Source organism: Ponticaulis sp., from assembly GCF_029210165.1.
In the GTDB taxonomy this organism is placed as follows: Bacteria; Pseudomonadota; Alphaproteobacteria; order Caulobacterales; family Hyphomonadaceae; genus Ponticaulis.
In genome coordinates, this window is record NZ_JARGNT010000001.1 from 140012 (window position 1) to 370697 (window position 230686).

At 56.0% G+C, this 230686-nt stretch carries 228 protein-coding genes and 3 tRNA genes (1 of these 231 only partly in view); 95 read left to right on the plus strand and 136 right to left on the minus strand.

Features of this window, described 5'->3' with window-relative positions; translation table 11 throughout:
* The 4 genes in view from P1U45_RS00680 to mmsB are tightly spaced (at most 8 nt apart) and all read left to right on the plus strand, a layout consistent with a single transcriptional unit that may run on beyond the window.
* A protein-coding gene (locus P1U45_RS00680) for an enoyl-CoA hydratase (RefSeq protein ID WP_301057020.1) crosses the window boundary here: on the plus strand, positions 1–219 show its final stretch. The gene continues 555 nt to the left of window position 1, outside the view; only the last 219 of its 774 coding nucleotides appear in the window; its start codon lies beyond the left edge, outside the window; it ends in the stop codon at positions 217–219.
* An 8-nt stretch (positions 220–227) separates the two neighbouring features.
* Positions 228–1364, plus strand: a complete 1137-nt coding sequence (locus P1U45_RS00685) for an acyl-CoA dehydrogenase family protein (protein WP_301057021.1) — start codon at positions 228–230, stop codon at positions 1362–1364.
* Positions 1365–1368: 4 nt separating this feature from the next.
* Positions 1369–2406, plus strand: a complete 1038-nt coding sequence (locus P1U45_RS00690; protein WP_301057022.1) for an enoyl-CoA hydratase/isomerase family protein — start codon at positions 1369–1371, stop codon at positions 2404–2406.
* Positions 2406–3296 (plus strand): 3-hydroxyisobutyrate dehydrogenase, encoded by an 891-nt coding sequence (mmsB, locus tag P1U45_RS00695; RefSeq protein WP_301057023.1) that lies wholly within the window; start codon positions 2406–2408, stop codon positions 3294–3296. The genes P1U45_RS00690 and mmsB overlap by 1 nt, the downstream gene beginning before the upstream one ends.
* 84 nt (positions 3297–3380) lie before the next feature.
* Here the strand turns inward: mmsB and P1U45_RS00700 are convergent, their stop codons facing one another.
* Both P1U45_RS00700 and P1U45_RS00705 read right to left on the minus strand, forming a co-directional pair.
* Positions 3381–5714 (minus strand): TonB-dependent receptor, encoded by a 2334-nt coding sequence (locus P1U45_RS00700; RefSeq protein WP_301057024.1) that lies wholly within the window; start codon positions 5712–5714, stop codon positions 3381–3383.
* Between the two features lie 179 nt (positions 5715–5893).
* A complete protein-coding gene (locus P1U45_RS00705) occupies positions 5894–7615 on the minus strand; it encodes an acyl-CoA dehydrogenase family protein (RefSeq protein WP_301057025.1) in 1722 nt (573 codons plus the stop codon).
* Positions 7616–7904: 289 nt separating this feature from the next.
* Between P1U45_RS00705 and P1U45_RS00710 the strand changes: the two genes are divergently transcribed.
* A complete protein-coding gene (locus tag P1U45_RS00710; RefSeq protein ID WP_301057026.1) occupies positions 7905–8342 on the plus strand; it encodes a MarR family winged helix-turn-helix transcriptional regulator in 438 nt (145 codons plus the stop codon).
* A 12-nt stretch (positions 8343–8354) separates the two neighbouring features.
* On the opposite strand, the gene P1U45_RS00715 is transcribed toward P1U45_RS00710, so the two are convergent.
* The 8 genes from P1U45_RS00715 to P1U45_RS00750 form a co-directional block, all read right to left on the minus strand.
* Positions 8355–9884 carry a sodium/solute symporter gene (locus tag P1U45_RS00715; RefSeq protein ID WP_301057028.1) on the minus strand — a complete coding sequence of 510 codons (1530 nt, stop codon included), beginning with the start codon at positions 9882–9884 and terminating at the stop codon, positions 8355–8357.
* Positions 9881–11380, minus strand: a complete 1500-nt coding sequence (locus P1U45_RS00720; RefSeq protein WP_301057029.1) for a tryptophan halogenase family protein — start codon at positions 11378–11380, stop codon at positions 9881–9883. The genes P1U45_RS00715 and P1U45_RS00720 overlap by 4 nt, the downstream gene beginning before the upstream one ends.
* Positions 11381–11389: 9 nt before the next feature.
* Positions 11390–12418, minus strand: coding sequence for a cupin-like domain-containing protein (locus P1U45_RS00725; protein ID WP_301057030.1), 1029 nt, complete (start codon positions 12416–12418; stop codon positions 11390–11392).
* A complete protein-coding gene (locus P1U45_RS00730; protein WP_301057031.1) occupies positions 12408–13127 on the minus strand; it encodes a SapC family protein in 720 nt (239 codons plus the stop codon). The genes P1U45_RS00725 and P1U45_RS00730 overlap by 11 nt, the downstream gene beginning before the upstream one ends.
* A 15-nt stretch (positions 13128–13142) precedes the next feature.
* The gene (locus P1U45_RS00735) at positions 13143–14666 is read right to left on the minus strand and encodes a tryptophan halogenase family protein (RefSeq protein WP_301057032.1); all 1524 of its coding nucleotides are present in this window, start codon (positions 14664–14666) and stop codon (positions 13143–13145) included.
* A 39-nt stretch (positions 14667–14705) separates the two neighbouring features.
* On the minus strand, positions 14706–15716 hold the full coding sequence (locus P1U45_RS00740; RefSeq protein ID WP_301057033.1) for a glycoside hydrolase family 16 protein: 1011 nt from the start codon (positions 15714–15716) through the stop codon (positions 14706–14708).
* Between the two features lie 77 nt (positions 15717–15793).
* On the minus strand, positions 15794–18781 hold the full coding sequence (locus P1U45_RS00745; RefSeq protein ID WP_301057034.1) for a TonB-dependent receptor: 2988 nt from the start codon (positions 18779–18781) through the stop codon (positions 15794–15796).
* Positions 18782–18959: 178 nt separating this feature from the next.
* Positions 18960–19973, minus strand: coding sequence for a LacI family DNA-binding transcriptional regulator (locus P1U45_RS00750; RefSeq protein ID WP_301057035.1), 1014 nt, complete (start codon positions 19971–19973; stop codon positions 18960–18962).
* A 151-nt stretch (positions 19974–20124) separates the two neighbouring features.
* On the opposite strand from P1U45_RS00750, the gene P1U45_RS00755 reads away from it, so the two are divergent.
* The 7 genes from P1U45_RS00755 (at position 20125) to eda (ending at position 29932) form a co-directional block, all read left to right on the plus strand.
* A complete protein-coding gene (locus P1U45_RS00755) occupies positions 20125–22614 on the plus strand; it encodes a glycoside hydrolase family 3 protein (RefSeq protein WP_301057036.1) in 2490 nt (829 codons plus the stop codon).
* Positions 22615–22641: 27 nt separating this feature from the next.
* Positions 22642–24231 carry a sodium/sugar symporter gene (locus P1U45_RS00760; RefSeq protein ID WP_301057037.1) on the plus strand — a complete coding sequence of 530 codons (1590 nt, stop codon included), beginning with the start codon at positions 22642–22644 and terminating at the stop codon, positions 24229–24231.
* A 105-nt stretch (positions 24232–24336) separates the two neighbouring features.
* Positions 24337–25812, plus strand: a complete 1476-nt coding sequence (gene zwf, locus P1U45_RS00765; protein ID WP_301057038.1) for a glucose-6-phosphate dehydrogenase — start codon at positions 24337–24339, stop codon at positions 25810–25812.
* The gene (pgl, locus tag P1U45_RS00770) at positions 25809–26498 is read left to right on the plus strand and encodes a 6-phosphogluconolactonase (protein ID WP_301057039.1); all 690 of its coding nucleotides are present in this window, start codon (positions 25809–25811) and stop codon (positions 26496–26498) included. The genes zwf and pgl overlap by 4 nt, the downstream gene beginning before the upstream one ends.
* Positions 26495–28324 carry a phosphogluconate dehydratase gene (gene edd / locus P1U45_RS00775; protein ID WP_301057040.1) on the plus strand — a complete coding sequence of 610 codons (1830 nt, stop codon included), beginning with the start codon at positions 26495–26497 and terminating at the stop codon, positions 28322–28324. The genes pgl and edd overlap by 4 nt, the downstream gene beginning before the upstream one ends.
* Complete coding sequence (locus P1U45_RS00780) at positions 28324–29283, plus strand: ROK family protein (RefSeq protein WP_293607311.1); 960 nt, start codon at positions 28324–28326, stop codon at positions 29281–29283. The genes edd and P1U45_RS00780 overlap by 1 nt, the downstream gene beginning before the upstream one ends.
* A gap of 10 nt (positions 29284–29293) precedes the next feature.
* Complete coding sequence (gene eda / locus P1U45_RS00785; protein WP_301057041.1) at positions 29294–29932, plus strand: bifunctional 4-hydroxy-2-oxoglutarate aldolase/2-dehydro-3-deoxy-phosphogluconate aldolase; 639 nt, start codon at positions 29294–29296, stop codon at positions 29930–29932.
* A gap of 8 nt (positions 29933–29940) precedes the next feature.
* Here eda and P1U45_RS00790 read toward each other — a convergent pair whose 3' ends face one another.
* From P1U45_RS00790 to P1U45_RS00800, 3 genes are all read right to left on the minus strand, one after another.
* Positions 29941–30180: a hypothetical protein gene (locus tag P1U45_RS00790; protein ID WP_301057042.1), complete on the minus strand. Its 240-nt coding sequence runs from the start codon at positions 30178–30180 to the stop codon at positions 29941–29943.
* A gap of 72 nt (positions 30181–30252) precedes the next feature.
* Positions 30253–31440, minus strand: a complete 1188-nt coding sequence (locus P1U45_RS00795) for a hypothetical protein (protein ID WP_301057043.1) — start codon at positions 31438–31440, stop codon at positions 30253–30255.
* A gap of 42 nt (positions 31441–31482) precedes the next feature.
* Entirely contained in the window at positions 31483–32664 is a 1182-nt protein-coding gene (locus P1U45_RS00800; protein ID WP_301057044.1) for an energy transducer TonB, read from the minus strand.
* Positions 32665–32790: 126 nt separating this feature from the next.
* On the opposite strand from P1U45_RS00800, the gene P1U45_RS00805 reads away from it, so the two are divergent.
* The 3 genes from P1U45_RS00805 to P1U45_RS00815 all read left to right on the plus strand — a co-directional run bounded on the left by P1U45_RS00805 (position 32791) and on the right by P1U45_RS00815 (position 35224).
* Positions 32791–33375, plus strand: a complete 585-nt coding sequence (locus P1U45_RS00805) for a GNAT family N-acetyltransferase (protein WP_301057045.1) — start codon at positions 32791–32793, stop codon at positions 33373–33375.
* 75 nt (positions 33376–33450) lie between these two features.
* The gene (locus tag P1U45_RS00810; RefSeq protein WP_301057046.1) at positions 33451–34971 is read left to right on the plus strand and encodes an NAD(P)H-hydrate dehydratase; all 1521 of its coding nucleotides are present in this window, start codon (positions 33451–33453) and stop codon (positions 34969–34971) included.
* Between the two features lie 13 nt (positions 34972–34984).
* Positions 34985–35224, plus strand: coding sequence for a hypothetical protein (locus tag P1U45_RS00815; protein WP_301057047.1), 240 nt, complete (start codon positions 34985–34987; stop codon positions 35222–35224).
* A 48-nt stretch (positions 35225–35272) separates the two neighbouring features.
* Here P1U45_RS00815 and P1U45_RS00820 read toward each other — a convergent pair whose 3' ends face one another.
* The 4 genes from P1U45_RS00820 to P1U45_RS00835 form a co-directional block, all read right to left on the minus strand.
* Positions 35273–36226 (minus strand): GDP-L-fucose synthase, encoded by a 954-nt coding sequence (locus P1U45_RS00820; protein WP_301057048.1) that lies wholly within the window; start codon positions 36224–36226, stop codon positions 35273–35275.
* Between the two features lie 2 nt (positions 36227–36228).
* Positions 36229–37347: a GDP-mannose 4,6-dehydratase gene (gene gmd / locus P1U45_RS00825; protein ID WP_301057049.1), complete on the minus strand. Its 1119-nt coding sequence runs from the start codon at positions 37345–37347 to the stop codon at positions 36229–36231.
* A gap of 248 nt (positions 37348–37595) precedes the next feature.
* Entirely contained in the window at positions 37596–38579 is a 984-nt protein-coding gene (gene galE / locus P1U45_RS00830) for a UDP-glucose 4-epimerase GalE (protein WP_301057050.1), read from the minus strand.
* 135 nt (positions 38580–38714) lie between these two features.
* Positions 38715–38791, minus strand: a tRNA-Met gene (locus P1U45_RS00835).
* A gap of 400 nt (positions 38792–39191) precedes the next feature.
* On the opposite strand from P1U45_RS00835, the gene P1U45_RS00840 reads away from it, so the two are divergent.
* Positions 39192–39692, plus strand: coding sequence for an Lrp/AsnC family transcriptional regulator (locus tag P1U45_RS00840; protein WP_366144972.1), 501 nt, complete (start codon positions 39192–39194; stop codon positions 39690–39692).
* On the opposite strand, the gene P1U45_RS00845 is transcribed toward P1U45_RS00840, so the two are convergent.
* Entirely contained in the window at positions 39684–40085 is a 402-nt protein-coding gene (locus P1U45_RS00845; protein WP_301057052.1) for a biopolymer transporter ExbD, read from the minus strand. The two genes, P1U45_RS00840 and P1U45_RS00845, sit on opposite strands and share 9 nt — an antisense overlap.
* Before the next feature lie 196 nt (positions 40086–40281).
* Here P1U45_RS00845 and P1U45_RS00850 point away from each other — a divergent pair, with 196 nt between their 5' ends.
* The gene (locus P1U45_RS00850; protein ID WP_301057053.1) at positions 40282–43290 is read left to right on the plus strand and encodes a VIT domain-containing protein; all 3009 of its coding nucleotides are present in this window, start codon (positions 40282–40284) and stop codon (positions 43288–43290) included.
* A gap of 6 nt (positions 43291–43296) precedes the next feature.
* On the plus strand, positions 43297–43761 hold the full coding sequence (locus tag P1U45_RS00855) for a GNAT family N-acetyltransferase (protein ID WP_301057054.1): 465 nt from the start codon (positions 43297–43299) through the stop codon (positions 43759–43761).
* Here P1U45_RS00855 and P1U45_RS00860 read toward each other — a convergent pair.
* The 4 genes from P1U45_RS00860 to P1U45_RS00875 form a co-directional block, all read right to left on the minus strand.
* Positions 43752–44336, minus strand: a complete 585-nt coding sequence (locus P1U45_RS00860) for a hypothetical protein (RefSeq protein ID WP_301057055.1) — start codon at positions 44334–44336, stop codon at positions 43752–43754. The genes P1U45_RS00855 and P1U45_RS00860 overlap by 10 nt on opposite strands.
* Before the next feature lie 54 nt (positions 44337–44390).
* Positions 44391–46313 (minus strand): ABC-F family ATP-binding cassette domain-containing protein, encoded by a 1923-nt coding sequence (locus P1U45_RS00865; RefSeq protein ID WP_301057056.1) that lies wholly within the window; start codon positions 46311–46313, stop codon positions 44391–44393.
* 91 nt (positions 46314–46404) lie between these two features.
* Positions 46405–47583 (minus strand): MFS transporter, encoded by a 1179-nt coding sequence (locus P1U45_RS00870; RefSeq protein WP_301057057.1) that lies wholly within the window; start codon positions 47581–47583, stop codon positions 46405–46407.
* A 98-nt stretch (positions 47584–47681) separates the two neighbouring features.
* Positions 47682–48062, minus strand: coding sequence for a GFA family protein (locus P1U45_RS00875; protein ID WP_301057058.1), 381 nt, complete (start codon positions 48060–48062; stop codon positions 47682–47684).
* A gap of 178 nt (positions 48063–48240) precedes the next feature.
* Between P1U45_RS00875 and P1U45_RS00880 the strand changes: the two genes are divergently transcribed.
* The gene (locus tag P1U45_RS00880; protein WP_301057059.1) at positions 48241–49041 is read left to right on the plus strand and encodes a hypothetical protein; all 801 of its coding nucleotides are present in this window, start codon (positions 48241–48243) and stop codon (positions 49039–49041) included.
* Here P1U45_RS00880 and P1U45_RS00885 read toward each other — a convergent pair.
* Together P1U45_RS00885 and efp are read right to left on the minus strand one after the other, a co-directional pair.
* Complete coding sequence (locus P1U45_RS00885) at positions 49038–49685, minus strand: glutathione S-transferase family protein (RefSeq protein WP_301057060.1); 648 nt, start codon at positions 49683–49685, stop codon at positions 49038–49040. The two genes, P1U45_RS00880 and P1U45_RS00885, sit on opposite strands and share 4 nt — an antisense overlap.
* Before the next feature lie 180 nt (positions 49686–49865).
* Positions 49866–50438, minus strand: a complete 573-nt coding sequence (efp, locus tag P1U45_RS00890) for an elongation factor P (RefSeq protein ID WP_293607345.1) — start codon at positions 50436–50438, stop codon at positions 49866–49868.
* A gap of 147 nt (positions 50439–50585) precedes the next feature.
* On the opposite strand from efp, the gene epmA reads away from it, so the two are divergent.
* Genes epmA through P1U45_RS00905 form a run of 3 tightly spaced genes read left to right on the plus strand, consistent with a single transcriptional unit; the run spans position 50586 to position 53605 of the window.
* Positions 50586–51611: an EF-P lysine aminoacylase EpmA gene (epmA, locus tag P1U45_RS00895; RefSeq protein ID WP_301057061.1), complete on the plus strand. Its 1026-nt coding sequence runs from the start codon at positions 50586–50588 to the stop codon at positions 51609–51611.
* Positions 51608–52648, plus strand: a complete 1041-nt coding sequence (locus tag P1U45_RS00900; RefSeq protein WP_301057062.1) for a lysine-2,3-aminomutase-like protein — start codon at positions 51608–51610, stop codon at positions 52646–52648. Before epmA ends, P1U45_RS00900 begins: the two co-directional genes overlap by 4 nt.
* 6 nt (positions 52649–52654) lie before the next feature.
* Positions 52655–53605, plus strand: coding sequence for an AEC family transporter (locus P1U45_RS00905; protein WP_301057063.1), 951 nt, complete (start codon positions 52655–52657; stop codon positions 53603–53605).
* On the opposite strand, the gene P1U45_RS00910 is transcribed toward P1U45_RS00905, so the two are convergent.
* The 4 genes from P1U45_RS00910 to P1U45_RS00925 are packed head-to-tail and all read right to left on the minus strand — an operon-like array spanning position 53602 to position 55183.
* Positions 53602–53901, minus strand: a complete 300-nt coding sequence (locus tag P1U45_RS00910; RefSeq protein ID WP_301057064.1) for a DUF1244 domain-containing protein — start codon at positions 53899–53901, stop codon at positions 53602–53604. The two genes, P1U45_RS00905 and P1U45_RS00910, sit on opposite strands and share 4 nt — an antisense overlap.
* 49 nt (positions 53902–53950) lie before the next feature.
* Complete coding sequence (locus P1U45_RS00915) at positions 53951–54361, minus strand: SMI1/KNR4 family protein (protein ID WP_301057065.1); 411 nt, start codon at positions 54359–54361, stop codon at positions 53951–53953.
* 7 nt (positions 54362–54368) lie between these two features.
* Positions 54369–54770 (minus strand): hypothetical protein, encoded by a 402-nt coding sequence (locus tag P1U45_RS00920; protein ID WP_301057066.1) that lies wholly within the window; start codon positions 54768–54770, stop codon positions 54369–54371.
* The gene (locus tag P1U45_RS00925; RefSeq protein ID WP_363258335.1) at positions 54767–55183 is read right to left on the minus strand and encodes a MerR family transcriptional regulator; all 417 of its coding nucleotides are present in this window, start codon (positions 55181–55183) and stop codon (positions 54767–54769) included. Before P1U45_RS00925 ends, P1U45_RS00920 begins: the two co-directional genes overlap by 4 nt.
* Before the next feature lie 83 nt (positions 55184–55266).
* On the opposite strand from P1U45_RS00925, the gene P1U45_RS00930 reads away from it, so the two are divergent.
* Entirely contained in the window at positions 55267–56493 is a 1227-nt protein-coding gene (locus P1U45_RS00930; RefSeq protein ID WP_301057067.1) for an NADH:flavin oxidoreductase/NADH oxidase family protein, read from the plus strand.
* Between the two features lie 145 nt (positions 56494–56638).
* Here the strand turns inward: P1U45_RS00930 and P1U45_RS00935 are convergent, their stop codons facing one another.
* A complete protein-coding gene (locus P1U45_RS00935) occupies positions 56639–57919 on the minus strand; it encodes a glycosyltransferase (RefSeq protein WP_301057068.1) in 1281 nt (426 codons plus the stop codon).
* A gap of 158 nt (positions 57920–58077) precedes the next feature.
* Between P1U45_RS00935 and P1U45_RS00940 the strand changes: the two genes are divergently transcribed.
* Entirely contained in the window at positions 58078–59088 is a 1011-nt protein-coding gene (locus P1U45_RS00940) for a DUF1214 domain-containing protein (RefSeq protein WP_301057069.1), read from the plus strand.
* On the opposite strand, the gene P1U45_RS00945 is transcribed toward P1U45_RS00940, so the two are convergent.
* Positions 59085–59942 (minus strand): peptidylprolyl isomerase, encoded by an 858-nt coding sequence (locus tag P1U45_RS00945; RefSeq protein ID WP_301057070.1) that lies wholly within the window; start codon positions 59940–59942, stop codon positions 59085–59087. The genes P1U45_RS00940 and P1U45_RS00945 overlap by 4 nt on opposite strands.
* Before the next feature lie 109 nt (positions 59943–60051).
* Entirely contained in the window at positions 60052–60858 is an 807-nt protein-coding gene (gene proC / locus P1U45_RS00950) for a pyrroline-5-carboxylate reductase (protein ID WP_301057071.1), read from the minus strand.
* A gap of 97 nt (positions 60859–60955) precedes the next feature.
* On the opposite strand from proC, the gene P1U45_RS00955 reads away from it, so the two are divergent.
* Positions 60956–62374: an MATE family efflux transporter gene (locus P1U45_RS00955; protein WP_301057072.1), complete on the plus strand. Its 1419-nt coding sequence runs from the start codon at positions 60956–60958 to the stop codon at positions 62372–62374.
* 1 nt (position 62375) lies between these two features.
* Here P1U45_RS00955 and P1U45_RS00960 read toward each other — a convergent pair whose 3' ends face one another.
* Positions 62376–62828 (minus strand): XRE family transcriptional regulator, encoded by a 453-nt coding sequence (locus P1U45_RS00960; RefSeq protein ID WP_022693029.1) that lies wholly within the window; start codon positions 62826–62828, stop codon positions 62376–62378.
* 549 nt (positions 62829–63377) lie between these two features.
* Here P1U45_RS00960 and P1U45_RS00965 point away from each other — a divergent pair.
* Positions 63378–64013, plus strand: a complete 636-nt coding sequence (locus P1U45_RS00965; RefSeq protein ID WP_301057073.1) for a flavin reductase family protein — start codon at positions 63378–63380, stop codon at positions 64011–64013.
* Between the two features lie 223 nt (positions 64014–64236).
* Here P1U45_RS00965 and P1U45_RS00970 read toward each other — a convergent pair whose 3' ends face one another.
* Both P1U45_RS00970 and P1U45_RS00975 read right to left on the minus strand, forming a co-directional pair.
* Positions 64237–64806: a hypothetical protein gene (locus tag P1U45_RS00970; RefSeq protein ID WP_301057074.1), complete on the minus strand. Its 570-nt coding sequence runs from the start codon at positions 64804–64806 to the stop codon at positions 64237–64239.
* Between the two features lie 90 nt (positions 64807–64896).
* The gene (locus tag P1U45_RS00975) at positions 64897–66027 is read right to left on the minus strand and encodes a serine hydrolase domain-containing protein (protein WP_301057075.1); all 1131 of its coding nucleotides are present in this window, start codon (positions 66025–66027) and stop codon (positions 64897–64899) included.
* Between the two features lie 480 nt (positions 66028–66507).
* On the opposite strand from P1U45_RS00975, the gene P1U45_RS00980 reads away from it, so the two are divergent.
* Entirely contained in the window at positions 66508–67050 is a 543-nt protein-coding gene (locus tag P1U45_RS00980) for a hypothetical protein (RefSeq protein WP_301057076.1), read from the plus strand.
* A gap of 97 nt (positions 67051–67147) precedes the next feature.
* On the opposite strand, the gene metH is transcribed toward P1U45_RS00980, so the two are convergent.
* Positions 67148–69766 carry a methionine synthase gene (metH, locus tag P1U45_RS00985; RefSeq protein ID WP_301057077.1) on the minus strand — a complete coding sequence of 873 codons (2619 nt, stop codon included), beginning with the start codon at positions 69764–69766 and terminating at the stop codon, positions 67148–67150.
* 804 nt (positions 69767–70570) lie between these two features.
* Between metH and P1U45_RS00990 the strand changes: the two genes are divergently transcribed.
* Positions 70571–73588, plus strand: coding sequence for a TonB-dependent receptor (locus tag P1U45_RS00990; RefSeq protein ID WP_301057078.1), 3018 nt, complete (start codon positions 70571–70573; stop codon positions 73586–73588).
* 84 nt (positions 73589–73672) lie between these two features.
* On the opposite strand, the gene P1U45_RS00995 is transcribed toward P1U45_RS00990, so the two are convergent.
* The 12 genes from P1U45_RS00995 to P1U45_RS01050 are packed head-to-tail and all read right to left on the minus strand — an operon-like array spanning position 73673 to position 80624.
* Positions 73673–74056 (minus strand): DUF4259 domain-containing protein, encoded by a 384-nt coding sequence (locus P1U45_RS00995; protein WP_301057079.1) that lies wholly within the window; start codon positions 74054–74056, stop codon positions 73673–73675.
* A 9-nt stretch (positions 74057–74065) separates the two neighbouring features.
* Entirely contained in the window at positions 74066–74260 is a 195-nt protein-coding gene (locus tag P1U45_RS01000) for a hypothetical protein (RefSeq protein WP_022693041.1), read from the minus strand.
* On the minus strand, positions 74260–74811 hold the full coding sequence (locus tag P1U45_RS01005) for a pyridoxamine 5'-phosphate oxidase family protein (protein ID WP_301057080.1): 552 nt from the start codon (positions 74809–74811) through the stop codon (positions 74260–74262). The genes P1U45_RS01000 and P1U45_RS01005 overlap by 1 nt, the downstream gene beginning before the upstream one ends.
* 43 nt (positions 74812–74854) lie before the next feature.
* Positions 74855–75097 carry a hypothetical protein gene (locus tag P1U45_RS01010; protein WP_301057081.1) on the minus strand — a complete coding sequence of 81 codons (243 nt, stop codon included), beginning with the start codon at positions 75095–75097 and terminating at the stop codon, positions 74855–74857.
* A gap of 31 nt (positions 75098–75128) precedes the next feature.
* Positions 75129–75788, minus strand: a complete 660-nt coding sequence (locus P1U45_RS01015; RefSeq protein ID WP_301057082.1) for a gamma-glutamylcyclotransferase family protein — start codon at positions 75786–75788, stop codon at positions 75129–75131.
* Between the two features lie 38 nt (positions 75789–75826).
* Positions 75827–76891 carry a homocysteine S-methyltransferase family protein gene (locus P1U45_RS01020; protein ID WP_301057083.1) on the minus strand — a complete coding sequence of 355 codons (1065 nt, stop codon included), beginning with the start codon at positions 76889–76891 and terminating at the stop codon, positions 75827–75829.
* Positions 76888–77265, minus strand: coding sequence for a hypothetical protein (locus P1U45_RS01025; protein ID WP_301057084.1), 378 nt, complete (start codon positions 77263–77265; stop codon positions 76888–76890). Before P1U45_RS01025 ends, P1U45_RS01020 begins: the two co-directional genes overlap by 4 nt.
* A gap of 13 nt (positions 77266–77278) precedes the next feature.
* On the minus strand, positions 77279–77776 hold the full coding sequence (locus P1U45_RS01030; RefSeq protein ID WP_301057085.1) for a hypothetical protein: 498 nt from the start codon (positions 77774–77776) through the stop codon (positions 77279–77281).
* Positions 77773–78294, minus strand: a complete 522-nt coding sequence (locus tag P1U45_RS01035) for a hypothetical protein (RefSeq protein ID WP_301057086.1) — start codon at positions 78292–78294, stop codon at positions 77773–77775. Before P1U45_RS01035 ends, P1U45_RS01030 begins: the two co-directional genes overlap by 4 nt.
* Positions 78291–78770 carry a hypothetical protein gene (locus P1U45_RS01040; protein WP_301057087.1) on the minus strand — a complete coding sequence of 160 codons (480 nt, stop codon included), beginning with the start codon at positions 78768–78770 and terminating at the stop codon, positions 78291–78293. The genes P1U45_RS01035 and P1U45_RS01040 overlap by 4 nt, the downstream gene beginning before the upstream one ends.
* Before the next feature lie 4 nt (positions 78771–78774).
* Complete coding sequence (gene metF / locus P1U45_RS01045; protein ID WP_293619163.1) at positions 78775–79671, minus strand: methylenetetrahydrofolate reductase [NAD(P)H]; 897 nt, start codon at positions 79669–79671, stop codon at positions 78775–78777.
* Complete coding sequence (locus P1U45_RS01050; RefSeq protein ID WP_293607377.1) at positions 79668–80624, minus strand: metalloregulator ArsR/SmtB family transcription factor; 957 nt, start codon at positions 80622–80624, stop codon at positions 79668–79670. The genes metF and P1U45_RS01050 overlap by 4 nt, the downstream gene beginning before the upstream one ends.
* Before the next feature lie 219 nt (positions 80625–80843).
* Here P1U45_RS01050 and P1U45_RS01055 point away from each other — a divergent pair, with 219 nt between their 5' ends.
* Both P1U45_RS01055 and P1U45_RS01060 read left to right on the plus strand, forming a co-directional pair.
* Positions 80844–81581: a VacJ family lipoprotein gene (locus P1U45_RS01055; protein WP_301057088.1), complete on the plus strand. Its 738-nt coding sequence runs from the start codon at positions 80844–80846 to the stop codon at positions 81579–81581.
* A 20-nt stretch (positions 81582–81601) separates the two neighbouring features.
* Positions 81602–82285, plus strand: a complete 684-nt coding sequence (locus P1U45_RS01060; protein WP_301057089.1) for a phospholipid-binding protein MlaC — start codon at positions 81602–81604, stop codon at positions 82283–82285.
* Between the two features lie 64 nt (positions 82286–82349).
* On the opposite strand, the gene P1U45_RS01065 is transcribed toward P1U45_RS01060, so the two are convergent.
* Positions 82350–84002, minus strand: coding sequence for an AbgT family transporter (locus P1U45_RS01065; protein WP_301057090.1), 1653 nt, complete (start codon positions 84000–84002; stop codon positions 82350–82352).
* Between the two features lie 230 nt (positions 84003–84232).
* On the opposite strand from P1U45_RS01065, the gene P1U45_RS01070 reads away from it, so the two are divergent.
* Complete coding sequence (locus P1U45_RS01070) at positions 84233–85210, plus strand: nitronate monooxygenase (protein WP_022693053.1); 978 nt, start codon at positions 84233–84235, stop codon at positions 85208–85210.
* A 383-nt stretch (positions 85211–85593) separates the two neighbouring features.
* On the opposite strand, the gene P1U45_RS01075 is transcribed toward P1U45_RS01070, so the two are convergent.
* The 3 genes from P1U45_RS01075 to P1U45_RS01085 all read right to left on the minus strand — a co-directional run bounded on the left by P1U45_RS01075 (position 85594) and on the right by P1U45_RS01085 (position 89172).
* The gene (locus tag P1U45_RS01075; RefSeq protein WP_301057091.1) at positions 85594–86475 is read right to left on the minus strand and encodes a 2-dehydropantoate 2-reductase; all 882 of its coding nucleotides are present in this window, start codon (positions 86473–86475) and stop codon (positions 85594–85596) included.
* Between the two features lie 91 nt (positions 86476–86566).
* Complete coding sequence (locus P1U45_RS01080) at positions 86567–88207, minus strand: amidase (RefSeq protein WP_301057092.1); 1641 nt, start codon at positions 88205–88207, stop codon at positions 86567–86569.
* Between the two features lie 74 nt (positions 88208–88281).
* Positions 88282–89172 carry a hypothetical protein gene (locus P1U45_RS01085; protein ID WP_301057093.1) on the minus strand — a complete coding sequence of 297 codons (891 nt, stop codon included), beginning with the start codon at positions 89170–89172 and terminating at the stop codon, positions 88282–88284.
* Between the two features lie 493 nt (positions 89173–89665).
* On the opposite strand from P1U45_RS01085, the gene P1U45_RS01090 reads away from it, so the two are divergent.
* A complete protein-coding gene (locus tag P1U45_RS01090) occupies positions 89666–90178 on the plus strand; it encodes a hypothetical protein (protein WP_301057094.1) in 513 nt (170 codons plus the stop codon).
* A 2-nt stretch (positions 90179–90180) separates the two neighbouring features.
* On the opposite strand, the gene P1U45_RS01095 is transcribed toward P1U45_RS01090, so the two are convergent.
* Entirely contained in the window at positions 90181–90375 is a 195-nt protein-coding gene (locus tag P1U45_RS01095; RefSeq protein ID WP_301057095.1) for a hypothetical protein, read from the minus strand.
* Between the two features lie 223 nt (positions 90376–90598).
* Here P1U45_RS01095 and P1U45_RS01100 point away from each other — a divergent pair, with 223 nt between their 5' ends.
* From P1U45_RS01100 to P1U45_RS01110, 3 genes are all read left to right on the plus strand, one after another.
* Positions 90599–91174, plus strand: coding sequence for a hypothetical protein (locus P1U45_RS01100; RefSeq protein ID WP_301057096.1), 576 nt, complete (start codon positions 90599–90601; stop codon positions 91172–91174).
* A 102-nt stretch (positions 91175–91276) separates the two neighbouring features.
* The gene (locus P1U45_RS01105) at positions 91277–91594 is read left to right on the plus strand and encodes a hypothetical protein (RefSeq protein WP_293607387.1); all 318 of its coding nucleotides are present in this window, start codon (positions 91277–91279) and stop codon (positions 91592–91594) included.
* 6 nt (positions 91595–91600) lie between these two features.
* A complete protein-coding gene (locus tag P1U45_RS01110) occupies positions 91601–92599 on the plus strand; it encodes a TIGR00341 family protein (protein ID WP_301057097.1) in 999 nt (332 codons plus the stop codon).
* A gap of 3 nt (positions 92600–92602) precedes the next feature.
* Here the strand turns inward: P1U45_RS01110 and P1U45_RS01115 are convergent, their stop codons facing one another.
* The 5 genes from P1U45_RS01115 to ettA form a co-directional block, all read right to left on the minus strand.
* Positions 92603–92956 carry a thiol-disulfide oxidoreductase DCC family protein gene (locus P1U45_RS01115; RefSeq protein WP_301057098.1) on the minus strand — a complete coding sequence of 118 codons (354 nt, stop codon included), beginning with the start codon at positions 92954–92956 and terminating at the stop codon, positions 92603–92605.
* A 56-nt stretch (positions 92957–93012) separates the two neighbouring features.
* Positions 93013–93537: a DsrE family protein gene (locus P1U45_RS01120; protein ID WP_301057099.1), complete on the minus strand. Its 525-nt coding sequence runs from the start codon at positions 93535–93537 to the stop codon at positions 93013–93015.
* 180 nt (positions 93538–93717) lie between these two features.
* Positions 93718–93972, minus strand: a complete 255-nt coding sequence (locus P1U45_RS01125) for a hypothetical protein (protein WP_301057100.1) — start codon at positions 93970–93972, stop codon at positions 93718–93720.
* Positions 93973–93982: 10 nt separating this feature from the next.
* Positions 93983–94378: a hypothetical protein gene (locus P1U45_RS01130; RefSeq protein WP_301057101.1), complete on the minus strand. Its 396-nt coding sequence runs from the start codon at positions 94376–94378 to the stop codon at positions 93983–93985.
* A gap of 122 nt (positions 94379–94500) precedes the next feature.
* Positions 94501–96168 carry an energy-dependent translational throttle protein EttA gene (gene ettA, locus P1U45_RS01135; protein WP_301057102.1) on the minus strand — a complete coding sequence of 556 codons (1668 nt, stop codon included), beginning with the start codon at positions 96166–96168 and terminating at the stop codon, positions 94501–94503.
* A gap of 147 nt (positions 96169–96315) precedes the next feature.
* Between ettA and P1U45_RS01140 the strand changes: the two genes are divergently transcribed.
* The 3 genes from P1U45_RS01140 (at position 96316) to P1U45_RS01150 (ending at position 99202) form a co-directional block, all read left to right on the plus strand.
* Positions 96316–97578 (plus strand): cytochrome b/b6 domain-containing protein, encoded by a 1263-nt coding sequence (locus P1U45_RS01140; RefSeq protein WP_301057103.1) that lies wholly within the window; start codon positions 96316–96318, stop codon positions 97576–97578.
* Positions 97568–98314 (plus strand): hypothetical protein, encoded by a 747-nt coding sequence (locus P1U45_RS01145; RefSeq protein WP_301057104.1) that lies wholly within the window; start codon positions 97568–97570, stop codon positions 98312–98314. The genes P1U45_RS01140 and P1U45_RS01145 overlap by 11 nt, the downstream gene beginning before the upstream one ends.
* 72 nt (positions 98315–98386) lie before the next feature.
* Entirely contained in the window at positions 98387–99202 is an 816-nt protein-coding gene (locus P1U45_RS01150; RefSeq protein ID WP_301057105.1) for a hypothetical protein, read from the plus strand.
* Here the strand turns inward: P1U45_RS01150 and P1U45_RS01155 are convergent.
* Positions 99199–99648 (minus strand): hypothetical protein, encoded by a 450-nt coding sequence (locus tag P1U45_RS01155; RefSeq protein WP_293607400.1) that lies wholly within the window; start codon positions 99646–99648, stop codon positions 99199–99201. The genes P1U45_RS01150 and P1U45_RS01155 overlap by 4 nt on opposite strands.
* Before the next feature lie 146 nt (positions 99649–99794).
* Between P1U45_RS01155 and P1U45_RS01160 the strand changes: the two genes are divergently transcribed.
* The 6 genes from P1U45_RS01160 to P1U45_RS01185 all read left to right on the plus strand — a co-directional run bounded on the left by P1U45_RS01160 (position 99795) and on the right by P1U45_RS01185 (position 106483).
* Positions 99795–102119, plus strand: a complete 2325-nt coding sequence (locus tag P1U45_RS01160) for a DPP IV N-terminal domain-containing protein (protein ID WP_301057106.1) — start codon at positions 99795–99797, stop codon at positions 102117–102119.
* Positions 102120–102275: 156 nt separating this feature from the next.
* On the plus strand, positions 102276–103223 hold the full coding sequence (locus P1U45_RS01165; RefSeq protein ID WP_301057107.1) for a TraB/GumN family protein: 948 nt from the start codon (positions 102276–102278) through the stop codon (positions 103221–103223).
* A 125-nt stretch (positions 103224–103348) separates the two neighbouring features.
* Positions 103349–104539: an amidohydrolase family protein gene (locus P1U45_RS01170; protein WP_301057108.1), complete on the plus strand. Its 1191-nt coding sequence runs from the start codon at positions 103349–103351 to the stop codon at positions 104537–104539.
* Between the two features lie 88 nt (positions 104540–104627).
* Positions 104628–105185 carry an NUDIX hydrolase gene (locus P1U45_RS01175; RefSeq protein WP_301057109.1) on the plus strand — a complete coding sequence of 186 codons (558 nt, stop codon included), beginning with the start codon at positions 104628–104630 and terminating at the stop codon, positions 105183–105185.
* Positions 105186–105234: 49 nt separating this feature from the next.
* Entirely contained in the window at positions 105235–105792 is a 558-nt protein-coding gene (locus tag P1U45_RS01180; protein WP_301057110.1) for a hypothetical protein, read from the plus strand.
* A 28-nt stretch (positions 105793–105820) separates the two neighbouring features.
* Positions 105821–106483 (plus strand): histidine phosphatase family protein, encoded by a 663-nt coding sequence (locus P1U45_RS01185; protein WP_301057111.1) that lies wholly within the window; start codon positions 105821–105823, stop codon positions 106481–106483.
* A 41-nt stretch (positions 106484–106524) separates the two neighbouring features.
* On the opposite strand, the gene P1U45_RS01190 is transcribed toward P1U45_RS01185, so the two are convergent.
* Complete coding sequence (locus tag P1U45_RS01190) at positions 106525–107163, minus strand: SDR family oxidoreductase (protein WP_301057112.1); 639 nt, start codon at positions 107161–107163, stop codon at positions 106525–106527.
* A gap of 124 nt (positions 107164–107287) precedes the next feature.
* Between P1U45_RS01190 and P1U45_RS01195 the strand changes: the two genes are divergently transcribed.
* Positions 107288–107521 (plus strand): hypothetical protein, encoded by a 234-nt coding sequence (locus tag P1U45_RS01195; protein WP_301057113.1) that lies wholly within the window; start codon positions 107288–107290, stop codon positions 107519–107521.
* Here the strand turns inward: P1U45_RS01195 and P1U45_RS01200 are convergent.
* Complete coding sequence (locus P1U45_RS01200; RefSeq protein WP_301057114.1) at positions 107512–108009, minus strand: hypothetical protein; 498 nt, start codon at positions 108007–108009, stop codon at positions 107512–107514. The genes P1U45_RS01195 and P1U45_RS01200 overlap by 10 nt on opposite strands.
* Positions 108010–108122: 113 nt before the next feature.
* Here P1U45_RS01200 and P1U45_RS01205 point away from each other — a divergent pair, with 113 nt between their 5' ends.
* From P1U45_RS01205 to panD, 4 genes are all read left to right on the plus strand, one after another.
* On the plus strand, positions 108123–108803 hold the full coding sequence (locus tag P1U45_RS01205; protein ID WP_301057115.1) for a cytochrome b/b6 domain-containing protein: 681 nt from the start codon (positions 108123–108125) through the stop codon (positions 108801–108803).
* Positions 108804–108958: 155 nt separating this feature from the next.
* Complete coding sequence (locus tag P1U45_RS01210; protein WP_301057116.1) at positions 108959–110635, plus strand: CocE/NonD family hydrolase; 1677 nt, start codon at positions 108959–108961, stop codon at positions 110633–110635.
* 61 nt (positions 110636–110696) lie between these two features.
* Complete coding sequence (locus tag P1U45_RS01215) at positions 110697–111110, plus strand: DUF1330 domain-containing protein (RefSeq protein WP_301057117.1); 414 nt, start codon at positions 110697–110699, stop codon at positions 111108–111110.
* Positions 111111–111404: 294 nt separating this feature from the next.
* Positions 111405–111761 carry an aspartate 1-decarboxylase gene (gene panD, locus P1U45_RS01220; protein ID WP_022693080.1) on the plus strand — a complete coding sequence of 119 codons (357 nt, stop codon included), beginning with the start codon at positions 111405–111407 and terminating at the stop codon, positions 111759–111761.
* 3 nt (positions 111762–111764) lie between these two features.
* On the opposite strand, the gene P1U45_RS01225 is transcribed toward panD, so the two are convergent.
* Complete coding sequence (locus P1U45_RS01225; RefSeq protein WP_301057118.1) at positions 111765–112025, minus strand: TfoX/Sxy family protein; 261 nt, start codon at positions 112023–112025, stop codon at positions 111765–111767.
* A 16-nt stretch (positions 112026–112041) separates the two neighbouring features.
* A complete protein-coding gene (locus P1U45_RS01230) occupies positions 112042–112776 on the minus strand; it encodes an SIMPL domain-containing protein (protein WP_301057119.1) in 735 nt (244 codons plus the stop codon).
* Positions 112777–112923: 147 nt separating this feature from the next.
* Here P1U45_RS01230 and P1U45_RS01235 point away from each other — a divergent pair.
* From P1U45_RS01235 to P1U45_RS01250, 4 genes are all read left to right on the plus strand, one after another.
* Positions 112924–113000: transfer RNA gene (locus P1U45_RS01235), tRNA-Ile, on the plus strand.
* A 116-nt stretch (positions 113001–113116) separates the two neighbouring features.
* Complete coding sequence (locus tag P1U45_RS01240; protein ID WP_301057120.1) at positions 113117–113512, plus strand: hypothetical protein; 396 nt, start codon at positions 113117–113119, stop codon at positions 113510–113512.
* 279 nt (positions 113513–113791) lie between these two features.
* Positions 113792–114079 (plus strand): hypothetical protein, encoded by a 288-nt coding sequence (locus tag P1U45_RS01245; protein WP_293619100.1) that lies wholly within the window; start codon positions 113792–113794, stop codon positions 114077–114079.
* Between the two features lie 26 nt (positions 114080–114105).
* Positions 114106–115632, plus strand: a complete 1527-nt coding sequence (locus P1U45_RS01250; RefSeq protein WP_301057121.1) for a methyl-accepting chemotaxis protein — start codon at positions 114106–114108, stop codon at positions 115630–115632.
* A gap of 81 nt (positions 115633–115713) precedes the next feature.
* On the opposite strand, the gene P1U45_RS01255 is transcribed toward P1U45_RS01250, so the two are convergent.
* Positions 115714–117081 carry a cytochrome P450 gene (locus P1U45_RS01255; RefSeq protein WP_301057122.1) on the minus strand — a complete coding sequence of 456 codons (1368 nt, stop codon included), beginning with the start codon at positions 117079–117081 and terminating at the stop codon, positions 115714–115716.
* Positions 117082–117288: 207 nt separating this feature from the next.
* On the opposite strand from P1U45_RS01255, the gene P1U45_RS01260 reads away from it, so the two are divergent.
* Together P1U45_RS01260 and P1U45_RS01265 are read left to right on the plus strand one after the other, a co-directional pair.
* Positions 117289–118395, plus strand: a complete 1107-nt coding sequence (locus P1U45_RS01260) for an NAD(P)/FAD-dependent oxidoreductase (RefSeq protein WP_301057123.1) — start codon at positions 117289–117291, stop codon at positions 118393–118395.
* Positions 118396–118481: 86 nt separating this feature from the next.
* Positions 118482–120155 (plus strand): alpha/beta fold hydrolase, encoded by a 1674-nt coding sequence (locus tag P1U45_RS01265; protein ID WP_301057124.1) that lies wholly within the window; start codon positions 118482–118484, stop codon positions 120153–120155.
* Positions 120156–120519: 364 nt separating this feature from the next.
* Here the strand turns inward: P1U45_RS01265 and P1U45_RS01270 are convergent, their stop codons facing one another.
* Positions 120520–121110: an ATP-dependent Clp protease proteolytic subunit gene (locus P1U45_RS01270; RefSeq protein WP_301057125.1), complete on the minus strand. Its 591-nt coding sequence runs from the start codon at positions 121108–121110 to the stop codon at positions 120520–120522.
* 46 nt (positions 121111–121156) lie between these two features.
* Entirely contained in the window at positions 121157–121684 is a 528-nt protein-coding gene (locus tag P1U45_RS01275) for an adenine phosphoribosyltransferase (protein ID WP_293607417.1), read from the minus strand.
* Positions 121685–121819: 135 nt separating this feature from the next.
* Between P1U45_RS01275 and P1U45_RS01280 the strand changes: the two genes are divergently transcribed.
* Complete coding sequence (locus P1U45_RS01280; protein WP_301057126.1) at positions 121820–122317, plus strand: hypothetical protein; 498 nt, start codon at positions 121820–121822, stop codon at positions 122315–122317.
* Here P1U45_RS01280 and P1U45_RS01285 read toward each other — a convergent pair whose 3' ends face one another.
* The 6 genes from P1U45_RS01285 to petA form a co-directional block, all read right to left on the minus strand.
* Positions 122318–122974: a glutathione S-transferase gene (locus P1U45_RS01285; protein WP_301057127.1), complete on the minus strand. Its 657-nt coding sequence runs from the start codon at positions 122972–122974 to the stop codon at positions 122318–122320.
* A gap of 1 nt (position 122975) precedes the next feature.
* Complete coding sequence (locus P1U45_RS01290; RefSeq protein ID WP_301057128.1) at positions 122976–123848, minus strand: S-methyl-5'-thioadenosine phosphorylase; 873 nt, start codon at positions 123846–123848, stop codon at positions 122976–122978.
* A 107-nt stretch (positions 123849–123955) separates the two neighbouring features.
* Positions 123956–125182: an Hsp70 family protein gene (locus P1U45_RS01295; protein ID WP_301057129.1), complete on the minus strand. Its 1227-nt coding sequence runs from the start codon at positions 125180–125182 to the stop codon at positions 123956–123958.
* Between the two features lie 103 nt (positions 125183–125285).
* Positions 125286–126194 carry a cytochrome c1 gene (locus P1U45_RS01300; RefSeq protein WP_293607422.1) on the minus strand — a complete coding sequence of 303 codons (909 nt, stop codon included), beginning with the start codon at positions 126192–126194 and terminating at the stop codon, positions 125286–125288.
* Between the two features lie 11 nt (positions 126195–126205).
* Complete coding sequence (locus tag P1U45_RS01305) at positions 126206–127696, minus strand: cytochrome b N-terminal domain-containing protein (protein ID WP_301057130.1); 1491 nt, start codon at positions 127694–127696, stop codon at positions 126206–126208.
* A gap of 21 nt (positions 127697–127717) precedes the next feature.
* On the minus strand, positions 127718–128281 hold the full coding sequence (gene petA / locus P1U45_RS01310) for a ubiquinol-cytochrome c reductase iron-sulfur subunit (protein WP_301057131.1): 564 nt from the start codon (positions 128279–128281) through the stop codon (positions 127718–127720).
* A gap of 96 nt (positions 128282–128377) precedes the next feature.
* Between petA and P1U45_RS01315 the strand changes: the two genes are divergently transcribed.
* The 3 genes from P1U45_RS01315 to P1U45_RS01325 all read left to right on the plus strand — a co-directional run bounded on the left by P1U45_RS01315 (position 128378) and on the right by P1U45_RS01325 (position 130436).
* Entirely contained in the window at positions 128378–128887 is a 510-nt protein-coding gene (locus P1U45_RS01315) for a tRNA (cytidine(34)-2'-O)-methyltransferase (RefSeq protein WP_301057132.1), read from the plus strand.
* 23 nt (positions 128888–128910) lie between these two features.
* The gene (hemF, locus tag P1U45_RS01320) at positions 128911–129801 is read left to right on the plus strand and encodes an oxygen-dependent coproporphyrinogen oxidase (RefSeq protein ID WP_301057133.1); all 891 of its coding nucleotides are present in this window, start codon (positions 128911–128913) and stop codon (positions 129799–129801) included.
* 131 nt (positions 129802–129932) lie between these two features.
* Entirely contained in the window at positions 129933–130436 is a 504-nt protein-coding gene (locus P1U45_RS01325; RefSeq protein ID WP_301057134.1) for a TspO/MBR family protein, read from the plus strand.
* Here P1U45_RS01325 and P1U45_RS01330 read toward each other — a convergent pair.
* The 4 genes from P1U45_RS01330 to P1U45_RS01345 are packed head-to-tail and all read right to left on the minus strand — an operon-like array spanning position 130433 to position 133192.
* Positions 130433–131626 carry a CCA tRNA nucleotidyltransferase gene (locus P1U45_RS01330; protein WP_301057135.1) on the minus strand — a complete coding sequence of 398 codons (1194 nt, stop codon included), beginning with the start codon at positions 131624–131626 and terminating at the stop codon, positions 130433–130435. The genes P1U45_RS01325 and P1U45_RS01330 overlap by 4 nt on opposite strands.
* Complete coding sequence (locus tag P1U45_RS01335; RefSeq protein ID WP_301057136.1) at positions 131623–131982, minus strand: hypothetical protein; 360 nt, start codon at positions 131980–131982, stop codon at positions 131623–131625. Before P1U45_RS01335 ends, P1U45_RS01330 begins: the two co-directional genes overlap by 4 nt.
* On the minus strand, positions 131979–132611 hold the full coding sequence (locus P1U45_RS01340; RefSeq protein ID WP_301057137.1) for a CoA pyrophosphatase: 633 nt from the start codon (positions 132609–132611) through the stop codon (positions 131979–131981). Before P1U45_RS01340 ends, P1U45_RS01335 begins: the two co-directional genes overlap by 4 nt.
* Positions 132608–133192, minus strand: a complete 585-nt coding sequence (locus tag P1U45_RS01345) for a DUF1285 domain-containing protein (protein WP_301057138.1) — start codon at positions 133190–133192, stop codon at positions 132608–132610. Before P1U45_RS01345 ends, P1U45_RS01340 begins: the two co-directional genes overlap by 4 nt.
* Positions 133193–133325: 133 nt before the next feature.
* On the opposite strand from P1U45_RS01345, the gene P1U45_RS01350 reads away from it, so the two are divergent.
* Genes P1U45_RS01350 through P1U45_RS01365 form a run of 4 tightly spaced genes read left to right on the plus strand, consistent with a single transcriptional unit; the run spans position 133326 to position 139977 of the window.
* Positions 133326–134270: a MoxR family ATPase gene (locus P1U45_RS01350; protein WP_366144973.1), complete on the plus strand. Its 945-nt coding sequence runs from the start codon at positions 133326–133328 to the stop codon at positions 134268–134270.
* 3 nt (positions 134271–134273) lie between these two features.
* The gene (locus P1U45_RS01355) at positions 134274–135143 is read left to right on the plus strand and encodes a DUF58 domain-containing protein (protein WP_301057140.1); all 870 of its coding nucleotides are present in this window, start codon (positions 134274–134276) and stop codon (positions 135141–135143) included.
* A complete protein-coding gene (locus P1U45_RS01360) occupies positions 135140–137953 on the plus strand; it encodes a DUF4159 domain-containing protein (protein ID WP_301057141.1) in 2814 nt (937 codons plus the stop codon). The genes P1U45_RS01355 and P1U45_RS01360 overlap by 4 nt, the downstream gene beginning before the upstream one ends.
* A complete protein-coding gene (locus P1U45_RS01365; protein ID WP_301057142.1) occupies positions 137950–139977 on the plus strand; it encodes a hypothetical protein in 2028 nt (675 codons plus the stop codon). The genes P1U45_RS01360 and P1U45_RS01365 overlap by 4 nt, the downstream gene beginning before the upstream one ends.
* Here the strand turns inward: P1U45_RS01365 and P1U45_RS01370 are convergent.
* Positions 139901–140455 carry an N-acetyltransferase gene (locus P1U45_RS01370; protein ID WP_301057143.1) on the minus strand — a complete coding sequence of 185 codons (555 nt, stop codon included), beginning with the start codon at positions 140453–140455 and terminating at the stop codon, positions 139901–139903. The genes P1U45_RS01365 and P1U45_RS01370 overlap by 77 nt on opposite strands.
* Before the next feature lie 108 nt (positions 140456–140563).
* Between P1U45_RS01370 and P1U45_RS01375 the strand changes: the two genes are divergently transcribed.
* On the plus strand, positions 140564–141478 hold the full coding sequence (locus tag P1U45_RS01375; RefSeq protein WP_301057144.1) for an SDR family NAD(P)-dependent oxidoreductase: 915 nt from the start codon (positions 140564–140566) through the stop codon (positions 141476–141478).
* Between the two features lie 28 nt (positions 141479–141506).
* Positions 141507–141899 carry an MAPEG family protein gene (locus tag P1U45_RS01380; RefSeq protein WP_301057145.1) on the plus strand — a complete coding sequence of 131 codons (393 nt, stop codon included), beginning with the start codon at positions 141507–141509 and terminating at the stop codon, positions 141897–141899.
* On the opposite strand, the gene P1U45_RS01385 is transcribed toward P1U45_RS01380, so the two are convergent.
* Together P1U45_RS01385 and P1U45_RS01390 are read right to left on the minus strand one after the other, a co-directional pair.
* Positions 141896–142462, minus strand: a complete 567-nt coding sequence (locus P1U45_RS01385) for an ActR/PrrA/RegA family redox response regulator transcription factor (RefSeq protein ID WP_293607439.1) — start codon at positions 142460–142462, stop codon at positions 141896–141898. The two genes, P1U45_RS01380 and P1U45_RS01385, sit on opposite strands and share 4 nt — an antisense overlap.
* A gap of 16 nt (positions 142463–142478) precedes the next feature.
* Positions 142479–143879: an ActS/PrrB/RegB family redox-sensitive histidine kinase gene (locus tag P1U45_RS01390; RefSeq protein ID WP_301057146.1), complete on the minus strand. Its 1401-nt coding sequence runs from the start codon at positions 143877–143879 to the stop codon at positions 142479–142481.
* Positions 143880–143946: 67 nt separating this feature from the next.
* Between P1U45_RS01390 and P1U45_RS01395 the strand changes: the two genes are divergently transcribed.
* Positions 143947–144585 (plus strand): SCO family protein, encoded by a 639-nt coding sequence (locus P1U45_RS01395; RefSeq protein WP_293607443.1) that lies wholly within the window; start codon positions 143947–143949, stop codon positions 144583–144585.
* On the opposite strand, the gene P1U45_RS01400 is transcribed toward P1U45_RS01395, so the two are convergent.
* The gene (locus P1U45_RS01400) at positions 144570–145271 is read right to left on the minus strand and encodes a YafY family protein (RefSeq protein WP_293607445.1); all 702 of its coding nucleotides are present in this window, start codon (positions 145269–145271) and stop codon (positions 144570–144572) included. The two genes, P1U45_RS01395 and P1U45_RS01400, sit on opposite strands and share 16 nt — an antisense overlap.
* Positions 145272–145358: 87 nt before the next feature.
* Here P1U45_RS01400 and P1U45_RS01405 point away from each other — a divergent pair, with 87 nt between their 5' ends.
* Positions 145359–146084 carry a glutathione S-transferase family protein gene (locus P1U45_RS01405; protein ID WP_301057147.1) on the plus strand — a complete coding sequence of 242 codons (726 nt, stop codon included), beginning with the start codon at positions 145359–145361 and terminating at the stop codon, positions 146082–146084.
* A gap of 140 nt (positions 146085–146224) precedes the next feature.
* Positions 146225–147520, plus strand: coding sequence for a polyhydroxyalkanoate depolymerase (gene phaZ, locus P1U45_RS01410; RefSeq protein ID WP_301057148.1), 1296 nt, complete (start codon positions 146225–146227; stop codon positions 147518–147520).
* Positions 147521–147599: 79 nt separating this feature from the next.
* Here the strand turns inward: phaZ and P1U45_RS01415 are convergent, their stop codons facing one another.
* Positions 147600–149192, minus strand: coding sequence for a hypothetical protein (locus tag P1U45_RS01415; protein ID WP_301057149.1), 1593 nt, complete (start codon positions 149190–149192; stop codon positions 147600–147602).
* Positions 149193–149265: 73 nt separating this feature from the next.
* Here P1U45_RS01415 and P1U45_RS01420 point away from each other — a divergent pair, with 73 nt between their 5' ends.
* Complete coding sequence (locus tag P1U45_RS01420) at positions 149266–149994, plus strand: SprT family zinc-dependent metalloprotease (protein WP_301057150.1); 729 nt, start codon at positions 149266–149268, stop codon at positions 149992–149994.
* On the opposite strand, the gene P1U45_RS01425 is transcribed toward P1U45_RS01420, so the two are convergent.
* The 13 genes from P1U45_RS01425 to P1U45_RS01485 form a co-directional block, all read right to left on the minus strand.
* Positions 149964–151871, minus strand: a complete 1908-nt coding sequence (locus P1U45_RS01425) for a sodium:proton antiporter (protein WP_293607451.1) — start codon at positions 151869–151871, stop codon at positions 149964–149966. The two genes, P1U45_RS01420 and P1U45_RS01425, sit on opposite strands and share 31 nt — an antisense overlap.
* Before the next feature lie 139 nt (positions 151872–152010).
* Positions 152011–152526 carry a hypothetical protein gene (locus P1U45_RS01430; RefSeq protein ID WP_301057151.1) on the minus strand — a complete coding sequence of 172 codons (516 nt, stop codon included), beginning with the start codon at positions 152524–152526 and terminating at the stop codon, positions 152011–152013.
* A gap of 67 nt (positions 152527–152593) precedes the next feature.
* Positions 152594–153583 (minus strand): endonuclease/exonuclease/phosphatase family protein, encoded by a 990-nt coding sequence (locus P1U45_RS01435; protein WP_301057152.1) that lies wholly within the window; start codon positions 153581–153583, stop codon positions 152594–152596.
* 21 nt (positions 153584–153604) lie between these two features.
* Complete coding sequence (locus P1U45_RS01440; protein ID WP_301057153.1) at positions 153605–153991, minus strand: VanZ family protein; 387 nt, start codon at positions 153989–153991, stop codon at positions 153605–153607.
* Positions 153992–154157: 166 nt separating this feature from the next.
* Positions 154158–156602 carry a DNA topoisomerase (ATP-hydrolyzing) subunit B gene (gene gyrB, locus P1U45_RS01445; protein ID WP_301057154.1) on the minus strand — a complete coding sequence of 815 codons (2445 nt, stop codon included), beginning with the start codon at positions 156600–156602 and terminating at the stop codon, positions 154158–154160.
* A 219-nt stretch (positions 156603–156821) separates the two neighbouring features.
* A complete protein-coding gene (recF, locus tag P1U45_RS01450; protein ID WP_301057155.1) occupies positions 156822–157970 on the minus strand; it encodes a DNA replication/repair protein RecF in 1149 nt (382 codons plus the stop codon).
* Between the two features lie 4 nt (positions 157971–157974).
* Positions 157975–159093 carry a DNA polymerase III subunit beta gene (dnaN, locus tag P1U45_RS01455; protein ID WP_293607463.1) on the minus strand — a complete coding sequence of 373 codons (1119 nt, stop codon included), beginning with the start codon at positions 159091–159093 and terminating at the stop codon, positions 157975–157977.
* Between the two features lie 208 nt (positions 159094–159301).
* The gene (gene dnaA / locus P1U45_RS01460; RefSeq protein ID WP_301057156.1) at positions 159302–160741 is read right to left on the minus strand and encodes a chromosomal replication initiator protein DnaA; all 1440 of its coding nucleotides are present in this window, start codon (positions 160739–160741) and stop codon (positions 159302–159304) included.
* A gap of 612 nt (positions 160742–161353) precedes the next feature.
* A complete protein-coding gene (gene rpsT, locus P1U45_RS01465; protein ID WP_301057157.1) occupies positions 161354–161617 on the minus strand; it encodes a 30S ribosomal protein S20 in 264 nt (87 codons plus the stop codon).
* Positions 161618–161726: 109 nt separating this feature from the next.
* The gene (locus tag P1U45_RS01470; protein WP_301057158.1) at positions 161727–162503 is read right to left on the minus strand and encodes an enoyl-CoA hydratase; all 777 of its coding nucleotides are present in this window, start codon (positions 162501–162503) and stop codon (positions 161727–161729) included.
* Positions 162504–162637: 134 nt separating this feature from the next.
* A complete protein-coding gene (mutM, locus tag P1U45_RS01475) occupies positions 162638–163492 on the minus strand; it encodes a bifunctional DNA-formamidopyrimidine glycosylase/DNA-(apurinic or apyrimidinic site) lyase (protein ID WP_301057159.1) in 855 nt (284 codons plus the stop codon).
* Between the two features lie 53 nt (positions 163493–163545).
* Positions 163546–164964: an MBOAT family protein gene (locus P1U45_RS01480; RefSeq protein WP_301057160.1), complete on the minus strand. Its 1419-nt coding sequence runs from the start codon at positions 164962–164964 to the stop codon at positions 163546–163548.
* Positions 164961–166040 carry a hypothetical protein gene (locus P1U45_RS01485; RefSeq protein WP_301057161.1) on the minus strand — a complete coding sequence of 360 codons (1080 nt, stop codon included), beginning with the start codon at positions 166038–166040 and terminating at the stop codon, positions 164961–164963. Before P1U45_RS01485 ends, P1U45_RS01480 begins: the two co-directional genes overlap by 4 nt.
* Positions 166041–166288: 248 nt before the next feature.
* On the opposite strand from P1U45_RS01485, the gene P1U45_RS01490 reads away from it, so the two are divergent.
* Positions 166289–166364 (plus strand) — tRNA-Thr (locus P1U45_RS01490).
* A 569-nt stretch (positions 166365–166933) separates the two neighbouring features.
* Here the strand turns inward: P1U45_RS01490 and P1U45_RS01495 are convergent.
* From P1U45_RS01495 to P1U45_RS16630, 3 genes are all read right to left on the minus strand, one after another.
* Positions 166934–167566: a hypothetical protein gene (locus P1U45_RS01495; RefSeq protein ID WP_301057162.1), complete on the minus strand. Its 633-nt coding sequence runs from the start codon at positions 167564–167566 to the stop codon at positions 166934–166936.
* Positions 167567–167850: 284 nt separating this feature from the next.
* Complete coding sequence (locus P1U45_RS01500) at positions 167851–168363, minus strand: hypothetical protein (protein WP_301057163.1); 513 nt, start codon at positions 168361–168363, stop codon at positions 167851–167853.
* A 455-nt stretch (positions 168364–168818) separates the two neighbouring features.
* On the minus strand, positions 168819–169103 hold the full coding sequence (locus P1U45_RS16630; RefSeq protein ID WP_366144960.1) for a barstar family protein: 285 nt from the start codon (positions 169101–169103) through the stop codon (positions 168819–168821).
* 261 nt (positions 169104–169364) lie between these two features.
* Here P1U45_RS16630 and P1U45_RS01505 point away from each other — a divergent pair, with 261 nt between their 5' ends.
* The gene (locus tag P1U45_RS01505; protein WP_301057164.1) at positions 169365–169820 is read left to right on the plus strand and encodes a group III truncated hemoglobin; all 456 of its coding nucleotides are present in this window, start codon (positions 169365–169367) and stop codon (positions 169818–169820) included.
* Here the strand turns inward: P1U45_RS01505 and P1U45_RS01510 are convergent.
* The 9 genes from P1U45_RS01510 to hemC all read right to left on the minus strand — a co-directional run bounded on the left by P1U45_RS01510 (position 169817) and on the right by hemC (position 179134).
* Positions 169817–170563, minus strand: coding sequence for a glutaredoxin (locus tag P1U45_RS01510; protein ID WP_301057165.1), 747 nt, complete (start codon positions 170561–170563; stop codon positions 169817–169819). The genes P1U45_RS01505 and P1U45_RS01510 overlap by 4 nt on opposite strands.
* 21 nt (positions 170564–170584) lie before the next feature.
* Complete coding sequence (locus tag P1U45_RS01515; RefSeq protein WP_301057166.1) at positions 170585–171097, minus strand: DUF305 domain-containing protein; 513 nt, start codon at positions 171095–171097, stop codon at positions 170585–170587.
* A gap of 75 nt (positions 171098–171172) precedes the next feature.
* Positions 171173–171982, minus strand: a complete 810-nt coding sequence (locus P1U45_RS01520; RefSeq protein ID WP_301057167.1) for a copper resistance protein B — start codon at positions 171980–171982, stop codon at positions 171173–171175.
* Positions 171979–174084: a copper resistance system multicopper oxidase gene (locus tag P1U45_RS01525; RefSeq protein WP_301057168.1), complete on the minus strand. Its 2106-nt coding sequence runs from the start codon at positions 174082–174084 to the stop codon at positions 171979–171981. The genes P1U45_RS01520 and P1U45_RS01525 overlap by 4 nt, the downstream gene beginning before the upstream one ends.
* 67 nt (positions 174085–174151) lie before the next feature.
* Positions 174152–174544: a hypothetical protein gene (locus P1U45_RS01530; RefSeq protein ID WP_301057169.1), complete on the minus strand. Its 393-nt coding sequence runs from the start codon at positions 174542–174544 to the stop codon at positions 174152–174154.
* Positions 174545–176014 carry a heme biosynthesis HemY N-terminal domain-containing protein gene (locus P1U45_RS01535; protein ID WP_301057170.1) on the minus strand — a complete coding sequence of 490 codons (1470 nt, stop codon included), beginning with the start codon at positions 176012–176014 and terminating at the stop codon, positions 174545–174547.
* On the minus strand, positions 176011–177441 hold the full coding sequence (locus P1U45_RS01540) for a hypothetical protein (protein ID WP_301057171.1): 1431 nt from the start codon (positions 177439–177441) through the stop codon (positions 176011–176013). Before P1U45_RS01540 ends, P1U45_RS01535 begins: the two co-directional genes overlap by 4 nt.
* A 23-nt stretch (positions 177442–177464) precedes the next feature.
* Positions 177465–178184 (minus strand): uroporphyrinogen-III synthase, encoded by a 720-nt coding sequence (locus P1U45_RS01545; RefSeq protein WP_301057172.1) that lies wholly within the window; start codon positions 178182–178184, stop codon positions 177465–177467.
* 2 nt (positions 178185–178186) lie between these two features.
* A complete protein-coding gene (gene hemC / locus P1U45_RS01550; protein WP_301057173.1) occupies positions 178187–179134 on the minus strand; it encodes a hydroxymethylbilane synthase in 948 nt (315 codons plus the stop codon).
* A 47-nt stretch (positions 179135–179181) separates the two neighbouring features.
* Between hemC and tsaD the strand changes: the two genes are divergently transcribed.
* Positions 179182–180309 (plus strand): tRNA (adenosine(37)-N6)-threonylcarbamoyltransferase complex transferase subunit TsaD, encoded by a 1128-nt coding sequence (gene tsaD, locus P1U45_RS01555; protein ID WP_301057174.1) that lies wholly within the window; start codon positions 179182–179184, stop codon positions 180307–180309.
* 241 nt (positions 180310–180550) lie between these two features.
* Positions 180551–181066: a response regulator gene (locus P1U45_RS01560; RefSeq protein ID WP_301057175.1), complete on the plus strand. Its 516-nt coding sequence runs from the start codon at positions 180551–180553 to the stop codon at positions 181064–181066.
* Between the two features lie 4 nt (positions 181067–181070).
* On the opposite strand, the gene rarD is transcribed toward P1U45_RS01560, so the two are convergent.
* The 4 genes from rarD to P1U45_RS01580 all read right to left on the minus strand — a co-directional run bounded on the left by rarD (position 181071) and on the right by P1U45_RS01580 (position 185044).
* Complete coding sequence (gene rarD, locus P1U45_RS01565; protein ID WP_301057176.1) at positions 181071–181967, minus strand: EamA family transporter RarD; 897 nt, start codon at positions 181965–181967, stop codon at positions 181071–181073.
* Between the two features lie 148 nt (positions 181968–182115).
* Positions 182116–182979 (minus strand): glutathione-dependent disulfide-bond oxidoreductase, encoded by an 864-nt coding sequence (gene yghU, locus P1U45_RS01570; RefSeq protein WP_293607503.1) that lies wholly within the window; start codon positions 182977–182979, stop codon positions 182116–182118.
* Positions 182980–183145: 166 nt separating this feature from the next.
* The gene (locus tag P1U45_RS01575; RefSeq protein ID WP_293607505.1) at positions 183146–183538 is read right to left on the minus strand and encodes a hypothetical protein; all 393 of its coding nucleotides are present in this window, start codon (positions 183536–183538) and stop codon (positions 183146–183148) included.
* Positions 183539–183985: 447 nt separating this feature from the next.
* Positions 183986–185044: an aspartate-semialdehyde dehydrogenase gene (locus P1U45_RS01580; RefSeq protein ID WP_301057177.1), complete on the minus strand. Its 1059-nt coding sequence runs from the start codon at positions 185042–185044 to the stop codon at positions 183986–183988.
* 124 nt (positions 185045–185168) lie between these two features.
* Here P1U45_RS01580 and P1U45_RS01585 point away from each other — a divergent pair, with 124 nt between their 5' ends.
* The 3 genes from P1U45_RS01585 (at position 185169) to P1U45_RS01595 (ending at position 187960) form a co-directional block, all read left to right on the plus strand.
* A complete protein-coding gene (locus P1U45_RS01585; RefSeq protein WP_293607509.1) occupies positions 185169–185546 on the plus strand; it encodes a nuclear transport factor 2 family protein in 378 nt (125 codons plus the stop codon).
* A 150-nt stretch (positions 185547–185696) separates the two neighbouring features.
* Positions 185697–187394, plus strand: coding sequence for a hypothetical protein (locus P1U45_RS01590; protein ID WP_301057178.1), 1698 nt, complete (start codon positions 185697–185699; stop codon positions 187392–187394).
* Between the two features lie 14 nt (positions 187395–187408).
* A complete protein-coding gene (locus tag P1U45_RS01595; RefSeq protein ID WP_301057179.1) occupies positions 187409–187960 on the plus strand; it encodes a hypothetical protein in 552 nt (183 codons plus the stop codon).
* A gap of 2 nt (positions 187961–187962) precedes the next feature.
* On the opposite strand, the gene P1U45_RS01600 is transcribed toward P1U45_RS01595, so the two are convergent.
* From P1U45_RS01600 to P1U45_RS01645, 10 genes are all read right to left on the minus strand, one after another.
* On the minus strand, positions 187963–188877 hold the full coding sequence (locus P1U45_RS01600) for an SGNH/GDSL hydrolase family protein (RefSeq protein WP_301057180.1): 915 nt from the start codon (positions 188875–188877) through the stop codon (positions 187963–187965).
* A 66-nt stretch (positions 188878–188943) separates the two neighbouring features.
* Entirely contained in the window at positions 188944–189804 is an 861-nt protein-coding gene (locus P1U45_RS01605; RefSeq protein ID WP_301057181.1) for a DUF817 domain-containing protein, read from the minus strand.
* A gap of 98 nt (positions 189805–189902) precedes the next feature.
* Positions 189903–190217, minus strand: a complete 315-nt coding sequence (locus P1U45_RS01610) for a helix-turn-helix transcriptional regulator (RefSeq protein WP_301057182.1) — start codon at positions 190215–190217, stop codon at positions 189903–189905.
* A 3-nt stretch (positions 190218–190220) separates the two neighbouring features.
* Positions 190221–190652, minus strand: coding sequence for a hypothetical protein (locus P1U45_RS01615; protein WP_301057183.1), 432 nt, complete (start codon positions 190650–190652; stop codon positions 190221–190223).
* Between the two features lie 96 nt (positions 190653–190748).
* Complete coding sequence (locus P1U45_RS01620) at positions 190749–191267, minus strand: hypothetical protein (protein ID WP_301057184.1); 519 nt, start codon at positions 191265–191267, stop codon at positions 190749–190751.
* A 36-nt stretch (positions 191268–191303) separates the two neighbouring features.
* Positions 191304–192383 carry a 3-isopropylmalate dehydrogenase gene (gene leuB / locus P1U45_RS01625; protein WP_293607518.1) on the minus strand — a complete coding sequence of 360 codons (1080 nt, stop codon included), beginning with the start codon at positions 192381–192383 and terminating at the stop codon, positions 191304–191306.
* A gap of 195 nt (positions 192384–192578) precedes the next feature.
* The gene (locus tag P1U45_RS01630) at positions 192579–193016 is read right to left on the minus strand and encodes a protease inhibitor I42 family protein (protein WP_301057185.1); all 438 of its coding nucleotides are present in this window, start codon (positions 193014–193016) and stop codon (positions 192579–192581) included.
* Entirely contained in the window at positions 193016–193627 is a 612-nt protein-coding gene (leuD, locus tag P1U45_RS01635) for a 3-isopropylmalate dehydratase small subunit (RefSeq protein WP_301057186.1), read from the minus strand. Before leuD ends, P1U45_RS01630 begins: the two co-directional genes overlap by 1 nt.
* A gap of 53 nt (positions 193628–193680) precedes the next feature.
* Complete coding sequence (locus P1U45_RS01640) at positions 193681–194532, minus strand: VOC family protein (RefSeq protein ID WP_301057187.1); 852 nt, start codon at positions 194530–194532, stop codon at positions 193681–193683.
* Between the two features lie 102 nt (positions 194533–194634).
* On the minus strand, positions 194635–194898 hold the full coding sequence (locus tag P1U45_RS01645) for a hypothetical protein (protein WP_301057188.1): 264 nt from the start codon (positions 194896–194898) through the stop codon (positions 194635–194637).
* A 553-nt stretch (positions 194899–195451) separates the two neighbouring features.
* On the opposite strand from P1U45_RS01645, the gene P1U45_RS01650 reads away from it, so the two are divergent.
* The 5 genes from P1U45_RS01650 (at position 195452) to P1U45_RS01670 (ending at position 199934) form a co-directional block, all read left to right on the plus strand.
* Positions 195452–195754 carry a hypothetical protein gene (locus P1U45_RS01650; protein WP_301057189.1) on the plus strand — a complete coding sequence of 101 codons (303 nt, stop codon included), beginning with the start codon at positions 195452–195454 and terminating at the stop codon, positions 195752–195754.
* 196 nt (positions 195755–195950) lie between these two features.
* Entirely contained in the window at positions 195951–197009 is a 1059-nt protein-coding gene (locus P1U45_RS01655) for a glycoside hydrolase family 5 protein (protein WP_301057190.1), read from the plus strand.
* Positions 197010–197112: 103 nt separating this feature from the next.
* The gene (locus P1U45_RS01660; RefSeq protein ID WP_301057191.1) at positions 197113–198294 is read left to right on the plus strand and encodes a thiolase family protein; all 1182 of its coding nucleotides are present in this window, start codon (positions 197113–197115) and stop codon (positions 198292–198294) included.
* A 143-nt stretch (positions 198295–198437) separates the two neighbouring features.
* Positions 198438–198863 carry a DUF3617 family protein gene (locus tag P1U45_RS01665; protein WP_301057192.1) on the plus strand — a complete coding sequence of 142 codons (426 nt, stop codon included), beginning with the start codon at positions 198438–198440 and terminating at the stop codon, positions 198861–198863.
* A gap of 3 nt (positions 198864–198866) precedes the next feature.
* Positions 198867–199934 (plus strand): DUF2332 domain-containing protein, encoded by a 1068-nt coding sequence (locus P1U45_RS01670; RefSeq protein WP_301057193.1) that lies wholly within the window; start codon positions 198867–198869, stop codon positions 199932–199934.
* Here the strand turns inward: P1U45_RS01670 and P1U45_RS01675 are convergent.
* Positions 199931–201343, minus strand: coding sequence for a mechanosensitive ion channel domain-containing protein (locus P1U45_RS01675; RefSeq protein WP_301057194.1), 1413 nt, complete (start codon positions 201341–201343; stop codon positions 199931–199933). The two genes, P1U45_RS01670 and P1U45_RS01675, sit on opposite strands and share 4 nt — an antisense overlap.
* Before the next feature lie 401 nt (positions 201344–201744).
* Here P1U45_RS01675 and P1U45_RS01680 point away from each other — a divergent pair, with 401 nt between their 5' ends.
* The gene (locus tag P1U45_RS01680; RefSeq protein ID WP_301057195.1) at positions 201745–203397 is read left to right on the plus strand and encodes a methyl-accepting chemotaxis protein; all 1653 of its coding nucleotides are present in this window, start codon (positions 201745–201747) and stop codon (positions 203395–203397) included.
* A 13-nt stretch (positions 203398–203410) separates the two neighbouring features.
* On the opposite strand, the gene P1U45_RS01685 is transcribed toward P1U45_RS01680, so the two are convergent.
* The 7 genes from P1U45_RS01685 to P1U45_RS01715 all read right to left on the minus strand — a co-directional run bounded on the left by P1U45_RS01685 (position 203411) and on the right by P1U45_RS01715 (position 209239).
* Complete coding sequence (locus tag P1U45_RS01685; protein ID WP_301057196.1) at positions 203411–203872, minus strand: hypothetical protein; 462 nt, start codon at positions 203870–203872, stop codon at positions 203411–203413.
* Between the two features lie 27 nt (positions 203873–203899).
* Positions 203900–205198, minus strand: coding sequence for an adenylosuccinate synthase (locus P1U45_RS01690; protein WP_022693197.1), 1299 nt, complete (start codon positions 205196–205198; stop codon positions 203900–203902).
* A gap of 86 nt (positions 205199–205284) precedes the next feature.
* Positions 205285–205668 (minus strand): DCC1-like thiol-disulfide oxidoreductase family protein, encoded by a 384-nt coding sequence (locus P1U45_RS01695; RefSeq protein ID WP_301057197.1) that lies wholly within the window; start codon positions 205666–205668, stop codon positions 205285–205287.
* Between the two features lie 74 nt (positions 205669–205742).
* The gene (locus P1U45_RS01700; protein ID WP_301057198.1) at positions 205743–206321 is read right to left on the minus strand and encodes an acyloxyacyl hydrolase; all 579 of its coding nucleotides are present in this window, start codon (positions 206319–206321) and stop codon (positions 205743–205745) included.
* Between the two features lie 125 nt (positions 206322–206446).
* Positions 206447–206971 (minus strand): hypothetical protein, encoded by a 525-nt coding sequence (locus P1U45_RS01705; protein ID WP_301057199.1) that lies wholly within the window; start codon positions 206969–206971, stop codon positions 206447–206449.
* A 122-nt stretch (positions 206972–207093) separates the two neighbouring features.
* On the minus strand, positions 207094–208611 hold the full coding sequence (locus P1U45_RS01710) for a phosphomannomutase/phosphoglucomutase (RefSeq protein WP_301057200.1): 1518 nt from the start codon (positions 208609–208611) through the stop codon (positions 207094–207096).
* Between the two features lie 40 nt (positions 208612–208651).
* A complete protein-coding gene (locus tag P1U45_RS01715; RefSeq protein WP_293607050.1) occupies positions 208652–209239 on the minus strand; it encodes a hypothetical protein in 588 nt (195 codons plus the stop codon).
* Positions 209240–209362: 123 nt separating this feature from the next.
* On the opposite strand from P1U45_RS01715, the gene P1U45_RS01720 reads away from it, so the two are divergent.
* From P1U45_RS01720 to P1U45_RS01735, 4 genes are all read left to right on the plus strand, one after another.
* Positions 209363–209854 carry a hypothetical protein gene (locus P1U45_RS01720; RefSeq protein ID WP_301057201.1) on the plus strand — a complete coding sequence of 164 codons (492 nt, stop codon included), beginning with the start codon at positions 209363–209365 and terminating at the stop codon, positions 209852–209854.
* A 93-nt stretch (positions 209855–209947) separates the two neighbouring features.
* On the plus strand, positions 209948–210664 hold the full coding sequence (gene gpmA, locus P1U45_RS01725) for a 2,3-diphosphoglycerate-dependent phosphoglycerate mutase (RefSeq protein WP_301057202.1): 717 nt from the start codon (positions 209948–209950) through the stop codon (positions 210662–210664).
* Positions 210661–211104 carry a bifunctional diaminohydroxyphosphoribosylaminopyrimidine deaminase/5-amino-6-(5-phosphoribosylamino)uracil reductase RibD gene (locus tag P1U45_RS01730; protein WP_301057203.1) on the plus strand — a complete coding sequence of 148 codons (444 nt, stop codon included), beginning with the start codon at positions 210661–210663 and terminating at the stop codon, positions 211102–211104. The genes gpmA and P1U45_RS01730 overlap by 4 nt, the downstream gene beginning before the upstream one ends.
* Before the next feature lie 106 nt (positions 211105–211210).
* Positions 211211–212539 carry a glutathione S-transferase family protein gene (locus tag P1U45_RS01735; protein WP_301057205.1) on the plus strand — a complete coding sequence of 443 codons (1329 nt, stop codon included), beginning with the start codon at positions 211211–211213 and terminating at the stop codon, positions 212537–212539.
* Between the two features lie 69 nt (positions 212540–212608).
* Here the strand turns inward: P1U45_RS01735 and P1U45_RS01740 are convergent, their stop codons facing one another.
* Positions 212609–213073, minus strand: coding sequence for an Hsp20 family protein (locus P1U45_RS01740; protein ID WP_022693206.1), 465 nt, complete (start codon positions 213071–213073; stop codon positions 212609–212611).
* Between the two features lie 179 nt (positions 213074–213252).
* Here P1U45_RS01740 and P1U45_RS01745 point away from each other — a divergent pair, with 179 nt between their 5' ends.
* Positions 213253–214218, plus strand: coding sequence for a hypothetical protein (locus P1U45_RS01745; protein WP_301057206.1), 966 nt, complete (start codon positions 213253–213255; stop codon positions 214216–214218).
* 50 nt (positions 214219–214268) lie between these two features.
* Here the strand turns inward: P1U45_RS01745 and P1U45_RS01750 are convergent, their stop codons facing one another.
* Both P1U45_RS01750 and P1U45_RS01755 read right to left on the minus strand, forming a co-directional pair.
* Positions 214269–215576: a DnaJ C-terminal domain-containing protein gene (locus tag P1U45_RS01750; protein WP_301057207.1), complete on the minus strand. Its 1308-nt coding sequence runs from the start codon at positions 215574–215576 to the stop codon at positions 214269–214271.
* 65 nt (positions 215577–215641) lie between these two features.
* Positions 215642–217189, minus strand: coding sequence for a carboxyl transferase domain-containing protein (locus P1U45_RS01755; RefSeq protein ID WP_301057208.1), 1548 nt, complete (start codon positions 217187–217189; stop codon positions 215642–215644).
* A 100-nt stretch (positions 217190–217289) separates the two neighbouring features.
* On the opposite strand from P1U45_RS01755, the gene P1U45_RS01760 reads away from it, so the two are divergent.
* From P1U45_RS01760 to P1U45_RS01775, 4 genes are all read left to right on the plus strand, one after another.
* Entirely contained in the window at positions 217290–217994 is a 705-nt protein-coding gene (locus tag P1U45_RS01760; protein WP_301057209.1) for an alpha/beta hydrolase, read from the plus strand.
* A 107-nt stretch (positions 217995–218101) separates the two neighbouring features.
* Positions 218102–218401, plus strand: coding sequence for an SCP2 sterol-binding domain-containing protein (locus P1U45_RS01765; protein ID WP_022693211.1), 300 nt, complete (start codon positions 218102–218104; stop codon positions 218399–218401).
* 9 nt (positions 218402–218410) lie between these two features.
* The gene (locus P1U45_RS01770; RefSeq protein WP_301057210.1) at positions 218411–219346 is read left to right on the plus strand and encodes an alpha/beta hydrolase; all 936 of its coding nucleotides are present in this window, start codon (positions 218411–218413) and stop codon (positions 219344–219346) included.
* 106 nt (positions 219347–219452) lie between these two features.
* The gene (locus P1U45_RS01775; protein ID WP_301057211.1) at positions 219453–219791 is read left to right on the plus strand and encodes a hypothetical protein; all 339 of its coding nucleotides are present in this window, start codon (positions 219453–219455) and stop codon (positions 219789–219791) included.
* Positions 219792–219828: 37 nt separating this feature from the next.
* Here P1U45_RS01775 and P1U45_RS01780 read toward each other — a convergent pair whose 3' ends face one another.
* The 3 genes from P1U45_RS01780 to P1U45_RS01790 are packed head-to-tail and all read right to left on the minus strand — an operon-like array spanning position 219829 to position 221933.
* The gene (locus P1U45_RS01780; RefSeq protein ID WP_301057212.1) at positions 219829–220755 is read right to left on the minus strand and encodes a DMT family transporter; all 927 of its coding nucleotides are present in this window, start codon (positions 220753–220755) and stop codon (positions 219829–219831) included.
* Complete coding sequence (locus P1U45_RS01785) at positions 220752–221420, minus strand: phosphoribosylanthranilate isomerase (RefSeq protein WP_301057213.1); 669 nt, start codon at positions 221418–221420, stop codon at positions 220752–220754. Before P1U45_RS01785 ends, P1U45_RS01780 begins: the two co-directional genes overlap by 4 nt.
* A 6-nt stretch (positions 221421–221426) precedes the next feature.
* The gene (locus tag P1U45_RS01790) at positions 221427–221933 is read right to left on the minus strand and encodes a hypothetical protein (RefSeq protein WP_301057214.1); all 507 of its coding nucleotides are present in this window, start codon (positions 221931–221933) and stop codon (positions 221427–221429) included.
* Positions 221934–222197: 264 nt separating this feature from the next.
* Between P1U45_RS01790 and P1U45_RS01795 the strand changes: the two genes are divergently transcribed.
* The 3 genes from P1U45_RS01795 to serA all read left to right on the plus strand — a co-directional run bounded on the left by P1U45_RS01795 (position 222198) and on the right by serA (position 225406).
* On the plus strand, positions 222198–223361 hold the full coding sequence (locus P1U45_RS01795) for a phosphoserine transaminase (RefSeq protein ID WP_301057215.1): 1164 nt from the start codon (positions 222198–222200) through the stop codon (positions 223359–223361).
* 3 nt (positions 223362–223364) lie between these two features.
* Positions 223365–223676, plus strand: coding sequence for a nucleotide pyrophosphohydrolase (locus P1U45_RS01800; RefSeq protein WP_301057216.1), 312 nt, complete (start codon positions 223365–223367; stop codon positions 223674–223676).
* A 155-nt stretch (positions 223677–223831) separates the two neighbouring features.
* On the plus strand, positions 223832–225406 hold the full coding sequence (gene serA / locus P1U45_RS01805; protein ID WP_293607851.1) for a phosphoglycerate dehydrogenase: 1575 nt from the start codon (positions 223832–223834) through the stop codon (positions 225404–225406).
* A gap of 79 nt (positions 225407–225485) precedes the next feature.
* Here the strand turns inward: serA and P1U45_RS01810 are convergent, their stop codons facing one another.
* Positions 225486–227198, minus strand: coding sequence for a Cache 3/Cache 2 fusion domain-containing protein (locus P1U45_RS01810; protein WP_301057217.1), 1713 nt, complete (start codon positions 227196–227198; stop codon positions 225486–225488).
* Between the two features lie 229 nt (positions 227199–227427).
* Here P1U45_RS01810 and P1U45_RS01815 point away from each other — a divergent pair, with 229 nt between their 5' ends.
* Entirely contained in the window at positions 227428–228207 is a 780-nt protein-coding gene (locus P1U45_RS01815; RefSeq protein WP_301057218.1) for a VUT family protein, read from the plus strand.
* Here P1U45_RS01815 and P1U45_RS01820 read toward each other — a convergent pair whose 3' ends face one another.
* Both P1U45_RS01820 and P1U45_RS01825 read right to left on the minus strand, forming a co-directional pair.
* Positions 228208–228774, minus strand: coding sequence for a hypothetical protein (locus P1U45_RS01820; RefSeq protein ID WP_301057219.1), 567 nt, complete (start codon positions 228772–228774; stop codon positions 228208–228210).
* A gap of 124 nt (positions 228775–228898) precedes the next feature.
* A complete protein-coding gene (locus P1U45_RS01825) occupies positions 228899–230596 on the minus strand; it encodes a methyl-accepting chemotaxis protein (protein WP_301057220.1) in 1698 nt (565 codons plus the stop codon).
* Positions 230597–230686 lie beyond the last annotated feature (90 nt).

Below are 230686 nucleotides of genomic sequence, written 5' to 3' on the forward strand. Positions count from 1 at the left end.
ATGCAGACAGCCCTCACCGCAGCCACTGAAATTGCCGGTTTCTCCCTGCCATCTATTTTGGCGGCGAAGGAAATGGTCTCACGCGCGCTGGAGCTTCCAACAACCGAGGGCGTTAAGTTCGAACGCCGCCTCTTCCAGGGCCTGTTCGGCACGGAAGACCAGAAGGAAGGCATGGCTGCCTTCTCTGAAAAGCGCGCACCCGATTTCAAGGATAAGTAATTCACGCCATGACGATACTGACCGAAGAACAAAGCCTGATTTCAGAAACCGCCGCCAAGTTCACAGCAGATATGCTGCGCCCCAACTCGGCGCGTTGGGAAGAGGAACGCACGCTGGATCGCAGCGTTCTGGAAGCGCTGGGCGAGCTGGGCTTTGGCGGCATTTATCTGAGTGAAGACCTCGGCGGCTCGGGCCTGTCGCGCTTCGATGCCGTCCTTATTTTCGAACAGCTGTCCAAAGGCGATATCTCTCACGCGACCTTCCTCTCCATTCACAATATGGCGGGCGCGATGATTGACAAATTCGCGTCTGAAGAGCTGCGCCAGCATTACATTCCGAAGTTTGCGAGCTGCGAGCTGATCGCCTCTTACTGCCTGACAGAGCCGGGCTCTGGCTCGGATGCAGCAAGCCTTCGTACGCGCGCCGTGCGTGATGGAGACGATTATGTGTTGAACGGCTCTAAAATGTTTATCTCAGGCGCTGGCTTCTCTGATGTTTACGTGGTGATGGCCCGCACCTCTGATGATGGCGCACGAGGCATCTCAACCTTCATCGTAGAGAAGGGCACTGAAGGCCTCTCCTTCGGCAAGAAGGAAGAGAAAATGGGCTGGCATGCCCAGCCGACAGCCGTCGTGAGTTTTGACAATTGCCGCATTCCGGCAACCAACCGCGTCGGCAATGAAGGCGACGGCTTCAAATACGCCATGGCGGGCCTCGATGGCGGCCGCCTCAACATTGCTGCGGCCTCTCTCGGCGGCGCGCAGGAAGCACTTGAACGCGCCCTCGCCTATGCCAAAGACCGCAAACAGTTCGGCAAGGCCATTGCCGATTTTCAGGCTACGCAGTTCAAGCTCGCAGACATGGATATCGAGCTGTCAGCCGCGCGTGCGCTTCTCTACACAGCCGCGCAGAAACTGGATGCAGGTGCGCCTGATGCCAGTAAAGCCTGCGCATCTGCCAAGCGTTTCGTCACAGATACCGGCTTCAAAGTTGCGAACGATGCCCTGCAAATCCATGGCGGCTATGGCTATCTGCGTGAATACGAAGTCGAGCGCATCGTTCGCGATCTGCGCGTCCACCAAATCCTTGAAGGCACGAACGAGATTATGCGCGTCATCGTCTCCCGCGACCTTCTGAAAGACTAGATATATGACTGATGCCCCTGTTCTCATCCGCCGCGAAGGCCGCGTCGGACGGATCACACTTAACCGCGCGGGTGCGCTCCACGCTCTTAACAAGGAGATGTGCGAGATCATGATCTCCGCGCTACAGGACTGGCGCAATGATACCGCTGTGGAGCTGGTCCTGATCGACCATGCCGAAGGAACACGAGGCTTCTGCGCAGGCGGTGACGTACTTCTGCTCGCCGAAAGCGGCAAAACCGACGGTAAGGAAGGCGCCCAATTCTTCGCAGTCGAGTACCAGCTCAACACGCTGATCAGCGAGTATCCGAAACCGTATATCGCGCTGATGGATGGCATCACCATGGGCGGCGGCGTTGGCGTTTCAGTTCACGGTACGCACCGTGTCGCGACCGAGCGCACCGTGTTTGCTATGCCAGAAACAGGCATCGGCCTCATTCCGGATGTTGGCGGCGGCTATTTCCTGCCGCGCCTTGAAGGTGAGCTTGGCACATGGCTGGCGCTGACTGGCTCGCGCCTGAAAGGTAAAGACGTTCTGGCGGCAGGCATCGCTACCCACTATTGCGACAGCGCCTCGCTTGGCGAACTATCCAGCGCTATCTGTACTGACGGACTATCCGCACTGAACGGCCTCGAAACGACCGCCAACGGTTCGTTCGAGGCTCATAGCAAAGAACTCGATAGCCTGTTCAAAGGTGACAGCGTCGAAGGCATCATCGAGGCGCTGCAAACAGGCGGCGACTGGGCCAAGGCGCAGGCTGAAACACTCGCCTCAAAATCCCCGCTCTCTATGAAGCTATCTCTTCGTCAGGTGCGCGAAGGCGGGACCGCCTCTTTCAGAAAGGTGATGGAGATGGAATACCGCATCGCCAGCCGCCTCATCAAAACCGACAATTTTCAGGAAGGCGTCCGCGCGGTTCTGGTTGATCGGGACAATGCGCCGAACTGGTCGCCCTCCCCGCTCAGCGCGATCAGCGAGAGTGAAATCGATGCGTTCTTTGCACCGCTTGAGACCGGCCCGCTCACATTTGTGGAGACGAACTGATGACTAAAATTGCATTTATCGGCCTCGGAAACATGGGCTCGGGCATGTGCGCCAATCTTGTCGGCGCTAGTCATGAGGTCACAGCTTTTGACCTGAGCCCTGACGCCGTCAAACAGGCGGAAGCTAAGGGCGCACAGAGTGCAGCGTCCCTCAGCGAAGCAGTTTCCGGCGCCGAGATCGTCGTCACCATGCTGCCAGCCGGTAAACATGTGCTTGAAGTCTATTTCGGCGCTGAGGGCGTTGCAGCGCATGCGCCGTCGACGGCTGTATTCATCGACTGCTCGACCATCTCCGTCGATGAAGCGCGCGAAGCGGCGGACAAAGCCAAAGGCGCAGGTTTCCTGATGGTTGATGCGCCGGTTTCCGGCGGCACAGCGGCAGCCGAAACAGGCGCGCTGACCTTTATGGTGGGCGGTCCTGATGCCGCCTTCGAGGCTGCAAAGCCATTCCTCGACATCATGGGCAAGAACGTTTTCCACGCAGGCCCTGCCGGGAATGGTCAGGTCGCAAAGATCGCAAACAACATGCTGCTCGGCATTTCCATGGTCGGGACATGCGAAGCGTTCAACCTCGCCGAAAAGCTGGGCCTCGATGCACAGACTTTCTTCAACATCGCGTCCACTGCATCAGGCCAGTGCTGGTCGATGACAAGCTACTGCCCGGCCCCTGGCCCTGTTCCTGCAGCACCTTCAAATCGCGACTACCAACCAGGCTTCGCGGTAGCGATGATGCTGAAAGACCTGAAGCTCGCACTGGGCGCAGCCGAGACTGCGGGCGCAAATGTCGACTTCGGCAAGCTGGCGGAAGCAACCTATGCAAACCTATCAGCAGACGGTTTTGACGGTCTCGATTTTTCCGGCGTCATGAAACGCGTCCGCGGCGAAATCTGAGCCTGATTCAAAATCAGACCCCAAAAGAAAAGAGCTTCCCGACATAGCCGGGAAGCTCTTCTTTTTTGACGCTTAGCGCAGACCTTAGAAGTCTTTGCTGAACGTCAGGGAGAAATTACGCGGACGCGCATAGATGCCTTCCGAGTAGCCGGTTGCGGTCGACGCAGAAGTCGTACCGGATACCAGATACAGTTCATCCGTCAGGTTTTCGCCGCGCAGGCTGATGCGCCAGTCCTGATTGATGTTTGCCAGCGTCAGAGAGCCGTTGACCAATGTGAGGGAGCTTTCACCGATGTCGTTACCGGCATCGAAGAAGATTGATTCACGATAGGTCACGTCGATACGCGGTGTGAGCTCGAAAGAGTTAGGCAGCTCGAAGACGTGAGACACGCCGAGGTGCATTTCGCTTTCAGGCGCACGTGGCAGACGATCGCCAACCTGAGTGGTCGCTGTCGGCGTTTGCGCACCGAGGTTTGGAACCTGAGCAACAGAGTCCATTTCAGCTTGCAGAAGGCCAATCGAGAAGTCGACCGTCGTCTGGTCGGTCGGCATGTAGTAAACTTCAAGCTCTGCACCGTTAATGGTTGCTTCGCCTGCGTTGAACAGAAGCGGAGCCGGACCAACACGATATGTCAGCTGGATGTCTTCATAAGAGTTAGAGAAGACAGCGCCGTTGACGCGGAGGTTGGAGCTTGGGTTCGCCTTGAAACCAATCTCGAGAGACTGAGCAGTTTCTTCGTCAAACGCCAGCGGGTCACCGGATGCCTGCAAAAGCGCGTTGTAACGCTGGTTGAAACCACCGGACTTGAAGCCCTGCGAAATGGACGCATAGCCCATAACGAAATCGTTGAAGCGATACGCGACGTTCGCAGAACCCGTGACAGAGTCGAAGGTTTCAGTGTGAACATCACGCGTCACGAAGAGACAGCCTGGTGTTGGCGCGCCGACAACAGGGCAAAGTGTTGTTGGTGGTGCAGGTTCCGGGCTACCGACGACAGGCACGTTGAACCAGGTACCCTGAATGTTTTTCTCTTCTTCAGTGTAACGCAGGCCACCTGTGATGCTGAGCTGCTCGCTCAGGTCGTAGGTCCACTCGGTGAAAAGAGCAAAAGCTTCAGTGCCAAGCTCAATGTCGTTGGTGTCGTAGGATGTACCCGGCGTGCCGAGGTCTACAACCACGCGGTCATTATTGGTCTCATCGAAATAGTAGACCCCGATCACACCATTGAGGCGGTCGCCGGAATACTGGGCCTGAAATTCCTGAGAGATCTGATCGCTTTCAGATGCATAACGGGTTGCGAGGATGAGGAGCGGCGTGTTGTCCGCATCACGTGCACCCGTCCACTGAAGGTTACGGATGGACGAAATAGACTTGAGCGTCCACTGCTCGTTCATATCGTAGGTAACGACTGCAGACAGACCACTGTTTTCAAGCGTTGAGTAGGCTTCGCTTGTACCACCGTTCTGGAACGGACCGAGATACTGGAAATCGTTCGCACAACGTGGATCGTCTACGTTCGGAACCGGAACCGGCGGCGGGAAAGACGAGCCCGGGCAGCCCGCGAACGCACTTGCGATCATCGGGAAGGCCACAGTTTCGTTGATGTCGAGGAAGACAAACGGAGAACCGTTCTCGTCTTCTTCTGAGTAGTCAGCGCGCAGAAGCACGTTGATGTCTGATGTCGGGTTCCAGTCGAGCGTGATCTGACCTGTCAGGCTGTTCTCGTCGCCAAGGTCGGTACCGTCCACAACGCGTGTCACATAGCCATTGCGGCTGCGCGCACCGATAGATGCACGAACACCGACTTCATCCGTGTCGAGAAGGTCCATAGCAAGGAAACCTTCGATCAGATTGTCTTCGCCATAGCCGACGCGCACAGTGTTACCAGCGCCTGGACGGTTCGTCGTCATAAGGACTGCGCCACCAATCGTGTTACGACCGAAGAGCGTACCCTGCGGGCCACGAAGAACCTGAGTGGAAGAAATGTCGCGGAAGTCCATCGCGCCACCGACAGAGCGGCCCATATAGACTTCGTCGATGTAGACACCAACGCCCGGATCAACGCCCGGTGTCGCGTCGGTCTGGCCGATACCACGGATGAAGACCTGCGCCGCAGAGTTGTTACCTGTCAGCGTGCCGTATGTCGCGAACTGAAGGTTAGGCACGATGTTTGTGAGGTCTGTCGTTGCAGAGATACCCTGACGCTCAAGGTCTTCAGCAGTCGCGACGCTTACGGAAATTGGAACGTCCTGCAGGCTCTCTTCGCGGCGACGCGCAGTAACCTGGACAGTTGTCATTGTACGTTCTGATGCTTCAGCTTCTGACGCCGCTTCCTGTGCCACAGCACCGAAAGTCATAGTCGAGCCGAAAATTGATGCACCAAGAATCGTGCCCGCGAGGAGCTTACGTGTGTTCATTCTTTCCTCCCAATAGGAAATCACCTGGATCTGTTTTTTCAGAGCTGTCGCTCATTGTTCTGGATGAACCGGGTAAGCATGAGTCTCCCCGGATAACGCTGTACGTCATAGCATTTTGATTACTATACGCAACAGCAATTTTTCGCTATTAGGAATAATGTTTATTCTGTTGTGATATTTTAGTTACAGGCAAAATCAAGCACTTCCTGCATGGACGCTGCATTATTCTGATCAGCGCGCATTTGCTCGAGCCATGCTTTAGTCTTGCCCGGTGCTCCGGTGATCAGATACTCGCCAGCAATACGCAGACGTTTGGAAGCCGGGTCATCGCCCGTCAGTTTTGCAAGACGCGTCGCACCCCATACGCGAGCGGCATAACCGGCAAGCGCCAGAAAACTGGTCGCACTCGCGTCGGTTTTCTGCTGTTCGCCTGAGAGAGCTTTCAGCTCGTCTGATGCCAGTTTGAGAGTCTCGTAAGCCTCCAGCGCAAGCGCTCCAAACCCTCCGCCAAGCGCTTGAGCATCGGCAGTTGCGAGTTCGATGAAGACCTCCAGCCCCGCACCACCGTCGCGGCTGAGCAACCGGCGATAAACAAGGTCCTGAGCCTGAATGCCTGTCGTCCCTTCAAAAACCTGGAAGACACGCGCGTCACGTAAAGCCTGCTCAACCGGCCATTCGCGCGTATAGCCTGCACCGCCCAACACCTGAATCGCGGCGCTCGCAGTATCGAACGCAATTTCGCTTCCCATTGTCTTGAAGGACGGCAGCAGCCACGCCGTCAAAAGACCGGACTTGGAGCGCATCTCCTCGTCCGGGCTATGCGCCGCAATATCGATATGACATGCTAGCGTGAGCCCAAGAGCGCGTAGCGTCTCCACGTCCGCGATCATCTCCATCAGCTGACGCTGAACGTCACCATGCCTGATGATGGCGACCGGTGTTTCACCCTTGCCGCCCTGCAAGCGTTCATTGGCATACTTAAGCGCGACGTCAGCCGCGCCGCTCGCAATACCAAGCCCCTGATTGCCAACGAACAAACGCATATTGGCGATCATGACAAAAAGCTGCGGGAGACCGCGCTCGCGCTTGCCGAGCAACCAGCCTTTCGCGCCCTCGAAACCAAGCGCGCAGGTTGGAGAGAGGTGCAAGCCAAGCTTCTCTTCAATACGGCGGACGAAGATGTTGTTGTCTTCTCCGTTCCAGAGGCGCGGAACAAAAAACAGGCTGAGGTCCTTGTCGCCTTCTGCACGTGCCAGCAGGCAGTGACCGATATTTTCCGTCAGGTCCTGATCTCCAAATGATATCCACTGTTTCTCGCCGGTGATGGCCCAGACAGTGTCCTCAATATGGCTGGCAGAGGTACGAATGCGGCGCACATCAGATCCGGCGCCGACTTCTGAGATACATATCGAGGCGGCATATTCGCCGCTGATCAGCTTGGGAATCCACTCGGTCTTCAGCTCGTCAGTACCAAAAGCGTTGAGCAGCTTTGCAGCGGAACGGTTTGGCGTAGGAAGCATGGATGCTGCAGGGCAGCTACGATCAAAAATCTCCTGCACGCAGATGGTTGAGAAAAGCGGCAGCCCCTGTCCTTCAAATTCTTCAGGAACATCCATGGCGAGCCAGCCGGAATCCTTCATGGCATTCCATGCTGTTTTCATTTCCGGCGGGGTGATTACACGCCCATCAACAACGGTCGCGCCAATCGAGTCGCCAGTATCATTCAGCGGAACAAGGAATTCCTGGGCAAATTTCGAAGCCTCGCTTAGAATTGCGGAAACGGTTTCGTCATCGGCTGACGCAAAGGTTTCAGACAAGCCTGTGACAATATCCTTCTCCGGAATCACGCAGAGTGTGCGTTCCATCAGGGATATATCAGCGATTGGTGGCTGGCTTCGCATATGCCTACCTCTTTTGTCTGGGAGCCCCGAAGCGCTCCTGTATTGAACAACCGAGTGTGAGCACCAGTCAGGCCACACCCTCCCTGCCGGACGCTTTGTGGTTCGGCTTATATAATTTTGATTCCGATAGGTGTGGTTCGACCGAATGCAACACCCAGAAAAGCTATGCCATATAGCATCGAAATGCTATTCTCAACAGCTATTTTGGCTTTCCATTATTTCCCGAATTGCGTCACCAAAGTTGGGACGCAACGAGCCCCCCTCCGGAAACCAGGCATTCAGAACCGATATGACCGATGACACATTCAGAACTCCCGTTACCGACTTTCCGGGCTATCGCCTGCGCGTGGCATCGCAGGCCGCGATTTCGAAGCTGTCAGCATCACTCGGAAAAATCGGCTTACGTATCGCGGAAGCAAGCGTCATGGTGGCCATCCAAGCCAATCCGGGATGCCGTCAGAGCCAGATAGGCAAAGCCCTGCATATCGCTAGTGCGAACCTGACCCCATTGCTCCACCAGCTCGAGGGTCGCGGGCTCATCACACGTACGCCATTAGACGGGCGAACAAATGCGCTCACGCTCACAGAAGCAGGTGATCAGGTCGCCTGCGAGTGCCTCACAACGATGAAAAATCACGAGAAGGTTCTCGCCGAGCTATTGGCTCCGATTGATGTCAAGGACTTCAAACAGGCGATGACGCGCATCAATGATACGCTGAATCACTAAAGCTCCCACGCGTCACCAGAAGGCAATAACCTGAAGCCCGACAAGAAGCGTCAACGCGATGGCCATTACACCATCGCGCGATGTCAGGCTGGCAGTATCGCGCACCAGCAATCTGTCTTCTGGCGGAACATGCCGCTTAGACATGAGCGATACCACGATCAAAGCCACGAGGCTCACCGTCGCCACCGGCAAAGGCACATGCAGATAGTGCGTCGTGAAGTAGCCGGTGTGCTGAAGAATGCCGATCAGGATCGCGGTCGCGACACCAGACACAAGCGCCGCAAGCGCACCTGACGATGTTGCCCGTTGCCAGAACCAGCCGCCAAGATACACGACGACAATCGGCGCCACAGCGTAAGACAGTACGCCCTGCACATATTCAAACAGTGTTCCGAAATGACCAATCTGCGGCGCCCATATCGCGCTGAAACAGATGATAATCATGGTGATGATGCGGCCGGTCCAGACCAACTGCTTAGGTGTCAGCTCCTTACGCCCACGGTGCACAAAATCCATGGTGATGATTGTCGACGCCGCATGAAGCGTTGAATCAACGCTCGCCATAATTGCTGCCACGAACCCCGCCAATACCAGACCGAGAATACCCGTTGGCAGAAGTTCAAACAGCAGTGTCGGGTAGATCCGGTCCGCCTGACTCAGGCCCGGAAACAGGCTAACCGCAGCAACACCCGGCAGTACAATGATGAAAAGCACGACGACTTTCATGAAGCCGGCCATCATAAGGCCGCGGCGTGCATCACCTTCAGATTTCGCGGAGAGAACCCATTGCACCATATTCTGATTGGCGAACCAGAAATACGCACAGAGAATTGGAACGCCGGTGATCAGTCCCGTCCATGGCACCGCGATATCGTCTAATGGCCGGATGAGCGACAGGCTTTCTTCCGGAGCTGAAGCAACGAACGCGCTCCACCCTCCCACCGCGTGGAAGGTATAGCCCGCGACGAGAAACGAGCCGACGGCGATCACAACGGTCTGGATCACATCGGTTCGGGCAATCGCGGAAAGACCGCCAAGAACCGAATACGCCCCGACGAGCAGCATGATCACGAAAATAATCAGATTGACCGAGGCGAAGGGGAAAACCTCCCGCAGCAGCATACCGCCCGCATACAGCGCACTCGCCATATCAATGAAGATGATCAGAAAGATCACAAAGGCCGAATAGGCGATCTTCACCGTCTGGCCGAAGCGCTCCTCCAGATACTGAGAGATCGTATAGACCTGACTGCGCCTCAGTGCCCCCGCCAGCACCATGGCAAATACGACCATGGCAATAATGCCTACCCACTCATAATTATATATCGCAATGCCGGTGAGATAGGCCGCGCCTGTGAGGCCGATAATCGCTGCTGCGGAGAAATTGGTGGCGAACAGGGAAATCCCAATCTGCCACCAGCGCAGCTCTCGCCCTGCCAGAAAATAAGCCTGCGTCGTCGCGAACTTTTTCCGGCCTACCAAACCCACCGTAAGGAGCAGACCAATTACGCCCGCGAGAACGAAAAGGTCGGTCTGGCTCACGCCATTTCCATCACGTCAGCGCTGGCGCAATACTGGCTGATATAGTCTTCATGTTTTGGCAGTCGCGCGGCCATACGGGACGCATCGGTTTTAATCTGGTTCAGAAAATAGGTGAGCTCGTCATCCGTCATCTTGTCCGCAATCGGGTGATAGGATTTCGGCTCCAGCCCCTGCCCCAGCATGACCTGCGTCCAGGAGTTCTCTGCAAAGAGTTCCTCGCCCTTCCTGAAGACACGTGCGGACTCGCAGAACAAGTCGATCTTCTGCTGCAGAGAGTCAGGAATGTCCATCTCTGCGCAGAAGCGCCAGAACGCGCTGTCACGGCGCTCGGTCACATGATAGTGCAGGATCAAGAAATCCCGGATCGTGATCATGTCCTCAAAGGTCTGATCATTGAATTCGCGAATGTCAGCGTCCACCAGATGCGTCGTCGGAAGCAGACGCACCAACCGCATGATAGACTTCTGGATAAGGTGGATTGATGTCGACTCCAGAGGCTCCATAAAGCCCCCCGCAAGACCAACCACAACGCAGTTCTTATGCCATTGCTTCCGGCGCGCGCCTGTCTGGAAGCGAATGTGCAGCGGATCGGTCAGTATCTCGCCTTCGACATTCGCCAGCAGGCGTTCTGCGGCTTCATCACGGTCAAGATAGCGTTCGCAATAGACAAGACCATTGCCCGTCCGGTGCTGAAGCGGAATGCGCCATTGCCAGCCTTCGGCATGGGCAATCGAACGCGTGTACGGCACAGGCGCACCGACAGATTTCGTCTGCACCGCCACCGCGCTATCGCATGGCAGATAATGGCTCCAGTCGTCATAGCCAACATGCAGCGCCTTACCCATAAGAAGCGACCGGAAACCGGTACAGTCGATGAAGAAATCGCCTTCAATCACATCGTCGGCTTCAAGTTGCAGCGCCTCGATATTTCCTGTTTCGGCGTTCAGACGGACATCGCCAATCTTACCTTCCCGGCGCACAACGCCATGCTTTTCAGCAAATCGACGCAGGAAAGCAGCGTAACGGCTTGCATCCAGATGATAGGCATAATTAATACCGTTATCAGGAAGCTGGGCGAAGCGGTTCTGGTTCGCCGCGAGCACCTCAAGACAGTAATCGCCATAGTCCGTAGAGATGCCGCGCTTTTTGCCAGCCAGCCAGAAATGCTGGAAGCCCGCCGTCCAGTGGTCCTTACCAGCATGGCCGAACGAATGCAGATATTTGTGGCCGACGTCTTTCCAGTTCTCGAATTCAATACCGAGTTTGAACGTCGCCATGGTCTCGCGCATGAACTCGGCTTCGTTGATGCCCAGAATGTTGTTGTAGCGAAGGATAGGCGGAATGGTCGCCTCACCCACACCAACGGTGCCGATCATTTCGGATTCAACAAGCGTGATGGAAATCTCGCTTCCCATCGTTTTGGAAAGCAGCGCCGCTGCCATCCATCCTGCTGTACCGCCTCCCGCAATGACGTAGTTTTTTATTTTTTTCTGCATCGTCAGAACCTACTCGTTTGTCAGCATTCTCAGAAGAAAATTTCTAATCTTTCCAGCACTTTCGGGTGTCATGGGGTCCAGAATTCCCCGCCCGTGCTCCGGAATATGTTCACGCACGTCAGGACCGTTCTCAAACACGTAGTAATCGAACAGATCGCGCCAGTGGCGGCGCTCATCCTCCGGCAGATCACGGATTGCCATGATCGCATGATTTAGTGCGTTCTGCGGCGCGCCAAGATATTGTGGCGTCTCACGCCACCAGTAATTGATCATGGCATTGAACGGTGAAAGCCCGTCGACTTCGTGCCACCACATGGATGGAATGAAGATCGCATCGCCAGGCTCAAGCACAGCAGTTTGCGCGGCTGCAAGCGCCTCTTTATAGCGCGGATAGGTCTCAAAATCCGGATCATGCAGATCGACCATGCTGATGGCACGGCCAGCCGGTGTGTTGTCGATCGGGCCAATATAGAGGTTCCGGAATTGCTCTGGTGGAAACAGGGTGAACCGGCGACGCCCGACAGCTACGCAGGCAATGTTGTCCGGAAAATCATTATGCGGCGCGACGCGTGTTTTAGTACCGATCCAGATGGATTCCAGCGGCTTGATCGCGCCGAAGTCGACATGGTTTTCTTCATGCAAACCATCGAAGAACTGATGGATATCCACCGAGCTCATATAGACAATCTGCTGGGCGTCATCGGCTTCAACGCGGTCAATGCGTTCAAACACCAAAGGCAGACGCGCTTTGCCCATCTGCGTATTCATGGACATATCGTGCTGATAGAACATGCGGCCGTCATGTTCGGGCGAGCCGATATTCACCACAAACGGCACATCACGCGCCTTGGTGAGCAGATATTCCCGCGCGGCTTTGCCAGACTGCAAGCCGGCCTGCACTAGCGGCCAGTCTTTCACCAGCCCGCGCACGACGAACGGTCTGTTCTCAGCCATGTGCGGACGCAGCTCTTCAAAGCTCGTCGCCTGCACCTCTTTCAGAGGCACAACATCTTCAAGAGATAAGACCTCAGAGCTCATAGCTGTCGATTTTTGCCTTCTTACGGATCAGCTCGCCGAGCTGTGACAGAGATGCGAGCGCCATATAAGTCGGTTGCAGATAACCTTGGGCCTGAAGGTCAGCCAGCGCTTCTCCGGAGAGTCCCGACAGCTTTTCCTCATTGATTGCATGGAAGCCAACTAGGCTGTTCTTAGACCCGTCCGGCATGGTGACATCAATCGTCAACGGCTCGAGCAGATCATACTTTTTCAGCACGGCGATATAGCCCGCTGACGCCTGAAAGCCGGTGTCAAGATATGCCAATTTCTTGGAGATTGTTTCCAGATACTCGGTCGGATGACCTGCATCATCAAAGATGCGCTCGCCCTCGCCTTCATTGACCCGGTCATTGTCGAGATCGATCACCACTTTCGGATCTCCGCCTTCGCCCTGCGGACGCCCAATCAGGAAGGGCTGAATATCCATGGCCAGCGGGATGTACCGAGCATCCCATTTGTTGTCGGTGAGGAATTGGTTTTCGCCATTTTCCAGACCGAACAGTGCCATGCAATGGAAGACTGTGCGGCTCTCATTCATGCGGAACAGGATCGGATATTCGCCCTGCACATTCCGGAACTCGTCCGGAAACGTGATGCAGCACATTACGCCGTCACCCGTCAGGCCGTTACGCTCGTGCGATACGCGCAGCGCTTTGTGGTCGATCGGGTTTACAGCAACATGGTTCGTCATGAATGACCTCAAAAATTACAGCGCCGGCTCGGCGGAATAAGCAGAAAGATAGGCACGGTTGGTCGGCAGACCGGATGCAAAGCTCCGCTGCTTGCGGATGACATTCTGCATCTCTTTCTGGAGCTGGTCCTGCACACGCGGCTGAAGCGTCGGGTGCATCTGGTGCTCCATTCCCATTCCGTACATGATGAAGAGATAGCTAGGCGCAGGGAAGACCTCGCTCGCATGCTCGAAGTCGTGCGGGCCCGGCGGGCGGTGCTTCCAGATTTCCAGAAGATTGCGCAGACGCTCCGGAATAGTCTCCGGATCACGGTTTTCCTGCCAGTATGGCTCGGTGCGCTTACTAAGAACGTAGTGCAGCTTCAGGAAGTCGACGATGCGCTCCCAGCGATAAGTGAAGAGCTGGTTGAACCGGCCCGCCTCAAGCGACATCACTGCACGCGATACCGGCAGGTTTTCTGCAATCATCTCGGCAGACAGCTCTACCATTACAATGGCCGATGCTTCGAGCGGCTCAATAAAGCCCGCAGACAGGCCAACAGCTACGCAGTTGCGGTGCCAGAACTCGTCTCGATAGCCGGATGTGAAGGTCAGATGGCGCACTTTGACATCTGAATTGCCCATGTAATTGCGAAGCGTTGCTTCTGCTTTATCAGCATCCATGAAACCGGATGCGTACACGCAGCCAATACCGCGGCGTGTGGTTAGGCCGATATCCCAGATCCAGCCTGCTTCATGCGCAGTCGACACGGTCTGAGAAACAATCGGGCTATCCGGCGCCACAGGCAATTGCGCAACGATAGCGCTATCATTGAACAGGATATGGCTCTGATCATGCAGACCGACGCCATAGTGCTGCCCCAGCATGAGCGAGGCCTGCCCAGTGCAGTCAACGAACAGATCGCCTTCAATCAAACCTGCATCGCGGCAACGCACGGCAGATACATCTTCATCCGGCTTGCCGACAATCTCTGTTACATGGTCCTGAACATAACGAACGCCCAGCTTACCCAGAACATGGCTTTTAAGCAGGTGGGCAAGCTTCACCGCATCAAGGTGATAGGCATAATTCATCGCGCCCAGATAATCCGGCATGCCCTTCTGGCGCGGACAAAGATTGTTCAGCGGCGCAGACCCTTGGGCGCAGACCGCTCCAGCAAAGCTTTTTTCCGGCGCATGCGTCTTCCACGCATGCAGGACGTCCGTCCCGTTTTGTGAAACCGGAAGATCGAACGGATGATGGTAACTGTCCGCAGCGTCGCCCGTTACCCAGCGATCAAACCGCGAGCCCTGTTTGAAAGACGCATCGCAGGTTTTCAGAAACTCGGCTTCGGAAATACCCATACGCGACAGTGTTCGGCGAATGGTCGGCCAAGTGCCCTCACCCACGCCAATTGTCGGCACGTCGGGAGATTCGATCAGCGTAATCTGGATGCCGTTTTCAGAACGGTCAGGATGGCGCGCAGCAATCGTTCCGGCTGTAATCCAGCCTGCCGTACCACCACCTACAATGACGATATGTTTTACCGCCTTTTCCATTTTCCTACCCGATAGATTTGAGCTCTTTGCGAGCTCTTATTATTCGTCGCCATGCATACAGGCGCGCCCTGTTTCAGGGTCTTCTTCACATTGATAGACCCGAACCCAGTCGACAAGCAATTCCGCCGGAAAACTATCCGGATCAAAGCCGCCGCGGTTATTATCTTCTGAAAGACCACCGCCAACGGCGAGGTTCAGCATGAGATAAAATGGCTGGTCAAACGGCGCATTCGGAAACGCGTCCGGATCAGCATTACCGGAGTACCAGTCCTCGGCAGACATGGAGAAAATCTGATTGTCGTCGACATACCAGTCGATCTGACCTTCGCCCCATTCCACAGCGAAAACGTGGAAACGGTCGCCAGCATCCGGACCACCCGGAAGCGGCTCAAAATTCACATCATGCGTATTGTCTGGCCACTCACCACCAAAGTGTAGTGCACCCGAGCTACGGTTCTCACCTTCGTCGAACGGACACTCGTCGCAGACTTCGCCCAGATTCACGGCTTCCATAATGTCAATTTCACCGGAAGCGGCCCACGGGCCATAGGTATTGTCCGCCGGAAGCATCCAGAAGGCAGGCCACGTGCCCTGCCCTGATGGCAGCCTCATGCGCGCCGCAAACCGGCCATAGGTCCAGTCAGCGAGGCCGCGCGTGCGCACTTTGCCCGATACATAGGATTGTTGAACAGTTTCACCGCGTCCACCTTCCCATTCATGGGGGTATTGCGGTCCGGACACTGTCTGCCTGTAACCAATGAGGCGCAACTGACCATTGGCAAGCTGCACAGTCTCCGGCCAGTCCACATAGCACTGACGCTCGTCATTGCCGCCCCCCCAGCACGATTCCTCGACCTCCCACTTGGAGTGGTCGAGGAATGCGCCTTCAAACTCGTCCGACCAAACCAGATTCCATCCAGAAGCAGGGAGGATGAAGTCCGATCCGTCAGACGGCTCGGGAGGAAGAGGGAGCCCCGAACCCGTCGTCACACCAGATAGCGTCTGGCAGGACGCGAGAACGAGAAAAGCGAGTGATGCAGCGAGACGCATGACCTGAAACCCTCTTCAATCGAACAACCGAGCTAAGCATAAGAGGGAGATAGCCCGGTTGTCCGTTTCGTCACCTTCTAAAAGGTTTTGCGAGCACCGATCGCCCAGCGCGCATCACCCTGGCTCATGAAGAAGACATTGTTTTCGTGACGACGATGTCCACGGCGGTTCTCGCCGGTCACGTTAATGCCTTCCATGAAGACGGAGACCCCGTTTTCGAAATCATAGCTTGCGCTAAGATCCAGCTGACCATAGGCCTCAACATAGAACGGGTTAGGTCCACCGCCAGCGAGGAACTCGTCACGCCAGTTATACGCAGCACGGACCTGGAAGCGTTCGTTCTCGTAGAAACCGATCAGGTTCGCACTGTCACTCAGGCCTGGAACTGCAAACTGGGTCACAGTGTAAGGCTGGGTGTTGTCATAGGTGAAGTCAGAGTCCGTCAGTGTGTAGTTGAAGACCACACCGAAGCCTGTGTCACCGAAGATGTGCTGTACCGCAAACTCGAGGCCGCTGAACTCAGCTGTCTGGCTGTCAGCAACCGGAATAGTCGTCTGCAGAACGATAGGCGCATCGCCCGGCTGACCGATCGGATTGCCCTGAGCGTCGAGCGTGCCCGGATAGTTCGCAATAATGTAGTTGCGAATATCGTCGAGCGTCGCGTTCGCCCCGAGTGCTGCACGTGCATCGTCTGCGCGAGGACCGTTCGACGGGTTCGTCAGATTGCTCAGCGTCTGGTCGAAGCGACCTGTACCGATGAAGTTCTCTACGTTCTTGTTGAAGTAACCGAGAGACACATAGCTGTCGTCCGCATAGTACCACTCCGCAGAGAAGTCGATATTTTCAGACAGGTATGGATCAAGACCCGGGTTGCCCTGAGAACCAAGTGCTTCTGCCGCACGGAACGGGATCACATAATCGATGCCAGCCTGCATGTTGTCATAAGTCGGACGTGTGATCGTCTGGCTGTAAGAGGCACGAACTTTCACGAATTCCATTGGCTGGAAGTCAAAGTCGATAGATGGCAGCAGGTGATCATAGCTGCCTTCGGCAACCGTGAAGCTCGGAGTCGCGTCGAACGTGTAATAGAACTCGTTCGGTGCCGCCCAGATTGTGCCATTCGGCTGTTGCTGGAGCGCGCTGGACGTAACTTCAGTCTCTTCATAGCGAAGGCCGACTGTCAGGTTCGCATCACGACCCATCAGGTCAAATGTGTTGTTCGCCTGGAAGTAAGCGCTGATCGTGTCCTCAGTGATCTCACGATTGACAGTCTGTTCCGCAAGACATGTGCCCGGCATAGCCGTGCCAGTCCAAGGGCTTGAACAGATGCCGAACTGGGATTCCATCAGGTCAGCGAGCTGTTCGAAGTTGAAGCGGTACATACCCTGAAGCATGTTCGGATCGTTCGCACCGGAGATGCCTTCAAATTTGTCCGGGAGAGATACCCACTCGAACAGATCATCCGGATAATCCGCTGGTGTACCAAGACCGCCCCATGAGTCGGTCTGGATGAAGCCGTAAGCAGAGTTCACACGGTTCTCGATGGAAGACACACCGAAGTCGACGCTGTCGATAAAGCGGTGATCGAATTCATAAGAACCCATCGCACGGATCTGAGTGATCTCATCACGCATTGTCGCATTACGGAAAGAGCTACCAGAACCGACGCGGTTCGCGACATCTTCCGGATCAGGCAGACCATTGCCATTCACAATTGAAATGACCGGAAGATCGTTTTCGAAGTTGATGGACTGCTCGGAGACACCAAACACCGTTGTGCCGAGGGAAACGCTTGAGCCGAAACGGTTGGTCGGCAGCGATTCTGCGGTTGAATTGTGCGCATCAAACTCGAGGCTGAGGCGATCATTAACGTCCCATGCGAGGTTGAAGCCGATAGAGTTATTCTCTGAACGGTTTGCGATCAGTGCGCCTGAGTAAGACAGGTCAGTCGCGCCGAAGAACTCTGTGTAATAGAGCGGGCCAGCAACCGGTCCGTCTGTCCATGCGCTGTTTGTCTGCGCGTGGTCAAACCAGATGCCCGCTGTGCTGCGGTTCACTTCAACTTCGTTCTGAGAGTAGGTGTAATCTACTGTCGCACGGATGTTGTCTGTGAAGTCATACTGAAGTGTAAGCTGGCCGTTTACACGCTTACGATCGAAATCTGCGAGTTCGTAGTCAGCGTTCTGAGGAACCTCGTAAACATCGTTGTCGCCTGGGCGGTTCACAACGCCGCCATTGAAGTTCCATGAGCCAGGAACTGGCAGAGCGCCCCACTCGTTCTGGAACGCCGGAGACCCGAGGTAACCGTCACGCCAGCCAACGTTTGACTGCGCTACGCCGCCGCGGCGGTGCTGATAGCTTGCAGAAAGAGATACACCAAGACGATCGTCAAAGAAGGTGTTGGAGTAGAGACCGGAGATTTCCGGCGTCAGATCTGTATCGTCGAGCTGGCTCTCGTCGTAAACGCCCTTCAGACCGATTGTCGCGCTGAGGCCTGGAGATTCGAGCGGACGCGTTGTACGGATATTGATGGTCGCACCGATACCGCCTGTCGGAATGATCGCGCGGCTTGTCTTGTAAACTTCAACAGCAGAGATCGCTTCAGAAGCGAGGTTACCGAAGTCGAAAGAACGGCTTGATGGCGGGCTCGCGCCGTCACCCAGTGTAGACGTCGGCATTTGACGGCCATTAAACGTTACGAGGTTGAAGTCAGCGCCGAAACCGCGAACGGTTACAGAAGAGCCCTCGCCAAGAGAACGGTCGATAGAAACACCGGAAATACGCTGCAGAGATTCAGCGAGGTTCGTGTCAGGGAACTGACCGATATCTTCAGCTGTGATCGCGTCGACAACACCTTGTCCGTCACGCTTGAGCCCCAAAGCGTCGCGAAGGGAGCCACGAATACCAAGTACTACGACTTCGTCTTCGACGCGCGCCTCGTCCTGCTGTTCTTCTGGAATCTGCTCTACGTCTTGCGCATAAGCGGATGCCCCGAAACCTGCCACCGCAATGACAGACACACCCGCGAGCAAACGCGCGAGCGGATTTTTATTTTCGCGATACATAGAACCTCCCAGTTCATACAGATCCGCCGGTTGTCCCCCGGCAGTAGATTTTATTTCTGGATCGTAGGGAAAAATAATTGTCCACTTATGTCAAGCCAAAAGTCCAATCAGGGACAATTCGATTGTCTCGCCGAAAGAAATCCGACTCACCTAAAAAGACAATTCGTGCTGGCCCTGCCTAGCTTTTGACCGGACCAGTCGACGCACGAACAATCAGCTGGTGCGGCAGAACAATTGTTTCAGAGACCTGTTCGTCGCTTGGGCGATTCTTCATGAACGCGCTGACAGCCGCCTCGCCGATCTTCTCGAAAGGCTGAGCGATTGTCGTGAGATCAGGCCACATAACGCTTGCGATAGGCGCATCATCAAAGCCCGCCACCGACAGATCTTCAGGCACACGCAGGCCGAGACGATTCGCAGCCATAACCACAGCCGACGCCATCTCGTCATTCGCTGCAAATATTGCCGTCGGCGGGTTCGCCGAAGACAACATTTCTTCGGCGCATTGGAGAGCTGCACGGAACCGGAACCGGCCTGACTTCACAACCATGAACTCGTCTGTAGCGAGACCTGCTTTAGCCATTGCTTCCTCAAAGCCCTGGCGACGCAGAATGGTTGCCACGTGATCCGGATGCCCACTGATATGGCCGATACGCTTATGCCCTAACTCAATGATATGATTAGTTATTTCTCGAGACGCCCGGAACTCATCCATCACGATAGAGATGTCTCCGGATACCGGACGCGATGGCGAAATCAGGACGTGGCGCACGCCGCGCTCACGCAGCAATTCATGTAAATCAGCTGAATCGCACATAGGCGGAACGAGGATAAGATTGCGCACGCCGGTACGGTCCAGAAAGGCTTCCAGCTGGTGACGCCAGTCAGTGCTTTTCTCGTCAAACAGTTCGACTGCAAGGTAGCGCCGCGCGTCCGAACAGGCCTTCAGAACCGCGTGATTGAGGCGCGCCTGATAGCCCGATGACGGGTCGCCATACAGCATACCGATACTAAGAGACTCGCCAATGCGGCTTGCAGGTGTCGCAAAGCCGGGCTGAAAGCTCAGCTCCTCGATGGCGCGTTCGACCTTATCACGCGTCTTGGAGCTAATGTGCTCATAGTTATTCATCACGCGCGATACGGTCTTGGTGGAAACGCCGGCGCGCTGCGCAACTTCAGCAATAGTGGCCATGAACTCTCTCGTTTGGGAAACGCTATACCGATTCCGATAATTCATAATGTCAGGTCAAGGACAAAATGAGATTGACTTTGTCCATTATCGGACAATAAGGTCAGCGAAATTGTCCTGACAAGGGACTAAATTCAAAATACGGGACGGAAAAATGCGCGTGATGAAACTTGTCACCACCCTTATGCTTGGCGCTGCGCTGACCAGCTGCATGCCAGAGCAAGGCACGAGTGACGCGCCAGTAACTCAAACCGCAGACAGCGTAGCGGATCGCGCATTGGCGCTTCTGAACCAGATGACCTTGGAAGAGAAAATCGGTCAGGTCATTCAGGCGGACATATCCGCCGTTACCCCGGAAGACCTGCGCACCTATAACCTCGGTTCCGTTCTGAATGGCGGCAACTCTGCGCCGGGCGGCGGCAAGGTCGCAGAACCTGAAGAGTGGATCGAACTGGCAGACGCCTTCTGGGATGCATCCACCGACACATCGGATGGCGGTGTCGGCATTCCGGCAATCTGGGGCACGGACGCCGTGCACGGCCACAACAATGTGCAGACAGCGACTATCTTCCCCCACAACTCTGCGCTCGGCGCGACACATAATGCGGACCTGATGCGCCAGATCGGCGACGTCACAGCACTCGAAATCCGCGCAACTGGTCTCGACTGGACATTCGCGCCAACACTCGCCGTTGCCCGCGATGACCGCTGGGGACGCGCATATGAGTCTTATTCTGAGAACCCTGAACTCGTCGCCGAATATGCGGCCGCTATTATTGAGGGCCTTCAGGGCCTGCCGGGCGATCCTGACTTTCTGATTGGCGAAAACGTTATGGCGACCGCCAAGCATTTCGTGGCAGATGGCGGCACGCAATATGGTATCGACAAGGGCGATACGGTTGGCGACCTGCAGGACATCCTCGACATTCACGCCGCAGGCTATGGACCAGCGATTGAACTGGGCATCCAGTCTGTCATGGCGTCCTTCTCTTCCGTAAACGGCGAGAAAATGCACGGATCAGAGCACCTGCTTCAGGATGTTCTGCGCGACCAATACGGCTTTGAAGGCTTCGTCGTAGGTGACTGGAATGGTCACGCCGAAGTTCCAGGCTGCACCGCGACCGATTGCGTTGCGTCTCTCGACGCTGGCGTAGACATGTACATGGCGCCAGATAGCTGGCGCGGCGTCTACGACTCCCTGCTCGCTACAGCTGAGGCTGGCGAGCTTGACCTTGAGCGCCTTGATGAAGCGGTGTTGCGAATTCTCGAAGCCAAGATCCGCTCCGGTCTTCTGGATGCGGGCCGCCCGTCAGATCGCGCAACCAGCGACGTCTCTATCCTTGGCAATGACGAGCACCGCGCCGTCGCGCGTCAGGCTGTACGTGAGTCTCTTGTTCTTCTGCGCAATGATGACAGCCTTCTGCCTCTGGCCCCGGGCCTGAATGTCATGGTTGCAGGTAGCGGCGCTGATTCCATGCAGCAGCAGACAGGCGGCTGGACACTTAACTGGCAAGGCACAGGCAATTCCAATGAGGAATTCCTGACAGGCGAGACAATTTTCTCCGGCGTTTCAACTGCCATGGCAGACATTGGCGGCGAGGCCTTCCTCTCTGAAGATGGCAGCTACGAAAGCCGCCCTGACGTCGCCATAGTCGTTTTTGGCGAGCAGCCATACGCAGAATATCTCGGCGACCGTACTGACCTCGTCTTCGAATTCGATGATGGCGAGAACCTCCAGCTCATCCGTGAGCTGAAGGCCGATGGTGTACCGGTTGTTTCCGTCTTCCTGACAGGCCGCCCGCTTTGGGTGAACCCGCACCTGAACGCATCCGATGCTTTTGTCGTCGGCTGGCTTCCAGGCTCTGAAGGCGGCGGCGTGGCTGACGTGCTCGTTGCTGATGAAAACGGCGAAGCTCGTCATGACTTCAATGGTCGCCTCTCTTTCTCATGGCCATCTGACGGCATGGGCAACCCGATCAACTCACCGGAAGACGAAGGGGTACTCTATCCGTTCGGCTATGGCCTGACGTACGCAGAAAGTTCTGAATTCACAGAGCTTTCCGAAGAATCCGGTGTCGATCAGAATGCACGTGCCTTTGACGGTTCTATCGTCGATCGTGGTCGCACAGCCCCTGCCTTCCTCCCTTATCTTGGCGACTCGTCCAACGCGAACCTGCCAATCATGGCGAACGCGCTCGACAGCATTGGCGGCGGCATTTCTATCCGCGGCGTTGATTATCGCGCTCAGGAAGATGCACGCGAACTTACATGGTCCGGCAATGGTGCAGCAAGCTTTGGGCTTCGCGCTCACCGCCCGATTGACCTCGCAAGCTTCGGCGATCTCGACGACCTAGCGATCACTGTGGACTGGCAGCTCGGCCTTGATGACGGCGATAACGTCGAAATCGGCATGGCTTGCGGCGAAGGCTGCGGCGCGACGGTTGATGTCAGCGAACAGCTCCGCGAACTGCCTCAGGGCGAATGGACGACGTCCAGCATCGCAGTGTCCTGTTTCGTTGAAGAAGGCCTCACGCCCGAGAACGTCACACGTGCATTTAGCCTGACGGGCGATACAGCAATGGACATTACGGTGCACTCGGTCAGCATCGAAGCAACTGAAAATACAACAATAAGCTGCCAGTAACGCAGCAAACTCACGGGGGAGGAATCCATGGCCCTAGAGACTATCGATATCATTATCGTGGTGGCTTATGCCATCGCGCTACTCGGAATTGCCCTGCTGGTTTCACGTGAACCAGCAGGGCACACCAAAGACACTGAAGACTACTTCCTGGCGGGCAAAGCCCTGCCATGGTGGGCGATTGGTGCATCACTTATTGCTGCGAACATTTCAGCAGAGCAGATTATCGGCCAGTCCGGTCAGGGCTTTGTCGTGGGCCTCGCCATTGCGGCCTATGAGTGGCAGGCCGCGATTGTCCTGCTTGTCGTCGCGAAGTTCTTCCTGCCGATTTTCCTCAAGCGGAAAATCTTCACCATGCCACAATTCCTCGAAACGCGTTTCGGGGCTGAGATCAAAACGATCATGGCGGTGTTCTGGATCACGCTTTACACCTTCGTGAACCTCACAGCCATTCTATGGCTCGGCGGCCTCGCGATCACAGCAGTAACGGGCGTACCGATCATTCCGGCCATGGCTGGTCTCGCAATTTTTGCAGTGCTCTATTCCATTTATGGCGGCCTGAAAGCCGTTGCGCTGACGGACATTATTCAGGTTGTGATCCTGATCCTTGGCGGCTTCGCGATCCTCTATATCTCACTCGATATGGTGGGCGGTGATGCAGGCCCTGTGGCAGGCTTCAACACGCTGCTCGGTGAGTTGCCGGGCCACTTCAACATGATCCTGTCGGAAGACAACGCGTCGTATGGCGACCTTCCAGGCATCTGGACGCTCCTCGGCGGCCTCTGGGTTCTTCACTTCTCTTATTGGGGCTTCAACCAGTACATCATCCAGCGCGCACTTGGCGCTGAGAGCGAGAGAGAAGCCCAGAAAGGTCTCGCATTCGCGGCCTTCCTAAAGCTCCTTATTCCTGTGATCGTTGTTATTCCAGGCATTGCTGCGCTCTGGCTCGCTCAGAACGGCCAGCTTCCTTTGGACCAGCTGACACAGACACCAGACAGCACATACGGCACGCTGATGACACTCGTTCCTGCAGGTTTGCGCGGCATCGTTTTCGCAGCCCTGATTGCAGCAATCGTGTCGTCGCTCGCGTCCATGATGAACTCCATCTCCACGATCTTCACCATGGACATTTACCGCGACTATATCGTGAAAGACGCTTCAGAACGTCACTATGTAATGGTTGGCCGCATCACAGCCTTTGTTGCGATGCTGATTGCTCTGGTTCTGGCACGTCCATTCCTCGGAGGCCTTGAGAGCGCGTTCCAGGCTATTCAGGAATATACCGGCTTCATCGCGCCAGGTATTGTTGCAGTCTTCCTGCTCGGCTTCTTCTGGAAACGTGCGAACAAGTATGGCGCATTCGCCCTGCTCATCTCTTCTGCGGTTCTGAGCGTTGCGGCGAAAATCCTTCTGCCGGATCTGCCATTCGTTCTGCGTATCTGGATTGTATTCCTGATCTGCATCGTGGTCGGAGTTTTGGCATCCCTCCTCACACCGAAGCCAAATGAGGACCAACCGGTTGACGTGGGCGGGATTTCCTTCCGAACTCATACTGGCTTCAATATCGCCAGCGTGCTGATCGTGCTCATCCTCTGCGCCATCTACGTCGCATTCTGGTAGGACACGTATTCGTTAGCGCCGCCCGGCTATGCAATTCCGGGCGGTGCAACATACCTTTCTCCATGATACCCCTGAACTGGCGCTTCAGGATTTAAGGATACTCAAATGGCAGAATTCATCCCTGTTGACCCGTTTAACCTCGTGATCTTCGGGGGCACGGGTGACCTCTCCCGACGCAAGCTTCTGCCAGCCCTGTTTCACCGATTTCTTGATGACCAGATCCCGCTGAACTCCAAGATTGTGGGCACGGCGCGCTCTGAAATGACGCGCGACGAATTCATCGAGATGGCGAAGACAAGCTGTAAGTCAGCCACCGCAAAAGACACATGGTCTGAAGAGCATTGGGCGACCTTCGCCAAAATGCTGGACTATTCTCCGCTCGACATCGCCGGCCCTGTTAAGGACTGGAAAGCACTGAGCAGCAAAGTCGATTTCGACCGTACCGTTATCTATTATCTCGCTACCTCGCCTTCGCTCTATGTGAAAATCTGTCACGCACTGAAAGCAGCAGACATGGTGTGCGATGCCTGCCGTATTGTTCTGGAAAAGCCGATCGGCAAAGACCTCGCCTCTGCCTGCGCGATCAATGATGGCGTTGGTGAAGTGTTTGATGAGGAACAGATTTACCGCATCGACCATTATCTGGGCAAAGAAGCGGTACAAAACCTTATGGTGCTGCGCTTCTCCAACACGCTGTTCGAAGCGCTCTGGTCGCGCAACCATATTGATCACATCCAGATTACTGTATCCGAAGACCTCGGTCTTGAGGGCCGCGCCGGGTATTATGATGGGTCCGGCGCGCTGCGGGACATGGTGCAGAACCACCTTCTACAGCTCCTCTGTCTCATCGCGATGGAGCCTCCAAACTCCATCCATGCCGACGATATCCGCACCGAGAAGATCAAGGTTTTGCGTGCGTTGAAGCCGGTCACTGGAGACACGGTGAAGCGTAACACAGTTCGCGCCCAATACGTTGAAGGCCTAATCAACGGACAGCCAGCCAAAGGCTATCTGGAAGAACTCGGTGACGACAGCTCCGAAACGGAAACCTTCGTCGCGATCAAGGCTGAGATTGATAACTGGCGCTGGGCTGGCGTCCCGATCTATCTGCGCACAGGCAAGCGTATGTCGCGCCGCGTGTCAGAGGTCGTTGTCCAGTTCAAACCGGTTGCGCACAATATCTTCGACACCAATCTCTCCGGCCCGAACCAGCTCGTCATCACACTGCAGCCGGATGAGGGCGTACGCCTCTCCATGCATATTAAAGAGCCGGGCCCCGGCGGACTGCGTATCAAGTCTCTGCCGCTCAACCTAGCCTATGCCGAGAACTTCATGCTTCGCTATCCGGACGCTTATGAGCGCCTTTTGATGGAAGTCGCGCGCGGCAATCTTTCCCTCTTTATGCGCCGCGACGAAGTCGAAGCCGCGTGGACGTGGGTGGACGGCATTATCGATGGCTGGAAACAGTCTGACGAGGCACCACAAACCTATGCGGCAGGCTCTGATGGCCCGATTGCTTCTGCCATGATGATGGATCGTGATGACCGTGCATGGCATGTGAGAACGACGCCAAAATCATGACATTCACTGCCTTCAAAACCAAAGCAGATGCTTGCGAAGCTGCCGCTGCCAAAATGCTCACCGGCCTGAAGACGGCGCTTCACGAGCGCGGCAAAGCAACCTTACTCCTGTCGGGCGGCTCCACGCCTGCACCAGCCTATAAGCGCCTCGCAGTGAATGATCTGCCATGGCATGATGTGACGGTCGGTCTTGTCGATGAACGCTGGGTCGATGTGGAAAGCGATGCCTCCAACACGCGCCTTCTGAAAGAGAGCTTTCTGGAGAAAGGCGCAGGCCCTGCCCGCTTTATTGAGATGAAGACCGCGCATGATACGCCGCAAGCTGGCGAAGCCGGCGTGAACACGGCCTATAGCGTGTTTGCGGCGCCTGACGTGGTTCTGCTCGGCATGGGGCCAGATGGGCACACCGCAAGCTGGTTTCCAGACAGTATCGGCCTTGAGCGCGCATTGTCAGATGATCCGTCTCTCTATGCTGTCGCCATCGATGCAACAGACTGCCCGGTCGCGGGGAACCATACTGACCGGATGACCGTAACTCTTAATGTGCTGAAGGCGGCTAAAACCGTCATTCTTCTCATCACTGGCGAGGAAAAGCGCGCTGTCCTTGAGGACACAAAGGCAAACCTGCCCATTCATCGCGCCCTCGCAGCCCGCAAAGACGATATGGAGGTGATCTGGGCCCCATGACGACACTTCATCCTGAAATCGAGCGCATCACACAGCGCATTATCGAGCGTTCGGCGGAAAGCCGCGCGCAATATCTGGAACTCATCCGCGCGAACCGCCCTGACGGCTTTGCACGCAAGAAGCTGACCGAAGGCAATCAGGCTCATGCGAGCGCTGGCTGCGCCGTGATGGACAAGGTTCAGCTCCTCGGCGCGAGCTGGCCCAATATCGGCATTGTGACCGCCTATAACGACATGCTGTCCGCTCACCAGCCTTACGAAACCTATCCTCAGATCATCCGTGACGCAGCGCGTGCGGCGAATGCCACTGCGCAGGTCGCAGGCGGCGTCCCAGCCATGTGTGACGGCGTCACGCAAGGTCAGGACGGTATGGAGCTCTCGCTCTTCTCGCGCGATGTGATTGCCATGGCCGCAGCGATTGCGCTGAGCCACGACACGTTCGATTCCACCATGTATCTCGGCGTCTGTGACAAGATCGTTCCGGGTCTCGTTGTAGCAGCAATGCGTTTTGGGTGGCTGCCTGCCGTATTCGTACCGGCTGGCCCGATGCCATCAGGCCTTCCAAACCCTGAAAAGGCACGTGTCCGTCAGGAATTTGCACGCGGCAATGTGGGCCGAGACAAGCTGCTCGAAGCTGAAGCGGCAAGCTATCACGCACCGGGCACTTGCACCTTTTATGGCACGGCCAACTCCAACCAGATGGTGATGGAGATGGTCGGCCTGCACCTTCCGGGCGCCGCCTTTGTGCAGCCGGGTGAAGAGCTGCGCACCGCGCTCACCAGAGAAGCGACGAAGAAAGCCGCCGCGATCAGCATTGCGGGCGATTACACACCAGCCGGTGAGATGATCGACGAACGCTCCATCGTGAACGCCGTAGTCGGCCTGATGGCAACCGGTGGCTCGACCAACCTCGTCCTTCACCTTGCAAGCTTTGCAGCCTCGGCCGGTATCGTGCTGACGCCGCAGGACATGGCTGAGATTTCAGCTGTTACACCGCTTCTCTGCCGCATCTATCCGAACTCCGCTACGGACGTGAACCATTTCCATGCGGCTGGCGGTATGGGCTTCCTCATCCGCGAGCTGATCAAAGGCGGGCTTGTCCACGCCGATGCACGCACGATCAATGGCACACTGGCCGATCAGGCGATGGAGCCATTCATTGGCGCTGATGGTGAAATTGAATGGCGCGAACCACCGGAGACAAGCGGCGATCTTGAAATCCTCCGCCCTGTCGACCAGCCCTTCGATAAAGAAGGCGGGCTGAAATTGCTCGAAGGCAATCTCGGCGAAAGCGTCACCAAAATCTCTGCGGTGAAGCCTGAATACCGCCTTGTTGAAGCCCCTGCCCGCGTCTTCGATACGCAAGGCGATGTGAAGAAAGCCTATCAGGCTGGCGAGCTGAACAAGGATGTCATCATTGTGGTCCGCTTCCAGGGTCCGGGCGCGAATGGCATGCCGGAACTGCACTCTCTGACGCCTATTCTCGGCTCCTTGCAGGATGACGGGCACCATGTCGCCCTCGTCACGGATGGTCGCATGTCTGGTGCGTCGGGCAAAATCCCGAACGCCATCCACCTCTCTCCTGAAGGGGTGCGCGGCGGTCCGATTGCCCGCCTGCGTGATGGCGATCCGCTGCGCCTTAACTGCGAAACGGGCGAGCTGAACTTCCTCGGCGGTGTCGAAGAGTTTAACGCACGCGCGCCTGCCGTCCATGTGCCGAACCAGACAGATACTGGCCTTGGCCGTGAGCTGTTTTCGACGATGCGCGCTGAGGCAGGTGACGCGGCATCCGGCGCGAGCTTCTTCCGATTTGCGGGGATGAACTGATGAGCAAACCTGTTCTGGTTGGCGATGTTGGCGGCACGAAAATCCGCCTGGCACTGGCATCATCCTCTTTGGGACATGTCCAGCTGCACAATATCAAAGTGTATGATGATCCGGCCATTCCGAGCTTTGAAGACGCTATCGAGGACTATCTCAGCTCAAGCGATGTGAAGCCCAAGTCTGCGCTGTTTGCGCTGGCAGGCCCAATCGCTGATGACGGTTCTATCAAGCTGACCAACCGGCCCTGGCCTCGTGTCGTTCCGTCCGTCATACAGTCGCGCTTCCTTATTGAGAGCGCGACGATCGTGAACGACTTTGCCGCGATGGCCCGCGCCATTCCTGAAATCCCGAATGACAGCTTCGAAACCGTGATCGAAAGCCATTTCAGCCCCGAAGGTCCGATCCTCGTCACCGGCCCCGGCACCGGACACGGCGTATCCACGCTTATCCAGTCCGTCACGGGCGGATGGCGCGTCATGACGGGTGAAGGCGGTCACTCTGCTTTTGCGCCACGTAACATGCGCGAAGCCGCCATTCGTGACGTGATCGCGCGCACCTATAATTACGTCTCCGTGGAAATGATCGTCTCCGGTCGCTGGCTCATGCCCGTCTATGAAGCCATTTGCGAGCTGCAAGGCGTCACACCGGAAGATCTCTCACCGCAGAACATTCTGGACCGCGCCGATGCAGGCGACAAAGTCTGCGTGGAAGTCTGCAAGTTCCGCGCAAACGCCCTGATGGGCGCGGTGGGGGACGCTGCTCTGATCACAGGCGCACATGCTGGTGTCGTGCTGACCGGCGGCGTCGCAGAGCGTATGGTGAAATGGCTGCGCACTACAGAAGCTAGCGATCGCTTCCTGGAACGCGGCCCCATGTCGCCCTTCCTTGCACACACACCTGTCAGCGTGCTGATGCATGATGAGGCTCCGCTTATCGGGGCTGCAGCGCTCGCTCTGGAATAGGACTTTACCCATGACGACCATCAGCCCCGCCACAATCGAGCGCATGCGCACCTGCCGGATCATTCCGGTTATCACGATTAAAAGCCTTGATCAGGCGCTGCCTCTGGCAAACGCGCTCATCGCAGGCGGCGCAGATGTTCTGGAAGTCACGCTACGCACAGACTGCGCGCTTGAAGCGATCAAACAAATGGCGGATGCACAGCTTGAAGCGTTTGTCGGCGCGGGCACGATTACGCGCCCTTCTGATGTCGATGCGGCCGCCAAAGCTGGCGCCGAATTTCTCGTCACACCGGGCACGACAGAAGAGTTACGCGTTGCACTCAAAGCCTATGACGGCGCCGTCTTTCCGGGCGCTGCGACAGTCTCAGAGGCGCTAAAGCTGCGTGATGAAGGCTTTACTATACAAAAGTTCTTCCCGGCTGAAGCCGCTGGCGGTGCGCCGTTTCTCAAATCCATCGCCGCGCCTCTGCCGGATATCCGGTTCATGCCGACCGGCGGGGTCAGCCCGAAGAATGCGCGCGACTATCTCTCTCTGCCGAATGTCATCGCTGTTGGTGGATCCTGGATCGTTCCGAACGATCTTATCGAGGCTGGTAAGTGGGATGAGATCACCGCGCTCACGCAGGCCTCACGCGACGCGCTGGCTTAAACGACCGGCTACATCCCTGTTCCGGTCGAGACGACCAGAAATACCAGAATCCGGATCATCGCTGTCGCCGCGCCCGTTACCCAGATGCGGCGGAAGAAGAACAACCCGAAAACGACGCCGAGAAAAGCGCACCCAATCGATACGGCCCAAAAGCCCTGCAGATTGAACACGCCAAGCGCCAGCCAGAAAAAGACTGACAGGCCAAAAGATACTATAAGCGCGAGCGCCGAGTGCTTGAGTAGCGGCATGGATAAGCTCCGTTTCAGTTTACATCATGCCGCGTCAGCCTCTTTCACGCGAGAGGCCGATCTGACGCAGGGCTAACGGAGACGGAATGAGATTGTATGGATGATGTCCGTGCGTTGAATGTAGCATTCAGGTGGACGCAAATCGCCAGTTACACGAAATCTCCAGTCCGAAAGTGCGTCGATTACTGCTTCTTCGAAAACACCTCCGGGAACCGCCGCAAGCATTCTGACTGACTCGTCAATCACGTAGCCGTCCTCATCCGTATCGTACCTCAGGATGGTATATCCGATATCTCCGTTGGAAAGAGCCGATCGTGGATACTCCAATCCATCCGAAGCTCTGGGAATGGCTCCACACACGGGTAAACCGTTTGCTACGTCCTGCCCCGTTAAGACCACATCGAAATCATCCGGAATTGAATACTGCTGATAAATGGCCGCTACGGCGTCTTCACTTAGATAAGTTACATCGCCGCGGCGGAATCTGCCGCTGCCATCTCCGTTTTTATCCGTCGAACTATAAAAGACGCCCGCCAAACCGAGCCATGCCTCGCTGCGCCAGAAGGCTCTCTCCAACCATTCAGGGGCGTCATTAGGTCCTACGCTGGCTTTGAGTTCGCGAAGCTCTGCATTCCAACGCACCAGCGCCTCATGGCTCTCCAAGGTTTTAGCCTCAAGGAACGAAGTCGTCGCATGGGTTTCGGCGGCATGCAGGTAATACTGTAATACGCTGGACCGGACAGGGCGAAGCTCGCGAACTGCCAAGCCGGCAACGGCTGCTGCGTCCCGAAGATTATCGCGAGCAGCCAGGTCTGTGTACAACGGCATGAAGGCTCGCGCGCTTAAAAGCGTCGGGTCCTGCATATTATTGAGAGCAGCCAGCAGCGCCCGACGCGTATCCCGTGTCGATTCCGCAGTGAAGCTGGCAAATGCCGCCAACAGCTCACGCTCTGCCATAATCGGATGCTGACCCGTTGCCGAAAAGCCAAGCGCAAATTCGGCGCCCGGCAAGGCCGCTGCACAATCAATATCGCAAAGCTTCAGCGCCGCTTCATAAGCCGCAATCAGCGCATCAGGATCGTCCGGATTGGCGATGGCCTCATTCATCAGATTTGTAGACGCAACCTCAATTGCACTGGCATCACCAGTCTCAACGGCCTGATTGAAAGCCGTAAGCGTATTGGACGAAATCTGAGCGGCTGCGACCTGTCCGCAGCCAAGCCCGATCAGGCCCGCGAGGGCGCTATGAAGAATGTTCATGAGATTACCGTTTCTGCCTCGAGATACATGCGGTCGGTCTGTTTAACGATCGAACCGGAAGGAATGATGGCTAGTGAGGTCGTAAGCACTCATCCGACAGGACGATCTGTCGACGCCTTCATCAACCTCCCAGTACCAGTCCCGAATACGATCAAGGCTGGTATCGTCGTAAACGCCTGGCGGAACTGAGGCGAGCACTTCAGGGTTTCGTGCTCGTCCTTCGTTATCAAGGTCGAAGCCAACAATCACATAACCGACTGTTCCGTTATTTCGTGCTCTGGAAGGCCAGTCCAACTCGCCATCCATGACCAGCTCACCCTCACAATGCGGTAGCAAAAACTCCTCACCCATTTGCTGGCGGGTTCGAAAGTGGATCATGTTCACTGGATACTCCAGCCCGATCAGCCGCACTTCGGACGGGCTAAGCGATGACGTGCGAGCCATATCAAACCCTCTGGAGCCGCTCTGCGTTGTCAGGGATTGATAATAGACATTTGCCGTTCCGACCCATGCCTCGCTGCGCCAATAAACGCTTTCCAACCAGTCAGGCCGCTCATCAGGGTGAACCTGCGACCGCATCTGCTTCATCTCGGCATTCCAGCGCACCAGCGTCTCATGGGATTCACGCGATTTCACATCGATAAAACCGGTCGTCGCATAAGACTCCAGCGCATGCAGATAGTACTGAGGCACGCTGGAACGTACCGGGCGTAAATGCTCTACCGCCATGCCAGAAACGCGTGCCGCTTCGGACATGCGGAAGTTACCCGCATAGTCGGAATAGAGCGGAAGAAAGGCGCGCGCACTAAGCCGCGTCGGGTCCTGCATATTCGCGAGCGCCGCTTCAAGGCGTGTGCGGGTCGAGCCTGTGGCGCGTCGGGAAAAATCTGCGAATGCAAAAAGCAGCTCGCGCTCTGCCATAATCGGATGCTGACCCGTTGCCGGAAAGCCAAGCGCAAATTCAGCGCCCGGAAGTGCGGCTTCGCAGTCGATGTCGCAAAGCTTCAGCGCCGCTTCATAAGCCGCAATCAGCGCATCAGGATCGTCCGGATTGGCGATGGCATCATTCATCAGATTTGTTGAGGCCATCTCAATTGCAGCGGCATCACCGGTTTCAACAGCCTGATTAAAGGCCGTCAGGGAGTCGGCTGAAATCTGTGCCTGCGCCGTTTGCGCCAAACCAAGGCCCATCAGGCCAATCACTACTCTACGCAAACGTTTCAAATTCCGCCTCCCGTCACCTCTGATAGAAATTTGAGCATGTTCACACGGTCAAAACAAGGGCGCAAATCAGGTCTTGTGTCTGAAAACACAGTTTGATTTCTTGGCAGGCAGACCTGAGGAGACCTTATGGAAATCAGAACACTAAAGGGGCCGGACGAGATCATTCCGGCAATCCCGCACATTGCGCGCCTGCGCCTGACTGTCTTCCATGAATGGCCCTACCTCTATGACGGCACGATGGAAGAAGAAGAGGTCTATCTGAAGCATTTTGCCCTATCCGAATTCGCCTGCGTTGGCCTTGCCGAACATGAGGGCAAAGTCGTCGGTGCGACCACGGCCGAGCCCTTCAAAGACACCCATGCCGATTTCCGTACCCCGTTCGCCACGGCGGGCATAGATACAAGCAAAATTTTCTATTTCGGCGAGTCTGTTTTGCTTCCGGAGTATCGCGGGCACGGTGTCGGGCACGCCTTCTTTGATATCCGCGAGGCGGCTGCATGGGCGTGGGGCGCCGACAAGACAGCCTTCTGTGCGGTTCAGAGACCGGACACACATCCGCTAAAACCAGACAGCTATCGACCACTGGATGTATTCTGGCAAAGTCGTGGATATGAACGACGGAATGACCTGGTGTGTGCGTTCAAATGGAAGGACCGGGGCGACCAGGCGCAAACAGAGAAAAACCTGACATTCTGGCTACACGAGCTTTAGCCGGAATTCACAGGAATAAGCGCAATGCCCCACCCGCAGCCTTGCAAGCTGCTCTGTGGAGGATACGCTGACATTATGAACCGACATTCGCCCTTGCTGAACGCCCTGTTGTCGCCTGCCCAGATGGGGCATGCAGACCAGATGACCATTGAAGCCGGCACGCCCGGCATCGAACTCATGGAACGCGCCGGTCGCGCCATTTTCGACCGCGTTCTCACCGCCTATCCGGATGCCGAGACAATCCATGTGCTCTGCGGCCCGGGAAACAATGGCGGCGATGGATTTGTCGTCGCCGAGCTTCTGCGTCAGGCGGGGCGCACTGTGCGCCTCTCCACGTTGGGCTCTCCGGATGATCTGAAAGGCGATGCCGCCCTCGCTTTTCGCCAGTGGCGCGGCGAGACCATCGCGCTTCATCCGGCTGACCTGAAAGAGGCCGATCTGCTGATCGACGCTGTATTCGGCGCGGGACTTGACCGACCGGCTGAGGGCACGGCTGCGGCTTACATCATCGCGATGAACCATTCTGGCGCGCCCATCCTCTCTGTTGATCTGCCGAGCGGTGTGTGCGGCGCAACAGGCCGTGTTGGTCGTGACAGCGTCCATGCGGATGAGACAGTCACCTTCTTCCGCAAGAAGCCGGGCCATCTTCTCAATCCGGGGAAAGCCCATTGCGGCAACATTACCGTCGCCGACATCGGCATTAGTGACGAAACGCTGGAGAAGCTTGGCGTGACCTCTTACGAAAACGCGCCGGGCCTCTGGCAGGCGCACTGGCCGGGCTATTGTGAGTACGTCAATAAGTACACACGCGGCCATGCCATGGTGGTCTCAGGTGGTCCGCTTTCAACTGGCGCGTCACGTCTCTCAGCCGTGAATGCCCTTCGCACAGGCGCAGGCCTTGTCTCCCTGGTCGGATCACCGGACGCGCTGATGGTCCATGCTGCGCATGTGACATCCGTTATGTTGAAGCCTGCATCTACGCCGCAGGAACTGAAAGAGCTATTGTCAGACGTACGCGTATCCGCAGCGGCCATCGGCCCTGCGCTTGGCACGGATGCCGAGGCACGCAAGTTGGTTGATATCGCGCTCTCCTGCCCGCCAGCCCTCACGCTGGACGCAGATGTCTTCACCCTGTTCGCAGATGACCCGCCAGCCCTGTTTGACTGGCTGAAGCATCGCGACCGTACGTGTGTCCTCACGCCTCATGTCGGGGAATTCAAACGCCTGTTCGGCGCGATCCCACAAGACGGAAATCGTCTGGATGCCGCCCGTGAAGCGGCAGAACTTTCAGGCGGCGTCATTGTTCTGAAAGGGTCGGATACGATCATCGCAGAACCGGGCGGACGGGCTGCGATCAATTCGAATGCGCCGCCATGGCTGGCGACTGCGGGCTCCGGCGACGTGCTGACCGGGATTATCACCGGCCTGATGGCGCAAGGCATGCCCGCCTTCGAAGCCGCATGCGCTGGCGTCTGGCTTCATGGCGAATCGGGCAATCGCTGCGGACCTTATCTCATCGCCGACGATCTGGAATCGGGCCTTGCCGAAGTTCTGGAAGAAGACAGCCATGACTGGTCCACGCCGGGCGATGAATGATTTAGACTGATCGATGCGGCGCGGGCTTGCTCCAGACAGCGAATACTTCTTCGCTTTTCTGCCGCTTGCGCTGCTCATCCCGCTTTATTTCATCTTGCGCGCTTTGCTGACAGGCCATTGGCGACGCACGCGCATTAAACCGCTCTTTAACGGCAATTATGCATATCTCATGCAGCGCAAATATTGGGGAGCTGCCTTCATTGCCTGTCTGGTATGGGCTGTAGGCGCCGTTATCTGGATTTCCAACAAATAAAAAACCCGGCCGATGAGCCGGGTTTTTATGTTCTTTTTTGAAGTGCGCCTAGAGGCCGCGAATGCTTTCGCGGTTATCGAGGAACCATTGATAAGCGTTCTCGACACCGGCACGCAGAGAGTATTTCGGCTCCCAGCCAAGGCCTTTGAGGCGGTCAACCTGCATCAGCTTACGCGGCGTACCATCAGGCTTGGATAGATCGTGAACAATCTCACCGTCATAACCGACCACATCCATGATCAGTTTGGTGAGTTCGAGAATTGAGAGATCTTCACCCGAACCGATATTGATGTGATCCGGACCAGAGAAATTCTTCAGAAGGAAGATCATCGCGTCTGCGCAGTCATCCACGTGAAGGAATTCACGCTTGGCGCTGCCTGTACCCCAGATTTCGATGCTCTTCTGGCCGCTTTGCTTGGCGTCATACACTTTGCGGATGATCGCTGGCAGAACGTGGCTGTTCTTCAGATCGAAATTATCATTCGGGCCGAACAGGTTTGTCGGCATCCCGGAGATGTAATCGCAGCCATACTCTTTGCGATACGCCTGACACAGCTTGATACCGGCAATTTTCGCAATCGCATACCACTCGTTCGTCGGCTCGAGCGGCCCTGTCAGCAGAGCATCTTCCGGGATCGGCTGAGGCGCCATTTTAGGATAGATGCACGAGGATCCGAGATAGACGAGTTTCTCGACGTCATTCTTATAGGCCGAATGAATGAGGTTGGCCTCAATCATCAGGTTTTCGTAGATGAACTGCGCCGGATAGGTGTCGTTCGCAAGAATGCCGCCGACTTTTGCCGCCGTGACGAACACAACGTCCGGCTTGTTCGCCGCCATCCACTTTTCGACTTCATCCTGACGGGTGAGATCCATCTCCGCACGCGATGCGGTCAGAATTTCTACGCCTTCTTCCTGCTCCAGACGACGCACGGTCGCAGAGCCGACCATCCCGCGATGGCCGGACACGAAGATTTTCTTACCCTTAAGGTCAAAACTCATGATCAGTTTTCCAGGCTGACCGGCAGTTCCAGGCCGTGCTTTTTCAGCAGGATAGTACGCTGAGACGCTTTATAGTCTTCGGCGACCATTTCAGCGCACATTTCCTGCGCTGTGATTTCCGGAACCCAACCAAGCTTCTCTTTCGCTTTTGTCGGATCACCAAGCAGCGTCTCGACTTCAGCAGGACGGAAATAGCGTGGATCAATGCGCATGATCACGTCACCAACTTTTACAGCCGGCGCTTTGTCGCCATCAATGGCAGTTACAGTGGCGATCTCGTCGACGCCTTTGCCAGTGAATTCGACTGAAATGCCCAGCTCGTTGGCTGTCCATGTGATGAACTCACGCACGGAATACTGAACACCCGTCGCGATGACGAAATCTTCCGGGGCATCCTGTTGAAGCATCATCCACTGCATGCGGACATAATCTTTCGCATGGCCCCAGTCGCGCAGCGCATCAATGTTGCCCATGTGCAGGCAAGGCTCGAGGCCGAGCGCAACGTTCGCAAGACCGCGTGTAATCTTACGCGTCACGAAGGTCTCACCACGGCGCGGTGACTCGTGGTTAAAGAGAATGCCGTTGCACGCATACATGTCGTAAGATTCACGGTAATTCACCGCGATCCAATATGCGTATTGCTTAGCGACCGCATATGGCGAGCGCGGGTAGAAAGGTGTCGTTTCTTTCTGAGGGATCTCCTGCACGAGACCATAAAGCTCCGACGTAGACGCCTGATAGAAGCGGCATGTCTTTTCCATGCCGAGGAAACGCAGCGCTTCGAGAATACGCAGCGTACCAATCGCATCAACGTCTGCTGTATATTCAGGTGCCTCAAAGCTGACCGCGACGTGTGACTGAGCGCCAAGGTTATAAATCTCGTCAGGCTCGATATCTCGGATAAGGCGTGTCAGGTTCAGCGCATCGGCGAGGTCGCCATAATGCAGTTTCATTTTAGGAGCTGGCGCGTGAGGATCTTCGTAAAGGTGATCAATACGAGCAGTATTAAACAGCGACGAACGACGCTTGATACCGTGTACCTCATATCCTTTTTCCAACAGGAACTCAGCCAGATACGAGCCGTCCTGGCCAGTAATCCCGGTAATCAATGCTTTTTTCATGTAATCCCCAATCGATACTCAGCGCCGAAATGTCCCGAATACTCAGAGTGCTAAACGCAAACCACAGGCGGGAAAGTCCACCCCTTTCGACAAGGGCAAACCTGCACAAATTCGGGCAAGAAACAAGCTGACAAACCCAAAAATTTCCCTTGAGTTTGGGTATATTCCGAAGGCGCACAAAAATTTCGCACCGGCTTTCAATTAACTTTCAAAGACAGATATGCCCGATCATACTAATAAAAGATAATTCAGCTGCTCTGACGCAGATTTCTATGCCACCGCCACGCATCAGCCACGATGTTTTCAAGGCTGTACTCCGGCCTCCAGCCAAGTACTTCAAATGCTTTAGCGTTGTCCGCGACCAGCATAGCGCTATCGCCGCTACGACGCGGCCCTTCTGTCACGGGAAACGGTCGCCGTGTCACTTTATGAATTACGTCCAGCAACTCTTTAATGGTTGTCCCGTCGCCCGTGCCAAGGTTGAACGCCCCGCCCTTCGCGCCGCAAAGCAAATAGTTCAGCGCCTTCACATGCGCCGCTGCGATATCGCAGACATGTATATAGTCGCGCACACACGTTCCGTCGCGGGTCTCATAATCCGTCCCATTTATCTGGAATCCTTTCCTCAAACCGAGCGCCGTATCGAACGCAAGCGGAATGATATGAGTCTCCGGCTCGTGCCATTCACCAATGCGCGCCTCAGGGTCAGCACCGGCTGCGTTGAAATACCGGAGCGCGACAGAAGGGAAACCGGACAGCTCACGTAGGTCGTTCAGCACCTGCTCGATGATAAGTTTGGACCGGCCATAAGGATTGAGGGGCTCCTGAATATGAGTTTCATCCATTGGCACGTCATGTGGCTCACCATAGGTCGCGCAGGTGGATGAAAACACAAAGGCCTGCACCTCAGCCTCCTTTGCAGCCGCGATCAGATTGATCGCGCCCGTTACATTGTTCTCATGAAACGACAGCGGCTCCTTCATCGATTCACCGACTTCGATCAGACCCGCGAAATGCATCACACCAACGGGGTTGTAGGTATCGAAAGCCGCATCGAGATCGACGCGGCTACGGATATCGCCTTCTACGAATGGACCCCATTGCACAAAGGCCTTGTGACCATTGGAAAAATTGTCGAACACCACGGGGGTATAGCCAGCCTGTTTCAGAGCCAGACAGGCGTGAGATCCGATGTATCCGGCTCCACCAGCCACCAGAACAGTTTTCGACATACTTTCGGCCCCTTCGGGGATCTTCCAGTTTCAGATTACTCGAGCACTCTTACGATATTTCCGCAGTCAGGCCAGACCCGAAATGCCTTCAATACCAATGTGATGATAGCAATCGTTGTCAGTTTTAAGAGGAGATGGTGGTTCGGGGGAGACTTGAACTCCCGACCTCGCGATTATGAGTCGCGCGCTCTAACCAGCTGAGCTACCGAACCAAACCGATGAATGAGCGCCGCTATATACGCGGGCAATTCCCATCCGACAAGCATAGAATGCAAGTTTTCTCGCCATTTTAAGGACCACAATAACCAAGGCTGATATTGCGGTGAGAAATTGCGTAATCGCACCCGGTCAGAAAAGCGAAAGCGCCGCCCTCTTAAGGTGACGTTTATGCAACATTTCGTATAAAATGAGCAAATCCTGCCCCATATGGACAGAATTCTGCCATTCTGCATACAGATCATCCAATTCTGCACAATTCAGAGCAAATCAGCACTTGCCAAAGGCAGTTTCTTTCTGTTTATACCGCTTTTTAGAAAAAGACTTGCATAAAGCACATCAAAAGAACCAATGAGTGCAATGCGAGGGACGTTTTTGAGCGGCGAGGGAAAAATGTTGTCTGTTGAACTGGATCAAATCGATAAGAACATTCTTGAACTGGTTCAGAATGATGCGAGCCTGTCCGTCGCGGACATCGCTGAAAAGGTTGGCCTCTCTTCTTCGCCATGCTGGCGCCGCATCAAGCGGATGGAAGAACAAGGCGTCATCCAACGCCGCGTGACGGTTCTCGACCGCAATGCTCTCGGCCTAAACTTCGAAGTCGTCGCTTCGGTCAAACTCCAGCTTCCGAACCGCGAGAACCTCGAACAATTTGAAAAAGCCATTGAAGGCTGGCCAGAAGTTGTAGAGTGCATGACGGTAACAGGCGCTGTGGACTACATTATCCGCGTTCTGACGCTCGACATGCACGCGTATGACGATTTCCTGCGCGATAAGCTTCTTTCACTTGGCCTGGTGTCAGATGTTCAGTCCCGCATCATCGTACGTGTCTCCAAACGAACAACAGCTGTTCCGCTGTCGCTCGTTGAAGACGCGCCGACGTCCGGTTCAAAGTAAGCCGTTGCCATCTACGGCAAACCCGACATTCTGCACGCCCGCACTGCGCGACTGGTCCACTGAGTGAATAACCAGCTGGTTTCGTGCCTGCGGGTGCGCCTGAACAATCACGCTGATATCCGGATTTTCCGCCACGGCCCGTTCAACGCGGGCGCGGATGCCCTCGACATCGGTCAACCGTCCGCCGACACGGATTAGATCATTCTCGTCAATTCTCACGATCAACGCCTCACCTGATATCTCGGTGGAATTCGATGGTGGCGGCGGCGTCATATCGATCGCCTTCTCCTGAATAAAAGTCGCCGTGACGATGAAGAATATCAGCAGAATAAACACGATATCGAGCATAGGCGTCAGATCGGCCTCAGCCGCTTTAATAGATTTGCGTTTCATGAAATGTCCTCCCATACAACCATTATGTAATCATATTACAAATTATCCAGTCGGGCAATAATCCTTATTCCAGAGCGAATAGACATAACCCGCAAACTGTGCAGGCTCCTGTATTGGTCTTGCTCTTGCCTCATAGCCGACATGATCGGCGGCAAAAGCTCAGACATACAAAAGCATAAGGTCACGGGGACGACGCATGTTGCCAGCTATCAAACCAATCAGAACCACCGGCCTTGCAGGCCTGACACTTAGCGCTAGCCTGATCGCGCTGTCAGCTGGCGCAGAGCCAAACCCTGTCCTGTCCTCTACCAGCTACTTCACCAGCGAGGGGCGCACGGAAGCCAGCCTGCTCGATCTGCAGACTTTAGACGTCAATGTCAGCCTCAATGGCGGCTTTGCCGAAACGACCGTTCTTGCCGAGTTTATGAACCCGAGCGAGGAGACGCTGGAGGGCAATTTCACGCTCAACATGCCAGCGGGCGCCATCCTCACCGGCTATGGCCTCGACATTAACGGCGCTATCCGCGACGGCGTGATCGTCGAGAAGCTTCAGGCTGAACGGGTCTTTAATGAGCGTATTCGACAGCGCGTAGACCCGGGCCTTGCCGAAGTCAGCCGTACGAATGCCTTTGAGACGCGCGTTTTCCCAATCATGCCAGGGCAGACCCGCCAGATCTCGGTGACCTTCGTCACGCCTGTCAGCGACGACCAGCCATACCGCCTGCCATTGGAAGCAGGCGATGATGCCGTCAACGCGACGATCACAGTCGATGGCGACATTACCCTTGCCGATGTCAGCATGCCTGGCGAACTGGAAGCGCAATGGGATGCACGCAATGACCGCGCTCTACTGGCAACAGAGAACCTGCCCCTGAACGGAGACCTGCTCGTCACGCCGGCCAGCGCGGAACCGGTCAGCGTCAGCCGTCACGCCAACTTCCAGCATTTCGTTGCGATTGACCTGCCATCAGAAACCGCCAGCACTCCGTTCAGCCCTGCTTCCGTTCGCGTGCTCTGGGATACGTCCCTGTCGAACGAGGAGAGTTCTGAACAGGCGCTGGATTTCTTCTCCTATCTGTTCTTCGAACTTCGCCCCTTCTCGCTGGAACTGGTGCCGTTTGCACGCGGCCTGCGTGATAGCGGACGCGTCGATATGCGTCCTGAACCAGAAGAGCTACGTCACTTCGTTTCGGAGATTGATTTTGACGGCGCGACCGACCTGCAGGCCATTTTCGCGGCCGAGGTAGAGCGCCCGCGCGTGGACGTCTGCTTCCTGGTAACTGACGGGCGGATCACCTTCGGAGATATGCCGGATGTGCAACTTCCATGTCAGCTTCACGTTGTCAGCGCTTCGCTCGAAGCAGATGATGGCGCACTGAGCCTGCTCGCCGAGCGCGGCGGCGGCCATTATCTCGATCTTGCTGAGATCGGCCCTCAACGCGCAGAAGCCCGCCTCTCTCAATCCGTGATGTCACCCCGGCGTTTTCTTGTCGATGGCCGGGATGTCATGGACGAAGCCGAATGGATCGATGATGGCGACCGGTTCCGCCTGTTTGCACCTATCCGCAGAAACGCAACCAATGTCGTCGCCGAAATCGGTGGCCGGGTCATTTCACAATCCATCTCGCCCGCTAACGCGCCGGAAAACAGCGGCGCTGGCTCGTTCTGGGCACGCGAGCTGATAACGACGCTTCGTGCTACCGGCGCCAGCCGCGCCGACATCGTGGATGCAAGCCAGGAGTTCTCAGTCGTTACAGATGAGACTTCGCTCCTCGTTCTGGAAACGATCGAAGACTATGTGAACAACGACATCAACCTGCCGGAGGACACCTTCAGCAAGGATGAGCAGGAGCGATATACCGCGCTTCTGGATGCGCATATTAACCGCATGGAGCGAGAACAAGCCGACCGCATCGAGAATGTGGTCAGTTACTGGGAGCGTCAGGTCTCCTGGTATGAAGCAAAGTTCGACCCGGAAGACGACAGCAGCAACGGTGCTGAATACGAACGTGAAGTCCTTTATCTGGAAGACACGGTTCCACCACCACCTCCGCCACCGCCGCCGCCTCCACCACCTCCTCCGCCGCCTCCGCGTCCGGACGGATCCCTTCCGTCTCCTGTGTTTGACGAAACATTTCAGGAGTCAGAAGACATCGTGGTGACAGGGTCGGCCGCACCAGCGGCTCCACCGAACCCGCTGGCAGAGCCAACCCAGCTTGATCAGGGACGAAGCGGATCAGGTGCCGCATCAGTTGTGGAGATCGAGCGCTGGACGCCGAACCGTCCTTATCTGGAAGCCGCCGAAGGCATGTGCGCTGATGAGCTTTACGAGGTCTATCTGCGCGAACGCGCCGAATACGGTTCACTGCCAAGCTATTTCCTCGAATTTGCTGACCTGTTCGAACAGTGCGGTGACATTCGCCGTGCAACTGAAACCGCGCTGACAGCTCTGGAGCTTTCAACATCCAATCACGACACGCTGACGGCCGTCGGCCAACGTCTGATGCGCTATGGAGATATCGACCGCGCGGTCGACCTGTTCCGCCGCGTGACCGAGATTGATCCCTCCCGTCCACAGCCATGGCGTGATCTGGCGCTTGCGCTCGATGCGAGCGCTGATCTGCCCGGCCTCAGCGAAGCCGAACGCCGCGCGCGCCTGAGCGAAGCCCTGGAGCATCTGAACCACGTCATCTCCTCGCCGTGGAGCTGGTATTATGACGGTATTGAAGGCATCTCCGTGCTGGAGGCGAACCGCGTACTCGACCGCCTGCAGACCGCTGGCGGCAATGGCGAGCTACCAAGCGAAGCGCTTGAGGGCGACTTGCCGGTCGATCTGCGTATCGTTGTGGGCTGGAATGTCGATGAGGTCGACATGGACCTCTGGGTGACAGACCCGCGCGGCGAGCGTGTCTATTACGGAAACAATCTGTCTGCGATTGGCGGGCGGATTTCCAATGATATGACGGACGGCTACGGACCGGAAGAGTTCATGCTGCGCAAGGCCATTCCGGGCGTCTACACGGTGGAGATGGACTATTTCTCCTCCGACATTGTGAACCCGAATGGCGCCGTCGCGATCAATGCCGAGCTCTGGCAGAACTATGGCACGCCTGACGAGCGCGTCCAGCGCATTGAGCTTGAGTTTGACGATGTCGACCAGTCGGAATATCTCGTCGCGACCATCACCGTGGAAGGCGACAACTAGACCTCAATGACCGTACTGAAACCCACATTCCGGCCGGCACGTTTTGAAGATGTGCCGGCTATTCTGGACCTCATCGTCAAGGGCGCACCGGGCGATGAAGTCCGCGTTGAGAACTCACCGGAAGCGGCCTATCGCGCCGCGTTTGATGCCATAGAATGCGATGACAACCAGATGCTCTTCGTCGGCGAACTGGCCGAACGCGGCGTCGTCTCCACCATGCAACTCATCTTCATCCCGACGATGGTCAATGGTGGTAGCTGGCGCATGGAAATGGAGAGCGTACACGTCAATCCGGACTGCCGCGGCCATAGCATTGGCAAGCAAATGGTCGATCTGGCCGTCTCAATCGCTAAAGAGCGCGGCTGCAATCTCATCCAGCTGACCAGCAACAAGCAGAGACCCGACGCGCACCGCTTTTACGAGCGTTACGGCTTTGCCCGCTCGCATGAAGGTTTCAAGCTCTATCTCTGATCCGGATTGGCATAGCGTTCACTCATCGCTGCCATCTCATCCAGACTGAACTGCACCGTAGGCCGACCCGGCCTGAACGACCAGGCGAGATATGCGCCAAATAATAGCAGTATGACGACCGGCGGTGCGGCTGCGCCCATGCGGTCCGGCACTTCGGTCAGAAGCAGAAACCCCATCACTGCTGCGAACAGAAACGCGATCACGCCGGTCCCAAAATATATCCACGCATAGGTTTTCGGCTGCCCGTAATCGACTTTCACATCAGGGCGCGCAGTTTTCAGCACGGCGCAGATCTCGCGAAGCATGCCGTAATAGCCTGCCCGGAAAGGGTTGTCCGCGCCCGTACCGGCTGGCACGGTCATGCTCAGCGAGTAACTCTCACCAGCGCTGTCCTTTAGTTCAAACCCGTAAAAGTCGACGGTCTTCACGCGCGACGTCCAATACCGGGCAGAGCCGAGATCAACCCATCTGAGGATTTTGCTGCTGCCGTCTTTATCGATACGCAAACCATCCTGATCCCAGTGAACGGTTTGCTTTCCAGAAAGCGCTGCGGGTGCGTATTCATAACGTGCCATTCAGCGAGAATAACGCAATTCATACAACCTTACATCACCCTTTTCGGGGAGACGTCAGCCTGCAACAGTTATCGCCTCTTCATAGGCTTCGCTGGCTTCGAGCCATTCCGTTTCAGCCTTTTCAGCCAATTCGGTTTGCTCAGCCCGCTCTTTCATGAGCGCCTGCATCCGTTCGGATGACAGGTTTGGCTGGACCAGCTCCTCATCAATCGCCGCCACACGGGCATTGGCTTTCTCAAGGCGCTTCTCTGCGGCATCAGCCTTCTTCTTTAGCGGAGCTGCCGCTTTGCGTGCGTCAGCTGCCTTCTGGCGTTGGGCGGCTTTATCGACCTTCTCAACCGGCTGCTCGACGATGACCTCCTCCTTAGGCGAAGGCGCTTTTGAGGTTTTTGACTGGTCGCGGTCAGCCGCCATAACGAGCTTCTTATAGTCGTTCAGATCGCCGTCATACTCGCAGGCCTTGCCATCCTTTACCAGCCAGAGCTGGTCTGCCGTACCTTCGGCCAGATAGACATCGTGGGTGATGAGCAGAACAGCGCCGCGATAATCGTTCAGTGCGTAGATCAGCGCTTCGCGGCTATCAATATCAAGATGGGAGGTCGGCTCGTCGAGGATAAGAATGTGCGGCTCGGTCATGGCCATCAGGCCCATAAGCAGACGCACTTTCTCGCCGCCAGACAGCTTCTCAACCTTGGTTTCGACCTTCTCTACCGAGAAGCCGAGCTGAGCCGCTTTGGCGCGAACCTTGGCGGGCAGCGTGCCTTTCGGCATGGCGCGTTGCACGTGATCATAAACCGTCTCGCCGAGGCTGAGCTCGTCCATCTGGTCCTGGCTGAAATAACCGATACGAATGGAACCCGGCGCTTTGCGTTCGCCGTCCATGAGCTGAAGCTTCTGCGCAATGGTTTTCACCAGCGTGGTCTTGCCCTGCCCGTTTGTGCCAACGATGGCGATACGATCATCAGGGTCTACGCGCAGATCGACTTCAGTCAGAATAACGGCGTTCTCGCCATAACCACAGCTGGCACCGCGCAGCTCCAGCAGAGGCGGCGCAAGCTGGGCTTCGGGCGCGGAGAAATGAAACGGCACCGTCCGCTCCGACACCGGAATAGCGACGTCCTTCATCTTCTCGATCATTTTGATACGGGACTGAGCCTGCGTTGCCTTGGACGCCTTGGCGCGGAAGCGGTCGACAAAGCTTTGCAGATGGGCACGTTCAGCGTCCTGCTTCTTCTTCATCGCCTCCAGCTGGGAATACTTGATCGCACGCATGCGCAGATAATCGTCATAGCCGCCCGTGGTGAGCTCAAGTTTCTTATGATCGAGTGCCAGAGTGTGCGTCACGCAGGCGTTCAGCATTTCGCGGTCGTGGCTGACAAGGATCACTGTGTTCGGATAGGCCCGAAGATAGTTTTCCAGCCAGGCAGCACCCTCAAGGTCGAGATAGTTGGTCGGCTCGTCGAGCAGCAGCACGTCAGGCTGAGCAAACAGAACGCCCGCAATGGCTGCCCGCATACGCCAGCCGCCAGAAAATTCTTTCGACGCCCGGTGCAGGTCATCCGGCGTAAAGCCAAGTCCCATCAGAACTTCACTCGCGCGCGCCTCACCAGACCATGCATCAATGTCCAGAAGGCGTTCATGGATCTCGCCGATGCGATCAGGATCGGTCGCGGTTTCAGATTCCGTCATCAGCGCGTGGCGTTCAGCATCTGCTTTGAGAACGACTTCCAGAATGGTCTCGTCGGTCGGCGCAACTTCCTGCGCGACCCAACCGAGCGTCGCGCCTTCATTGAAGCGGATAGATTCATCCTTGCCTTCACGGTCATGCGCCTCACGGATCAACCCGAGCAGTGTCGACTTGCCTGTTCCGTTGCGCCCGACTAGGCCGACCTTCCAGCCTTTCGCAAGCTGTGCGGACGCCTCCTCGAACAGGGTGCGTGTACCAAAAGCGAAGGTGAGGTCTGTGATCGTTAGCATGCGCGGGGTGTGCCACGCCGCGCACTAAAGTCAATCACTCAGGACAGGCTAAACAGGGCTTTGTCCCGATATGCATCCGATTGGGCCGGAATTACGAGGCGAGCTTGTCCGGAAGGCCCGGAAGCCAGACCAGAAGACCTACCGCGCCGAGCTCCATAAGGAAGACTGCGAACGCCGTCTCCACCATGCCGTGCTCCACGAAAGGCGCCAGAATGGCTGTGCCACCGGCAACCGCTGCAAAGAGCGCCAGCACCAGCAGGGACGATGCCCGATCGTCCTGTCCGCCACCTGCAATAATCGCACGCAGAAAGCCGGGCGGGCCCCTGATACCCAGAGCGAGGTTCAAAGGGGCAAACAAAGCTGCGACCACCAATGGTTCCTGCCCGCCACTCAACGCGTATAGCAGGATTAGCAAGGCAGCGATCATGGAAATGAATGTGCCGAGCCAGATGACTTTCTCAGCGCCGAACCGGTCGACAAAATAGCTGGTCGAGTTGCTGGCGATAATGAAACAGGCGACGCCCGCACACTGCATGATGATGAAATGCGTCATGCTCCCGCCCCAGGCTCTCACGAAGATGGCTGGCGCACTGAAGACCAGCACGATCAGACCGCCAACGCATAGCGCCTGTGACAGCGAATACCGCAGATAAACCTTCGACTTCAGGAGCGAGCGATAGCTGCCACGATTGCCTTCGGTTTTTGAACGCGGAATCCATTTCCCGACAAAGAACACAACCGCCGCAACAGCAGCGCCAATCACAGTCAGAATGTAGAAGCTCAGCGTCCAGCCACCAATGTCCAGAAGCCAGTAGCCGATGATCGGCCCCATTGCCGGTGCGAGCGCTTCAAGGCTGGAGAAGATACCCAGCGCGCGGGTTGCGCCTTTTTCAGAAAAGAGCTGACGCATAATGCCCGGTGCAATCACGGTAGACCCGGCTGCAAAAACACCCTGAAACACCCGCAGTATGACCAGCGGCCAGATAGCTGTGACCTGCGTCGCCATAAATGAAGACAGGCCAAACCCGACCATCGCAACGATCAGAATATGCGGTCTGCGAAAACGCCAGGTAATCGCGCCGAACAGCAACAGGCCGAGCGCATGCCCGCCAATGAAAGCGGCCAGAATGTATTGTGTCTCCGTCGCGCTACCATTCAGGATCTCCGGAAGTTCTGGAACCGCAGGCAAAACGAGATCGGTCGCCATGAAACCGGCGAGCGATGCGAAGAGGAGAATACCGCAGACAAATATGCGAACAGAAAGGCTCATTGTGTCGCCATTCGCTCAGCCCGAGGCAAAAGACAACAGCCCGCACGCAATCGGCTGCAATTCTTTTTCAAACCGTCTCCGGAGAGACGCGACGACGATCAGTTCCAGTCCGGTAGATTCGGGATTGCATGAATGAAAGACAGCGCCTCCTCACGGAAAGCTGTTTTCGTCGGCGCGAACGCATTCGGGTCTTCAAAACTCGCCGTATAGAGATCGATCTGATCTGTGCGGGAGTTCGACATGTAGGCGATCTGTGATCCACATTTCTTACAAAAGAGCCGTTCGGCTTTTTCAGAATGCGCATAGCTGGCCGGTGTATCGCCCGTCCAGCGAACACTCTCCCGCGAGAAGCCAACAAATGCGGTAAACGGCGAAGAGGTTGCGCGCCTACAGCTTTCGCAATGGCATATGGCGCCCCAGAGGGGGTCGCCTTCGACTTCAAACGATAATGCGCCGCACAGGCACTGTCCCTTGGCCATGGATCGCTCCCTGTAATCCGGGTTCAACGCCAGTCTTACCGCAAATTCTTAATCTGCTGAAAATGCCGCTTGCTCTAAGTACGCTTTCCCTTAGGTTAGCGTGCTCTACTGACCTGAGTACTCCATGTTTTCGTTTTTCAAGAAAAAGAAAAAGAGCGATACGCGACAGCGCAGACCCATGGCGAAAGGTCCGCTAAAGCTCGTCCGCTTCTCTGACACGAAGATGGCAGCGGCGCAGGAGCAGCTCACCGACGGATACGTCGCAACCGGCGCCTTCGGCATTCCCGACCTTCTGAAGGCATATCGCAAACTTCAAAGCGGTCATGCGAATATGAAAGTCGTCACCAGCCTTGATGACTTTCAGGCCTCTTACACCTCGTACCATGCCGCAGAGCGCTACGGCCTGAATGATACAGACAGGGTAGATCTTTCCCTGATGCCCGCCGACCGTTTCGATGAGACGGGTGAATATCTCGGCGAGATGAATACGCCTGAAGAATTCCCCATCCGCGAAGCCAATTTCCACCGCCAGCTCGTCACGATGTCATTTGAAGAGGTGAGCGCCCGTCTGCGGACGAACACAGAGCTGACGCTATGGGACGAGTACTGGAAGGACGTGTCGACCTACGCCAGGAAACTCGACGGCATTAGTGTGTTTAATCTGGCGCCCGTTCGCCACGCCTATGAAACACTCATCGCCTTTCCGAACGGCTATTTCGGACCGGACGGCCCTGAAGGCGACCTCAACCCGTTTGAAAATCACGAGCTGGCGCGCCATCTGGAAGAGCGCGCGGGGCTTATACTGTTCGGTATTGGCTCTGCCTATCTCGCCTTCACCTGGGAGGGAGATGTGACAGACACCATGCTGGACACGCTGACCTCTATCTGCGCCATTCCGGACGATGCCGGTTTCCGATCAAAACTGAAAGCCGACATGGCAAAGCGCCGCTATGTGCTCGTAACCTATCACGCAAGCTAGGCAGCCTGCTGCGGCCAGCTGATCCTCTGCATAGCGAGCATGCGCTTATACGCAGGCCGGTTCCGGGTCGCCTCGACAATCTTGCCGAGGTTTTTCCACCGCCACATCGGCATGCCTGTCACAGCGCTCCAGCGGGCAAGCTCGGTCAGATAGATATCGAGCGCGGTAAACCCAACGGACAGGAATGTGCCGTCTGACACGTTTGAATCCAGATAATCACATTGCGTGACCATGCGGTCGGCGGCACGCTCACGAACCCAGTCCTGATCATCTGCAATCCGCCCCCACCGCTCAGGCCACATGAATTCCATTAACGTCGCCTTGGGCGATGTCGTCATGTAAAATAGCCATTGCATGAAGCGGGAACATTCCTTTGACCCGTAGGCAGGCATCAGATGCGCCGCTTCGGGTTTGGCCAGAAGGTGCATGATAATGGCGCCGGTCTCAAAGACGACATTGGCCCCGTCTTCCAGCGCTGGGATACGCCCTGACAGCTTGAACTTCGCTTCGGGGTAATGGTCGAGATGCACGTCATCGACACCCGATGGCAGCGCCTTCAAACTGTAGGCGAGTCCGGCCTCTTCCATGACCACTTGGGGTATGGAGGCTGTAGAGCCATAGATGTAATGCAGCACGAGTGCCATCTGCTTACCCCTCTGCACGTCACCTCAATCCGGTCCGTGCACGGGTAAAAGTTTACCATTGAAAAATTAACGTCGCAGATCACTCAGATTGAAAATTTGACGCTTTCCCTTACGGAAAGCAGAGCACAAAAAAAGCGGACGATTGCTCGTCCGCTCATTCGTGTCGGAAGGCGTGAGACCTTAGTCTTTCGCGCGTTCCATATAGGTGGAATCTTCGGTGTTCACGACGATGCGCGTGCCAGCATCAATGTGCGGAGGCACCATGACGCGAACGCCAATGTCAGTCATCGCAGGTTTGTAAGAAGACGACGCAGTCTGACCTTTAACAACCGGCTCCGTCTCTGTAATTTCTACCGTGATGCTCTTAGGCAGTGTGATTGACACAGGCTCGCCGTTGAACATCTGCAGGATGCAGGTCATGTTTTCCTGCAGGAATGGCGCGCTGTCGCCAAGCATATTGCCGGACACATAAACCTGCTCGAATGTCTCAGGGTGCATGAAGACGTAGTTGTCGCCATCCATGTAGAGATATGTGTGGTCGACTTCCTCAACGAATGCTTTTTCCAGCTTTTCCTGAGTCTTCGTCGTGATCACAGACTTGATGCCATCGGAAATGCGGCGCATCTCGATAGTGGTGGTCGGTGTACCTTTACCCGGACGGAACGATTCTGCTTTCAGAACGACGTAAAGTTGCCCATCCGTGTGTTCAATAATGTTTCCCTTGCGAATATTCGCTGCGACTTCAACGGCCATGAGGTTTTCCCGTGTTGCCCGCTAAGGGGCTGGTGGTGTAGAGCGCTCCGGTAACGGAGCAGCAGGTCTGGCCACCGCCATACCGTCTTAAGGCGCTTTCGCCAAGCTCCCAGTTGAGTAATTCGTTTTGAAGCGGAGCACGCGCAAATGACAGGTGATCCATTCTGGCATCCGGATCGTCATGCAGACCGCCGCCCTTTCCTGACTGCGCGCCGAACGGTTAAACGCGCACTGGAAGACTGGTTTGAAGATGAAGGTTTCACTCAGGTCGAGTGTTCCGCGCTGCAAACCTCGCCAGGAAACGAAACCCATCTTCAGGCCTTCAAAACAGACTATCGCGACGATACTGGCGCGAAGAAGTCTCTCTACCTGCACACCTCGCCAGAGTTTTCCTGCAAAAAGCTGCTGAGTGCAGGCGAAACACAGATCGTTGATTTCGCACGCGTTTACCGCAATGGCGAGGTCAGCCCGCTTCATTCGCCCGAATTCACCATGATCGAATGGTATCGTGCTGGCGCATCTCTTGAGGACGTCATCAAAGATACAGTCGAGCTCTGCCGGACTGCGGCCAAGAGCATGCGGACAAAGGTGTTTGAATGGAAAGGCCGGGTATGTGACCCGTTCATTCCGGTCGAGCTTTTGTCCTTGTCAGATGCATTCCTCGTCTTTGCCCATATCGATCTGGAGCTTGTACTTAATGACCGCGATCTGTTCGCAGATTTTGCGATTGAAGAAGGTGTCGGCGTCTCTAAGGACGCAAGCTGGTCTGATATCTTTTCAGCGGTTCTGGTATCTAAGATCGAACCGAAACTTGGAAATGGCCAGCTAACAGTTCTCTATCGCTACCCGATCTGCGAAGCCGCACTTGCACGCGCCTGCGAAGACGACCCGCGCTTTGCCGACCGGTTCGAGCTCTATGCCTGCGGTATCGAACTCGCGAACGGCTTTCACGAGCTCACCGATCCGGAAGAGCAACGCGCACGTTTTGAAGGCGACATGGCGCTGAAAGAAAAGCTCTATGGCGAGCGTTACCCGCTCGACGAAGACTTCCTCAAAGCGCTTGAAACCATGCCAGATGCCAGCGGTGTTGCGCTCGGCTTTGAACGTATCGCCATGCTTGCGGCAAAGGCACCAAGTGTTCACCACATGATCTGGACACCTTTCGAGGCATGAGCTCACGCCCGCTCTCCTCACCTGTCGCGCTGGCCAGTGCCGGACTGGTCTCTGACGAGGAAGCAGAAGCGCTGAAACCTGTTGCGGACCGTTACGCCATCGCGGTGACGCCATTTCTGGCAGACCGGATTGACCAGAACGATCCTGCCGATCCTATCGCGCGTATGTTCATCCCCTCGCCTGCCGAACTTGTGCGCCTGCCAGAGGAGCTGAACGACCCGATTGGTGATGCGAGCCATTCACCGGTTGCCGGTATTGTTCACCGCTATCCGAACCGTGTGTTGCTAAAGCCCGTCGCCGTGTGTCCTGTGTATTGCCGTTTCTGCTTCCGGCGCGAAATGGTCGGGCCAGACCTTGGCGACACGCTGACGCCCGCGGAACTGGACGCCGCGCTCGACTATATTCGAAGCCAGCCGGAGGTGAAGGAAGTCATCCTGACCGGCGGCGATCCGTTTATGCTATCGGCCAAACGCGCACGCGCCCTGACAGACGCGATTGCAAACATTCCACACGTCAAGATTATTCGCTGGCACACGCGCATGCCGGTCGCCGACCCGGCTCGCATCACACCGGAATTTATCGGCGGACTGAAAGCTGATGGCGTCGCGACCTATGTGTCGATCCATATCAATCACCTGAAAGAACTCTCAGACGAGACCAAAGCTGCAGCCCGCCTGATGGCAGATGCGGGCATCGCCCTTGTGTCGCAGACCGTTCTGCTCAACGGCGTCAACAATTCGGTAGAGGCCCTGTCTGACCTGTTCGAAGCCCTGACAGAGAACCTGATCCGGCCCTATTATTTGCACCATCCAGACCTTGCCCCCGGCACATCGCATTTTCGTGTGAGCGTGGAGGAAGGCCGCGCCCTTTACGATGCCGTTCGCGACCGTGTCAGCGGATTGTCGGTGCCACGTTATGTGATCGACATTCCAGGCGGTGTTTCTAAAGCCAATGCCGCTCAGTCCGACCTGCGCAAGACGCCGGATGGCCCGGCTCTTCGCGGCCGTGACGGCAAACTTCATCCTTACAAGACCTGACCGCCCATGCTTTCGACGCTTTTCACTGTTCTGCCCGTATTCGGGCTCATTCTGGCTGGCTGGGCAGCTCGCCGGTTTGGTGCGCTCGGCCCAACCGCGCTGCGCGAGATCAACCGGTTCGTCGTCTATCTGGCGTTGCCTGTTCTAATGTTCGACGTCATCGCCGGCGCTGGCCTTGAAGAGATATGGCAGCCGGGCTTCATTCTTGCCTACTCCACCGGATGTTTCGTGGTGTTCTTCATCACGCTCTTCATTCGCGTCTGGCAGAAAGTGAAGCTCGCCGACGCAGCCGTAGATGGGCTTAGCTCCAGCTACTCCAACACGGCCTATATGGGGTTTCCGCTCATGCTGGCCGTCTATGGACAGCCCGGCCTGATGCCTGCTGTGATTGCTTCGGTGATCACGATCACGGTGATCTTCTGTATCGGCCTGATCATTATCGAGAGCGCACTGCAGGCAGAAGGCAGCCCACTCAAAATCGCTCGCGTGACGACGGTCAAACTATTCACCAACCCGCTATTTATCGCGCCTGCACTTGGCACGGTATTCCTGCTCGCGGGGATTAGCGTTCCAGCCCCTGCTCAGTCTTTTATAGACCTGCTCGGCGCGGCCGCCTCACCCTGCGCGCTTGTCGCCATCGGTCTGTTCTTCGCTGATGCCGGCGCGAAGGAAGATGCTGCCCCTGTCCGCATTATCGACATAACATGGCTCACGGGCCTGAAGCTGTTTGCGCAGCCCCTCATCACATGGATCGTCGCCGGACCGATCCTGAACCTGCCGCCATTCCTGTTGCACTCCGCCGTTTTCATCGCGGCCATGCCAACAGGTACCGGCCCATTCATGCTGGCCGAGTTCTATGAGCGAAACGCCCGCATTCCGGGACAGGTCGTTCTGATCTCGACCGTGGTTTCGGTCGTGACGCTCACGCTTTATCTGCGTTTGTTTATGGGCGCCTAGGCTTTCGCGTCTTTGCGGGCTTTGAACGCGGCCATCTGCTCTGGCGTCGCATCCGGCTGAGATGCCTTCCACTCGGCATATGGCATGCCATGGGTATAGTCGCGCGCTTCATCCTTAGACATTTCGACACCGTTTTCAGCCGCGGCTTCGCGATACCAGTCCGCCAGACAGTTCCGGCAGAAATCTGCTGTGATCATCAGATCAATATTCTGTGCATCCGGATTGTCGGCGAGATGCTTCAGAAGCCTGCGAAAGGCTGCGGCTTCGATTTTGTCCTGCGTGATCTGGTCAGTCATGGCGTATCCTTTGTCCGGCTTCCAGATATGGCGCTGAGACTTGCCCTGTCTAGTCTTCTTCCGGCGCCTGACCGACCATTTCCAGAAACGCTTCCAGAGTTTCAGCAATCGGATAGACAGCATCTTCCGGCGCAGATTCAACCGCATCTACGCCAACCACTTTTGCCGCGCCGCCACCGGTAAAATCAAGCGCGATATAGTCTGACATGCCATCGCCGCCGATAGGCAGCAGGCCCGGAAAGGCTTCGGCAAAGTCGGTCGCCGTGAGGTTTCCGATCACCGTATCAACCTCAAACATCACGAAGTCATAAGGCGCGACCGGTATCGGCCACTCGCCGCCGTGAGAATACTTCAGAAGCGCTTTATAGTTTGCCGGCAAGGGCGCATCGAGCAGTTCTTCCAGAGCAGTAATCTCCCCATCATGCACCGGTGGGTTTTGCGCATCGAAGGTATAAGTCATGTCCGCCCTATGATTTGCGTTTAAGGAATTTCAGGCCGGACCAGTCCGCATCCACAGCGCAGACTTTCACATCTACCCAGCCTGTCGGCAGAATAACCTCGCGCAGCTGGTCTTCGGTCAGATCAATGAACCGTTTTGACGACTTTTTCGGCCAGCTCACCCAGAGCATACCGCCCGGCGCGACTTGAGCCAGCGCGAGACCGAAGCCAGCATCAAGATCAGCGCGTGTTTCACAAAAGAGATGCACGATCTCTGCGGGACCGGACACGACCTCTTCCATGCCTTCTGCGCCTTCAATCAGATCGTCATAATGGTCTGGCGGATTAACCGGCAACACCCGCATGCCGGGCTTGATGCCCAGCTTCTGCCAGAGCGGCTTACCGGAGTAGCCAGCAGGCTGGGCACTCATGCTTTGCTCTCACGCATAAAGAGGCTGGAGAGAACGCGGCGCGCATTTTCCGTGCAATCCATATCGTCCGGCTTGTCTTCGATTTCATTGATCAGCGCGGTCAGCTGTTTACGGCTCTTTGCGAGGCGCTTCTCCATCGCCTGAATGTCAGCGATCTTGGATTTCAGCGCACCCAGCAGCTTGTCATGCTCCCAGCCATCCAGATCGTCGGGCACAAGATTGCGGATTTCATCGAGACTGAAGCCCGCCAGCTGGGCGCTGGTAATCAGATCCAGCACGACAACCGCCTGTTCCGGATAGGTCCGATACCCGTTCGGGCGACGGTCCACCATGGTCAGCAGCCCGATACGCTCATAGAAGCGGATTTTAGAGGCGGGTAATCCGGTACGCTCTGCAAGGTCGCCAATCTTCATATCAAATGCTTTCAATAAGTCGCTTGACCTTAAACTTAACTCAAAGGTTAGGGTGGGTCAAAATCTGATGAATGGAGCGCCTCATGGCATTGTTCTCAAAACTGGTTCTGCCGAATGGCAATGAAATCAAAAACCGTATCGGCAAGGGTGCCATGGAAGAAAACATGGCTGATTCCGATCAGGGCCCATCCGACCAGCTCTACCGACTGTATGATAGCTGGGCCAAAGGCGGAACCGGCCTGATCATCTCCGGCAACGTTATGGTTGATGGCCGCGCGATGACTGGCCCCGGCGGCGTTGTTCTGGAGAACGACCGCAATCTCGACAAGTTCAGACGATGGGCAGACATCGGCACGCAAAACGGCGCGCAGTTCTGGATGCAGATCAATCATCCGGGTCGCCAGATGCCGGGCTCGCTTGGCCAGCAGGCGATTGCGCCATCTGCCGTCGGGCTGGATCTTGGCGCTCAGTCAGGTCGCTTTCCGCCGCCACGCGCTATGACGCCCGAAGACATTGCGGACATCAAAGAGCGCTTCACCAACACGGCCCGTCTTGCCGAGAAAGCCGGCTTTTCTGGTGTTCAGGTACATGGGGCACACGGCTATCTGCTCAGCCAGTTCCTCTCTCCGCTTGTAAATAAGCGCGATGATGAATGGGGCGGTTCGCTGGAAAACCGTGCGCGCCTGCTTCTCGATATCGTCAAGTCGATCCGCGCCGCCGTGCGCCCTGATTTCGCCGTCGCCGTGAAGATCAACTCCGCCGACTTCCAGCGCGGCGGCTTCTCTGAGGATGATGCCCGTCAGGTCGTTGAATGGCTGAACCCGCTGGGCGTTGATCTGATTGAACTCTCGGGCGGCAGCTATGAAGCGCCCGCTATGATGGGAACCGCACGTGACGACCGCACGCTTGCCCGCGAAGCTTATTTTCTGGAGTTCGCGACGGAAATCCGAAAAGTCGCAAACATGCCGATCATGGTGACAGGTGGCATTCGCCGGATAGAGGTCGCCAATGCAGTCATCGAGAGCGGCGTCGACATGGCGGGCATTGCAACGGCCATTGCCATCTGCCCGGACCTTCCAAACCGCTGGCAGGCCGGCGAAACACCTGCACCCGCGCTAAAGCCAATTCAGATGAAGGACAAAGCCCTCGCCTCAGCGGCGCAAATGTCTTCGGTGCGCTTTCAAATGAAGAAGCTCTCCAAAGGCAAGCGCCCCAACCCGAATGTGTGGCCGCTCTACGCGCTCGTCACCTCGGAGCTGGAAGCCAAATCCCGCGCGAAGCAATATCGCAACTGGATTGCCAGCCGATAACGGACGAAGAGGGCTTAAACGCCCTCTTCCATATCCATTTTGCGGGCGTCGCGCTTCAGCCTCAATGCGCCCTTCGAATTCGATGCCAGATCAGTTGAGACCAAACTATCGGTCATCGAACGAGCCTGCTCATTTTATCACGCTATCATCTCGCACTTCCCATCGCCCGATCAATGTGAGCGATCGCCGCAGCGATGCCATCCTCTGCTCTGATTTTTGCGCCAAGTTCTGCGGCACGATTCCTGATCGCTTCGCTTGTCACGGCTTCGGATATCGCAGCGGCGAGGTTTTCAGCAGTCAATTTCTTTTGCGGAATAGCTTTCGGCCCGGCGCCAATCTCAAACACTTTGTCGGCCCAATAAGGCTGGTCGCCGACAAACGGCACGATGAGAGACGGTACACCTGCTTTTAGTCCTGCCGCTGTTGTACCCGCGCCGCCATGATGGACGACGCACGCCATACGCGGAAACAGCCAGTCATGCGGCGCGCTATCAATCTGAAAAACCGTATCCGGCAGACCAGACGGCTTAAGCCCGCCCCAGCCCGTCGCCAGAACACCCCGCTGGCCGGATGCTGCCAGCGCATTGATCGCAATCTCCGCCAGCTTTTCAGGACGCTTACCGGATATCGACCCGAAGCCGATATAAACCGGCGGCGGCCCCGCTTTCAGGAACTCCGTAAGCGCTTCATCCGGCTGCCAGCCGGTCTGATGCTCAAGAAACCAATAGCCGGTGATGATGTCGCGCTCATCCCAATCGTGTGGTCGTTGAACGACTGACGGGCTCACGCACGTCATGCTCGGCACGCGCGTTCCGTCCGCCATATGAAGCGCATCATACCGCTTCGCTTGCAGCATGCCCTTGTTGGCCCGCAGCTTCTTCATCGCGCCCTTGAGGCCAAGCGCAGATGCCGCGCGCACGATATTATGCGTGAACCGGTTATAGGCGGTACCAAAGGGCAGCTTCGGGAAGCCGAGATGCGGCGCCTCACCGGTTGCGACCAGCATAGGAAACGGCAGGGTCAGAATGGCTGGCGCGTTGAAGGCCTCAGCGATAGCAGGTCCGGCAGCACCTTTTGGATGGAAGATCACCAGTTCAGGCTGGACCTGCTGCCCTGCCTGCCAGCCCTGTTCTAACTGTTCTTCCAGCATGGGCCCGACACGTTTGGCCATGCGGATATACTGGCGCGCCATATCGAAGAAGTTCGCCGTATTCTCCAGCATGTCTTTCCCGTCACGCGTGTCGAGAATACCAAGCAAATCATCGGAGACCGGACAGAAGCCCAGACCGTTCTCTGTGACGAACGCTTCAAAGCGTGTCGAGGTGGCAATATGCACCTCGTCGCCGCGCGCCTGCAGGCCGCGCCCCAGCGCCACAAAGGGCTGGACATCGCCTCGCGTGCCATAAGTGAGGATGAGAGTTTTCATTGTGGTTGCGCACTTCCCCTGCTGCGAACCGTTTCAGCCTAACACAAGCTGGCCGGGGTAACATTAAAACTGGCCACGCGCTTCGCACTGGTCCACGATACACCGGAAACACTGACCGCCACGCATCAAGACGTGAGGCAGACAGAGGGAGAGATTTGATGAAATACGCCATCGCCGCGCTTGGCGGCCTTATGCTTTCGACCAGCGCAATCGCAGATCCTGTTTTTGTCGGACCGCACAATTTCGTACGCGCCGAAACCGACCGGTATATGGGCGAGACGGTGGGTCGCGGCGAACTTGGCAGCATTCATCACCGCCGGGTTCCGACAAAGCTCGACGAGCAAAACGTAATCCGCATGAACCTCGACACGCTATATTCTTCCGGCGTGTTCGATATGGAAGCCGGTCCTGTCACCGTGACTCTGCCCGAGGCACCAGACGAGCGATATATCTCCGCGCAGATCCTCAATCAGGACCACCTAACCGTCGATGTATATCATGACGGCACCCATAGCTTTTCCGCAGAGGATGTCGGCACGCGCTACGCCGTTATTACACTGCGCGTATTCGCGGACTCCTTCGATGACGAGGACATTGCCTACGCCAACACGCTGCAGGACATGGTCACGGTAAGCCAGCCTGGCGAAGGCGAATTTGTCGTTCCCGAGTATGATCAGAACACGTTCGATTCGACCCGTATGGCGCTCTTACGCCTTGGGGCATTGGCACGCGGCAATTTCGGCATACGCATGGGTACTGCCGAGGAAATCGATCCGGTCTCACACCTTATCGTCACTGCGGTTGGCTGGGGGCTACTGCCGGAGGAGGAAGCCGATTACTTTACAGGCCGCCCAATGCCTGGCGATGAGGACAAGCCGCATGAGCTGATCCTCAATGACGTTCCAGCAGACGCCTTCTGGTCGGTCACCATGTACAATACGCGCGGCTTCATGGTGCCGAATGAACTCGGCGTAAATGCGCTCAACAATGTGAACGCGACACAAAGCGAGGATGGAAGCTATCGCATCCAGCTTGGTGGATGTGAGGCAGACACTGTGAACTGCATTCCGACACCCGAAGGGTGGAATTATGTCCTCCGCGCCTATCAGCCGGGCGAAGCGATCACCTCAGGTGAGTGGCAACCGCCTGCCCCGCAACCGATAGACTAGTCGTCCAGTTGAACGGTGGAGAGCGCTGTCTCTGGAACGGCGTCTCCGGCAACGACAATATCAGCCGCGTCACTGAGCGCGTCCAGATGCGCTTGCAGTGCATTATTTCGAAGCTCCGCAATAATGCCGTCGCGCATCTCAGCCAATGAAGGCGGTGTCGTTTCGCGCGTTTCGTTAAGGCGGATTACATGCCAGCCGAATTGGGTCTGGACCGGTCCTGAAACAGTCTCCGGCGTCATGCCCTCAACCGCTTCAGAAAACGGCTGGACCATGACGCCTGCCGCGAACCAACCAAGATTACCGCCGTTCGGGCCGGTAGGGCCGGTAGAAAACTCCTGCGCCAGTTCCGCGAAATCAGCACCGGCATTCAGCTGCTCGACCAGCGACTCAGCCTCTTCACGTGTTTCCACGAGGATATGGGATGCGTTGTATTCTGTCTGTCCGTCGAAGCCCGCCACGACCTGAGCATAAGCTGCCTGCACCGCATCTTCAGTGACCGCTTCATCCAGCATGTCGGAAATGACGATGCCCGCCAGCGTGCCGCGTCGGTCATTCTCGATCGTCAGACGTACGCGCTGGCCCTCATCTTTGCCCAGACGGGCCGCTTCGTCGGCCAGAAGCTGCTGATCAACAAGCTGGTTCAGAATACCCGAATACAATTGCGCGTCTGGCAGGCGTGCATACTCGGCCGGCAGCGCATCGCGATAGGCGATCATATGGCCGATTGTGATCTCCGTTCCGTTCACCGTGGCAACGACCGTATCAGCGTCATAGCTCACAGCATCCTGCGCGGCGGCGGGAAATGCTGAAAGCGCCAGCGCGGCTGTTCCAAGAAGAAGTGACGTAAAACGCATAGATAATCCTCTGGTGCGATGCACCTTTAGTTCGTGACTGTTGGGCGAGACATGACATAGCCCGAAGGGGCTTCGCAACATGGCCGCGCAGGAATTCCGCAGTGACCGGCTAGTCTTCGCCGCGCGCCAGGGCCTGATCGCGCGCCACCGCCGCCGCAATGGCTTTGGTCGCGAGCGGGATAAAGCCTTTGTGATCATCCATGAAGACCTCCAGCGCAGCAGCAGTCACGCCGTTTGGAGACGTAACGCCTTTACGCAATGCACCGGCATCTTCATCAGAACCGGCGAGCAAAGCGCCGGACCCAATCACCCCGCGCCGTGCCAGCCGCATGGCAAGCTCAGGCTCTAAACCATTCGCGACACCCGCCGCGGCGAGTGCCTCCACAAGATGAAACACATAGGCAGGTCCGGAGCCTGAAATCGTCATCGCGACCTGCAGCGTCTCTTCCGCCATCGGCCCTTCAACCCAGCCGAGCGGAGACAGAAGCGCGCGGACTTGTTCCAACTCGCCCTCGCTCACGCTGGCATCGCAGGACAGCAGCGTAACGCCCTGCCCGACAGCACCCGGCGTGCTCGGTAAGGCCCGCACAATGCGACGCGTGCCGAGCGCCTCGGCCAGCCGGTCGACAGACCACGCCGCCATGACGGAGATCACCAGCGTGCCCTCGTCACAAAGCGGACGGGCCTCCTCCAGAATATCGCCAAACACCTGAGGCTTCACCGCGACGACCAGAATATCAGCCGGTTTGCGTTCAGGGTTCAGCACCACCTCACCCTGCTCCACCCATTGGGAGACAAGCAGCGTCGGGCGCGGCGCATAGACAAAGATTTCCGGTTTATCGGCGGCCTTCAGCCAACCGGCGGCCATAGCAGAACCCATCCGCCCACAGCCAAGAAGTGCAATTCGTTGAGACATGGCGGGACGCTATGCCGGGTTGCCCGCGGGATCAATTCCCTGTCCGGCGCGTTCTTTCGACCTAGCTTGTTTGCGCAGGCAAAAGACAGGACACACAATGACAGCAGCGGCACTCGACTCTTCAGACGACGATACCAAACCGAAGAGTCGCGACGACCTCACCTCAGGGTCGGTCTTTTCAGGGCTGCGGGATCTCTGGCTGCCGATGATTGGCGGCGTTCTGGCCGTGAAGGCAATCGGCCTGTCAGATGCCTACTTCATTGGTCAGCTCGGGGAAGAGCCGCTTGCCGCGGTGAGCTATACATTTCCGATCACCATGCTGCTCATCAGTCTCGCAATTGGCCTGAGCTCAGGTGCGTCGTCAGTCCTGTCACGGCGCATTGGTGCCAGCGCAAATGAAGACGACAAGAAAGCGATTGTGCTCGGCACTATGGCGCTGTCTCTCGGCCTTGCGATCATCATGGGCGTGATTGGCGCACTGGTTATCGGGTCTGTCTTCAGCCTGATGGGAGCAAGCGGTGACATTCTGGCTGATGCCACCAGCTATATGCAGATCTGGTTTGCGGGCGCGCTGTTCCTCATCCTGCCCATTGTCGCGAATGGCCTTCTACGCGCGACGGGTGATGGCATAAGCCCCGCCGTTCTTATGTCTGGCATTGCGGTCCTCAATATCGCGATCAATCCACTACTGATTTTTGGCGTCGGCATTTTTCCCGATCTCGGCATGCATGGCGCCGCTGTCGCGACAGTGTTTGCCCGCGCTGTCGCTACGCTCGGCGCAATCGCCCTTCTCATGCATAAAGACCTGCTGAGTGTGAGCCTGCAGCGGCTAAAAGACAGTGTGCGCGACTGGTCCGAAATTGTTCGCATCGCAGCGCCAGCCTCTCTTTCGACATCGCTCAACCCGTTTGCGCTCAGCCTTGCGACAGCCGCAGTCGCGACCCTCGGTCAGGCTGACGTCGCTGCGTTTGGTGTCGCCACAAAAGTGCAGTCCATTGCCATTGTGCCATTGCTGGCCCTCTCCTCGGCGAGCGCGCCGTTTGCCGGACAAAATAGCGGCGCCGGCTACACCGACCGGACACGCACCATGCTGTTCTGGTGCGCCGGTATCGCCGCTGCATGGGCCGCGCTGACGGCTCTCGCCTTCTGGTTTGCCGGTGATCTGATCGCCAGCCAGTTTGTCTCCTCCGAAGCCTCTGCAGACCGTCTTCCGCTCTATCTGTCCATCGTACCGCTTTCATGGGTCGGATACGGTATCGTCATCTCGCTGAGCTCGGCCCTCAATGGATTGGGCCGTTCACTGATGGCGCTCGGCTTTTCGGGCGGGCGCGCCATGCTCCTGCTTGCACCAGCCGCATGGATTGGCGTGACGATTGGCGATTTTGCCGGCCTTGCCTGGGGCTTTCTCGCGGCAAACGCCCTCTCGGGCGCCATTGCCCTATTCGCCGTGTGGCGGCTGCCGCTCTCCGAAGCCGGAGAGCCTTCCTCATGTGACGACAGCGAAACCGGCGGCTAGATCAAACAGCGTGCTGTTTGTTCTGGTAGTAGATCGCCGTCTCGACAATCGCGACGGTTGCCGCGTGTGAGATAAGACCAACAGTCCACCAGAGTGTTGGCCATTTCATCACCCACCAACCTGAACCGATGCTGATCGCAGCGAAGACCGCCATGCCCAGAACCCAGCTCGCCAGGTGAATGAAGAAAGACATGCGAATGGCGTCGCTGGCTTTGGAGTTCTTGGCTTTGATGATCGCAGCCGCTTCGGCTTCCGGATCGACATACAGCGCTGTGACATCAACCTGAAACGCGCTCGCTAGAGCTTTAAGAGAGTCAGCAGATGCCTGCTGACCATTCTCGATACGCTGTAAAGTGCGAAGGCCCACACCAGCCATATCGGCGAGGTGTTCCTGAGACCAGTGACGCTCCTCGCGCCAGCGTTTGATCTTTGCGGTATCAGCTTTGTAAGTCATAATGTGCTCCTGAGAAAATTCGATAACAGAGTTTCCTCAAAAAGCCCAAACCCCCCGCAAATACGCCACGCCAGACCCCCGCCACCATGCCGCCACGCCCCCGCCACGGGTCCGCCAGCGCGGCTCGGGCGGATACGAATTGCCACTCAATCAGGTCTGCACCGGGCGATGTTCGCTCAACCACTTATCCATGCGCGAAGCGAGCTCAAGATATCCTGATGCTCCGGTCTGGGTAACTATTTCACACAATCCAGCCGTCGGAGCGAATAACGTGCGCAGCCTCTCAAAGTCTGCCACACCTCCTTGCGCATCCTCGAAGTGATTCAACAAATCGGCCAGCAATGCTGCTTGGGACTGCCAACTGCCATACATAAGGTCCGTATTCACATTGGCGGGGTCACACGCCCATCGATGTGTATCAGCCAATATAGAAGAGAGCTCGTTCCTCACCATCAACCTCGCAGACGTGATCTTACCAAGCTGTATCATAGTACCAATTTTGTTTAGAGAAGCGACCGTCACAGTTTTTAGTCACAGAGGAACCGAAATATGACCGCGACACACACTGGTCCGCATTTCTACGAACCTAAAAACGGTCACGGTCTGCCGCATGACCCGTTCAACGCGATTGTCGGCCCACGCCCTATCGGTTGGATCGGCTCGCTCAGCGCCAGCGGCGTGCCAAACCTTGCGCCATACAGCTTCTTCAACGCCTTCAACTACACCCCGCCCATTATCGGTTTTGCCAGCGTCGGCAGTAAGAAGGACAGCTTCAACAACATCGAAGAGACCGGCGAGTTCACATGGAACCTCGTCACCCGCGAACTTGCCGAAGCTATGAATGAAAGCTGCGCGCCAATCAGCTCTGATGAGAGCGAGTTTGACCGTGCGAAGCTGGAACAGGGCGCGTCCCGCGTGATCAAAGCGCCGCGCGTTGCGGCGAGCCCCGTCTCATTCGAGTGCAAGCTCACCCAGATTGTCCAGCTCACCAATCATGAGGGCAAAGAGGTGCCGAGCTGGGTCGTGTTCGGAGAAGTCGTCGGCGTACACATTGCCGAGGGCGTGCTTGAGAACGGGATCTATGACCCTGCCCGTATGCGCACCGTGCTCCGCGCCGGTGGTCCCGCCAGCTATTACGAGATCACGCCGGACAACCGTTTCGAGATGTACCGGCCGAAGGCTTGATTTTTGCTCGGTGCTGTTGCTTCCCCGGATGAAATCCGGGGCCACGCACCTGCGCCTTCGCCTTCCTCGTGAGCCCCCCAAACTAAAGCCGGTACAGCCTTGAGCGCGCTCTATGCGAACCACGGGTTCGCGAGAGCATACGAAAAACCTGATGCGCGTTTGCCGCCGCAGAGCAAAGCTCCGCCGCGCAAGGGAAATGTTGGTTTTGGTGAATGGGGCGCGGTCAGGCCGCGGCGGGAAATTCCAGCTGACGACACGCAGGTGGTGGCCACGGCTTAATGACCTGCCCGTCGAAACTGGATGAACAGACGAGCGCCTCGACCTCTGGTGACGCGTACCGAGAAGGCTCGCGCGTTTCCGGGAAGATGTAGGCCAGAGCGCAGACAATCACGCGGGCAAGCAGGCTCGCCATGTCTTCCGCGCGTTCAAAGGTTTCGATAATGGTTTGAAGACGGCCGATCAGCTCGGCGGGCGTGACCGACTCACAGTTCTGAGCTTGCTCTACGCGTGCCGTAGGTTGGCGAGAGACAACAGGGATGTCCGGCGCGCGCATGGCGTTGGCGGCAAAGGTATAGCCGCTGGCTTTTAGATGGACAGCGGCGCGCATCCGGATGAACTGGCTGACCAGCGCGTCAGCCGAGAGGGCCATAGACGCAATGTCTTTTGGAACGACCGTCTCGCCCGCCGCATGAATACGAACCAGATACGCAAGCAGCCTCGCCAGAAACAGGCCGATCACACGACGCGGGTCGTGCAAGATCAGGTTTGTGAGAGAGGCGGGCGCAGAATACATGCCTCGAGTATAGGTTGGCGTGCGCGGCGTGGGATTAGTTTCCCGCCTTCGCGGGAATAAGCGAACGAATTTAAGAAGACAAAAACGACGTCAGTCCGCACCGACCAGAACACCAAGCACCGCCTCGGCAACTTCCGGACCTGAAACGTGCGTTCCATTGCACATAGCAAAGACGCTCAAACCTCGTTCCGGCAGCCGCATATGCATGGTAGAAAAGGCGACCCAGCCGCCTGAGTGCATTTGAAACGTCGTGCCATATCGCTCGCCAACGAACATGCCATAGGCATAAGTGGCGCCTGGATTATCTTCGGAAATGGGCGCGCCGGGATATGGCGCCAGCATGACCTCAGCGATGCCGTCTGGCAGTGCGTTTTGCGTCAGCGCATTGTCCCAGAGGCGCATGTCGTTCAGCGTCGTGTAGACGCCGCCATCACCCACCCAGTCGAGATTGGTATCAAAGGTTTCAAAACCACCCTCTTCCAGGGCGAGATATCCAGACGCCCGGTTTGGAATGATCTGGTTCACATCATCATTGAAGAGCGTGTCGTCCATGCCGAGCGGCGTGAAGAATTCAGCCTGCGCATACTCTGCAAGCGTCTGCCCCGATACGCGCTCAACCAGCTGGCTCAGCAGAAAATAAGCAAGGTTTGAGTATCGCCATTGCGTGCCCGGCTCATGGTCCAGCGGGTGCTGCGCGACTGCGGCGTAAAATTCTTCGATCGTCCAGTAATCTTCGTTCCCGAAGCGGAAAGCCTCTCCCGGCCGCACTTCAAACCGATCGTCATAATCGCCCATACCGGACATATGATGCACCATCTGCTCAACGGTGACCTCATGGCCGTAATCCATCAGCTCCGGCAGATAGGTGTGAATATCAGCCGTCAGATCAATCTGCCCGCGCGCATCCAGCAGAGCTATCGCCGCAGCGGTGAACTGCTTGGAGACAGAGCCCATCCGAAACACGCTATCTGGCGTAATCGGCATGCTGTATTCCATATTGGCGAGGCCATAGCCCTGCGCGAAAACGAATTCGCCGCCGCGGGTGGCACCTGCCACACAACCCGGCGTATCGTCGCTCACTTTACCGGCGAAGACGTCATTCAGTGCCGCCTCGAAGGCTGCTGCGTCAGGCGCATTGTCCGCCGCCTGCCCTGTTGCCGCGTTAGAACAGCTCGCCAGACAAACGCCCGCTACGAGCGCTGATAACCATTTATGATGCACTGAAGTTTCCCACCCGTTCAGACCACAGACCCTGAACACCAAACGCGAAACTCGCCCGGCCTGCAACCATATCCCCATGTCAGACGCGGTAATAATTTGTCCGGACCGCGTTTTGCAGAGTTCGGTCCCGCTCTCAAAACGTCACGGCTTTTGCGCAATCAAACATCGACATTGAACGCCCGCCTTCGCGTGCGTAAGCCGAGCGCGTGAAGCGGTTAAACTGGATCCCGGGTCTTCGCCCGGGATGACAGTTATGGATGACCTGATGCCGTTCTTTCTGGCGTACTTCGTCCCTCAGTACGCCCTACTTGCTGAGAACCGCGCTTACCATTACTCAATCGGGCATGTCTGTAACGTCAGAAGTGCGCACAGGTGAGCGCGGCGTGGTTTCATATTTGCTGTCGCCTATTGCCAGAACCTTGAATGAAAGCGGGAGGGAGCAGTGAAATGAGGTGGCCGTTCAAATTAAGCGTTCATTCCATGAGCTTCATAATTGCAATCAATGCGGCGGCGTGTGGTCCTCCTCCGCCGCCGCCAGGAATTAGCGAATTTCGTCGGATCTACGGGGTTGAGGGACGCTTTGCGTCGGTCGACTCAATGCAATTAGCTTATATTTCGGACGATAGGACAATCGACGCGTATCAAGCCTTAAATGTATGGGCACAAAACAATTTAGAAATAGGCTCCGAGATCGATTTTGCGGATGCTATGCATGCTCAACAAATCATCGACCGGACAAATCCCATGTCTGATCTGATATTCATGAATAATTTCAGGATGTTGGGCGGGGCGGAAGGATTTATTGACCAAAATGACTACGCGCCGGGAAGATATTTGGGTGATGGAATTTTCTGTTTCCCTCACAGCTCCATACGTGGCGAAAGTGGCGGTTCGTGGAGAATAGTGTTCTCAAACGGTTCATCAGGCGTCTTGGTTGCAACTGACCGAAGGTGTTTTGGACCCGAAATTGTGGATGGTCTTCGACAGAAACTCAATGGGATGACAGCAAGTGCCAACAATTGAACTGCATCGCCAAAGTAGGGCGGGATAAAATCCCGCCGGTTCGACTCAACTCATTCACGGCGGGATTAAGGCTGCGCTTCCATCACCGCCCTCCAGATCACCCCTCATTCGGATCATAGTTGAGGATCGGGCCGAGCCATTTTTCAGCCTTGTGCAAATCCCAGCCTTTACGGGCGGCATAGTCTGCCACCTGATCACGCTCGATCCGGCCAACGGCGAAATAGACGCTTTCCGGATGTGAGAGATAAAGCCCGGAAACAGACGCTGGCGGGGTCATGGCAAAGCTGGTCGTCAGCTCTGTGCCAATGCGGCTCGTCGCATCCAGCAGGCGGAAGATCGTCTCTTTTTCTGTATGGTCCGGCTGGCACGGATAGCCGGGCGCCGGGCGAATACCGGAATAGGCTTCCTTGATCAGCTCCTGATTGGTAAAGGCTTCGTCGCTCGCATAGCCCCAATACTCCTTGCGCACGCGCTCGTGCAGGCATTCTGCCGCCGCTTCGGCAAACCGGTCGGCCAGAGACTTGATGAGGATAGAGGAATAATCATCGCCTGCGTCTTCAAAGCGTTTGGCGTGTTCCGCCTCACCAAAGACAGAGACCGCAAACGCGCCGACATGGTCACCGCCATTCGGGGAGACATAATCCGCCAGCGCGAAGTTCGGCTTCTGGTTATCCTTCACCATTTGCTGGCGCAGCGTGTAGAGCGTCTCACCATTGTCGAGCGCGATATCGTCGCCGACAGACTTTGCGGGCCAGAAGCCGCAAACGCCTTTCGCGGTGAGCCAGCCCTCGCCCAGAATTTGCTGAAGCATGGCCTGCGCATCATTCCAGAGGCTGGTTGCCGCCTCGCCGACCACTTTATCCTCAAGGATCATCGGGTAGCGACCGGCCAGTGACCAGCTGGCGAAGAATGGCGTCCAGTCGATATAGCGTTTGAGGTCGCCCATATCGAATTCGACCTCTTTGACGCCAGTAAAGGTTGGCGCTGGAGGCGCGTAGGCCGCCCAGTCGATTGGCACATGCTTTTCGCGCGCTTCGGCGATCGGCAGACGCGGCTTAGGCGGGCCACCAGCGCGGCTCTCGCGGATGCGATCATATTTGGCGCGCGCGGTTTCCCAGTAATGGGCTTTGTCTTCACCGAGCAGCGCCGACACTGTGCCGACTGCGCGGGAGGCATCCGTCACATGAATGACCGGTTGGCGTTTAAAGGCGGGCTCGATCTTGATCGCAGTGTGCGCCGGAGACGTCGTCGCGCCGCCAATCAGCAGCGGAATATCCATGCCGCGGCGTTCCATCTCGGACGCCACAACGACCATCTCATCGAGGCTTGGCGTGATCAAACCGGACAGGCCGACCATATCCGCGCCCTCTTTCTCAGCCGTATCGAGAATGGTTTCCACAGGCACCATGACGCCAAGGTCGATGATCTCATAGCCGTTACAGGCGAGCACCACGCCGACAATATTCTTGCCGATATCGTGCACGTCGCCCTTCACCGTGGCGAGCACGACCTTGCCGTTGGACTGGCCTTCCGTGCCCATGAGGCGCTTTTCTTCTTCCATGAACGGAATGAGGTGCGCGACGGCGGCCTTCATCACGCGGGCAGACTTCACCACTTGAGGCAGGAACATCTTACCCGCGCCGAACAGGTCACCCACCACGTTCATGCCATCCATAAGCGGGCCTTCGATGACGTGCAGCGGGCGCGCAACGGACTGGCGGGCTTCTTCGGTATCGTCGACGATGAATTCTGTAATGCCGTGAACAAGGGCGTGCTTGAGACGCTCTTTCACCGGCTTTTCACGCCAGGCGAGGTCTTTCTCGATCGTCTTGCCTTTCTGGCCGCGATACTCGTCTGCGATTTCCAGAAGGCGCTCGGTAGCATCAGAGCGGCGATTGAGGATGACATCCTCCACGCGCTCACGAAGCTTCGGGTCGATCTCGTCATAAATGTCGAGCTGGCCAGCGTTCACAATGCCCATATTCATGCCTGCCGGAATGGCGTGATACAGGAAGACAGAGTGCATGGCGCGGCGCACCGGCTCGTTGCCGCGGAATGAGAAGCTCACATTCGACAGGCCGCCGGAGATGTGACAGCCCGGGCAGGTCTCGCGAATGCGGCGCGCGGCATTGATGAAATCCACCGCGTAATTATCGTGTTCTTCAATACCGGTCGCGACGGCGAAGACGTTCGGGTCGAAGATAATGTCTTCAGCAGGGAAGCCGACCGTCTCTGTGAGGATTTTGAAGGCGCGCTGGCAGATCTCGACCTTGCGCTCTTCGGTATCAGCCTGCCCGTTCTCGTCAAACGCCATGACGACGACAGCCGCACCATAAGCCAGACACTTGCGGGCATGGTCGAGGAATTGGTCTTCCCCCTCTTTCAGGGAGATGGAGTTCACCACCGCCTTGCCCTGCACGCATTTCAGGCCGGCCTCAATGACATCCCATTTGGAGCTGTCGATCATCACCGGCACGCGGGCAATATCTGGCTCGGATGCGATGAGGTTCAGGAAGGTGACCATCGCCTTCTCGGAGTCGAGCAGGCCCGCATCCATATTGATGTCGATGATCTGAGCGCCATTTTCCACCTGCTCGCGCGCAATATCGAGCGCGGTCGCGTAATCATCCTTCTCGATGAGCTTCCGGAATTTAGCAGAGCCCGTGACGTTTGTACGTTCACCGACATTGACGAAGCTAGCAGATTGTTTGGTCATATAAACCTTGGCGCATATGTTTGGGTTGGCCCTCTCATAGAGGGTAACACGACTATTACAAAGCCCGCAGTGTCACTTTCTTCCTGAAAGGTGGAAACAGAGAATCTCAACGCTGATTCACCGCGCCTCTTTAATCCGTTGAGGCATTCCACTTTTGCCGCCCCATAACCCAAGGGAATACACCTCATTCCAAATTGTGCGTTTTATATCACGCCGCCCGAAAATTCGTTCTGAGCTGCCATTTTTGGCGCATTAAGGGAATCCACGCTGTCACCGGGCATCTGAGGGGCTTCCTTGGCGGCTCAAATTTTACAATCTCACCAATAAAGCGTTTTGACCGTATTGCGCTCCGGTGCATTTCGCGATAGTTAGCTCCATGCAAATAGGCTGAATACGCCATATATTACATTAGAAGTCGCAATTTCAGCCGAAGCACTACCTCACCAATATTTCTTCACATTTAATACTTTGGTTAGAATATAATTTTCTGAAACTTTTCCAGTTATACAGCATATATTACAACGAATACAGAATAATGGTTATTCTTTTAAAGAATATCGCGCCATGCAATTTCGGTGGTCTGACGTGCATTTTCAGCCACCTCCAGAGCATCTGAAACACATTAAATATCTGATTATAAATATTTTTTTGTCACAAGCAGATGAGCCGATTGCCCACTGAAGGCGCCGAATTGGCGCTTACACTCCCTAAACTTGACTACTTTATATACTCAAGGCACATGCAGAAAAAACCAAAGTATTTTGGTGTAAATACAAGTAATATCTTAGGGAGAAGACGTAGATCATGAAAAACCTACACTCGACGTGTGCCCGCTCGGCACTTTGGCTGGCGCTCGGCCTCTCCATGGCTGTCCCAGCTATGGCTCAGAGCGCAGATGCTCCAGAACGTATTCAGGAAACAGCTGAAGAAGACGCAGCGGTTCAACAGCGTGTTGTTGTAACTGGTTCTTTCATCGCTGGCACACCAGAAGACTCTGCTCTGCCGGTTGACGTTTACGGCCGCGCGGAACTCGAAGAATCAGGCATCAGCTCCCCTCTGGAACTGATCAAGTCTCTTCCATCTGTTGGTTCTGTTCTTGGCGACTCCAACCAGTTCGCTCCAGACGCGCAAGGTTCTCAGGGCTCCGGCTCTATCAACATGCGTAACCTCGGCGCGACACGTAACCTCGTTCTTCTGAACGGCCACCGTACAATCGCCTCCCCAGGTGACGGCTTCGCTGACACCCAGCTCATCCCGATGTTCGCTCTCGAGCGCGTCGAGCTTCTCAAGCAAGGTGCTGCGGCGACTTACGGTTCTGACGCGATTTCAGGCGTTGCGAACTTCATCACGCGCACAAGCTTTGAAGGCCTCGAACTCTCTGGCGACTACACAGCCATTGACGGTTCTGACGGCGATTTCGAAGTATCTGCTCTCTGGGGTCACAACTTCGAAAACGGCAACATCATGGTTGGCATCGGCCACCAGGCCCGTTCCGAGCTGTCTAACCTCGAGCGTGACTTCGTTTTCCAACCATTCAGCACAAACCCTGCTGGCTGGTCCGTTCTTGGTAACCCGGCAACTTACCTGCCTTACCTCGGCGACATCTCTCAGGGTCAGGGCGGTATCGCGCTCGGCGTTGGTATTGATGGCCTCGGCCCTGCAGGTAACGCATGTGTCGACACTGGCGGTGAAGTCGGTTCTACAAGCGGCGTTCCAATCTGTCGTTTCTCTTACATCCCGTTCGGTAACCTCGTTGAGGACACAGAGCGCACACAGATTTACGCTCAGTTCGACGCTGACCTCTCTCCTGAGTTCCGCATCAATGCGAACGCTCTCTGGGCACAAACGCACCAGAACGCGAACCGTTACTCACCGACATTCCCGCCGACACAAGGTCCTAACGGCCCAGGTTCTGCGTATGCCTTCTTCGTACCGTCTTCCAACCCGGGCTATCAGGGCTTCATCGACCAGTCTCTGAACCTCAGCACAGGCCTTCCTTTCGCAGGTAGCGTAGCTGACCCGACTGGCCCGACAGCTCAGGCGCTTGGCACTTACGCTGCGATCCTTCTCGGCCGTCCAGTTGGCGCTGGTGGTATTGAAGAACTCACAGGCGGTCTTGGCGGCGGCATTGGTAAAGCTGAAAACGACGCTTTCCGCATGTCTGCAGGCTTTGAGTGGGACGTCACAGAAGACTCCACATGGACCAACGACATCACTTTCTACCAGTCCCGTCGTCTCTTCTGGACGCCGGACACTGTCGGCTCCCGTATGCAGTCAGCTCTCGAAGGCTTCGGTGGCCCGGATTGTGACCGCACAACTGGCACAGCTGGTGTTGGCGACTGTCTCTACTTCAACCCATTCATCAACTCGCAGGCGTCTAACCCTGCGCTTGGTCTGAACAATGCGAACTACATTCCAGGTAACGAGAACTCTGCAGCAGTCCTCGGCTGGATGGTTCAGCCAAACGGCACAGAGCAGCAAGAAGACGTTGTCATCATCGACTCTGTCTATGCTGGTGTGACTGACTTCGATCTCGGCGCTGGTAACATCGCATACGCTGTTGGCGGCCAGTACCGTCACTCGAACTTCCGCAGCGACCCGATCAACGATCTGTCTAACGCAGCGATCAACCCTTGCGGTGTTGAAGGCGACAACTCTTGCCTGACTAACGGCGCGGTTCAGACCGGTCCATTCGTCTTCCTCGGCCAGACAACTGAATCTCGCCTGCAACAAAGCGTCTACGCTGCGTTCGCAGAGGTTCAGATCCCGCTCCTCGACACGCTCGAAGCAACTGTCGCTCTTCGTTACGAAGATTACGGCGGGCAGGTTGGCGCAACGACAGACCCGAAAGTCTCTGTCCGTTGGGAAGCTAACGACTACCTCGTCGTTCGTGGTTCTGCTGGTACGACCTTCCGTGGTCCGCTTCCAAGCAACATCCTCAACGGCAACACGGCGACAACGCTGGCAGGCATTCAGGCTGCAGGTAACAACTTCAAATCAGTTGATATCTACGGCAACCCTGCCCTCGCGCCAGAGTCTGCATTCACCTACAATATCGGTGCTGTCTTCAACTATGAAGGCTTCCAGGCTAGCTTCGACTATTGGAGCTATGACTTCGAAGACGAGATCACAACGACACCTGCTCAAGGTATCGCAAACCTCGTTGCAAACGGCCCGGGTAACGGCACACAGCTCGTCGATTGTACACACCCACTTGCGAACCTCGTCACATTCCAGGGCGGTTGTACGCAGGGCGTAACAATCGGTAGCGACATCTCACGTGTCCGCACTGACATCATCAACGGCCCAGGTATCAAAACATCTGGTATCGACTTCACTGCAAGCTATGGCTGGGATCTCGGCCCGGGCTTCATGGAAGTTGGCGGCTCAAGCACATACACGCTCGAGTATGATGTACGTGACATCGCGATCAACGGTGTTGTTGTAACACCTGGTTATGATGCGGTCGGCTTTGCGAACTTCGCTCGCTCTGCACCTGCTATCTCCGACCTGAAGGGCAACCTCTACGCAAACTACAACATGGATGCGTGGAACTTCCGCTACCAGATGGAATACATCTCAGGTGTTGAAGACACCCGAGATGGCATCACCTACGGCGCGGACGGTGAAGACTTCATCCAGCACGATCTGCACGTCTTCTGGGAAGTGCCGGTTGAGTTCGCTGATGTGTCCATCACAGGCTCTATCGAGAACATCACTGATGAAGATCCGGCTGCTGCGCAGCTCGAGCTCTCCTACAACCCGTTCGTAGGTAATGCTCTGGGTCGTACATTCTCTATTGGTGCAACGATCAACTATTAAGTCCTGATCATTCCTCCACGAACTGCACCAAAGCCCGCCGGCGTTATACCGGCGGGCTTTTTCTTTGTCTGAAAATTCAATGATTTAGCTGAGGCGCGCGATAAGGGCGTTTACGTCAGCGAGCCATTGCTGATGATGATCGGTTTCCGCCCAGACGTCGCTGAGCTCGGAACTGTCGCGCACGATCATGACCGCACCGTGCGCCTGAGCCTTCAGTCCGGACACATCACCCAGCGATGTCAGAAAGTCCTCAGCGCCTTCAGGTAACCGGTCCAGCTTTCCGGTCGCGACAGCCGCAACAATCTCGGCCGCAACCAGCACTTCAACCCCATCATCCATTTCCAGATCGGGTTCAACAAAGGGCTGCCCTAACGAGCCCGCAATCAGAGAGGCGCCGACCTCTTCCACGCTCGCCAGATAATCCAGCGCGCCGTCATTTTCGAAACTTCCAACACCCCAGGCACCCAAGCGGCTCTCCTACTGATCCATATCCTCCGGCGTCGAATAGCCGAGCACATGCCCCATGCCGTAAAATGCGATGGCTGCAAACCCGCCTGCCAGCAGACCGGCAAGAAAGATATTCCCGCCCATCAGTTTAATAACGACATAGCTCACCGCGTAGACGACGACGGCAACCGAGACACCGGTGAAGAATTTCCAGAAGTCAGACATTAGTCCTCAAACGCTGGCAGGCCATCAATGCTGCGGGCGTTTCGCTGACGGATAAAGCCCTCAACATCGTCCATCGTTTCATAGCGATGATCCCATGTACGCCTGAGCTGGTCACGTTCGCCCTTGAAATCCATGAAGGGCACAGACCAGCCGCAGCTATCCTGAATGCGCTCCAGCTTCACCAGAACGATGGAACGCGCTTTTTTGAAATCTGGGAACAACGCCAGAAGTTCAGGGAAACGCGCGTCATCAAACGTGACGGTTTCGCCTTCGCCATAAAGGCGCAGAATATTAGGCGCGCCCTCAAACGCGCAGAACATGATAGTGATGCGGCCATTCTCTTTCAGGTGCGCCATGGTCTCAATGCCAGACCCGCCAAGGTCCAGCCACGCGACCGTCATGTCATCAATAACGCGGAAACTGTCATAACCCTTGGGCGACACATTCACATGACCATCAGCTGAGAGCGGCGCAGTCGCCACGAAAAACATGGGCTGCTTCTCGATGAAGCTGATCAGCTTTTCATCCAGTCGTTCGAACGTCTTGCCCATGTCTCTCCCTCCAGAACCGGCCGGATGAGACACTCAGAAAAGGCTAGTCGCCCATGCCGCCATCAAAGCCGTCAAAATCGCTGTCACGTTCTGTACGCGAGGTGCCATCAGAACTGGCGCCACCTTTGCTGAAAAGCATGATCGCGCCAATCCCCAGCGCGATCACACCTGAGACAACACGCTGGATTGTTTCATCGCCAATAAAACCGCCAAGTGCGAAATTTGCGCCGTAATAGAAAATGCCGGTGAAGATAATCACCCAGACAATCTTTGAACCTTTAAACATGAGCCCCTCCCAAGACATCTGTTTAAGCGCCTCAATCCATCCGCACGTTTATCATGTCTGACGTATCGGGCCCTGAATGATGACCATCATTCCGCGCATTTCCGAACAGCGCAATCAGAAAGACTCCGAGCGCCCCGCCAACACCGACGATGAGCGTCAGCAACTGATTGTCGAAAATGATCCCGATGACGAGGCTCAGAAGCACGTAGGCGAACAGTGCAAATAGCGTCGCAAACACGCTGCGGACCACCCATTGAAGCGGTGTGCGTTTGCGCTTTCGGTATCGCGGCGCACCCTCTTTAAGCCAGTCGCCGCTTTCAATCTTCGGGTCTTCTGCGAGCGGTTTGTTGAACACATAAACCCAGGCCGTCTGGCCCGTCGGCGCGCCTTCAGCATTCAGAACAGGATGTCGTTCCCGCCGGTAAAGCGACTCAGCCTCCTCACCCGGAACGATATCCTCGAAAGCGTCGATTTCAGGAACAATAACAGGGTCGTCGATACGGTAGAGCGTGCCGCAGACCAGCCCCTCACCCGCGACCATGCCGGGATAACCACCGACATCGTAAAGGTCGCCGCGAATACGCGCCTCCCCCAGAAACGCGCCGCTTCCCGCCAGATCAATCACATGCGGAAAGCTTTCAGATACCGGCTGCAAAAGCCCGTAGAAGACGAACAGATCGCCCGTCTTCACGTCACCATTAATTGTAATGCCCCACCCTCCTTAGCGGATCAGGCGACTTCGAATGGCTCCAGTCCGGACAAACGAAGCGTGTGCTTTGCCTCGGCAGGCTGACGCGGCTTGACGCCCTCAACCGCTTTGGCAATCGCCTCGATATGCGCCGGCGTTGTCCCACAACAGCCGCCAACAATGTTCAGCAGACCGTCGCGCGCCCAGTTTCCAATATGGGCGGCCGTCTGCTCTGGTGTTTCATCATACGAACCCATCTCGTTCGGCAATCCCGCGTTCGGGTGAGCCGACACAAGACAATCAGCCTGACGCGCCAGGTCTGCCACGTGTGGACGCATGAGCTCTGCGCCGAGCGCGCAGTTAAAGCCAACCGCAAACGGACGGCCGTGACGGATGGAATTCCAGAACGCAGACACCGTCTGACCGGACAGTGTTCTGCCGGACCGGTCTGTAATCGTGCCTGAAACCCAGATTGGCAGCTCTTCCTGACCTTCTGCTTCCAGATCACGGATTGCCTTGATTGCAGCCTTACAGTTCAGCGTGTCCGTGATGGTTTCGATCACATACATGTCTACGCCGCCCTCATAGAGCGCCTTCACCTGATGGCGGTAGGTTTGATACACATCATCGAACGTGACAGCCCGTGCGCCCGGGTCATTCACGTCCGGCGACATGGAGAGCATTTTGTTGAGCGGGCCCATCGCGCCAGCCAGAAAACGCGGCTTGTCCGGCTCTTTAGCCGTCCATTCATCCGCGATGCGACGGCCGATTTTCGCGCCCTCATAGTTGAGGTCGTAAACGGACTGCGCGTCCAGCTCGTAGTCATCCTGCGCAATCGTGGTGGAGCAGAATGTGTTCGTTTCTGAGATATCCGCGCCAGCGCCAAAATAGGCGTTGTGAATGTCTTCGATAATGTCAGGACGCGTGACGTTGAGAATGTCGTTATTGCCCTTCATCTGACCTGCAAAAGCCGTGAAGCGATCGCCGCGATAATCCTCTTCGACAAGGCCCTTATTCTGGATCAACACGCCCCATGAGCCGTCGAACACCAGAATGCGCTCACGAGCGAGTTCTTTCAGTTTTGCAACACGTTCAGTTCTGGTCATTCCGACCCTCCGAGTATTCCCATGAAACGCGCTTCAGCGGCTTCGTTGTTCTCAACATCGACGCCAAAACAAGCGCCACCTTCAGCAAACAGGCTATCCAGATCACCCGAGATCGGGCTGTCTGGTATCTCCACGTTTAATCGTGAAGAGAGCCCGGCACTCATATCGCTCGTCCACGCGCGATACCAGCACGCAAACTCACGATCACGTTCAAGCTCGTTTTCCAGTTGCGCCATTGACGCCAGCACACCTGTTGGCTCGTGCGTGCGACCGGAAACGCCGGCAGGACGATCAGGTTTGAACACCCAGATCGCACCGATAACGACGCACAGCGCCAGAGAAACAAAAATCGATATTGCTCGAAACCATTTCAAGTTTGTCTATCCGTCATTCGTCTTGCTGTGACGCCTCAGTTGCGTCTGCCGTCTCGTCTGCGGCCTCCATCTCGGCCTGTAATTCCAATCTACGCTGCTGAAGCTCGCTCCAGCTCATATTCCGTTCTTCATCCGTCAAACCCTCAAAAGGGTCACGCGCCAGCGCCTGACACTCGGCAGATGCCTGCCGCGCTTCGAGCTGCTCGACAAGCAGGTCGGCCATTGTACTGGTCTCCGGCCTGAACCTCACCCATTCTGGCGCCTCGAGCGGGCAGGCAACGCCCGTCTCCCCTTCCGGCACATCCGCACATGAGCGCATGAACGCCAGCGTGTCTTCTACCCGATAACAGCTCGGCATCATCACCGACATAAGCGCCGAAGTATCCACACTCAACTCACGAACGGAGGGAGGCCGCGGCGAACTCATGGCCTGAAATATGGCAATCAACCCTGCAACACCAATCAGAAGAAAGATGATCCGGTTCAGAAACCTGTCGAGCCACTCAATCATTTGTCCGGTCCGGCACCCTCTCTTTCATCTGCTCGACTACGCGTCCAGATATCATCCAGTGGCGAATATTCACCATTCCCGCGCGCGTTAATTCGTTCTACGGCCTCACGCGCTGAATTCAACTGACGCGCCATCTCTTCCGGCGGCGGACAGGACAGCAATTCCATTTGCGAGAGCTGCGTCGCCGCGAATGTTTGCGCTGACGCCAGCGTAGCGGGGACGACCGTCTCCGGAGGCACATCTTCAGGGCAGCTTACAAGCGATCCTCCGCTTTCTGAACCGGCCTGTTGGCAGGCATTGAAGTATTCGTACTGCTCATAGACGGTCAGGCATTTCCGCCCATGCTCTATCGCAGCAATAACGGTTCTGACCGACGGACGCTCCGGGCGAGGTTCAAAACCCAGCTTTTCCGGATGCTCAATGGCAATGGCGACGGCCGCGATGACCAGAACGGTCAGCGCCGCATTGAGCACGCCATCGAGCCAATCGGAAGCCCGCTCCGAAATGCGCCGGCTCACTCACCGTCTCCCTGCGCCCTTTGCATCAGCCCCTGCAACCGGCTCTGACGCTCTTCGCCGGAAATTTCCGGAAGCTCCAGCTCGGAAACATCCAGGACCTCTTCACCCGGTTCCGGTTTAACGCAGCCATAAGCCACCAATCGTGTGCGATAGAAATCGCGCTGCATGGTTGCGATAGCCAGACTTTCCGGCTCCCGCTCAACGAGGCGGGGCCGATCAAAGGTACACAGAAGCCCTGGTTGTATGCCGTACGTGTTTTCGGGAGCACAAATCTGCATATATTCCCAGGCCCTCGCCAGATCCCGGCACCGCGCTTCCGGATCAACACGCGTAACCGCTGCGGGTGCAGGAGGCAGGTCTCGAAGGGGCTCCTCGCGGATTCCGATTTTTTCCGGATTAGCAAACGCAAGCGACGCCGCCGTCACGATCAGAAAGAAAAGGACACCATTCAGAATTTTTCCGATGCCCTCAATCATGTCGCTAAGCCGCCTGTTTCTCCGGTTTGATGCCCAATAGTCTACACGTTGCGAGAGATAATCCAGCTTTATTCAGCGTGTAGAAGTGAAAATCCTTCACGCCGCGATCGGCCAGCTTCATCGTCAGGTCCGCTGCAACATTCGCCGTGATTAGCTCGCGTTGCTCCGCATCACCTTCAAGCCCTTCATAAAGCTCATGCAGCCATGCTGGCAGGCTTGCGCCGCAGAGCGTCGCAATGCGCTTCAGGCCATTAAAGTTCGGCTGCAGCATAATGCCCGGCACAATCGGAATATCGATGCCATAGCCGCGCGCAGCATCCAGAAACTCGAAATAATGATCCGGCTCAAAGAAGAACTGGGTGATGGCACGGTCTGCGCCTGCATCCTGCTTGGCTTTCAGGATTTCCAGATCTTTTGCGAGCCCCAGACTATCTGGATGCGGTTCCGGATAAGCTGCAACGGAAATCTCAAAACGCTTACCAAGCTCCGGACGGTAGTGACGGATTGCAGAGATCAGATCCACGCTGGACTGAAAGCCTTCCGGATGCGGTGTGAATTTGGCACCCATGCCCTCAGGCGGGTCGCCGCGCAGAGCCACGATGTGGCGGACACCCGCATCGAGATAATCATCGACAACGCCCATGACTTCGTCTTTCGACGCAGACACACAGGTCAGGTGAGCGGCTGGCGTGAGGTCTGTCTCTTCCACCATGCGCTTCACCGTGCGGTGGGTGCGGTCACGGGTGGAGCCACCCGCGCCATAGGTCACTGACACGAATTTCGGGTGGACCGGTTCAAGACGGCGAACGGATTCCCATAGCGTATCTTCCGCTTTCTCAGATTTTGGCGGGAAGAATTCGAAAGAGACGTGAATGTCTTTTGGTGCGTGCTGCAGGCTCATGCTGCCTGTTCCTCGGTTTCAGAGCGCTTGTCAGCGGTCCATATGTTGACTGTCAGGCCGTCTTCCTCAGACGACTGGAAACGGATCGGGTCGAGTGACACAAGGCCAGCCGCGCCGGTCCAGCGTGTAATCTCTTCATCAGACAGGCCGAGCCGTCTGTGTTCGTGTTCGGTGCGCAGGAATTCGTGCTTATGGGGCGCAAAATCCACCACAAGCAGGCGTCCATCCGGCTTCAGAATGCGCGCTGCTTCGGAAATGACGCGTTCAGGACGGTCCATATAATGGAGCACCTGATGAATAATCACGAGGTCAGCCACACCATCCTCAAATGGCGGTGCCGTAACGTCACCATGGCGCACGCTGGCATTCTGAGCGCCGCTTTCTGCCAGGTTAGACCGCGCGATGGTCAGCATTTTGTGGCTGAGATCGATGCCCTCAGCGCGCTCTGCCATGCCTGAAAACAGGGTCAGCATGCGGCCAGTGCCTGTACCAAGATCGACCATGAATTTCGCCGGCGTATCGCCTGCAGCTTTCAGAAGCGCGGCTTCGACAGCCTCGGTTGGATAGTGCTGACCGCGAACGTCATCCCAACTTTCGGCCTGACGGTTAAAGTAATCCTCTGCCGCCTGTGCGCGCGCTTGCTTCACAACGGTGAGACGTTCCAAATCACGAACATATTCAGGGTGTTCGGCAGGCAGAAATGGCAAAATAGCGTCCACAAGCTCACGGCCTTCACCAACGGCTGGCAGGCGATAAAACACCCAGGCGCCTTCCGGCAGACGTTCGACAAGCCCTGCTGAGGTCAGGAATTTCATATGGCGCGAAAGGCGTGGCTGACTCATCGCCAGAATGTCGACGAGTTCCCCCACCGCAAGCTCTCCATGCGCCAGCAAAGCCAGCACGCGCAGGCGTGTTGGCTCACCAATACTGCGAAGGGCTTCGATTAGATCCATGACGCTCTCACTTACTCGGATCATATAAACATATATTTATATGATATTGTCAAGCGCGTTTATAGGCACCCCTTTTATCGTGTTGCGATAAAAGCACATAAGAGGAGGTGTTTTAGAAACTCACATAGCCGTTACTTGAAACGACAAATTATAAACCAATTTCTCGTTTCAAATACGACGGATACCGCCGCGGACGTTGGCGAAGACAAGAGGGACATTATGAAACCTATTCTGGCACTCGCCTTTGCCTGCAGCCTCGCCGCATGCGCTACCGCACCTGGTGAAACCTCCCGCAGCGATCCGTATGAAGGTTTCAACCGCTCCATGCTGGGCTTCAATCTGGCGCTGGATGAAGCGGTTCTGGAGCCAGCCTCAGAGGCCTATACGACTGTCACGCCGCGCTGGGGCCGTGACCGTGTTGGCGACTTCTTCACCAACCTTGGCGAACCGGTCACGTTTGTGAACGAACTTCTGCAAGGCAATGTAGACGGCGCGACAGAAACCGGCGCCCGCTTCGTTGTGAATTCCACCGTTGGTCTTGGCGGTCTGTTCGATATGGCCCGTTTCCGCGGCGTTGAAGCCCATGATGAAGACTTCGGCCAGACGCTCGCCGTATGGGGTGTGGACAGCGGCCCCTATCTGGTGCTGCCACTTCTCGGCTCTACAAATCCGCGTGATCTGCTTGGATTTGGAGTTGATCGGGGGATAACACCCACCAATTACGTGAACTACACGACCAATGATGATGACGAGCTAGCTGTGCGCAGCGGACTTGCCATTCTCAACGGCCTGAATGCTCGCTCTCGCGTACAGGGACAAATCGAAACTCTGCGCGATCAGCCTGAACCTTATGTGGCACTTCGACGTGCGCATACCTCTCAGAGGGATGCCGCTATTAGAAATGGGCAATCTGACCCAGATGCGTACGAAGAATTGCCTGATTTTGATGATTTCTAGAGTGTCGGAGGGATATTTCTATGACACCGCTGTTTAAATCGCTGACTGTTGCTGCCAGCCTCGCCCTGAGCGTCAGCCTTCCGGCTTTCGCAGACCAGGCGTCTGAAGATTATGTACGTGAGAACGCCAATCATGCGCTCTCTACGCTGAATGATCCTGAACTCAATTCACTTGAGCGCCGTGAGGCGTTTCAGGGCCTGATGAACCAGTTCACTGATCTGGAACGCGTGTCCCGCTTCGTGATCGGCCGCTATGCGCGGGTGTTCAATGATCAGGAATTTGACGCGTATTACGATGCCTATGCCCGTTACGCGCTGGCGACCTATGAAGCCGAACTGGACAAGTATCGCGGCGAAGAGATTGTTGTGACCGGCTCAACCGACCGCAACGACCGCGACTCTATCGTTGAGACTGTTGTGCGTCGCCCGACAGGCGACCTGCCTGTGCGCTGGCGTGTGCTGAGCACAGACGATGGCGAGTATCAGGTCGTCGACGTTGCGCTTGAGCTTGATGGCAACCTCCTCTGGCTGGCCATCGAACAGCGCGCCCAGTTCATGGCGCTGCTTGACCGCTCTAACGGCTCATCTTCCGAACTGATCCGCACGATCAACGAGATGACGGCACGTCTTGAGGCCCGCGCACTGGCGCAGCGTACTGATGCTGGTGAAATCACCGGCGCCTCTTCGGTTCAGGCCGGTCGATAACGTCTCAGCCTTTCCTCCCGAATAAAAAAAGCCCCGCCGAAATGGCGGGGCTTTTCTTTTAAATTCAGCCACCCGTAGTCGGCAGCTCATAGCCAACCGGCGCGCCCGGCCCGAGGTCAATTCCAAGCGCGACCCATACGATCATCAGCGCGAGGCCGGAAATCAGGATCCAGATCGAATACGGAATCATGATTGCGGTCAGAGATCCGATGCCAAAATCCTTCTTCCAGCGCTGGGCAAAGATCAGGATGAGCGGGAAGTAGACCATCAAAGGCGTAATGATGTTCGTGGCCGAGTCGCCCACACGGTAGGCCGCTGTTGAAGCATCAGGAGAGATGCCTGCAAGCATGAGCATCGGCACCATCACCGGGGCAAGAAGCGCCCATTTCGCACTGGCCGAGCCGACGAACAGATTGATAAAACCGGTAAACAGAACAATCAGGCCCAGAATGAGTGCCGGATGCAGATTGGCACTTTCAATCGCCGCCGCGCCATGAACCGCCGAAATCAGGCCGAGATTGGACCAGCCGAACATCGCCACGAAATGCGCCGCTGCAAATGCCAGAACGAGATAATACCCCATGTCTTTCATCCCATCAGCCATCATGCCAACGAGATCATCGCCTGATTTGATGGTCTTGGCGCATACGCCGTAGGCGACACCTGCCGCCAGGAAGAGAACAAGGAATGCGGCAACCAGCGAGTTGAACAATGGCCCGCACCGTTCAAACCATTCTTTCGCGGCGGCTTCATCCGCCGTCAGGCCCTGAGCAATGTATTCTGCGTCAGTAATGTAGAGCGGCGTACCCGGCCCGATGACGAAAAACGTCCAGAGCGCAAACACGCCAAGCACGGCAATACCGGCCCACATAAGGCCTTTTTTCTGATCGTCATTGAGTGGCTTGTCGGCATCATCTTCAGTTGAGCCGTCAACGCCCTCCCAGGCACCAAGCTTAGGCTCGATGATCTTGTCTGTGACAAACCAGATGACCGGCACAAAAATCACCATCATCGCCGCAATGAAATACCAGTTGCCTGCAATATTGACCTGATAATCAGGCACCAGAATCTCGGCAGCTTCGAGGGTAATACCGTAAAGAAGCGCATCGAGCTGACCCGGCGCGAAGTTCGCAGAGAAACCGCCAGAAACGCCCGCAAACGCGGCTGCGATACCTGCAATAGGATGACGCCCGGCAGACGCAAAAAGAATACCTGCGAGCGGAATGAGTACGACGTATGCAGCATCTGCGGCGTGATTGCCTGCCATGGCGACGAAGGCCACAACTGGCGTAAGCAGAAATTTCGGCGCGCCGCGAACAGCCGCACGCATTGCGTCACCAAACAGGCCTGTACGTTCCGCCACACCTGCACCCAGCATCACGACGAGCACATAGCCCAGCGGGTGGAAGTGAGTGAAGGTTGCTGGCATTTCCGTCCAGAGACGCTGAATATTATCCGGCGATAGCAGGCTGATGGCCGGGATCACGCCATCTGCACCAATGGCAAAGCGCGCCTTGTTTGCATCTGACATGCCGCCCAGAACCTGATCTGACAGCGTTGCCGTCAAACCCGTGAGACTCGCAATCACCGAAATGATGACCAGTACGACCAGAAGGAACAAAAAGATAAAAACCGGATCAGGCAGTTTGTTGCCCGCTCTCTCGACAAAACCGAGAAATCCTTTCGCGTGATCCTGTGTTTCAGGCACGTCGCTCATGTCTCACTACTCCCCAGACAAATTCCAAACCCGGAATAGAGCGCGTCACACGCCCGGGCGCAATCCTTACACGCGATAAAACCTAGCGCGGTAATCGGATAAATGCCCGCGAAGAATAAAACCCGACTTCAAAAAAATTACTGGCCTTCCCCTTGGTTAAGGGGCGACAGACCGAAATCTGACAGCTAAAACTCACGCCATAAATACTCGGATCGAGGGAGATAAACATCATGAAGACACGGATCACCGAACTATTCGGCATCGAACATCCGATCATTCAGGGCGGCATGCACCATGTGGGCCTCGCTGAAATGGCGGCAGCTGTTTCCAACGCTGGCGGCCTTGGCATCATCACCGCGCTGACGCAGCCGTCTCCGGAAGCACTGGCGAACGAGATCGCGCGCTGTAAGGACATGACGGACAAGCCATTCGGCGTGAACATCACATTCCTGCCATCCCTCAACGCACCTGATTATCCGGCAATCGTCAAAACGGTTATCGATAGCGGCGTGAAAGCTGTTGAAACAGCGGGCAACAACCCGTCTGCCGTTCTGCCTTACCTGAAAGACGCAGGCGTAAAGGTCATCCACAAATGTACGGCTGTCCGCCACGCGCTGAAAGCTCAGTCCATCGGCTGTGACGCTGTCTCTGTCGACGGTTTTGAGTGCGGCGGTCACCCGGGCGAAGACGACGTTCCTAACTTCATCCTTCTACCACGCGCCGCAGACGAGCTGGAAATTCCATTCGTATCTTCAGGCGGTCAGGCTGACGGTCGTTCGCTCGTTGCCTCTCTCGCATTCGGCGCGGAAGGCATGAATATGGGCACACGCTTCATCGCGACGAAAGAAGCGCCAGTCCACGAGAACGTGAAACAGGCGATCCTCGCAGCCTCAGAGCTCGACACACGTCTGGTTATGCGTCCACTGCGCAACACAGAGCGCGTTCTGACGAACGACGCGGTTGAGCGTCTTCTGGTAAAAGAGAAAGAACTCGGTTCTGACCTGAAATTCGAAGACATCGCAGCTGAAGTTGCCGGCGTATATCCGCGCATCATGAAAGAAGGCGATATGGATGCAGGTGCATGGTCTTGCGGCATGGTTGCAGGCCTCATCAACGACATCCCGACCTGTCAGGAACTGATCGACCGCATCATGGCGCAGGCTGAAGAGATCATCACCCAGCGCATGGGTGGCATGCTCAAAGGCTAAGCCTAATTCAGGTTTCGGCTGGCGCTATATCCCGCCAGCCGAGGCTGCTTTTACTTTGTAGTCCACGGACTGCCTGACGCTTTAAGCAGCGTCACGAATAGCTCATTCATTGAACTTTCTGGCGCCAATCAGAACTCAATTTTCCTTTTGGAAAAGTATCAAATATATCATCGCGAACGCGCCGCAGACCAATGAAAGAATGACACTCGCTATAGCAATATAGCCCAATCGAATGAGGTGCTCGCCTCCGTATTGGAAGAACTTAAGCAATCCATAGCCGAAAAAGCCTACAAACGCGAAACCACTAACTACAAGGGATCGCATCAGTCCCCGTCTAAACTTGCTCGTCACCGCATTTCCCTCCCTGACCGGCTTATTTCTTTTTACACCCACGGACTACCAGACGCTCTCAACAGCGTCACGAAAAACTCGTTCATTGGCGTTGAAATGCCATGCCTTGCGCCAAGGCGCACAATCACGCCATTGCGGGCATCAATCTCCATAGGACGACCATTCAGCCGGTCTGTATAAAGCGAGTTGCCGACACCTTCCGCTGAGTTCCGTTCCCGCTCGATCAGGCCTTCAACCAGTTCGTCAGGAATGTCTGCGCCTTCCGCGCGCCCGACCTCGGCGCACTCTGTCACGAGCCCGCGCACCATACGTTCAACATCTTCATTCCAGACAGGGCCCGTGGACCGCATGGTCAGCGTCGAGAACGCGCCCACGCAGTTGAGACACAGCTTCTGCCATGCGCGTGACGTCCAGTTTGAGACCGCCTGTACATCCATCGGCGCATGAGCAAACAGATCAACAAAATCTGCGCCATGGGGACCGTCCGTTACGACAATCCAGCCAATGGCGTTCTGCACGACATGCCCCGGCGCTTTGCGGCCTGCGGGCAGGTCGACCACCACCGGCACAATCTCACGCCCCGGTATCAGCGCATTGAAACGGTCGACATGCTCGACACCGTTCTGTACGACCGCAACGCGTGTCCCCTCGCCTGCGAGCTTTTCAAGCCAGGGCAGAGTTGCCTCAGAATCATAAGTCTTTACCGCCACGAACACCCAGTCGACCGGTGTTGCTTCTGCAGCGTCAGTCAGAACAGTCGGCGAGACGTCCAGAACCCCTTCCGGCGTTTCGGCGATGAGACGGTCAAAGCCTGTCCGCGCGCAAAGCGTGACGTCATGGCGGGAATCATTTGCGAGCCATGCGGCAAGCGTTCCACCAAGCGCGCCCGGCCCGACAACTGCAATCTTCGCCATGATGTCTTCCTCTCAATCCGGTGCCAACAAAATGACAGCGCCGGGTGTGTTGCAACCCGGCGCTCTTAAAATTCGCAGATGACTGGCGGAATTATTCTTCGCCAACTTCCTCTTCAGCCTCTTCCTCACCGCCGCGATCCGGCGTAGGCGCATCAGAGCTTTCAAGGAATTGAGGGTCAGCACGCATCATGCTCGCCTGCTCATAGTCATAGCCGAAGGACAGGATTTGTGCGTCCTGACCGGCTGTGCCCATGAAGGAAATACCCACGGGCACGTCACCGATTGTGCCCATAGGCACGGTGAGATGCGGATAGCCGGCGACCGCCGCCAGACCACCTGCACCAGACCAGGACGGCCAGACATCAGGCTCAGTCGGCACAGCAACCGGCATGATCGGGCCGCTTGGAGACACCAGAACATCAACGCCATAATCGGACATCAGAAGATCGATACCGAGCTCGCGCGTGCCACGCAGAACGTCGGCAGAGGCCGTGACATAGGCTTCGTCTTCAATGCCATTCGTCGCATCCGCAATCGTGAAGAGGTCCTGCCCGAAGATGGACAGCTCTGTTTCGGCATTGGCTTCATTAAAGGCGATCAGGTCGGTCAGCGTGCGGCTCTCGACGGCTTCCGGTGTGCCTTCCAGATACTCGTTGAGCGTCGTCTTGAACTCATGGACGAGAACGGTGAACGCCTTCTGGCCAAAATTCTCGATCTGGGACTCGAAGGCGTCGATTTCGACAAGTTCAGCGCCCTGAGCTTCCAGAACTTCAAGCGCGGCGTTGAAGGTATCCGCCATGCCCGGCTGGTCTGACACGGAATAGCGCAGAACGCCGATGCGCACGCCTTCAAGTGATGTATCGCTGAGCGCAGACACATAGTCGGTTGCGCCCTCGCCTGTGGCCATGGCTGTCAGCATCATAGCCGCACCCTCGACGCTGCGCGTCATCGGGCCAGCGGTATCCTGTGAGGATGAAATCGGCACAATACCCGCCTGAGAGACGAGGCCGACAGTCGGCTTGAAGCCAACCACGCCATTGCCTTGCGACGGGCAAATAATGGACCCGTTGGTTTCCGTACCAACAGTGCCCGCCGCGAGCATCGCTGCCATAGCCGCGCCTGAACCGGCACTGGACCCGCAAGTCTGACGGTTCAGCACATGCGGATTGCGCGTGTGACCACCAACACCGGACCAACCCGAAAGCGAGCCGTTAGAGCGGAAGTTTGCCCATTCAGAGAGATTAGTTTTGCCAAGAATGATGGCGCCAGCACCGCGAAGCCCTTCAACCAGTGGCGCATCTGCTTCCGCATAGTTCTGGGCCAGCGCAAGCGAACCTGCCGTTGTCGGGATATTGTCGGCTGTGTCGATATTATCTTTCAGCAGGACCGGCACACCGGCCAGAATACCGACCTCTTCGCCAGCCGCACGGCGCGCATCAATCGCACGGGCCTGCTCGATTGCATCAGGATTGAGCGACAGGACGGCGTTGATGGCCGGGCCGTTCTCGTCAATCGCATCAATGCGCTGGAGGTAAGCGGCGACCAGCATTTCAGATGTCACATTGCCTGCTTCCAGCGCTTCGGCGAGTTCCGGCAATGTAAGGGCTGTATAGTCGGTCATGACCGGCGGCGTTTCCGGCGTTGTTTCATCCGCCACTGGCGTCGTGTCCGTGCCACATGCAGCCGCAAGAATTGCCGCCGCACTCAAGGCAGTAAGGTGTTTTCTGATCATCAGTTCCGCTCCCTGAATTTACGGGACGGAGACTGCGCCGCCCCTGAAAAAGAGGCAAGCGCCAAACAGAAGAATTAACCGGTAACGTACGGATTAAAGGCAGAACTGTCTGCAGAAGCAGCAGGCCAGAGGGTAGACCATTCGCCGCCCGAGCAACGCACGACAGAATTGCTCACGCCTTCACCCTGAAGTGCAAATCCGTTGGCAATCGCCAGCAGATTCGAAACGCCGAGCGCATCGTCCATCTCGACCGACATCAGACCATTGCGGTCATAAAGGAAGTAAGCTGCATCTTCGCTTTCCGCATTGCACATTTCCGGCAACCAGATCTGACCGGAGATGAGACCGTTGGAAGATGATGTGAAGTGAATGCGGCGGTAATCGTCTGCACGCACATCGCCCATCAGGTCGCGCGTATTACCGATCGCAAGCTCGAAAGCCTGTTCGTGGGTGACACCTTGTGAAACGAGCTGATCGTTAGATACAGCAGCGAGCGTCTGTGGGCTGTCCAGCATCAGGACGGCAACCAGGTCACCTGTGAACGGCTCGACAACGAGTCCCGATTCGCTGGTGAGGTTGGCGTTGCGCACATAAGCGCGCGAACGCAGCTGAACGACGAGGCGTTCGGAGAAGTTCTCCATGTCCACTCCAGCCTCGATGAGAGAGACATAGCGCTCTGCCTGCTCGTCAACGATCTGATCGAGTGTTTCAGGCGCAAGCTCGTACTGCTCGTAAGCTACGTTGGTATAGGCCTGATAATCGCAGTTATCGGCAGACGGGCCAGCGCGGAATGCTTCGTCGGAGATGCGCACAAAGCAAAGCGTGTCCTCGCTTGTTTCCTGCATGGACTGGATAATGGCGTTACGAAAATCACGTGGGGAGACCAGCTCTTCAGACTGAGCCAGTGCTGGAAATGAGAAAAGTCCGGACAGTACCGCACCTGCGGCGAGAATGGATTTAACCAATAATTCCTCCCTTGAACCGCTGCTTGGGCGATCCTGTATTCATTCGTTAGCGTGCAGGCTCTTAAGGCCCCGTCTGAATTTTCCGGCTCTCTGGAACCTGGATACCGGCTTTCACCGCTGGTCTCACGCTATCCTTAATACTGATTAACCAGAAGATATGTTCCAAGGAAAGACAAAAAACTCAATACATATGAATTTAAGGCAAGAAATACGCCAATATAGCGGATAAGCTTCCAGATTAGGCGCCCAACACTTTCTATCTTTATTGGAATAATACTTTAAAACAAATATTCCAAAAAGGCATAATAGATAGTGTCAGACGTCATTTAGGCGGCCGCATCCGCCCTGTACGCCCCTCGCGAACCGCTCTAAAATTGTGCGGCTCGCGGAATACACACGCGATATCACGAAAAAACCCGCCGAAGTGATGAGACACACGGTTTCTTTAGCGGGCAGAATGAATATGCTGGCGAGGACGGAACAGGAGTAACGTATGCCGGGTCAGGCCTGCATGTTTGATGCGATTGAAAAGAATTTGAATCTCGGAGCCGATCTGATCGGATTTATCTCCGATGATCAGTTCAACGACAAAACTGTTCCACCCTATCACTCCAGCATTGGCTGCCATATGCGCCATATTCTGGATATTTTCGATTGTATTCTAACCGGCCTTGATGCTGGGAAAGTCGATCTGACGGCGCGAACGCGCAACGTGCAGGTCGAAACCGACCGCGATGTTTGCCACGAATATCTGGAGCAGGTTCTGGGTGGCCTCAATGATCTGCGCAGCGCGGATCTGGAACGCCTCATCGATGTGACTGATGATCTCGGCCTTGGTGCCGTCACCTGTAAGTATACGCTCGGTGCTTTGCTCGTTCAGGCGCACAGCCATGCCATCCACCACTTTGCGGCACTCGGCTATATTAACTCCTGCCTTGGTATCAACATGCCGGCTGCCGAATTCGGCTATAATCCGACAACCCCGCGCGAGGTTTGTGTCGGATAAGATTATTGCTCGCGGGTCCGCCGGGCACTTTCCGCAGATACAATTGCTATAACGTCAGCCAGTGGCGCATGACGCAGCTTTTTATGTTGCAACAGAAGGCGTGCTAAAGCGCCGTCGCGCTCTTCATTTCCACGGGGAGCAATAGACAGCGCAAGGCTTGTCGCGAACATTGCAGATGCCGGAGTTGTATCGGGCATAACAGGTCTCCTTTCGTCTGAATTAGTACAATACAGACGCCCCGCCAGCCCTTTAGTTTCAAATACTTATTTAGTTAACAGCGTATTAACCCTTTCAGGCCGCAAAAAGGTGATTTCTGGGCCGCCCCCATTCAGCGTCAATATTGCACAGGCAAGGCTTATAGCCAGAACAGAGATTCCTCTCTAATATAAGTATATCATAATAAAATGAGGAACGTTCTCCATGCGCCTGAAATCTGTCCTGCCAGCTGGCCTTGCCGCATTGTCTGTCTGCGCGATCGCCTTCGCATCTATGCCTGCAGCCGGACAGGCTGACACGGCGCAAGACCAGCCCGCTATCGCCGATGATGGTCGCGAGATCCTCTATCTGACACCTGCGCAGCGCACCCATGTGCGCGAAGAAATGCGGATGTTTATTACCGGCGTTCAGGCGCTCACCTCCGCGCTCGCTGAAGAAGACCGCGCCGCCATCGCGCAAGCCGCATCATCCATGGGGCGCCCCGGTCGCATGAATGGCCAGATGAGTCAGGGTCGCGGCCACGGTCAAGGCAATGGCATGGGGCGCGGCATGGGCCATGGCGGCGGACAGGGCATGCATCAGGGGCAAGGCATGGGCGGTATGATGGCGAGCATGCCTGCGCCCTTCCACACACTTGGCCGCGGCACACGGATCAGCTTTGAAGAGATAGCGGCCATGTCAGACTCTGCTGAGATACAGGCTATTCAGCGCGCCTTTGCTGACACGCTACAGAACTGCGTCACCTGTCACAGCACCTACACCGCAAGGGACGCTCAATAGGCGAGCTCACAAGGCTCAAAACCCCAATCCGGCCAAACAGATGGACCGGACCCCATTCCTCGTGTTCAATACCGTTAATTGTTTCATGAGGGGTCTGAGAACATGTTTTCACTTCTGGGGTCCATGACCCGTGCATCGGCAAAGCTTGTTGCAAGTTTCGCCCTCGTCATCGTTATCCTCGTACTCGCATTTGCTTTCGAACCGGGCTGGGTTCGCGGCTTTCAGGACTGGATTGAGCTTTTGAACGACCAGCTGCGTACGCCGCCAATGCTGGATGATCAGGGGCTTATCCTCTACCGGACACTGGTCAACGAGAACACGATTTTCGGTATTCTGATGACCCTGATCTCGCGCGCCATCATTGAGGTAATCGCCTGGTGCTTCGGCCAGCTGTTCAAATCGGAAGCTAAAGCCGGCTAACCCAGCATGCGTATGATGTTCGTGTCATACCCTCCGGAAGCGAGGGAATCGATCGCCAGTATTCTCGAAGAGTGGGAACAGCTGGACTGGTCGGTGATTGACGCGAACGATCAGCAAATAGATGCGCGCGTCGTTCTGCCGGACAGCGAAGGCCAGAAACTGGTCGACGCCCTTCAGGGCAGGCTTTCACCTTTCAAGAAATGGCGGCTGGTGATCGTGCCGGTCGAGGCGAGCATAACGCCGAAATCCAACACAGCGGAGATTAAGCCGGAGCCGGATAAGGAAACCAAAGAGAAGTCGCGCGAAGTTGCCCTGCGCGAGGAGATTTATCAGGACGTCGCAGAAGGCGCGAAGATCGACTCCAGCTTTCTGGTCCTGACATTCCTGTCTGCGATTGTTGCCGCCATCGGTATGAATGCCAGCAATATCGCTGTTGTCATTGGTGCGATGGTGATCGCGCCTCTCCTCGGCCCGCTGCTCGCGTTCTCTTTTGGCTCGGCCATTGGCGATGCAGAGCTCATGCTAAAATCGTCCAAGACGGCTCTGGCAGGTCTCGCCCTCGGCTTTGCCACCGCCTTTCTGATCGGCTTTCTCATCGAAGTAGACTTCGATAGTACCGAACTGATCGAGCGGACGAATATTGGTCTGGATAGTGTTGCACTGGCGCTCGCGTCAGGTGGCGCAGCCGCGCTCTCTGTCACGCGGGGCCTCTCATCAACGCTTGTCGGCGTGATGGTCGCTGTCGCCCTTTTGCCGCCATCTGTCGCTATGGCCGTTTATCTGGGCGCTGGCGAGTTCACACTGTCGGCACGCGCTGGCATCCTGCTCGCGACCAATATTATCTGCGTGAATATTGCGAGCCTTCTGGTTTTCGCGCTGCGGGGCATTCGCCCGCGCACCTGGCTGGAGCGACGCTCGGCGAAGCGGTCAAGACAGATCAATCTCGCCGTCTGGGGCACGCTGCTTGCTGGCCTGATTGTGTTGATTGTTATGGTTCTGACCTGAGCGTCAGCGGAACAGGCGCTGAATACCGGGTCTGATGAACAGGAACACATCGTATAGCCTGTTCAGCAGCCACCGGCTCGGGCCAAACTGGCCGATCGGACGCACCCAGCCAAAACCCGGAAATTCGGAATAAAGCCGCGTGAAGGCCTCAGCGCCGTCTATCATGCGCCCGTCTGTATCGCGCACATGAAAGCGGGCGAGGAGTTTCTTCTGGGGGATGGGGCAATATTCGGCTGCATCCGGCGGTGAGACATCTTCGAACGCCACACGCTCATGCTTGTCCATACGGCGCAGGAATGAAATCTCGCGCCGGCAGAGCGGACATGCGCCATCATAGAAGACTGTCAGTTGGTTCATGCCTCAGTATTTGGGGCATTCATCCTCAAAAACCATTGGACACGTTTACGCAGAGCTTAGAACGGGTTCAGCGTGTAGCCCTGCTGCTGTAGCAACGCGTGAGACGTCATCGCGGAGAGCGAAATGGTAACGCCCGGCAGAAGGTCGTCTTCGCTCACATCGCGGTAGGCGGCCGTTTGCCCGCAAAGCTCGATGATCACACCATGCGCGATGAGCTGCTCGATCAGAGGCGCGTTCGGGTTCTCACCGCCATAGCTGTCAGCGTTCAGAAGGTCGCGATACGCCCCGCCATGCACGACGACGGCCAGATGGATATTCTCTTCCGGCACACCTGCGGCGACATGCATGTTGAGGAAACGGGCCGGCGTAACGAGCGCGCGGCTTACTTCGCCCTCGGCTGCGGCCTGAGCGATATCGTAAGCAATTTGGAATTCGGTATCCGCGTCAAGGCGCGCATCTTCTACAGCGGCCACATCACCAAAGCCGGTGATGACTGTGCCCGGCACGAAATCCTCAGGCCCCGCGTGAGCGGCCAACGCTAAGCTTGCACCCACAAGACATGAAATCAGAACTGCGCGCATGGGGACCTCCACAATATCAATATCCGTGAAGGTTAGGCCTATTTTGAAAGGGCGTCGAGATATGTCCGCAGATACCCACGAAGGTGGGTATCCATGCTTAGATAACCGTGGTTGCGTCGGCCTTACGATTTAAGCTTGGATGCCCATATACACGGGCATTATCGGGCACAGTGGCGGGCATTACCCCCAGTATTCGCGGCCCATCATGGATTCTGCTTTCACGGTAGCGCCGTGACGGTGAGCCTCGACGAACTCATCCCACTCAGAAGACGGAACTTTGATGTTTTCTCCAGACATGATTGTGACAATGCGCGTGGCGGTCCTGCCCATCAAATCAATATCGATCCAGAAATCTGCTCCGATCGCGACGCCCGCGCCGTCGTCAGGCGGCAGCACATAGACCGGAACGACTTTCTGAATGCGGCGATCTGACAAGATTGGCCCTTCAGGATTGCTTGAACATATACCGCTCGCCGCGGCGCACACGATCGAACGCAATCAATCCAAATATCAAAACATAGAAAACATAGTTCAGAGATAGGGTCTCGAAGACCCAGACCTTCCAGCGGTCGCGGCGCTTTACCTGCTGCGTAACCTGCTCATCGTCAGCCATGGCAACCGTTTCGCCGGACTCCGCCTTTTCGAGCAGCGCGTTCGCCTCATCCTCGGCGGCGGACGGAACAACAACACGGCATGAATTAGCCATGTTCATGATCCAATGATTGATCGCCATGTTATAGTCGGGGACGATGGCTGGAATGCCGTTTGCCTGCAGATAACCGGCGAGGACAACCGCCTCTTCAATCGACCCGCATTCACGAATAACAGTGTTCTGACTCATGCGTCGAAGCATGAGCGAAACGCGCTCAACCTGCAAGAGAAATCAGAGACATGGTCGCCCGAGCGTGAGCGCGTAGACGCCCCGCAACAAAAAACGGGCTCCGAAGAGCCCGTCTGAATGTCTTAGTCGCGAGAGAACTTCTTGAACTTCGGACGCTTCGGCTCGACAGCCTCAGCACCGAGGCGGCGCTTCTTGTCTTCAATGTAAGACGAGAAGTCACCCTCGAACCATTCAACATGGCTGTCGCCTTCAAAGGCCAGAATGTGCGTACACATACGGTCAAGGAACCAGCGGTCGTGCGAGATGACCACGGCGCAACCCGGGAAGTTCTCAAGGCCTTCCTCAAGCGCCTGCAGGGTTTCCACGTCGAGGTCGTTGGTCGGTTCGTCAAGGAGGAGCAGGTTGGCGCCGGATTTCAGCATTTTCGCGAGGTGGACACGGTTACGCTCACCACCGGAAAGAATGCCGACTGGCTTTTGCTGGTCAGAGCCTTTGAAGTTAAACGCGCCAACATAAGCGCGTGAATTCACTTCCACGCCGCCAAGGTCGATCACATCCGTACCGCCAGAGATTTCCTGCCAGACAGTTGCCTTCGCATCGAGCGCGTCACGAGACTGGTCAACATAGCCGAGCTTCACCGTGTCACCCACACGCAGCGAACCATTATCCGGTGTTTCCTGACCGATGATCATGCGGAACAGCGTAGACTTACCCGCGCCGTTCGGACCGATAACGCCGACAATACCACCCGGAGGCAGTTTGAAAGAGAGATCGTCAATCAAGAGGCGCTCGCCGAAGCCTTTGGTGAGGTGATCGACTTCCAGAACCACGCCGCCAAGACGCGGGCCTGGCGGGATGCGGATCTGCGCTGTTGAAACCTTCTCGGACTCCGCCTTGGACGCCATTTCCTCATAGCGGGAAATACGCGCTTTGGATTTCGCCTGACGGGCTTTCGCACCAGCACGGACCCACTCAAGTTCTTTAGAGAGCGTACGCTTCTTCGACGCATCTTCGCGCGCTTCCTGCTCCATACGCTTGGCTTTCTTCTCAACCCAGGCCGAGTAGTTGCCTTCGTATGGAATGCCACGACCACGGTCGAGCTCGAGGATCCAGCCGGTGACCTGATCGAGGAAGTAACGGTCGTGGGTTACGAGGATCACACAGCCTGTGAAGTTGACCAGATAGTTCTGGAGCCACGCAACCGTTTCCGCATCGAGGTGGTTGGTCGGTTCGTCCATGATGATCATGTCAGGCTTGGAAAGCAGCAGACGAACGATTGCCACACGGCGGATTTCACCACCCGAGAGCTTGGTCACGTCAGCGTCTTCATCCGGGCAGCGCAGCGCGTCCATGGACATACGGATTTTGGAATCGATGTCCCATGCGTCGGCCGCGTCGATCTGCTCCTGCAGCGCGGTCATCTCTTCCATGAGCTCGTCAGAATAGTCTTCCGCCATTTTCATGGAGACTTCATTGTATTTATCGAAAAGCTGCTTTTCAGGGCATTCTGCGGCAATGTTCTCGAACACGGACTTGTTCGGATCGAGCTGCGGCTCCTGAGGCAGATAGCCGATCTTGATGCCATCTGCCGCGCGCGCTTCGCCGTTAAACTCTTTGTCTTCCTGCGCCATGATGCGCAGCAGGGAAGACTTACCAGAACCGTTCACGCCGACGACGCCGATCTTGGCATCCGGAAGGAATGACAGGTGGATATTCTCGAACACCTTCTTGCCGCCCGGATAAGTTTTGGACAGGCCCTGAAGCTGGTAGATATACTGGTAAGATGCCATTGGATGGGCTTTCTCTGATCTGGCGGGAATTCTGAGCGCCGTGTGTGCCGCAATTGCGTGCGAATTTCAATACGGTGTGACGCGATGACGGCTGGTAATATACGTTGAAGCTGCCATATCTCGGCAAACACAAATCGGACAGGTCACATGTACGCAGACACTTCGAGATATAACAGCGTTGCCCGCTTCCTCCACTGGGTGATTGCCTTTCTCATTCTGGGCAATTTCATCGGCGGATGGCTGATGACCCATGAAGGCTTCTCTGAAGACTTCCAGTTCAATGCCTTCCAGCTTCATAAGAGCTTCGGCTTTGTTGTACTGATCCTGTCTGTCTTCCGCCTGTTCTGGCGCGTTGCTTACCGCGCCCCGCCAACACCGATTGGCATGCCCCCGTGGGAGAGAGTGATCAGTAAGATCACCCATATCGCCTTCTATGTGCTGATGATTGGCGTGCCAGTAATTGGCTGGATTTACGTATCTGCCAGCCCGCTGGATATCCCGACCAAGCTGTTCTTCACTGTGCCTGTGCCGCACCTGCCAGTGCCGGTGGATGAAGGCCTTGCCGAGCTCTTCTCCGGCTTCCACGAGTTCTTTGCGTTCGCCACGCTTGGCCTGTTTGTCCTCCATGTGGGCGCGGCGGCGAAGCACTATTTCATCTCACGCGATAACATCATGCAACGCATGGCCGGTCGCGGCTTTGGCCCGCTTTTGGCCCTGCTGTTTGCAGCCGTGATGGGCGGCGGCGTTGCCTATTCCATGGTGAGCTATCAGGGCGGCCATGAAGAGGAAGGCCAGGACCATTCTGCGGCTGACGCGACATCCGCCGCGCCGGAAACAGACATTGCCGAAGCTGCGGAAGAGACATCTACAGAGGCCACCACCGACGATGAAGGCCTGCTCGTGCCGGCAGTCGCAACTGGCCCGAATGCGTGGACGATCATCGAAGATGAAACCTTCATTGAGGTCACCGCCTTCGCGAACGGCGCACCGCGCATTGCCCGCATGGATGATGTTCAGAGCGCAATCGAACTGAATCTCGATGAGCCACAGCCGGACGATTATATCGATGTGCTGATTGGTACGCGCACCCTTGAGAGCGACGACAGCAATGTTCGCATGCAGGCCACGGCCGCAGGCTGGCTGAACACGCCGCGCTTCCCGCAAGCACATTTCGTTTCCAGCAACATCACGCGCACTGGCGAGCTTGAATTCGAAGCCACCGGCGACCTCACTCTGCGTGATATCACTGCGCCCGTAACGCTCACATTCAGCGTGGCACTGGAAGACAATCACGCGCTGGCAACGGGCCTTGTGGAATTCGACCGCGCAGACTTTGACATTGGCGACGCACAACCTGAAAACACATCTGTGACCGTTTCGGTTCAGGTGGGGGCAGACCGTGTCAGATGACGAAAGCAATCAGCTAAGATCACGCAAGGTCGGCGGCGACGATCTTATCGAAGACATGTTTGGCCTCAACCTGCGGGGCCTGAAAACGCTGTGGGTGATGTTTGTTTCACCTAGAGTTGGATATGAGGCTGCACGCTCGCCCGATTGGATAGACCGAAGCTACACGCCTTCGATACGGCTTTTATTCTCGCTTCTGGCAGTCATGACAGCGACCCGTTTTTTATGGGCGGGCGCAGACAGCTCCATCCACGCTCTCGTGGACGGACAGGTTGCGGCCCTTGAAGAGTTCGGGACACAAGAAGAACGCAGCGCATACACCGAGCACATTATTGATTATTTCCTGCTCCTATTTCCCTTCAGCTTCATGCTGACGCAGGCGATCGCAGGTAGCTTGCTGCGGGTCTGGGGCAAAGGCACGAACACGATTGTTCGCGTCCGGCTTTACATGCTGGCCATGCTGCCAAACGCAACATTCACATTGTTTGCGTTACCGCTGATGACGGTGATGACGGTGCAGCAACAGACCGAATTCTCGCTGGCGCTCATCGCGCTCACGTTTTTGATAGATTTCGTCACCGTCATGAGAGGCGGCGTGGTCAGCGAAAAGCGCAGCGGCAAAATCATAAAAAGCGCGCTATACGCAACGGCTTCCAATCTCACAGCCATCATTTCGAACTCGCTGTGCGTCATGCTGGCCAGCATCATCGCCGGCATTGTTATTGCAATGCCTCAATAGCTGACGGGTACACTTGTTATTCGCTCAGACGCGGTGTTCACTGCGGGATAGCAGCTGCGGGGGCAGATTTTCGTGACACAAGATACCGAACGGAACACTGAAGCCACCGCGCGCAAAAAGCCCGGGCTCGATGCGCTCGTCGAGGATATTTTCGGTCTGAACTTCCGCGGACTGAAAACGATTGGCCATCTATTCTGGAAACCAGCTGCCGTTTTTACCGCAGCGCGCGATGAGGATTGGGAACACCGGTATACGCCGTCCATTCGCCTTTACTTCTCGCTTGTCGCCGTCCTGGTGTTTTTCCAGTTCATCTGGGCTGGAGAAAACTCTTTCATGACGGAGTCTTTTCGTCAGTTGCTAAGGCCATTCACTGAAAGCGAAATCGGAAACGTTTTTTCTTTGGAAGAACTCGTCTCACAGTCTGTGAGAATTTATACGCTAATGTATCCGGTCACGCTCGGCCTCTTTGCGGCAATCGCCGCCATGATGACATTTATCTGGGGTAAGAACTCAGGATTTGTAACACGCATTCGGCTGTATTTCGCAGCGATCATTCCACTCTCCACTGTAGGCTTCATCATCACAATGGCCTCATCGGTCGCGAGCACCGACATGAGCGCAGCCATATTTGGCGTGTCTTTGGTACTCACCACGCTGGTCGGGTTTCTAACCGTCTACCGAGGCCTGAAATCTTCTCATCCAAAAGGCCGCATCTGGCGCGCCATACTTTTCTCATTGATCGTTATACTTTCAACGACGATCAACGGCGTATTTGCGCAGTTCATTTCAGGTACAGTGGTCGGATATAACGCCGCCGGCCAACGGGATACCACGCCTTCCGCAACCGACGTCACGGCGGAACCTGAGCTGGAAGCAATGGCGGGCTAACGAAGAGCTTCGCAGCTCGCACGCAGCTCGTCATAACGAAGATAGGCATCAGCCGCCTCACCCTCATTCATCTGGTACTGCACTTCATCAATATCCGGCAGCACGACATCGCAACCGAGGTCACGCGCGATGAGGAACCAGGCCAAAGCCAGCGGCATGTCTTCATGCGCGATCTGACCATCGCGACAGATGAGACCGAGCCTGAAGGCACTGTCTGCATCCGCCCCATCAAGGGCAGCGCGTGTCCAGTAGTGGATGGCTTTTTCAATATCCTGACCGCAACCGAAGCCGCTCATCAACATATTCGCGTAGGCACCTGCGGCTGGACCGTGTCCCAGTTCAGCGGCCTGATGCATGAGCCCCGACGCCGTGCAGGCTTCTTCATGGCTTTCCGCCACTGAAGCGATCCGGCGCGCGGTCTCATAAAGGGCATTTGCGTCGCTCATAATTTCTATAGTGTGACGATGACACAGTCGAAAACAACGCTAAAACGGGTTCCATGAACAAACTTTCTCTTCTGCCCGCCTTTTTTCTGGGGATTGCTGCCTCTCTGAGCAGCCCGGCCCTCTCTCAAACCAGCTCTACGGACCAAATGACCGAATCACCTCGTCTGACGATCGAGCGTCTCTACGCGTCGCCCTCCCTTTCCGGACCTAGCCCGCGCGGCGTCCAGTTCTCTCCGGACGGTTCCCGCGTAACCTTCCTGAAAGCCCGTGAGACCGATGCGTCACGCTATGACCTCTGGCAGTTCGATGTCGAAACCGGCGAACAGAGCCTTCTGGTCGATTCCCAGATCCTCGAGCCGGAAGAAGTTCAGCTCTCTGAAGAGGAAATCGCGCTGCGCGAACGCCGCCGTATCGCGGGCCAGCGCGGTATCGTGTCTTATGACTGGGGCACAGCGAACACGATCCTCGTGCCGATTGGCGGCGACCTTCACCTGATCACGGTCAATGGCGACAACGTAGAAGCACGCCAGCTCACCGATACTGAAGCCTTCGAGTATGACGCTAAAGTCTCTCCGCAAGGCAATTTCGTCAGCTTCATTCGCGACGGCGCCGTATTCATCATTGATCTGGCGACCGGCGAAGAACAGCCGATCACGCCTGACGCTGATCCTGAAAATGCAATTTCCTACGGCGTTGCTGAATTCGTCGCTCAGGAAGAGATGAGCCGCTATACCGGTTACTGGTGGAGCCCGGATGAGAAACACATCGCCTTCACCCGCGTCGATGAAAGCACGGTAGACATCATTCCGCGCTTTGATATCGCCGCTGACGAAGTGACGGTGATCAACCAGCGCTATCCACGCGCGGGCCGCCCGAACGCCATTGTCGACCTGAAAGTCTTCAGCCTGGAAACCAACCAGACTCATGATGCCAACTGGCGCAAAGATGACTGGGGCCCGGCGACAGACCAGTATCTGGCACGGGTAAACTGGGCTGGCGAAGCTCTGGTCGTTCAGTCTGTGAACCGCGACCAGACAGTCATCCGCTGGACACAGCACTGGCCATCCACCCTGTTCTCGCAGGAACCATTCTATGAAGAAACCCAGCCGAACTGGGTAAACCTATCTAACGACTTCATCACGCTGAGCTCTACACCGGGCAATATTCACAGTCAGGGCGATCTGGAAATCCTCACGACGACGGAAGCAACAGGCTATCGCATGCCGGTAATCGTCACGCGTGACGGCGCCGCACCAATGCTCCAGACGGAAGACGGCGTGGTGCGCGGCTTCTCTGCGCTGAATCGCAATAGTGGTCGCCTCTATTTCACGGCCAATTTCGACACGCCGCTGGAAACGCATCTCTACCGTGTGCAGCTTCCGCCTTCTGATGAAGAGGTCGCAGAAATGGGCGCAGAATGGATACCAGGCTCACCGTGCATTGACCGTTCGCCGGAAACGCCGCGCACGCGCGTTGAGTGCGCCCATTATGAGCGTATCACCGAAGCGGGCAAAAGCTGGTCCATCGCAATGGCACCGGATGGTCAGAGCTTTGTTGGCACGTCTTCCTCGCCAACCCAGCCACCGCAGACGGGTCTCTACTATGCTGACGGCACGCTGATCACATGGATTGAAGAAAACCGCCTCGACGAAAGCCATCCATATTATCCGTATCTGGCAAACCATACCGTACCAGAATACGGCACACTGGAAGCCGATGACGGCCAGACACTTCACTACTCGATCCAGACGCCACCTGATTTCGATCCGAGCCAGCAATATCCGGTTCTCGTCGAAGTTTATGGCGGCCCGCACGTTCAGACCGTAAACCGCAACTGGGAGCGCATGAGCGATCAGTTCTACGCGCAACAGGGCTATGTTGTGTTCCGCCTGGACAATCGCGGCTCATACTATCGCGGCAAGCGATTTGAAGACGTGATCTTCCAGCTGACAGGCGTGCCTGAAGTGCGCGACCAACTGGTGGGTGTCGAATGGTTGAAAGAACAGCCGTTTGTAGACCCTGATCGTATTGCCATTCAGGGCTGGAGCTATGGTGGCTACATGACCCTGATGACTATGCTGCAGGCCGAGCCTGGCACATTCGCAGCCGCCGCATCTGGCGCGCCGGTTACAGACTGGACGCTCTATGACACGTTCTACACAGAGCGTTATATGCGCACGCCGGAAAACAATGCAGACGGTTATGACCAGTCATCTGTGTTCTACCATCTAGACAATTGGGAAGGTGAACTGACGCCGCTTCTCCTTATGCACGGCATGGCAGACGACAACGTCACTTTCGACAACACGACCCGCCTGATGGCGGAAATGCAGCAGCGCGGTCTGGTGTTCGACCTGATGACCTATCCGGGCCAACGACACGGCATTCGCGGTGAGGCGCTCGGCACGCATCTGATGCGTACGCGTATGCAGTTCCTGAACCGCCATCTCATGCCGGAAGCGGCTGAATAAGTTTTCAGAACAGCAAGTGAAACAAAGCCCTCTTCCACCGGAGAGGGCTTTTTCTTTAGCCGCAATGACAAGCTCACATTATTTTTTGACAAGCACGCTTGACCTTAAATCAAATTTCTGACAAGCAACCTTTACTCAAAGAAAAGGACACATGTCATGCTTTCGTGTTTGAAACCAAATCTCCCCAAGCTCGGCGCCGCACTGGCCGTTGCCTCTATCGAACTGGCTGCGGCCGCATTCCTCGCAGCGCCAGCACAAGCCGAAGTACCGATCTGGGTGATCGAAGATGCCGACTCCACCATCTACGTGACCGGCACGGTTCATATGCTTCCGGAAGGCACCGAATGGCACGGCGAAAAGCTGGACGCCGCGCTGGATGAAGCCACCGAAATCTGGCTCGAAATTCCGATGACGGGCTCGATGGCCGACATGCAGGCGGAAGCCGCACCCCTGATGATGCAGTATGCCCTGTCAGTCGATGCGCCCCTCTCTTCCCGTCTAACCGCTGAAGAACTCGAACTCCTCAACGCCGCGATGGAACGAGCAGATATGCCAGCACAGGCGCGTGCAGGTATGGAGTACATGAAGCCATGGGTCGTGCTGCAGGCTGTTGGTATGGCGCCGCTTTCCGAGGCCGGATACGATCCGGAACAGGGCATTGATGTTCAACTCGTTCGTATGGCCATAGATCAAGGCGACAGCGTTCACGGGTTTGAAACTCTGGAACAGCAAATCCAGTTCTTCGCAGGCATTCCGGATGAAGATCAGGAACAGGCGCTCCGCGATCTTCTGCGCGTCTCTGATGAAGAAACCGCAGAGATGGTGACTTTGGCCACGTCCGCCTTTGAGGGCTGGGCTAATGGCGACGTTGAAGGCATGGAAGCGCTCTTCACCGCATGGGCCGAAGATGAAGACTCCGCGCTATCGCCTCTGCCATATGACCGGATGGTCGCTGGCCGCAATGCCGACTGGGCAGAGCAAATCGACGACATGCTGGCTGGCGAGGGCGTTCACCTCATCGCCGTCGGTGGTGGTCACCTTGTCGGGCCGGACAGCCTGTTCGAAATGCTGGACGATCGCGGAATTTCAGCCTCTCGCTACTAGTCCCGCCGCGTAATTTAGCGCGAACCGTCCGGACTGAATATCCGGGCGGTTTTTTGCGCGAACTTGCGCCAATCTGCACGCGGTGAGACACTCTTCCGATAAAGATAAAATATTGGGAGGAACACATGACATACGCTGACGGGCGTCTGATGCACGATGCTGACAGCCATTTGATGGAACTACCAGGCTGTCTTGATCCCTATTTCCAGCCTTCACTTCTGTCGCGGTTTCACGCGCTGGAGAGCTATCAGGACAAGCTCCGGAAAATGGACTGGGCCGACAAAGCCCGCGCACAGCAGGCAGAAGCCGACTTCCGGACCGGCGCTGGCGATGCCATCATGCTCCGCAAAAATTATGAAGCGCATGGGGCGTTTCTGCGCGAAGATCGCCCTCCTGCGCTGGATGCGATGGGCTTTGCGTCCCAGCTTGTTTTTACCACTTTCTGCCTTGGTAATTTCGGTCTGGATCAATCCGGCGACATGGAGCTCTGCTATGCCGCCGCCGATGCGCATAACCGGATGATGATGGACTTTTGCGCCATAGACCGACGCCTGTTGCCAGTCGCCTATATTCCGCTTGAAGACGTCGCCCGCGCTGAAGCCTCAACCAGGCTGGCGATAGAACTGGGTGCCAAAGCATTGATGGTGCCGTCACTCTGCCCGCAAAATCACAGCCCAAGCCATATTGGCCTCTATCCAGTCTGGGAGTTGGCGCAGGATGCGGGCATTCCGGTCGTCTTCCATGTGGGCGGCGAAGAAAAGCTCAATCCCATGTACAAAGAGAATGGCCTGCCGCCGGTGAAGGACTTTCATGGCGGCGATGATAACTTCACATCCGTCAGCTATATGCCCATCCCGAACGCAGCCATGCAGACCATGGCGACGCTTATTTTTGATGGTGTCTGGGACCGGTTTGAAAAGCTGAAATGGGGCGCAATCGAGCTCGGCTCGGCATGGCTGCCCGGCTGGATGCGCTCTATGGACTCAGCGGCCGGTGCCTTCACTCGAAACGAGGAACGCCTGCAGAAGCTCTCCGCCAGACCTTCCGAGATCGTCCAACGCCAGCTGCGCGTTGCGCCCTACCCTCACGAGGATGTGGGCTGGGTGATTGAGAACTCCGGCGAGAACATGATTATGTTCAATTCGGACTTCCCGCATATCGAAGGTGGCCGCCACCCGCTGAAACGGTTCGATGCCTCGATTGCACACCTGTCAGATGAAACGAAAACCGCGTTCTTCTCCGGTAATTTCATCGATATGATGGGCAAAGCTTTACCGCAGGATCTGCACCACCCTGCGCATCTTCGCGTTGCATAGAAACGCCATTTCGGGATTTTTCAGGGCCCACACCTTGCACCGCACCGCAGTGTGAGGAATGACAGTCTGGTGGATTAAAGGACCGGACATGAAGCCCTGGAAAATTCTATCATCGCGCCAGACCTATAAAGACAAATGGCTCGGCGTTCGTACCGATACGGTTGAGCTGGCGAATGGCGCAGTCATTCCGGATTTCCACATCATTGAATACAAGGAATGGGCTGCCATTTTGGCCTTCACTGAAGATGGCGAGCTGATCGTTATCCGCGAGTATCGTCATGGCTGCCAGTCCATTACGCTGGGCCTGCCCGCGGGAAGCGCCGAAGAAGGCGAGACGGATTACCTCTCAGTCGCGCAGCGCGAACTGCTTGAAGAGACCGGCTATGAAGCGGCTGAATGGGTAAAAACCGGACAGGCCTATTCCAACTGGGCGACCCAGAACAATCAGGTGCACTTCTTCCTCGCATTTGGCGCGAAAAAGGTCGCCAAGCAGAACCTTGATGCGACAGAAGAGATCGAAGTCCTCACCATGAAATACGAGGATTATCTGAACTTTGAGGGCATTACGCCGAACCAGTGCCACCACGCTGCGGCGCTTCATTATGCAGAACGTTATTTTGCGAAACATCCTGAGAAAAGGCCTTGAGCTTAAACCCGTGATTGTGCACGGTCCGCTCTGAGAAGAGGGGAAGTTCATGAGCATGAAATCTGGTCTGTTCGCCAGTCTTGCGGCTGCAACTCTATTTGCGGCACCAGCTCTGGCGCAGGACTGCACTGCAACGCCGTCGGATGGAGCTTTGGAATCGCAGGTGCAACTGAACACCCTGCTTGATGACGGCTATGTCCAGTTCGCGGGATACCTTGCTTTGGTGGCCTACGCCCAGTCAGCTGATGCGTGCGCTGACCGCCAGATTTTCGAACAAGCCTATGTTCGCGCCTCTCAGAGCGAAGACAGCTCGATCATGATTCAATGGGAAAACTGGAGCCGCAGCCCTCTGGATGTTCGCTACCCGAGAGCAGCTGCAAATGATGGTTTCGGCTCAGAATGTACCGTCAGATTCGACCTTCCTCAGGCAGGCCCCGCCCAGAATGTGAATGTCGATTGCACCAATCCGCTTTTCAAATCGCCTATTCGCGAAGGCATGCGGCAGGTGATGTGGGCACCGCCCCATGTGGGAGAGCGCTTTACGCCAGCCGAAGATCTCTCTTTCGATCTGTCTTTCTCTTCTGTCATTCAGGATTGGGTATTCTGATAACAGAATCCGTCGTAGAGACGGTCGTATGACAGATCAGAACACGCAAAATCGCACCTGGTATTTCGTTCGCCATGGCGAAACAGACTGGAACGCTGAAAAGCGCATGCAGGGCCAGTGGGAGTCCAATCTCAACGAGAATGGCAAAGGCCATGCAGACGTAAACGGCCGCTGGCTCGCCACACTGCCTATCGAGCATATCTGGGCGTCCCCACAGGTGCGCGTGCGCCAGACCGCAGAAATCATCTCAAATCATGTGCCACTCGCGGCCAACCCGCAATTCGATGACCGGCTGAAAGAATGGAGTTCTGGCGACTGGTCCGGAATGCTCTATGCGGACATTGCCAAGGAACGCCCTGATGAATGGGCCAAATGGGTCGAGGATCGGTATAATTACCGCCCGCCAACCGGCGAAAACTTCGTAGACCTTGAAGTCCGCGCAGACAGCTTCTTCGAAGATGCCGCCAAGGTGGAGGCTGAAACCGTCGCTGTGCTTGCGCATGGCTTCATCATCCGCGTCATGGTCAGCCGGCTTGCAGGACTGTCTCAGGCCGATGTTCTGGCCGTGAAGCAGACCAATGACACAGTCATCCGTGTGCGTCAGTCGAACGGCGAAACGATCATAGATCATTTCGTGGGTGGTATTGGTCCGCATGCCGGCCTGCCTCTTGGCGAACAAGGCGCAGCCTGAACCAAAGAAAAAGCCCGGCTCATCCGCCGGGCTTTAATCTGTTACGCCACCAGTTTTTCTTCAAAGATCCGATCAACCGGCTTATCGCCGGATTGCAGTTCAAACAGCGTGTTCTTTGCCTCGGGGCGCTCAGCCGCAGCCTGAAGCACATGGGCGACGTCAGCACGTGGGATCTCACCGCCATTGTGGTTGATGTCCTCGACCTTCACCTTGCCGGTCGGAGATTCATTAGTGAGAGCTACCGGACGCACAATGGCATAATCCAACCCTGACTTTTTGAGATACGCATCTGCCTCACCCTTCGCTCGCAGATAGTCCTGCAAATATTCCGGACCAGCTTCTGGTGTGTCCGCGAGCATGGAGCTCAGCATCACAAAACGGTCTACGCCGGTCGTTTTGGCAGCATCGACAAGACTGATCGCGCCATCACGATCCACGGCTTCTACGGCCTTACCGCAAGAGCCTGCTGCGAATACGACAACATCAATGCCTTCCAGATTTTGAGGGAAAGTTTCAGGCTGTGTGAGGTCCATCATCACCGGCTCTGCGCCCATGTCTCTGATCGTGCTGACCTGTTCGGGCTTGCGAACGGCACCCTTCACAGCGTGACCATGCTGCACGAGGCGTTCTGTCAAAATCTGGCCGGTCGTTCCGTGTGCACCTGCGATCAGAATATTCATGAGTTTGTCCTTTCTTTCCTGTTCTGCAAGACCAACGGGTGCGGTCTCTGCATGTTCCTGAAAACTGCCGAACTGAGACAAACTGCCTATTCCCTTCTCCTCGTATTTCGTATTATTAGAATGTATGAATATTCTTGCGCTTCTTGATCAGATCCCGATCGGCTTTGTTGTCCTCGCCTGCGTCACGCTGGGGCTCGCGCCGTTCGTGCCTGAGCCTCACCTTTGGGAAAAACTGAAAATGCTGGGCGCGGGTACACTCACTAAGCCCATCGATATCTTCGATCTGTTCTGGCACGCCTGGCCATGGCTTCTACTGATAGCCAAGCTCGCGCGAATGGCCCTCAGCCGTCAGGCCTGATTGACCGGCGCGACCAGCAGGTCTTCCAGAAAGAACGCAGATAGTTCGGCGCGGCCGGATACAGCTGCTTTGCGGTAAATTGCCCGCGCCTGATCACGCGCAGTGCGCTCGCTCGTGCCGCGCACCTTAGCAATCTCATCCATGCTGAGCCCTTTCAGGAGCAGATAGCCGATCTCCTGCTCTGCCGGTGAAAGCTCCCACTGTATAAACTGCCTTCCAATCGCTTCGGACAGGCCGCGCAGAAGCTCACGGTTTTCGCTCTGCCAGCGGTCCGCTTCAGCGCGCGCAAGCGTTAGCTGGCTTGTCGTCCGGCGAAGTGTGCGCAGAGTAAGAATGGCGCCTATAAGCGCTGCAATCAGCGCAGCACCTTCAATGGCGAGGTGAACAAGCCCTGCCCCCTCCCCCTGATCAGTCGCGAGGTCCAGCGCGATCAGCAAGGCGATGCCCGCGAAGACAATCACTGTGAAAATGCTCAGGCGATTCCGCATATCCACTTCGCATACCCTTCTGTAAATGCTGTACTTTTATCGCTTACGTCATTTGACGAATAGCTTTTACGGCACGCATTGCCATTCTGTTCCGGTAAATACTGGAGACAGACATGACAGAACACAATAAGCCAAAAAGCCTCAAAGTCTGGGACCCGATTGTTCGCATTGGTCATTGGGCCATCGTGATCGGGGTTCTCACCGCTTACTTCTCTGGCGATGAATCGCGCAGCGTCCACACGACCGCCGGATATGTCGTGGCGGGTGTTGTTATCTTCCGTCTGCTATGGGGTCTGATCGGCACAAAGCATGCCCGGTTTTCGGATTTCGTTCGCGGCCCCGGCGCTGTGATCGGCTATCTGAAAGATATCGCCTCTGGCAAAGGCAAACGCTTTATCGGCCACAATCCCGCTGGCGGCGCGATGATCCTGGCCCTGCTCTTCTCCATGCTGGTGACCACAGGGTCCGGCATGGCCATGTACGCTATGGATGAAGGCAAAGGCCCGCTCGCGCCGGTGATCGCCATGCAGGCTGACACCGATGGTGCAGCAGCGCCTGCCACCGCCTCAGGCTATGAGAGTCATGAAAGCGATGATGACGATCATGAGGGTGGAGAGCATGAAGGCCATGCCTCTGGCCCCCTCGGTACGCTCTACAACATCCATAAGATTTTCACCTATCTCACGCTCGGCCTTGCCGGTCTCCACGTGATCGGCGTGATCGTTTCCAGCCGCGCGCATGGTGAGAATCTCGCAAAAGCCATGGTTACAGGTCGCAAGCGAGAGCAGCTATAACTCTGGCAGCAGGCTGGTCGTTGCATGGTCGACCAGCCTGCCCTTTTTCCCTGTGAAGGCTATCTGCCATCCTTGTCGGTGTAGTGAACACCGTATAATCTTCTCCCTGATAGATGAGCCGCACGACAGAGGCGCTCACCACAAGGGAGGACATTTTGAAGAGATCATTTTCCGCGGCGCTCGCGGCACTTTCCGTTTTTGCCTTTGCGCCCGCCGTCATGGCGCAGGCCACTGCCACCCAATCCGAAAGCTACACCGCACCTGAAGGCGCAATCGAAGTCTTCACGCCAATGCGCGATGAAACTGTTCTGGCGGGCAATCTTTACCTGCCGGAGGGCGAAGGACCGTGGCCATGCATCGTCACGCGCACGCCTTATCTGAAAGATGCCCGCTATGGCCAGCCGGGCGCAGGTGATCGCTACACTGATGCAGGCTTTGCCTTCCTTGTTCAGGATGTGCGCGGCAAGGGCCGTTCTGAAGGCTTTTATCGCGCCTTTATTGATGATGGTCCCGACGGCTATGACACAATTGAATGGATGGCAGAGCAGAACTGGTGCAATGGCCGCGTCGGCATTACCGGCGGCTCTGCCATGGGCATCACCTCCAACCTCGCCGCGACCTATGATCCGCCTCACCTTGATGCAGCCTATGTGATTGTCGCGCCATCTACACGCCTCACTGGCTCTTACATTGGCGGCGCATTCAAAGAGCAGGACTCAGGCGGCTGGTCCCGTCGTCAGGGCATTTCCGAAGACGTGATTGCCAATACGGCGCGCAACTATCTGGACAGCGCCTACTGGTCCAACACCGAGATTGGCGACAATCGCCGTTTCATCGATATTCCGATGTATAATTATGGCGGCTGGTACGACATCTTCAACGAAGGCAATGTCCGTAATTTCCAATACCTGCAGAATGAAGGCCGCGACGGTGCGCGCGGCAATCAACGCCTCACCATGGGTCCGTTCGGGCACGGTCCGCTCTCAGGCGACCTCGACTATCCGAATGGTGGTGGCCTTGGCGTTCTGACGATTGATGGCGTGGATCAGGAGATCCGCTGGTTCGATTACTGGCTGAAGGACATCGACAACGGCGTTATGGATGAGGCGCCTGTGCAGGCCTATATGATGGCCTCTGCACGGACAGATGAACTCTCTGACCAGAACCGCTGGATGAGCTTTGGCAACTGGCCGCCAGCGCCAAACTATAGCGAATATTATCTCCACCCGAATGGCAGCCTGTCGACGCGTGCACCATCCGGCGACGAGATGGTGAGCTATGAGTTTGATCCGGAAAATCCGGTCCCGACTTTTGGCGGCGCGAACCTGACCTTTGAGCGTGGCCCTATGGACCAGCGCCAGATTGGAGAGCGCGGCGACTATCTGCGCTTCGAAACAGACGTTCTGACTGAAGACGTTATGGTGGCAGGCCCTGTCACCATGCAGCTATATGCAGCGACGGACGGACCGGATACCGACTTCATGGTCAAGCTCATCGACGTTTACCCAGACGGTTATGAAGCCATCATCCTCGATAGCGCCATCCGTGCGCGCTATCGCAACGGCCGCGAGCCTGACCAGATCGAGATGATGACGCCAAACGCACCGGTCGAACTCACCATCGACCTCTGGGATACGGCGATTACCTTTGAAGAAGGCCACCGCATCGCTGTTCACGTCACATCGTCAAACTATCCACGCTTTGATGTGAACCCGAATACAGGTGAGCATCCATCCGATGCGGAAACACCGCGTATTGCGGAGAACACAATCTATATGACGGAAGACCGCCCGAGCGCGATCATTCTTCCGATCATTTACGATCCGAACTAAGCTCTTATGGAACGCGCCGGGCATCAGTCCGGCGCGCCTTTCTACCGATACGAGACACGCCATGCCTGCTTTCCAACCGACCGCCGACCAGTTCCGCGCTTTTCGTGACTTCGACCATGATGGCCCCATCGCGCAGGTGAACCTGTTGAAGTTCAAGGATAAGGCTATTTACCAGCCGGAAGATCCTGAATTTGAGGACGGTTCAACCGGCCAGGAAGCTTACATGCGTTATGCAGATGCGTTTGAGGTCATGGCGGAAGAAGCTGGCGGCCAGTGCGTCTTCAAAGGCAAGGCAGAGCGCTTCTTTATTGGAGACGGCGACTGGGACATGGTCTGGATCAACCAGTTCCCGAACCGGAAAGCCTTCATCGCGACGCTCAACCATACCGGCTATAAAGATGCTGCACGGCACCGTGAAGCAGGCCTTTTGCATCAGGATCTGGTGGTCACACACCCCGTTCTTGCGGAAAAGTGATCAAGTCAAACGCCTTTACGCAGCAAGCATTGCTGCAATGCAGCATCATGTAAAACCACAATACAAACAGTCAAACAGGCTGTTTCTTTACAGTTTCTTGCCGCGTTACAGCATTATCTCTATCCGGAATTACTGTAATATCGCTTTACGGAGCATGTTCCATCGTGCATAAGGCGCTCAGGACTTCGCACACGCGAAAGCAGTGAGACCCTTACCTAGCGTCAACCTCGTCCTTATATATAAGAAACGGGGAAGCTAATCCCCTGATATCAGTGGTGTTCTGGAGACTCGAATATGCTTCTGACGATGATGAAAGCGAAACTTCACAGCGCGGCAGTCACTCAATGTGACCTGCACTATGAGGGTTCTGTTTCCATTGACCAGGATCTTCTCGACGAGGCTGGCATTCTTCCGCACGAGCAGGTTTACATCTGGAACGTGACGGCAGGTTCCCGCATCATGACCTATGCTATCGAAGCCCCACGTGGCTCGAAAACCATTGGCGTTAACGGCGCTGCCGCACGTCATTTTCAGGTCGGTGATCGCGTCATTATCTGCACATTCGGTCAGGTCGAATCGGAAAAAGCACGCAACTATTCCCCGAATGTTGTTCTGCTGAATGAAAAGAACGACGTCGTTCGCCCGAACTAGGCCCTAAGCCTTTTCTTCAAGCTCCCGTAAAAGTGCAGCCTTGTCCTCTCCGGTCAGGTCGCGCCAGTCCATGCCTCGCAGCCCGGCCTCCAGTGCCCAAAGCAGGTTGAGGCTGGCATAGCGCGGGAACTGAAATCTCACACGTCGATATGCTTCAACGGCGCCGAGGTCTCTCAGCGCCGTTTGCTTTTCTATACCGGCTTCTCGCAGGACCCAGGCAGATTTCGGGCCGAGATTTCGAACGTCTTCAAGTCTGTCCGTCACTCCGGCCCCCATCTTCTTAGTCTTCAAGCTCGAAGACGACATTAACTGTCGCAGAGAAGCTGAGCTCACCACCTGAAATCTGGGTAGGTGCAGCGTCCATAGCCGCAGCACGCATCATGACCGGTTGCGGCGATGGCGCAGACTGTGTGTTCTCCGAAATCGTCACGATACGCGCGACGCTGAGACCTGATACATCTGCAAACAGATTGGCGCGGGACATGGCATCACGCATCGCATCGCGGCGTGCTTCATCCAGAAGCTCGCTCGGGTCTTCCACGCCGAACTGTACGCCAGAGAATGTGTTGCCGCCCTCGGCAACCATGGCATCAATCACGCCGCCAACTTTATCCATGTCGCGTACGGTCACGCGCAGCTGGTTAGAGGCCGTATAACCGACCAGAACACGCTCTGAATTCTGCGGATAGTTATAGCGCGGGTTCAGAGAGAAGTTTGACGTTTGAATGTTCGCTTCTTCAAGACCAGCGCGTTCAAGAGCAGCATAAACGCCTGCCATGTCAGCAGCATTCTGGCGGATCGCCTCTGCAGCTGTGCGCGCTTCGGTCGTTACGCCGCCGGAGAGATAAGCGATGTCAGGCGCGGCACTTACAGACGATGTCGCAGAGATATTCAGCGTCGTTTCCGGCTGAATGGAATTATGGTTCATGTGTTGCATGCTCTGAGCCGTTGCAGGGATAGCGGTAAAGGCCAGCGCGATGGCGGCAACGCTGGCGAGCGGTTTGACGATAGTCATATTGAGTCTCCTTTTCTGCCCCTTTGACTAGATACTAATCCGGGCAGGAGAATGACGGTTCCATTCATTCTCGGCTCATCTGAAATTTGCGGGCTTTACCTCTCGACGGATGAAAAAAAACAGGTAAGTTCCCCGTCTCACTGCGTCGGGCCTGTAGCTCAGTTGGTTAGAGCGGACCGCTCATAACGGTCTGGTCGGGGGTTCAAGTCCCTCCGGGCCCACCAGTATTCAGATTGCACCCCAAAAGGGTGCCGCGATCATCCACCTAATATTCTAGCGCTCATTGCAATCGTCTCAGGTTTTGCTCTACTTTGACAGCAATACTTCGAGAGGAATAACCATGTTTGTAGATGTTAAACTTTCAAGCGTGGCTGCACTCTTGTTTTGTCTGACTGGTTGCGCCGATGCGGACAGCACTTCCTCATCTGAAACGTCACCCATCCCAGCCACCGAGACATCTACATATAGCGTAGCTACGATCGATTACGGCGTTGACGGAGACTACGATGCCGCGGTTGGCCAGCTCGTCGCCAGCTTTTCAGAAGCTATCGAAGAGATCGATGTCTCGGCGATAGCGCATATGGATTTTGGTAGTGAAACGCATCCAACTATCATGGCTGCTTTCAGACACGGTTGCGAATGGTCTAACCCATGGATGCGAAACGCATTTGAGACCGCATCAGCACAGAATGCTGACCTGGGACTTTTCAGTTCTAGTTGCGTTGATTTCGAGTAACGAAACAGGACGCGACATGTCGCTGAGAGAAGCCTATCGACAGTTTCCTCAGCTAATCGTGCTTGATTAGGATTAGCTCGCACGTCGGGCATCTGCACGGTCAAACCCGCGCAATTTAAAGCTACAGATTTTCGTGAAATATCGGGTTTGCAAGTCAAACCGAAGAGTAGATTGTCATCTGCTCTGCGACAATTTCGTCCCTGATTATGTAAGATGTGAACATTCTTATTTACTGAATCCACATGGAAATAAGGGATAAGGGTACGCAAAGGAAACACAATGCGTACTTACATACTGTTTTCTATACTTTTTTCGTTACTGCCAGTTTTGGCGCTGAATCTCAGCCCTAAAGCGGGTGAGGACATACTCGCTATTTTTGGCGAGGATGCTGCGCTTGAAAACGTGGAGGCTGAGGCGCGCCGTCTTGGTCTCGAGGTCGTTTCGTTCAATCCGGACTTCCGGCACCTGATCGTTAACGACCCGACGGGCAACACGTCCAGAGCGCTCTATGCCCTCGGTGCGGATTACGTATTAGACGCCAGCTATGCGCAAATGTGTCAGCCATGAAAACGGGTATTACTGGGTGAACAATTATGAGCGGTACTAAAGACATTTCCAAACTTAGCAGCGACGATTTCAAAATCGACGCAGTTCGGCGCCCCGTAGCGCAGGGGATCCTCGTTCTAACCTGGCTGACGGCTGCCGTGATTAGCGCGATCGCCATGTTTAACGGCCATGGCCACGCGACTTTCGTGACACTGGTCTCGATCGGCCTCGCAGCACTACCAACCGTAGCGTTCTTCTCAAAACCGCTTTACGGCGCGATGCCAGTCAGCACTGGTGTCAGCGTTGCGGGTATCCTTGCACTGCTCGTCTATAACTTCCAATGGAATGGCGAAGGCATCGCGTATCAGATCGACATGCACATGACCTTCTTTGCAGGCCTTGCGATCCTGACAGGTCTGATGTGTTGGAAAGCTCTGGTCGCGTACACGCTCGCGGTTGCCGCGCACCACCTTGGTGCCTCCCTATTCGTTCCAACGCTTGCCTTCCCGGATGGCGCGCCTCTCGTTCGTGTTCTGCTTCATGGCGGCATTCTGATCATTGAGTGCGGCGCACTGATCTTCCTGTCTACAAAGATCACCAGCCTTCTGTCTGCTGTTCGCGGCGCTCTCGAAACAGCTGAAGACGCAGTTCACACAGCTGAAGAGGCTGAGGCCGAAGCGAACCGCCTGAAGACCGATGCCGAGGCGAAAGCCGTAAGCGAGCGTCTGCGTTACAATGCACTTCAGGAATCAGCCACTGAGTTCGAATCTGAAGTCAAAGGCCTCCTCGATGCACTCGCAACAGATATGGACTCTCTGAACAACACAGCAACAACGCTTGAGCGTTCAGCCGATGGGTCCCGTTCTCAGGCGCAAAGCATGGACACAGCAACATCCAGCGCCTTTGAAAGCGTCGGTTCTGCGGCAAGTGCGGCGCAGGAACTTGCATCTAGCATCAACGAGATCGTCAACCAGATTAACCACTCTACCGAGCTGGTTGAGAAGGCGACGGGCTCCACACACGCGTCCCGTCAGAAGGTCACCGAGCTCGCAACGAGCGCTCAGGCGATCGGCGACGTCGTAAACCTGATCAGCGATATTGCCGCTCAGACAAACCTTCTCGCGCTCAACGCAACGATTGAGGCGGCTCGTGCTGGCGAAAGCGGCAAAGGCTTTGCGGTTGTTGCCGCTGAAGTGAAGGGCCTCGCCGATCAGACTGCAAATGCGATCCAGACGATTTCCGATCAGGTTCAGCAAATTCAGTCTGTCACGAAAGAAACAACAGACATGATCGCTGCGATCACAGAGCAAATGGACGGCATCAGCTCGTTCACTCTGCAAGTCTCAGCGGCAATCGACCAGCAAGGCGTTGCAACAGACGAGATCGCTCGCAACGTCGCAACAGCATCTGACAGCACACGCCGTGCGGCAGACGAGGTCAGCACAGCGGCACGCACAGCGAAAGAAACGTCCGACGCTGCGAAAACCATTCTCGGCGTCTCTGATGAAGTTCGCGAAGCAGGCAAACGCATCACGACGCGTGTCGAGGACTTCCTCAAGAAGGCTGTTGCCTGATCGGCAATCACCCTTCTACCCAGACAGAAAGCCCGGCATGTGCCGGGCTTTTTTTGTTGGTCACTACATGTGAAAAACCGGCTATGCCGACGCCATCGACACGCGTGTCGGTTTCACGCCATTCGGTCCGTAAAGATTGACCTTCAGGCTGGAAATCGCGTGGACCAACGCATTCGGCGCGATCTTCTGTTTGCCCGTCCAGTGAATGTTCGGGAAGCGATCGAATATCTGCTCATAGGCAATGCGCAGCTGCATCTGCGCAACTCGGAAGCCCATACATTTGTGGACACCATGGCCGAAGGCCAGATGCTTATCGACATTCTCACGCGTCATATCCATCCGGTCCGGATCAGGAAACATGTCCGGGTCGCGATTGGCTGCGCCATACCAGAGAACGACTTTTTCATCTTTAGCGATCTTCTGGCCATTCAGCTCTGTGTCTTCAAGGGCCGTCCGGCGCATATGCACTACCGGCGAGACGAGACGCAGGGCTTCCTGAGACATGGCCGGTATCATTGAGCGGTCTGATAGCACCATTTCGCGCTGGTCTGGAAACTGCGTCAGAAGCCGCAGCGTGCCCGACACCGAATTTCGCGTCGTGTCATTGCCGGCGAAGATGATCAGCAGCCAGGAGCCATCCAGAAACTCCTGAGGCAGTTCCTCGCCGTCCAGCTTTGCGTTCGCAATCGCGGAGAGCAGATCATTGCGCGGTTTCGCGCGGCGGTCAGCCATGACCTGCTTCCCGTAAGCGAACATCTCATCGACATTCTTGAAGAATTTCATCGGGAAGAGCGGCTCGCTCATAATGACCTTCCACGGGTTCGCCGTGTACTGAGCCGCAAGCTCCAGATAGTGCATCCATTTGATGATTTTCGGGCGGTCAGCCTCGTCCACGCCCAGCATCTCGCACAGAGTGAAGAGCGGCAGCTCCTGTGAGAACAGCTTCACAAAGTCAACTTCCGGCCCGTTCGCTTCGACATTATCCAGAAGCTCGGAGACCTTTTTCTCAACCTTCTCTTTCAGCTCGGCAACATAGCGCGGAATGAAGAAATCCAGCTGCTGCATACGCATTTCCATGTGGCGCGGCGCATCCAGATTGATAAGCGAGTTCATCGCCGCTTCCATCAGAATGGCAGGTTTCCAGTTCTCGCGAGGCTGGATCGCCATATTGATGCTGCCACGTTCGGAAGAAAATACGGCCGGGTTCAGCTCAACTGATTTGAGATCTTCATAACGCGTCACCGACCAGAAGCCTGAGCCACGCTTGCCCATTTCAGACCACATGACAGGCGCTTCTTCGCGCATACGTGCATAAAACTGATGGGGATGACCATTCGTCCAGGATGACGGATCCCAGAGCTTGTACCCATCAAGCCTTGGATAAACCGCCTCAAACTTCGGGTCCGGTTTGAAGCTGTCTGTCAGAATTTTCTCGCTGACGAGCTGCATGTCTTTCCTCCCGTTCGCGCCATCTGTCGGGCGCGATTTCCGTCGATATAAACATGATCAAGCATGGTATACGTAAGGGCAGTCAAGCGCCTCTCCGAACGAATACGGTCAGGGGACTTGTCGTTGCGGTAGTTACAGTCATATCTGAAAGGTAGCGATTGCTGGCAGCCCTGCTTCCAGTACAGGATAACTGAACCGGAGGTGCGTGTGTCGGAATTTGATACCGAAGCTATTGTTGTTGGAGCTGGCGCCGTCGGGCTGGCGATTGGCTACGCGCTCGCACAGCGCGGCATTGCGCCAATCGTTATCGAACGCGCCAACCTGATCGGCAGCGGTGTCTCCTCACGTAATTCCGAAGTCGTCCACGCGGGCCTCTATTATCCGACCGGTTCGCTCAAAGCCCGCCTCTGTGTGGAAGGCGCCGATGCAATCTATGCATTCTGTGATGCCCATAAGGTTGATTATGACCGCTGCGGCAAACTCGTCGTCGCCTGCGAGGAAGACGAGCTGGAGCGGATGGACGCTATTCTGGAACAGGCCAACATAAATGGCGTGCCCGGAATGGAAGTGCTGAGCGCCGCGCAGGCCAAAGCGCTGGAGCCAGAGCTTCGAACTGTTGGCGCACTGCTCTCACCCAATAGCGGTACGTTTGATAGCCATGGCTATATGACCGCTCTGGAAGGCCGTATCGAAGATGTTGGCGGCAGTGTTGTCCTCTCCACGCCGTTCGAACATGCAGAGCCTCTGCCCGGTGGTGGCTTCCTGGTCCGCACGGGCGGCGCTGATCCAATGGAGCTTACCACGGAGCGCCTGTTCCTTGCTGCGGGCCTTAGCTGCGCAGACGTGGCCAACCGCGTTGAAGGCTTCCCGAAGGAACTCATCCCAACCATTCATTTCGGCAAGGGCAATTACTTTTCGCTTCAGGGCAAGGCACCGTTCCGCAAGCTGATCTACCCGATGCCAATCAAAGGCGCGCTCGGCACGCACTATCGCCGCGACCTTGGCGGTCAGGCGCGTTTCGGACCGGACCTGCACTTCGTCGAAATCGAGAATTATGACGTCGAGCTCGACCGTGAACCGCTCTTCTATCAGACGATCCGCCGCTTCTGGCCGGGTCTGAAGGATGGCACGCTCATGCCAGATTACACCGGCATCAGACCAAAGCTTCACGGCCCGAACGAAAAACAACCGGACTTCCGCATTGAAGGGCCGTCCGTGCACGGCATGGAAGGGCTGGTCGCTCTGTTCGGTATTGAAAGCCCGGGCCTTACCTCTTCGCTTGCCGTCGGCGCAGAAGCGGTCGCACGCCAGTAAAGTTAGTCCACGATACGTATCGACAAATTTGTCAATCTGCGCACTAATCCGCTGAAACGACACAGATCGTCTCGGGAGGACATCCAATGAAAAACGCACTACTCGGCCTTATCGCCGGGCTATTACTCATGCTTGGCGGCAGTTTCTTTGCGTCGCATGTTCAGACGTCTGACGGCGTCACCGTTGAGGATGTCCGTATCCCGCTTCAGGATGGCAGCGAGCTGTCCGCCTACCTCTACACGCCCGAGAACGCCACTGCAGCTAACCCTGCTCCGGGCATTCTGGCGGTGCATGGCTATATCAACTCCCGCGAAACGCAGAGCTCGTTCGCCATTGAGTTTGCGCGTCGCGGGTTCGTGGTCCTCGCGCTCGATCAAAGCGGACACGGATATTCTACAAACACAGCCTTTGCAGCAGGCTTTGGCGGCCCTGCTGGCCTTGCCTATCTGCGCGGCCTTCCGAACGTAGACACGAGCCGTATCGGCCTTGAGGGGCATTCTATGGGAGGCTGGACGAGCCTTGCAGCCGCGATGGCTATGCCGGACGCTTATAATAGCGTCGCGCTTGTTGGTTCTTCCACGGGCGCGCCGTTTGCCGCGCCGGGCACAACAGACTGGCCGCGCAACCTGGCCGTCATCTTCAGCACTTATGATGAGTTTTCCACGCTGATGTGGGAGGTCGACCGCGCAGCTGACGTTGCTGACAGTGAAAAACTCCAGAGCGTGTTCGGGACAGTTGATACCGTTGTTCCGCGCCAGCTCTATGGCGATATCGAAGCCGGTACAGCGCGCTGGCTGACACAGCCAAACACCACCCATCCGGGCGATCACCTCTCGTTTGAAGCGACTGCAGACGCCGTGACATGGATGGATATGACGCTCGGCGCACCAAACATGCTCGCGGTAGATAATCAGGTCTGGCACCTGAAAGAGGCTGGCACGCTGATCGCCCTGATCGGTGCAGCCATGTTCGCGATCTCGCTCTTCTCAGCTCTCAATCGGGTTATTGCCTTTGCGCCATCAGGCACGGTCGAGCAAAGCGGTAATGGCCTGATTGTGCTAATTGCCATACTGGTCGGCGCGGCTCTGCCTGCAGCGCTATTCTTCCCGCTGACCTCATTGGGCGAGCATATCCCGAACCTTGGCATTTTCCGTCAGAACATCACCACGCAGATCATGGCGTGGGCGCTTGGCAATGGCCTTATCGCGGGGCTCGGCCTGCTGATTTCCCGCCAGTTCGGCTTCAGGCTGTCTCCGGGCGGACTGATCTCTGCCCTGATCACATTTGGCGTTCTGTTTGGCATTTCAGCGGCGATCAGCAATCATTTGCTGGTCGACTTCCGCTTCTTCGTTGTCGCGCTCAAGCCAATGGGCAGCCATCACTGGGCGATCTTTGCAGCCTATCTCCTGCCCTTCTTTGTGTTCTTTTACCTGTCGAATGCGGCCGCAACGAACCTGTTCAAAGGGTATAAAAGCTTCCTCACCCAGTTCTCTGTGGCATGGCTCCTCTCTGCTGCGGGCATGACAGTGCTGATGGCCGGCGTTTACGGCTATCTGTTCGCGAACGGAAAGCTGCCCGCGTTCGCTGATCCGCTGTTCAGCATTGTCGGCATGCAGTTTGTTCCTGTTCTAACGTTCACCGCGCTTATCACTGTCGCCTCGTGGCGGTCAGCCAGAGCAGTGCTGCCGGGCGCCCTACTCTCGGCCCTGATAATCACCTGGTACATCGTGGCGGGACAGGCCACACATCATGCTTTGTAATTTTGCCATGGAGAAGCTCGCGACCAGATGCGATTAGTTGTTCGGTCAATATACTACAGTCTGCGATGGTGCGTTCTATTCTTCCTAGGCATTAGTATGTTGAACGCTATCCCCGTTCTAATAGACGAAGGCTTTTGGGCTGCGTTCAATATAGTTTTTGAAGTTACGGAAGAGCGAGTATCTGCATTTATCTACTTTTTCGTCGTTATGTTTATCATACTGTATTTAAGTGGCATAGGATCCAGAAATTAGGTTGTGATGCTGACCTATTTCGGTTCCCAAACAACCGAAAAATATAGTCGGTCAGACAATAAAAAAGCGGGCCAGTCGGCCCGCTTTTTCAATTCAGCTTGTCACTATGAGCTTAGAGAATTTCGCTCTGGCTCGTGACAATCTTGCTCACGAGACCATATTCGACAGCTTCTTCAGCCGTCATCCAGTGGTCACGCTCAGTGTCTTTCTTGATCTGCTCAAGAGACTTACCTGTCGCGTCTGCGAAGATCTTGTTCAGACGCTCACGCATTTTGATGATCTCACGTGCCTGAATCTCAACGTCAGACGCCTGACCACCAACACCACCACGTGGTTCATGAAGCAGGAAGCGTGTGTTCGGCAGGCAGAAACGGTTCTCGGGCTTCGCGGATGCGTAGATCAGCGCGCCAGCAGAGGCGACCCAACCTGTACCGAGGATTTTCACCGGCGCAGGCACGAACTTCACCATGTCGTGGATCATGTCACCGGATTCTACGTGGCCACCCGGAGATGACACAACCAGCAGGATCGGGTCCTGGCTTTCAGCAGACAGAGCAAGAAGGCGTTCGCACACACGGCGCGCCAGCTTGTCGTCAACACCACCTGTCAGCAGGATCGTACGAGCTTTAAAAAGCGCCTGCTCCAGAAAGCTGTTCGGTTCTGCAATCGGTGTGGATTCTTCTTCTTCGTCGAGACGATACATGCAAACTCCAGATTTTTTTTATAGGTGTGACGTCCAACCCTCTACGTCAATGCCCTTCAAAAGCCATTAACGCCTGAACTTCACAATTCATGGCACGAATCCGGTCTGCACCACCCAGTTCAGGCAAATCAATTACAAAAGCAGCCGCTACAATTTCGGCTCCGGCACGACGAAGCAGCTTGATCGCCGCTTCTGCAGTACCGCCCGTCGCGATGAGGTCGTCAACCAGCAGGACACGCTCGCCCGGCTGAATGGCATCCTCATGGATTTCCATTTCGTCCACGCCGTATTCCAGCTCATAGCTTTCTGTCATGGTTTTCCATGGCAGCTTGCCCTTCTTACGAAGCGGTACGAAACCGGCAGACAACTGGTGAGCCGCAGCGCCGCCCAGAATGAAGCCACGCGCCTCAATACCGGCAACCTTGTCGATGCGTGTACCAGCATAAGGCTGAACCATCTCGTCCACAGCACGGCGGAAGGCGCGCGGCTGGCCAAGCAGGGTCGTCACGTCACGAAACATGATGCCCGGTTTCGGATAGTCCGGAATGGTGCGGATAGTGTCTTTCAGGTTCATAAGCGTGGTTTCACCGGTTTAGAATTTTGGGGCAGTATATCGGCCCTGCCTAGCATTGAAAGTGGACAGAGTCCCCTATTCAGGGGAAGTCACAAATTAGCCTCTGTGGCAGATATTCCCGTAACGGAGGGCGTTATGTTGAATTGTCTGAAATCAGGCGCTGTCATTGCCTTCATGATCGCTGCAGCCGCTGTATCCGCGCAGGGACAGGAACAGGAAACGCCTGCATCTCTGGACTATTTTTCCGAATACCCTGGCGTCTATTCGGGCAGTTATATCTGCGCGAGTGGCGAGAACGGCATGACCATATCCTTCGATACGATTGAAGACATTCATGCCGCAAACATGCCGCCATCTGCAAGTGTTCAGGCTCGGCTATGGTTCTATGATCTTGCCAGCAACCCCGGGCATCCATCAGGTGCGTTCACATTGAGCGGAACCTACAGGTATGACCGGCTGGAAGCAGAACCAACCGGCTGGCTACAAGAGCCTGAAACGAGCTGGGGGTCGGCAGGTATTGAAGGTGAATTCAAACGCGACCGAACGGGGCGGATGACGTTTTCAGGGCGTCCGACAGGCCGCGGCACATCTGCGTGCGAAACCTTTTTGCTCTATCGCCTCGAAGGCCTTTAATCAGGCCTCATCCGGCGGAAGATAGTCCTCGATTACCCAGTCTTCGTCCGCTGCCATCACTTCCCATTTCAGGAATTCCGGCTGGGCCAGCAGAAGATCGCAATAGTCCTGAAACTCCGGCTCGAGCTCGATCGCAAATGTGCGGAACCGGCTGGCAACCGGCGTATAGAACGCGTCCGCGATGGACCAGTCGCCAAACAGGAATGGTCCGCCGGACCGGTGCAGCGCCATGCCCCAGCCAATCTTCATGCGGGCAATCTCTGCATACACGTCATCAGAGAGAGCTTTGCGAGGCTTGTAATCACGGCCGAGATCCATCGGAAGCTCGCGTCTGATAGGCTGGAAACCTGCATGCATCTGACCAGCCAGCATACGCGCCATACCGCGCGCAACCTCATCTTTGGGCCAGAGCGAAGGGACTTGCTCCGCGGCCCATTCGCTGATGGCAAGGCTGTCCGAGATTGTCTCATCCCCCAGCATGAGCGCAGGCACCAGACCGAACGGCGAAACCTTTTTTACCTGTTCGCGGAACTTGTCCGTACGTAGTGGATGGAACTCTGCCGTAAATTCTATTCCCGCCCGCTCAAACACCAGAAACGGCCTCATGGACCAGCTGGAATAGCGGGCATTTCCGAGAATAAGATGAGGCTTGGTCATATCAGAGCACCCGCCCGGCGACGGCATCGAGCTTTGCCATAAGCTCTGGATTACGAACGTCTGCGGGCGTCATGATCGCAAAGTCGAGACAGCTTTCAATGCCCTGCGTCCCGTTCGTGCGCGGTGTCCCCTGAAGGCCAGCACAGAGCGTTTTGATCAGCTCTTTCGCGTTGGATGAGTTCGCCGCCATGATTTTGAGGACGTTCTCGACAGAGACATCGTCTTCTTCTTCGTGCCAGCAGTCATAGTCTGTCACCATAGCGACAGTCGCGTACGGGATTTCAGCCTCACGAGCGAGTTTGGCTTCTGGCATGTTGGTCATACCGATCACGTCACAGCCCCAGCTGCGATAGAGCTGGCTTTCAGCGTAAGTCGAAAACTGCGGGCCTTCCATGACCATGTATGTGCCGCCTTTATGGCAGGTCGCGCCAACAGCCTGACCCGCCTCGTAAGCAAGCTGGGACAGACGCTCGCAGATCGGGTGCGCCATAGACACGTGGGCTACGCACCCGTCACCAAAGAAGCTTTTCTCACGCGCAAATGTGCGGTCGATGAACTGGTCGATGAAGACGAAATGGCCAGGCGCATATTGCTGCTGCAGCGAACCAACCGCCGAAATAGACAGAATGTCTGTCACGCCTGCACGTTTGAGAACATCAATATTGGCCTGATAGTTCACATGGGTTGGTGACAGGCGGTGGCCTTTGCCATGACGCGGCATGAAGACGAGTTCGACATCGCCCATATTGCCACGCATCACGCTGCCGGACGGTTCACCCCACGGGCTGGAAATCTGCTCTTCGCGCGCATTCTCAAGGCCGTCAATTTCATAAAGGCCGGATCCACCAAGAACGCCCAGAACCCATTTCGACATATCGTCATCCCACACTTTTATTGCTTCAAGACCGTCCTATTCCCTGCACCGGAATACGTAGAAGGTCCAGACGCCTCACAGACAGATTGATAATTTTGATACTCTTATCAGAGCGTCGCGGCGTGACGGGCAAGGCCTTTGGCAACAGCGCTGAACCGGTCATTGTCGAGCATGGTCGCGTGTGCGAACTGGCTTAGGAAATGGCGCTCTACAGCCGGAATAAGCGTCGAGCCGCCGACCATCAGAATATCGGTGACTTGATCATGTGTGACGCCAGCGCTTTTAAGGCACTCCTGCGCGGCAACATCCATGGCCTCTATCGTTTCGGCGATCAGCGCATTGAATGCTGCCTGCGCGACGGTATGGCTCAATTCGGACCGGCCAACCTTATATTTGAACTCTGCAGTCTCAGCCGAACTTAGATCAATCTTCATCTGCTCGACCTTGCTGGCATAAAGCCCACCTTCAAAATTGCGGATGAGATGGTCAAAGGCGCGAAGGCCAGGGCTTTGCGGGCTATGCTTGATCAGCCAGTCAATCTCACGGCGCATGTTCGGCAGATAGAGCATGTTATGGCTCTTCCAATCCGACAGGGTCACATAAGGCGCCACAGGGACTGGCAGCCCATTTTCCGAGAGCGTTTCCAATCGCCCGAACAGCGGTGTCAGCTCGAAATAGCTAAGGATGCGGTCAAAGTCGTTGCCGCCTAGATAGACGCCGGAACTCGCCAGCACATCAAAACCTTCATTGTCGTCGCTGACGCGCACAACTGAGAAGTCGGACGTACCGCCACCAATATCCACGACAAAGGCGAGGTTCTCACGCCCCACCGGAAAATCGACCGAATGCGCCGCGGCGACCGGTTCGGGCATGAAAGAGACATCTTTCACGCCGATTTCCTTCAGGCAGGTCTCGAGCACATCCTGAGCACGCTTATCCCGCGCGGGGTCTGTATCGTTGAAGGAAACAGGCCGTCCCTGCACGACAAGATCAATGCTGTCCTGAGCCGACTTTTCAATCTGGTGGATTGAGCGCGCAAGGAAGTCGGAGATCACCTTCTGAAACGGGATACGACGACCATCCAGCTGTGTTGTGTCTTCAATCAACTCAGTGCCGAGGATCGACTTGATCGACCGCATCAGGCGGCCTTCTTCGCCTTCGGAATAAATCTCAAGCGCGGCATTGCCAATGGTGAAGCTGCGCGTATCAGCCTCGTAAAAAATAGCTGTCGGAATAGAGGTCTCGCCCGGCTCGATCTCTGTCAGACGAACATCATTGCCGTGCACGGCTGCGATCGCTGTGTTGGATGTTCCAAAGTCGATGCCTGCTCGCATACCCGCCTCCCTGAACAGCCAGCCTAGCCGTAAAAAACAGCCCGTAAACAAAGAAGGCTGCGATCACTCGCAGCCTTCTGAAAATTCTTATTGTTGGAGCAGCCTAGTGCTCAACATTCCGCCAGATTGCCTTGTAGGAGAAGTATACAAGGATCGCGAGGAAGAAGAGGTAGATCATCACGACGAGGCCGAGAGACTTACGGTTTTCCATTTTCGGCTCTGACGCCCAGGCGAGGAACTGAGAAATGTCGTAAGCAATCTGCTCCTGAGTAGCTTCTGTGCCGTCCATATAGTCGACACGGCCATCAGTGATCTGTGGTGGCATTGCGAGGTAACCACCAGCCGGTGCGTGGCGTGGGTCACCATCCCAGTTACCAGACGTGTCGCCCGGGAAGTACGGATTGTAGTACAGGCCTGCAGGCTGTGTCAGAACACCGTGAGAGTGGTCGTCATTGAAGTGCAGCTCATCGCCGTACTCACCCTGGAACTCTTCATAAGAAGGGTAACCTGTCATGAGACGGTAGATGTAATCTGCGCCACCTGGACGAGCCTTCACGATAACCGAGAAATCCGGAGGGATCGCGCCGCCGTTCGCTGCAGCAGCAGCCTGAACGTTCGGGTACGGGCTCGGGAAACGGTCAGCCGGACGACGCGGACGAGCAACTTCGTCACCGTAATCGTCGATTTCAGTGATTTCGTACTGGCGCGCGAATTCAGCTACAGCAGCTTCCGTCGCTTCCGGATCGTCAGCATTGTAGAACGGACCGCCCGGCTCACCGAGGTTACGGTAAGACAGAAGTTCCATTGAGTGACATGCTGCACAGACTTCGGTGTAAACCTGGAAGCCACGCTGGACAGATGCCTGGTCGAATTTACCGAACACACCTTCAAACGGCCAGTCCGGAAGCGGAGCATCGCCTTCAGACAGTGGCATGGTGCCGCCGGCGGCCATAGCGGCTGGGGAGAGCCCGAGAAGGGCAAGACCAGCGAGGCAGGCTTTAAACGCTTTCATAAAGGCCTCTCCTATTCTGCTGCTACGGCGTCAGCAGAGCCGTTAGATTTGTGGATAGAGTCTGCGATAGACTCTGGTTCATCCTTCGGACGCTCGATCAGACCAAGCAGCGGAATGATGATCAGGAAGTATGCGAAGTAGAGGAATGTCAGAAGCTGAGCGACTGGCAGCCATGTCAGACCGTGGTGCTTCACAGTTGCCTCAGCCGTTGTGCCGGAAGCTTCTGCAAATTCCACTGCATCTTCATAGTGTGCGAAGTCGACAATCACACGTTCTGAATTGCTGGACACGATCTTACCGTGGTGAGCTTCTGCAACAGCAACTGCTTCAGGAGCCTCTTCCAGAGCCACTTCATAGCGGAGTGTGTCTTCGCCAGTCTTGATCACGATGTCGTCCGGGTTGGACGCACCAGCAACACCAAGCAGCAGGCAGACAGCTACGAAGCCAAGGAAGAACTGACGCGCCAGTGGGCGGTAACGCAGAGAGCGTACCTTGGACGTGTCGAGCCATGGCAGAACGAAGAGAACTGCAATCGCACCAAACATCGCGATAACACCGCCGAGTTTCGCAGGGATCGGACCGATGTCGAACGTGATCGCACGCAGGATCGCGTAGAATGGAAGCAGGTACCACTCCGGAACGATGTGCGCAGGTGTCTTCAGCGGGTTGCCTTCAATGTAGTTGTCAGCGTGGCCAAGCACGTTCGGCGCATAGAAAACGAAGCCAGCGAAGATCATCAGGAAGACGATGATCGCGAAGCCGTCTTTCACCGTGTAGTACGGGTGGAACGGAACTGTGTCTTTCTTCTCGTCTTTGACGTCTACACCAGTCGGGTTGTTGTTGCCCGTTGTGTGGAACGCCCAGATGTGAAGGATCACAACACCTGCAATCATGAATGGCAGCAGGTAGTGGAGAGAGAAGAAGCGGTTCAGCGTAGCGTTACCGATAGATGGTGCACCCTGCAGCCAGATTTTGATCTGCTCACCGACCAGTGGAATAGCACCGATCAGGTTTGTGATAACGGACGCGCCGTGCAGAGACATCTGACCCCATGGGAGAACGTAGCCCATGAAGGCTGTACCCATCATGAGAAGGTAGATGATAACACCAAGGATCCAGCTGATCTCGCGCGGAGCTTTGTAAGATCCGTAATAGAGACCGCGGAACATGTGGATGTACACCGCCAGGAAGAACATGGAAGCGCCGTTCGCGTGGATGTAACGGATCAGCCAGCCATATTCGACGTCACGCATGATGCGCTCAACGCTCGCAAACGCCATATCGACGTGTGGAACGTAGTGCATTGCGAGAACGATACCGGTGATGATCTGTGTGACGAGGCAGACCGCGAGGATCGCGCCAAACGTCCACCAGTAGTTCAGGTTTTTCGCTACCGGAAAACCTACAAAAGAATCATGGACCAGACGCACGATCGGAAGACGCGCATCGATCCATTTCTCAATGCCGGTACCCGGCTTGTATGTGGATTCATGTCCGCTCATAGGAGCTCCCCATTCGTGCGGTTAGAGTGAGATCGTGACGGCAGAGCCGTCCGCATTGTACTCGTACGTCGGAACCGGAAGGTTCGTCGGCGCAGGACCTTTGCGAATACGACCTGATGTATCGTAGTGTGAACCGTGGCACGGGCAATACCAGCCACCGAACTCACCGGTGTTCGAACCAGGGCCAACCGGCACGCAGCCAAGGTGGGTACAAGAACCAGAAACGACCAGGATGGCCGGGTTCAGTGTACCGTCAGCGCGCGCAACCAGACGTTCTTCGTCAGTTTGCGGGTCAGGCAGGTCGCCAGCTTCTACGGATTCTGCTGCAGCAATTTCAGCTGCTGTGCGGTGGCGGATGAAGAATGGTTTGCCACCAATCAGCACACGAATCTCGCCGCCTTCAGGAATTCCTGTGATCGGAACCTCAAGGCTTGAAGCTGCACGGGTGTCCAGCGCCGGAAGCATTTGAGCGATGAATGGCCACGCAAGTGCGCCCGCTCCCCCGGCTACTGCTGCACCAGCAGCAATGTGGATGAAATCGCGGCGGTCGTCATCAACCGTCTCTGTATATGTCTCGTCAGTCACGTTGCCATGCCCTCACAAATCGGCTTTCTGGTGGATGCCATAGCATAACCATTTTCCGTTAAAAGACTTTGCGGCGCAAAGTCGCGCAGAAATTCCATGGAATCCCAGCCCAAGATGAGAGAAGCCGATACATTGCGCCTGACTTTCTATCAACCTGATATTCCGCAGAATCTTGGAACAACTATAAGATTGTCCGCATGTTTTGGTATAAAAATGGATATTATTGAACCCTGTGGGTTCCCTTTAACGGCAAAAGCCTTAAAGCGCGCCACCCTGGACTACGGCAATTTGGCGCAGGTGAATCGCATCGATTCTGCCGAAATTTTCTTCGAAGACGCAAAAAAGGCCGGCGATCGGGTGGTTCTTTTCACCACGAAAGGCGCCGTTCCCTTGCAGGATTTTAAATTCCAGCCCGGCGACCGGCTATTATTCGGGAGAGAGAGCGCAGGCGTTCCCGATGATGTTCACGAACGCTGCGATGCCCGCGTTTATATTCCGCTTCAGGACGGTGCCCGGTCTATAAATGTCGCAACGGCAGCCGCAATTGGTACTTTTGAGGCTTTGAAACAGCTCGGCTCTCTGCCAGAACCTCTTCCGAACACATAATTTGCCCCGCGCAGGACATTTGAATGACTGACCAAACGCTCGAAACCCGCAAAGACCTTGCTCGCACATGGTTCTCCGCTCTGCAGAAAGATATCATTGCAGAGCTGGAATCGCTTGAGGACGAGGTGATGCCGCCTCTCTTCCACGGTGAGCCCGGCCGGTTCGAAATGACGCCTTGGGCGCGAGCTAAAGGTCCTAACGGCGAAGATCAGGGCGGCGGTGTGATGGGCCTCCTCAAAGGCCGCCTCTTTGAGAAAGCCGGCGTCCACTTTTCAGAAGTCTACGGAAAATTCTCTGAAGCCTTCGCGGCACAGATTCCGGGCGCGGATAAATCAGACGGCATGTTCTGGGCGAGCGGCATCTCGCTGATCGTTCACCCGCGTAGCCCGAAAGTGCCTGCCGTCCACATGAACACCCGTATGCTGGTCACATCAGACAGCTGGTTTGGCGGCGGCGCAGACCTGACACCGGTTCTGGACATCCAGCGCGATCAGGATCACCCGCTTGCCCAGCAATTCCACGCCGGCATGAAAGACGCGTGCGACAAGCACAATCCGGAGTATTATCCGAAATTCAAACAATGGTGCGACGAGTATTTCCACCTTCCACACCGCGACGAGCCGCGCGGTATTGGCGGCATTTTCTACGACCGTCACAACTCGGGAAACTGGGAAGCCGACTTCGCCTTCACCAAAGATGTCGGCCTGTCGTTCAAAAAAACCTATGCCGACATTGTGCGCCAGACCTACGAACAAAGCTGGGCTGAAGCAGAGCGCGAAGAGCAACTGGTACGCCGCGGCCGCTATGTGGAATTCAACCTTCTCTATGACCGTGGAACAACGTTCGGCCTGAAAACCGGCGGCAATGTGAATTCGATTCTATCGTCCATGCCGCCTGTCGCGAAATGGGTTTAGCGCCTGCTCTCTTTCCACGGCAAGAAATTGTCTTTCCACTCGCGAAATAAGGGAAATTACTTGTTTGGTAATGGAACCATGCGACATTCCGCACATATTATTTCGAAGTTTCAATAATGTGAGCGGCAGACGTGACCACACAGGCTGTAAAACCACGCAATAACAAAAATGGCTGGCTAAGCGATTTCGTTATCGTTCTTGCGGTCGTGATCATTGCAGGTGCTGGCGCGCTGGTCAGCGGCGGCGAAACAGACCCGTGGTATCAGGCGCTGAACAAGCCTCCATTTAACCCGCCGGGTTATCTGTTCGGTATTGTCTGGCCTGTACTTTATTTTCTGATGGCCATTTCCGCGATCATCGTTCGCCGTCAGGTGAGCTATGTTGAATACGCGCCGACAACCTTCGGAATTTTTTATCTCCAGCTCTGCTTTAACGGCGCATGGAGCTTCCTTTTCTTCTTCTTCCATCGTCCGCTATGGGCGCTGATTGACCTGACCGGTCTCTGGTTCATCATCATTGCCATGATGTTCCACTTCGGAAAATATTCGAAGTTCGCAGCATTCCTTCTGCTGCCATATCTCGGCTGGGTGACGTTCGCAGCTTACCTGAACGGCATGATCGTCTGGCTGAACTAGTCAGACAAACCATCCATTGAAAACCCGTTTGCGATCCAGCGCGCTTCCAGTTCGCGCAGGCGCTCGCCCATGGCCGGTCCGGGCTGCACACCCCGCTTGATGAGATCGCCGCCTGTTACGGGAAAAACGGGTCGATCCCAGCTCTCAGCCGTCTCAAGGATGGATGCCCAGCGGCTGTCCTGATCACCCGCCCAGCGCCAGATGATTGCATCACGCGCTGTCATCCGCCCCATCGTGTAGAGCACGGCTTTAAGATCATGGCCCGTGAGGTCTGCGGAAAGCTTTCCGGCGTTTTTGGCAAACTCGACAAGACGGTCTTGATCAAGCCGGGACATACGCAGGCGTGAGGCCACAGCTTTCACGACGTCCCGATCAGGCCGCAGAAAACAGAGGAAGCGTTCAAACCCTGACAGTTTGAGCCCTGCCCCCGCTTCAACGCGGGCCGCACCGTTCAAACGTTCAATACCGGTATTCTCTGGCAAAATTTGTGAGAGCACCCCTGCTCCAGCCATCGCTTCCACGGCGCCGTAAGGCGAAGGCGCCTCCATCAACCGCAGAAATTCCTTCCAGATTCGCTCTGCCGCAATTTGCTGAAGACCGTCTTTCAGGCGCGCACAGGCTGCTAACCCGTCTTCATCAATGCCGCCCGCATACCAGGCCGAAAACCGAAAGAAACGCAGATTGCGAAGATGGTCCTCACGCAGGCGCATATCCGGTTCGCCAATGAATATGATTCTCCGCGCCTCTAGATCTTCCAGACCTCCACCTGTTGGATCATGCACATCGCCCTGCATATCGGCGTAAAGCGCGTTCATCCGGAAATCGCGGCGCGCGGCGTCCTCTGCCCAGTCCTTCGTGAACGCAACCACCGCGCGGCGCCCGTCTGTTTCCACATCGCGGCGAAGTGTGGTGATCTCGAACGGTTCGGAATTGGCGATGGCGGTAATCGTGCCATGCTCATAGCCCGTCGGAATGGCACGAATGCCCGCAGCTTCCAGCGCGGCAATGGTTTCGTCCGGCTCCAGCTGTGTGGCTATATCAATGTCTGTCACGGGTTCACCGAGCAGGGTATTGCGAACGCATCCACCGACAAAGCGCGCACCAGACGGGCATGCCGCCTCAAGCGCGGCCATCACACGCCGCGTGGCCGTCTCAGAAAACCATGGCGCACGACGAATACTGGTCGTCATTCGCCAACGCCGGTGTCACGCGGCTCGTACGTCACGTTCTCGTCCACCTCGCCAGCCTGACGCTCGACGTTATGGCGACGACTATCAATGCTGGCATTATCGCAAGGAATGGTGCGGCTTGGCACGAGTTCACCATTTTCAAAGCGCGGCGCAGTCGTGCAGGTGCGCTCGTCACGAGGTTCTTTGAAAAACAGGAAGAGATAAAGCGCCATCGACATAGCAAAACCGGTAATCACCAGCGCGATGATCGGCCATGGCTCACCCGGCTCACGTCGGTTAGCCGTCGATAAGCGGTAAACCGCAAACAGGGCCAGCGGCAGAAAGATCAGTACAAGCTGAACAATAATTCTCATCATGTCGTCTCTTCCTCACAGTACAGGCGTTCATACAGCGCACGAATCACGCCCGCCGTCACACCCCATATATAGTGTCCGTTATGCGGCATTTCGAAATATCTGTGCCGCCGGCCTTTCCATTCAACAGACTTTTCCTCGTGATTAGCGGGGTTCATCAGAAATGAGAGCGGCGTTTCAAACACATCATCCACTTCATGCGGGTCTGGATGTGCGACAAAGTCAGGTGGCAACAGGCCGACAACAGGCGTAATGCGAAAACCGGTGCGCGTCAGGTAAAGCCCCGAACGGCCCATCAAAGTGACCTCTTCCGGCTCCACGCCGACTTCCTCATTGGCTTCGCGCAAAGCGGCATCGACAGGGCATTCATCATGCGGGTCGACCTTGCCACCCGGAAACGCCACCTGCCCTGGATGCTTTGCCATGGTTTTGGGGCGCTCTGTCAGCACGACATTCAGCTCGCCGCCGCGGTCCACGATGCCGATCAGCACGCCCGCATCGCGCAAATTGTCCATGTCATCATCATCCAGATGGATGACATCGCCGCCTTCCGGCAGGTCAAAATCACCATAAGCAGGGATAAGGCGCGTCTCTAACCGCGCCATGAAATCCTCCGGTCCGGACCAGCTCATTCAGCGTCCATCCGACCAAGAGAGAAACGCTGTCCGTGCGAACGCACGACCAGTTCGCCGTCCACTTCTTCTGCCATCTCAACCAGCTCGTAAAACGCCGGACGCGACAGCTTGGCTTCAAGACGGCCACGGACAAGAACATAGGGCGAAGGCTCACCCGTTTCCGGATCAGTCTCCACACGCAGCGGATTATCACTACCAATTTCCACGAAGTCGCCCAAATTAGTGGTCACAACAATAACGCGCTCGCCGTCAGCTTCGGCCGCATCAACACGAACCGCCAGAAAGGGAGCATCCTCTACGTGAACTATGACCTTTTCGTAAGGTGTCACTAAATAAGTGGACCCGTCGGCATCCTTGCGCAAAATCGTAGAAAAGAGCCGGACGAGCTTTTCACGGGAGAACTTTGTGCCTTCATGCCACCACGAGCCATCAGCACGGATTTCCATGCCAATGTCTGCACAATGTTCCGGATTCCACGTTTCAACGGGCGGAAGTTTACGCTTGCCATTTGCAATCGGAATGATCGCCTGCAATGTTCTGTTTAACTGGTCGAGATCTGTTGTCGGTTGGCTTGCCACACGCGGCTCCTTATCTCCGTCTTAAGAGTGATTTAGGTGTAAAATCTGCATGAGTGAAGAACTTAGCGCCCCGGAAACTGCAGCCCAGCCTGCCAAGACCTTCGATCCGACGACTGCGGAGGTCGAAACCATTATGGCAGACCTGTCGCTGGTGAAAGAAGAGATCGGTAGGGTCGTCTTCGGTCAGGAGCGTACAATTGAGCTTGTGCTCTGCGCCATTCTCTCCGGTGGTCACGCTCTTTTGATCGGTGCACCCGGCCTTGCAAAGACACGCCTGATCGATGCGCTGGGCACGGTACTTGGCCTTGGTGCAGGACGGGTCCAGTTTACGCCCGACCTCATGCCTTCCGACATTCTGGGCTCTGAAATTCTTGAGCAGACCGAAGACGGCAAACGCTCTTTCCGCTTCGTCCCGGGCCCTGTTTTCACTAGCCTTCTTCTTGCAGACGAGATCAACCGCGCCAGCCCGCGTACACAATCAGCACTGCTGCAGGCGATGGCCGAACACCATGTGACTGTCGCTGGCCATCGCCATGACCTGCCTGAACCATTCCACGTTCTGGCGACCCAGAACCCGATTGAGCAACAGGGCACCTACCCTCTGCCGGAAGCCCAGCTCGACCGTTTTCTTCTGAAAGTTGATGTTGATTATCCCGATGAAGAAACCGAACGCCGCATTCTCGTCGAGACGACCAGCGGCAGCGATACAGAGCTTCAGAAAATTCTGTCGGCTGAAAAACTGATCGAAATTCAGGGGCTGGTCCGCCGTCTTCCAGTTGGAACACAAATTGTTGATCGCATCCTCAAACTGATCCGCGACGCCCGTCCTGAGCAAAGCGAGAACGAATCTGTACGCAAGCAGGTCTTGTGGGGCCCGTCGCCTCGTGCTGGTCAGGCGCTTATGTTGGCCTGCCGTGCTCGCGCTCTGCTTCGCGGACGCCTCGCGCCAAGCGTTGAAGATATTGAAGCTCTGGCAGAACCGGCACTCGGCCACCGTATGGCGCTGCGCTTCGACCCGACGGGTGAAGCTCCGACGCTGCCAAAACTCATCGAGACACTGGCGACCCGGAAACGCTGATTTATGCGTGATCTGAACCGTCTTCGCGCCGAAGCTGAAACTCTGGCCTCTGAACTGCCGGAGTTTTCAGTGCTGACACGTCAGCAGGCGACCGCTCATCCGGGCGGTGCGCCGCGACAACGTGCGGGGCATGGAGAAGATTTCTGGCAATATCGCGGTCGCACCCCCGAAGACAGCGCCAACGCCATTGACTGGCGCCGCTCCGCCACGGGCGACGAGCTGTTTATCCGCGAACACGAACTGCAGACCGCACGCCAGATGGAAATCTGGGTAGACCCGTCATCCGGCTTTGACTGGACGAGCATTAAGGGCGGGCTCACCAAGGCCGAGGAAGCGCGTATTATCCTGACAGCACTTGCCTATCAGTTCTGCGCGGAAGGCGACCGCGCCCGCGTGCTTGGCAGCGGCAAAGGCGCATTCAATGCAGGTCAGGTGATCCAGAAGTCTCTTGAAGCGTTTGACCATCCGAACCGTTCTGACGTGCCAAGTGTGCCTGAGCGCGACAGTTCAATTGTGGTTATCGCCAGTGATTTCTACAGCAATATGGACGATATGGCCCGCGCTATCTCATCAGCTGCATCTGACGGCGCATCGGGCATGCTCTTACAGATTTGCGACCCGATGGAAGTCGAGTTCCCCTTCTCCGGACGGGTAAAATTCCGCCGCCCGGGCAGTACGTTGTCACGTATTTTCGGACGAACAGAAGACCTGAAAGATACTTACGAAGCACGCTTCAAAAAACGGCAGGATGCCGTACGCGCGCTGGCTGCCCGTGTTGGCTGGGGGTTTGAAACGCACATTCTCGGCAATGCGCGCCGTCCGCTGGCATTCCGTGTAATGCAGGACCTTGCCGGTGCAGGAGCGCCGCGATGAGCTTTGCGCTTGGCCCGCTTATCTTCCTGACGCCATTAGCGCTTCTGGCCCTGCTCGGTCTGCCGCTCTTATGGTTCGTCCTGCGCGCGACACCGCCTCAGCCGAAAGATCAGACGCTTCCGTCTTTTGCCTTGTTCGAAGATATGGAGCCTGTCGAGGAAACACCGGACAAGACGCCTTGGTGGATCATCGCATTGCGCATGCTGGTGATCACGCTCGCGATTATTGGGCTTTCCACCCCGGTCTGGTCGCCCCGCCAGAATGCCGAAGACGCTGTATTTGATCGCGATGTTCTTCTGATTGTCGATGATGGCTGGACGGCAGCGCCGAACTGGTCAGCCATTCAGAACGCTGCACTCGGCACGCTTGGCTCAATTGACCGCGACCTTGGCGTTTATGTGATTGGCTCCACGCAGACAGACCTGACAGATGCGCTGGCAGACAGGCTAAGCCCGCAAAATGCTCGCGGCTTTGTTCAGGCAATGCGCCCGAATGGCTGGCGCCCCGATTATGAGACGCTCGCCGAAAACCTCGCAGACCTTGAAACGAACAGCTTTGACATCGTCTGGGTAAGCGACGATCAGCTCGGCGAAGGCTTTGAGGCCTTAAGCGCGCAACTGACACGGATTGGGAGCGTCGATGCTATTCCAGTCATCGGTAATGATCTCGTCGGAATTACAGGTGTCGCGACCAGCGCCAATGGCCCGATCCTGTCACTCGCGCGATCACAGGACGACACACCGCTCCAGCTTTCGATTACAGCTTATGATGACACGGGCGCGTCACTGGCGACGGCGCGCGGCGCGTTTGAGGCTGGAGCAACGACGACGGAACTCCGCTTTGACGTACCTGAAAGCATTCAGACCGGCATGTCCTGGTTCCGCCTGAACGGTCAGAACTCTGCCGGTGCCGTCTGGCAGTGGGACGGCGCAGGCCGTATGCGCCGTGTCGGCCTCGTTGGAGAAGGCCAGACCCTGCAACCGCTCCTGTCTGACGCTTATTATGTTCGCAACGCGCTCTCACCATTTGCCACCATTGTTGAGGGCACGCTGGATGAGCTTATGGATGAAGAGCTGAACGTTCTCATCCTGACGGACGTTGGTGAGCTGTCTGATAGCGCCGAAGCACGTCTCAGCACATGGGTTGAAGACGGCGGTGTACTGATCCGTTTCGCAGGTCCGCGGATGGCCGCACAATCTGACGATCTTCTTCCGGTGCGTCTGCGCCGGGCATCCCGTGCACTGGACAGCGCTTTGTCGTGGGACACGCCACAAGAACTGACCAGCTTCAGCGAGACAGGTCCGTTTGCCCGTCTGTCCACAACGCGCGATCAGGTAATGATCCGCCGTCAGGTGCTTGCTCAACCAGACCCGCAACTTGCTTCGCGCACTTGGGCGCGCCTTGCCGATGGCACACCGCTCGTAACATCTGAAACGCTTGGCAGCGGCCGCGTCACCCTGTTTCACGTTACAGCTGGCCCTGAATGGTCAGACCTGCCGCTGGCCGGTGTGTTCGTCGAAATGATGCGCTACGCCACCCTGCCCGCGCGCGAGCTCGCGACGGCAGGCGCAACAACTGAAACGAGCCTTGCCCCACGTCGCTGGCTGTCGGGTTTCGGCGACTTTGTCACGCCTGCTGCAAATGCCCGCCCGCTACAGATCGAGCCGGGTGTGACGCCGCGCGCCGACGCAGCCCACCCTGCCGGGCTTTATCAGGGCGGCACACTGACACTCACCCTGAACGCGGGCGCAGGCTGGACACCCGAAGCCGTCACAGACTGGCCAAATGGCGTCACCGTCCGCTCCACCGGCGAATTATCGACCACACGCCTTGGCGGCTTCTTCCTGACGCTGGCTCTGCTGCTTTTGCTCATCGACCTGATTGTGTCGCTTGTAATTGCAGGCCGTTTGCGTTTTGGCCGCGAAGCAGGCGTTGCCATAATGCTTCTGTGCGCCGGCACAATGCTCCCAGATCACGCAGACGCGCAGAACCGCACGGCCCGCGAACAATCTGAACCGCGTGACGAGGTCATGCAGGCAGCGCTCACCTTGCGATTTGCTTATGTCATCACGGACGACGCGACGGCGAACACAAAAGCCGAGGCAGGCCTGCGCGGCCTGTCCATGATGCTCTACCGCCGAACGACGGTGGAGCCGGATGAACCGATCGGGCTGAACCTAGCGGAAGACCCGCTCAACCTCTTCCCGTTCATCATGCTGGTTATGCCGGAAAGCGGTATGGCGCTGACAGAGGAAGAGAGCACGGCTCTCGGCCAGTATTTGCGAAATGGCGGCGCCCTGCTGATCGACACGACCTCAGGTTCTGGCATTGGCACACAAACGGATGAGCGCCTGACAAACCTGCTCAACGGTCTTGATGTGCCGCCGTTGATGCAGGCTAGCGAAGATCATGTCCTCTCACGCGCCTTCTATCTGCTGGACGGCTTCTATGGTCGCTATCCGGGACGCCCACTCTGGATCGAGAGCGGCGCAGGCACTCAGCGCGATGAACGTCGCGGCGATGGTGTCTCCACCCTCTTCATCACCGACGCGGATATGGCATCAGCCTGGGCCGTCGATGAAGTCGGACGGCCGCTATATTCCGTAGACGGTGGAAACCGCAATCGTGAGCTTGCCTTCCGGACCGGCATTAACATCGTGATGTATATTCTGACCGGTAATTACAAAGAAGATCAGGTCCACCTGCCTGCCCTTCTGGAACGTCTGGGCGAGTCCGATGACGATCTGCCGGGCCGTGGACGTGATCAAAATCGCAACCCGCGCGACCTCACACCGGGAGGCGACAGATGACAGCTGCACATCTGAGCTTTGATCCGCATCTTGGCTGGCCGGTCCTTATCGCGCTCGGCATCGTCGCTCTGATTGTCTGGGGTCTTTATCTCGTCAGGCGCGGACGCGCCTGGCTGACACGGGCTCTGGCGCTGACACTTATTGCTGCTGCGATTTCCAACCCGCTCTGGGTACGCGAAAACCGCGAAGCGCTGCCGAGCACAGTTGCGATTGTGGTCGACCAGTCCTCCAGCATGGGGGTTGCAGACCGGCGGGCAATTGCAAACGAAGTCTCCGCCGCGTTGCAGAGCCAGCTCGCCGCGCTGGAAAATGTAAATGTGCAACTGGTTGAAACCCGCCCCGGCGCGCCAGAAACACAGCTTGCTGCTGCGATGACGTCCGCGCTTGCGGACACACCGCGTGATCAGATCGCTGGCACAATCCTCATCACAGACGGTCAGGCGCACGATATTCCGGAAGCGACCGAAGACCTTGAAGAATTCGGTCCGGTGCATGGCCTGATCATCGGTTCAGAAGATGAAACCGACCGCCGCGTCGAGATCGTATCCGCACCAAGCTACGGAATTGTCGGCGACGAAGCCGTTATGCAGATTCTTGTGACCGCCAGCGACACCATCACAACCACGGTAGACGTGTCTGTGAACGGCGAACCTGCCCGGCGTATTCTGGTGGAGACCGGCCAGCCAACAGAGGTGCCCGTTACCATTGATCGTCGTGGCCCGAACACTGTCACCGTCGAAATTGCTGAAGCCGAGAACGAACTGACCGCTGCGAACAACATCACCGCGATGACGCTGACCGGCATTCGCGACTCGTTGCGCGTTCTGCTGATTACCGGCGAACCACACCGCGGTGGCCGCGCATGGCGTGACCTTCTCAAGTCCGACCCGATGGTGGACCTTGTCCATTTCACTATTCTGCGCCCGCCACACAAACAGGACGCGACACCTACGGACGAACTGGCACTCATTCCATTCCCGACCAACGAACTGTTCGAAGACAAGCTGCGTGAGTTTGATCTGATCATCTTCGACCGGTATCGCCGTCGCGGCGTGCTTCATCTGCGGTATCTCGACAATATTGCCCGCTATGTCGATCAGGGCGGCGCGCTGATCATCTCTGCAGGCGAGCCATTTGCAGGGCCTGCCAGCCTTCACCGCACACCGCTCGCTTCAGTTCTGCCGCTCAGCCCGACAGGTGTGGTTGAGACACAGCGCTTCGTTCCGCAAATCTCAGGACTGGGAGAGCGCCACTCTATCACCAGTACGCTGGAGCAAGATGCGCTCGGCCCGTGGTATCGCTATATCGGCGCGCGCGAAGTCACCGGCGATGTGCTGATGACTACTGAAGACGGCCAGCCGCTGCTCGCCGTCGACCGCGTCGGCGAAGGCCGCGTGGCTGAACTCATGTCAGACCAGCTCTGGCTCTGGGCGCGCGGCCATGAAGGCGGCGGTCCGTTTGCAGAACTGGTACGCCGTATCGTTCACTGGACGATGCGCGAACCGGAGCTGGAAGAAGAACGGCTGACAATGCGCAGTGAAGGCGAAGACATTATCGCCAATCTGACATCACTTTCCTCGACGCCAGACAGTCTCAACATCATCTTTCCGGACGGAAGCGAAAGCACATACGGCTGGGCCGAAAACGAATATGGCGTTCAGGAAGTACGCCTTCCGTCAGAACAGCTCGGCCTTTACCGCGCAGCCGTTGGTGATCTGGAGACAATATTCCTCAACGGACCGGCACAACCTCGCGAATTTGCTGATCTTCTTTCCACCACCGAACGTATCCTGCCATTGGCCGAAGCGACCAACGGCGTCGTCACACGCCTGACAGACGCGGGCGACACACCGGAACTTCGCATGACGTCACGCGGCGGCGGTGATGGTAACTGGATCGGAGTACGAGACCGTCAGGCCTATGCTGTGCGCGATGCCAGCAGCCAGCCTATTCTTCCAACCTGGCTCGTCGCAGGTATGCTCTTTGGGTTGCTCTTGCTCGCATGGCGTCGCGAGGGTAGGTAACCGCGCCCGTCGGGAAGGGTTCATCCTCCGGCGCACGCAGGCGTTTGAGCATGATACGGGACTGGTCCTGCGGCCCCGGAAACTGAACGCTGCCATGTGGGGGCACTTCAAATCCGACCCGCCCGAAATATGGCGGGGCACCGATCAGGCATGCCCATTGGTGGCCTGAGGCACGGCCTGCTTCGAGCGACGCTTCAGTGACAGAGCGCCCCACCTTGCCACCCTGATACTCAGGCGCCACGGCAATCGGCCCGTAAAACAGGGCTGGCGTGCTGCCAATAAAGATCGGCCAGACACGGCAAACCGCAATCAAACGTCCATTCAGAAGACCAACACGCGTGATCTCCGGCAGAGAGTAGGAATACTCCCTCACCCGCTCTGCCGTCTTGGCAAAGTGTCCCGCACCGAAGGTCGCATCGAACAGACGTTCGATTGCGCGGCCATCACGGTCTGGAATCTCGCGGTCGTAAATGATCATCCGGCGCGTCTACTGGGGATAGTGGTGTCAGACAAGAGGAGTTTCGCCTTTCCAAGCACGAACGGGCTGATTAACGTGTCTCCCAACAAGACAAACAGGGAGAGATTCATGGGAATTCTGGACGGCAAAACCATCCTCATCACAGGTGGCGGTAATGGCATCGGTAAAGCCACCGCATTGATGGCAGGCGAGCTTGGCGCGAACGTCATCGTCAACGATCTGGGTAGCAGCCTGTCTGGCACCGATGAAGGCAGTGCCGGTCCGGCAGAAGAAGTTGCTGCAGCGATCCGCGCCAAAGGCGGTTCGGCCATTTCCAACTCCGATAGCGTCACAGATTTTGAAGCCGTCAAAGAGATGGTGGAAGGTGCGAAGAAAGAATTTGGCGGGCTGGATTCCATCATCAACCCGGCAGGCATTTTGCGCGATAAAATGTTCCACAAAATGAGCGAAGACGACTGGGATGCCGTAATCGCGGTACACCTTCGCGGCTCTTACAACGTGGCACGCGCCGCCGTGGAATACTTCCGCGACCGCGAGAACGGCAATTATGTCTTCTTCACCTCTACAACCGGCCTCATCGGTAATATCGGCCAGGCAAACTATGCGGCTGCCAAGCTCGGTATTGTTGGCCTCTCGCGCATTATCGCGATGGAAGGTGTGCGTAAGAATATCCGCTCCAACGTCATCGCGCCATTCGCCTGGACACGCATGATTGCGTCCATTCCGGTAACGGACGAAGCCAGCCGCGAACGCGTCGAGCGCATGAAGAATGCCATGCGTCCGGAGCAGGTTTCCAATCTGGCGCTCGCCCTGTGTTCTGATAAATGCGACACGACTGGCCAGATCTTTGCGGTTCGCGGCAACGAGCTTGTTCTGTTCAGCCAGCCACGTCCGGTACGCAGCATGGCCAGTCTGGAAGGCTGGTCACCGGAAAGCATTCTGGATACCGCACTTCCGGCTATGAAGAACGACATGGAAGACCTTGGCGCATCGGCGTCCGTCTTCCCTTATGACCCGGTATAAGCGGGCCTGATATTCAGAAAGGATGCCAATGTTTGAGATCATCGACAGAGACCTAATTCTCTGGCCTGTCGCTGGTCATCTTGGCATCCTCTTCGTGTTATATTGCTGGCTGTCTGTGGTACGTTTTCAGAAGCGCGCGGGACAGCCCGTCGAAGCGCTTGAGGCCCGTATCAGCGCCAACCTCAAAAACCAGTTTGAAGCGCCCATTCTCTTCTATGCGCTGGTCGCGATGCTGTGGGCAGAAAACCTCGTAAACTGGGCGTATCTGGCGCTGGCCATCGTCTTTCTTGCTGGACGTATCTGGCATTTGCTCGCAGCAACGCTGTCCACGAACATTATCCGTCGTGGACTGGTCTTCACCGTTAACTGGCTGGCGATTTACGCGATGTGGGCGTTGTTTTTGCTACCGCGACTGTTCTAGCGCGGCGCACGCTTTGCCAGAATACGCTGAAGCGTACGGCGGTGCATGTTCAGACGACGCGCCGTTTCGGACACATTGTGATTACAGAGCTCGTAGACGCGCTGGATATGCTCCCAGCGAACGCGGTCCGCAGACATCGGATTTTCAGGTGGCTCAGGCGCTTCATCGCGCTGCGCAACCAGAGCTTTGATGATGTCTTCAACATCAGCCGGCTTGGACAGGTAATCGATCGCACCCGCTTTCACGGCCGCAACAGCCGTCGCCAGCGCGCCATAGCCTGTGAGCATGATCGCACGAACGTCTTCACGATACTCCTGAAGCGTTTCAACAACTTCGAGGCCTGATCCGTCTTCAAGGCGCAGGTCGATAACCGCGAATGCCGGTGGGTTCAGACGCGCAACATCTTTCGCCTCAGCGACTGTGCCGACTGCAGAAACTGTAAAGCCACGACGTGTGAGTGCCTGCGCCAGACGCGTACGGAAAGGCGCGTCATCATCCAGCACCATCAGTGTTCGGTCAGTCAGCTCTTCCAGAGCTTTGTGGATGTCGATCTCAGCACTCATAATATCTGTCCAGCTTCTATTCACTCGAAGGGCTTAAATCATCTAAGCCCGTTTCGTGCGCAGACCAAGTCGTTTCGGCCTCAAGCGCAGCTCTTTCCCATCTCAGCCGGACAACCGCCCCTTTTTCAGGTTCGGGACGGTTAAAGGTCGCCACCTCACCGCCGCTCTGTTCAATGAGCGTCTTCGCAATGAAGAAACCAAGCCCCATATCGCCGCCCCCGGCGTGTTTCTGGCTGCGCTCGGAAATATAAGGTTCGCCTAATTTAGGCAAGACAGTTGGCGAGAAACCCGGGCCATCATCCGTCACAGAGATGGTGATAATCCGGTCGCTCCATACCGCATCAAGGGACACATAGCTGTCTGCGAAGGAGACCGCATTCTCTACAAACGCGCCAAGTGCGTGGAGAATTTCAGGGGACCGGTCGAGCTTCGGCTCTGTGAGGTCCGTCGCGGTTGAATGAGCAAAGGTGCGCACTTCCACCAGCTTATCGCGGCCCTTATGTGGACGAGCTGCTTCCTCTACCAGAGTAGAGAGCTGGATACGCGCGTGAACGATGTCGCCGGTTTCGCGCTCTTGCGCCAGGCGTCGCAGAATGGACCGGCACCGGTCTGCCTGTTCGGAGAGAAGACGCGCATCTTCCTTATGCGGGTCATCATCCCCAAGGTCTGCTGCCATTTCCTTAGCGACCAGATGGATCGTCGCCAGCGGCGTTCCGAGCTCATGTGCTGTGGCGGCTGCAAGCGCGCCAAGCGCAGATAACTTCTGCTCGCGCGCCATAACGACCTGAGCGGCATCAAGCGCACGTACCAGTCGGGCCTCGTCACGCGACACACGGATGGAGGACAGTGCGAAGAAAGCCAGACCAATCGCAACCGCGCAGAACTGCCCGATCTGTAACAGGATCGGCACTTGCAAATCTTCGCCGGGCGGCGATGGCAGGGGCAAATGGAAGAACGCCATGGCGGCTGTACAGGCAAGCGCCAGCAAAGCGAGCCCCATGGAATAGCGCGTTTCAAGACTAACAGACGCAATCGTCACCGGTGCCATAATCATCAGCACAAACGGGTTTTCCAGACCGCCCGTAATAGCGATCAGAAATGCGACCTGCAGAATATCAAAGGCAAATTGGGCGACTGCTTCCGGCTTTGTCGCGAGACGCTGGCTCGGAAACGCAATCATCACGAAAACGTTCAGCCAGGCCGATACGGCAATCGCGGCAAGACACAGCCCCAGAGAGAGCGAGAAGCCTAGACCGAAGTAAACAAACAGGACGGCAATCGCCTGTCCAAGGATAGCCAGCCAACGAGTCGCGACAAAGGTGCGCACCCTGAGGCGCCCGAATGCCGAGCCGACTCCGCCAAGCCCCTCTTTTGGAAGGGAAAAAATGGTACTCTGATCGTCGAGTGTATCAGCCACGGTCCCGCCCGGTATTTTATTCCGTCCCGAATTGTCCTATCTGAACCCGTGTTAAAGGACCAGTCCCATGATTTCTACTTCTACGCTTTTTCGTACCTGCGCTCTCGCTACAGCACTCAGTGTTGCAGCCTGCGGAAATGATGGTTCGACCAATGTCGCACAATCATCCGGCGAGCAGAACACCTGCATGTCGCGTGGCGACTATGGCTGGGGCGGGCCTTTCAGCCTGATCGACCAGACAGGCACACCAGTTACACAGGCAGATTATATGGGCCGCCCGACGCTCATGTATTTTGGCTATACGGTCTGCCCTGATGCCTGCCCGGTCATCATGGAAAAGATCACATATGCGCTGGAGGAACTGCCAGAAGATATGGTCCATCCGCGTGTCATGCTGATCAGCTTCGACCCAGAGCGCGACACACCGGAAGTGCTGAGCGCCTATGTCTCCAACCCGTACTATCCAGACGACATGGTTGGCCTGACTGGCAGTGACGAGCAAATCCGCGAAGCCGCTGACGCGTTTCAGGCCATTTACTCCGTCAGCGAGCAGGAAGACAGCGCGATCGGCTATGTGTTCGACCACTCAGCCGCCATCTATCTGATGGACGAAAACTGGGAAATGGACACATTCTTCATCGCAACGGAGAACCCGCGCGATATGGCAGATTGCATGACCAATTTCCTGCCTCAGGCCGAAGGCTGATTGGCATCTCGTTTGCGCTCTTCCTGCCAGGCTTTTCGTAGTGAGCTGATGCGTTCGGGTATGCGCTCTTCCATGACGAGGGCTGACTGCACGCGGTCAGTCCGAAAGTGGCGAAAGCCCTGACGTAGTTCGCACCAGGCGCAGATCATCCGGTAGTCTTCCGAATAAGCGAGCAGGAACGGCCAGATAATACGTTCGCTCGTTTTCTCTTTCTCATCTGAGTACGTCATCAGAACTTTATGGCGGTCGCGTATGGCCCCTCGAATAAGCGACACATCCACAGTGTCGATTAGGCGCGGCCGGAAGCTGATCGGCGTCAGCCCGCTATCTACAATAACCGGCTGGAGCGTTTTGGGGACCGCCGTTGTCAGCTTGGCAATCAGATCCTTTGCGCCGCGCTGCAAATGCGTATCGCCGCGCGCTTCGACCCATTTCGCGCCGAGCACTGCCGCCTCCAACTCATCCGCTGTCAGCATGAGCGGCGGCATGTCATAGCCGTCTTCCAGCACATAGCCCATGCCGGCCTCACCGCGTATCGGCACGCGTTGCGCGATCAGCTCAGCCGTGTCGCGATAGACTGTGCGAAGCGATGTTTCGAGCTCTTCAGCAAGTTCATGCGCGGTGACCGGGCGATCATGGCGTCGCAGGATCTGAATGATTTTAAACAGGCGTTCGGTTCGTCTCATGTCATCATCCTAGTCCCACCATACTGACAGCATGTTGGCAGTAGCCCTGCGTTAGCAAGGGATATCTTTCAACGAGGAGAAAACAGGATGATTACACTTTATGGATGGGGCCCGATGTTCGATTGCCCGTCGCCGAGTTCGTTTGTCATGAAGTCACTTATCCAGCTGCAAATGCTGGGCGTGGAGTTCGAACTGGCAGTTGCCGACCTTGAAGCCGTTCCCAAGATGAAAGCCCCTTATCTGGTGGACAATGGCACGCTTATCGAAGACACTAACTTCATTCGCTGGCACTTGGAAAACAAACTCGGAAAGTCTCTCGATCACGGACTGTCAGTAGCAGAGGCAGCGACTGGCTGGGCGCTTGAGCGCATGGCGGAAGACAATGTCGTCAACAATATTCTGGCCCAGCGCTGGCTGAAGGATGACAATTTCCATAAAGGTCCCGGCCTGTTTTTCATGGGCGTGCCCGAGGCCCAGCGTAAGGCAGTTACAGACGAAGTTCGCGGCGGTATTAAAGCCTATATGCACGGCCAGGGCTTTGGCAGACATTCCGAAGCCGAACAGCTGGAACTCGCCGATCGCGATATCACTGCGATTGCGAATTTCCTTGGCGATAAGGATTACCTGTTCGGAGATGCACCCGCCGCTGCGGACGCTGGCGTTGCCGCCGTTCTGATTTCCGCTGCTTCTGAATTCTTTGATACTCCGCTTTCGGGCCTCGTGCGGCGACATGAAAATCTGGTTGAGTATATCACTCGAATGGAAGCGCGTTATCTGACCGGCCATAACTGGCCAGTGCCTGAAATGGCATAAACATGATTGGGGCACGCCTCAAACGCGAAGCCGTGCCCCCAATTCCCCTTTTGGCGTAGACCAGTTGTTAAAAGCGCTTGATTATCGTATGCTGCAGCGCAACATAACAATAATTGCTGTTATCGACCGAAAGGGCCAAAATGCTCTACTCCATGATTGAGATGCACCGCGCAGCCGCCGCGCCTATGCGTATGTTCGCTCGCGCCAACCGGATTATGTTTGAATCCGACTATAACGTGCTCTCACGTACAGAATTCGGAAAGTCGATTGCCGCCACGTCTTCCCTGTTCGAGTCTCTGACGCGGTCTTATGGCAAGCCTGTCTGGGGTCTGGAACACACAGAGATCAATGGCAAAGAAGTTTCGGTAGACGTTGAGACGGTCTGGTCTGATGCCTGGTGTAATCTGGTACACTTCCAGCGCGATCCGGAAGAACTTGCGGATGCGCTGGGCGATGCCGCGCCTCAACCGCGCCTTCTGATCGTAGCGCCTCTGTCTGGCCATTATGCGACCCTGCTGCGTGGTACAGTCGAGGCCTTCCTGCCGCATTTCGAAGTTTATATCACCGACTGGACAGACGCCCGTATGGTGCCGCTCTTCCAGGGCCGGTTCAGCCTGGACGACTATATCGACTATGTCCGCCGCATGATTGGCGAAGTCGGTCCGGGGTCAAACGTGCTGGCCGTTTGCCAGCCGGGCCCGCCTACTCTGGCCGCTATCGCGCTCATGTCGGAAGACAATGATCCGAATGTGCCGGCCAGCATGACCTTTATGGGCTCGCCGATTGATTGTCGCAAAAGCCCGACCGTTCCAAACCTTCTTGCGGAAGAACGCCCGTTCGAATGGTTCGAAGAGAACATGATCTACACCGTACCAATGCCTTATCCGGGCGCGATGCGCCGCGTGTATCCGGGCTTTGTGCAGCTTTCCAGCTTCATGAACATGAACTGGGAACGCCATGTGGATGCCCACTGGTCATTCTTCGAACATCTGGTCGGTGATGATGGCGACAGCGCCTCCAAACACCGCGAATTCTATGACGAATATCTGTCGGTGCTCGACCTCTCAGCGGAGTTCTACCTCGATACGATCAAGCGCATCTTCCAGAACCATGAGCTGCCACTTGGCACATTCATGCATCGCGGGCGCCTTGTGAAACCGTCAACGATCACAAAGACAGCGCTCATGACGGTTGAAGGCGAGAAAGACGATATCTCGGGCATCGGCCAAACGCAGGCGGCGCATGATCTTTGCTCGAACCTGCCAGAAGATATGCAGCTTGATTATATCCAGCCGGGCGTCGGCCATTATGGCGTGTTCAACGGTTCGCGATTCCGCAAGGAAATCGTACCGCGCGTTGTGAACTTCATCCATAAATTCCACGATACAAAGCTGGAATCCGAATGGAATAGTGCGTTCCTGATGGCCGCAGAATAAGCGCCTCTCCAAATCGCAGAATCAAAAACGCCCTCAGCATCAGCTGAGGGCGTTTTCTATTGTTTCAGGCTTCTAACAGTTAGTTCGCCGTAGCTGTGAAGCCGAGGCGTTCCTGTGTCAGCAGCGTCGGGTCGGCCATCAGATCGCCCAGCGCGAAGGAGGTTTCAGGGTTGAACGAGATTGTCAGCTCGTCCTGCTCACCGCTGAGGAAGACGCGCAGAGCCGTCGCCAGATCGGTCGCAATCGCTTGATCAATGCCCATACCGCTTGTCATCGCTGGCAGCATAGCCGTCATACCGACCGCCATGCCACGCATGTCTTCAGCAGTCATACCCTGTTGCGGGCCCATAACCGCGAAGACTTTGTCCAGAAGGCCTTCATCACGGATTGTGAAGCTCAGCTGGTGAACATCCAGCTCGGAATAAACCTCCATCATCATAGCTTGCGGATCCTGCTCGCCAGTGACGAAGGCGTCAGGGTCCATGCCCTCCAGCGCCGATGCCATGGCGCTGATGCCGCCAATCTCGCTGACAGACGACATGGTGAACACGTCTTCAATCGCAAAGCTGCTGCTCTCAGTCGTGGAGATGTCGGTTTCCGGATCATATGTGCTGTTGCTTGAGCCCGAGAGCACAATGCGCTCCAGACCGACCATCATGAGCATAGGCGCGACCTGCGCACCTACTTCGCCGCCTTCAGCATCTGCATCAATCGTCAGTGTAAATTCAGGCATGACAAAACGTGTAGGCACGCCATCTGAGTTGCGGGACACATCATACGAGAGATCATCCAGCGCCACAGCCAGGCCAACGCCGTTGAAACTCATGTTTTCCAGAGAGAACTCGTCAAAGCCAGGATCCATCGGATTGCCGTAGATCGCGCTCATCAGATCAGCACTTGCTTCTTCGTTCTCAGCATTCATCAGAGCGTTCAGCAGAGCTGAATTCACACCGCCGACAGAAATTTTACCGAGTGTGAATGTCCCGGACTCGTCACCATCGTCGAATGCGAAGCTGACACCATCTACCGCGAACGAACCGATGGTTTCAGGGCCATAATCTTCCGCTTCAATCGATGCGACCGACAGGTTGATCATGCCGGAATCGTCATCTTCACCTGCAACAAGCAGGTTCGTCAGCGACAGGCCGTCAAAGCTCATATTCTCTGTGTCTGGCAGGTCAGCCGCTTCGGAGTGGCCGAACACGCCGCCAAGCCATGCTGCCAGTTGCGCAGACGGCCCGTCGAGCGCGATCTGGCCGATAGTGAAGCTTGCACTCTCTGCCTCAACTTCATCGGTCGGAACCACTTCGATTGCGTTCATGACCATGCGAGAGAAGTTGGCCATGCCTGCATCATCGACGTTGAGACCGGTGAAGATCATCTCTTCAGCTTTGAGGTCAGCGGAGCCGTCAACGTCGACCTCCACCATACCGTCCTCATCACCTTCGTCGGCGTCGGCTTCAAAATCGCTGGTACGGATCATGACATTGCGGAACACAACGTCATTGCCGCTTTCAGAGCGGTCTTCAAACTCCACGCGGCCTGAGCCGGAATCGCGCAGTGACAGCTGTGTCAGCGCTGCGTTAATGTCTTCCGGGCTGGCAGCCGGACCGTCACCACCGCAGGCGGCAAGCGTCAGCGCAGCAGCACTCGCGAGCAAAATCTTCTTCATCTGAAATTCCCTTCTTCCTGAACCCTGAGGTTAGCAGTTTTTCCCCTTCGAAACTGCGTATAACAATACAAATATGAACACACGTCGAATCGACATCGCAGCACCGTCCGGATCAGAACTTTCCGTTCTGTTCCGCGTCAATCCAAGGGCTAAACGCCTGATTTTACGTGTAGATCCAAAAACGCAGTCCCCTGTTGTTACGGCTCCATCACCCCGCCATTACAAAGCAGCAGAAAAATTTGTTCAATCCAAGGCGGGCTGGATTGAAAATCAGATCTGCCGACAACCTGACGTTATCACGCTGGAACCAGGGATCGAAATCCCCGTTTCGGGGGAAATGCACCTTCTCACGCAATCCGGAGCGCGCGGTCGGACACGTCAGATTGAGGGCACACCGCCGCAGCTCGATAGCCCGGGCGCTGACATCACCTATTCGGACCGTGTTCTGCGCTATCTGAAAATGAAGGCACGAGAGGCACTTAAAGAGCGCGTTGATGTTCACGCGGAACGACTGGCTGTCGATCCGGTGAAGATCACCATCCGTGACACGCGGTCTCGCTGGGGGTCATGCTCGTCGAAAGGGCATCTGAATTTTTCATGGCGGCTCATTCTCGCACCGCCACGCATTCTGGACTACGTCGCGGCCCATGAAGTCGCCCATCTCATAGAGATGAACCATTCAGCCGACTTCTGGGCGCTGGTAGAGAAGAGTTATGGCCCACATAAAAACGCCCGCAACTGGCTGAAGCAGAACGGGCGCCTTTTACATGCTTATGGAAGTTCCGGGTCCGCCGGAGGCTGACCGTCAGTCACCTCGATCGGGACCTTTTTCTCAGCGGCGTCCGGGCCGAAGCTGATAATGCGCGATCCGATCTCACCACGTGCCGGACGATCCGGACCAATCATAGCAATCGTACCATCCGCTCGGATTTCAGCGATGAGGTCTGCATCCGGACGTTCTTTCTTGAACGTCTCGAAGTCATACTTCTCCGTGAGGTCAGTCTTATGGAAGATCCATTTTTTATAGTGATCGCGGATCAGACCGTCATAGTTACGACCCGAACGGATCAGTGTCCGTCCACGTGAGGCACGCGGCACACCGAGGAAATCTTCTTCATTGTCAGAGGTCGAAAGCTGGAAGGTCCGGTCACGACCAAGCTCAGGGCCAAAATGACGGCAAACCAGAGCGTTGTAATAATCGTTGGCACTCACCGCCGCACAGAAGGCAAACAGTGAGTGATCCATGCGGTGCTCGGCAGATTCAGAGAGCACTTCACCTGTGTAGACAGAAATGCCCGCCTCACGTGCAGGACGCAGACGACGCAGGTCTGTATCCGCCATCATCACATTCACACCAGCCTCTTTGAGGGTTTTCGCGAGCCCGACGCTCCAGATGTTGGCGCCAACCAGCAGGACACCCTGCGGGCCTGAATGCGCGAGCTTCAGCTTGCGAGAGAGCGGCCCCATAGTGAAGCCGTGCGCAATAACCGTTGTGAAGACGATGGCAAAAGCCAGCGGCACAATCTGTTCGGCGCCCCGAAGCAGGTCAGAACTGCCATCACCGAGCGTGGCCAGACGGCTCGCAAAGAAGCCGGACACGGCAACCGCAACAATACCGCGCGGCGCGATCCAGCCTGTCAGGAACATTTCCTTCGGCTTCAATTCACCCCATGTGGAGATCGCGACGGAAAGCGGACGCACGACAAACAGCATACCGATCAGGAAGAGCGCGGTTTGCAGGTTCAGCGCGCTTACAATGGTCTCGATGGTGAGGTTTGCAGTCAGGATCACAAACACGCCCGACACCAGAATAACCGCGATATTCTCCTTAAAGCGTCGCAGGTCCTGAAGGCTGGCGAACTTGGAATTACCAAGCGTCATACCGAATGCGGTGACAGCAACCAGACCAATCTCGTGCTCGATCGCCTCAGCACCCGCATAACAGGCCAGAACGCTGATCAGAATGACAGGGGCTTTGAGGTATTCAGGAAGCCAGGCATTGCGGAACGCAGCAGAGAGGAATTTGCCAAGCGCGATGCCGATAACAACGCCTGAAACGGCGGCAAACAGGATCCAGCCAATGATAGACAAAGCGCTTTGCTCGGCTGAGAGAACACGCAGAACCTCATACGCGGCAACCGCGAACAACGCGCCCACAGGGTCGTTGACGATGCCTTCCCATTTCAGCGCTTTACCTACACGTCCGCCAAGTTTGGACTGGCGCAGCAAAGGCATAATCACCGTCGGACCAGTCACAACCAGAATGCCGGCGAACAGGATCGACGTACCGAGGCCAAGATCGGCAAGGAAATAACAGACAAGCGTGCCGAGAACCCAGGTTATCGGTCCGCCAAAGAACACAAGACGCCTCACCGCCGATCCCGCTTCCCGCAGGTCGTGCACTTTCAGAACAAGACCGCCCTCAAACAGGATGATCGCGACCGCAAGCGACACAATCGGACGCAGCAAATCGCCGAACGTTTCGTCAGGCGACAGCACCGGAATGCCAAATAGCAAGGCAGAGAGCGGACCAAAAATCAGGCCGGCCGCACTCATCATAACGATAGCCGGCCATTGCATTCGCCAGGCGAGCCACTGAGCGCCAATGCCCAGAACGCCAATCAGCGCAACCGCCTCTACCGGCGACAGAAGCGCCGCCGTTTCACCGTTTACAGCCATATATGAGTATTCCCCTTAGTGCTTCGGAACGCCTCTCACGCAGGAATGCTACACCAGTCATCGCCGGAGTACCAAGCGCGCAAAGCGTCAAAGCCAGATGTTCAAACTGTTAATACTGATCCCAGCCAAATTGCCCGTATCAGGCTGTTTCATTCGGATCGCTAAAATCGAAACCAATAGAACGCGCATCGGTTCCACGATCATAGCGCTCTATCGCCTCGGTAAACTGGGATGTGATGTGACGATACAGAAGATCGTAAAATTCGGACGGGTCATTCTCCGACAATGGGAGCTTGAACGTGTAGTTCGGGCCGTGATCAATCGCGATCATGAACCGCTCGCCCTGTTTGTGGCAATGCATGACCACACGGATCCAGTCCGTGCCCTCTGAAACGCGTACAGCGAGACCGAACAGCACCGGCCCGAGCGGACGGAAACCACGTGGCGGAATAGAAAAGGCAGTATCGAGATCTGTCTTCGGCTGAAACTGCCCGACCGGCGGCACGAGATGTACGCATACGCCATGACCGGTTCCCAGATACTGGCAAAACCCGTCTTTCAGTTCGCTGGCCAGCTTGCGGATACGGTCATAGTTCTCCGCGGCGCGATCCTGATACTTTTTTGCCGTTTCTACGAGGTCATCAAAACGCGACATGTCAGCCATCCTTGTTCTGTCCCAACGGGTTCGTGCCCCGTTCTCTGTTTAATATCAACCGCGAAGCTCAGATTTCAAATTCGATCGTGAGCGGACAATGATCCGAGGCTTTTGGCGCCGTCCAGCCAATGCCGGGAAGTCGCATTCCTGTGTAACGCTCAGCCCGCCAGGGCAGACCGCTGCGTGTTATGCGCATATCGGGGCGCGGGTTCTTACGGGCAAGAGCTGGTGACAGAAGAAAATGGTCGAGCGCGGCATAGCTGTCTTCGTCAGGATAATGATGCGTCCATCGCTCCAGCGCCGGTTTGTCTGACATCATCAGGGCGTCCAGCGCAAAACCGCCATCGACCAGCGGGCCGAGACCATGTCCGGTATCTACCTCGCCATCCTTTTCGAGGAAGTCATTGAGATCGCCGCAGACAATCCAGTTAGCCTCGGCAGGGTCGTCAAAGCGGCGCTCAATCAATCGCCGCACACCCAGCGCCTCTTGCGCGCGAATGGTGCGCGTTTCCCACCGTCCGCCATGCATTGATTTGAAATGGCAGACAAAAATGGTCAGCGGCGTATCGCCGAACGTAAATTCCAACTGAAGACAGTCGCGTCGAAATACCGGTGCGTGGGCCGACTGCTCGGGCAAAGGCACAATACCCAGATCAGTCAGCGTGACGTCCGCATGGCTGATAATGTCATCGGGCCGTTTACGGCTCAGCGCGGCAACATCAATGCCCCGGCCGTCATTACCTTCTCTCAGTATGCGGGACTGATAGCCACTTCGCGACCAGCGCCGCAGATAGCGGTTATGAAAGGCTGTGAGCGTGACGAGGTTTTCTACCTCCTGCAGCGCGCAGATATCCGATCCGGTAGCCGCAAGCGCCTGCGCGGTCAGCGTCCGGTCGTCCTCCGACAATACATTAAACGCGCCATCCACAGCATCCGCTGCGTCCTGATCGGACACCATGGTCAGTTTCCGGCGCAATTGAGGGATGCCAACCTTATCGAAGGCAAAGCGCATCATCAGGTTTTCGCAATTGAAACTTGTCAGTCGAATGACTGGCATACGCGCCCCGCCCCTTTAGGGTCAGGCGGGTTGTACAGCACGCCGTGACCGGATCATGAAGCGGACATAGAAAATGAATCCGATAGACGCGGCAACCCCTGAAAGGCTTGCGATCAAATCCGGAATATCGCCTGAGCGTGACGCGACGAAATAGGCCTGAACCACCTCAAGGCCGACCGCGCAGCACACGGCGATGAGCGCTGCATACGGCCAGTTCCGCGGACCGACAAAAGCCGACAACCACAGCATGAGCGCCCCGAAGGCTGCAAAATGCTCCAGCTTGTCCTGCGCCGAGAAGAATTTCGGAATTGGCGGAATATCAGCCGTCGCGCCCCATAGGATGAGGGCACCGATAAAAATCGACACTGCGCCAAGAAACAGGCGTTTAGGCGTCATCAAACCGGTCACGTAAGCGTCCTCTTTTCGCGCAAATCAACACGGTAATATTTTATCAGTTCGTCTTAAGATTTGCTTACCGCACCGCAGCATCGGTAAAATTTCACCGAAATAAAAATGGCGCGCCCGAATATTGAGCGCGCCATTTTAAGTGAATAATTTCAATACCTTAAACGGCTTAAACGTCGACCTCAGCTTCCAGAGCATTCGCCTGAATGAACTCGCGGCGCGGCTCAACCACGTCACCCATGAGCTTGGAGAACATATCATCAGCTTCGTCGCCATGCTCCACTTTCACACGCAACAGCGTGCGCGCATTCGAGTCGAGCGTTGTTTCCCAGAGCTGGTCAGGGTTCATCTCGCCCAGACCTTTGTATCGCTGGATTGTCAGGCCCTTAGCACCGGACGAGAGCACCGCATCTACCAGAGAAACCGGCCCGTAAACGTCAACTTCGCCGCCTTTTTCATGACGTAGTACAGATCGTTCCGAGAAGAGTTCTAACAGAGGGTCAACACGGTCTGAAAGTTTTCTTGCATCTGCCGACTGGAGCAGCTGCTTGTCGAGGATCAGCTTTTCTTCAACGTCACGGACGACACGCTCAAGCACGAGCTCACCGTCTACAAAGCTTCCCTGCCAGGTATCTTCACCCTCTTCAGCAATGCGGTTCATACGCATCGCCGTTTTCTCGGCTTCGGCCTGCCCCGCTGTCGAATGCAGCGCTCCAGCGAGTGACGCTTGCTCAACCAGAACACCAGGCGCTTTCATTGCAAGGCGCTTTACGAGGCTCTTGCACGCGACGGAGTCATAAACGAGCTGGCGCAGATCTTCGCCGCCCATTTGCTCACCGTCCTGAAGCACCAGAACCTCACCGGTTGTGCCCTCACCAATCAGGTAAGTTTCCTGCTCGGCGTCATCTTTCAGATAGCGCTCTGACCGGCCTTTAGAGACCTTATAGAGCGGCGGCTGGGCAATATAGAGGTACCCGTTCTCGATAATCTCAGGCATCTGACGATAGAAGAATGTCAGCAGGAGCGTACGAATGTGGGCGCCGTCAACGTCCGCATCGGTCATGATGATAATTTTGTGGTAGCGCAGCTTCTCGATCTGGAAACCCTCATTCGGGTTCGTCTCAGACCGGCGCCCGATACCCGCACCAAGCGCGGTAATCAGCGTACCAACCTGATCTGACGACAGCATCTTATCGAAACGCGCACGTTCCACGTTCAGGATTTTACCACGCAGTGGCAGAATAGCCTGGTTCTCGCGGTTACGGCCCTGCTTCGCAGATCCGCCCGCAGAGTCCCCTTCCACGATGAAGATTTCAGATTTCGCAGGGTCTTTTTCCTGACAGTCTGCCAGCTTGCCCGGCAGCGAGGTAATATCGAGCGCCGTTTTACGACGTGTCAGTTCACGCGCTTTACGGGCGGCTTCGCGCGCTGCGGCGGCCTCGACAATTTTCTGCATGACCAGTTTGGCAGGGCCCGGGTTCTCTTCGAGCCACATGGAAAGCTGCTCGGTCATCAAGCTCTCGACCACGGGACGCACCTCAGATGAGACGAGCTTGTCTTTGGTCTGGGAGGAGAATTTCGGGTCGGGCACTTTCACAGAGAGTACGCACGTAAGGCCTTCACGCGCGTCATCGCCGGAAATGTTGACCTTGCCCTTCATCGCCGCACCGGTTTCATCAGCATATTTGTTGATGACACGCGTCAGCGCAGCACGGAAACCGGCAAGGTGCGTACCGCCATCGCGCTGCGGGATGTTGTTTGTGAAGCAGAGAACATTCTCGTGATAGCTGTCGTTCCACTGAAGCGCGGCTTCGACGGTGATGCCATCTTTCTCACCGATTGCGAAAATCGCTTCAGGAATGGCAGAGGCACGCTGACGGTCGAGGTGCTCTACAAAGGCTTTCACACCGCCATCATACTCGAAGACTGTTTCATACGGCTCCGCGCCGCGCAGATCTTTGAACACAATGCGCACGCCCGAGTTCAGGAAAGCCAGCTCGCGCAGGCGATGTTCCAGAGTGCCGCGATTATACTCAGTCATGGTGAAGGTAGACGGCGACGCGAAGAAACGAACACTCGTGCCTGTAAAGTCACGGCCATCTTCGGTCTTCGGGCTTACGCCAACTTCTTTCAGAGGCGCTTCAGTTGTGCCGCCATCAATAAACCGAACGAAGTGCTCTTTGCCTTTGCGGTGAATACGTAGCTCAAGCCAGTCAGACAGCGCGTTCACAACAGAGATACCTACGCCGTGCAGACCGCCGGATACCTTATAGGAGTTCTGGTCGAACTTACCACCAGCGTGCAGCTGGGTCATGATAACTTCTGCCGCGGAAATGCCCTCCGTCGGGTGCATCTCGACAGGCATGCCGCGGCCGTTATCTGTGATCTCAGCAGACCCGTCAGCGTGCAGAATGACAGAAGCTTCGGTTGCGTGACCTGCAAGCGCCTCATCGATCGCGTTATCGACAGCCTCATAAATCATGTGGTGAAGACCCGAACCATCGTCCGTGTCACCAATGTACATGCCAGGGCGTTTCCGGACGGCCTCAAGCCCTTTCAGGACCTTGATTGAGTCAGCGCCATACTCAGGTGTGTTTGGTGTTTCGTCGGACATTTCTGCCTTCGTTCTTCCCGTTATGAATCGTTCGAATCAAGTATAGGCAGGTTTGCCGAAAAAGGGAAATTTCAGCCCCGTTTTGACGCCCCTCATTTGCGGCGCAAGCATCTGAAATAATAGAACTTTCTTGCCGCCAGAAAGAAACCTAAACTTTCTACAGGTTTACGCCGGAGTTTTGAGGGCTAAACGGGCCGTATTTCGTCCGGACACACCCATTCAAACAACGTTGACTTTACCCGCCGCGACCTCAAAGAACTGCGCTCTTTCATCAAAGCCATCGAATAAAGAGCGCTCAGTTCCCGTCAGCCAGGCCTGCCCTTTGAGCGCGGACAGTTCATCGAACAGTGCAGCGCGCCTGTCAGGATCAAGATGCGCCACAGCCTCGTCCAGCAGAACCAGAGGGTTGCGCAGATGCTCCTCTGCTTCAAGCGCGCGCGCATTGGAGAGGATGAGCCCGATCAGAAGTGCCTTTTGCTGGCCTGTGGAGCACAGAGACGCCGGAACGCCAGTCGGCCGGTGGATCACCACCAGATCGGAGCGGTGCGGCCCTGTAAGCGTTCGCCCCGCACGGGCATCCCGTCTGCGGCCGTCCTTCAGCGCCGCTTTCAACATGTCCTGAACGTCTGCCAGAGTTTGACCCGCGTTAAACGCCTCTTCCGCCGCCCCCTCCAGAGAGAGGTCCGCCTTCGGGAAGGCGCCATCAGGGCGGATATCCACTGCCTTCTGTAAACGGCTGACCGTCTGCGCCCGATGGAAGGCGATATGAGCGCCATGCTCTGCAAGTCTTTCCTCAAGCCCATCCAGCCAGACCGGATCGGCAAAGTCGCGCTCCAGCAGCAAGTTGCGCTCACGCATCGCCTTCTCATAGGCCGTTGAATGACGGGCATGGATCGGAAAATGGGCGAGCGTCTGGCGGTCCAGAAATTTACGCCGCTCTGTTGCACCACCGGCGAATACCCGATCCATGGCGGGCGTGAGCCAGATAATGCGCACAAGCTCGCTCATGGAGCTTGCGGTCGCCGTGGAGCCATCCACCTGCATAGACCGTTTGCCGCGTCCGCCGCCCTCTATGCTGGCATCAATGCGAATGAGACGGTCCACATCCCCGTCAAACAGCGTTGCGCCCAACGCCCACGTATTGCCAGCCGCCCCGTCTTCAACACGCGCCATATCCGGCAGCCCCGCTGAGCGGAGCCCCCGCCCCGGAGAGAGCTGCGAAATGGCTTCGATGAGATTGGTCTTGCCAGCGCCATTCGCCCCGAACAGGCAGACATGCCGCCCGTCGAGGTCGATTGAAAGCGCGCCATAATTCCGAAATGTGGAAAGCGCGAGACGTTTCAGATAAATGCGGCCTTGGCCGTCCATACCGTCAGACGCGTAGCGGCATCAGAACGTAGCGAGATGCCGGATCTGTCGGGTCGCGCACCAGTGCAGGCGACGCTGGATCATTGAAATCAAAGAGAATTTCATCGCCATCAACTTGCTGGAACACATCAAGCAGGTAACGCGCATTGAAGCCGATTTCCATCGGCTCTCCAGCGTACTCGCCTTCGACTTCTTCAACACCGTGACCGGTCTCAGCATGGTTCACCGTGAGGACCACTTTATCAGCTTCCAGCGACATTTTCACAGAGCGCGAACGTTCAGCGGAAACGGTTGCAACACGGTCGACCGCTTTTTCAAGCGCGACATTGCCGACCTTGAGGGTCTGGTCGTTATTCTGAGGAATAACGCGCGCATAGTCAGGGAAAGACCCGTCAATGAGCTTGGTTGTCAGAACCGCGCGGCCGGCAGTGAAGACGATCTTCGCCTCCGATGCGGACACTTCGATCACGCCATCATATCCGTCGATCAGGCGGCGGATCTCAGACACGGCTTTGCGTGGAATGATAACGCCCGGCAGACCTTCGCAGCCTTGCGGTGCATCAATCTCGGAGAGCGCCAGACGGTGACCGTCCGTCGCAACAGCGCGCAGCTTCGCGCCATCTTCACCTTCTGCAACGTGCAGATAGACACCGTTCAGGTAATAGCGTGTCTCTTCGGTAGAAATAGCAAAGCGAGTTTTGTCGATGAGACGCTTCAGATCAGCGACATCGATGGAGAAGGACACAGTGCCTTCGTCTTTGTTCATCGTCTGGAAGTCAGCCGCAGGCAGCGTTGGCAGCGCAAAACGCGAACGCCCGGCCTGAATCGACAGGCGCTGATTGTCTGGCAGGAATTCCAGCTGAACTTCTGCTGTTTCCGGCAATTTACGCACAACGTCGAAAAGCGTTTGCGCAGGTGCTGTCAGACCACCTTCCTGATCAACCTGTGCGTCGGCCGCATCAACCGCCTCGATATCGAGGTCGGTCGCGGTCAATTGCAGAGAGCCAGCGCTTGCGGACAGCAATACGTTCGACAGGATCGGAATAGTGTTACGTCGCTCTACAACGCTCTGCACGTGGCTAAGGGCACGCAGGAGGTCGGACCGGTCAATCGTAAGCTTCATCGTCTGCCTTTCAGGAGCTTTCCCGCCCCCGTTTCGTCGAACAAAAATTCAGCCCGCTTCAGATTCGAAACGGGCTGAAAGTTATCCATAAATATGAGTTTCGCAAAAGGTATTTAGCCCGGGATGCACGCGAAACCCGAAAATTCTGTGGTTTGTTGCGAAAAATCCCTCATCTGAGACCAAATGAGGGACAATTTCGCAGCAATCCCTATTTCGCAGCGTTTGCCTGAATGTCTTCCAGCGCGCGCTCGACCTTCTCAATGTCACGGCGCAGTGTTTCATCACTTGCGACCGCGTCTTCAAGTTTACGCACCGCGTAGAGAACTGTCGTGTGGTCACGATTGCCAAAGAACTTACCGATTTGTGGCAGAGAGCGCGTTGTCAGCTTACGGCAAAGATACATCGCAATCTGGCGAGGATAAGCAATCGAACGGCTACGACGCGCAGACTCAATATCTGTCTTCGTAATATCGAAGGCCGTCATCGTTGCACGCTTTACCTGATCGATGGTTGGCGGACGCATTTCACCGATCTGACGGCGAACGGCTGCACTGACATCGTCGAGCGTAACCGGCTGGCCAATAAAGGTCGTTGCAGTGAATACGTTGCAGACCGCACCGTAAAGCTGACGGCCCGGACCTTTTACACGGCTGACGATCAGATTGACGGCATCATCACAAAGCTCGAAGCCCGGATTTTCTGCTGCAATTGTCTGAGCCTTAATACGAACGATCGCGCGGCGCATTTCTTCATCAGGCTCGTCCACCTGAATGAGGACACCACCCTGGAATTCGTCACGAACGCGAGAGTTCAGCGCGCCAAGCTGGGACGGGCTTTCATCAGCAGCGATAACCACCTGACCGCCACGGCCAACAACTGCACGGATATTGCCGAAGAATTCCTTCTGTGTGCCGCCCATGCCGGCAATCGCCTGCAGGTCGTCAATCAGAAGAACATCAGCGCCGCGAAGACGTGATTTCAGGTCAGAAGTGTCACGGCGCTTAACGCCTTCCACGAATGCGACCATGAACTCCTCAGCGCTCATATAGACAACGCTGCGCTCATCGTCTGAGACTTCGATCTGTGACTCAATCGCCTTCAGAAGGTGAGTCTTACCGACACCATGGTGGCCATACAGATAGACGATCTGCGATGGCGTCGCCTGATTGCCCGCAATTTTCGTGCAGACTGTCGCTGCCAGACGGTTAGATTCCGCCACAACGAGATTATCGAACGTGAAATGACGTGCCGGAGCGCGAACGCCAGGCTGCACGACAGGTTCTTCTGTCTTACGTGCAGCACGCTCTGCGCGCGCTTCTTCTGCCAGTGCCCGTACATCAGAAGGAAGATCAGCCCAGCTGCACACCGCTACGCGACGGCCGGATGTATCACGCTCTGCCCAAAGCATGTTGATCTTGTGAATGAAGTCGTTGTTCACACGGTCGCTCTGAATGCCAGTTGGAGCAGCCAGCTGGATGACACCTTCCATGTCAGCGACGAACTCCAGATCCTTCAGCCACTTGCCGAATGATGCCGGTGAAACTTCATTTTTGAGAACTTCAATGACGGACTGCCAGATGACTATAGCTGTTTGAGCCGAGCCTTCTGCGGCCGTTTTTTCAAGTTCGGGAATATTATATTCTTTCATGCCCCGAATGCACCCCTAATTAGTTTGTTATAGCTGTTAACCATAATCTACGCGAGAAGCACAAACCTCCACACATCGGTTTCGAAAAACCGTCGTTATTTACATCTTTGTGCGGACGTTAACTGTGATCTGATCTCAGGATAAATGCCGGGCGATTTTGGTCAATCTGACTTATTTTTCAGAATGCATGTTTTAGGTGCCTATCCCGGCTTGACGCCTAACAAGGTTTTGTAAGTTCTCAAATTTTTCTCACAAAAACATTCACAGCCATTTTGCTCCGAAAGCTTGACTTCCCCGGGCGCCTTGCCTGTCCCGATTCGAAAGTCAACGAATCAATTTCGACTCATTTGTGGATAAATTACCAAGAGTGTCACAAAACTGTTTTTCCCACAGAATTGAGTCCCTTAAAGGTTAATTATCCCCAGGTTGCATGATCTTTAGAAGCACTATTCCACACACAACTCACCCCCTCAAAACGAGGCCGCGCTCAAAAATTTTGCACCCTGCGCGCCAATTATTCATCGCTAAAACCAGGCACAAAAAAAGCGCCCGGTGGGGCGCTTTCCTCAATCAGGCCTGAACATCTCCACGCAGGAGATATCAGTATGTCGCTTAAGCCATTGCGCCTACGCGCTTAGAAAGACGAGACACTTTACGTGAGCTCGTACTCTTGTGCATGAGGCCTTTAGTGACCGCACGCATCAGCTCTGGCTGAGCGTTTTTCAGAGCTTCCTGAGCCGCAGTCTTATCACCGCTCTCAATAGCTTCTTCTACCTTGCGCACATAGGTACGTACACGAGAGCGACGTGCCTTGTTGACTTCAGTCCGGCGCGCAATCTTACGAACCATTTTTTTGGCTGACCGGGTGTTGGCCATGCAATGTCTCCAGTCGGATAAATTCGGAAAGCGGCTTATTATGCTTTTGCAGGCCAGACGTCAACGTCTTTAGCCGGAGATTCTTTGTCCAGCCTGCAAAAACCCGAGTTTATTTGTTTTTAAAGTGCGCGTCGCGCTTCTCAATGAAGGCTTCCATGCCCTCATCCTTGTCTTCTGTCGCAAAAGCAGCGTGGAACAGGCGGCGCTCGAACAATACGCCCTGGCTGAGCGCGGTTTCATAGGCCGCATTCACGCTTTCCTTCACCATCATAGTCACAGGACGGGACTTTGCGTTGATGGAGGCAGCGACTTTCTTAGCCTCATCGATTAGAGAATCGGTTGGCACAACGCGCGCGACCAGTCCGGAGCGTTCTGCCTCTTCAGCATCCATGAAACGACCTGTCAGGCACATTTCCATAGCCTTGGACTTGCCCACAAAGCGCGTCAGGCGCTGCGTACCGCCTGCACCTGGCGGAATGCCGAGGTTGATCTCAGGCTGGCCGAACTTTGCGTTCTCCGCAGCGAGAATGAAATCACACATCATTGCAAGCTCGCAACCACCGCCCAGCGCATAGCCGGACACCGCTGCGATAACCGGCTTGCGACAGCTGGTGACACGTTCCCAGTTTTTAGAGATGAGATTTTTTTGATAGGCGGATGCGAAATCAAAGGCTTTGAGCTCTTTAATATCTGCACCCGCCGCAAACGCCTTTTTAGACCCGGTGATAATGATGCAGCCAATATCTTCATTCGCCTCGAAATCATCGAGCGCGGCTGTCATTTCGTCCATCAGGGTGTTGTTTAGCGCATTCAGATCATCCGGGCGGTTCAGCCGGATAATTCCCGTCTGATCAGAAATCTCGATCAGAAGTGTTTCATAAGCCATAAAGTGTCCTTTTTTGGCGAACAAATGTCAGAGCAAGCGCGAGTTGTTTCGCATGCCGCCCCTGGGTCTGTACGCACCCGGAACCAAGCCGCCGACAGACCATGAAGACGCCAAAGCGTCAACAGATTCATCGATCAGCGCTGGCAATGTGAGCAAAAGAAAGTGGATCGACCAGACTGGACTTTTCGAAGAACAGGTTTTGTGCAGGCGCTGCAAGCTTCGCCCTCGCGGCCATAAACCCTGAAGCTGTGCTGGAAATAGCCGAGCGCGCCGTCTGTGTGTGCATAGTCTTTCAGCGTAGAGCCGCCAGCCTGAATGGCTCGTTCCAGCACCTCTCTCACGCATTGGGCCAACACATCGCACTTCTTTCGCGAGACATTGCCTGCCAGACGATGGGGAGAGATGCCTGCCATGAACAGCGCCTCACACACATATATATTGCCAAGGCCGGCAACGACATGCTGATCGAGCAAAGCGGACTTCACAGGGCTTTTCTTGCCGCGGAACGCTTCATACAGGCTCTCACCGGAGAACGTATTAGAGAGCGGCTCAGGCCCTACCTCAGCGAACGGGTCACCATCAGCCTCACCGAACATCTGCATATAGCCGAACCGCCGCGGATCATTGAACACAATCCGCACGCCCTTCCCGGTCAGAAACTCGACATGGTCATGCTTTGGATTGGTTGCATGCGCGTGCGCAAACTCACCGGGGTTCTGCTGAACTGGTATGTCAGGGTCATGGATGGTGAAGCGGCCTGACATGCCCAGATGCATGACCAGCTTTTCGTTCCGGTCGGTTTCCGCCACCAGAAACTTTGCACGGCGCGACAGGCTGATGATGCGCGCACCTTCAAGACGGTCCGCCATACGTTCGGGAAACGGAAAGCGCAGGTCCGCGCGGTTCAGCGTAACTTTAGAAAGCTCTTCGCCCTCCAGATATGGCTGGAGGCCACGGCGCACGGTTTCGACTTCAGGTAACTCAGGCATGGAAGCCAGTTAGCGACGCCCACACCGAAAGAAAAGAGGCAAGCTGCCGAAGATCAGAACTGGAAATAGACGAAAGGTGCCGATTTCAGAGGATAGAGCGCAAGCGCCAATGCAGCGAGGCACCCCATACCCGCCCAATAGAGTGACGGATTCCGGAACACTGGAAGCTTTGGCAGGCCTTTCAGCTTGTCGGCCTGACTAAACAGGCTGTCGATCACCAGAAGCAGGGGTACACAGAAAGCCACCCATGAGAGGCTCTGCGGACCGCCTTCACGCACACCGATCACACCAGCCCACACAGATAACGTGTCGGACAGGCTTTCAGCACGGAATGGTACCCACGCCGCGAACACGAGCGCAACGGTCAGAACAATACCCACGACGCCTTTCAGAGCAGGCACGAGAGAGCGACCATTCGCGCCGCCCATGACAAACCGATGCACGCTCAGTGCCGCACCATGGATTGCGCCCCAAATAACGAAGCTCCACGCCGCGCCATGCCAGAGGCCGCCCAGCACCATAGTGATCATGAGGTTGCGATAAGTTTTGACTGGCCCTTTACGGTTTCCGCCCAGCGGAATGTAGAGATAATCGCGTAGCCAGAAGGACAGCGACATGTGCCAGCGACGCCAGAACTCGGCGATGGACGGCGAGCTGTAAGGGTCGTTGAAGTTCTTCGGAATGAAATAGCCGAACCAGCGCGCCACGCCGATCGCCATCAGAGAATATCCCGCAAAGTCGAAATAGATTTGCGTACCAAACGCAAAAGTCGCGGCGATCACGGATGGCGTGTCCCACGCGCCAATATCGGCAAACACAGGGTCTACGAATGGCGCGATATTGTCGGCAATCGCGGCCTTATAGATGAAGCCCAGAATAAAGGCCCGCGCACCTGCGGCCAGAAGGGCAGACGAGAACGTCTTCTTCCGGTCGATCTGCATCATGAAGCTCGCGGCGCGCACAATCGGGCCAGCCACCAGCTGCGGGAAGAAAGAGATATAAAGCGCTACGCGCGACAGACGCGTCTCAACCGGAATATCCTTGCGATAAATATCCACCAGATAGGAAATCGCCTGGAAGATATAAAAGCTGATACCGACCGGCAGGATGATGTTCAGCGTCGGCCAGCTCGCACTCATGCCGACAGCGCTCAGCGCTGCAGCCGCGCTTTCAGAGAAGAAGCCGAAATATTTGAACGTGCCCAGCATGACGAGCTGGAAGATGATCGCGCTCCACAGAACGGTCAGCTGCCCGCGCCCCGCATCTGCTCGCTGTTTCATCAGAATACCCGCGAACCACGAGACGAGAATGACCGCGCCAATCAGCGCCAGAAAGCGTACATCCCACCAGCCATAGAACACCGCGCTCGTCACGAGCAGCCAGTGATTACGCCATGACCCGCGCATCAGCCCCCAATAGACGCCCAGAACGACGAGCAGGAAGAGCGGAAAAATTGCCTCGGTGAAGATCATTGAAGCGCCCCCCAGCTTTCAATCTGGCCTGCGAGCCATGTTGTGTAGACGTCTGCGCCTTCCGTCAGAAGATGCTCATGATCGAGCCAGACTTCGCCCTCAAGCTGGGAAAGAAGCTGACGGTCCACCGGCGCAATGCACGGATATTCAGCCAGTTCACCAGCACACAGGCGCGCCACATACTGGCGGTCTTCCGGCGGCAGAACTGGCGGATAGTAATACGCGATACGGCGCACGCCTGCCTCTTGGAGACGCTCACGCTGATCCAGACGGAACAGGCGCGCCCATGACGGCCCGGTTTCCGGATGAATTTCAGCTGGTACGTTGAGCGCCTCGACGATCTCGTCGACGGGCCAGTCAAATGTTTCACGCGGCATGTTCTGCGGATCAAAAGACGGGAACGGCTCTACATCGCCTGCGGCTTCACCCGTCGCGAGCAAACCGATATTGGTCCAATTCATCGCGGCGTGGACCTTTAAAAGCACCCAGTTCTTCACGCAGTCAGCCATGCCGTGGCACGCGCCCTGCGCGAGGCCCTTCATGGACCAGTAAGTCGAGTTCGGATCAAACTGCTCGATGGCACGGTCAGAGAATTTGGCGACGTTAAACACATAGGCCGGATTGCTATCAAAGAGGTCAGCCACCTCCAGAAACACAACATCAGGCGCCATGCCTGTCATCCGCATAAACTGCCAGAGATGGGCATCACGCTCCTGAAGGCTCGCGCCCTGAAGCGAAAGGTTCACAACGCGGTGCGGGTAGCCCGCCGCTCGCAGCTGCTCTGTCAGCGCTTCATCATCAATCGCATTGCGCGAAAAGCTCGCGCCCACAAACACAACGAACGGCGTATCAGGCTCGGCGCGCACCTGCTCGGCGGCATAGGTGACAAACTGGTCGTACTCGGTCGGGCGGGTAATCTCCGCCTGTTCAGAGCCCACCCGTATCGCAAAGCTCGTTACAGCAAAGGCCGACAGGAAGAATGCCAGTCCTGTGAACATGCCCGAACGGCCCGGCGCGCGAAGAGTCCGCGCCAGTATCAGCGCAAGTCCCGCTGTCAGAAGTGCAATCCAGTGCATGTGTATATGCGTCCCGCGTCCACCTTAAATCCCGGCTGACTGTCGCGTAAAAAGACTGAATTGTGGTGATTGCGGGCTCTTAAACTGCGCCGCTCCCATTAACGCTCCGGTAGGAAACCCCGCATTTTAGCCTATTCCCGCGCGAATCCGGCTTTTGCCTCACGCGAAAGTGAGATTTGATAAATGAAGACCGGATTTAGGTATTTGAAATCCACGACGGATTAGGTATACGCAGTGCCCTCTGGTGTGCCGCGTTAGCTCAGCTGGTAGAGCATCGCATTCGTAATGCGGGGGTCAGGTGTTCAAGTCACCTACGCGGCACCATCCGCTTTCGCAAATTTTTCTTCGAAAAATTTCGCTACAGCGCGATAGCGTGTAGCGCGCGAAACGGATGTCGCGCCGAAGCCGAGGCGAAGGCGGACTTTTAAGCCCGGCGGCAGGTCTGCCGCTGTATGGAGTCGGGCCCAAAACATTCGCGCCAGTTGCGCGAATTTAGGAATGAATTATGTTTGATCCCCGCTTCGCTATTGCTTCGCGATGGATCGCGCTCATTTGAAAGTTCGGTCATGCAGCCCGCCGGTTCCCGTGAAGACGGGAACCCATGCTTAAATCTGGCTGCGCGTTGAATTGGTCGATCTAAGCGTGGATACCCGCCTTCGCGGGTATCTGCGGCGTTGAGAGATTTTCGCTCATCCCTGCGCAGGCAGGGATCTGGCGCGACATGGCTGGTCCAGTTTCCCACCTTCGCGGGAATGCGCGAAATATTACGAGCAACGCGAAGGCGCAGGCAGATCGAGCCGGAGGCGAGATAACAATGCCAAGCAGTTTCAAAAAACACCACTATCGCCGCAAGGGGTTCCCTGCCGCGCATGAGTTTTAATTTGAAGATGAATTCAGATAGCGAGTGAAAGATTACAAGCCGCGCGGTCTGGAGGCGGCCATGGATCTTGGGATGTCGTAACGTGCTGACAAGACGGAAATGCCGGTTCTACAGCTTCATCAAAAACAAGAGATACTCGCACTTCAGGCTCAAGATACGCCAACGCGCAGACGATCACACGAGCCAGATGGCTCGCCAGTATCTCGGCGCGTTCAAAGTTTTCGATTGTGGTCTGAAGCCGCTTAATCAGCTCAGCCAATGAGATGAGTTCACAGCATTGAGCCGGCTCTATGTGAGCCCCTGTTTCACGAGAGACAACACGACAGCCCTGAGCGCGCTCTATGCGTGCCGAAGGTGCGCGAGAGCAAACAAAACTATCAGCCCGTTGCCAGATGGGCGTACGCATGGCCTTTGCAGCGAAAGTAAAACCGGCACGCTCCAGCTGGCCCGAAGCCAGCATGCGCACGTAGGCATGTACCATAGCCTCGGATGAGACGACCATTCGCACGAGGTCAAACGGCGCGCGCGTTTCGCCGGACGCCTGAAGCCGCATGCACCAGGCATAAAGCCGCGCAAGGTTCAGCCCAATCAGCTGGCCAATGGTCAGCGATGTGTAGTCAGGAACAGATGATGGCGCGGGGTTCATGCGCGAAGTTTAGGGTAGTGCACGGTGGGGTTGGATTAATTTTTGGGTTTTTAAACTGTCATCCCGGATGCTGTGCAGCATGATAATGATGCACTGCTGATCCGGGACCCGAAACATGCAGTTTCCGGCCATCAGGTCCCGTGTCTGCAGAGCATCGCTTCGCGCTGCACTGCGCACGGGATGACAATGAGATAGCCCCGGAAACCTGAACCCATGCGCGCCGGTTCTTTCTGGTGCATTGCTTCGCCGAATGCACCTTGTCCAATGCGGGCATCGGATTGCGCTCACACTTCAGTGCCTCTACCCGATGCTAAAGCAGATACATAACGTTTTGGTACGTCAAACTTAGATGTCTGAGAAATATCTGCAATCATCAGATCGTATAGTCTATCTAAATGACCAAATATTTTTTTTGAAACTGATTTTCTTACGCTTTGGTCGCTTAAAGCAGTGTCGATCTCGCCCAAGATATTTATTCCGGTATTCCATTCAAGGAAACGCTCTGTGATGATTACATCAACATTTTTGTTTTCATTATAACTCACCGGATACATCGGATAGCAATGAATGCTGGCCTTTCCTTCAGATAGCAATTCAATATCCGCAATCAGGCACGAAACTAAGTGTCGCTCTATGCACCGCGCCGCCGCGCTTTGCCATTGCGTTTTATAATCCAATCTATCGAAAATCTGAACGCAGCTGACAAATGTCTCCCAGTGAGAACCCAAAAAAATACGCCCCTTGAAGGATTTCTGCCCCCCCGCAATCACAACCCTGTCGGACACAAATTCGATCATTAGTTAGCGGAACTCCATTCCGCCGTAGGATGCATTAAGCACAGCGAATGCACCAGAGAAATGAGGCTGAGCAATGCAACGCGGGGGATTACTGCATAGCCTCGTGCGATTGCCCACCGATACCACCTGTCACATTGAAAGCCCGTGGCAGCCGCCCCAGATAGAGGCCTCATCAGCAAGCGGAACGCCGTTCCGCCGTAGGGTGCATTAAGCGCAGCGAATGCACCAGAAAATGACTCGGGCCAATGCATGGCAGGATGCTTCAGTTTATTGTAAGAGCCTCTCTGGTGCATCCGGATTTTGCCCTTGATGCACCCTACCCGATGCAACGCATCAGATTGCTCGGGAGACATGCTGCGAGTATCGGGTCGCGCCGCAAGTGCAGAATAAGTTTTAGTGGTTGAGATTGATCTCACGTCAATGCGAGCATCAGTTTTCCCTTCGGAGGGAAGAAATTATTCTATGATCTCAAACTCGAATTTCCGGCCCGAGCTAAGTGTTTCCTCAACTGCCTGTTTCATCATCAGAACCAATCCATCAAAATCCTTTCCAAGCAAAGATCGTGAGATACCCGCATTTCGCCAAACAATTTTGAAAGGCCGTTCAATAAAGCCGTTTAGTACGTCTCTGAATGCATAAAAGTTTCGTCCATAGAAATCAGGCACCCCTGGACACTCCACGATCCGGTCGTGAAAGTCGCTCAGTGAATGGATTGCCCTCCCATCAATTTCTAAAATCATTTCCAAGGACCTCCGGGATAGGGTTGGAACGTATCATAGTGATCAGTAGAACTCCGTTCCGTCGTAGGGTGCATTAAGCGCCGCGAATGCACCAGAAAAATGATGCGGGGCGACGCAAAACAGCAGACTGCTGCATGCCCCATTCCCATAGCCGGTGCCTGACGATACCACCTGTCACATTGAAAGCCCGCGACAGTCGCCCCAGATAGAGGCCTCATCAGGAGGCCCTACAGTGACGGAGCCTCATCAGGAGGCCCTACAGTGACGGAAAAGCGCCAGCGTTCAGCCGAGCAACGTATCGCAGAAAAGCAGGCAGAGGCCGCCGCAATGGGCGTGGATGAAGCCTACATCTCCGACCTGATTGACGAGTTTTACACCCGTGTCCGGGCGAACGAGACGCTCGGCCCGATTTTCGAAGGCGCTATCGGCGACCATTGGGCGCCGCACTTGTCTACTATGAAGGATTTCTGGTCCAGCATGGTGCTTTCGACAGGCCGCTATCAGGGGCGCCCAATGCCAAAGCACATGGCGCTTAAAGACATTCAGCCAGAGCATTTCGAAACCTGGCTGGAGCTATTTTATCAGACCCTGACAGACACAGCCCCGACCCAGGAGGCCGAGGACTGGTTTATTGATCGTGCGGTGCGCATCGGGAAGAGCTTTCAGCTGGCGCTGTTCTACCGTCCCGATATGCGCGGTGGTGTTGTCGACGCTTAAAGCAGAGGCTTCACCATCATCCAGATGGCCATCGCCATCATCATGATATTTTCCGTCAGCGAGACAAAGCCGAGCGGCACATTGCTGTTGCCGCCCACGCAGGCGCATTTTAGCTCGCGCTTGTCGACATAAACCGCCTTATAGACTGACACCGCTCCAATCGTGCCGATCACTAGCGCGACCGGCGCGGCGATAAAGGTTGCAAAACCTGCGAGCATTAGAATGCCCGCCCAGCCTTCCGCAAACGGATAGATATAGGCGTATGGCACCCATTTGCGCGCGAGCAAATCATAGCCCAGGAACTGACCGGAAAAGCTCGCCAGATCCTGCAGCTTCTGCACGGCCAGCACACACATAGAAATGGCAATGAAATGCTCGATCAGGCGCATACCGATAACCGGCCCAGGTAGCAACCAGCCAAGGGCCGCCGCCATCAGGAAGGTCATTGAGAAGATCGCAATGATCGGCCGGTAAGTCGTTTCACCGGGCTTTACGCGGTCCAGACCGAAATGATCACGCAGAGCATCATAGCCGCCAATGCGCTCGCCTTCGATGAAGGTTTGCGGCGTGGTTTTGACGTCATGTTCGGCTTTGAAGGCGTCAGTCTCTTCGCGCGTGGTCAGATGGTGGTCTTCCACCTCAAACCCTTTGCGCTGGAGCAGGTCCAGTGATTTCAGCCCGTACGGGCAAATATGGCCCGGCATCACCATGCGATACAGCACAGCCTTCTTTTCTGACGACATAAATTTCCCCCTGCAACCGGCCTAAAACTCAGGCACAGGTCGCGCATTCATTTCATCCTGCGTCGTCGCAGGACCATTCCTGTCAATATCTTCGAGCAACCATTTCATCTCCGCGATCTCACGCTTCTGAGCTGCGATAATACCATCTGCCAGCTCCCTGACGCGGAGGTCTTCGATGTCGGCCCGCTCACTTGTGAGCAGGGCAATCGAGTGGTGCGGAATCATTCCGTCCATATATGCCTCGTCGCCCACTGTGGCTTGAGAGCGTACCAACCAGGTCGCTCCGCAGAACATCAGGCCCGCGCCAATGATGATCGCGATATTCGCCCCAGTGTTCGAATACATTCCCAACATGAAGAGCAGCATCACGACAATCATGCTGGCGCCCATTAAGAGAGTCATGAAAAGACGTGTTTCGCTGAAATGGACGTGATCCAGCTCGTAGGTATGCAGATACATCACGACATACATAACCACCATGGATACTGCGATCATGATAAAGAACCGCACGTATCTCTGAGCCACGCTGCTCATCTCTATTCTCCTTCAGGCTGCCTTGCAAAACCAACGCGACAAAAAAGTCATGGTTCCGAAAGACAGCCTCCAAGGCTAATACCAGGCATGAAACCCGATCACGAAAACAGTCTGCTCGGTGTCCTCACCAGCAGCGCTGAGAATGTTTTCGGTTTCACCAAGGCTCCCTTGCCACTCGACGCCCACAAATGGCGCAAACTCACGAACGACATCGTACGCCAGACGCACGCCCAACTGACCATTCGTGAAGCCTTCGCCTGTACCGCGTTCGGGAACGTCCTGCGCTGACCAACCCAGTTCTGCGCGCGGGAGAATATGAAGGCGCTGCGTGAGCATGAGCTCGTATTCAAGCTCCACACCCGCCGTCAGGTCGCCCTCTTCGCTCAGGAAGAACGCGCCATCCATATCAAAACGGTATGGCAGCATGCCCTCAAGGCCGAGCACAGCATGGCTTAAACCATCTGGCTCAAAATCGTGGCGGATACCGGCCTGCATATCCAGATATGGGGAGATTGCGTGCGACCAGAGCGCATGCACTTCTATCTCTTCAAACTCGCTATGATCGAGGCTGTATTCGGCCTCGGTTTTTACAATGAGCTTATTGATGTCACCACCATACCAGATGTCGCCATCAAGCAGGATGACATCCTCATCCTCTCCGGACTGAAGTTCGAAACGGTGAATTTCAACGGCATCCGTTGCCATGCGACCATGGTGATGAACGAGCGCATTTCGCGATTCCTCCATCACCTCTTCACCCCAGATTTCATCGGCCTGCGACCAGAGCGGCGCTTCGCCTTCTGAATGATGATCATGCTGGGCGAGTGCGGGCAGCCCCAACGCAAACGCCCCGAGCACCAGCCCCAAAGTCAAAGAGCGTCTCATCGGTGATGCCCTCCATGGTTATGTTGCTGTGTTGCGGCTGCCTCCGGTTCCGCAGCAGGCATCTGATGACCTGAATGATCCATGCCCTGATGCAGGCTATGGTCCATCTGACCATGATTGGAGTGGTCCATAACCTGATGCTGGCTGTGGTCCATCTGACCGTGGCCGGAATGGTCCATACCCTGATACTGGCTGTGATCCATCTGACCGTGATTGGAATGGTCCATGCCCTGATGCTGCATATGTCGAAACTGTTCATCGCGGCGCGCGGCGCCTGCTGCATCCGGTAGTACGGATACAACCTGCATCATACCCGCCATCATGTGGTAGAGAAGATGACAGTGGAACGCCCAGTCACCCACATGGTCTGCAGAGACATCAAATGAGACTTTCTCTGCAGGCTTCACATTCACCGTATGCTTGCGCGGACGATGATTTCCGCCACCATTCACCAGATCGAAGAACATGCCGTGCAAGTGGATCGGGTGTGTCATCATGGTGTTATTGACGAGCGTCACGCGGACGCGCTCACCCTCTCGCATCTGGATCGCCTCGCGAATGTCAGCGAAACGCACTCCGTCGAAGGACCACATATAGCGTTCCATGTTCGACGTCAGATGGATCTCGATCTCACGGTCTGGCAGTCGTGTATCCGGATTAGGCTCAAGGCTTCGCAACATCTCGTAATTGAGCGTGCGGTGCGGCACATTCTCCAGCCCCAGGCCCGGCTCATTCAACCGGTAAAGTGGCATGGCGTTGATGTTCACAACGCCCGGCCCGACTTCAAGATCAGGGCGCTCGACTGGCCAGTCGCCCGCCTCCTCTGGCGCTGACGCCATGTGCGCGGAATGATCCATACCGCCCATATCGTGTCCCATCGCGCTGTGATCCATGTCGCCTGACATGTCGTGGCCGGAGTGATCCATTGACCCGTGATCCATAGAGCCATGGTCCATGCCGGACATATCATGCCCGATGGAACCATGGTTCATGCCCATATCGCGCATGGTCAGCGTCGGTATTGCGCGAAGCTCCGGTGCCTGTGCCCGCATACCCGGACGTGGTCCGAGCGTCGCAACAGCCTGTCCGGACCGATCAATGCTTTCAGCGACGAACGCATAGGCCTGATCATCCTGTGGTTCGATAATGACATCATAGGTTTCAGCAACGCCCATCTGGAATTCGTCCACCTCGACCGGCTGCACATGAAGCCCGTCCGCCTGAACCACCTTCATTGGCAGCCCCGGAATTCGAACGTTGAAGATAGACATGGCGGACGCGTTGATGATGCGCAGACGTACCCGCTCGCCCGGATTAAACACGCCGTTCCAGTTATCCGCGGTCGAATGGCCGTTAATGAGGAAATGATAAGTCGAGCCTGTCACATCTGCGATATCGCGCGGGCTCATACGCATATGCCCCCACATCGCGCGATCGGACAGCGTTTCTGAGAGGCCGTTTTCATTCGCGTCTTCAAGGAAGTCCGGAATTGTCCGTTCCTGGAAGTTATAGGTGTGACTGACCGTCTTCAGCTTTTCATAGATGCGTTCCGGGCTCTCAAAGCTCCAGTCAGAGAGCACCATCACATATTCCCGATCATACTCGACAGGATCAGCGCCCGCCGGATCAATGATGATCGGACCGTAATGACCGACCTGCTCCTGCAGACCGGAATGGGAGTGATACCAATAGGTGCCGTTTTGCGGGACGGAGAACCGGTAGGTGAAGGTGTCACCCGCGCGAATGCCCGGGAAGCTGACGCCCGGCACACCGTCCATATGGAACGGCACAAGCAGGCCGTGCCAGTGAATGCTGGTGTCGACATCCAGCATGTTGTGGACGCGCAGCGTAATGTCATCGCCTTCACGGAAACGGATCAGCGGCGCAGGCACAGTGCCGTTCACGCCAATCGCCTGCCCTGTGCGGCCATTGATATTGACCGGAAACTCACTGACATGCAGATCGAACTCGGTCGCGCTATGATGCATACGCCCCATATTGCCGTGCGACGCAGATTGCGCCCAGGCAGGAAGAAGGCTGGTGGCGCCGAGCGTGGTGGCAACACCCACGCCGGACTTCAGAAAATGTCGTCGATTAAACATGGAAAACCTCTGTGACGAGAAAACAGGCGCAGGAAAAAGCCCTGCGCGGCCCGGCATCAGAGGAGGTTCAATTCAGAAAGACGGTCTTTCGGGCAAAGGGCAGATCAGGCGGCGGTATGGGCCGCAATCTTTCAAGGCTTACACTCGCATCAGGAATGCTGGCCTCAACAGCCGCATACTGAACTGGCAGGATCAGATCGAGAGCGGGTTGAACAAGGCCATCGTCGACATCGCTACGGACTGCCATGAATTCGTTCGCAGGCACATGATCGCAGTCATCTTCGAGCACCGGCGCCGGCATGTCGTGCCCAGCATCCATCATTGCCATTTCATGGCAGTGGTCGCTCGCCTCAGCCTGCTGCTGTAGCGCAAAATCGTGATTACAGGCACACGCTGTCTGCACACCAACAAGACTGAAGGTGAGCAATAGGAGGACGTATGTGCGCAGCTGCTTAATCATCTAAGGCTTTTTAATATAGTCCACTGGCGGCGGAGCAGAAGACGTGCCCGGTGCATCGCCCGGTGTAGGCGTCACTTTAGGCTCTGGCGCAGGCGCCTGAGCGGGCGCGGAATAGGTGATAGCGCGCGTGCGTGCAACATCCAGCTCGGCGCGATACGTCTCATGGCGCGGATGGATCAGCTGGCCTGAGTCGCCATAGGCATAGACCATACGAGCCCAGTCATCTTTGGAATACATGAAGGCTGTACCGTCTGTATCAATATCGCTCCATTCCGGCTCACGCGCGGCTGAAGCAGCACGTTCAGACCATGTCCGCGCTGCGCCTTCATCATGCTTTGCAGACGAAATCATTTCCATCAATCGGCAAACCCGGCTTGTCGGAGCCCCGCCCTGAAGCAGAGGTGCGAGCGCTTTTTCTGCGGCTTCCCACTCACCCTGAGCGATCGCCGTATCGGCTTTCAACAAAGCCGTCTCACGATGGGTTTTGTTTGCGGCAATGAGAGCGTTGGTCGCGCGGCGTCCACCGGATTTGCCCTCGCCATCATCAAGACGTTCGGCCACCAGCGCGAGCGCCGGATGCGGGTGAGCTTTCCAGCCTGTCTCAAGAGATGTGATTGCGGGTTTAATCGCATCACGTGCAAGCTGGAGCCGCGCCAGATGATAAGCTGCCGGAGGAAATGCCGGATCAGTTTTCAGCGCTTCTGAGAGAATGCGCTCAGCGCCCTCAGGGTCAGTCGACATGATGTCTGACGCCTCAGCCGTCAGAAGCACGCCGCGGCGACGACGGGCATTATCCGAGGTGATGTGACGCTTGGTTTCGCCCTGAGCAAGCACAGTACGTGCTTCTTCCCAGTTGCCACGTGCGACGTAGATCTCGAACAGAGAGCGGAACGGCCAGTCGCCGGTTTCACCCTTCATTTCGAGGGCTTCACGCGCCCGCTCGATCGCCATGCCATAGTCGCCGCGCTTCACCGCAGCGCCCGTCAGGCCACGAAGACCAGCCAAATGCGCACCTGGTTTGCGGGACAGTTCAGCATAAGCACGTTCTGCACGCGTCCAGTCAGCTTCCTGCTCTGCCGTCATGGCGTCCAGAAGGAGCGCGAGGCGTTCGTCTTCGGCGTCAGAAAGCGCCTTACCGATCAGACGCTTTGCACCTTTAATATCGCCGCCCTCAATGGCGAGGAGACCATTTGCCAGCGCCTCATTGCCTTTGCGCTTACGAGAGCGCAGACGCATGGATTTGATGCGGGTGGGCAGGCGGAATACACCGGTTATAAATGCCCAGAAAATTGCGATAACAGCGCCAAATACCAGAAGCGCAATTGCAGCGCCGGTCAGTGTCAGCACGACATCCGGCTGGTTCTCACGCTCGAGAACAACGCGCCATGGAATATCATTCGCCCACATGGCCAGAACGACCAGCGCGCCGACCAGAAGGACGGTCAAAAGGAGCCAGAAAAGTTTGGTCATTGTGCGCTGCCCCCGTCCATTACGTCGCGGCGTAGCCGGTTCATCAATTGATTGATCTGTGCACGGCGCTGCGCATCCGCAAGCCAGCCAGCGAGCGCCTCACCCTGAGGCCCCTCCACCATGCGAATTTCGCGCAAGGCTGCTGGCAGATCATTCTCTTCCAGAAGTTCCAGCGCGACATCCATACGGCGCGTCGCGGTTTCACCGCTTGCTGAACCTTCTTCACGCATTGTCACCACGCCAGACAAGAGATCACCTAGCCACGCCCATTCACCAGATGGTGGCTCAGGTATACCCGCTTGTGCGACCTGCGGCTTTAACTCTTCCAGACGACGGCGGAGCACCTCAATAGACGGCGCGCCCTGTTCAGACAGACGACGAAGCGTAGAAACGCTCGCATTGGCCGGAAGCTGGATGGCAAGCGCTTCCAGCTCAGTGCCGAACGGGCCGCCATCCTGAACAGCGGCATCAAGCGAAGACAGAGCCAGAACCCGGTCGGCACGGCGCACCAGCGCCTGCTCATCTTCATTCAGCTGGGCAGCTTCAACGCTGTTAATCCGCTCGTTAACGACTTCACGCAGCGCATTGAGGTCACCAGTCATGTCTGCAATTGCCTGCTGACGCTCAGCATCCGTTTCGGCCGCGCCCGTTATGCGCTCATCTACAGCGCCAAGCTCTGTTTCCAGCGCGCCGATTTGCTGGGCAAGCTCACGCAAAGCTTCGTCGCGCGCTTCCATTGCATCAGCAAATTGCTGATCGACAGCTTCAAGCTGCGATGTGCGTTCCTGTAGCGAGGCAACCGTGCGCGCCAATTCCTGCGGCGTGGCTTCGCCGGTCGGGTCGAGCGCCTCGATTGCATTCAGCCGGTCCATGAGTGCCGCAAGTGAAATCTCCGGACGTGGCAGAGGCGTTGCGTCGCCATCCGTTTCCGGTCCTGCAGGCGCCTCCGGTCCGTCTTCCGCAGGCGCAACCGCCTCACCGTCAACTGGCGCGTCTTCAGAAATACCAAGCAGAGACATGTAGCGCGCATTCAGGAAGGCAATGTCTTCACGCAGTGCTGCGAGTGCTTCGCCTTGTGTTTCTTCCAGCTCGGCTTCGCGGCTTGCAACGTCCTCAAGACGAACATTCAACGTGCGCATCTGCTCCTGAACATTGTCGATGCGGGTCGTCATTGTGCGATCTGCATCTTCAAGCAGGGAAATATCTACAGCGACTTCGGCAGCCTGCGCATAACGTCCGTCAGTACCACTGGCCACCACGCCGATTGCGCCGCCACCAAGGGCTGCAAGCACACCGGCAGAGATCAGACCGATCCATCCAGGTCCTGATGATGATGCGGTTGTTTTTGAACTCGTTTCAGACTGATCAGCCGGCGTAAATTCAACGTCGATCGGTTCGGATTCGGATGGATTTTCAGCGCTAGCCATAACAGGGGCCTTGGGTGGTTAAGTCAGTCCGATGATAGCCCCGATTTGAGGGCAATTTGAAGTGCTTCGAGCAGCTTCTCTTCATTTGGCCCTGATGCGCAGGAAACACAATGCCATTGAAGGTGCTTAAGCGGTTCTGCCGCACGTTCTGATACTGCCACGAGCAGGAGCTCACCGGTCTCAACGGGCGTTTCATCCAGCCAGCCTAGCACAGCATCTGCCGCTTTGGCCGAATGCAGGAGAATTACGTCGCCGGACTGCAATTGTTCCAGAGAAACAGGACGCTGCGTCGGCCGCGCACCATAAAGCGGGACAAAGCGCGCCGCAAAACCTGCCTCATTCAGCCTGCGGCACACCTCACCGGCGGCCGCATCATTGGCATAATGTACCCAGGCACCTTCATGGGTTTCGAAGCCGGACGTGATCTTTTGGACGAGCGCGTCTGAATTTCCATCCGCATTCCAGATAGCGCGAAAGCCTGCATCCTCTGCGGCACTCGTTGTCGCCGGGCCGACGCACATTGCATCTACTGAAACCGGAAAACCTGCATCGACATAGGCACGCACGCCATTCGCACTTGTGAAGATCACACGCTCGCCGTCTTGCGGCGGCCAATCGGCCTCAGGGGCGAACGCCTCAATGGACAGCGCTGGCGCGACAAGCGGCACGAGCCCCATCGCATTCAACCGCGCCGCCGTTTCACTGGCACCCGGTTCTGCCCGCGTTACCAGTACTCGCCTCATGTCTATTCTGTCTCCAGATGAGGAAGCTTTCCGCCCGCCTGCTCTCGCAATTTACGACCGGCGCTCAGCCCCATCTCATGGAAGTCCTGCAGGAAGAGCTCCAGCCCTTCCAGAGTTTCTTCCGCCTCATAAAAAGGCGTGCCAGATGGATCAGCCGTGCGAACAATAAGCCGATATACACCCGTCCCCTCATGGAAGAGATGCGCAGCGATCGGCGTTCGACAGGAGCCATCCAGCTCATAAAGCGCAGCTCGTTCTGCAATCGCGGCACGCTCAGCAGAGACATCGTTGAGCGACGCCACGCATTTCAGCACATCCTCATCAAGCTGGTCCGGATAGGCTGCGATACCAAGAATGCCCTGCCCGACCGCTGGCAGGAAGGTATTCGGATCGAGCGCGCGCCCGACCTTCTCTTCAAGAGACAATCTGTTCAGGCCAGCAGATGCAAGGAAGGTCGCATCGGCGACGCCATCGCCCAGCTTTTTGAGACGCGTCTGCACATTGCCGCGAAACTCGACCACTTTCAGGTCCGGACGGCGCGCCAGTGCAAACGCACGGCGGCGCAGGCTTGATGTGCCAAGCGTCGCGCCCTCAGGTAGATCATCAAAGCTTTCATATTTCAGGCTGACGAAAGCATCGCGCGGGTCTTCACGGACCGGATACGCAATGATGCGCTGACCGACCGGCAGCTCAACGGGCACGTCTTTCAAAGAGTGCACGAGAATGTCGACGCGGTTTTCCTCAAGCGCGATGTCCAGCTCTTTTGTGAACAGGCCTTTGCCGCCCGCCGCCAAAAGGCTGCGATCCTGCAACTGGTCGCCGCTCGTCGTCATACTCACCAGCTCACACTTGATATCACCCACAGATGCCGCCTCGATCTGGGAAGCCACCCATTCAGATTGGGCGAGTGCGAGTGGAGAGTTTCGAGTGCCGATACGAAGCGTTTTCATATAATTGCCAGTTGTTTTCTATCTTGGACATTGCGTCGGGGACCAGAATGGCTACAACCGCGCCCATCATGGAGCAAGCCCCAGACAGCGCTAAGATCATTCTCGGCATCGAAACCAGCTGCGACGAAACAGCTGCGGCCGTGCTACGCCTTGAGAACGGCGTGCCGGAGATACTCGGCGAAGTCATTGCCAGCCAGTTTGACGATCACAAAGCCTATGGCGGTGTGGTTCCTGAAATTGCAGCCCGCGCGCATGCAGATGTGTGCGATAGCGTGGTTGAAGAAACACTTCGGCGCGCCGGTGTCACGGTCACCGATATTGATGCGTTTGCAGCCACGTCCGGACCGGGCCTGATCGGCGGGGTGATGGTCGGCATGATGACAGCCAAAGCGCTCGCAATGTCTGCCGGCAAACCCTTTATCGGCGTGAACCATCTGGAAGGCCACGCGCTCTCCCCGCGCCTGAGCGAGCCGGTCGAATTTCCATATCTGTTGCTTCTGGTCTCTGGCGGTCACTGCCAGTTTATCGCCGTTGAGGGGCTTGGCCAGTATCGCCGCCTTGGTTCGACCATTGATGACGCAGTCGGTGAAGCCTTCGACAAAACAGCTAAAGTTCTGGGCCTTGGCTTCCCGGGCGGCCCCGCTGTTGAGCGCCGCGCCAGAGATGGAAATCCCGACGCAATCAAATTGCCGCGCCCGCTGCTCGACCGGCCGGGCCTCGATATGTCGTTTGCTGGCCTCAAAACAGCGGTGCTGCGTGAAGCCCAGCAAATGGAACTCACCGAACAGGCGCTCTGCGATATCGCCGCGAGCTTTCAGAAAACCATTTGCGAGATTCTCACCGAGAAATCCCGCCGCGCCATGCAGCTTGTTCGCGAAGAGATGGATTTTGCAGGTGAACCCGGATTTGTAATCGCAGGCGGCGTGGGCGCAAATCAGGCTCTGCGCGCCTCCCTCACCACGCTGGCGTCAGAGGAAGGCTTCAGCTTTCACGCGCCGCCTTTGAAATGGTGCACCGATAATGGCGCCATGATCGCCTATGCGGGCGCCATGCGTTTCATTTCGGGACAAGATTCACCGCTGGATCTCGCCGCGAGACCAAGATGGCCCCTTGATGAGGCCGCAGCTGAGACAAATCCGGTGTTTGGCGGCGGAAAACGGGGCGCTAAAGCCTGATTCACCTGGCACGGGAATCGCAAGGACAGATATGAGTTTGATGCTTCATCGATCTCACACACTAGGCAAATACTTTCAGGCTTCGACCGGCACCGGTTCGAAGCCTTTTCTTTGTTCTGCACAGCCAAAACCGATTCACCGGCAGATTATTTAAATTCAATATCCGCCTGTTAACACTTAACGCGTAAACCTAAGGCTCTTACTGGTGTGCGGAGCTTTTAGGATGATACGGGCTGGCAATTTGTCTGTTCTGATCGTGGACGATAACGTCCACATGCTACGCATTCTTGCGACCATGGTTCGCGGCTACGGCTTTGACGAAGTGCATATGGTTCAGGACCCGGCCGACGCGCTCGAAGTCATCAAATCCACACCCGTTGATCTTATCTTCCTCGATTACCGCATGCCGGTTCTCGACGGTATCGAGTTCACACAGCTTGTTCGCAACTCAGGCGACTCCCCGAACCCGTATGTGCCGATCATCATGGTTACGGCGCACTCAGAGCCTTCCAAGGTCCGCGCAGCGCGCGATGCGGGTGTGACCGAGTTCTGCTGTAAGCCGATCAATGCGCAAACGCTTTACAGCCGCATTGTGTCAGTCGTGAACAAGCCGCGCGACTTCATCCGCGCACCAAACTATTTCGGCCCTGACCGTCGTCGCCGTGATGACCCGCACTATCGTGGACCGGAACGTCGTCACGACCGCATGCAAAACGACATTGACGACATTATGAACAACGACACTGTCGGCTTCTGATCCGTCAGGTCGGACGCAGCGCGCTTCGGCGTAAATGCCGGTCATGCCCGTAAGCATCCAGTGAAAATAGAATAACCGCGACAAGTATCAGCGAGAATGTGACGAGACGCAGAGACGTCAGCGTCTCTCCAAAGGCCAATGCCAGCAGAAACTGCATGGTTGGCCCCAGATACTGCATGATACCAATCGTCGAAAATTTGAGCCGCTTTGCCGCGAGCGCAAAAAGAATAAGCGGAAACGCCGTAGCTGGGCCTGCAAGCATCAGCATGAGCAGGTTTGCAACACTTCCACCGATGAGCGAACCACCCTGCTGCGCCACAACCGCCAACCAGATCAGCGCGGCCGGCAACAGGAACAGCACCTCCAGCGTCAGCCCGACACGACCATCGACCTGCACCTGCCGGCGAATATATCCGTAGGTCGCAAAGCTGAAGCACAGAATAAGTGACACCCAGGGCAGTCGGCCAAGCGCAATCGTTTCGACAATCACAGCGATCGCTGCGATAGAAACGGCAAACCATTGCAGGCGACGCAGCTTCTCAGACAGGAACACTGCACCAATCGCGACATTTACAAGCGGATTCAGAAAATACCCGAGGCTCGCCTCGATGATACGGTCATTTGTAACCGCCCAGATATAGGTCAGCCAGTTTCCCGCAATTAGCGCTGAAGACAAAACCAGCCAGAGCGTGGACGGGCGCCGCAGCATTGCGAATATCTCATGGAAGCGTCCGGCAACAATCAGCAATAGCGCGCCGGTCGGCACAGACCAGACAACCCGGTGCGCGAGAATATCTGTCGGCGCGATATGATCGAGCAATTTCAGGTAAAGCGGCAGAAGGCCCCACATGAAATAGGCGCCAAGTCCGGACATAAAACCGAAGCGTTGGTCAGGTGACATATTTTAACTCCCTCCGCTCCGATTAGACAGTTTCAACGCGCCAATACACCCGTTTCATGAGGCATGTCAGACAAAAAATCGCCACACAAAAAAATGTCGGCAGGACCAACCTGCCGACATTCCGTTTCAGCTCAAACTACAGAAAGGATCAGCCCTGCAGCTTGTCCTGAGTTTTGGTATCAAAGTCGGATGCGTCATGACGCTCGTGCAGCTGAGAGGACGGCTCACCGAATGTGCGGTTCACCATACGCCCGCGCTTCACAGCAGGACGCGCTCCGATCTCATCTGCCCAGCGAATGACGTGCTCGTATTCGTGCACTGAGAGGAACTCTTTGGCATCGTACAGAACACCCTTCGCCATCGCGCCATACCATGGCCAGATCGCCATATCCGCAATGGAATATTCGTCGCCCGCCATGAACTTGTTCTCTGCCAGATGACGGTTAAGCACATCCATCTGACGCTTCACTTCCATCGCAAAACGGTTGATCGGATATTCCATTTTGAACGGCGCATAGGCGTAGAAATGTCCGAAGCCGCCGCCCAGATATGGCGCTGAGCCCATCTGCCAGAACAACCAGTTCATCGCTTCCGTCTTCGCGCCATGTTCTTCCGGAACGAAGGCGCCAAACTTGTTTGCGAGATAGAGAAGGATAGAGGCGGACTCAAATACACGCGTACCGGTCGTCGTATCCAGCATGACCGGAATTTTCGAGTTCGGGTTCAGGTCCACATAGCCTGACGAAAACTGGTCGCCCTCGCCGATATTGATGAGCCAGGCATCATATTCCGCATCAGAATACCCTGCCGCCAGTAGCTCTTCCAGCATGATAGTGACCTTTACGCCGTTCGGCGTACCCAGAGAATAGAGCTGGATCGGATGCTTGCCCTTTGGCAATTCCTTGTCGTGCGTGGGCCCTGCGATCGGACGATTGATGTTCGCAAAGCGACCACCGCTTTCCGCATCCCAGGTCCACACCTTTGGTGGTACATATTCGTTTTGTTCAGCCATTTCCCAGCTCCTTTTATTCGTCAGACCCTGATGCCCGTTTGCTCCACTCCATCTGGGAAAGCAGTCGCCCACATCAAGCCTGACAAGGTTCAACTGAATGTGAGCACAAAAAGAAAGGGCCGGCACGCTTTCACGTCCGGCCCTGTTCGTCAGATGAGAATATTTGTCAGGAGCGCTGGATACGGTGGAGGCTGAGCTCCTCGATACCAAACGCCGGATCCTGCGCCACACGGTGCAGCGCGAAGCCATTGAAAAAGCCGAATGCAGCAATGAAGAATGCTTCAAACAGTGCAAGGTGGCCGATATTCATTTTGCCCATGACAATCGCCGCGATGAACGCAACGTATGCAGGCAGCATGAGATAGAACGCGTAGTGGCCAATGAGGCCTCCGCGTTCGGTGATCACCTTCCAGCCATCATCCTCTTTCTGGAGATAGCTATCGTAAAAGATTGTTTTTCCGAGTGCCACCTTATCGGCAGACACATCAGAAGGGGGGTCGTTGCGCCACTGGCTCGTAAAACGGCCAAAATGGATCGCATCCCAGATTTTTTTCAGCATGGTGCGAACCTTATGTCTTATTTAGTCGTGTACCGGACCTATTTTTCGATCTCGAACACGCGTTGAACATGATAGTATCGCAAAACTGAAAAATTTCAATATTTAAATTTTTCCAATTATTTTAGTGCATAACAAATTTTTAACTTATCATTTTTTAGTCCGTACAGAGACTAAATGTTAAACGACAACATTTTTGACAGTTTCATGACACTTTGAAAAAGCCTGATTTGAGAGCTCAATTTTACGAAGTGGCAGATACAACACCGGAATCCGAAACGGGTTCCCATTTAGCTGCAAAAAAGTTTGAGGTCGCGACGCTGCACACGGAGCATTGCGTAGACAAGCGATGCTGCCCACGGAAAAAGCCCCGCGACACGAAATGCATCACGGGGCTTTCAAAAAACGGTTATTTTCCGGGACCGACCGACAGCCCCCGGCCAGACAGACTTAAGCGTCAGCTGGTGGTGGCACCAATGTCTTTTCAGGCTTGAGCACACCGCGGTTCAGAAGCTCTTCAGCAATCTGTACGGCGTTGAGCGCAGCACCTTTGCGCAGATTGTCAGACACACACCAGAAAGCGATGCCATGCTCGACGGTCTTGTCGACACGGATACGGGAAATGAACGTCGCCCACTCTCCCACGCACTCAATTGGCGTCACGTAATTCTCTTCGTCGGACTCACGCTTGTCGACCACCATAATGCCCGGGCTTTCACGAAGCAGGCTACGGCACTCTTCTTCCGTAAGCGCACCGGCAAGCTCCAGGTGAACCGCTTCAGCATGCCCGACAAAGGTTGGCACGCGCACGCAGGTCGCAACGAGTTCGATGTCTTCATCGAGAATCTTCTTCGTCTCGACTTCCATCTTCCACTCTTCTTTCGTGCGACCGTCTTCCATGAAGTCATCAATCTGAGGGATCACGTTGAACGCGATCTGCTTTGTGAACTCACGCGGCTCGGCTTCCTGATTGACGTAAATGCCTTTGGTCTGATTCCAAAGCTCATCCATCGCCTCGCGGCCAGCACCAGAGGTGGACTGATACGTCGACACAACGACGCGCTCGATACCGACTTTGTCGTGGATCGGCTTCAGCGCAACAACCAGCTGCGCCGTAGAGCAGTTCGGATTGGCGATGATATTCTTCTCATCATATCCCATCACCGCGTCCGCGTTCACTTCCGGAACAACCAGCGGCACGAGCGGGTCCATCCGGAAAGCAGACGAGTTGTCGATCACGATACAATCCTGCAGCGCGATCTTAGGCGCCCATTCGAGCGCGACAGAACCGCCAGCGGACATGAAACACAGATCGACCGTTGAGAAGTCAAACTGCTCAATATCATGACACTTCAGCTCACGATCGCCGTAAGAGACGGTACGACCGATTGATTTGCGCGACGCAACCGCGAAAACCTCGTCAGACGGGAACAGACGCTCTTCAAGAATGTTGAGCATTTCCTGGCCCACATTGCCCGTGGCGCCTACGACAGCTACTCGCAAAGCCATGTTAACTGATCCCTGTTTTGAAAGTGGAGAGCGCGTGGATTACAGGATTTTCGCCGCAATGCAAAATACTCTTGATCAAACGCCCCTTAATAATGTTATCCCTAGCGCCTGACAGGAGACCGGAATGGAAAGCCTAGAAAGCCTCGTAGAGCGCTATGTCGATTGCTATAACCGCGTCGATGTGGAGGGCATGCTGGAGTGCGTGACAGACGACGTCGAGTTCGAAAACATTTCCAACTCCGGCCAATCCATGCAGCTGCAGGGAAAGGAAGCCCTCGCACAGGTGGCATCCGCCAGCTCGCAGGCCTTCTCCTTTCGTCGCCAGCGCGTCCTCAGCCTGATCTGCACCGAAGACAAAGCCGCAGCAGAAGTCCAGTTCAAGGGCATTGCGGCGCTCGATCTTCCGAATGGCGTTATGCAGGGCCAGAGCGTCGACATTCGCGGCGCCAGCTTCTTTGAAGCACGCGACGGGCTTATCTCCCGCATCGTCGATTATTCCTGATCGCCTACTCCGGCAAAAACAGCCTCGGAAATCGCTTAAATTCATCAGAATTTGCTCTGTATTAACGGTGACACGCGAGATGTATTCGGACTAACCTGTTGCCTCACGGCAGCAGGCCGCAATGTATTTTACGAATAAGGTTGGTTTGGCATGGTCAGTAAATTCAAAGCCGTAAGCTACGTCGCTCTTGCAGCAGCTATGCTGACCGTTACGGCATGTAGCGGCGGTGGTGGTGGCAACAGCCCGACACCAACGCCAACGCCGACGCCTACACCGTCTCCGCCCCCTCCTCCACCACCGCCTCCGCCGCCACCTCCTCCACCGCCACCGCCGCCTCCAGGCTCGGTGACGATTTCCGGTACGATCACGTATGACAGCGTCCCGCACAGTCCCGCGACGAGTGGACTGAACTATAATGCAGCCGCGCAGCTGCCCGCGCGCGGTGTAACAGTTCAGCTCCTCAACGGCTCAGGAAGCGTTCTGGAAACCACCCAGACTGATGCGACAGGCGATTACTCTTTCAGCGTTGCGTCCGACACAAACGTTCGTGTTCGCGCCCGTGCAGAGATTGTAGAATCCGGCACGCCGGGCTGGGATGTCAGCGTCACTGACAACACCAATAGCAATGCGCTCTATGTGCTGTCAGGTTCTCTGACGTCATCCGGCACAACGAACTCTACCCGCGACCTGCACGCGGCCTCCGGCTGGGGCGGCACATCGTATACCAGCACACGCGCCGCAGCGCCTTTTGCAATCCTCGATCCGCTCTATGATGCTGTGAACGAAGTCACGACCGCTGATCCGACAGCCGTTCTGCCGCCAGTCGAGCTACGCTGGAGCACAGATAACCGCGCCGCTACAGGAGATCTCACGATCGGGGAAATTGGCACCTCATTCTACAATGGCACAGCGATTTATATTCTGGGTGACGAAAACGCCGATACCGATGAGTATGACAGCAGCGTCGTCGTCCATGAATGGGGCCATTATCTTGAAGACAATGTCAGCCGGTCTGACAGCATCGGCGGCAGCCATAGCGGGACAGACTCGCTCGATCCGCGCGTTGCCTGGAGCGAAGGCTTCGCGAACGCTCTTTCGGGCATGATACTTCAAGATCCGATCTACACAGACAGCCGGGGCGCGCAACAGGCCAGCGGCTTCAGCATCAACATGGAGACAGCCAGCAACAGCAATGAAGGCTGGTTCAGCGAGCGCTCTGTTCAGATGATTGTCTACGATCTCTGGGACAGCAACTCAGATGGCGCTGATACACTCAGCCTTGGCTTCGGCCCGATTTATGATGCGATGACCGCGCCGGCCTATGTCAGCAGCCCATACTTTGAAACCATTTTCACCTTTCTCGATGTTCTGAAAACCCGGAACGCCGGTAATTCGGCCGCGATTACGGCCATAGCAGCCGATCAATCCGTGAACGGCACAGGGCAGATTGGCAGAGGCGAAACGAATGATGCCGGCTACGCAAACTCGCTGCCGGTCTTCGCCGAGCTGTTGCCCGGCCAGTCCACGCAAATCTGTTCTACCGATCAGTTCGGCTTTTACAACAAGCTGAACAACCGCACTTTCCTCGCTATTGGCATTCAGAACTCAGGGAACCACACGCTGACCATGACCCGCACAAGTGGCCCGACCGGGACGGACCCGGACTTCGGCATTTTTCAGGCAGGCGACCTGATCACGCGCTCCGACGGACCGGCAGCGGACAGCGAAGTTTATTCAGGTCAGTTTCAGATTGGTACCTATATCATCGAAGCCTACGACTATACGTATGTGGATGGTGGCAGCACCTATACCGGTGAAATCTGCTTCGATTTCAGCGTCTCAAACTAAGGCGGAGCCCCACAATGTTCTTTGAGAAAACACCAATGATCCTCGCCGCCTCGCTTCTGGCTGTTGCGGCCTGCTCTTCACAGACTTCGGCGACCACAACAGCGGCGACCGAAGAGGCGCATAGCGCAGGCGATTACACCAAGCCCGGCCCAGCGCTGGAAATGACCCATTCCTATGACGGCCAGTCAGACAGCTTCTCGTCTGAAAACTTCTCCGTGACCGTCACCGACGGATACGACGACGGCACGCTGACAGTCATCATCGATGCGCCTGAAGCTCTGAACTTCTTTTCAGCGCAGGAATTCACCTTCGACATGTCTGGCGATGCACCGCACACGATGCCCGTCGACTTCTCCGCGCGCGAAGATGGCCGCTACTATCTGAACGTCATCATGCATGCCGACCTCGGCAACGATGAGGTTCAGTCGTCTGTTGCGTCCATCGCGATTCCGGTGGGCACGGGTGAGGCCGTCGCGTTCACACCAGAGCACGAGACAACCCTCACACCGGACGGCGAAACCGTCATCGAGATGGAAGCCGAAGAAACCATCTCGACGGGCGAATAAGCCTAGTCCGCTGCTTCCAGTTCAAACTGGTCGATAAAGGCCTCCGCCAGCAATTCATGCACGGCGGAGGTTTTATGCGCCCCGTCATGATTGATGAGGCCCGTGCAATCCTCATTCGAGATGCAATAGCCCGCTTCGCTGCCATCATACGCCGCGAAGCCATTGGCCTCGGCGTTGTCAGCGATCTCGCGGATAACCGCATAAGCATCAAACAGCTCGACATCAGCGTCGAGCGCTTCGTCCAGCTCTGACACCAGCGCCCTGATCGCAATATTTATCTGACGCCCCGCCGCATCATTGCGCGCGGCCTCATCTGGCTCATCTTCCGGCCTGTTATGATCGGAAAGCACGGGCCGCGGCGTTCGCGTTCCGACAACAATCTGGTCAGCCCCGAGCGTATCAAGCTGCGTCACCGTATAGCGAAGGTTTTGAACGACGCCTGCAACCGCTTCATCGATTGCCGCCTGATCATTCTTGTCGATCAGTGCGATGTCGTTAGAGCCCGCGATCACTGTATAGAGCGCCTCGGGATCGGCCGGATATCCGCCCAGAAACGCTTCGAACTCGGCAAGCTGGGCGAGCGTGCCGGTTTCCATAACATCAGGCAGACCGCGATAACCGACAATGTTCAGCGCACCACTCGTTGCGCCGCCCCATGAGAAGTTCAGCTGTGAGATACCCAGCTCTCGCACAAGGAATTCCGGCAGGATCGCACCGTTAGACGAACGACCCGCAATCGTGTTCGGCGGAGGACGAATACCGTCATCAGCCGCGCCGCCCGTCGCCTCGGAATTCACGCGACCAACATCCAGATTGCTATCGCCAAAGAATATAAGCTGCGTGACCTCTCCGGCATGCGCCGACACAGGCAAGCAGATCAGCGCAGCCGCGCTGATGAGCCCTTTGAATACGCGCATATGCGCCTCCTCCCGATTATTATGTGAGCGCACTATGACAAAGTGCGCGAGAGCAGGCCAGAGGCGCTAAACGTCCGTGTCGGGCTTTTTCCGCATATGTACGAAGGCGACGAGCACGAAGCTGATAATCATCAGAAGATACCAGGCACCGAGCTTTTGCAGGGACACCATATGCCACTCAACCTCTTGGCCCGGATAGCTCCAGGCACGGGCGAAGGTCGCGATATTTTCGGCAAACCAGATAAACAACGCGACAAGCAACAGCCCGATAAAAAGCGGCATAGGGCGGTGTTTCTCATCCGGTCTGAACCAGATGACGCTCGGCCCGTAAATCAGCACGCTCAACACGTATAAGCCAATCCGCACATCGACCGTGAAATGATGGGTGAAGAAGTTGATATAAACCGCCAGCGCCAGAAGCCCCTGCACCCATAGCGGCGGAAACCGGTCAAACCGGAAATCGAATATCCGCCAGACCCGCGCAATGTAAGACCCGACGCAAGCATACATGAAACCGGAAAACAGCGGTACACCGCCGATGCGGAAGAAGGCCGGCTCTGGATACACCCATGAGCCCATCTCGGTTTTGAAAACCTCCATAAGCGTGCCAACCACATGGAAGATGAAGATGACTTTAGCCTCTTCAAGGCTCTCCAGTCCTGAGATCAGCATGCCGATCTGGATCGCTAAAGCGCAGAGGAAGATGAAATCGAACCGGCCGATTGGCGCATCAGCCGGATAGAAGAGGTAGGTGCCCATCAGCAGCACCAGCATCGCGCCGCCAAACAGGCAGGCCCAGGCCTGCTTTATGCCGAAAGAGAGAAACTCATAGGCGCCAAGGCTCCACGGCCCCTTCACCCATCTGGCGCGCAGACTGACATGCGCCTCATGCAAGCGCTCTCTCATGGATTTATAGGCTGGCTTCATGCGTCCGGTCCCCTTACGCGACTAGTCTAGCCTGTGCCTTGAATTGCGGACAGAAAAAAGGCGGCCGAGTGGCCGCCTATTGATGATTTGAGGCTGCATTAAAACAGGGTGGTGATCATCAGCCCCGCCCCGAGGCCGAGCGCGAAGAGCGCAAGCCCGGCCACGCCATGCACCCACGAGGTCTTTGGCTGCGCAGTCGCCTCACCGCTTTCGCGTACACTGTCCATAAGCAAGCTTGTCTTCTCGACATTGAACACGCTGGCGAGCGCAAGCGTCGTCTCCATAGAGGCAACCCCATCCTTCTCCACCCGCTGGATGGTACGCACGCTGACATCACAGATCTCTGCCAGATGCTGCTGCGTCCAGCCGTTTTGCGAGCGGAGGTCTTTGACCGTTTCAGATACAAGCAGCATGGGTTACGCGCCCGCACCAGATGCTCTGGCGATCGCTCCGCCAACGTACACGCCGAGCGGATACATCACCGCGCCAAGAGCCAGCCCGGCCGCTAGGAAGGCGCCGAGCGCGACGACGCCTTTTGCGTCCTGCGTGATGCCCTTGGTGAAGAGCTTCTCGCCGCCCGCATGCGCCTCACAATAGAGCGTCGTGCCCCAGCGATAGCCAAGCGTGACCTGAATGATCTCGCCGTCTGGCAGCGTCACATCATGCGTCTCGGAAAACTTCCAGCTGTCGATCTCATCGACGATTTCGTCATTCAGCCAGATGCGCGTGCGCGGCGACCATGTAGAGGCCTGCGCAATGATCTGCTGGCCTTTATAGACGAACGGGAAAGTCACCCAGCCGAGTGAGACTTTCATTTGCGGTATTGAGTGCGTGATTGTGTTTGTCATGGTGGAACTCCTTTCATCCCACCAATCGAGCTATAGCAAGCATTTCCGAAAAAGAACGACACGGACGTGACTGTCACCTTTGTGTCAGGGTGACAGTCAGCTGTCAGGTGCTGAAATCATGCAGAATGTTTCCGGCATCTGATCGTCAGGCACGCCGAAGTCGCGGTACATGCTGCGCTGCTCTGCATTCAGCGGAACCATTTCGCCGGGGCAGAACATGTCTGCAGAATAGGAGCTGTAAGAGCTGGGATGACTGATGCTGTAAGCCCAAAGGCCGTCGGCGATGGAATGATGTGATGGCATCGGGTTAACGACTAACAGAAACAACACACCGAGAAGCGCTCTACGGCGGAACCGCGAACCGAATACGCTAGAAAACGTCTCACCCTGTTCAGGCGGCGCGTCATCGGTCGCTTCAGGAGTTTCAACGGGCTCCGGCCGCCCGTCGCCAAGCCAGCTTACACGAAAGCCACCCATCGCACCCTGAAGCCCGCTCCAATACGCATTCATGTGATAATCGGATAGCCACGCCTGATGGCCGTCAGCCTCCAGCGCCGTATAAAACGCCATGGCCTCACCGAGCCCTGAGAAACTTGCCTGGTTGATACGCGTCACGAAAACCCTCCACGTATCAACCTTATAGTGAAGTTTTTACAGCTCCGCTAGGATGGCATCACCCATTTGAGACGTGCTCATAGAACCACCGATATCACCGGTGCGCGCGCCCTTCTCAAGCGCCTGACCAACAGCGCGGGTGATCTCGTCAGCCGCGTCGGAGCGGTTAAGGCTCCAGCGAAGCGCCATCTCAAACGACAGGATAGCCGCCGCAGGGTTTGCCTTGCCCTGCCCTGCAATATCCGGCGCAGAACCATGAACCGGCTCGTAAAGGCCTGGCTTACCCGCATCAGACAGAGACGCAGATGGCAGCATGCCGATAGAACCTGTCAGCATGGAGGCCTCATCAGAGAGGATGTCGCCGAACAGATTGTCTGCGAGGATGACGTCAAAGCCTTTTGGCTCACGCACCAGCTGCATAGCGCAGGCATCCGCCAGCATGTGGTGAAGCGGCACGCCCATATCTTTCAGCTCGGCGTCATAAAGCGCCTGAACTTCCTGCTTCCAGAGCAGACCTGAATCCATGACGTTGGATTTCTCAACAGAGCAGACACCGCCCCATTTGCGACCAAAGTTTCCACGGCCCTTCGCAATGTCGAATGCAACGCGCGTGATACGGTGGATTTCCGGTGTCGAGTATTCTGCATTGTCAAAGCCGCGGCGCGTACCATCCGGCAGTGTTTCAATGCCTTTCGGCTGGCCGAAATACACACCGCCAACCAGCTCGCGTACGATCAGGATATCAAGTCCCTCAACCAGCTCGCGCTTCAGCGCAGAGGCATCAGCCAGTGCAGAAAAGCAGAGCGCCGGACGCAGGTTCGCATAGGTGTCGAGCCCTTTACGAAGGCCCAGAAGACCAGCTTCCGGACGGTGCTGACGCTCGACGCCATCCCATTTAGGGCCGCCGACTGCGCCCATCAGGACAGCACTGGAGGCTTTGGCGCGGTTCAGCGTGTCTTCTGTAAGTGGCGTGCCGTACTCGTCATAGCTCGCACCGCCGACTGCGCCGTATTCAAGGTTCAGATCAGGCGCCACTTTTTCTGCCACACGAACTGTCTGTTCGATGACTTCAGGACCAATACCGTCACCTGGAAGAAGAAGAAGTGTCTGGCTCATAGCGCGCGCCCGTCGGTTAGAAGAAATACCAGTCGCCTGTGAGCCCCAGCTTGCGACAAAAATCAAGACCTTGGCACGCAACACAGCGTCGCAACCCCGCAATTCTTTTCCAGAAAACAGGATTTGGCGCGAAATACTTCTCCTGCGCACAGGTTCGCAGCGCGCTGAACGCAACAGATTTTCAAAAAAGGCAGCTTAGCGCGGAATAACCGAAACGTGGATATCAAGCGCCTCATCAGGCGTCTGACCCGAGCGCGCATAACCAAGGCTCAGCGTAGTCTCACCCACCTGATCAGCATTAAAGACAAACACCGTCTGCCCACCTACGCCGACCATCCCGCGCGGATTATCATCGCCGATATAGTCCTCGCTGACAAAGCTCAACACGCCTGTGTCCGTGCCAGAAAGCACAGACCACATATAGCCGGTGGTCGGGTTAGACCGCAGCTCAAGAATAAGCTGGTTGCCCTCAGACAACACAACCTCAGAACCTGAAGCAGGATCGGTCAGGCGTTGTGGTGAAATCTGGCCGGAAAGGCCACGCACTTCAGGATCGGTATTCAGTGTATTGACCGCGCAACCGCTAACAAAAAGCCCGGCACCCAAAAGAAGCGAAGATACCAGGCGTTTCATTATGCGCGCTCCAACCATGGGCTTGCGAGCTTGCGGCGTGTCTCGAACTCGGAAATTCGTTCCTCAGCCTGAAGTGTCAGACCGATATCATCGAGACCTTCCAGCAGGTTGTGGCGGCGCGATCCATCCAGATCAAACTCAACCACTTCGCCGTCCGGCAGTGTGATCTTCATGTTCTCGAGATCGACCGTGAAGATGTGATTGCCACCGTTTGCCTCGTCCATCATTTTCTCGACGATAGACTGCGGTAGAGCGATCGGCAGAATGCCGTTCTTGAAGCAGTTATTATAGAAGATGTCCGCAAAACTTGGCGCGATCACACAACGAATACCCTGATCGAGCAGAGCCCATGGCGCATGCTCGCGCGAGGAGCCGCAGCCGAAGTTTGCGCCAGCAATCAGAATGCTCGCATCCTTGTATTCCTCGCGGTTCAGAACGAAGTCCGGGTTCGGGCTGCCGTCCGCATTTGTCTTCAGTTCGAAGAACAAGCCACGCGACAGGCCGGTGCGTTCCGTCGTTTTCAGGAACTGTTTCGGGATGATCATGTCGGTGTCGACATTGCTCATGCGGAGTGGGGCCGCTGGGCCCGTGAGTGTCTTAAACGCTTCCATGTGCGCCTTTTAGGCCGCAATCCACGCGAAGATCAATTCCCTTTTAGGAGAAGTCAGCGCTCGCCCTTATTATCGAGCAGCAGCGTCGGGATGCCGAGGTCATGACTTTTCACGCTCATAACGCGCGTTCCGGCCTTGCGACCCTTACGGACTTCAGATACCTGAACGCCCGCAACCGTGAGCCTTGTATGCGCGTCATCCAGATCATTCACCTCATAGGTAACGCCCCAGAGATGATCCTTGTCGTCAGCTGACATGCTACCATCAAGACGCTGCACCACCTCAATCGTCAGGTCATGCGTACGGAAGAAAACAAAGCGTGCGCCCCATTTCTCATTGGTGCGGTCCAATGCGAGCCGCAGGTCGAGCTTGGCGCCATAGGCCGCCATCGTCCGCTCGGGATTTCCAGTGTTCAGCACGATATGGTCCACACGGGTCGCAGCGCCTGCGCGAGGCGGAATGACAACCTTCACGCCTTCGGTATTGGAGAGCATGAAAACCTTCACATCACCGAAAAGGGGATCGCCGCAGCGAAAACGTGACCAGCTGCGCGTCAGGCCATTATAGGTTGCCGACTGGCCGATAATCTCTTCAGGACGCAGCCCACGACGGCTCGCGGTATAATGGGTTTCGTGGATATCATCGGTATTGAAGACCAGCGAGGTCAGTGCTCCCGGCTTGTCACCGAGGATTTCGCGAATACGCGCACCGACGGGACCATCACCTGAAGGACCGAGCAACTCAACGCTGGTATTACCTAGAAAGAAGACCGCGGTCGTGGTGCCGTCGGCTGGATTATGATGCTTCCAGTCACATTCGCGGCCGAGCAAGAGGCAATACTTGTCGGCGGCGGCTTCGGCATCCGGAACAAGTATGACGAAATGGTCGAGCGCGTTAGTAAACATGGCAAATTTCCCGTAAAACATACTGCCGAGGTCGTTTTCGACACCCTGCACGTCACGGCGCACCCTGCAACCTTTAAACCGTCAACGCTGCGTGAGCGGTCACTAGTTCAGCTTGGAAAGTTCGTCTTTGAATTCGCGCTTGAGAAGCAGGCATTTTGCATCGTCAGGAAACACGATCTCGGTCAGAGACGACATCGCATCTTTGTCCGAGGCCGCGCCGTCATCAGCTTCAGTCTCCGAGAGCTCCTGAAGGACGACCTCAAGAACTTTTTCCAGCACAATATACGCAGAGTCCCGCCGCTCGCGCAGCTCATCCAGCTCAGCCTTCTGACGATCATCCGGCGCACCATCTGCAGAAAGCAGCATGTCTTTCTCACTCAGGAATGACTGATCGATTATACTGGTCAGGAATGAAATAATTTGTCGGTATTCGCGGGATTTCAAAATCGTGTGCTCAGGCAAGGTCTAGACCCAGACATTATTTATAGAATTATGGGGTAAGTGCAGCACGCTTTAAATCAATGCTGACGAGGCGCGGCTTAAAGCACAGATCAAGAGAAAAGTCTCGATTATTTGCATTAAATTTGCAGCAAAACTGCAAGTTTGCAAAATTCATCCAATGAAACGAAGATCAAATACTTGAAAAGGCATATCAACCCCAAATTCCCCAATTAGGGGAGCATAATATTTCAAATTTATATTCTCTTGCGGAATACCGCTCCAGCCTCACGCATTCGTGACCGCCGCGGATACGGTATTTTGCCTCTGAGGCGCTTCATTTATCAGGAAAAGCCTAAACAAATCAGCGCAATTTCGCACCTGCGTCATTTAAGAGAACGCTGTTCACTAAATTATGGACAGATTGTTCAGTCCTCCTATATACAGGTCTCAACACCAAATCGCATGATGGGATCGATTTATGATGTTTCGTTTTGCCACTCTGTTCGCAGCCACTGCACTCGCAGCCATGCCTGCTGCCGCCTCCACGCTTTTCACCGCTGAACTCCAGACACCCGTTGAAGAAACAACGCGCATCGCAGCTTATGATGCCATCTGGATTTGCCAGGCAGATACGTGCGAAGCCGTACTCAACCGACGCACAGCAACGGTTCGCGTCTGCAAACGTGTTGTCGAAGAACTCGGCCCGATCAACGCCTTCGGCACAAACACCGACCCGCTGACGGAAGACGAAATTACCGAATGTAACGCCTCACTGAATTAGTCCCTAAGAATTCAGTGCACTCCCCTGAGCCGCTCACTCGAGCGGCTCTTTTTTGTGCCCGTCGCCACCCATCTTGCTGCAGCGCAAAAGAACTTGCGCGGTTCTGCTGCGAATTTACCGTTCGTGTTAAATAAACGGCGGCACATTTGCTGTACCTTGCGGCCCAGGACATACGGGTGAGGAAGGAAATACCGACATGACACGTACAATCTGGCTCGTTTTGTGCGGTATTCTTATCGCTGCGGCGATGGGCCTGACCTTCATGTCACTCTCCGGCCCCAGATCCGATGCCATGCCAGCGCGGCAGGAGACTCAGCTGCGACCACGCACGACCGAGATCAGCACCTCCCCAATCCAGCAATGCGTCAATCTTGGTGGCGCACTGGAAGCCGACAATGAAGGCGATTGGGGCTATGTGATCCGCGAGCGAGATCTGCACATGATCCGCGAACTGGGCTTCGATACTGTCCGCATTCCGGTCAAATGGTCCGCACATGCCAAGTCCCGCGCGCCATATGAAATCGACCAGCTCTTCTTCCGCCGGGTCGATACCGTCGCCGCGCAGGCACTCGCCGCCGGTCTTCAGGTCATCATTGATGTTCACCATTATGAAGAAGTGAATGAAAACCCGGACCGACACCTGCCACGCCTTTATGCCTTCTGGGAGCAGATTGCAGAACGCTATGCCAGCTGGCCGGACGGTCTTTACTTCGAAGTGCTGAACGAGCCGCACACCAATCTGACCTTCCGCCGGATCGACCAGATGAACCGCGACATCCTCTCTATCATTCGGGAAACGAACCCGAACCGCTGGGTTATTCTTGGCGGCGGCCAGTGGGGAAATCTGGAAGGTCTCGTGCCGACCAACCCGCCACACGACCCACGCGCCATGGTCACATTCCACTATTACAGCCCGTTTGAATTCACCCATCAGGGCGCGCCATGGGCGTATGAACCTATGCCGCTTGGCCGGACCTGGGGCTCACAATCCGAACGCGAAGACGTGATCTCCCACTTCGCAGCTGCCGCAGAGTATGGCCAACGCATCGGAATGCCCGTGTTTCTGGGCGAGTTCGGAGTGTATGAAGAGGTGCCAGACGCCGACCGCGCCAATTGGACGCGCCATATTCGCCGCACTGCGGAACAGTATGGAATCGGCTGGTGCTACTGGGATTGGGCAACATCTCTGGGCATGTACAGCCTTGAAAACGAACAAGTTCGACCAGGCATGGGCCCGGCTTTATTAGGCGACTAGGGTTTTCGCACCTGCAATAAAACGTCTTGACGCGCTCTGGTTAACCTCGCACAACTCCTCGCCATATACTAAGTTTACGAGATGTAACGAGGAGGACACGACCATGAGCACTTCAGATCCGGTCGTAATTGTTGGCATGGCCCGCACCCCTATGGGTGGCCTTCTGGGCGAACTTTCAGGTTTCTCAGCGAACGAGCTTGGCGCTCTGGCGATCAAAGCGGCTGTAGAAGAAGCCGGCCTGAAAGGTGAAGACGTTCAGGAAGTTATTATGGGCAACTGCCTTCCAGGCGGTCAGGGTCAGGCCCCTGCACGTCAGGCTGCGATCAAAGCAGAACTCGGCAAGCACCCTGAATCTACAACAGTTAACAAGATGTGCGGCTCCGGTATGCAAGCTGCTGTCATGGGCGCGTCGTCTATCCTTTCCGGTCAGGCTGACATTGTTGTCGCCGGCGGTATGGAGAGCATGACGAACGCTCCGCACATGATCGACCTTCGCAAAGGTCACAAATACGGCGCAGCTGTAACACGTGACCATATGGCGACAGACGGCCTTGAAGATGCGTATGCGAACCAGCCAATGGGCAAATTCGCTGACATGATCGCTGAAAAGTACCAGTTCACACGCGAAGCGCAGGACGAGTACGCTCTGGAAACACTCCGCCGCGCACAGGAAGCGACCGAGCAAGGCCGCTTCAAACGTGAGATTACACCGGTTGTCGTGAAAACCCGTAAAGGCGAAACGACAGTTGACCAGGACGAGCTGCCTAAATCTGCTCGCCCGGACAAAATCCCGACACTGCGTCCTGCCTTCAACAAAGACGGTACAGTAACAGCAGCGAACGCGTCTGCGATCTCTGATGGCGCGGCTGCGCTCGTCCTGATGAAGCAGTCCGAAGCTGAAAAGCGCGGCCTCAAGCCAATCGCAAAAATCGTCTCTTCAGCATCTCACTCTCACGAGCCTGAATACTTCACGACTGCGCCTGTTCCAGCGATGGAAAAAGCACTCACAAAAGCTGGCTGGTCAAAAGACGACGTCGAGCTTTGGGAAGTGAACGAAGCCTTCGCGGTTGTTCCTATGATCGCAATGAAAGAGCTCGGCATCAGCCACGACAAGCTGAACGTGAATGGCGGCGCTTGCGCCCTCGGTCACCCGATCGGCGCATCCGGTGCACGCGTTCTCGTCACGCTGATCTCTGCGCTTGAGCAGCAGAACAAGACTAAAGGCGTTGCGTCCCTCTGCATTGGCGGCGGCGAAGGCATCGCAATGTGTGTCGAGCGCGTCTAAGCCTCATACTCATCTGACAACACGAAAACCTCCGGATACGCTCCGGAGGTTTTTTTGTGCCCTTCTCGCCCAAACGCTGGAAGCTGGCGCTCATTCCCGCTCTGGTGTAGTAAACTCTCATAATAACAGGGGAGACGGGAATAATGAGAACAGGTCTGCTGGGGGCGCTGGCCCTCGTTTTCAGCTCAACTGCAGCCGCGCAGTCTATCAGCTTGACCGAAGGCGAATGGGCACACACACGCGCAACAGCTGTCCGCGGCGATCCGGACATCGAGACACGCACAATATGCGTCACGGGCGACACTGCAGAAGCCAATTATACTGCGCTGGTTGCCCGTTTTAGCGAGCCTCTATTCTGCGAACCCGAAGGCGTTACCGGGACAGAGACCGGCGCAAGCTTCACCATGAATTGCGGCCTCGGCTCTATGTATCGCAGCGGAGAAGGCGAGATCAGCATCCAGTCAGCAGAGGCCTATTCTGTGGAGGCTCGCGCCCGGCTAAACATCCCCGGTTCTGCGCGCATCTATTCGACCATCACTGAAACGGCCACGCGCACCGGAGACTGCTGACCTATGCCGCAGCCGACTCTCAACGAACACTTTACGGAACAAGCCGGATGGTGCGCCGAGCTTGGCTCTCCCTTCACAGCAGAGCTTTTACGCGCGTTCGGAACCAGCCTCGAAACGGGCGGTGTTATCAGAACCCTGGTTGGTGACTGGGCGGGCAATCCACGTGCAGATGCCCTCGGCTTGCGTCTTGCGGGTGCGCTTCACCACGCCGTGCTGTCCGGCGCCTCACCAGACCTGCAGTCAGTCTATCCTGCCGGTGACACCTATCCGGATTTCGAGACTGTCTGGCCGGTTGTCGAGGCGTATCTGGCCGCGAACGCCGACAGAGAGACCGACTTCATACAATCACCACCACAGACGAACGAAACCCGCCGCGCCTTCATGCTTCTCATCGGCCTGAATGCGGTCTCAAAGCAGTTCGGAAAGCCCATCCATTTCCTTGAGCTTGGCGCGAGCGCGGGCCTCAACCAGAACTTCGATGCCTTCTATTATGATGCGGGCAGTTGGCAGTGGGGCGATCAGGCCTCGCCCATGACAGTCACCACGAACTGGAACGGCCCTGCCCCGGAGTTTGCGAACTCCATCTCCATTCGCGACCGGAAAGCCTGTGATCAGAACCCTCTGGACCTGTCCGATGAAGCGACACGGCTCAGGCTGAAAAGCTATGTCTGGCCAGACCAGCCAGAACGCCTTGCGCGTTTTGATGCCGCGGCGGATATCGCTGTCTCACGTGGCACGATGGTCGAAAAAGCCGACGCTGCAGACTGGCTGGAGCAGGAATTGACCACACGGCCAGATGACGCCGTCACCGTTATCTTCCATTCGGTCTTCTTCCAGTATCCGCCGCTGGAAACACGCCAACGCATGACGGACCTAATTGAGGCAGCAGGAGCCAGTGCGACGGATGACGCGCCCCTGGTATGGCTACGCTACGAACCAGAGCTTCTCTGGAACCGCCAAGCGCCCCCACTCGCGCTTGGCATGACATGCGATCTGCGCACATGGCCCGGCGATAACCACAAGATCCTCGCCCGGTCAGATGGCCATGTAAGGAATGTCGAGGCGCTCTAAACCTCTTCGTCTTTCTTCGCTTTTTCGCGCACCATGCGGACTTTGAGTTCTGAATCGCCTGTGATGCGGATTTCGTCCTGACCGAGTGGCAGATCGATACCGTGCTCTTTGAACTTGTCCCACATGGCGAACATCACTTCAGAGCCGATATTGTTGATGCCGTTCTGCGGATCACGAATCCAAAAGCGCGCCTCCATCTCCACCGCATCATCCCCGAACTCCATCAACAGGCATTTCGGCGCCGGGTCTTTGAGAACCCGCGGCTGGTCGGCGCAGGCATCAATACATAGCTGTGCCGCAAGACGAAGATCGCTTTCATACTCCACGAGGAAACGGCGCTTCACACGCACCTTGTCGTCTGAATAGCTCCAATTCACCACTTTGTTGGTGACGAGCTGTTCGTTCGGAATGAGGTGCTCTTTGCCGTCGCGCGTGATCACAGAGGCATAGCGCAGGCCAAGCGATTTCACTTCGCCGTACGTCTCGTCGACCTCAATGACATCGTGCGGCTTGATGGAACGGTCTGACAGCAGGATCACACCGGAAATGAAGTTGGCCACGATCTGCTGCATGCCAAAGCCGAGGCCCACACCCAGCGCGCCGCCAAAGACAGCAAGACCACCAAGCGGGATGCCTATGCTTGTCATAGTAAGAACCGCTGCCGCGATAAACAGACCAATCTGGATCGCGTTCGACATCAGAATGCGGATACTCGGCTCAACCTTTGGTAAGGTCTCAACACGGGCCTTCAGGCGTTTGGAGAGCCATTGCGCCGCGAAAATGAACAGCGCAGCCATAAACACGGCGCGCGACACGAAAGACAGGTTGATGAAGCCGCCATCACCAAACGGCACGCCAAATTTGTCGATCCAGATCAGAACATCATCCAGAATGCCCATAGCGTTCAGAACGGCCAGCCCCCAGGCAAACCACATAACCGGCTTGCGCATATCTTCTGGCAGGAACTGGGTGATCAGCTTGATGACCAGCCAAGCCGTTGCAAGGCTCGCAGCGATCCGAACCAGCAGATAAGGCTGCCCCAACCCCTGAAGCGCGGTCTGCCCGATCCAGAGAAATGCAATCCAGATTGCCGGCCTTAGACCATGGTCCAGAATGAGCGGTGCAATCTGTTCGGCTTTCTCGCGCACCTGTTCGGGAAGTTTCGAAATGCCCTGATCAATCAGCTTACGAACGCGCGGCGCAAAGATGCGGCCTAGCAATAGCGCAGCCACGATCACACCCAACTGAACGGAAATAGCGATGAGGTTTTCCGGCGTCAGAACGTGTTCCTGTAGCCAGGTCCACGCATCGCGAGTCACTTCTTCGGCGCGCATCATAAGCTCGCTTTCGGTCGGCACATCTGACGGGGCCGTTGTAACAGGCGGCGTAACCGCAGCATTCGGGAGCACACCCCCGCGTAGAACTGAAAATACCGACGAAATCAAAGCCGCCCCTCACGCAAACCTACACAAGATTGAAATAAAGCGAATTCTCTCAGATGTCACTCATTCAGGCGCGCGGCATCATCTCCAAATTTCTTGCCGAAAATTGTTAACGGAACAGACAGGCATTTTTAACGATCAGGGTGTATCTCTGTAAACATTCTCTTTCAGGGTGCGCATATTAGCCCGCAAAACATGTTTCAATTAGGCCCATAATCGGAATGCCTCCTGATTATAGTTTGTCCGATTAGGTGAATTTAAAAATTGATCGGAAGGCTTTTGTTATCTCGCGCCTCTATTTCAGGAGAATATAATATAAGCGAGCGAACATGCATTTTAAGAACGCTAAAGTATCAACAAAGATATTGATGATTGTCGCCGGGCTTGGTTTTTCTCTGGCCCTTGTATCTGCTATTAGCTGGTTCAGCCTTGAGATGACCTCAAGCGCTGCAAAGCGTATCGAAATCGCGGCGGAAAATATTCAACGTGCCGCCCGTCTCGACCATGATGCGCTTGATCTGAACCGGAATGAATTCCGCCTGGCCGCGATGCCAGATGCGTTTGAAAGCATCCGTGAAGAGATTGTGCATGACGAAACAGAGTTCGTGGCACTACTCGCCGATTTACGCGCGCACGCTTCGCCTGAAAGCCTCGCGACAATCGATGAAATCGAGCACGCATATGACACTTATGTAGCGACAATCGAGAACAATCTCCACTTAGCAGAAGCCACCGAATTCGACATGTCTGAGGCACAGGCCCGCCTTCTGGCAGCAGTAGATGCGTCAGTGCCGCAGATGGCCCGTCTGGAAGAATTCATCGCAGAGTTTGCTGTTCATACTCAGGAAGAAGCGCTCCACACGGCAGAAGAAGCGCAGCATCTGGCGCATCTTGCGGAGTTTCTGATTCTGGCGGCCGGGGTCTTATCCATCGTTTTAGGCATGGCAACAGCCGTATTCGTCAGCCGGAAATATATTGCGCGCCCACTTCAGACTGTTGTTCAGGGGCTGACCCGTGTCGCAGCCGGAGAACTTGATCACACCGTCGATACCGATGATCGCAAAGACGAGATCGGTGAACTGAACGCTGCCCTACAGAAGTTCATTCGCACGTCCCGCGAGCGCATGGAACTCATCCAGCAGCAGGAACTCGACAGCCGCAAAAAGCTGGAACGCGCTGCTGACGTGCAGGCACTGACCGACAAATTCCAGGTCGAAATCGCCGAAGCGATCACCAGCCTTGCAGGCGCAGCCGAAGAGATGCAGGCAACTGCCGTCTCCATGTCGTCAACAGCAGAAGAAACTAGCGCGCAAACACAGAGCGTGTCATCTGTCACTGTTCAGACAGCGTCTAACGTTCAGACTGTCGCAGCAGCTACAGAGGAAATGTATGCCGCCGTCGCGAGCGTATCGGAGCAAATGTCGCGCGGCGCAAGTGTGGCCGCCCAAGCACGCGAGCGCACAGGCACGACAATCGTGCAGCTGGAAACCCTATCTGCGTCCGCGCAGGCGATCGACAAAATCCTTGAGCTCATCACGGATGTAACCGCCCAGACCAAGCTGCTAGCGCTTAACGCAACCATCGAGGCCGTCCGTGCCGGTGAAGCCGGAAAAGGCTTCAACGTTGTGGCGCTTGAGGTAAAGGCTCTGGCAGACCAGACGGAACAGGCGACACAATCTGTCACGCGTCAGATTCAAGAAATCCAGCAGGCCACAGCGGCTATCGTTCAGTCGGTAACTGACATCAGCACCGTGGTGGACGACGTAAACGAAATAACGACGATCGTTGCGTCTTCGACCGAACAACAGGTCGCCTCTACAGGTGAGATTTCCAAGAACGTAGCAGAGGCTGCGAGCGGCACGAGCCATGTCGCGGAGTCACTCGGCATGCTGGAATCAGCGGCGCAGACAACGGCTTCTGCGTCTGTTCAGGTCACCGCAACGGCTGAAGAGCTTGCGCATCAGAGCATGAATATCAAAAGCCGGATCGACCGTTATCTGGCTGACGTGGAAGCCGCTTGATCAAGGCTGAAGCTCAGGCGTCATCATCCTTTGATTCCTGAGCATCGTCTTCCGGCTTCACAAACAGATCCATCTGGTTCGGATCGACCACGCGTTTACGTGGCTTTGTGCGGCCTTTGCGGAAATAGAGATCATCCGTGTGATCTTTCTTCTTCGCATCACCGTCTTCCGGTTTTTCAGGCTCCGGTTCCGGCTTTGGCGCCAGTTCCTCGTCCGTGAGAATGCGCCAGTATTTCAGCGCAATAACTGGTTTGCCCTTTTCAGATTCATACACCTGAACCGCGCCGTGAGCCGCAGCCATCTGCACAGCCGATGACAGCTCCTCCACGCGCTCCGGCCCCGGGCGGATCCACTCATTTTCGAAGATGACTGCCCGACCTGCCGTCGCTTTGGCAGCCGTGAGCGTACGCTCCATTCCCACAGGGTTCAGAAGCGCATCCATGGCATTGGAAGCGATTGGATAGGTCAGGCTCATAAGGTCTTGCTCGCGTCTTATGGCAGCTTACATCACGCGGCCGAACGGGTCACGACGCAGAATAACGTCTTCGCGTTCAGGTGATGTAGACACAAGTGCAGCAGGCGTACCGACCAGCTCTTCGAGACGACGGATGTATTTCACAGCCTCACCTGGAAGCTGGTCCCAGTCACGCGCGCCCTGAGTTGAGCCGGACCAACCCTTCATGGTTTCATAAATCGGCTCTACAGCAGCCTGTTCCGCAGCCGTCGCAGGCAGTCGGTCAAGAACCTTATCGCCCAGCTTGTACGCTACACAGATTTTGATCTCTTCGAAGCCGTCGAGAACGTCGAGCTTTGTGATCGCCAGACCATCCACGCCGGATACCGCGCAAGCCTGACGAACCATAACGGCATCAAACCAGCCGCAACGGCGCTTGCGGCCCGTATTCACACCAAATTCGTGGCCCACGCGGCCAAGCGTCTCGCCGACTTCGTCAGTCAGCTCTGTAGGAAACGGGCCGGAGCCGACACGTGTCGTGTAGGCCTTAGCCAGACCGAGCACGTAGTTTACCGAACGCGGGCCAAGGCCGGAACCTGCAGCCGCCTGACCGGACACAACATTAGAGGACGTGACGAACGGATATGTGCCGTGATCTACGTCAAGCATCACGCCTTGTGCGCCTTCGAAAAGAATGCGGCGGCCGAGTTTGAAGGCCGCGTCCAGACGCTGCCATGCCGGACCTGCATATTTCAGAACATCATCTGCAATTTCGAGAAGCTGGCGCTTGAGCTCTGCTGCGTCAGGTGGTGGCAGGTCGAGACCTTTGCGCAGCGGCGCGTGGTGCGCGATGAGGCGCTCCAGTTTCATGTCGAGCGCTGCTTCGTCAGCAAGGTCAGCTACGCGAATAGCGCGGCGGCCAACTTTATCTTCATAAGCCGGGCCAATACCGCGTTTTGTCGTACCGATTTGAGCGCCGCCAGCCTGCGCTTCGCGGGCCGCGTCGATGTCTTTGTGCCATGGCAGGATAAGGCAGGCATTATCAGCCAGCAGCAGATCATCAGGGCCCAAATGGACATCCTGCTCTTCCATGCTGGCGACTTCATTGAGAAGCTGCCATGGGTCAACGACCACGCCATTGCCGATAACGGAGAGCTTGCCGCCGCGAACAACGCCGGATGGCAGAAGATTCAGCTTGAAGACCTTGCCATCGATGACGAGTGTGTGGCCGGCATTATGGCCGCCCTGAAATCGTACGATTACGTCAGCGCGGTGGCTGAGCCAGTCAACGATTTTACCTTTACCTTCGTCACCCCATTGGGCACCGACAACAACGACTCCGGTCATGAGTATCTCTCCGCTAGAACCGCGGGGAAAGGACAGTGTTTAGCGTCGAAAAGCAAGGGGTGGATTCGTCTATATGCGGATTTTTGTTAGCTTTCAGGGATGCCGGACCTGATAGAGCGAACACCGCGCAGCCGGTTCACGCCGTTTCGCATACTGCGAAGGAACGGATAGCTCCATTTTACAAAGCGCCGATTCCCCATCAGCTTCAGCGCAGGGTTCGAGCTGGCGAGCGTGTTGATCGCCCAGACGGCATCGCCTTTGTAGTAAATCTCGTCGCCCGCATCGACGATCATACCTTCGTCAATCAGGTATCCGAGCGCTTCATAATGGAGAATGAGGTCTGGACGTTCGCGCGCATCGATCAGCTCCACCTCGCCGACCGCTTTGCGCACGTTCGCGAAGGTCACATAGGACTGGCAGAACGGACAGTCGCCGTCATACAGAATACGAAAGGTGCGGGGCTCGGTCATAGCACTAATCTAATCGCGCGCCGCGCACCGGCAATGTGAGAGATCGTCACATCGACGATCTGAAGTCATTCCATTTAGTCGAAGGTATAGGCGATACGAATGCCGATATTATCCATGCCCTGATTTCGGCCACTGCCGAGGATTTGGCCGTGGGAGTAGTGCTCATACATGAGCTGCGCCGCCCAATCGTCGTTGAAGTCGTATGTCAGCGCGAGTGATGTGCGGAAGAGGTCATCAGAGCCCATGAACACATGTTCCTGACCGAAGGCTGTTGATTCAGGCGTACCCTGAATAAACGGGTTCTCGTTATAGCCGTCATGGAAGAAATAGCCGAGGCCTGGCTCGAATGAGAGGTTCTCTGTGATGCCGAAAGACCATTGCAGGCCGCCGCCATAGAAGCTGGTATTTCCCGCAGTGTTGGCTGTCACGCCAAGATACGGACGTGGGTCAAACGCCCAGCTTAGGAAATCAGGGGACTTGAAAACGATCTCACTGGAAATGTCCGGGCCGTCTTCCTTGTCTGCGTTATCACAGTCCAGAACGCAGATATTGTGTTGCAGAACGCCGAGGCGAACTTCTTCAACAACGCCAGAATTTGCAGAGCTTGCCATCAGCGCAGCAGCGCCAGCCAGAAGAGCGAGTTTCAGTTTCATGTGAGTCCCCAATAATCGGAATTGAACATGTTCTAGCGCAATTTTCCGAACCGCAAAATGAAACCTGCGGAAAATCAGAGATGTGTCGCAGTTACAGGCATGAACCCAAAGCGTGACACCAACGCTTAGTCCCCTAGCCGCTCTATGATAACAGGCTGGCTGGTGTCATGGGAATAAACATAGCCCTCAAAAACGAGGCCCCAATTATTGCCCAAATCCTCAATACAGTAAAAATTCTCTTCCTCGAACGTAATCGCTTCATCCTCACAGGCTTGCACGTAATCGCGACGTTCAGGGTCATACGAAAAGCTCAGACGAACGTTTCGGACGGTTTCGATACTGCCATCACGGGTTTCCCATTCTGCCTGCCCCATATTCGGCATAAGAAAGCGCCCATCACCGGTATTTTCCATGAACATGTATTCCGGCACGGCAAACCCCAGATTTTCAAGCAGTTCCTGGAATTTTTGATCCTCCTCGGGGCGAAGTAGTGGAACGAAATCATCCACTACCGGATCGTATTCGACCCATTCGCGATCACTGCAGTCCAGCTGCTCGCAGTATCGAACCTGCCTCGCCTCAGGCTGAGCCAGAAGTGCGTCACCGAGGTCGACAAACGCCGCCTCATTTTGATGAAAATGGTTACGCACGGAATGGGCCTCCCATCGGTATGAAACGTCAGGATCACCGCAAGCAGCCAACGAGCAGGCTATCAAGGCAAACGCGACGCCCTGCCTGATCTGCAACGCCGCGTTTGAAACCTCAAATCTCATCAGACTTCCTGGTTATACGCGCCAACTTCGGAGTGTTTGCCGAGGCGTGGCTTCACTTCCTCATGGAACAGCGCCTTCATATCGTCTTTGGAGACCATGCTCTCCACCACAACAACCAGTTCAGGCTTGTTGGAAGAGGCGCGGACCAGAACCCAAGAGCCATCTTCCAGTGTCACTCGGGCGCCGTTTACAGTGTTTACGTCAACAACCTTACGGCCGAGAATTTCAGAGCCGAGAAGGCCTTTATATTCCTCAACCATCTCGTCGATCACGCCATACTTCACCTCATCGCCGCAATGCGGAGACATGGTCATAGAGGTATAAGCCTCACCTAGCTCATCGTGGAGTTCGGAAAGTGTCTTGCCCGGATTGCGATCAAGCATCTGAAGAACAGCCGCCGCCGCAACCAGACCATCATCATAGCCAAGGCCGATTGGCGGACGGAAGAAGAAGTGGCCGGACTTTTCAAAGCCTGCCAGCGCCTCAAGATCGGTTGTACGGCGCTTGATGTAAGAGTGGCCGGTTTTGTAATAATCAACTTCAGAGCCATTCTCTTTCAGAACCGGATCGGTTTTGTAGAGGCCGGTAGATTTCACATCGACGACAAACTTCGCACCAGGATTCTCACGCGACAGGTCGCGCGCCAGCATCAGGCCGATCTTGTCTGCGAAAATTTCATTGCCGTTATTATCGACAACGCCGCAACGGTCGCCGTCACCGTCAAACCCGAGCGCGAGGTCTGCATAGTGCTCTTTGAGCGCATCCGACATCGCGTGAAGCATTTTCTCGTCTTCAGGGTTGGCGTTGTATTTCGGGAAGGTCCAGTCGAGATCGCAATCGAGCTCGACGACCTCAACGCCCATAGCGCGCAGAGCTTCCGGCGCGAATGCACCGGCTGTGCCGTTGCCGCATGCAGCGATGACTTTCAGCGGACGCTTGATCTGAACATCTTTCGTGACGGCCTTCAGATACACGTCCTTCATGTTCTCTACGCGAGAGATAGAACCACCAGAACGCATCACCGGCGTGCCGTTCAGAACGATCTCTTTCAGGCGGGACATTTCATCCGGGCCGAATGTGAGCGGCTTGTCATAGCCCATTTTCACACCGCACCAGCCGTTTTCATTGTGGCTGGCGGTGACCATCGCGCAGCAGGCCGCATCCAGCGCAAATTGCGCAAAATAGGTCATTGGAGACAGTGCCAGACCGATATCCAGAACCTGACAGCCCGCCTGAGACAGGCCCGTCATCAGCGCGTATTTGATAGACTGGGAGTAATGGCGAAAATCATGACCGACCACGACTTTTGGCGCGACCCATTTCTCATGGAAGACTGTGCCCATACCCTGCCCCAGCGCCTGAACGCCAAGCAGGTTCAGCTCGGACGGCTTGTCATGGCCGGGAACGCCGAACCACCAGCGCGCATCATACTCGCGGAAGCCTGTCGGCTTTACCAGCGGCTGGGTTTCAAACTCGGCAGTATTTGGAGCAATGTCAGCTCGTGGGGTCGGAAGCACTTTACTTCTCCTCAGTGATCAATCGGCCCTGCGACAGATATTAGTCAGGCAGGCGCTCGAAACGGACGGAACGGATTTCCACGCCACGTGTGCCTTCCGGCACGATCGGGCGAATGGACAGGTAGTCAATCGCCTGCTCCGTGCCTTCACGCGCAGGCACATTCCAGACGAAGCTATAAGGGCGATACTCAGGCGTCAGATTGAATAACTGCCAGCCGGAATTGCCTTCCTGACCCGCACTGTAATTCATCTCGAAAGCCAGCGCGCCTCGCGGCTGTGTCGGCTTCGCCTCGACAGTTACGCGGACACGGCGTCCGGCAAACTGCTGCTCAAGGTCAGCGGCGAGACGAAAATGCGGATTGCGTTCCGGGCGGTCACCTAACATGCCCGCACCAGCCGTAACGATCAGTGATGAAATCTCTTCTCCGGTCATAACGCGGTCAATGTCAGACTGGCCTGCCGCAACCATGCGACACAGGTCATCACCCACCACTTCCACGTTCTGATAATTGGTGCCCGCCCCACTGACTGACCCGCAGGCCAGTCGGTCACGGCCAGGCAATGCCGCGCCAGCAATAATTGCCAGTGCTGCCAACAGGGCGACCGGATAAAAAAACAAATCACTCATACAATAGTTCGTCCCCTGAACCTTAACTGCGTTTTCCCGCTTCGGGGCATTATATGCAAGACTCAATCGCATAGAATCTATTTTGTTAAGCGCGTTTGAACGTTTTTGTGCCGATAGTGCCTGATGGATATGGGAAAGACGCACGACCTCAATGTCGAAACGCTGCGCGCGGCTAACATTAGCCCGGACACCCTTCTTGCGACTGATTTTCTCAACCATTACAACGAAGTCGCGATGCTCGTCGATTTCCTCGGCTCAGACGACGAAATCTCTGAAGAAGTTCTGAGCTGGAAACCCGAGAATTATGTCGACCATTTCCGCCATTCAGGCTTCCGCGATAAAGAGCTCGCGATCGAGGCTTATTGTCAGGCGGATTCAGGCATTATCAGCCGCTTTGAAAAAGCCTGCCGCTCGCTCGATGCAAAGATCATCGAGATCCAGCAAGCCGTTATGAAAAGCGACTTCGACACGGCCACCGAGATCGGCAAAACCCTGTTCGATCATATCGGCCAGATCAATGGCATCATCATTGGTAATGCCCCAGGCACGCCAGACGACGAACCTGACCATGATCATGGCATTTCACAGAGCGATATCGACTCTCTCTTCAGCTAACCGCGCAATACCTCGATTTTCCTTGCTCTGAAGGCTCGACCATGCCGCCATCAGGCGTTATGGGCAGTCGCAAGTTTTTAAAGCGAGGGACAAATGGCTGTACTGGCATTGATGCGTCACGGACAGAGTGAGTGGAATCTTCAGAACCGTTTCACCGGCTGGTGGGATGTTGCGCTCACTGAAAAAGGTGAAGCCGAAGCAAAGCGCGCTGGCGAACTGCTGCTGGAAGCAGGCGTTGATTTCCGTCAGTGCTACACCAGCGTCCAGACCCGTGCGATCCGCACGCTGTGGCTTGCGCTCCAGTCTATGGACCGTTGCTGGCTGCCAGTCACAAAAGACTATCGCCTGAACGAGCGCCACTATGGCGGCCTGACAGGTCTCGATAAAGCCGAGACAGCTGAGAAGCACGGCGACGAGCAGGTCAAAATCTGGCGTCGTTCTTATGACGTGCCGCCGCCACCGCTTGAAGCCGGTTCCGAGTTCGATCTGTCTAAAGACCCGCGCTATAAAGGCATTGAGGTTCCTGAAACTGAAAGCCTGAAGCTCACGCTCGACCGCGTTCTGCCTTACTGGGAGAAAACGATCGCACCAAAGCTGACCGACGGCACGCACACAATCATCTCCGCGCACGGCAACTCTCTGCGCGCAATTGTGAAACACATCTTCAAGGTCAGCGAAGACGACATTATCGGCGTTGAAATCCCGACAGGTAACCCGCTCCTCATCGAGCTGGACTTCGACCTGACGCCGGTTTCTGCACGCTATCTCGACGCAGACCGTGCAAAAGACCTGCCGCCAATCCCGGCATGAGCCGTCGTAAAGACAAACGTATGATGGGCAGGGCGCTTGAACTCGCCCGCCTCAATCATGGCCTGACCGGCGATAATCCGTCGGTTGGCTGTGTGATTACAGACGCGATGGGCCGCATCGTCGGCGCTGGCGTCACCGCTGAGGGTGGACGCCCTCATGCCGAACAAATTGCTCTGGATGATGCAGGCGCACTCGCCAAGGGCGGCACAGCCTATGTCACGCTGGAGCCTTGCCGCGAACGCTCCACCGGCGAAGACGCCTGTTCACGCCGCCTCATCGACGCTGGCATCAGCCGCGTCGTCTGCGCTATTTCAGACATTCACCCCAAAGGTGCTGGCGGCTTTGGCGTTCTACGCGACGCGGGGATCGACGTGATGGTTGGCCTCAAGCGCGACGATGCAGAACCGCTTTATGAGGCCTTCTTTGCCTCACACAGCTAGGTGCGCTTGTGGCCAAGCGGCCACATAGCGTCCTTTTGGGCACATTGGCGCTTGAACCAAACACGAACCCCGCGTAAGCCTTCCGCTTCCAGACGGAGAGCACACTATGGGCGCCAAATACCGCCTTTTCGGATCAGAAACCTCACCCTACTCCACAAAAGTTCGCAGCTATCTGCGATACAAGAAGCTTCCATTCGAATGGATAGCGAAAGGATTTGGGACAGAAGAGGAATTCCAGTCGCTGGCGAAAAGCCAGGCGCTGCCTATGCTCGTCTCTCCAAAAGGCGGCGTCGCACACGACTCCAGCCTGATCCTCTCCTGCCTCGAAGGTAAGGTCTACAAGCCATCTGCGCGCCCGAATGATCCGGCCTGCCGCGTGCTTGCACTCCTGCTTGAAGAATATGCGGACGAATGGCTAAACAAAGCCATGTTCCACTATCGCTGGGGCACGGCGAAAGCTGCAAAAGCCGCGGCGACCCGTCAGGCTGATGCTGTCTTCGAAGGTTATGAAGTCGAAAACCGCGCCGACATCGAAAAATCTATCGCGAAAAGCATGTCAGGTCGCCTGAAGCTGATCGGCTCAACCAAGAAGACCACGCCGGTCATCGAAGCCTCATTCGCGCGCTTCCTGAAACTGCTCAACGCGCATCTGGAAAAGCATCTCTTCCTGTTTGGCGGCCATCCAAGCCTCGCAGACTTCGCGATTGCCGGTCAGCTCATCCAGCTCATGAAGGATGACACATCCGGCGCGATGATCCGTGACAGCGCGCCGTTCGTCACGGCATGGTGCGAGTTCATGGAAGACCCGCGTCAGGGCGCGGTGTTTGAAGACCTGTCCGCCGTTGGCGACACGCTTCTTCCACTGATCCGTGACGAAGTGGTTCCAACGCTCATCGCATGGGCTGAGGCAAATGCCGAAGCAATCGCGAAGAAACGCAAGACCGTAACGGTCGGCATGGATATCGGCGAATTCAAGCAAGGCATTCAGGGACACACCGCGACGTCTTACGCGGCACTGAAAGCTATTTTCGCAGAGACACCAGCAACCCCTGAGCTGGAAGCCTTCCTGAAAGACGCTGGCCTCACAGACATCCTGCCGCTGGGCGAGCCTGCACCTGAAAAGCAGGAAGAGCCTGCTGAAGACACCCAGTCCGAAGACGCGCCGCAAAAGCCTAAGCGCCGTCGTCGTCGCCGTGGTGGATCAAAGTCTTCTGAAACGCCTGAAGCGACAGAAGAGACAGCGTCTGCAGAAGAAGCTGCTTCTGAAGATGCTCCGTCAGCGGAAAAAGAAGCTGAGGCCGAAGCGCCAGCAACGGAAGAGACACCTGCCGTCGTTCCGGATGCGCCAGACGCAGAACCGGCACCCGCTGAAGAACCAGTGGCGGACGCTGAAAGCTCTACTGAAGATGAGCCTTCCGAAACAAAAGACCAATAAAAGAAAAACGGCGCATCCAACGATGCGCCGTTTCTTACTCTGGGGAAGAGGTTCGTCGTCTAAGCGGTATTACGCGACGTTTTTACCGCCTTCGATCACTTTCGGGCTTGTGCCACCAATCGCGATCTTGCGCGGCTTCATCGCTTCCGGCAGCTGGCGTTCCAGCTCTACGCGGAGCATACCATTCTGCAGTTCAGCGCCTTTCACGACAACGTGATCAGCCAGCTGGAAGCGGCGGATAAAGCTGCGCTCGGCAATGCCGCGATGCAGGAATTCGCGCTTCTCACCGTCTTCAGTTGCCTGGGTTTTGCCAGACACGGTGAGCAGGCCTTCCTTGGTTTCGATTTCGAGGTTTTCCTCGGCGAAACCGGCAACAGCAAGCTCGATGACGAAGGCATTATCGCCCGTCTTTTCGATATTGTAAGGAGGGTAACCCTGAGAATTGTCCAGGCGGGACGCTGCGTCGAGCATGTTAGCTACGCGGTCAAAACCGACCATGGAACGGTAAATCGGGGTGAGATCAATCGTTTGCATAAGACTGTCCTTTCATAAGCAACAAGTTTGCAGGTGCCCCTGCTTTCAGTTTTCACCGAATGCCCGAAACCGGCGCATCCGAGGTCAAGACCCGACTTCGGCGCCTCGACAATAGTGATATGGGATGCCATTTTCCCCGCGCAAGGGTTTGTGATTTGCACCACCTTAGGAGGAATAAAATGAAGTCTGTACTGCTTGGAACAAGCATTCTGTCACTGGCACTTTTTACCGCTGCATGTGGTGGGGAAACACCTGATACCGAACAGGCAGCGACACCGCCTGCAGCCGAAGCACCGGCTCCGGCAGCGGAGAGTGAAGCGACGTCTGCCAGCATGACACTGGAACAGACTGCGAATGGCGCATGGCGCTCGGAGAGCAATATCGCGCGTAACGAGTTCCGTAATCCGGTCGAGACACTGGAATTCTTCGGCGTTGAACCGTCCGACACGGTGATTGAAATCTGGCCGGGCGGCGGCTGGTACACCGAAGTGATTGCGCCATTCCTGAAGGGCGAAGGCACGTATATCGCTGCGGGTCCTGATCCGGCAGCCAGCGATTACGCACAACGCGCTTATGACAATTTCTCGGGTCGCTTCATGGCGGATGCCGAAACCTTCGGTGATGTCGAGTTTGTTGCGATCAGCCGGGATACAGGCCCGCTTATGGCAGACGGCGAATGTGCTGATGTGGTTCTCACATTCCGCAACATCCACAACTGGATGTCCGGTCAGTATGCCGACAAAATGTTCTCAGACATGTATGACGCACTCTGCCCGGGCGGCACGCTTGGCGTCGTCGAGCACCGTCTGAACAGCGCTGACACGCAGGCACCTGGCGCACCGTCAGGCTATGTCCATGAAGACTATGCCCGTCAGCTCGCTGAAGATGCAGGCTTCATTTTCGAAGAAGCCTCAGAGATCAACGCCAACCCGCTCGACACCAAAGACCATCCGGGCGGTGTGTGGAACCTGCCACCGAACCTTCGCTCTACCGGTGCGGACCGCGAAGAGATCGAAAACTATGATGCGTCTGTCTTTGAAGCGATTGGCGAAAGCGACCGCATGACGCTTCGTTTCCGCAAACCGACTGCCGAGGACATCGCAGCAGCTGAAGCAGCGGCGGCAGAAGAAGAAACAGAAGAATAGGCCTCACGGCTACCTTCAAACAGAAAGCCCGGCTTCGCGCCGGGCTTTTTTTATGACTGCGTTATCAGGCGCACATAGAGGTCACCGCGACCGCCGCCCTTCAGATGCGGCATGCCTCGTCCCTCAAGACGCATTGATTTTCCTTCTTCCACGCCCTTGGGAATGTTCAGCTTGATCTTAGCGCCGGAAACGTCGTGCACCATCAGCTTGCCGCCCTTTTTCAGAACGGACGGCTTCGCAATGGCGTTGCAATAGACGTCAGCGCCGCGGGTTTCGAAATATGGGTGTGATCTCAGCTGGACCTGAATATAAAGATCGCCCGTCTGCGCAGACACGATGCTTCCGTTTTCCGGCAAGCGTGCCGGTATCGCACCGCCCTCACCGGCAAGCCGGATACGGGTTCCGGTGATCGCCCCCGCAGGAATTTTCACGCGCAAGTGACGTATCTCTGGAGCAGAGGTGCCAATGCCCGAACACGTGGCGCATTTGTTCACGACGGTTTTGCCCGACCCCTGACAATTCGTGCATGTCTTCTGCAACTGGAACATGCCCTGTTTGGCAGTCACTTTACCAGTCCCGCTGCACGCTGAACAATCCGGCCCGGCACCCAGAATACCGTGTCCGGAACACGCAGAACAAAGTCGTGTTCGCGAAACCTCGAGGTCTTTCTCTACGCCGGAGAATGCCTCTTCGAGCGTGATCTCCGCGACTGTATGAATATCAGCGGATTCTGCGGCGGCCGCACCGCCACCCTTACTTCCAGCACCGAACATTTCGTCGAAGACTTTGAAGACGTCGTTCTCATCTTTTGGCGGCGTGTTCTCGGATTTTCCGGAAGCAGCACCCGCTGTCTCAATTGGCGTGTCACCCGGCGCTGCAGCACTATGGGAAAACTGGCTAAAACTCAGCGCGCCGAAATCGCGCCAGGTGTCCTCATAGGCTTTCAGCTTGTCATAATCCATTTGCGGACGCTTGCCCGTAAGACGTGCCAGTTCCTCAATGAATCCGTCGAGCAATGCGCTACGCCCGGAGCCGTCCCAGTCTGACAGATCGTGCGTGTTCAGCCCGGCAAAACCCAGCGGAAGCTCTGCACTCTCCATCAGTACCGGCACGAGCCGGCCTGCATCTTTCGCCAGACGGGCCTGCTCGATCACCCATTGGCTGGATACAGAGTGACCGCACCATAAAACAGGCACGGCTTTGGCCGTTGCGATACGCTCTTCCAAATGCCGGTTAAAGCCGTCTGCAGGTATGTCCTGATAATCAAAAGCGACATCATAGCCATAGCCCGCCAGCACACTTGCCAGATGACGTGCGGCAGGCCTGCGCTGGGATTTGTAGCAGATCAGAATATCCAAAGGCGTTCTCCCTTGGCCTGACATTAATTCGATTTACCCGAGGCTCAAGGGAGGGCACAGCTGCGTTAAGGCCGATACCCTTTCGGCTTGTAGCCCGGCTCGATCATACGGTCTGCGTGGTGGACGAAATCGACAAGCAGAGGGCGCGTATCGCGCGGGTCGATAATGTCTTCGGCGAGGAAGGCTTCAGCAGTCCGGAATGGCGAGCGCATCGCCTCGAACTTGGCGTAAAGCTCTTCCAGGAACGCATCCTTGTCTTCAGCTTCTGACAATTCTTTGCGGTAAGCCGCCTCAATACCGCCCGCCATAGGCAGAGAGCCCCAATCACCAGATGGCCAGGCATAACGCCATTTGGTCCGCGTCGGGTTCATCATGGCGGAGCCAGCAAGGCCGAATGCTTTGCGGATAACCACGGCACACACAGGCACTTTTGCCTGATACATGGCAGACATGGCGCGCACACCTTTGCGCGTGACGCCGTTGGTTTCCTGCTTCACACCAACCGCAAAGCCTGCACAGTCGACGAAGTGAATGATCGGCAGGTGGAAGGTGTCACAGAGGTCGACATGACGGGTGACCTTATCGCACGTGTCCGGCGTCCATGCGCCATCGAGGAAGAACGGGTCGCCTGCGAGAATGCCGACAGGGAAACCGTCAATCCGAGCAAAGCCGGTGACTATGCCTTTGCCCCAATAGCGGCCAATCTCGAAGAAGCTTCCCTGATCGACCGTCACATTGATGATTTTACGCGGCATATAAGGGGTTTTGCCGTCCGTCGGGACGATATCAATCAGGCTTCCTTCACGGCGGTTCGGGTCATCCGTCGGCGAGGTCCGCGCAGGGCGTTCATGAACGGACATTGGCAGATAAGAGAGGAACTGGCGCGTCTTTTCAAAGGCTTCCGCTTCGGTCTCTACGGCCTCGTCCACCGTGCCGTTCTTAGCCTGAATATTCCAGCCGCCAAGCTCTTCCTTGGTCACGTCCTCACCAATGGCGCGCGCGACAGGCGGCCCAGCCACGAAGACCTGAGACAGCTCTTTCACCATGACGGAATAATGGCTCGCACCTACGCGCCCTGCCCCGAGGCCTGCACACGGGCCAAGCGCCAGAGACACAACCGGAATCTCCGCCAGATTCTCGACCGCGTATTCCCAGCCCGGCGTCTCCGGAATGTAGGTTCGCGGGTCCTTATCCAGCATTTTGATGGAGCCACCACCGCCCGTGCCGTCCACCAGACGGATGAGCGGCATGCGATATTCACCGGCCATTTTCTCGGCGATCAGCATCTTTCCACGAATGGAGGCATCCGCGGCGCCGCCGCGCACGGTGAAGTCATCGCCCAGAATGACGACCGGCTTACCGCCAACCTTACCCCGGCCCACGACCATATTGGCGGGAAGAAACTCTTTCAGCTGGTGGTTCTCATCATACTCGGCGCGGCCGGCAATTTTGCCGATTTCCTGAAAGCTGCCCGGATCAGCCAGAAACGCCACACGCTCGCGTACCGTCAGCTTGCCACGACCACGCTGACGAGAGACCGGCTCTTCGCCGCCCATCTTCTCGGCGAGACGCTCGCGCTGACGTAATTCTTCGATGTGCGGCTTCCAGCTCATCCGATTTCCCCTGACTGACTTGCTTATATTGTTTGTCTCAAGTCCTAATCAGGGAATGCCTCACGGTATAGCCTGCCCCTTACGTCAACCGGACATTGCCATGACCAGACCTATCACCTTCGTTCCAGGAACCATGTGCGATGAGCGTGTGTGGCATCCCGTCTGGGCACAGCTTCAGGGCAAGCTCACCTGCAACTACTTACCAATCCACACAGCACGCTCTGCCGCCGCGTTTCGCCAGCATTTTCACAGTGCTGCTGATGCGGAAGGCCCGCTGCATCTCGTGGCGTTCTCTATGGGCGGATATCTGGCGATGGAATTTGCCATCGGTCACCCGGACAAGGTCGCCTCGCTCGTCACGATCTGTTCGTCAGCCTTCGGCCTGCATGATGAGGAGAAAAAGCAGCGCCAATCGGCGCTCGAATACCTCAAAACGCATATCTATAAGGGCATTGTGGACGCGCGCCTGAACCAGATGCTGCACCCTGACCACGGCTCCGGCAATGCCATCAAGCAGATCATGCGCGACATGGACCATGACCTCGGCGTGGAAACGCTCATCACCCAGCTGTCAGAGACGACAGAACGGATCGATCTTTCCGGCCAGCTTAACCGCATCACCTGCCCCACGCTGATGATCGCTGGCGATACCGATCCGTTCCTGACCGAGCTTCAACTTGCCATCATGACCAGTGAAATTCCCAACGCCAAAAGCGCCATCGCGCCGGATTGCGGACACATGGTACCACTGGAACGCCCGCTATGGCTTGCAGGTGTACTCTCAGAATTTTATGGCGCGAGCTGAAACCTTCCCCATATGCGACGACGAGCCCTGCTGACATTTTGGTCAGCTGCCTTGCCATCTGGCGAAGCGGGGGCCATACAAAACAAGAAACCTTGAGGGAGACTCATATGGATCTGGCTGCACTTACGGCTAAAGCAAACGAAGCGCTTCAAAGCGGTGCTTTCGACAAAATCGTCAAATTCGATTTCGGCGATATGGGCAAACTGCTTCTGAACGGCAAAGAAAATGTCGCGACCAATGAAGACGGCGACGCTGATGCCACTGTCAAAGTTGACTGGGATGACTTCCAGAAGCTTCTCGCAGGCAATCTTGATCCAACTATGGCCTTCATGCAGGGCAAGCTCAAAGTTATGGGCGATATGTCTGTCGCTATGCAGCTTCAGAGCCTGTTCTCACAGCTGAAGTAACAGGGCCTTATGAGCTCTTCCGGCTTCGTCGAGATTGAAGGCAACCCGCCGCCTGAAGGCGCGCGCGTCCGCTGGCTCGATGGTGCCGAGGGGCGTCGGCTTCGCATGTGCGTTGCGCCTGCGCTCAATCCTTCTACGCCACGGGGCACAGTTATCGTCTGCCCCGGGCGCACCGAATTCATCGAAAAATATTTCGAAACGGCGCGCGAACTTCAGGAGATGGGGTTTGCCATCCTCATTCTGGACTGGCCGGGTCAGGGCCTGTCGTCACGGCTTCTGCCGGATGCCCGAAAAGGCCATATCGACCGCTTCTCTACATTCATGAATGCGCTAAAAAAAGCGCTGGATGAGATGCAGGACGAACTGCCCCGCCCGCTTGTGTCGCTAGCTCACTCCATGGGCGGCGCTATCGCGCTTGCGGCGATCACCAAAAAGCTCATCGAAGTCGACGCAGCCGCTTTCTCCGCACCCATGTGGGGTCTGAAGAGCCGATTCATGGGCATGAAATATCTCGCCTGGTCGATGAAGACGCTTGGTCAGGGCAACAAGTTCGCCATGAAGCCGGGCCCGCGCGGCGCATTCGAAGAGAACATTGTTACCCATGATCGCGGCCGCTGGGATATTCAGGAAGCGCTCATTGAAGCCAGCCCTGATCTTGAGCTCGGCCCGATCACATGGAGCTGGCTTGGCGCTTCTCTCGATGTGATTGACGCCTTTGCCAAGCCGACAGCGCTGGCGCATGTGAACTGCCCTGTGCTCATCGCTACCGCAGGCGAAGAAGAGCTGGTGGATAATGACAGTCACCATCGCATTTCGCGTCACCTGACGAATGTCGAGCGCATTTATCTGCCGAATGCCCGTCATGAAATCCTGATGGAAACAGATGATATTCGCGACCAGTTCTGGGCCGCGTTCAAACGCCTGCTCGACCGCGCGGATATTTAGTTTTTCTTATCGAATAACAATTTGTTGATAGCCCGCTATTTTCATCTTTAAAGTGAACATGTTTACTGCTATGCCTACGCTATACAGCATATAGCGGAGGAAACATATGCTCAGGAAAGTTCTCATTTCATCTGCGCTCGCCGCAGGTCTTGCTGCGCCAGCTATGGCCGAAACAACGCTCGATTACGTGATTTCCAACGGCGTCGTTCTGTCGGTTCAGGGCTTTGATATTCCGGTGGACTACCATGAAGATGGCACGTATTCCGCCGTTGCTATGGGCTCTGAAATCCCAGGCACATGGCGCGTTGAGGGCACATCCCTCTGCACTGAATCGTCCATGCAACCGGGCGAGAACTGCACTGAATACCCAGAAGGCAAAGGCCCTGGCGACAGTTTCACTGTCGAGGGCGCAATGGGCCCTGCAACGATCACGATCAACCAGTAAGCTTCGCTCGAAGTTTATTTTCGCAACTGACCCGGGCCTAAATGCCCGGGTCTTTTTTTGCGCCCTTCTGGGACAGCCAGACGCCGAACAGGATAAGCGCATAGGCCGCAACACTGCGGAAGGACTGCATTTCTCCAAACATGAAAAACGCGATCAAAGCCGTGACAACAGGAATGGTGTAGCCAGTCAGAGAGATAAACGTCGCGCTCGTACGGGCGACCAGCCGCATATAGAGAAATGAGGCGGCCGCCGTTGGAGCGAGCGCTAAAATCGCAATCCCCGCATATGCGGATGGAGCAGGATCAAGCTCAGCGAAATCCACGCCCGCCAACGTCGGCAGGCTCAATAAAGCCGCCAGCGTCACAAAAGCTGCAGACATCATAATGGGTGACATAGGCGGCGCAGCACGCGCTGTGATCGTGGTGATGGCGTAGAACATGGTCGCCATCAGGCATAAGGCTTGCGCGCCCACACTCGCAGAGCCGAAGGACGAAATCGCGTCCGGCCCGAACAATAGCGCGACGCCGCTAAAGCCGACAATCAAGCCCAGCACGACGCCCCGCGTCAGGCGTTCGGCTGCAAAGAAGAAATGCGCAAGGCCCGCCACAAACAGAGGCGCGGCAGCTACATAAAGCGCGGCAAGGCTGGAATCTACAGTTCGCTGGGCAAAAGTGATCGCCAGAAACGGCGCCGTCATCCCAATAAAACCAAGCACAAATAGCGTACCCCAGCGTCGCCAGTCCGTCAGCGGAGGGAAACGCTCCTTCTTCCAGATGGCGATGCCCATCAGAATGGCTGCACCAATACAAAGGCGCGCTGCCGTGACCAGCTGCGGCGGAAAACCATGCGCCGGATCGCTCATATTCACCGCAAGCCGGTTACCCGGATAAGCCAGCGCCCAGAGGACCGTCAGAACGGCAAACAAAGTCCAGTCTAGAGAATTGCGATGCCCGGGCGTGCTCATCTGTGCCGGTCAGCATGACGGATCGCCGTCATGAACCGCTCAAGCTTTTCAGGGTCGAGATGCCCACCCGTGCGAACGCCAGAGCAGATATCCACGCCATAAGGACGGACCTTCGCGATCGCCTCGCCGACATTTTCAGCGTTGAGGCCACCTGCGAGAAAGACAGGTTTGGAGCTTGCTTCAACAATCTTACGCGAGAGCGCCCAGTCATGCGTGCGCCCGGTTCCGCCCAACTCCGGCGTGTCGGCGTTTGGCCGACCAGAATCGAGAAGAAACGCATGCACATGCGGCTCGTATTTCGCAACGAGATCCAGTGCGCCTTCGTCTTCCACATGGATGACCTGTACGCGGCGCGTCGAAAGCAGAACCCGATCAAGGCTCATCGTTTCGGCAAGCGTCATATGCTGGACGAGCTGGACCGTAGATACACCCGTGCGCAGAAGGTGCTCTGCAACGCCGGTTGCGGTCGTCTCAGACGTGAGCATGAAACAGCTGACACCCGGTGGCACATCGCGGGCAATGTCACGGATTTTCGTATCCGTCAGCTGGCCGGGGCCAGACGGCATTTTGCCAACGAGACCGATCGCGTCCGCGCCAGCCTTCACGGCGAGCTGCGCTTCGTCAGCCGAAGATATGCAGCAGATTTTGACCCGTGTTCGCGTCAACAGAGCTTACTCCGGCGCAAAATCAAACAGGGTTTCGCCGCGATACTCAGCCCAGCCGATATCGCCGGCCTTTGTCGCTCTGGCTGTCTCGCTCTTCGGCTCGAGTCGCACGCGGCGACCGTCCACCAGTTCGAGAAACACAAAGTCACCAGCCTCATCGCTCGCAGCATCGAACTGACGCTCACGCACCAGAGCAGCGACCCACGCACCTGCGGGTTTGCTGCTGCCCTCTTTCTGCTGGCGGTAAAGATAAGCGCCCAGCGCGGAAAGGCAGTATATGAGCGCGCACGCCGTCAGGCCCATCCCGCCCATAAAGAGAAGGTCACCAACGAATGTTGTGCCTGCCATCACTTTCACGATGATCAGATAAAGCACAGCAACAGCAACAAAGCCGCCAGCCCAAAAGAGTGTGCGCTGATTGATGGCCGGAACCCTGACTTCGGCGTTTTCCGGCTTCGGCGGAGATGTGCGCCGCGCAAAGGCTTCAAGTCGATCCAAATCGCTGTTGCTCATAGTGTCCCGGTTCCTGAAATGATTCGCAGCGCCGCTGTTCACGGCAAAGCTAGTCGATACTCCGCCACGCGAAAAGTCTGCTGACCCTATTTACCGGCAAATGCCTCAAAAGCGAGGCAGGATTATGAAATTCGGCCTCACAGCGATGCGACGAAATTGTCATGAAAAACCGCGTGCATTGTTAACGCAGGTATGAGATACGGGCTGCGGGCCAGGCATCCCCAACGATGCCCAGCCTATCTGTAAGGATAGGAGTACAAACAGATGACGACAGTCGCTAAACCAGCGGTGCGCCCGGCGTGCCCGTATTTTTCTTCAGGTCCTACGGCGAAACGCCCGGGCTTTTCTCTCTCACAACTCGAAGACGCAGCGCTTGGCCGCTCTCACCGCTCCAAGATTGGCAAGGCCAAGCTTAAAGAAGCGATTGATCTGACGCGCGAAGCGCTTGGCGTGCCTGATGACTATCTCATCGGCATCGTACCTGCGTCCGACACCGGCGCTGTCGAAATGGCTATGTGGTCCATGCTGGGCGAGCGCCCTGTGGACGTGTTTGCATGGGAAAGCTTCGGCGAAGACTGGGTCAAAGACACTCTCGACCAGCTTAAAGACGTCGACGCGACTGCGCATGTGGCAAAAGAATACGGCACACTGCCTGACTTCTCTAAAGCCCGCGATGACGCCGACATCATCTTCACATGGAACGGCACAACATCCGGCACCAAAGTTCCTAACGCTGACTGGATCGTCAAAAACCCTGAGCGCGTCGTCATCAACGATGCGACGTCTGCTGCATTCGCGCAGGACATTGACTGGGAAAAGGTCGATGTGACGACATTCAGCTGGCAGAAAATTCTTGGCGGCGAAGCGGCACACGGCATGCTTGTGCTGTCACCTGCGGCTGTTGCACGCCTTGAGCGCTACACGCCAAACCGTCCTCTGCCGAAAATCTTCCGCATGACGAAAAAAGGCAAAGTCGACCTCGGCATTTTCGAAGGCGCGACCATCAACACGCCGTCCATGCTCTGCGTTGAAGACTATATCCAGTCTCTCAAATGGGCTCTGGAACTCGGCGGCTGGAAAGCTCTGAAAGCACGCTCTGACGAGAGCCTCTCAATCCTTGAGGACTTCGTTGCAGAGAATGACTGGATCGACTTCCTCTGTCAGGACAAGGCCACACGCTCCAACACAGGCGTGACGCTGAAAATCACAGACGACCGTTTTGCGGCGCTGTCTGCTGATGATCAGGCTGCCTTCATGAAGAAGATGACCGGTCTTCTGGAAAAAGAAGGCGTGGCTTTCGACGCAAACGGCTATCGCGCAGCGCCTCCGGGCCTTCGCATCTGGTGTGGCGCAACGGTTGAACCTTCCGACGTGAAGGCCCTCACACCGTGGCTCACATGGGCGTTTGAAGAAACCATCAACGCTTAAGAGATGACGGAGACCTCCTCCAGCATCTGTGCCTGGGGCGATGGGACATTCGGCAAGGTGAGCGATCCGGTAAAACTCGTAGAGCGGGCAGAACTGGAACTCACCGAACTGAAACAAGCCCTCATCGCAGGAGATGTGACCGAAGCGGGCAAAGAAGCTGCCGACGTCACCATCCTCCTCCACCGGCTCATGGCTGTTCTTGGCAAAGACCTCTCAGACGAGGTGGACGCCAAAATGGCCATCAACCGGGCCCGTGAATGGCAGAGCGCCGGAGATGGCACCGGAAGCCACTCGAAGAAATCACCCGAAGAGTAGTTATTAATTTGCTCGACCTGGTTCCTCGTTTCACTCGGTCGGTCTGCGCCTTCGCGTTGCTCGTGATGAGCACCACACAGCCCGACCGGGCTGAGCGCAGACAGCCGGAACGCAAGTGACGAACAGCTGTCGAGCACCAACAACAGGATAAAACCATGCCTAAGGTTCTTATTGCAGACAAACTCAGCCCGGCAGCAGCCGAAATCTTCCGCAATCGCGGTCTTGAAGTCGACGTTAAACCCGGCCTCACGAAAGAAGAGCTGATCGAGATAATTCCTCAGTATGACGGCCTTGCGGTCCGTTCAGCTTGTAAACCGGACGCAGACGTCATCGCTGCAGCGACTAACCTGAAAGTCATTGGCCGCGCAGGTATCGGCGTCGACAATATCGACGTAAAAGCGGCAACGGCTAAAGGCGTGATCGTCATGAACACGCCATTCGGCAACACGATCACCACAGCCGAGCACGCAATTGCCATGCTGTTCGCTGCGGCTCGCCAGATCCCGGCAGCTGACGCACGTACACAAGCTGGCGAATGGCCGAAGAAAGACTTTATGGGCACCGAGCTCTCTTTCAAAACACTCGGCGTCATCGGTTGCGGCAATATCGGCTCTATCGTTGCAGAGCGCGCAATCGGCCTAAAAATGAAAGTCATCGCGTTTGACCCATTCCTCACTGAAGAGCGCGCGACTGACCTTGGCGTGAAGAAAGTCGATCTTGAGACACTTCTCGCTCAGGCGGATGCTATTTCCCTGCACACACCGCTGACAGACGCGACACGCAACATCCTGTCTGCTGATGCGCTCCAGAAAACGAAAAAGGGTGTCATCATCATCAACTGTGCCCGTGGCGGTCTTGTTGATGAAGCAGCCGTTCGTGCCGGCCTCGATTCCGGTCACATCTCAGCGGCAGCGTTTGACGTGTTCGTTGAAGAGCCAGCGAAAGACAACATCCTGTTCGGTGCACCGAACTTTGTTGCGACGCCTCACCTCGGTGCGGCGACAACAGAAGCGCAGGAAAACGTTGCCCTTCAGGTCGCTGACCAGATTTCTGATTACCTCCTGACAGGTGCTGTCACCAACGCCCTGAACACGCCAAGCATTTCTGCGGAAGAGGCCCCTCGCCTCAAGCCATACGCAGAGCTGGCTGAAAAGCTCGGCCTGTTCGCTGGCCAGATCGCTGATGGCGGTTTCACAGAAATCGAAATCGGCTTTGAAGGTGAACCTGCTCAACTCAACACCAAGCCGCTGACAGCAGCTGCTGTATCCGGCGCGCTTCGTCCGATCATGTCTGACGTGAACATGGTGTCTGCTCCGGAAATCCTGAAAGCCAACGGCGTGACGCTCACAGAAGCGACGCGTGCAGACAGCCCTGTATATGACAACCTGATCCGCATCCGCGTGAAGGTTGATGGTGCATGGCGTGATGTTGCCGGTTCTATCGTAGCTGGCGTGCCTAAGATTGTGGAAGTCAAAGGCATGGCTCTGGACGCAAAATTCCGTTCAACCATTCTCTACGTCAACAACCTCGACAAGCCTGGCTTTATCGGTGCGCTCGGCGTGATGCTCGGCGAAGCTGGCATTAACATCGCGACCTTCAACCTTGGCCGTGAAGGCGAAGGCGAAGAAGCGATTGCTCTTATCGGTATCGATGCTGAAGTGCCGTCAGACGTTCTGAAAAACATTCAGGCTCTGCCACACGTTCGCTACGTGAAAGTTCTTCAGTTCTAAGACGTTATGTCACCTGAAAAAGAAAACGCCGCCTCGCAATGAGGCGGCGTTTTTGTTTGCCTTGTGGTGTGTGAAATAATCAGGCCGCAGCCACATCGTCGAGGAACCGCTCAACAGCGCTCTTGAGAGACGACGTACGCTCGTTGAGGCGACCGGCATAACCAAGGACCTGATTTGCAGAACGTGTTGTCTGGTCCACTGAGGAACTAAGCTCGGACATCGTCTGCGAAACGCGCCCAGTCCCTTCTGCCGCGCGCTGCACACTACCAGAGATTTCAGCTGTCGCAGAGCCTTGTTCCTCAATCGCAGAGGCAATCGCGCTGGTGTAAGAGTTCATCTCTTCAATGCCGGTTGTGATGTCGGCAATCGCTTGGACCGATGCGTTCGTCTCATCTTGGATCGCGCTAATCTGGGCAGAGATTTCTTCGGTCGCTTTCGCCGTTTGTGTCGCCAGCTGCTTCACTTCGGACGCAACGACAGCAAAGCCCTTGCCCGCCTCACCTGCACGCGCCGCCTCGATGGTAGCATTGAGCGCCAGAAGGTTGGTCTGCTCGGCGATTGCCTGAATGAGCGTGACGACTTCGCCAATACGACCTGCCGCCTGAGCCAGACGCTCGATCTTGGTGTTCGTCTCACGGCCGTTCTCTGTTGCGCTTGCCACAATGCGGGTCGTTTCAACGACCTGACGACCAATCTCGCCAATAGACGCTGTCAGCTCTTCAGCTGCACTCGCAACAGACTGGACATTGTTGGTCGCTTCGCCGGATGCGCCGAGAGACTCGCTCGCACGGTCCGCACTATTACGCGCAATCTGGCTCAGCGTGTCTGCCGTGCTGTCGAGGCCATGCGCAGTCGCAGACACTTCCTTCAGTTCGTCCATGACGATGTCACGGAAGGACGCAATCATCTGCTCCATACGCTGCTGACGCTCGCGGGCCTGCTCATCGACGATTTTTTGCTTTTCAGCGAGCGCATGACGATCACGCACACCTTGTTGTAGCTTGGTGACCGATGCAGCCAGCTGGCCGATCTCATCCTTACGCCCGGTGTGCGGCACGGAAATAGACAGGTTCTCCCGCGCAATCTCATCCGTGATTTGCGCCATGTCGCGGACAGGACGCAAAAGGCGACGGCTCGCAAAAATGCTGATCACAATGGCAATCAGAATGACCGGCACAACCGCCATGCCAAACTTGATCATCATGTCCGCGATCACGCCCGTAATGCGTGCCTTCTGAACACCCACATAGAGGATGCCAATGACGTCGCCGGATGCGCTCTCAATCGGCTGATAGACGGTGTAATAGTCTGTGCCGAGAATGTTCGCTTCACCGCGGAATGTCTCACCACGTGTGACAATCGGATAAACCGCACCGTTCTGGCCAAGCGGTGTGCCGACAGCGCGGGTGCCATCCGGCTTCACAATATTGGTCGACCGACGCCAGAAGTCGCGGGTTTCGTCGTCCCAGACGAAGATCGTCGCAGTTTCACCGGTAGCCTGACCAATACTATCGATCAGGTCGTGTGAACTGAATTCAGGGATAGTGTCGGCGCGAACGGAACGGACTTCACCCTCTCCATCCCAGCCGATTTCAAACTCATCAAGGTTCTGCGACAGCACCGTCGCAGCAACGCGCAGGCTCGCACTCTGTGAATTCAGAGTATCCTGACGCACTTTCAAAGAAACAACTTCGTATGCAATTGCCCAAATAATAAGAAGTGATGCAGCCACGAGCATCGCACTCATCGCAGCAATTGAAGACGAGACCTTCATATTTTTAAACATATTCATTTTAAGGATCCCAGGACTAATATTGTCCCAGAGTATCACTGAACGACTGTCGCCCGGTTAATGAGCGAGGCTCAATTGTTAGAGAAGCGAAGGCCTTTTGAACCAAATTTTCAATCAGTTTGGCGCAAATTCTGCATACTTCCCCTTAAAATCGCGCCATGGTTTCACTTGAGCATGCGTTCAGGCAAACTGACCTGACCCATGACTTGCGCAATTTCGTGCTAACGTTATGGCAAAGCCTGAAACGTCCCGCACCAATTTCGGATTCGACATGCCTGACTTTTTCCAGACCATTCTCGACCAGCTGGTAAGCGGCATCACTGCCGGAAGGCCTGACAATCTGCTGATCGTGTCTCTGGGGCTGATCGCAACATTCTACCTGATTTACAGACTTGGTGGCCGTGCCTGGGCGTTCCTGTACTTTGCGACCATCCCTTTTCTGAACTGGTCTTTTGGCGTCATCGAAACCTGGTGCTTTGTGACACCCGCATCAGGCGAACCCGGACGCGTCGCATTTGATGCCTGTTTAGCGGGCCCCATGGGCCTGTTTGAAAAAGGTATAAGCTTCCACCCACTCGCCATGGTCACCGGATTTGTGTTCGTCCTGCGAGACTTTGTTCAGCGCCGCATGGGGCAGCGTGTGCTGCTTGTCATGGCGCTTGGCGTGGCGTGGGCGTTTTATTACGCATGGCCTGTCATCGCGATTGCCTCTGGCCTTGCCTTTGCGATTTCCGAGCTCGCGGACTGGGCGATCTACACCTTCACAAAATACCGGCTCTCCACGCGTATTCTGGTGTCGTCAGCCGTGGCGTCACCCGTGGACACGACCGTCTTCCTGTTCGGCGCAGACCTTGCGGTTCAGATGCAACTTGGAGAACCGGCAGGCACTATGTTGCACACTGCGAACTGGATCGCGTTTGTGATCGGCAAAATGGTCGGCGCATTGTTCGTCAGCCGCGCCATGCGCAAGCGCGAAGATGCCGGCCTCGTGGACCCGCAGGCGATTTAGTTACGTCGCGGGCGTCCAGCTAACCACATCGACGCCCTCATCCAACGCCTGAAGAGGCCCGGGCTGATATCCGGTTTCTGCCAGTATAGCTTCTGCAGACTGTCCTCGGTTCACACCAGAGAACACACCTGTGCCACCTGGAAGCCTTACACCGCGAACGCGGCTCAGGTGAAAGGCTGTAAACGGCGTCTCCGCCGTCAGGAAGAAATCAAAAATGTCACGGCCTCCCGCAACAGCAAGATGGCTCACGGGCATCTCGAATGCGTCAAGCGCCGATGAAATTCCACACGATTGCGGATTCCAGAACACAATTAGCCCGTCGCGAACCACGTCGCGGACCGACCTTGTCAGAATGAGGCGTTTGCGCTTTGCGTGATTGGGCGTTGCATCATGGCTCCGGCGACCGAGTACGCTGACATCAGCGGCGCTCAGACCGGCCTGAAAGAATTCCCACTCAGCATCATTCTTCAGGCTATCGGGCATATTACCGTCTGCATCGGCAATACGGTCGTCATCGCTGACAACAGCATAGCCTTCAATACGTAGTGTTCCGGTACTCAATGACATCCGCCCCGCCTGTTCGCTTTATGTGGCAGCTGTAATTGCGCTGTTCCTCCGCCCGATCAATAGCCAAACGAAAAACGCCGCCCCATTCAGGAGCGGCGTTTCCAGTGTCTGCCTGAGAGGGACATCAGGCAGCTGAGACTTCTCCGAGGAAACGGCGAACTTCTTTTGCGACTTCATCGGTACGCATTTGAAGATCAGCAGCAGAGGACAGCACCGTTTCCGCTGCGGCGCTGGTTTCCGTCACCGCACTGGTGAGCTGGCCCATTTCATCAGACACAGCAGACGTGCCCATCGCCGCGCGCTGAGAGCTGCTGGAGATTTCGGCAGTCGCCGAGCCCTGCTGCTCAATCGCTGTGGCAATCTGGGTGGTATACCCCTCGACCACTTTGATGATCTCCGTCATGCCCTCAATTGCGCCGACCGAAAGTTTTGTGGCCTGCTGGATCTGGTCGATCTGTTCAGCAATGTCCTCGGTCGCCTTGGATGTCTGACTTGCAAGTTGTTTGACCTCAGATGCAACGACCGCAAAGCCCTTACCTGCGTCTCCTGCCCGCGCCGCTTCGATGGTCGCGTTTAGCGCAAGCAGATTGGTTTGCTCGGAAATAGACTGGATAAGAGAAACGATCTCGCCGATCTGTGACGCTGCTTCTGCCAGGTTTGCCACCTGTTGATTGCTGCGAATGCCTTCTTCCGTCGCGCGGTGCACACTGCCCGTAGTTTCGGCAACGCGTCCCGCAATCTCGGAGATGGACGCTGAAAGCTCTTCAGCAGCCGCCGCCACAGCATGCACGCTGTTTGTTGCGTCGTTCGATGAGTTCACCGTGTTTTCAGCACGCACAGAGCAGTTCTCAGCAACGTCCGTCAAACGAGACGCCGTTGTGTCCAGACCGCCCGCTGTATCATTCAGCTGACCGAGCAAATCATCAATGCGGGCGCTGAACTGGGCCACCATCTGAGCGGTACGCTCTTCACGCTCGGCCGCACGAGCCTCAGCCTCTGCTACGCGGCGCTGGGAAAGATCTTTCAGCGCTATTGCGGCACGTGCACTTTGGCCGATTTCATCCACGCGATCTGTATAAGGCACGTCTATATTCAGGTTGCCCCGCGCGAGCTCTTCGGTCACTGCCGCGAGTTCGGTCACCGGCTTCATCATCCTGCGAACGGCCATTCCAGCGATCCAGATGGCAAGCCCCATCACCGGAATAGCGGCGAGGCCACACTGAATGATAAGCGTCCATATAATCGCCGTGATCTGCGATTTCTCGATAGCCGCGCACACGATCCCGACAATGTCCCCGGCAAGGTTCATGACCGGCGAATAAACGCCGTAATATTTCTCGCCCTGTACCAGCGACTCGCCCTGATACGTCTCACCCCGGATCACCGCCTGATAGGCATCATTAGATGCACCAAGCGGTGACCCGGTTGCGCGGCCCCCGTCTTCCCCCAGGACATTGGTCGATCGACGAATGAAGTCCTGACGAGCTTCATCCCATTCAAACAGTGTGGCGACTTCCCCCGTCGCACGCACGATTTCATCTACGATGGCGTGATCGCTGACGTCCGGAAACGCCTCAACCACAACACCCGTCACACCTCCGTTTCGCCCCCAGCGAACTTCAGCGCCCTCAACACTCAATTCGAACATCTCTGCCGCAACAGCGATGTTCATTGCCTGGGCTTTTGCCGCATCGTTCTCAACCTTGCCGGCGATGACCACCAGGCTGATAATCGAAATAATTCCTACAGCCGCGACAACCAAAGAACTGGTCATCAGCGTTACAGCTTTCTGTACAGAAAGCTTTTCCAGCTTGCTGAGCATAACCCCTCACACTCCACACGTATTATATGAAGGGCACTGTAATCATTAAATTATATTCCAATTATGAATAACCGTGTTTAGTTTTCGAAG

Coding starts and splice junctions, on each gene's coding strand:
- P1U45_RS00685 (WP_301057021.1), top strand. CDS start 228: ATGACGATACTGACCGAAGAACAAAGCCTGATTTCAGAAACCGCCGCC.
- P1U45_RS00690 (WP_301057022.1), top strand. CDS start 1,369: ATGACTGATGCCCCTGTTCTCATCCGCCGCGAAGGCCGCGTCGGACGG.
- mmsB (WP_301057023.1), top strand. CDS start 2,406: ATGACTAAAATTGCATTTATCGGCCTCGGAAACATGGGCTCGGGCATG.
- P1U45_RS00700 (WP_301057024.1), bottom strand. CDS start 5,714: ATGAACACACGTAAGCTCCTCGCGGGCACGATTCTTGGTGCATCAATT.
- P1U45_RS00705 (WP_301057025.1), bottom strand. CDS start 7,615: ATGCGAAGCCAGCCACCAATCGCTGATATATCCCTGATGGAACGCACA.
- P1U45_RS00710 (WP_301057026.1), top strand. CDS start 7,905: ATGACCGATGACACATTCAGAACTCCCGTTACCGACTTTCCGGGCTAT.
- P1U45_RS00720 (WP_301057029.1), bottom strand. CDS start 11,380: ATGCAGAAAAAAATAAAAAACTACGTCATTGCGGGAGGCGGTACAGCA.
- P1U45_RS00725 (WP_301057030.1), bottom strand. CDS start 12,418: ATGAGCTCTGAGGTCTTATCTCTTGAAGATGTTGTGCCTCTGAAAGAG.
- P1U45_RS00730 (WP_301057031.1), bottom strand. CDS start 13,127: ATGACGAACCATGTTGCTGTAAACCCGATCGACCACAAAGCGCTGCGC.
- P1U45_RS00735 (WP_301057032.1), bottom strand. CDS start 14,666: ATGGAAAAGGCGGTAAAACATATCGTCATTGTAGGTGGTGGTACGGCA.
- P1U45_RS00740 (WP_301057033.1), bottom strand. CDS start 15,716: ATGCGTCTCGCTGCATCACTCGCTTTTCTCGTTCTCGCGTCCTGCCAG.
- P1U45_RS00745 (WP_301057034.1), bottom strand. CDS start 18,781: ATGTATCGCGAAAATAAAAATCCGCTCGCGCGTTTGCTCGCGGGTGTG.
- P1U45_RS00750 (WP_301057035.1), bottom strand. CDS start 19,973: ATGGCCACTATTGCTGAAGTTGCGCAGCGCGCCGGCGTTTCCACCAAG.
- P1U45_RS00755 (WP_301057036.1), top strand. CDS start 20,125: ATGCGCGTGATGAAACTTGTCACCACCCTTATGCTTGGCGCTGCGCTG.
- P1U45_RS00760 (WP_301057037.1), top strand. CDS start 22,642: ATGGCCCTAGAGACTATCGATATCATTATCGTGGTGGCTTATGCCATC.
- zwf (WP_301057038.1), top strand. CDS start 24,337: ATGGCAGAATTCATCCCTGTTGACCCGTTTAACCTCGTGATCTTCGGG.
- pgl (WP_301057039.1), top strand. CDS start 25,809: ATGACATTCACTGCCTTCAAAACCAAAGCAGATGCTTGCGAAGCTGCC.
- edd (WP_301057040.1), top strand. CDS start 26,495: ATGACGACACTTCATCCTGAAATCGAGCGCATCACACAGCGCATTATC.
- P1U45_RS00780 (WP_293607311.1), top strand. CDS start 28,324: ATGAGCAAACCTGTTCTGGTTGGCGATGTTGGCGGCACGAAAATCCGC.
- eda (WP_301057041.1), top strand. CDS start 29,294: ATGACGACCATCAGCCCCGCCACAATCGAGCGCATGCGCACCTGCCGG.
- P1U45_RS00790 (WP_301057042.1), bottom strand. CDS start 30,180: ATGCCGCTACTCAAGCACTCGGCGCTCGCGCTTATAGTATCTTTTGGC.
- P1U45_RS00795 (WP_301057043.1), bottom strand. CDS start 31,440: ATGAACATTCTTCATAGCGCCCTCGCGGGCCTGATCGGGCTTGGCTGC.
- P1U45_RS00805 (WP_301057045.1), top strand. CDS start 32,791: ATGGAAATCAGAACACTAAAGGGGCCGGACGAGATCATTCCGGCAATC.
- P1U45_RS00810 (WP_301057046.1), top strand. CDS start 33,451: ATGAACCGACATTCGCCCTTGCTGAACGCCCTGTTGTCGCCTGCCCAG.
- P1U45_RS00815 (WP_301057047.1), top strand. CDS start 34,985: ATGCGGCGCGGGCTTGCTCCAGACAGCGAATACTTCTTCGCTTTTCTG.
- P1U45_RS00820 (WP_301057048.1), bottom strand. CDS start 36,226: ATGAGTTTTGACCTTAAGGGTAAGAAAATCTTCGTGTCCGGCCATCGC.
- gmd (WP_301057049.1), bottom strand. CDS start 37,347: ATGAAAAAAGCATTGATTACCGGGATTACTGGCCAGGACGGCTCGTAT.
- galE (WP_301057050.1), bottom strand. CDS start 38,579: ATGTCGAAAACTGTTCTGGTGGCTGGTGGAGCCGGATACATCGGATCT.
- P1U45_RS00845 (WP_301057052.1), bottom strand. CDS start 40,085: ATGAAACGCAAATCTATTAAAGCGGCTGAGGCCGATCTGACGCCTATG.
- P1U45_RS00850 (WP_301057053.1), top strand. CDS start 40,282: ATGTTGCCAGCTATCAAACCAATCAGAACCACCGGCCTTGCAGGCCTG.
- P1U45_RS00855 (WP_301057054.1), top strand. CDS start 43,297: ATGACCGTACTGAAACCCACATTCCGGCCGGCACGTTTTGAAGATGTG.
- P1U45_RS00860 (WP_301057055.1), bottom strand. CDS start 44,336: ATGGCACGTTATGAATACGCACCCGCAGCGCTTTCTGGAAAGCAAACC.
- P1U45_RS00865 (WP_301057056.1), bottom strand. CDS start 46,313: ATGCTAACGATCACAGACCTCACCTTCGCTTTTGGTACACGCACCCTG.
- P1U45_RS00870 (WP_301057057.1), bottom strand. CDS start 47,583: ATGAGCCTTTCTGTTCGCATATTTGTCTGCGGTATTCTCCTCTTCGCA.
- P1U45_RS00875 (WP_301057058.1), bottom strand. CDS start 48,062: ATGGCCAAGGGACAGTGCCTGTGCGGCGCATTATCGTTTGAAGTCGAA.
- P1U45_RS00880 (WP_301057059.1), top strand. CDS start 48,241: ATGGCGAAAGGTCCGCTAAAGCTCGTCCGCTTCTCTGACACGAAGATG.
- P1U45_RS00885 (WP_301057060.1), bottom strand. CDS start 49,685: ATGGCACTCGTGCTGCATTACATCTATGGCTCTACAGCCTCCATACCC.
- efp (WP_293607345.1), bottom strand. CDS start 50,438: ATGGCCGTTGAAGTCGCAGCGAATATTCGCAAGGGAAACATTATTGAA.
- epmA (WP_301057061.1), top strand. CDS start 50,586: ATGACAGGTGATCCATTCTGGCATCCGGATCGTCATGCAGACCGCCGC.
- P1U45_RS00900 (WP_301057062.1), top strand. CDS start 51,608: ATGAGCTCACGCCCGCTCTCCTCACCTGTCGCGCTGGCCAGTGCCGGA.
- P1U45_RS00905 (WP_301057063.1), top strand. CDS start 52,655: ATGCTTTCGACGCTTTTCACTGTTCTGCCCGTATTCGGGCTCATTCTG.
- P1U45_RS00910 (WP_301057064.1), bottom strand. CDS start 53,901: ATGACTGACCAGATCACGCAGGACAAAATCGAAGCCGCAGCCTTTCGC.
- P1U45_RS00915 (WP_301057065.1), bottom strand. CDS start 54,361: ATGACTTATACCTTCGATGCGCAAAACCCACCGGTGCATGATGGGGAG.
- P1U45_RS00920 (WP_301057066.1), bottom strand. CDS start 54,770: ATGAGTGCCCAGCCTGCTGGCTACTCCGGTAAGCCGCTCTGGCAGAAG.
- P1U45_RS00925 (WP_363258335.1), bottom strand. CDS start 55,183: ATGAAGATTGGCGACCTTGCAGAGCGTACCGGATTACCCGCCTCTAAA.
- P1U45_RS00930 (WP_301057067.1), top strand. CDS start 55,267: ATGGCATTGTTCTCAAAACTGGTTCTGCCGAATGGCAATGAAATCAAA.
- P1U45_RS00935 (WP_301057068.1), bottom strand. CDS start 57,919: ATGAAAACTCTCATCCTCACTTATGGCACGCGAGGCGATGTCCAGCCC.
- P1U45_RS00940 (WP_301057069.1), top strand. CDS start 58,078: ATGAAATACGCCATCGCCGCGCTTGGCGGCCTTATGCTTTCGACCAGC.
- P1U45_RS00945 (WP_301057070.1), bottom strand. CDS start 59,942: ATGCGTTTTACGTCACTTCTTCTTGGAACAGCCGCGCTGGCGCTTTCA.
- proC (WP_301057071.1), bottom strand. CDS start 60,858: ATGTCTCAACGAATTGCACTTCTTGGCTGTGGGCGGATGGGTTCTGCT.
- P1U45_RS00955 (WP_301057072.1), top strand. CDS start 60,956: ATGACAGCAGCGGCACTCGACTCTTCAGACGACGATACCAAACCGAAG.
- P1U45_RS00960 (WP_022693029.1), bottom strand. CDS start 62,828: ATGACTTACAAAGCTGATACCGCAAAGATCAAACGCTGGCGCGAGGAG.
- P1U45_RS00965 (WP_301057073.1), top strand. CDS start 63,378: ATGACCGCGACACACACTGGTCCGCATTTCTACGAACCTAAAAACGGT.
- P1U45_RS00970 (WP_301057074.1), bottom strand. CDS start 64,806: ATGTATTCTGCGCCCGCCTCTCTCACAAACCTGATCTTGCACGACCCG.
- P1U45_RS00980 (WP_301057076.1), top strand. CDS start 66,508: ATGAGCTTCATAATTGCAATCAATGCGGCGGCGTGTGGTCCTCCTCCG.
- metH (WP_301057077.1), bottom strand. CDS start 69,766: ATGACCAAACAATCTGCTAGCTTCGTCAATGTCGGTGAACGTACAAAC.
- P1U45_RS00990 (WP_301057078.1), top strand. CDS start 70,571: ATGAAAAACCTACACTCGACGTGTGCCCGCTCGGCACTTTGGCTGGCG.
- P1U45_RS01000 (WP_022693041.1), bottom strand. CDS start 74,260: ATGTCTGACTTCTGGAAATTCTTCACCGGTGTCTCGGTTGCCGTCGTC.
- P1U45_RS01005 (WP_301057080.1), bottom strand. CDS start 74,811: ATGGGCAAGACGTTCGAACGACTGGATGAAAAGCTGATCAGCTTCATC.
- P1U45_RS01010 (WP_301057081.1), bottom strand. CDS start 75,097: ATGTTTAAAGGTTCAAAGATTGTCTGGGTGATTATCTTCACCGGCATT.
- P1U45_RS01020 (WP_301057083.1), bottom strand. CDS start 76,891: ATGACCAGAACTGAACGTGTTGCAAAACTGAAAGAACTCGCTCGTGAG.
- P1U45_RS01030 (WP_301057085.1), bottom strand. CDS start 77,776: ATGATTGAGTGGCTCGACAGGTTTCTGAACCGGATCATCTTTCTTCTG.
- P1U45_RS01040 (WP_301057087.1), bottom strand. CDS start 78,770: ATGATTGAGGGCATCGGAAAAATTCTGAATGGTGTCCTTTTCTTTCTG.
- metF (WP_293619163.1), bottom strand. CDS start 79,671: ATGAGCCTGCAGCACGCACCAAAAGACATTCACGTCTCTTTCGAATTC.
- P1U45_RS01050 (WP_293607377.1), bottom strand. CDS start 80,624: ATGGATCTAATCGAAGCCCTTCGCAGTATTGGTGAGCCAACACGCCTG.
- P1U45_RS01055 (WP_301057088.1), top strand. CDS start 80,844: ATGAAACCTATTCTGGCACTCGCCTTTGCCTGCAGCCTCGCCGCATGC.
- P1U45_RS01060 (WP_301057089.1), top strand. CDS start 81,602: ATGACACCGCTGTTTAAATCGCTGACTGTTGCTGCCAGCCTCGCCCTG.
- P1U45_RS01065 (WP_301057090.1), bottom strand. CDS start 84,002: ATGAGCGACGTGCCTGAAACACAGGATCACGCGAAAGGATTTCTCGGT.
- P1U45_RS01070 (WP_022693053.1), top strand. CDS start 84,233: ATGAAGACACGGATCACCGAACTATTCGGCATCGAACATCCGATCATT.
- P1U45_RS01075 (WP_301057091.1), bottom strand. CDS start 86,475: ATGGCGAAGATTGCAGTTGTCGGGCCGGGCGCGCTTGGTGGAACGCTT.
- P1U45_RS01080 (WP_301057092.1), bottom strand. CDS start 88,207: ATGATCAGAAAACACCTTACTGCCTTGAGTGCGGCGGCAATTCTTGCG.
- P1U45_RS01090 (WP_301057094.1), top strand. CDS start 89,666: ATGCCGGGTCAGGCCTGCATGTTTGATGCGATTGAAAAGAATTTGAAT.
- P1U45_RS01095 (WP_301057095.1), bottom strand. CDS start 90,375: ATGCCCGATACAACTCCGGCATCTGCAATGTTCGCGACAAGCCTTGCG.
- P1U45_RS01100 (WP_301057096.1), top strand. CDS start 90,599: ATGCGCCTGAAATCTGTCCTGCCAGCTGGCCTTGCCGCATTGTCTGTC.
- P1U45_RS01105 (WP_293607387.1), top strand. CDS start 91,277: ATGTTTTCACTTCTGGGGTCCATGACCCGTGCATCGGCAAAGCTTGTT.
- P1U45_RS01110 (WP_301057097.1), top strand. CDS start 91,601: ATGCGTATGATGTTCGTGTCATACCCTCCGGAAGCGAGGGAATCGATC.
- P1U45_RS01115 (WP_301057098.1), bottom strand. CDS start 92,956: ATGAACCAACTGACAGTCTTCTATGATGGCGCATGTCCGCTCTGCCGG.
- P1U45_RS01120 (WP_301057099.1), bottom strand. CDS start 93,537: ATGCGCGCAGTTCTGATTTCATGTCTTGTGGGTGCAAGCTTAGCGTTG.
- P1U45_RS01130 (WP_301057101.1), bottom strand. CDS start 94,378: ATGAGTCAGAACACTGTTATTCGTGAATGCGGGTCGATTGAAGAGGCG.
- ettA (WP_301057102.1), bottom strand. CDS start 96,168: ATGGCATCTTACCAGTATATCTACCAGCTTCAGGGCCTGTCCAAAACT.
- P1U45_RS01140 (WP_301057103.1), top strand. CDS start 96,316: ATGTACGCAGACACTTCGAGATATAACAGCGTTGCCCGCTTCCTCCAC.
- P1U45_RS01155 (WP_293607400.1), bottom strand. CDS start 99,648: ATGAGCGACGCAAATGCCCTTTATGAGACCGCGCGCCGGATCGCTTCA.
- P1U45_RS01160 (WP_301057106.1), top strand. CDS start 99,795: ATGACCGAATCACCTCGTCTGACGATCGAGCGTCTCTACGCGTCGCCC.
- P1U45_RS01165 (WP_301057107.1), top strand. CDS start 102,276: ATGCTTTCGTGTTTGAAACCAAATCTCCCCAAGCTCGGCGCCGCACTG.
- P1U45_RS01170 (WP_301057108.1), top strand. CDS start 103,349: ATGACATACGCTGACGGGCGTCTGATGCACGATGCTGACAGCCATTTG.
- P1U45_RS01175 (WP_301057109.1), top strand. CDS start 104,628: ATGAAGCCCTGGAAAATTCTATCATCGCGCCAGACCTATAAAGACAAA.
- P1U45_RS01180 (WP_301057110.1), top strand. CDS start 105,235: ATGAGCATGAAATCTGGTCTGTTCGCCAGTCTTGCGGCTGCAACTCTA.
- P1U45_RS01185 (WP_301057111.1), top strand. CDS start 105,821: ATGACAGATCAGAACACGCAAAATCGCACCTGGTATTTCGTTCGCCAT.
- P1U45_RS01190 (WP_301057112.1), bottom strand. CDS start 107,163: ATGAATATTCTGATCGCAGGTGCACACGGAACGACCGGCCAGATTTTG.
- P1U45_RS01195 (WP_301057113.1), top strand. CDS start 107,288: ATGAATATTCTTGCGCTTCTTGATCAGATCCCGATCGGCTTTGTTGTC.
- P1U45_RS01200 (WP_301057114.1), bottom strand. CDS start 108,009: ATGCGGAATCGCCTGAGCATTTTCACAGTGATTGTCTTCGCGGGCATC.
- P1U45_RS01205 (WP_301057115.1), top strand. CDS start 108,123: ATGACAGAACACAATAAGCCAAAAAGCCTCAAAGTCTGGGACCCGATT.
- P1U45_RS01215 (WP_301057117.1), top strand. CDS start 110,697: ATGCCTGCTTTCCAACCGACCGCCGACCAGTTCCGCGCTTTTCGTGAC.
- panD (WP_022693080.1), top strand. CDS start 111,405: ATGCTTCTGACGATGATGAAAGCGAAACTTCACAGCGCGGCAGTCACT.
- P1U45_RS01230 (WP_301057119.1), bottom strand. CDS start 112,776: ATGACTATCGTCAAACCGCTCGCCAGCGTTGCCGCCATCGCGCTGGCC.
- P1U45_RS01240 (WP_301057120.1), top strand. CDS start 113,117: ATGTTTGTAGATGTTAAACTTTCAAGCGTGGCTGCACTCTTGTTTTGT.
- P1U45_RS01245 (WP_293619100.1), top strand. CDS start 113,792: ATGCGTACTTACATACTGTTTTCTATACTTTTTTCGTTACTGCCAGTT.
- P1U45_RS01250 (WP_301057121.1), top strand. CDS start 114,106: ATGAGCGGTACTAAAGACATTTCCAAACTTAGCAGCGACGATTTCAAA.
- P1U45_RS01255 (WP_301057122.1), bottom strand. CDS start 117,081: ATGCAGCTCGTCAGCGAGAAAATTCTGACAGACAGCTTCAAACCGGAC.
- P1U45_RS01265 (WP_301057124.1), top strand. CDS start 118,482: ATGAAAAACGCACTACTCGGCCTTATCGCCGGGCTATTACTCATGCTT.
- P1U45_RS01270 (WP_301057125.1), bottom strand. CDS start 121,110: ATGTATCGTCTCGACGAAGAAGAAGAATCCACACCGATTGCAGAACCG.
- P1U45_RS01275 (WP_293607417.1), bottom strand. CDS start 121,684: ATGAACCTGAAAGACACTATCCGCACCATTCCGGACTATCCGAAACCG.
- P1U45_RS01280 (WP_301057126.1), top strand. CDS start 121,820: ATGTTGAATTGTCTGAAATCAGGCGCTGTCATTGCCTTCATGATCGCT.
- P1U45_RS01285 (WP_301057127.1), bottom strand. CDS start 122,974: ATGACCAAGCCTCATCTTATTCTCGGAAATGCCCGCTATTCCAGCTGG.
- P1U45_RS01290 (WP_301057128.1), bottom strand. CDS start 123,848: ATGTCGAAATGGGTTCTGGGCGTTCTTGGTGGATCCGGCCTTTATGAA.
- P1U45_RS01295 (WP_301057129.1), bottom strand. CDS start 125,182: ATGCGAGCAGGCATCGACTTTGGAACATCCAACACAGCGATCGCAGCC.
- P1U45_RS01300 (WP_293607422.1), bottom strand. CDS start 126,194: ATGAAAGCGTTTAAAGCCTGCCTCGCTGGTCTTGCCCTTCTCGGGCTC.
- P1U45_RS01305 (WP_301057130.1), bottom strand. CDS start 127,696: ATGAGCGGACATGAATCCACATACAAGCCGGGTACCGGCATTGAGAAA.
- P1U45_RS01315 (WP_301057132.1), top strand. CDS start 128,378: ATGGAATCCCAGCCCAAGATGAGAGAAGCCGATACATTGCGCCTGACT.
- hemF (WP_301057133.1), top strand. CDS start 128,911: ATGACTGACCAAACGCTCGAAACCCGCAAAGACCTTGCTCGCACATGG.
- P1U45_RS01330 (WP_301057135.1), bottom strand. CDS start 131,626: ATGACGACCAGTATTCGTCGTGCGCCATGGTTTTCTGAGACGGCCACG.
- P1U45_RS01335 (WP_301057136.1), bottom strand. CDS start 131,982: ATGATGAGAATTATTGTTCAGCTTGTACTGATCTTTCTGCCGCTGGCC.
- P1U45_RS01340 (WP_301057137.1), bottom strand. CDS start 132,611: ATGAGCTGGTCCGGACCGGAGGATTTCATGGCGCGGTTAGAGACGCGC.
- P1U45_RS01350 (WP_366144973.1), top strand. CDS start 133,326: ATGGCAGACCTGTCGCTGGTGAAAGAAGAGATCGGTAGGGTCGTCTTC.
- P1U45_RS01355 (WP_301057140.1), top strand. CDS start 134,274: ATGCGTGATCTGAACCGTCTTCGCGCCGAAGCTGAAACTCTGGCCTCT.
- P1U45_RS01360 (WP_301057141.1), top strand. CDS start 135,140: ATGAGCTTTGCGCTTGGCCCGCTTATCTTCCTGACGCCATTAGCGCTT.
- P1U45_RS01365 (WP_301057142.1), top strand. CDS start 137,950: ATGACAGCTGCACATCTGAGCTTTGATCCGCATCTTGGCTGGCCGGTC.
- P1U45_RS01370 (WP_301057143.1), bottom strand. CDS start 140,455: ATGATCATTTACGACCGCGAGATTCCAGACCGTGATGGCCGCGCAATC.
- P1U45_RS01375 (WP_301057144.1), top strand. CDS start 140,564: ATGGGAATTCTGGACGGCAAAACCATCCTCATCACAGGTGGCGGTAAT.
- P1U45_RS01380 (WP_301057145.1), top strand. CDS start 141,507: ATGTTTGAGATCATCGACAGAGACCTAATTCTCTGGCCTGTCGCTGGT.
- P1U45_RS01385 (WP_293607439.1), bottom strand. CDS start 142,462: ATGAGTGCTGAGATCGACATCCACAAAGCTCTGGAAGAGCTGACTGAC.
- P1U45_RS01395 (WP_293607443.1), top strand. CDS start 143,947: ATGATTTCTACTTCTACGCTTTTTCGTACCTGCGCTCTCGCTACAGCA.
- P1U45_RS01400 (WP_293607445.1), bottom strand. CDS start 145,271: ATGAGACGAACCGAACGCCTGTTTAAAATCATTCAGATCCTGCGACGC.
- P1U45_RS01405 (WP_301057147.1), top strand. CDS start 145,359: ATGATTACACTTTATGGATGGGGCCCGATGTTCGATTGCCCGTCGCCG.
- phaZ (WP_301057148.1), top strand. CDS start 146,225: ATGCTCTACTCCATGATTGAGATGCACCGCGCAGCCGCCGCGCCTATG.
- P1U45_RS01415 (WP_301057149.1), bottom strand. CDS start 149,192: ATGAAGAAGATTTTGCTCGCGAGTGCTGCTGCGCTGACGCTTGCCGCC.
- P1U45_RS01420 (WP_301057150.1), top strand. CDS start 149,266: ATGAACACACGTCGAATCGACATCGCAGCACCGTCCGGATCAGAACTT.
- P1U45_RS01425 (WP_293607451.1), bottom strand. CDS start 151,871: ATGGCTGTAAACGGTGAAACGGCGGCGCTTCTGTCGCCGGTAGAGGCG.
- P1U45_RS01430 (WP_301057151.1), bottom strand. CDS start 152,526: ATGTCGCGTTTTGATGACCTCGTAGAAACGGCAAAAAAGTATCAGGAT.
- P1U45_RS01435 (WP_301057152.1), bottom strand. CDS start 153,583: ATGCCAGTCATTCGACTGACAAGTTTCAATTGCGAAAACCTGATGATG.
- gyrB (WP_301057154.1), bottom strand. CDS start 156,602: ATGTCCGACGAAACACCAAACACACCTGAGTATGGCGCTGACTCAATC.
- recF (WP_301057155.1), bottom strand. CDS start 157,970: ATGGACGGCCAAGGCCGCATTTATCTGAAACGTCTCGCGCTTTCCACA.
- dnaN (WP_293607463.1), bottom strand. CDS start 159,093: ATGAAGCTTACGATTGACCGGTCCGACCTCCTGCGTGCCCTTAGCCAC.
- dnaA (WP_301057156.1), bottom strand. CDS start 160,741: ATGAAAGAATATAATATTCCCGAACTTGAAAAAACGGCCGCAGAAGGC.
- rpsT (WP_301057157.1), bottom strand. CDS start 161,617: ATGGCCAACACCCGGTCAGCCAAAAAAATGGTTCGTAAGATTGCGCGC.
- P1U45_RS01470 (WP_301057158.1), bottom strand. CDS start 162,503: ATGGCTTATGAAACACTTCTGATCGAGATTTCTGATCAGACGGGAATT.
- mutM (WP_301057159.1), bottom strand. CDS start 163,492: ATGCCTGAGTTACCTGAAGTCGAAACCGTGCGCCGTGGCCTCCAGCCA.
- P1U45_RS01480 (WP_301057160.1), bottom strand. CDS start 164,964: ATGATCTTCACCGAGGCAATTTTTCCGCTCTTCCTGCTCGTCGTTCTG.
- P1U45_RS01485 (WP_301057161.1), bottom strand. CDS start 166,040: ATGCACTGGATTGCACTTCTGACAGCGGGACTTGCGCTGATACTGGCG.
- P1U45_RS01495 (WP_301057162.1), bottom strand. CDS start 167,566: ATGAACCCCGCGCCATCATCTGTTCCTGACTACACATCGCTGACCATT.
- P1U45_RS01500 (WP_301057163.1), bottom strand. CDS start 168,363: ATGATCGAATTTGTGTCCGACAGGGTTGTGATTGCGGGGGGGCAGAAA.
- P1U45_RS16630 (WP_366144960.1), bottom strand. CDS start 169,103: ATGATTTTAGAAATTGATGGGAGGGCAATCCATTCACTGAGCGACTTT.
- P1U45_RS01510 (WP_301057165.1), bottom strand. CDS start 170,563: ATGTCGTCAGAAAAGAAGGCTGTGCTGTATCGCATGGTGATGCCGGGC.
- P1U45_RS01515 (WP_301057166.1), bottom strand. CDS start 171,097: ATGAGCAGCGTGGCTCAGAGATACGTGCGGTTCTTTATCATGATCGCA.
- P1U45_RS01520 (WP_301057167.1), bottom strand. CDS start 171,982: ATGAGACGCTCTTTGACTTTGGGGCTGGTGCTCGGGGCGTTTGCGTTG.
- P1U45_RS01525 (WP_301057168.1), bottom strand. CDS start 174,084: ATGTTTAATCGACGACATTTTCTGAAGTCCGGCGTGGGTGTTGCCACC.
- P1U45_RS01530 (WP_301057169.1), bottom strand. CDS start 174,544: ATGATTAAGCAGCTGCGCACATACGTCCTCCTATTGCTCACCTTCAGT.
- P1U45_RS01535 (WP_301057170.1), bottom strand. CDS start 176,014: ATGACCAAACTTTTCTGGCTCCTTTTGACCGTCCTTCTGGTCGGCGCG.
- P1U45_RS01540 (WP_301057171.1), bottom strand. CDS start 177,441: ATGGCTAGCGCTGAAAATCCATCCGAATCCGAACCGATCGACGTTGAA.
- P1U45_RS01545 (WP_301057172.1), bottom strand. CDS start 178,184: ATGAGGCGAGTACTGGTAACGCGGGCAGAACCGGGTGCCAGTGAAACG.
- hemC (WP_301057173.1), bottom strand. CDS start 179,134: ATGAAAACGCTTCGTATCGGCACTCGAAACTCTCCACTCGCACTCGCC.
- tsaD (WP_301057174.1), top strand. CDS start 179,182: ATGGCTACAACCGCGCCCATCATGGAGCAAGCCCCAGACAGCGCTAAG.
- rarD (WP_301057176.1), bottom strand. CDS start 181,967: ATGTCACCTGACCAACGCTTCGGTTTTATGTCCGGACTTGGCGCCTAT.
- yghU (WP_293607503.1), bottom strand. CDS start 182,979: ATGGCTGAACAAAACGAATATGTACCACCAAAGGTGTGGACCTGGGAT.
- P1U45_RS01575 (WP_293607505.1), bottom strand. CDS start 183,538: ATGCTGAAAAAAATCTGGGATGCGATCCATTTTGGCCGTTTTACGAGC.
- P1U45_RS01580 (WP_301057177.1), bottom strand. CDS start 185,044: ATGGCTTTGCGAGTAGCTGTCGTAGGCGCCACGGGCAATGTGGGCCAG.
- P1U45_RS01585 (WP_293607509.1), top strand. CDS start 185,169: ATGGAAAGCCTAGAAAGCCTCGTAGAGCGCTATGTCGATTGCTATAAC.
- P1U45_RS01590 (WP_301057178.1), top strand. CDS start 185,697: ATGGTCAGTAAATTCAAAGCCGTAAGCTACGTCGCTCTTGCAGCAGCT.
- P1U45_RS01595 (WP_301057179.1), top strand. CDS start 187,409: ATGTTCTTTGAGAAAACACCAATGATCCTCGCCGCCTCGCTTCTGGCT.
- P1U45_RS01600 (WP_301057180.1), bottom strand. CDS start 188,877: ATGCGCGTATTCAAAGGGCTCATCAGCGCGGCTGCGCTGATCTGCTTG.
- P1U45_RS01605 (WP_301057181.1), bottom strand. CDS start 189,804: ATGAAGCCAGCCTATAAATCCATGAGAGAGCGCTTGCATGAGGCGCAT.
- P1U45_RS01610 (WP_301057182.1), bottom strand. CDS start 190,217: ATGCTGCTTGTATCTGAAACGGTCAAAGACCTCCGCTCGCAAAACGGC.
- P1U45_RS01615 (WP_301057183.1), bottom strand. CDS start 190,652: ATGACAAACACAATCACGCACTCAATACCGCAAATGAAAGTCTCACTC.
- leuB (WP_293607518.1), bottom strand. CDS start 192,383: ATGAGCCAGACACTTCTTCTTCTTCCAGGTGACGGTATTGGTCCTGAA.
- P1U45_RS01630 (WP_301057185.1), bottom strand. CDS start 193,016: ATGAAACGCCTGGTATCTTCGCTTCTTTTGGGTGCCGGGCTTTTTGTT.
- leuD (WP_301057186.1), bottom strand. CDS start 193,627: ATGGAAGCGTTTAAGACACTCACGGGCCCAGCGGCCCCACTCCGCATG.
- P1U45_RS01640 (WP_301057187.1), bottom strand. CDS start 194,532: ATGTTTACTAACGCGCTCGACCATTTCGTCATACTTGTTCCGGATGCC.
- P1U45_RS01645 (WP_301057188.1), bottom strand. CDS start 194,898: ATGCTGCTTTCTGCAGATGGTGCGCCGGATGATCGTCAGAAGGCTGAG.
- P1U45_RS01650 (WP_301057189.1), top strand. CDS start 195,452: ATGATGTTTCGTTTTGCCACTCTGTTCGCAGCCACTGCACTCGCAGCC.
- P1U45_RS01655 (WP_301057190.1), top strand. CDS start 195,951: ATGACACGTACAATCTGGCTCGTTTTGTGCGGTATTCTTATCGCTGCG.
- P1U45_RS01660 (WP_301057191.1), top strand. CDS start 197,113: ATGAGCACTTCAGATCCGGTCGTAATTGTTGGCATGGCCCGCACCCCT.
- P1U45_RS01665 (WP_301057192.1), top strand. CDS start 198,438: ATGAGAACAGGTCTGCTGGGGGCGCTGGCCCTCGTTTTCAGCTCAACT.
- P1U45_RS01670 (WP_301057193.1), top strand. CDS start 198,867: ATGCCGCAGCCGACTCTCAACGAACACTTTACGGAACAAGCCGGATGG.
- P1U45_RS01680 (WP_301057195.1), top strand. CDS start 201,745: ATGATTGTCGCCGGGCTTGGTTTTTCTCTGGCCCTTGTATCTGCTATT.
- P1U45_RS01685 (WP_301057196.1), bottom strand. CDS start 203,872: ATGAGCCTGACCTATCCAATCGCTTCCAATGCCATGGATGCGCTTCTG.
- P1U45_RS01690 (WP_022693197.1), bottom strand. CDS start 205,198: ATGACCGGAGTCGTTGTTGTCGGTGCCCAATGGGGTGACGAAGGTAAA.
- P1U45_RS01695 (WP_301057197.1), bottom strand. CDS start 205,668: ATGACCGAGCCCCGCACCTTTCGTATTCTGTATGACGGCGACTGTCCG.
- P1U45_RS01700 (WP_301057198.1), bottom strand. CDS start 206,321: ATGAAACTGAAACTCGCTCTTCTGGCTGGCGCTGCTGCGCTGATGGCA.
- P1U45_RS01715 (WP_293607050.1), bottom strand. CDS start 209,239: ATGAGTGATTTGTTTTTTTATCCGGTCGCCCTGTTGGCAGCACTGGCA.
- P1U45_RS01720 (WP_301057201.1), top strand. CDS start 209,363: ATGGATATGGGAAAGACGCACGACCTCAATGTCGAAACGCTGCGCGCG.
- gpmA (WP_301057202.1), top strand. CDS start 209,948: ATGGCTGTACTGGCATTGATGCGTCACGGACAGAGTGAGTGGAATCTT.
- P1U45_RS01730 (WP_301057203.1), top strand. CDS start 210,661: ATGAGCCGTCGTAAAGACAAACGTATGATGGGCAGGGCGCTTGAACTC.
- P1U45_RS01735 (WP_301057205.1), top strand. CDS start 211,211: ATGGGCGCCAAATACCGCCTTTTCGGATCAGAAACCTCACCCTACTCC.
- P1U45_RS01740 (WP_022693206.1), bottom strand. CDS start 213,073: ATGCAAACGATTGATCTCACCCCGATTTACCGTTCCATGGTCGGTTTT.
- P1U45_RS01745 (WP_301057206.1), top strand. CDS start 213,253: ATGAAGTCTGTACTGCTTGGAACAAGCATTCTGTCACTGGCACTTTTT.
- P1U45_RS01755 (WP_301057208.1), bottom strand. CDS start 217,189: ATGAGCTGGAAGCCGCACATCGAAGAATTACGTCAGCGCGAGCGTCTC.
- P1U45_RS01760 (WP_301057209.1), top strand. CDS start 217,290: ATGACCAGACCTATCACCTTCGTTCCAGGAACCATGTGCGATGAGCGT.
- P1U45_RS01765 (WP_022693211.1), top strand. CDS start 218,102: ATGGATCTGGCTGCACTTACGGCTAAAGCAAACGAAGCGCTTCAAAGC.
- P1U45_RS01770 (WP_301057210.1), top strand. CDS start 218,411: ATGAGCTCTTCCGGCTTCGTCGAGATTGAAGGCAACCCGCCGCCTGAA.
- P1U45_RS01775 (WP_301057211.1), top strand. CDS start 219,453: ATGCTCAGGAAAGTTCTCATTTCATCTGCGCTCGCCGCAGGTCTTGCT.
- P1U45_RS01780 (WP_301057212.1), bottom strand. CDS start 220,755: ATGAGCACGCCCGGGCATCGCAATTCTCTAGACTGGACTTTGTTTGCC.
- P1U45_RS01790 (WP_301057214.1), bottom strand. CDS start 221,933: ATGAGCAACAGCGATTTGGATCGACTTGAAGCCTTTGCGCGGCGCACA.
- P1U45_RS01795 (WP_301057215.1), top strand. CDS start 222,198: ATGACGACAGTCGCTAAACCAGCGGTGCGCCCGGCGTGCCCGTATTTT.
- P1U45_RS01800 (WP_301057216.1), top strand. CDS start 223,365: ATGACGGAGACCTCCTCCAGCATCTGTGCCTGGGGCGATGGGACATTC.
- serA (WP_293607851.1), top strand. CDS start 223,832: ATGCCTAAGGTTCTTATTGCAGACAAACTCAGCCCGGCAGCAGCCGAA.
- P1U45_RS01810 (WP_301057217.1), bottom strand. CDS start 227,198: ATGAATATGTTTAAAAATATGAAGGTCTCGTCTTCAATTGCTGCGATG.
- P1U45_RS01815 (WP_301057218.1), top strand. CDS start 227,428: ATGGCAAAGCCTGAAACGTCCCGCACCAATTTCGGATTCGACATGCCT.
- P1U45_RS01820 (WP_301057219.1), bottom strand. CDS start 228,774: ATGTCATTGAGTACCGGAACACTACGTATTGAAGGCTATGCTGTTGTC.
- P1U45_RS01825 (WP_301057220.1), bottom strand. CDS start 230,596: ATGCTCAGCAAGCTGGAAAAGCTTTCTGTACAGAAAGCTGTAACGCTG.